The 221,085-nt window shown below is 65.0% G+C and carries 227 protein-coding genes and 6 tRNA genes (2 of these 233 only partly in view); 118 read left to right on the top strand and 115 right to left on the bottom strand.

Annotated features, from left to right (window positions below; all coding sequences use genetic code 11):
• Positions 1-1,181: the 5' portion of an N-acetylmuramoyl-L-alanine amidase gene (locus tag AABF56_RS05080; protein ID WP_398431770.1), read on the bottom strand. Its footprint begins 61 nt before the window's first position; the window shows 1,181 of its 1,242 coding nt (coding positions 1-1,181); its start codon is at positions 1,179-1,181; its stop codon lies off the left edge, out of view.
• Between the two features lie 635 nt (positions 1,182-1,816).
• Between AABF56_RS05080 and AABF56_RS05075 the strand changes: the two genes are divergently transcribed.
• Both AABF56_RS05075 and AABF56_RS05070 read left to right on the top strand, forming a co-directional pair.
• Positions 1,817-4,684 carry an Rne/Rng family ribonuclease gene (locus AABF56_RS05075; RefSeq protein WP_272805135.1) on the top strand — a complete coding sequence of 956 codons (2,868 nt, stop codon included), beginning with the start codon at positions 1,817-1,819 and terminating at the stop codon, positions 4,682-4,684.
• Positions 4,685-4,874: 190 nt separating this feature from the next.
• On the top strand, positions 4,875-5,639 hold the full coding sequence (locus AABF56_RS05070; RefSeq protein WP_272805134.1) for an SDR family oxidoreductase: 765 nt from the start codon (positions 4,875-4,877) through the stop codon (positions 5,637-5,639).
• Positions 5,640-5,721: 82 nt separating this feature from the next.
• Here AABF56_RS05070 and AABF56_RS05065 read toward each other — a convergent pair whose 3' ends face one another.
• On the bottom strand, positions 5,722-6,873 hold the full coding sequence (locus AABF56_RS05065; protein ID WP_272805133.1) for a pyridoxal phosphate-dependent aminotransferase: 1,152 nt from the start codon (positions 6,871-6,873) through the stop codon (positions 5,722-5,724).
• On the opposite strand from AABF56_RS05065, the gene AABF56_RS05060 reads away from it, so the two are divergent.
• The 6 genes from AABF56_RS05060 to aat all read left to right on the top strand — a co-directional run bounded on the left by AABF56_RS05060 (position 6,872) and on the right by aat (position 10,897).
• Positions 6,872-7,063 carry a hypothetical protein gene (locus tag AABF56_RS05060; protein ID WP_272805132.1) on the top strand — a complete coding sequence of 64 codons (192 nt, stop codon included), beginning with the start codon at positions 6,872-6,874 and terminating at the stop codon, positions 7,061-7,063. The two genes, AABF56_RS05065 and AABF56_RS05060, sit on opposite strands and share 2 nt — an antisense overlap.
• Positions 7,064-7,079: 16 nt before the next feature.
• Complete coding sequence (locus AABF56_RS05055; protein WP_244765777.1) at positions 7,080-7,838, top strand: DsbA family protein; 759 nt, start codon at positions 7,080-7,082, stop codon at positions 7,836-7,838.
• A 149-nt stretch (positions 7,839-7,987) separates the two neighbouring features.
• Positions 7,988-8,425, top strand: a complete 438-nt coding sequence (gene aroQ / locus AABF56_RS05050) for a type II 3-dehydroquinate dehydratase (RefSeq protein ID WP_272805131.1) — start codon at positions 7,988-7,990, stop codon at positions 8,423-8,425.
• Positions 8,426-8,445: 20 nt separating this feature from the next.
• Positions 8,446-8,913: an acetyl-CoA carboxylase biotin carboxyl carrier protein gene (gene accB / locus AABF56_RS05045; protein WP_244765779.1), complete on the top strand. Its 468-nt coding sequence runs from the start codon at positions 8,446-8,448 to the stop codon at positions 8,911-8,913.
• Between the two features lie 10 nt (positions 8,914-8,923).
• A complete protein-coding gene (gene accC, locus AABF56_RS05040) occupies positions 8,924-10,270 on the top strand; it encodes an acetyl-CoA carboxylase biotin carboxylase subunit (protein WP_272805130.1) in 1,347 nt (448 codons plus the stop codon).
• 12 nt (positions 10,271-10,282) lie between these two features.
• Positions 10,283-10,897, top strand: a complete 615-nt coding sequence (gene aat / locus AABF56_RS05035; protein ID WP_272805129.1) for a leucyl/phenylalanyl-tRNA--protein transferase — start codon at positions 10,283-10,285, stop codon at positions 10,895-10,897.
• Between the two features lie 230 nt (positions 10,898-11,127).
• Here the strand turns inward: aat and AABF56_RS05030 are convergent, their stop codons facing one another.
• The 4 genes from AABF56_RS05030 to gatB form a co-directional block, all read right to left on the bottom strand.
• Positions 11,128-11,574, bottom strand: coding sequence for a DUF2155 domain-containing protein (locus tag AABF56_RS05030; protein ID WP_272805128.1), 447 nt, complete (start codon positions 11,572-11,574; stop codon positions 11,128-11,130).
• A gap of 179 nt (positions 11,575-11,753) precedes the next feature.
• Entirely contained in the window at positions 11,754-12,149 is a 396-nt protein-coding gene (locus AABF56_RS05025; RefSeq protein WP_064329820.1) for an NADH:ubiquinone oxidoreductase subunit NDUFA12, read from the bottom strand.
• Positions 12,150-12,302: 153 nt separating this feature from the next.
• Positions 12,303-12,803 (bottom strand): GNAT family N-acetyltransferase, encoded by a 501-nt coding sequence (locus tag AABF56_RS05020; protein WP_272805127.1) that lies wholly within the window; start codon positions 12,801-12,803, stop codon positions 12,303-12,305.
• Positions 12,804-12,869: 66 nt separating this feature from the next.
• Positions 12,870-14,372, bottom strand: a complete 1,503-nt coding sequence (gene gatB / locus AABF56_RS05015) for an Asp-tRNA(Asn)/Glu-tRNA(Gln) amidotransferase subunit GatB (RefSeq protein ID WP_272805126.1) — start codon at positions 14,370-14,372, stop codon at positions 12,870-12,872.
• Between the two features lie 142 nt (positions 14,373-14,514).
• Here gatB and AABF56_RS05010 point away from each other — a divergent pair, with 142 nt between their 5' ends.
• From AABF56_RS05010 to AABF56_RS05000, 3 genes are all read left to right on the top strand, one after another.
• The gene (locus AABF56_RS05010) at positions 14,515-14,958 is read left to right on the top strand and encodes an Rrf2 family transcriptional regulator (RefSeq protein WP_064329819.1); all 444 of its coding nucleotides are present in this window, start codon (positions 14,515-14,517) and stop codon (positions 14,956-14,958) included.
• An 86-nt stretch (positions 14,959-15,044) separates the two neighbouring features.
• Positions 15,045-15,947: an NAD(P)/FAD-dependent oxidoreductase gene (locus tag AABF56_RS05005; protein WP_272805125.1), complete on the top strand. Its 903-nt coding sequence runs from the start codon at positions 15,045-15,047 to the stop codon at positions 15,945-15,947.
• A gap of 191 nt (positions 15,948-16,138) precedes the next feature.
• Positions 16,139-16,396 carry a YjhX family toxin gene (locus AABF56_RS05000; protein WP_272805124.1) on the top strand — a complete coding sequence of 86 codons (258 nt, stop codon included), beginning with the start codon at positions 16,139-16,141 and terminating at the stop codon, positions 16,394-16,396.
• 34 nt (positions 16,397-16,430) lie between these two features.
• Here AABF56_RS05000 and AABF56_RS04995 read toward each other — a convergent pair whose 3' ends face one another.
• The 7 genes from AABF56_RS04995 to AABF56_RS04965 all read right to left on the bottom strand — a co-directional run bounded on the left by AABF56_RS04995 (position 16,431) and on the right by AABF56_RS04965 (position 22,296).
• Positions 16,431-16,943: a GNAT family N-acetyltransferase gene (locus AABF56_RS04995; protein WP_272805123.1), complete on the bottom strand. Its 513-nt coding sequence runs from the start codon at positions 16,941-16,943 to the stop codon at positions 16,431-16,433.
• Between the two features lie 143 nt (positions 16,944-17,086).
• Positions 17,087-18,232 carry a slipin family protein gene (locus AABF56_RS04990; protein ID WP_272805122.1) on the bottom strand — a complete coding sequence of 382 codons (1,146 nt, stop codon included), beginning with the start codon at positions 18,230-18,232 and terminating at the stop codon, positions 17,087-17,089.
• 484 nt (positions 18,233-18,716) lie between these two features.
• Positions 18,717-18,790, bottom strand: a tRNA-OTHER gene (locus tag AABF56_RS04985).
• A gap of 256 nt (positions 18,791-19,046) precedes the next feature.
• Positions 19,047-20,528 (bottom strand): Asp-tRNA(Asn)/Glu-tRNA(Gln) amidotransferase subunit GatA, encoded by a 1,482-nt coding sequence (gene gatA, locus AABF56_RS04980; RefSeq protein ID WP_272805121.1) that lies wholly within the window; start codon positions 20,526-20,528, stop codon positions 19,047-19,049.
• 18 nt (positions 20,529-20,546) lie between these two features.
• A complete protein-coding gene (locus tag AABF56_RS04975; RefSeq protein WP_272805120.1) occupies positions 20,547-21,011 on the bottom strand; it encodes a GNAT family N-acetyltransferase in 465 nt (154 codons plus the stop codon).
• Between the two features lie 3 nt (positions 21,012-21,014).
• Complete coding sequence (gene gatC / locus AABF56_RS04970; RefSeq protein WP_272805119.1) at positions 21,015-21,302, bottom strand: Asp-tRNA(Asn)/Glu-tRNA(Gln) amidotransferase subunit GatC; 288 nt, start codon at positions 21,300-21,302, stop codon at positions 21,015-21,017.
• Between the two features lie 289 nt (positions 21,303-21,591).
• Complete coding sequence (locus AABF56_RS04965) at positions 21,592-22,296, bottom strand: metal-dependent hydrolase (RefSeq protein WP_272805118.1); 705 nt, start codon at positions 22,294-22,296, stop codon at positions 21,592-21,594.
• Positions 22,297-22,413: 117 nt separating this feature from the next.
• Between AABF56_RS04965 and AABF56_RS04960 the strand changes: the two genes are divergently transcribed.
• Together AABF56_RS04960 and ruvX are read left to right on the top strand one after the other, a co-directional pair.
• A complete protein-coding gene (locus AABF56_RS04960; RefSeq protein WP_272805117.1) occupies positions 22,414-22,710 on the top strand; it encodes an alkylphosphonate utilization protein in 297 nt (98 codons plus the stop codon).
• 11 nt (positions 22,711-22,721) lie between these two features.
• Positions 22,722-23,207: a Holliday junction resolvase RuvX gene (ruvX, locus tag AABF56_RS04955; RefSeq protein WP_272805116.1), complete on the top strand. Its 486-nt coding sequence runs from the start codon at positions 22,722-22,724 to the stop codon at positions 23,205-23,207.
• Here ruvX and AABF56_RS04950 read toward each other — a convergent pair.
• Both AABF56_RS04950 and AABF56_RS04945 read right to left on the bottom strand, forming a co-directional pair.
• The gene (locus AABF56_RS04950; protein WP_272805115.1) at positions 23,153-23,479 is read right to left on the bottom strand and encodes a DUF6105 family protein; all 327 of its coding nucleotides are present in this window, start codon (positions 23,477-23,479) and stop codon (positions 23,153-23,155) included. The two genes, ruvX and AABF56_RS04950, sit on opposite strands and share 55 nt — an antisense overlap.
• Positions 23,476-23,607, bottom strand: coding sequence for a hypothetical protein (locus AABF56_RS04945; RefSeq protein ID WP_272805114.1), 132 nt, complete (start codon positions 23,605-23,607; stop codon positions 23,476-23,478). The genes AABF56_RS04950 and AABF56_RS04945 overlap by 4 nt, the downstream gene beginning before the upstream one ends.
• A gap of 210 nt (positions 23,608-23,817) precedes the next feature.
• Here AABF56_RS04945 and AABF56_RS04940 point away from each other — a divergent pair, with 210 nt between their 5' ends.
• Entirely contained in the window at positions 23,818-24,753 is a 936-nt protein-coding gene (locus tag AABF56_RS04940; RefSeq protein ID WP_272805113.1) for an AEC family transporter, read from the top strand.
• On the opposite strand, the gene AABF56_RS04935 is transcribed toward AABF56_RS04940, so the two are convergent.
• Positions 24,735-26,387: an acyl-CoA dehydrogenase family protein gene (locus AABF56_RS04935; protein ID WP_244765798.1), complete on the bottom strand. Its 1,653-nt coding sequence runs from the start codon at positions 26,385-26,387 to the stop codon at positions 24,735-24,737. The genes AABF56_RS04940 and AABF56_RS04935 overlap by 19 nt on opposite strands.
• Positions 26,388-26,558: 171 nt before the next feature.
• Here AABF56_RS04935 and AABF56_RS04930 point away from each other — a divergent pair, with 171 nt between their 5' ends.
• From AABF56_RS04930 to dprA, 4 genes are all read left to right on the top strand, one after another.
• Positions 26,559-27,500, top strand: coding sequence for an aspartate carbamoyltransferase catalytic subunit (locus AABF56_RS04930; RefSeq protein ID WP_244765799.1), 942 nt, complete (start codon positions 26,559-26,561; stop codon positions 27,498-27,500).
• The gene (locus AABF56_RS04925) at positions 27,497-28,789 is read left to right on the top strand and encodes a dihydroorotase (RefSeq protein WP_272805112.1); all 1,293 of its coding nucleotides are present in this window, start codon (positions 27,497-27,499) and stop codon (positions 28,787-28,789) included. The genes AABF56_RS04930 and AABF56_RS04925 overlap by 4 nt, the downstream gene beginning before the upstream one ends.
• Positions 28,790-28,999: 210 nt before the next feature.
• The gene (gene plsY / locus AABF56_RS04920; RefSeq protein ID WP_272807439.1) at positions 29,000-29,605 is read left to right on the top strand and encodes a glycerol-3-phosphate 1-O-acyltransferase PlsY; all 606 of its coding nucleotides are present in this window, start codon (positions 29,000-29,002) and stop codon (positions 29,603-29,605) included.
• Positions 29,606-29,607: 2 nt separating this feature from the next.
• Positions 29,608-30,759: a DNA-processing protein DprA gene (dprA, locus tag AABF56_RS04915; RefSeq protein ID WP_272805111.1), complete on the top strand. Its 1,152-nt coding sequence runs from the start codon at positions 29,608-29,610 to the stop codon at positions 30,757-30,759.
• Here dprA and AABF56_RS04910 read toward each other — a convergent pair.
• Positions 30,691-30,945, bottom strand: a complete 255-nt coding sequence (locus tag AABF56_RS04910; RefSeq protein ID WP_272805110.1) for a hypothetical protein — start codon at positions 30,943-30,945, stop codon at positions 30,691-30,693. The genes dprA and AABF56_RS04910 overlap by 69 nt on opposite strands.
• 319 nt (positions 30,946-31,264) lie before the next feature.
• On the opposite strand from AABF56_RS04910, the gene topA reads away from it, so the two are divergent.
• The 6 genes from topA to rpmG all read left to right on the top strand — a co-directional run bounded on the left by topA (position 31,265) and on the right by rpmG (position 38,919).
• Complete coding sequence (topA, locus tag AABF56_RS04905; protein ID WP_272805109.1) at positions 31,265-33,913, top strand: type I DNA topoisomerase; 2,649 nt, start codon at positions 31,265-31,267, stop codon at positions 33,911-33,913.
• A gap of 4 nt (positions 33,914-33,917) precedes the next feature.
• Positions 33,918-36,269 (top strand): ribonuclease R, encoded by a 2,352-nt coding sequence (gene rnr, locus AABF56_RS04900; protein ID WP_272805108.1) that lies wholly within the window; start codon positions 33,918-33,920, stop codon positions 36,267-36,269.
• An 82-nt stretch (positions 36,270-36,351) separates the two neighbouring features.
• Positions 36,352-36,801, top strand: coding sequence for a DUF983 domain-containing protein (locus AABF56_RS04895; protein ID WP_272807438.1), 450 nt, complete (start codon positions 36,352-36,354; stop codon positions 36,799-36,801).
• Positions 36,798-37,460 carry an NUDIX hydrolase gene (locus tag AABF56_RS04890; RefSeq protein ID WP_244765805.1) on the top strand — a complete coding sequence of 221 codons (663 nt, stop codon included), beginning with the start codon at positions 36,798-36,800 and terminating at the stop codon, positions 37,458-37,460. Before AABF56_RS04895 ends, AABF56_RS04890 begins: the two co-directional genes overlap by 4 nt.
• 13 nt (positions 37,461-37,473) lie before the next feature.
• Positions 37,474-38,658: an MFS transporter gene (locus tag AABF56_RS04885; protein ID WP_244765806.1), complete on the top strand. Its 1,185-nt coding sequence runs from the start codon at positions 37,474-37,476 to the stop codon at positions 38,656-38,658.
• A gap of 93 nt (positions 38,659-38,751) precedes the next feature.
• Positions 38,752-38,919: a 50S ribosomal protein L33 gene (gene rpmG / locus AABF56_RS04880; protein ID WP_034795357.1), complete on the top strand. Its 168-nt coding sequence runs from the start codon at positions 38,752-38,754 to the stop codon at positions 38,917-38,919.
• Positions 38,920-39,602: 683 nt separating this feature from the next.
• Here rpmG and AABF56_RS04875 read toward each other — a convergent pair.
• Together AABF56_RS04875 and AABF56_RS04870 are read right to left on the bottom strand one after the other, a co-directional pair.
• Complete coding sequence (locus AABF56_RS04875) at positions 39,603-40,970, bottom strand: PleD family two-component system response regulator (protein ID WP_244765807.1); 1,368 nt, start codon at positions 40,968-40,970, stop codon at positions 39,603-39,605.
• Positions 40,971-40,986: 16 nt separating this feature from the next.
• A complete protein-coding gene (locus AABF56_RS04870) occupies positions 40,987-41,358 on the bottom strand; it encodes a response regulator (protein ID WP_010065708.1) in 372 nt (123 codons plus the stop codon).
• A 141-nt stretch (positions 41,359-41,499) separates the two neighbouring features.
• Here AABF56_RS04870 and AABF56_RS04865 point away from each other — a divergent pair, with 141 nt between their 5' ends.
• From AABF56_RS04865 to AABF56_RS04855, 3 genes are all read left to right on the top strand, one after another.
• Positions 41,500-41,799, top strand: a complete 300-nt coding sequence (locus AABF56_RS04865) for a DUF3572 domain-containing protein (RefSeq protein ID WP_244765808.1) — start codon at positions 41,500-41,502, stop codon at positions 41,797-41,799.
• A gap of 123 nt (positions 41,800-41,922) precedes the next feature.
• A complete protein-coding gene (locus AABF56_RS04860) occupies positions 41,923-43,269 on the top strand; it encodes a DNA polymerase IV (RefSeq protein ID WP_272805107.1) in 1,347 nt (448 codons plus the stop codon).
• 130 nt (positions 43,270-43,399) lie between these two features.
• Positions 43,400-44,716, top strand: a complete 1,317-nt coding sequence (locus tag AABF56_RS04855) for a L,D-transpeptidase family protein (RefSeq protein WP_272805106.1) — start codon at positions 43,400-43,402, stop codon at positions 44,714-44,716.
• Positions 44,717-44,820: 104 nt separating this feature from the next.
• Here the strand turns inward: AABF56_RS04855 and AABF56_RS04850 are convergent, their stop codons facing one another.
• The gene (locus tag AABF56_RS04850; protein WP_244766003.1) at positions 44,821-45,390 is read right to left on the bottom strand and encodes a TetR/AcrR family transcriptional regulator; all 570 of its coding nucleotides are present in this window, start codon (positions 45,388-45,390) and stop codon (positions 44,821-44,823) included.
• Between the two features lie 178 nt (positions 45,391-45,568).
• Here AABF56_RS04850 and AABF56_RS04845 point away from each other — a divergent pair, with 178 nt between their 5' ends.
• Complete coding sequence (locus AABF56_RS04845; RefSeq protein ID WP_272805105.1) at positions 45,569-45,967, top strand: RidA family protein; 399 nt, start codon at positions 45,569-45,571, stop codon at positions 45,965-45,967.
• A gap of 3 nt (positions 45,968-45,970) precedes the next feature.
• Here AABF56_RS04845 and dnaE read toward each other — a convergent pair whose 3' ends face one another.
• Positions 45,971-49,468, bottom strand: a complete 3,498-nt coding sequence (dnaE, locus tag AABF56_RS04840; RefSeq protein WP_272805104.1) for a DNA polymerase III subunit alpha — start codon at positions 49,466-49,468, stop codon at positions 45,971-45,973.
• Positions 49,469-49,596: 128 nt separating this feature from the next.
• Positions 49,597-49,722, bottom strand: coding sequence for a hypothetical protein (locus AABF56_RS04835; protein WP_272805103.1), 126 nt, complete (start codon positions 49,720-49,722; stop codon positions 49,597-49,599).
• A gap of 91 nt (positions 49,723-49,813) precedes the next feature.
• On the opposite strand from AABF56_RS04835, the gene AABF56_RS04830 reads away from it, so the two are divergent.
• Positions 49,814-50,395, top strand: coding sequence for a hypothetical protein (locus tag AABF56_RS04830; protein ID WP_272805102.1), 582 nt, complete (start codon positions 49,814-49,816; stop codon positions 50,393-50,395).
• Between the two features lie 118 nt (positions 50,396-50,513).
• On the opposite strand, the gene AABF56_RS04825 is transcribed toward AABF56_RS04830, so the two are convergent.
• From AABF56_RS04825 to AABF56_RS04705, 25 genes are all read right to left on the bottom strand, one after another.
• A complete protein-coding gene (locus tag AABF56_RS04825; RefSeq protein WP_244765814.1) occupies positions 50,514-51,200 on the bottom strand; it encodes an ABC transporter ATP-binding protein in 687 nt (228 codons plus the stop codon).
• A gap of 11 nt (positions 51,201-51,211) precedes the next feature.
• Entirely contained in the window at positions 51,212-52,519 is a 1,308-nt protein-coding gene (locus tag AABF56_RS04820) for a lipoprotein-releasing ABC transporter permease subunit (protein WP_244765815.1), read from the bottom strand.
• 36 nt (positions 52,520-52,555) lie between these two features.
• Positions 52,556-53,884 (bottom strand): proline--tRNA ligase, encoded by a 1,329-nt coding sequence (gene proS / locus AABF56_RS04815; RefSeq protein WP_244765816.1) that lies wholly within the window; start codon positions 53,882-53,884, stop codon positions 52,556-52,558.
• Between the two features lie 713 nt (positions 53,885-54,597).
• Positions 54,598-54,867 carry a DUF1467 family protein gene (locus AABF56_RS04810; RefSeq protein WP_272805101.1) on the bottom strand — a complete coding sequence of 90 codons (270 nt, stop codon included), beginning with the start codon at positions 54,865-54,867 and terminating at the stop codon, positions 54,598-54,600.
• Between the two features lie 137 nt (positions 54,868-55,004).
• Positions 55,005-56,672, bottom strand: a complete 1,668-nt coding sequence (locus AABF56_RS04805) for a ribonuclease J (protein ID WP_272805100.1) — start codon at positions 56,670-56,672, stop codon at positions 55,005-55,007.
• Positions 56,673-56,687: 15 nt separating this feature from the next.
• On the bottom strand, positions 56,688-57,455 hold the full coding sequence (locus tag AABF56_RS04800; protein ID WP_272805099.1) for a biotin--[acetyl-CoA-carboxylase] ligase: 768 nt from the start codon (positions 57,453-57,455) through the stop codon (positions 56,688-56,690).
• Entirely contained in the window at positions 57,452-58,894 is a 1,443-nt protein-coding gene (nuoN, locus tag AABF56_RS04795; RefSeq protein ID WP_272805098.1) for an NADH-quinone oxidoreductase subunit NuoN, read from the bottom strand. The genes AABF56_RS04800 and nuoN overlap by 4 nt, the downstream gene beginning before the upstream one ends.
• A gap of 17 nt (positions 58,895-58,911) precedes the next feature.
• Positions 58,912-60,423, bottom strand: a complete 1,512-nt coding sequence (locus AABF56_RS04790; RefSeq protein ID WP_244765821.1) for an NADH-quinone oxidoreductase subunit M — start codon at positions 60,421-60,423, stop codon at positions 58,912-58,914.
• On the bottom strand, positions 60,423-62,420 hold the full coding sequence (gene nuoL / locus AABF56_RS04785) for an NADH-quinone oxidoreductase subunit L (protein ID WP_272805097.1): 1,998 nt from the start codon (positions 62,418-62,420) through the stop codon (positions 60,423-60,425). Before nuoL ends, AABF56_RS04790 begins: the two co-directional genes overlap by 1 nt.
• Positions 62,421-62,427: 7 nt before the next feature.
• On the bottom strand, positions 62,428-62,736 hold the full coding sequence (gene nuoK / locus AABF56_RS04780) for an NADH-quinone oxidoreductase subunit NuoK (protein ID WP_160860343.1): 309 nt from the start codon (positions 62,734-62,736) through the stop codon (positions 62,428-62,430).
• A 27-nt stretch (positions 62,737-62,763) separates the two neighbouring features.
• The gene (locus AABF56_RS04775; RefSeq protein WP_244765823.1) at positions 62,764-63,378 is read right to left on the bottom strand and encodes an NADH-quinone oxidoreductase subunit J; all 615 of its coding nucleotides are present in this window, start codon (positions 63,376-63,378) and stop codon (positions 62,764-62,766) included.
• A 107-nt stretch (positions 63,379-63,485) separates the two neighbouring features.
• On the bottom strand, positions 63,486-63,977 hold the full coding sequence (gene nuoI, locus AABF56_RS04770; protein ID WP_023513863.1) for an NADH-quinone oxidoreductase subunit NuoI: 492 nt from the start codon (positions 63,975-63,977) through the stop codon (positions 63,486-63,488).
• A gap of 36 nt (positions 63,978-64,013) precedes the next feature.
• Entirely contained in the window at positions 64,014-65,060 is a 1,047-nt protein-coding gene (nuoH, locus tag AABF56_RS04765; protein ID WP_244765824.1) for an NADH-quinone oxidoreductase subunit NuoH, read from the bottom strand.
• Between the two features lie 20 nt (positions 65,061-65,080).
• Positions 65,081-67,159 (bottom strand): NADH-quinone oxidoreductase subunit NuoG, encoded by a 2,079-nt coding sequence (gene nuoG / locus AABF56_RS04760; RefSeq protein ID WP_272805096.1) that lies wholly within the window; start codon positions 67,157-67,159, stop codon positions 65,081-65,083.
• 118 nt (positions 67,160-67,277) lie between these two features.
• Positions 67,278-67,925: an NADH:ubiquinone oxidoreductase gene (locus AABF56_RS04755; RefSeq protein WP_272805095.1), complete on the bottom strand. Its 648-nt coding sequence runs from the start codon at positions 67,923-67,925 to the stop codon at positions 67,278-67,280.
• A gap of 4 nt (positions 67,926-67,929) precedes the next feature.
• The gene (nuoF, locus tag AABF56_RS04750) at positions 67,930-69,234 is read right to left on the bottom strand and encodes an NADH-quinone oxidoreductase subunit NuoF (RefSeq protein ID WP_244765827.1); all 1,305 of its coding nucleotides are present in this window, start codon (positions 69,232-69,234) and stop codon (positions 67,930-67,932) included.
• An 11-nt stretch (positions 69,235-69,245) separates the two neighbouring features.
• Positions 69,246-70,379, bottom strand: a complete 1,134-nt coding sequence (locus tag AABF56_RS04745; protein WP_272805094.1) for an NADH-quinone oxidoreductase subunit E — start codon at positions 70,377-70,379, stop codon at positions 69,246-69,248.
• 16 nt (positions 70,380-70,395) lie between these two features.
• On the bottom strand, positions 70,396-70,638 hold the full coding sequence (locus tag AABF56_RS04740; protein ID WP_244765829.1) for a hypothetical protein: 243 nt from the start codon (positions 70,636-70,638) through the stop codon (positions 70,396-70,398).
• Positions 70,638-71,828, bottom strand: coding sequence for an NADH-quinone oxidoreductase subunit D (locus tag AABF56_RS04735; protein ID WP_064329775.1), 1,191 nt, complete (start codon positions 71,826-71,828; stop codon positions 70,638-70,640). Before AABF56_RS04735 ends, AABF56_RS04740 begins: the two co-directional genes overlap by 1 nt.
• A gap of 64 nt (positions 71,829-71,892) precedes the next feature.
• Positions 71,893-72,213 carry a four helix bundle protein gene (locus tag AABF56_RS04730; RefSeq protein ID WP_443021149.1) on the bottom strand — a complete coding sequence of 107 codons (321 nt, stop codon included), beginning with the start codon at positions 72,211-72,213 and terminating at the stop codon, positions 71,893-71,895.
• A gap of 109 nt (positions 72,214-72,322) precedes the next feature.
• Complete coding sequence (locus AABF56_RS04725) at positions 72,323-72,928, bottom strand: NADH-quinone oxidoreductase subunit C (RefSeq protein ID WP_272805093.1); 606 nt, start codon at positions 72,926-72,928, stop codon at positions 72,323-72,325.
• A 19-nt stretch (positions 72,929-72,947) separates the two neighbouring features.
• The gene (locus AABF56_RS04720) at positions 72,948-73,529 is read right to left on the bottom strand and encodes a NuoB/complex I 20 kDa subunit family protein (RefSeq protein WP_244765831.1); all 582 of its coding nucleotides are present in this window, start codon (positions 73,527-73,529) and stop codon (positions 72,948-72,950) included.
• A complete protein-coding gene (locus tag AABF56_RS04715) occupies positions 73,520-73,885 on the bottom strand; it encodes an NADH-quinone oxidoreductase subunit A (protein ID WP_064329771.1) in 366 nt (121 codons plus the stop codon). Before AABF56_RS04715 ends, AABF56_RS04720 begins: the two co-directional genes overlap by 10 nt.
• Before the next feature lie 434 nt (positions 73,886-74,319).
• A tRNA-Asp gene (locus AABF56_RS04710) sits at positions 74,320-74,396 on the bottom strand.
• 48 nt (positions 74,397-74,444) lie between these two features.
• Positions 74,445-74,521: transfer RNA gene (locus tag AABF56_RS04705), tRNA-Asp, on the bottom strand.
• 243 nt (positions 74,522-74,764) lie between these two features.
• On the opposite strand from AABF56_RS04705, the gene AABF56_RS04700 reads away from it, so the two are divergent.
• The 4 genes from AABF56_RS04700 to AABF56_RS04685 all read left to right on the top strand — a co-directional run bounded on the left by AABF56_RS04700 (position 74,765) and on the right by AABF56_RS04685 (position 77,387).
• Positions 74,765-74,840: transfer RNA gene (locus tag AABF56_RS04700), tRNA-Val, on the top strand.
• 290 nt (positions 74,841-75,130) lie between these two features.
• A complete protein-coding gene (locus tag AABF56_RS04695) occupies positions 75,131-76,897 on the top strand; it encodes an adenylate/guanylate cyclase domain-containing protein (protein WP_272805092.1) in 1,767 nt (588 codons plus the stop codon).
• Positions 76,898-77,034: 137 nt separating this feature from the next.
• On the top strand, positions 77,035-77,202 hold the full coding sequence (locus AABF56_RS04690; protein ID WP_244765833.1) for a hypothetical protein: 168 nt from the start codon (positions 77,035-77,037) through the stop codon (positions 77,200-77,202).
• A complete protein-coding gene (locus AABF56_RS04685; protein WP_244765834.1) occupies positions 77,199-77,387 on the top strand; it encodes a hypothetical protein in 189 nt (62 codons plus the stop codon). Before AABF56_RS04690 ends, AABF56_RS04685 begins: the two co-directional genes overlap by 4 nt.
• Before the next feature lie 159 nt (positions 77,388-77,546).
• Here the strand turns inward: AABF56_RS04685 and AABF56_RS04680 are convergent, their stop codons facing one another.
• Complete coding sequence (locus AABF56_RS04680) at positions 77,547-78,779, bottom strand: M10 family metallopeptidase C-terminal domain-containing protein (protein ID WP_272805091.1); 1,233 nt, start codon at positions 78,777-78,779, stop codon at positions 77,547-77,549.
• Positions 78,780-78,925: 146 nt separating this feature from the next.
• Positions 78,926-79,468 carry a Pycsar system effector family protein gene (locus AABF56_RS04675; RefSeq protein WP_272805090.1) on the bottom strand — a complete coding sequence of 181 codons (543 nt, stop codon included), beginning with the start codon at positions 79,466-79,468 and terminating at the stop codon, positions 78,926-78,928.
• A gap of 183 nt (positions 79,469-79,651) precedes the next feature.
• Here AABF56_RS04675 and AABF56_RS04670 point away from each other — a divergent pair, with 183 nt between their 5' ends.
• A complete protein-coding gene (locus tag AABF56_RS04670; RefSeq protein ID WP_272805089.1) occupies positions 79,652-81,610 on the top strand; it encodes an adenylate/guanylate cyclase domain-containing protein in 1,959 nt (652 codons plus the stop codon).
• A gap of 3 nt (positions 81,611-81,613) precedes the next feature.
• Here AABF56_RS04670 and hutC read toward each other — a convergent pair whose 3' ends face one another.
• Both hutC and AABF56_RS04660 read right to left on the bottom strand, forming a co-directional pair.
• Positions 81,614-82,423 (bottom strand): histidine utilization repressor, encoded by an 810-nt coding sequence (gene hutC / locus AABF56_RS04665; RefSeq protein WP_272805088.1) that lies wholly within the window; start codon positions 82,421-82,423, stop codon positions 81,614-81,616.
• A 31-nt stretch (positions 82,424-82,454) separates the two neighbouring features.
• Positions 82,455-83,801: a formimidoylglutamate deiminase gene (locus AABF56_RS04660; RefSeq protein ID WP_272805087.1), complete on the bottom strand. Its 1,347-nt coding sequence runs from the start codon at positions 83,799-83,801 to the stop codon at positions 82,455-82,457.
• A gap of 113 nt (positions 83,802-83,914) precedes the next feature.
• Between AABF56_RS04660 and hutI the strand changes: the two genes are divergently transcribed.
• The 7 genes from hutI to AABF56_RS04625 all read left to right on the top strand — a co-directional run bounded on the left by hutI (position 83,915) and on the right by AABF56_RS04625 (position 92,150).
• Positions 83,915-85,138 (top strand): imidazolonepropionase, encoded by a 1,224-nt coding sequence (gene hutI / locus AABF56_RS04655; RefSeq protein WP_272805086.1) that lies wholly within the window; start codon positions 83,915-83,917, stop codon positions 85,136-85,138.
• Positions 85,139-85,180: 42 nt separating this feature from the next.
• Positions 85,181-86,716 (top strand): histidine ammonia-lyase, encoded by a 1,536-nt coding sequence (gene hutH / locus AABF56_RS04650; protein ID WP_272805085.1) that lies wholly within the window; start codon positions 85,181-85,183, stop codon positions 86,714-86,716.
• Between the two features lie 325 nt (positions 86,717-87,041).
• Entirely contained in the window at positions 87,042-87,845 is an 804-nt protein-coding gene (gene hutG, locus AABF56_RS04645; protein WP_272805084.1) for an N-formylglutamate deformylase, read from the top strand.
• A 16-nt stretch (positions 87,846-87,861) separates the two neighbouring features.
• Positions 87,862-89,538: a urocanate hydratase gene (hutU, locus tag AABF56_RS04640; protein WP_272805083.1), complete on the top strand. Its 1,677-nt coding sequence runs from the start codon at positions 87,862-87,864 to the stop codon at positions 89,536-89,538.
• Positions 89,539-89,580: 42 nt separating this feature from the next.
• Entirely contained in the window at positions 89,581-90,168 is a 588-nt protein-coding gene (locus AABF56_RS04635; RefSeq protein ID WP_272805082.1) for a HutD/Ves family protein, read from the top strand.
• Positions 90,169-90,262: 94 nt separating this feature from the next.
• Positions 90,263-91,249 carry an aldo/keto reductase gene (locus AABF56_RS04630; protein WP_272805081.1) on the top strand — a complete coding sequence of 329 codons (987 nt, stop codon included), beginning with the start codon at positions 90,263-90,265 and terminating at the stop codon, positions 91,247-91,249.
• Positions 91,250-91,373: 124 nt separating this feature from the next.
• Positions 91,374-92,150 carry an ABC transporter substrate-binding protein gene (locus AABF56_RS04625; protein WP_272805080.1) on the top strand — a complete coding sequence of 259 codons (777 nt, stop codon included), beginning with the start codon at positions 91,374-91,376 and terminating at the stop codon, positions 92,148-92,150.
• Positions 92,151-92,303: 153 nt separating this feature from the next.
• Here the strand turns inward: AABF56_RS04625 and AABF56_RS04620 are convergent, their stop codons facing one another.
• Complete coding sequence (locus AABF56_RS04620) at positions 92,304-92,519, bottom strand: hypothetical protein (protein WP_244765846.1); 216 nt, start codon at positions 92,517-92,519, stop codon at positions 92,304-92,306.
• Positions 92,520-92,662: 143 nt separating this feature from the next.
• Here AABF56_RS04620 and AABF56_RS04615 point away from each other — a divergent pair, with 143 nt between their 5' ends.
• Both AABF56_RS04615 and AABF56_RS04610 read left to right on the top strand, forming a co-directional pair.
• Positions 92,663-93,619, top strand: coding sequence for a LysR family transcriptional regulator (locus tag AABF56_RS04615; protein ID WP_244765847.1), 957 nt, complete (start codon positions 92,663-92,665; stop codon positions 93,617-93,619).
• 84 nt (positions 93,620-93,703) lie between these two features.
• Complete coding sequence (locus AABF56_RS04610; RefSeq protein WP_272805079.1) at positions 93,704-94,828, top strand: NAD(P)/FAD-dependent oxidoreductase; 1,125 nt, start codon at positions 93,704-93,706, stop codon at positions 94,826-94,828.
• 35 nt (positions 94,829-94,863) lie between these two features.
• Here the strand turns inward: AABF56_RS04610 and secD are convergent, their stop codons facing one another.
• The 4 genes from secD to AABF56_RS04590 form a co-directional block, all read right to left on the bottom strand.
• Entirely contained in the window at positions 94,864-97,401 is a 2,538-nt protein-coding gene (gene secD / locus AABF56_RS04605; protein WP_272805078.1) for a protein translocase subunit SecD, read from the bottom strand.
• A gap of 107 nt (positions 97,402-97,508) precedes the next feature.
• Complete coding sequence (locus tag AABF56_RS04600; RefSeq protein ID WP_272805077.1) at positions 97,509-97,925, bottom strand: hypothetical protein; 417 nt, start codon at positions 97,923-97,925, stop codon at positions 97,509-97,511.
• 144 nt (positions 97,926-98,069) lie between these two features.
• Positions 98,070-101,540 carry an AAA family ATPase gene (locus AABF56_RS04595; protein ID WP_272805076.1) on the bottom strand — a complete coding sequence of 1,157 codons (3,471 nt, stop codon included), beginning with the start codon at positions 101,538-101,540 and terminating at the stop codon, positions 98,070-98,072.
• Between the two features lie 3 nt (positions 101,541-101,543).
• Positions 101,544-102,812: a metallophosphoesterase family protein gene (locus AABF56_RS04590; protein WP_272805075.1), complete on the bottom strand. Its 1,269-nt coding sequence runs from the start codon at positions 102,810-102,812 to the stop codon at positions 101,544-101,546.
• A gap of 258 nt (positions 102,813-103,070) precedes the next feature.
• Between AABF56_RS04590 and AABF56_RS04585 the strand changes: the two genes are divergently transcribed.
• Positions 103,071-103,535: a MarR family winged helix-turn-helix transcriptional regulator gene (locus tag AABF56_RS04585; RefSeq protein ID WP_244765853.1), complete on the top strand. Its 465-nt coding sequence runs from the start codon at positions 103,071-103,073 to the stop codon at positions 103,533-103,535.
• Between the two features lie 121 nt (positions 103,536-103,656).
• Here AABF56_RS04585 and AABF56_RS04580 read toward each other — a convergent pair whose 3' ends face one another.
• From AABF56_RS04580 to clpP, 5 genes are all read right to left on the bottom strand, one after another.
• Entirely contained in the window at positions 103,657-105,852 is a 2,196-nt protein-coding gene (locus AABF56_RS04580) for an esterase-like activity of phytase family protein (protein ID WP_272805074.1), read from the bottom strand.
• A 188-nt stretch (positions 105,853-106,040) separates the two neighbouring features.
• Positions 106,041-106,316, bottom strand: coding sequence for a DNA-binding protein HupB (hupB, locus tag AABF56_RS04575; protein ID WP_023516583.1), 276 nt, complete (start codon positions 106,314-106,316; stop codon positions 106,041-106,043).
• Between the two features lie 205 nt (positions 106,317-106,521).
• Complete coding sequence (gene lon / locus AABF56_RS04570) at positions 106,522-108,945, bottom strand: endopeptidase La (RefSeq protein ID WP_272805073.1); 2,424 nt, start codon at positions 108,943-108,945, stop codon at positions 106,522-106,524.
• 556 nt (positions 108,946-109,501) lie between these two features.
• Entirely contained in the window at positions 109,502-110,779 is a 1,278-nt protein-coding gene (gene clpX, locus AABF56_RS04565) for an ATP-dependent Clp protease ATP-binding subunit ClpX (RefSeq protein ID WP_064329747.1), read from the bottom strand.
• Between the two features lie 286 nt (positions 110,780-111,065).
• Positions 111,066-111,698, bottom strand: coding sequence for an ATP-dependent Clp endopeptidase proteolytic subunit ClpP (clpP, locus tag AABF56_RS04560; RefSeq protein WP_244765856.1), 633 nt, complete (start codon positions 111,696-111,698; stop codon positions 111,066-111,068).
• A gap of 275 nt (positions 111,699-111,973) precedes the next feature.
• Here clpP and ggt point away from each other — a divergent pair, with 275 nt between their 5' ends.
• On the top strand, positions 111,974-113,725 hold the full coding sequence (gene ggt, locus AABF56_RS04555) for a gamma-glutamyltransferase (protein WP_272807437.1): 1,752 nt from the start codon (positions 111,974-111,976) through the stop codon (positions 113,723-113,725).
• Between the two features lie 2 nt (positions 113,726-113,727).
• Here ggt and AABF56_RS04550 read toward each other — a convergent pair whose 3' ends face one another.
• Complete coding sequence (locus AABF56_RS04550; RefSeq protein ID WP_272805072.1) at positions 113,728-114,114, bottom strand: type II toxin-antitoxin system VapC family toxin; 387 nt, start codon at positions 114,112-114,114, stop codon at positions 113,728-113,730.
• Positions 114,111-114,356, bottom strand: a complete 246-nt coding sequence (locus AABF56_RS04545) for a type II toxin-antitoxin system Phd/YefM family antitoxin (protein WP_244766006.1) — start codon at positions 114,354-114,356, stop codon at positions 114,111-114,113. The genes AABF56_RS04550 and AABF56_RS04545 overlap by 4 nt, the downstream gene beginning before the upstream one ends.
• A gap of 80 nt (positions 114,357-114,436) precedes the next feature.
• On the opposite strand from AABF56_RS04545, the gene AABF56_RS04540 reads away from it, so the two are divergent.
• Both AABF56_RS04540 and AABF56_RS04535 read left to right on the top strand, forming a co-directional pair.
• The gene (locus AABF56_RS04540) at positions 114,437-115,705 is read left to right on the top strand and encodes a cytochrome P450 (protein ID WP_443021091.1); all 1,269 of its coding nucleotides are present in this window, start codon (positions 114,437-114,439) and stop codon (positions 115,703-115,705) included.
• A gap of 8 nt (positions 115,706-115,713) precedes the next feature.
• Complete coding sequence (locus AABF56_RS04535; RefSeq protein WP_272805071.1) at positions 115,714-116,283, top strand: hypothetical protein; 570 nt, start codon at positions 115,714-115,716, stop codon at positions 116,281-116,283.
• Positions 116,284-116,345: 62 nt separating this feature from the next.
• Here AABF56_RS04535 and AABF56_RS04530 read toward each other — a convergent pair whose 3' ends face one another.
• The 4 genes from AABF56_RS04530 to AABF56_RS04515 all read right to left on the bottom strand — a co-directional run bounded on the left by AABF56_RS04530 (position 116,346) and on the right by AABF56_RS04515 (position 119,301).
• Positions 116,346-116,690 (bottom strand): cupin domain-containing protein, encoded by a 345-nt coding sequence (locus AABF56_RS04530; protein WP_272805070.1) that lies wholly within the window; start codon positions 116,688-116,690, stop codon positions 116,346-116,348.
• 276 nt (positions 116,691-116,966) lie between these two features.
• Positions 116,967-118,250, bottom strand: a complete 1,284-nt coding sequence (locus AABF56_RS04525; RefSeq protein ID WP_244765860.1) for an O-acetylhomoserine aminocarboxypropyltransferase — start codon at positions 118,248-118,250, stop codon at positions 116,967-116,969.
• Positions 118,251-118,369: 119 nt separating this feature from the next.
• The gene (locus AABF56_RS04520; RefSeq protein WP_244765861.1) at positions 118,370-118,798 is read right to left on the bottom strand and encodes a CoA-binding protein; all 429 of its coding nucleotides are present in this window, start codon (positions 118,796-118,798) and stop codon (positions 118,370-118,372) included.
• 65 nt (positions 118,799-118,863) lie between these two features.
• Positions 118,864-119,301, bottom strand: a complete 438-nt coding sequence (locus tag AABF56_RS04515) for a CoA-binding protein (RefSeq protein WP_244765862.1) — start codon at positions 119,299-119,301, stop codon at positions 118,864-118,866.
• A gap of 262 nt (positions 119,302-119,563) precedes the next feature.
• Between AABF56_RS04515 and AABF56_RS04510 the strand changes: the two genes are divergently transcribed.
• From AABF56_RS04510 to AABF56_RS04500, 3 genes are read left to right on the top strand one after another with little or no spacing between them, the layout of a single operon-like run.
• Positions 119,564-120,400, top strand: coding sequence for an EamA family transporter (locus tag AABF56_RS04510; protein ID WP_272805069.1), 837 nt, complete (start codon positions 119,564-119,566; stop codon positions 120,398-120,400).
• Between the two features lie 58 nt (positions 120,401-120,458).
• Positions 120,459-120,728, top strand: a complete 270-nt coding sequence (locus tag AABF56_RS04505; RefSeq protein ID WP_244765864.1) for a type II toxin-antitoxin system Phd/YefM family antitoxin — start codon at positions 120,459-120,461, stop codon at positions 120,726-120,728.
• Entirely contained in the window at positions 120,725-120,994 is a 270-nt protein-coding gene (locus AABF56_RS04500) for a Txe/YoeB family addiction module toxin (RefSeq protein ID WP_272805068.1), read from the top strand. The genes AABF56_RS04505 and AABF56_RS04500 overlap by 4 nt, the downstream gene beginning before the upstream one ends.
• A 4-nt stretch (positions 120,995-120,998) precedes the next feature.
• On the opposite strand, the gene AABF56_RS04495 is transcribed toward AABF56_RS04500, so the two are convergent.
• On the bottom strand, positions 120,999-121,814 hold the full coding sequence (locus tag AABF56_RS04495; RefSeq protein ID WP_272805067.1) for an enoyl-CoA hydratase: 816 nt from the start codon (positions 121,812-121,814) through the stop codon (positions 120,999-121,001).
• 139 nt (positions 121,815-121,953) lie between these two features.
• Here AABF56_RS04495 and AABF56_RS04490 point away from each other — a divergent pair, with 139 nt between their 5' ends.
• From AABF56_RS04490 to argC, 5 genes are all read left to right on the top strand, one after another.
• Entirely contained in the window at positions 121,954-122,385 is a 432-nt protein-coding gene (locus tag AABF56_RS04490) for a PaaI family thioesterase (protein WP_272805066.1), read from the top strand.
• Between the two features lie 229 nt (positions 122,386-122,614).
• A complete protein-coding gene (gene rplM / locus AABF56_RS04485) occupies positions 122,615-123,079 on the top strand; it encodes a 50S ribosomal protein L13 (RefSeq protein WP_064329732.1) in 465 nt (154 codons plus the stop codon).
• A gap of 2 nt (positions 123,080-123,081) precedes the next feature.
• A complete protein-coding gene (gene rpsI, locus AABF56_RS04480; RefSeq protein ID WP_023513728.1) occupies positions 123,082-123,558 on the top strand; it encodes a 30S ribosomal protein S9 in 477 nt (158 codons plus the stop codon).
• Between the two features lie 183 nt (positions 123,559-123,741).
• Positions 123,742-124,695 carry an agmatinase gene (speB, locus tag AABF56_RS04475; RefSeq protein ID WP_272805065.1) on the top strand — a complete coding sequence of 318 codons (954 nt, stop codon included), beginning with the start codon at positions 123,742-123,744 and terminating at the stop codon, positions 124,693-124,695.
• A 133-nt stretch (positions 124,696-124,828) separates the two neighbouring features.
• The gene (gene argC, locus AABF56_RS04470) at positions 124,829-125,761 is read left to right on the top strand and encodes an N-acetyl-gamma-glutamyl-phosphate reductase (RefSeq protein WP_272805064.1); all 933 of its coding nucleotides are present in this window, start codon (positions 124,829-124,831) and stop codon (positions 125,759-125,761) included.
• 7 nt (positions 125,762-125,768) lie between these two features.
• On the opposite strand, the gene AABF56_RS04465 is transcribed toward argC, so the two are convergent.
• From AABF56_RS04465 to AABF56_RS04455, 3 genes are read right to left on the bottom strand one after another with little or no spacing between them, the layout of a single operon-like run.
• Entirely contained in the window at positions 125,769-126,161 is a 393-nt protein-coding gene (locus AABF56_RS04465) for a type II toxin-antitoxin system VapC family toxin (protein WP_272807435.1), read from the bottom strand.
• Complete coding sequence (locus tag AABF56_RS04460) at positions 126,161-126,415, bottom strand: type II toxin-antitoxin system VapB family antitoxin (RefSeq protein WP_244765871.1); 255 nt, start codon at positions 126,413-126,415, stop codon at positions 126,161-126,163. The genes AABF56_RS04465 and AABF56_RS04460 overlap by 1 nt, the downstream gene beginning before the upstream one ends.
• Positions 126,416-126,468: 53 nt before the next feature.
• Positions 126,469-127,548: a COX15/CtaA family protein gene (locus AABF56_RS04455; RefSeq protein WP_272805063.1), complete on the bottom strand. Its 1,080-nt coding sequence runs from the start codon at positions 127,546-127,548 to the stop codon at positions 126,469-126,471.
• A 200-nt stretch (positions 127,549-127,748) separates the two neighbouring features.
• On the opposite strand from AABF56_RS04455, the gene AABF56_RS04450 reads away from it, so the two are divergent.
• A complete protein-coding gene (locus AABF56_RS04450) occupies positions 127,749-127,967 on the top strand; it encodes a DUF2842 domain-containing protein (RefSeq protein ID WP_272805062.1) in 219 nt (72 codons plus the stop codon).
• A gap of 1 nt (position 127,968) precedes the next feature.
• Here the strand turns inward: AABF56_RS04450 and AABF56_RS04445 are convergent, their stop codons facing one another.
• Positions 127,969-128,412 carry an NUDIX hydrolase gene (locus AABF56_RS04445; protein ID WP_272805061.1) on the bottom strand — a complete coding sequence of 148 codons (444 nt, stop codon included), beginning with the start codon at positions 128,410-128,412 and terminating at the stop codon, positions 127,969-127,971.
• 170 nt (positions 128,413-128,582) lie between these two features.
• Between AABF56_RS04445 and AABF56_RS04440 the strand changes: the two genes are divergently transcribed.
• The gene (locus AABF56_RS04440; RefSeq protein ID WP_272805060.1) at positions 128,583-129,854 is read left to right on the top strand and encodes a GNAT family N-acetyltransferase; all 1,272 of its coding nucleotides are present in this window, start codon (positions 128,583-128,585) and stop codon (positions 129,852-129,854) included.
• 6 nt (positions 129,855-129,860) lie between these two features.
• On the opposite strand, the gene AABF56_RS04435 is transcribed toward AABF56_RS04440, so the two are convergent.
• Complete coding sequence (locus tag AABF56_RS04435; protein WP_272805059.1) at positions 129,861-132,134, bottom strand: exopolysaccharide transport family protein; 2,274 nt, start codon at positions 132,132-132,134, stop codon at positions 129,861-129,863.
• Between the two features lie 214 nt (positions 132,135-132,348).
• On the opposite strand from AABF56_RS04435, the gene AABF56_RS04430 reads away from it, so the two are divergent.
• From AABF56_RS04430 to AABF56_RS04410, 5 genes are all read left to right on the top strand, one after another.
• The gene (locus AABF56_RS04430) at positions 132,349-132,924 is read left to right on the top strand and encodes a polysaccharide biosynthesis/export family protein (RefSeq protein WP_244765877.1); all 576 of its coding nucleotides are present in this window, start codon (positions 132,349-132,351) and stop codon (positions 132,922-132,924) included.
• A gap of 5 nt (positions 132,925-132,929) precedes the next feature.
• A complete protein-coding gene (locus AABF56_RS04425; protein WP_272805058.1) occupies positions 132,930-134,096 on the top strand; it encodes a glycosyltransferase family 4 protein in 1,167 nt (388 codons plus the stop codon).
• Positions 134,097-134,174: 78 nt separating this feature from the next.
• On the top strand, positions 134,175-135,734 hold the full coding sequence (locus tag AABF56_RS04420; RefSeq protein WP_272805057.1) for an undecaprenyl-phosphate glucose phosphotransferase: 1,560 nt from the start codon (positions 134,175-134,177) through the stop codon (positions 135,732-135,734).
• Positions 135,731-136,966 (top strand): O-antigen ligase family protein, encoded by a 1,236-nt coding sequence (locus AABF56_RS04415; RefSeq protein WP_272805056.1) that lies wholly within the window; start codon positions 135,731-135,733, stop codon positions 136,964-136,966. Before AABF56_RS04420 ends, AABF56_RS04415 begins: the two co-directional genes overlap by 4 nt.
• A 7-nt stretch (positions 136,967-136,973) precedes the next feature.
• A complete protein-coding gene (locus AABF56_RS04410; protein WP_272805055.1) occupies positions 136,974-138,134 on the top strand; it encodes a glycosyltransferase in 1,161 nt (386 codons plus the stop codon).
• 70 nt (positions 138,135-138,204) lie between these two features.
• Here AABF56_RS04410 and AABF56_RS04405 read toward each other — a convergent pair whose 3' ends face one another.
• Entirely contained in the window at positions 138,205-138,456 is a 252-nt protein-coding gene (locus tag AABF56_RS04405) for a GlsB/YeaQ/YmgE family stress response membrane protein (RefSeq protein ID WP_244765882.1), read from the bottom strand.
• 311 nt (positions 138,457-138,767) lie between these two features.
• Between AABF56_RS04405 and AABF56_RS04400 the strand changes: the two genes are divergently transcribed.
• The 17 genes from AABF56_RS04400 to AABF56_RS04320 all read left to right on the top strand — a co-directional run bounded on the left by AABF56_RS04400 (position 138,768) and on the right by AABF56_RS04320 (position 153,341).
• Entirely contained in the window at positions 138,768-140,009 is a 1,242-nt protein-coding gene (locus tag AABF56_RS04400; protein ID WP_272805054.1) for a tyrosine-type recombinase/integrase, read from the top strand.
• Positions 140,009-140,509 carry a hypothetical protein gene (locus tag AABF56_RS04395; RefSeq protein WP_272805053.1) on the top strand — a complete coding sequence of 167 codons (501 nt, stop codon included), beginning with the start codon at positions 140,009-140,011 and terminating at the stop codon, positions 140,507-140,509. Before AABF56_RS04400 ends, AABF56_RS04395 begins: the two co-directional genes overlap by 1 nt.
• A gap of 67 nt (positions 140,510-140,576) precedes the next feature.
• Positions 140,577-140,780 carry a helix-turn-helix transcriptional regulator gene (locus AABF56_RS04390; protein WP_244765885.1) on the top strand — a complete coding sequence of 68 codons (204 nt, stop codon included), beginning with the start codon at positions 140,577-140,579 and terminating at the stop codon, positions 140,778-140,780.
• Positions 140,777-141,061 (top strand): hypothetical protein, encoded by a 285-nt coding sequence (locus AABF56_RS04385; RefSeq protein WP_272805052.1) that lies wholly within the window; start codon positions 140,777-140,779, stop codon positions 141,059-141,061. Before AABF56_RS04390 ends, AABF56_RS04385 begins: the two co-directional genes overlap by 4 nt.
• The gene (locus AABF56_RS04380; RefSeq protein ID WP_272805051.1) at positions 141,058-141,978 is read left to right on the top strand and encodes a hypothetical protein; all 921 of its coding nucleotides are present in this window, start codon (positions 141,058-141,060) and stop codon (positions 141,976-141,978) included. The genes AABF56_RS04385 and AABF56_RS04380 overlap by 4 nt, the downstream gene beginning before the upstream one ends.
• A 119-nt stretch (positions 141,979-142,097) precedes the next feature.
• The gene (locus AABF56_RS04375; RefSeq protein ID WP_272807434.1) at positions 142,098-144,308 is read left to right on the top strand and encodes a bifunctional DNA primase/polymerase; all 2,211 of its coding nucleotides are present in this window, start codon (positions 142,098-142,100) and stop codon (positions 144,306-144,308) included.
• A 268-nt stretch (positions 144,309-144,576) separates the two neighbouring features.
• Positions 144,577-144,768, top strand: a complete 192-nt coding sequence (locus tag AABF56_RS04370; RefSeq protein ID WP_272805050.1) for a hypothetical protein — start codon at positions 144,577-144,579, stop codon at positions 144,766-144,768.
• On the top strand, positions 144,765-145,877 hold the full coding sequence (locus tag AABF56_RS04365; RefSeq protein ID WP_272805049.1) for a hypothetical protein: 1,113 nt from the start codon (positions 144,765-144,767) through the stop codon (positions 145,875-145,877). Before AABF56_RS04370 ends, AABF56_RS04365 begins: the two co-directional genes overlap by 4 nt.
• Positions 145,878-146,164: 287 nt before the next feature.
• Complete coding sequence (locus AABF56_RS04360; RefSeq protein WP_272805048.1) at positions 146,165-146,635, top strand: hypothetical protein; 471 nt, start codon at positions 146,165-146,167, stop codon at positions 146,633-146,635.
• A complete protein-coding gene (locus tag AABF56_RS04355) occupies positions 146,636-147,556 on the top strand; it encodes a hypothetical protein (RefSeq protein ID WP_272805047.1) in 921 nt (306 codons plus the stop codon).
• Entirely contained in the window at positions 147,553-147,978 is a 426-nt protein-coding gene (locus AABF56_RS04350; RefSeq protein ID WP_272805046.1) for a hypothetical protein, read from the top strand. The genes AABF56_RS04355 and AABF56_RS04350 overlap by 4 nt, the downstream gene beginning before the upstream one ends.
• Positions 147,979-148,075: 97 nt before the next feature.
• Positions 148,076-148,567: a hypothetical protein gene (locus tag AABF56_RS04345; protein WP_272805045.1), complete on the top strand. Its 492-nt coding sequence runs from the start codon at positions 148,076-148,078 to the stop codon at positions 148,565-148,567.
• A gap of 66 nt (positions 148,568-148,633) precedes the next feature.
• Positions 148,634-148,900 (top strand): phage tail assembly protein, encoded by a 267-nt coding sequence (locus AABF56_RS04340; RefSeq protein WP_272805044.1) that lies wholly within the window; start codon positions 148,634-148,636, stop codon positions 148,898-148,900.
• A gap of 123 nt (positions 148,901-149,023) precedes the next feature.
• Positions 149,024-151,456: a phage tail tape measure protein gene (locus tag AABF56_RS04335; RefSeq protein WP_272805043.1), complete on the top strand. Its 2,433-nt coding sequence runs from the start codon at positions 149,024-149,026 to the stop codon at positions 151,454-151,456.
• Positions 151,456-151,986, top strand: coding sequence for a phage baseplate assembly protein V (locus tag AABF56_RS04330; protein ID WP_272805042.1), 531 nt, complete (start codon positions 151,456-151,458; stop codon positions 151,984-151,986). Before AABF56_RS04335 ends, AABF56_RS04330 begins: the two co-directional genes overlap by 1 nt.
• Before the next feature lie 2 nt (positions 151,987-151,988).
• Entirely contained in the window at positions 151,989-152,639 is a 651-nt protein-coding gene (locus tag AABF56_RS04325) for a hypothetical protein (RefSeq protein WP_272805041.1), read from the top strand.
• A 96-nt stretch (positions 152,640-152,735) separates the two neighbouring features.
• Positions 152,736-153,341, top strand: a complete 606-nt coding sequence (locus tag AABF56_RS04320; RefSeq protein ID WP_272805040.1) for a thermonuclease family protein — start codon at positions 152,736-152,738, stop codon at positions 153,339-153,341.
• 187 nt (positions 153,342-153,528) lie between these two features.
• Here the strand turns inward: AABF56_RS04320 and AABF56_RS04315 are convergent, their stop codons facing one another.
• Positions 153,529-153,744 carry a hypothetical protein gene (locus AABF56_RS04315; protein ID WP_272805039.1) on the bottom strand — a complete coding sequence of 72 codons (216 nt, stop codon included), beginning with the start codon at positions 153,742-153,744 and terminating at the stop codon, positions 153,529-153,531.
• Positions 153,745-153,820: 76 nt separating this feature from the next.
• Here AABF56_RS04315 and AABF56_RS04310 point away from each other — a divergent pair, with 76 nt between their 5' ends.
• Together AABF56_RS04310 and AABF56_RS04305 are read left to right on the top strand one after the other, a co-directional pair.
• On the top strand, positions 153,821-154,054 hold the full coding sequence (locus tag AABF56_RS04310; protein WP_272805038.1) for a hypothetical protein: 234 nt from the start codon (positions 153,821-153,823) through the stop codon (positions 154,052-154,054).
• Positions 154,051-154,344 carry a hypothetical protein gene (locus AABF56_RS04305; protein WP_272805037.1) on the top strand — a complete coding sequence of 98 codons (294 nt, stop codon included), beginning with the start codon at positions 154,051-154,053 and terminating at the stop codon, positions 154,342-154,344. The genes AABF56_RS04310 and AABF56_RS04305 overlap by 4 nt, the downstream gene beginning before the upstream one ends.
• 34 nt (positions 154,345-154,378) lie before the next feature.
• Here AABF56_RS04305 and AABF56_RS04300 read toward each other — a convergent pair whose 3' ends face one another.
• The 3 genes from AABF56_RS04300 to AABF56_RS04290 form a co-directional block, all read right to left on the bottom strand.
• Positions 154,379-154,603 carry an excalibur calcium-binding domain-containing protein gene (locus AABF56_RS04300; protein ID WP_272805036.1) on the bottom strand — a complete coding sequence of 75 codons (225 nt, stop codon included), beginning with the start codon at positions 154,601-154,603 and terminating at the stop codon, positions 154,379-154,381.
• 11 nt (positions 154,604-154,614) lie between these two features.
• Positions 154,615-155,400, bottom strand: a complete 786-nt coding sequence (locus AABF56_RS04295) for a hypothetical protein (RefSeq protein WP_272805035.1) — start codon at positions 155,398-155,400, stop codon at positions 154,615-154,617.
• A gap of 73 nt (positions 155,401-155,473) precedes the next feature.
• On the bottom strand, positions 155,474-155,776 hold the full coding sequence (locus AABF56_RS04290; protein WP_272805034.1) for a hypothetical protein: 303 nt from the start codon (positions 155,774-155,776) through the stop codon (positions 155,474-155,476).
• Positions 155,777-156,261: 485 nt separating this feature from the next.
• On the opposite strand from AABF56_RS04290, the gene AABF56_RS04285 reads away from it, so the two are divergent.
• Positions 156,262-156,420 (top strand): hypothetical protein, encoded by a 159-nt coding sequence (locus AABF56_RS04285; protein WP_338341902.1) that lies wholly within the window; start codon positions 156,262-156,264, stop codon positions 156,418-156,420.
• Positions 156,421-156,465: 45 nt separating this feature from the next.
• On the opposite strand, the gene AABF56_RS04280 is transcribed toward AABF56_RS04285, so the two are convergent.
• The gene (locus AABF56_RS04280) at positions 156,466-156,918 is read right to left on the bottom strand and encodes a hypothetical protein (protein ID WP_288084033.1); all 453 of its coding nucleotides are present in this window, start codon (positions 156,916-156,918) and stop codon (positions 156,466-156,468) included.
• A gap of 390 nt (positions 156,919-157,308) precedes the next feature.
• Between AABF56_RS04280 and AABF56_RS04275 the strand changes: the two genes are divergently transcribed.
• On the top strand, positions 157,309-157,599 hold the full coding sequence (locus AABF56_RS04275) for a hypothetical protein (RefSeq protein WP_133033070.1): 291 nt from the start codon (positions 157,309-157,311) through the stop codon (positions 157,597-157,599).
• An 88-nt stretch (positions 157,600-157,687) separates the two neighbouring features.
• Here the strand turns inward: AABF56_RS04275 and AABF56_RS04270 are convergent, their stop codons facing one another.
• Positions 157,688-157,945, bottom strand: coding sequence for a helix-turn-helix domain-containing protein (locus AABF56_RS04270; RefSeq protein WP_133033071.1), 258 nt, complete (start codon positions 157,943-157,945; stop codon positions 157,688-157,690).
• Between the two features lie 82 nt (positions 157,946-158,027).
• Here AABF56_RS04270 and AABF56_RS04265 point away from each other — a divergent pair, with 82 nt between their 5' ends.
• From AABF56_RS04265 to AABF56_RS04245, 5 genes are all read left to right on the top strand, one after another.
• Entirely contained in the window at positions 158,028-158,360 is a 333-nt protein-coding gene (locus tag AABF56_RS04265) for a hypothetical protein (RefSeq protein ID WP_133033072.1), read from the top strand.
• The gene (locus tag AABF56_RS04260) at positions 158,357-158,590 is read left to right on the top strand and encodes a hypothetical protein (protein ID WP_272805032.1); all 234 of its coding nucleotides are present in this window, start codon (positions 158,357-158,359) and stop codon (positions 158,588-158,590) included. The genes AABF56_RS04265 and AABF56_RS04260 overlap by 4 nt, the downstream gene beginning before the upstream one ends.
• Positions 158,591-158,601: 11 nt before the next feature.
• A complete protein-coding gene (locus AABF56_RS04255) occupies positions 158,602-158,862 on the top strand; it encodes a hypothetical protein (protein WP_272805031.1) in 261 nt (86 codons plus the stop codon).
• Between the two features lie 6 nt (positions 158,863-158,868).
• A tRNA-OTHER gene (locus AABF56_RS04250) sits at positions 158,869-158,946 on the top strand.
• Between the two features lie 318 nt (positions 158,947-159,264).
• A complete protein-coding gene (locus AABF56_RS04245) occupies positions 159,265-159,594 on the top strand; it encodes a hypothetical protein (protein WP_272805030.1) in 330 nt (109 codons plus the stop codon).
• A gap of 42 nt (positions 159,595-159,636) precedes the next feature.
• Here AABF56_RS04245 and AABF56_RS04240 read toward each other — a convergent pair whose 3' ends face one another.
• Positions 159,637-159,822 (bottom strand): hypothetical protein, encoded by a 186-nt coding sequence (locus AABF56_RS04240; protein ID WP_272805029.1) that lies wholly within the window; start codon positions 159,820-159,822, stop codon positions 159,637-159,639.
• Between the two features lie 190 nt (positions 159,823-160,012).
• On the opposite strand from AABF56_RS04240, the gene AABF56_RS04235 reads away from it, so the two are divergent.
• On the top strand, positions 160,013-160,201 hold the full coding sequence (locus tag AABF56_RS04235; protein ID WP_272805028.1) for a DUF2934 domain-containing protein: 189 nt from the start codon (positions 160,013-160,015) through the stop codon (positions 160,199-160,201).
• Positions 160,202-160,285: 84 nt separating this feature from the next.
• Here the strand turns inward: AABF56_RS04235 and AABF56_RS04230 are convergent.
• Positions 160,286-160,362: transfer RNA gene (locus tag AABF56_RS04230), tRNA-Pro, on the bottom strand.
• A gap of 484 nt (positions 160,363-160,846) precedes the next feature.
• Here AABF56_RS04230 and AABF56_RS04225 point away from each other — a divergent pair.
• Positions 160,847-161,059, top strand: coding sequence for a hypothetical protein (locus AABF56_RS04225; protein ID WP_272805027.1), 213 nt, complete (start codon positions 160,847-160,849; stop codon positions 161,057-161,059).
• A 158-nt stretch (positions 161,060-161,217) separates the two neighbouring features.
• Here AABF56_RS04225 and AABF56_RS04220 read toward each other — a convergent pair whose 3' ends face one another.
• The 6 genes from AABF56_RS04220 to AABF56_RS04195 all read right to left on the bottom strand — a co-directional run bounded on the left by AABF56_RS04220 (position 161,218) and on the right by AABF56_RS04195 (position 165,712).
• Complete coding sequence (locus AABF56_RS04220; protein WP_244765913.1) at positions 161,218-161,748, bottom strand: MerR family transcriptional regulator; 531 nt, start codon at positions 161,746-161,748, stop codon at positions 161,218-161,220.
• Positions 161,749-161,875: 127 nt separating this feature from the next.
• Positions 161,876-162,214: an integration host factor subunit alpha gene (locus tag AABF56_RS04215; RefSeq protein WP_064329714.1), complete on the bottom strand. Its 339-nt coding sequence runs from the start codon at positions 162,212-162,214 to the stop codon at positions 161,876-161,878.
• Between the two features lie 222 nt (positions 162,215-162,436).
• On the bottom strand, positions 162,437-163,408 hold the full coding sequence (locus AABF56_RS04210) for a beta-ketoacyl-ACP synthase III (RefSeq protein ID WP_244765914.1): 972 nt from the start codon (positions 163,406-163,408) through the stop codon (positions 162,437-162,439).
• Position 163,409: 1 nt separating this feature from the next.
• Positions 163,410-164,468 (bottom strand): phosphate acyltransferase PlsX, encoded by a 1,059-nt coding sequence (gene plsX, locus AABF56_RS04205; protein WP_244765915.1) that lies wholly within the window; start codon positions 164,466-164,468, stop codon positions 163,410-163,412.
• Between the two features lie 117 nt (positions 164,469-164,585).
• Positions 164,586-165,140 carry a YceD family protein gene (locus tag AABF56_RS04200; RefSeq protein ID WP_272805026.1) on the bottom strand — a complete coding sequence of 185 codons (555 nt, stop codon included), beginning with the start codon at positions 165,138-165,140 and terminating at the stop codon, positions 164,586-164,588.
• Between the two features lie 11 nt (positions 165,141-165,151).
• A complete protein-coding gene (locus tag AABF56_RS04195; RefSeq protein WP_272807433.1) occupies positions 165,152-165,712 on the bottom strand; it encodes a ubiquinol-cytochrome C chaperone family protein in 561 nt (186 codons plus the stop codon).
• A 153-nt stretch (positions 165,713-165,865) separates the two neighbouring features.
• Here AABF56_RS04195 and AABF56_RS04190 point away from each other — a divergent pair, with 153 nt between their 5' ends.
• Positions 165,866-166,345, top strand: a complete 480-nt coding sequence (locus AABF56_RS04190; protein WP_244765917.1) for an outer membrane protein assembly factor BamE — start codon at positions 165,866-165,868, stop codon at positions 166,343-166,345.
• Between the two features lie 82 nt (positions 166,346-166,427).
• On the opposite strand, the gene AABF56_RS04185 is transcribed toward AABF56_RS04190, so the two are convergent.
• From AABF56_RS04185 to ribH, 4 genes are all read right to left on the bottom strand, one after another.
• Positions 166,428-168,563, bottom strand: coding sequence for a sodium-translocating pyrophosphatase (locus tag AABF56_RS04185; RefSeq protein WP_272805024.1), 2,136 nt, complete (start codon positions 168,561-168,563; stop codon positions 166,428-166,430).
• 192 nt (positions 168,564-168,755) lie between these two features.
• Positions 168,756-169,982, bottom strand: a complete 1,227-nt coding sequence (locus AABF56_RS04180; RefSeq protein WP_244765919.1) for an MFS transporter — start codon at positions 169,980-169,982, stop codon at positions 168,756-168,758.
• A gap of 14 nt (positions 169,983-169,996) precedes the next feature.
• Positions 169,997-170,479 (bottom strand): transcription antitermination factor NusB, encoded by a 483-nt coding sequence (gene nusB / locus AABF56_RS04175; protein ID WP_244765920.1) that lies wholly within the window; start codon positions 170,477-170,479, stop codon positions 169,997-169,999.
• The gene (ribH, locus tag AABF56_RS04170; RefSeq protein ID WP_272805023.1) at positions 170,476-170,937 is read right to left on the bottom strand and encodes a 6,7-dimethyl-8-ribityllumazine synthase; all 462 of its coding nucleotides are present in this window, start codon (positions 170,935-170,937) and stop codon (positions 170,476-170,478) included. The genes nusB and ribH overlap by 4 nt, the downstream gene beginning before the upstream one ends.
• Positions 170,938-171,137: 200 nt before the next feature.
• Here ribH and AABF56_RS04165 point away from each other — a divergent pair, with 200 nt between their 5' ends.
• Entirely contained in the window at positions 171,138-171,641 is a 504-nt protein-coding gene (locus AABF56_RS04165) for a cupin domain-containing protein (protein ID WP_272805022.1), read from the top strand.
• A gap of 5 nt (positions 171,642-171,646) precedes the next feature.
• Here the strand turns inward: AABF56_RS04165 and AABF56_RS04160 are convergent, their stop codons facing one another.
• From AABF56_RS04160 to AABF56_RS04125, 8 genes are all read right to left on the bottom strand, one after another.
• Positions 171,647-172,783: a GGDEF domain-containing protein gene (locus AABF56_RS04160; protein WP_272805021.1), complete on the bottom strand. Its 1,137-nt coding sequence runs from the start codon at positions 172,781-172,783 to the stop codon at positions 171,647-171,649.
• Positions 172,784-172,914: 131 nt separating this feature from the next.
• Positions 172,915-173,532 carry a riboflavin synthase gene (locus tag AABF56_RS04155; RefSeq protein WP_272805020.1) on the bottom strand — a complete coding sequence of 206 codons (618 nt, stop codon included), beginning with the start codon at positions 173,530-173,532 and terminating at the stop codon, positions 172,915-172,917.
• Positions 173,532-174,821, bottom strand: a complete 1,290-nt coding sequence (ribD, locus tag AABF56_RS04150) for a bifunctional diaminohydroxyphosphoribosylaminopyrimidine deaminase/5-amino-6-(5-phosphoribosylamino)uracil reductase RibD (RefSeq protein ID WP_272805019.1) — start codon at positions 174,819-174,821, stop codon at positions 173,532-173,534. The genes AABF56_RS04155 and ribD overlap by 1 nt, the downstream gene beginning before the upstream one ends.
• Positions 174,822-175,301, bottom strand: a complete 480-nt coding sequence (gene nrdR / locus AABF56_RS04145; RefSeq protein WP_244765926.1) for a transcriptional regulator NrdR — start codon at positions 175,299-175,301, stop codon at positions 174,822-174,824. It lies immediately after the preceding gene.
• A gap of 9 nt (positions 175,302-175,310) precedes the next feature.
• Positions 175,311-176,609, bottom strand: coding sequence for a serine hydroxymethyltransferase (gene glyA, locus AABF56_RS04140; protein WP_272805018.1), 1,299 nt, complete (start codon positions 176,607-176,609; stop codon positions 175,311-175,313).
• A 331-nt stretch (positions 176,610-176,940) separates the two neighbouring features.
• Positions 176,941-178,263, bottom strand: a complete 1,323-nt coding sequence (locus tag AABF56_RS04135) for a L,D-transpeptidase family protein (protein WP_272805017.1) — start codon at positions 178,261-178,263, stop codon at positions 176,941-176,943.
• 287 nt (positions 178,264-178,550) lie between these two features.
• Positions 178,551-179,063 carry a transcriptional regulator LdtR gene (ldtR, locus tag AABF56_RS04130; RefSeq protein ID WP_024270688.1) on the bottom strand — a complete coding sequence of 171 codons (513 nt, stop codon included), beginning with the start codon at positions 179,061-179,063 and terminating at the stop codon, positions 178,551-178,553.
• 130 nt (positions 179,064-179,193) lie between these two features.
• Positions 179,194-179,631, bottom strand: coding sequence for a DUF6163 family protein (locus tag AABF56_RS04125; RefSeq protein ID WP_244766010.1), 438 nt, complete (start codon positions 179,629-179,631; stop codon positions 179,194-179,196).
• 155 nt (positions 179,632-179,786) lie between these two features.
• Between AABF56_RS04125 and hemB the strand changes: the two genes are divergently transcribed.
• From hemB to AABF56_RS04095, 6 genes are all read left to right on the top strand, one after another.
• Positions 179,787-180,803, top strand: coding sequence for a porphobilinogen synthase (gene hemB, locus AABF56_RS04120; protein ID WP_272805016.1), 1,017 nt, complete (start codon positions 179,787-179,789; stop codon positions 180,801-180,803).
• 240 nt (positions 180,804-181,043) lie between these two features.
• The gene (locus AABF56_RS04115; RefSeq protein WP_064329698.1) at positions 181,044-181,508 is read left to right on the top strand and encodes an RDD family protein; all 465 of its coding nucleotides are present in this window, start codon (positions 181,044-181,046) and stop codon (positions 181,506-181,508) included.
• Between the two features lie 153 nt (positions 181,509-181,661).
• Positions 181,662-182,426, top strand: coding sequence for an arginyltransferase (locus AABF56_RS04110; protein WP_272805015.1), 765 nt, complete (start codon positions 181,662-181,664; stop codon positions 182,424-182,426).
• Between the two features lie 78 nt (positions 182,427-182,504).
• Positions 182,505-183,422, top strand: a complete 918-nt coding sequence (locus AABF56_RS04105) for a DMT family transporter (RefSeq protein WP_272805014.1) — start codon at positions 182,505-182,507, stop codon at positions 183,420-183,422.
• 63 nt (positions 183,423-183,485) lie between these two features.
• Positions 183,486-183,707, top strand: a complete 222-nt coding sequence (locus tag AABF56_RS04100) for an AbrB/MazE/SpoVT family DNA-binding domain-containing protein (protein WP_272805013.1) — start codon at positions 183,486-183,488, stop codon at positions 183,705-183,707.
• Positions 183,704-184,093, top strand: coding sequence for a type II toxin-antitoxin system death-on-curing family toxin (locus tag AABF56_RS04095; protein ID WP_272805012.1), 390 nt, complete (start codon positions 183,704-183,706; stop codon positions 184,091-184,093). The genes AABF56_RS04100 and AABF56_RS04095 overlap by 4 nt, the downstream gene beginning before the upstream one ends.
• On the opposite strand, the gene parC is transcribed toward AABF56_RS04095, so the two are convergent.
• Positions 184,094-186,346, bottom strand: coding sequence for a DNA topoisomerase IV subunit A (gene parC, locus AABF56_RS04090; protein ID WP_272805011.1), 2,253 nt, complete (start codon positions 186,344-186,346; stop codon positions 184,094-184,096). It abuts the gene before it with no gap.
• Between the two features lie 209 nt (positions 186,347-186,555).
• On the opposite strand from parC, the gene AABF56_RS04085 reads away from it, so the two are divergent.
• Positions 186,556-187,752: a hypothetical protein gene (locus AABF56_RS04085; protein ID WP_272805010.1), complete on the top strand. Its 1,197-nt coding sequence runs from the start codon at positions 186,556-186,558 to the stop codon at positions 187,750-187,752.
• Positions 187,753-187,992: 240 nt separating this feature from the next.
• Here the strand turns inward: AABF56_RS04085 and creD are convergent, their stop codons facing one another.
• The 5 genes from creD to AABF56_RS04060 all read right to left on the bottom strand — a co-directional run bounded on the left by creD (position 187,993) and on the right by AABF56_RS04060 (position 194,995).
• On the bottom strand, positions 187,993-189,429 hold the full coding sequence (gene creD, locus AABF56_RS04080) for a cell envelope integrity protein CreD (protein WP_272805009.1): 1,437 nt from the start codon (positions 189,427-189,429) through the stop codon (positions 187,993-187,995).
• Between the two features lie 178 nt (positions 189,430-189,607).
• Entirely contained in the window at positions 189,608-189,937 is a 330-nt protein-coding gene (locus AABF56_RS04075) for a DUF1236 domain-containing protein (RefSeq protein ID WP_244765937.1), read from the bottom strand.
• Between the two features lie 95 nt (positions 189,938-190,032).
• Complete coding sequence (aspS, locus tag AABF56_RS04070) at positions 190,033-191,820, bottom strand: aspartate--tRNA ligase (protein ID WP_064329689.1); 1,788 nt, start codon at positions 191,818-191,820, stop codon at positions 190,033-190,035.
• A 376-nt stretch (positions 191,821-192,196) separates the two neighbouring features.
• Positions 192,197-192,793: an NUDIX domain-containing protein gene (locus AABF56_RS04065; protein WP_272805008.1), complete on the bottom strand. Its 597-nt coding sequence runs from the start codon at positions 192,791-192,793 to the stop codon at positions 192,197-192,199.
• A 21-nt stretch (positions 192,794-192,814) separates the two neighbouring features.
• Positions 192,815-194,995 (bottom strand): molybdopterin-containing oxidoreductase family protein, encoded by a 2,181-nt coding sequence (locus AABF56_RS04060; protein WP_272805007.1) that lies wholly within the window; start codon positions 194,993-194,995, stop codon positions 192,815-192,817.
• Positions 194,996-195,040: 45 nt separating this feature from the next.
• Here AABF56_RS04060 and AABF56_RS04055 point away from each other — a divergent pair, with 45 nt between their 5' ends.
• The 3 genes from AABF56_RS04055 (at position 195,041) to AABF56_RS04045 (ending at position 197,413) form a co-directional block, all read left to right on the top strand.
• A complete protein-coding gene (locus AABF56_RS04055) occupies positions 195,041-195,901 on the top strand; it encodes a 23S rRNA (adenine(2030)-N(6))-methyltransferase RlmJ (RefSeq protein ID WP_272805006.1) in 861 nt (286 codons plus the stop codon).
• A gap of 77 nt (positions 195,902-195,978) precedes the next feature.
• A complete protein-coding gene (locus AABF56_RS04050; protein WP_272805005.1) occupies positions 195,979-196,707 on the top strand; it encodes a ribonuclease T2 family protein in 729 nt (242 codons plus the stop codon).
• 112 nt (positions 196,708-196,819) lie between these two features.
• Positions 196,820-197,413: a glutathione S-transferase gene (locus tag AABF56_RS04045; RefSeq protein ID WP_272807432.1), complete on the top strand. Its 594-nt coding sequence runs from the start codon at positions 196,820-196,822 to the stop codon at positions 197,411-197,413.
• A 419-nt stretch (positions 197,414-197,832) separates the two neighbouring features.
• Here AABF56_RS04045 and AABF56_RS04040 read toward each other — a convergent pair whose 3' ends face one another.
• Positions 197,833-198,474: an outer membrane protein gene (locus tag AABF56_RS04040; RefSeq protein WP_244765943.1), complete on the bottom strand. Its 642-nt coding sequence runs from the start codon at positions 198,472-198,474 to the stop codon at positions 197,833-197,835.
• Between the two features lie 358 nt (positions 198,475-198,832).
• Between AABF56_RS04040 and AABF56_RS04035 the strand changes: the two genes are divergently transcribed.
• The 6 genes from AABF56_RS04035 (at position 198,833) to AABF56_RS04010 (ending at position 203,645) form a co-directional block, all read left to right on the top strand.
• Entirely contained in the window at positions 198,833-199,597 is a 765-nt protein-coding gene (locus tag AABF56_RS04035) for an SDR family oxidoreductase (RefSeq protein WP_272805004.1), read from the top strand.
• Complete coding sequence (gene uvrC, locus AABF56_RS04030; RefSeq protein WP_272805003.1) at positions 199,594-201,645, top strand: excinuclease ABC subunit UvrC; 2,052 nt, start codon at positions 199,594-199,596, stop codon at positions 201,643-201,645. Before AABF56_RS04035 ends, uvrC begins: the two co-directional genes overlap by 4 nt.
• 67 nt (positions 201,646-201,712) lie before the next feature.
• A complete protein-coding gene (locus AABF56_RS04025; protein WP_272805002.1) occupies positions 201,713-202,246 on the top strand; it encodes a hypothetical protein in 534 nt (177 codons plus the stop codon).
• Positions 202,247-202,333: 87 nt separating this feature from the next.
• Positions 202,334-202,918 (top strand): CDP-diacylglycerol--glycerol-3-phosphate 3-phosphatidyltransferase, encoded by a 585-nt coding sequence (gene pgsA / locus AABF56_RS04020; RefSeq protein WP_244765947.1) that lies wholly within the window; start codon positions 202,334-202,336, stop codon positions 202,916-202,918.
• A 1-nt stretch (position 202,919) separates the two neighbouring features.
• Complete coding sequence (gene moaD, locus AABF56_RS04015; RefSeq protein ID WP_064329679.1) at positions 202,920-203,174, top strand: molybdopterin converting factor subunit 1; 255 nt, start codon at positions 202,920-202,922, stop codon at positions 203,172-203,174.
• A gap of 3 nt (positions 203,175-203,177) precedes the next feature.
• Positions 203,178-203,645: a molybdenum cofactor biosynthesis protein MoaE gene (locus AABF56_RS04010; RefSeq protein WP_272805001.1), complete on the top strand. Its 468-nt coding sequence runs from the start codon at positions 203,178-203,180 to the stop codon at positions 203,643-203,645.
• A gap of 187 nt (positions 203,646-203,832) precedes the next feature.
• Here AABF56_RS04010 and AABF56_RS04005 read toward each other — a convergent pair whose 3' ends face one another.
• Complete coding sequence (locus AABF56_RS04005) at positions 203,833-204,729, bottom strand: branched-chain amino acid ABC transporter permease (RefSeq protein WP_272805000.1); 897 nt, start codon at positions 204,727-204,729, stop codon at positions 203,833-203,835.
• A gap of 118 nt (positions 204,730-204,847) precedes the next feature.
• Here AABF56_RS04005 and AABF56_RS04000 point away from each other — a divergent pair, with 118 nt between their 5' ends.
• From AABF56_RS04000 to AABF56_RS03990, 3 genes are read left to right on the top strand one after another with little or no spacing between them, the layout of a single operon-like run.
• Complete coding sequence (locus AABF56_RS04000) at positions 204,848-205,402, top strand: CGNR zinc finger domain-containing protein (RefSeq protein ID WP_272804999.1); 555 nt, start codon at positions 204,848-204,850, stop codon at positions 205,400-205,402.
• Positions 205,399-205,905, top strand: a complete 507-nt coding sequence (locus tag AABF56_RS03995) for a hypothetical protein (protein WP_244765952.1) — start codon at positions 205,399-205,401, stop codon at positions 205,903-205,905. Before AABF56_RS04000 ends, AABF56_RS03995 begins: the two co-directional genes overlap by 4 nt.
• A 58-nt stretch (positions 205,906-205,963) precedes the next feature.
• Positions 205,964-207,373 carry a hypothetical protein gene (locus AABF56_RS03990; RefSeq protein WP_272804998.1) on the top strand — a complete coding sequence of 470 codons (1,410 nt, stop codon included), beginning with the start codon at positions 205,964-205,966 and terminating at the stop codon, positions 207,371-207,373.
• Positions 207,374-207,444: 71 nt separating this feature from the next.
• Here AABF56_RS03990 and ndk read toward each other — a convergent pair whose 3' ends face one another.
• Entirely contained in the window at positions 207,445-207,867 is a 423-nt protein-coding gene (gene ndk, locus AABF56_RS03985; protein ID WP_064329673.1) for a nucleoside-diphosphate kinase, read from the bottom strand.
• A 105-nt stretch (positions 207,868-207,972) separates the two neighbouring features.
• Positions 207,973-208,662: a glutathione S-transferase family protein gene (locus tag AABF56_RS03980; RefSeq protein ID WP_272804997.1), complete on the bottom strand. Its 690-nt coding sequence runs from the start codon at positions 208,660-208,662 to the stop codon at positions 207,973-207,975.
• A 132-nt stretch (positions 208,663-208,794) separates the two neighbouring features.
• On the opposite strand from AABF56_RS03980, the gene AABF56_RS03975 reads away from it, so the two are divergent.
• The 5 genes from AABF56_RS03975 to AABF56_RS03955 all read left to right on the top strand — a co-directional run bounded on the left by AABF56_RS03975 (position 208,795) and on the right by AABF56_RS03955 (position 213,951).
• The gene (locus AABF56_RS03975) at positions 208,795-209,304 is read left to right on the top strand and encodes a DinB family protein (RefSeq protein ID WP_244765955.1); all 510 of its coding nucleotides are present in this window, start codon (positions 208,795-208,797) and stop codon (positions 209,302-209,304) included.
• 198 nt (positions 209,305-209,502) lie between these two features.
• Positions 209,503-209,787 carry a hypothetical protein gene (locus tag AABF56_RS03970; RefSeq protein ID WP_244765956.1) on the top strand — a complete coding sequence of 95 codons (285 nt, stop codon included), beginning with the start codon at positions 209,503-209,505 and terminating at the stop codon, positions 209,785-209,787.
• A gap of 190 nt (positions 209,788-209,977) precedes the next feature.
• Entirely contained in the window at positions 209,978-211,060 is a 1,083-nt protein-coding gene (locus tag AABF56_RS03965; RefSeq protein ID WP_272804996.1) for a GGDEF domain-containing protein, read from the top strand.
• A gap of 89 nt (positions 211,061-211,149) precedes the next feature.
• Entirely contained in the window at positions 211,150-213,036 is a 1,887-nt protein-coding gene (locus AABF56_RS03960; RefSeq protein WP_272804995.1) for an ABC-F family ATP-binding cassette domain-containing protein, read from the top strand.
• 87 nt (positions 213,037-213,123) lie between these two features.
• On the top strand, positions 213,124-213,951 hold the full coding sequence (locus tag AABF56_RS03955) for a polysaccharide deacetylase family protein (protein ID WP_272804994.1): 828 nt from the start codon (positions 213,124-213,126) through the stop codon (positions 213,949-213,951).
• A 6-nt stretch (positions 213,952-213,957) separates the two neighbouring features.
• Here the strand turns inward: AABF56_RS03955 and AABF56_RS03950 are convergent, their stop codons facing one another.
• On the bottom strand, positions 213,958-214,800 hold the full coding sequence (locus tag AABF56_RS03950) for a GNAT family N-acetyltransferase (RefSeq protein ID WP_272804993.1): 843 nt from the start codon (positions 214,798-214,800) through the stop codon (positions 213,958-213,960).
• Positions 214,801-215,049: 249 nt separating this feature from the next.
• On the opposite strand from AABF56_RS03950, the gene AABF56_RS03945 reads away from it, so the two are divergent.
• Entirely contained in the window at positions 215,050-216,156 is a 1,107-nt protein-coding gene (locus AABF56_RS03945) for a TRAP transporter substrate-binding protein (RefSeq protein WP_272804992.1), read from the top strand.
• 241 nt (positions 216,157-216,397) lie between these two features.
• Here AABF56_RS03945 and AABF56_RS03940 read toward each other — a convergent pair whose 3' ends face one another.
• Together AABF56_RS03940 and AABF56_RS03935 are read right to left on the bottom strand one after the other, a co-directional pair.
• Positions 216,398-218,188 (bottom strand): TRAP transporter large permease, encoded by a 1,791-nt coding sequence (locus AABF56_RS03940; protein WP_272804991.1) that lies wholly within the window; start codon positions 218,186-218,188, stop codon positions 216,398-216,400.
• The gene (locus AABF56_RS03935; RefSeq protein WP_272804990.1) at positions 218,185-218,760 is read right to left on the bottom strand and encodes a TRAP transporter small permease subunit; all 576 of its coding nucleotides are present in this window, start codon (positions 218,758-218,760) and stop codon (positions 218,185-218,187) included. The genes AABF56_RS03940 and AABF56_RS03935 overlap by 4 nt, the downstream gene beginning before the upstream one ends.
• Positions 218,761-219,007: 247 nt before the next feature.
• On the opposite strand from AABF56_RS03935, the gene AABF56_RS03930 reads away from it, so the two are divergent.
• Positions 219,008-219,934, top strand: a complete 927-nt coding sequence (locus tag AABF56_RS03930) for a Gfo/Idh/MocA family protein (protein ID WP_272804989.1) — start codon at positions 219,008-219,010, stop codon at positions 219,932-219,934.
• Positions 219,935-220,096: 162 nt separating this feature from the next.
• On the opposite strand, the gene AABF56_RS03925 is transcribed toward AABF56_RS03930, so the two are convergent.
• Positions 220,097-220,546 (bottom strand): DNA polymerase III subunit chi, encoded by a 450-nt coding sequence (locus AABF56_RS03925; RefSeq protein WP_272804988.1) that lies wholly within the window; start codon positions 220,544-220,546, stop codon positions 220,097-220,099.
• A 7-nt stretch (positions 220,547-220,553) separates the two neighbouring features.
• Positions 220,554-221,085 carry the 3' portion of a leucyl aminopeptidase gene (locus AABF56_RS03920; protein ID WP_272804987.1) on the bottom strand. The gene runs 959 nt beyond the window's last position, so only the last 532 of its 1,491 coding nucleotides appear in the window; its start codon lies off the right edge, out of view; its stop codon occupies positions 220,554-220,556.

Raw genomic sequence — 221,085 nt, 5'->3', positions numbered from 1 at the left:
GCCACCTTCTTCTGCCAGGCGGGATCGATCAGCAGCTGCTCGTCGTCCTTGTTCGACATGAAGCCGAGTTCGAGCAGGATCGAGGGTACGTCCGGCGCGGTCAGCACGCGGAAGCCGGCATGACGATGCGGGTTGTTGATCAGCAGCACCTGGTCCTTGAAATTGCTGACGACGCTCTGGGCGAGATTGATCGAGAAGGCCTGGGTCTCGCGGCGCGTCAGGTCGAGCAGGATGTCGGCAACCTCGGCCGGCTCGTCGACGAAGGAGATGCCGGCGATCTGGTCGGACAGATTCTCGCGCTCGGCAAGGCTTGCCGCGAGGCTGTCGGAGGCCTTGTCGGAGATCGTGTAGACGGTCGCGCCGCGGATGTCCTTCTGCTTCAGCGTGTCGGCATGGATCGAGATGAGCAGGTTCGCCCCCTCGTTGCGGGCAAGCTGCACGCGCTGCGACAGGGAGAGGAACTCGTCCTTGTCGCGGGTGAGGATGGCGCGCGTGCCGGGCAGCGCGTTCAGCGCCTCGGTCAGCTGGCGGGCGAAGGCGAGCGTGACATGCTTTTCCTCCGTCTTGGTGACGCCGCCGCGCGCGCCGTTGTCGATGCCGCCGTGGCCGGCATCGACCGCGATGACGAAGGGGCCGCCCGCCCGGCTGCCGGGCAGCATGACCGGCGCCTGCTCGGCGCTTGCCGGGACGGCGGCCTCCTGCCAGCTCTGCTTTTCCATGAGGGCCTGGAAGGCCTGGTCGGTGACGATCGCCGTATCGACGACCAGCCGGTAGCTCGCCGCCCCCTCTTCTTCCTGCACCTCGGCCAGCACGACGCCGACGGGGCGCGAGGCGGTCAGGACGATGCGCGAGCGGCCGGCCGCCATGGTGCCGTAGCGGATGTCGGAGAAGATGCCGCGCGCCTCCAGCTCCTCCGCCTTCACGCCGAAGTCGGTCTCCGGCAGATCGATCAGCACGCGGTAGGGATTGGCGACATAATGGACCTCGAAATCCGGCTTGCGGTCGAAATCGATGATGAGGCGGGTGCGGGCATCGTCGCCGGCAATGCGTGCGGAAAAGGCGAGCAGCGGGGCGGCCGAGGCGGAAACGGCAAGGGCCGGCGTGACGGGCGACAGGCTGAGCATCACGACGATCGCACCGGCCGCGACGCGGAAAAGGGTTTCGGTCAGAAGGCGTAGCATCACCACTGGCAGTCCGTTCAAACGCGTGGAAACCGCGCGATGCGGCACGGGACAAGGCCCATAGATGCCCCCATATGGTTAACCAAAGCTTGCCGGGAGGCGATGTCGCAGCACTCGGCCAGCCATAGGGGCAAATCCATCAAGATTATGACGCTTTTGGCTTTTCCCTTGCCATTGTGACATATCCGCCATAAAAGCAAAATCAGGGAAAAAGAATAGACGGGATAGAATCGCTTAGAGCAGGCAGCCACTCCTTCGGGGCTTGGCGCCGAACCGGGCCTTCATCCGCCGTCGCACCGCTTTTTCCCGGCCGATAAGATCGCGTAAACCGGCGGTGGCCGGAACAGTCAAGGTGGATTTTCCACCAACCGCCCTTACCCAAGGGCAATTTCATCGGACCGATCAGGTCTATGGCACAGGCATTCTCGTTGGACGTTGATGTTGTCACAGCGGATTTTATCAGAGGGTAACTGGCACCGGGACGCTCGCGTACCGACCGCCCTCCGTCCGCCAACCCCGCACCGGGGCCCGACGAGAACTTACATATCCGGCGCATCCCTCTCCTCCTACGGCACTTCCCCTGAAGGGATCAGGTCGCCGTCAGGATTGCGGCTGCGCCGAGGAGCTCAATCTACATGGCAGAGAAAATGCTTATCGATGCGTCTCACGCTGAAGAGACGCGCGTCGTTGTCGTCCGCGGAAACCGCATAGAAGAATTCGACTTCGAGTCCCAATACAAGAAACAGATCCGCGGCAATATCTACCTCGCCAAGGTCACACGCGTCGAACCGTCGCTCCAGGCGGCCTTCGTCGATTATGGCGGCAACCGCCACGGCTTCCTGGCCTTCGCCGAAATCCACCCGGATTATTACCAGATCCCGCTGGCCGACCGCCAGGCGCTGCTGAGGGCCGAGGCCGAAGAGCACCGCCGCGACGACGATATCGAGCCGGTCGAGACCGCATCCGACCTTTCCGACAACACGGACGCTACCGAAATCGAGGCCGTCGAAACCCCGGCTGCCGACGAAGAGGTGCCCGTCGCCGCCACGGAGGCCGAGCCGGAAGTTGCCGAAGCCGCTGCCGCCCTTGCGGAAGAGGCGCCGGCCGAAAAGCCGAAGAAGCCGCGCCGCCCGCGCAAGGCCAAGGCGAAGGCCGAGGACGCGCCGGTTGCCGAAGAGACCGCCGCCCCCACCGAAAGCAGCGACGACGAGACGCCCGGCGGCGCGATGGCCATGGCCGTCGATACCGACGAGATCTCCGAGCCCGCCGAGCGTTCGCGCGGCCGCCGTCGCCGCGATGACGACGACGATGACGACGATCATCACGGCGAGGAGAAGGAAGTCATCGAATCCGTCGGCGCGGAAGACGCGATGGAAGAGGTTCCGGACCGCGTCGTGCGCAAGCCGCGCAAGCAGTACCGCATCCAGGAAGTCATCAAGCGCCGCCAGATCCTGCTCGTGCAGGTCGCCAAGGAAGAGCGCGGCAACAAGGGCGCGGCGCTGACCACCTATCTCTCGCTCGCTGGCCGCTACTCCGTCCTGATGCCGAACACGGCGCGCGGCGGCGGCATTTCCCGCAAGATCACCAACCTGCAGGACCGCAAGCGCCTGAAGGAGATCGCCCGCGACCTCGAGGTTCCGCAGGGCATGGGCGTCATCCTGCGCACCGCCGGCGCGAACCGCACCCGCGTCGAGGTCAAGCGCGACTTCGAATACCTGATGCGCCTGTGGGAGAACGTGCGCACGCTGACGCTCGCCTCGACGGCGCCGTGCCTCGTCTACGAGGAAGGCTCGCTCATCAAGCGCTCGATCCGCGACCTCTACAACAAGGACATCAGCGAGATCATCGTCGCCGGCGAGGAAGGCTATCGCGAGGCGAAGGCCTTCATGAAGATGCTGATGCCGAGCCATGCGAAGGTCGTGCAGCCCTATCGCGACGTGCATCCGATCTTCTCGCGCTCGGGCATCGAGGCCCAGCTCGACCGCATGCTGCAGCCGCAGGTGACGCTGAAGTCCGGCGGCTACATCATCATCAACCAGACCGAGGCGCTTGTCTCGATCGACGTCAACTCCGGCCGTTCGACGCGCGAGCATTCCATCGAGGAGACCGCGCTCCAGACGAACCTCGAAGCTGCCGAGGAAGTGGCACGCCAGCTGCGCCTGCGCGACCTTGCCGGCCTCGTCGTCATCGACTTCATCGACATGGAGGAGAAGCGCAATAACCGCGCCGTCGAGAAGCGCCTGAAGGATCATCTCAAGAACGACCGCGCGCGCATCCAGGTCGGCCGCATCTCGCATTTCGGCCTTCTGGAAATGTCGCGCCAGCGCATCCGCGCCTCGGTTCTCGAATCCACCATGCAGACCTGCCCGCACTGCAACGGCACGGGCCATGTGCGCTCGCAGTCGTCGGTCGCGTTGCACGTCCTGCGCGGCATCGAGGAATATCTGCTCAAGAACACGACGCACAACATCACCGTGCGCACCACGCCCGACATCGCGCTCTACCTGCTCAACCACAAGCGCGGCACGATCATCGACTATGAAGGCCGCTTCGGCGTCGTCATCATCATCGAGGCCGATGCCCATGTCGGCGCGCAGCACTTTGCGATCGATCGTGGCGAGCCGGTCGAGAACCCGGTCAAGATCGACCAGATCCTGCATTTCGAACCCGAGCCGGAAGACGACGACGACGTCGTGATCGATGAGGAGATCGACGAGGAAGAGGAAGAAGCGCGTCCCGCCGGGGCCGCGCAGGCTTCGTCCGCCTCCGACGAGAACGGCCGCAACAAGCGCAAGCGCCGCCGCCGCCGGCGGGGCCGGGGCCGCGAGAATGGCGACGGCACGGACACCGCCTCCTTCGGCGGCGAGCAGGCCGGCGATGAAGATGTGCTCGACGACGACGATGCCGAGGGCGAAGAGGCTGCCGACGCGCCCCAGGCGCAGGCCGACGATGCCTCCGACCAGCGCCGCAAGCGCCGCCGCCGCGGCAAGCGCGGCGGCCGCCGCAACCGTCCCGAGGACGGCTCGCTCGAAGCCGGCGCCGAAGACGCGGAAGAGGCCGATGGCGATGCGGACGACGCCGAAGAGGTGACGACCACCGAGGTCGAGGTCGCTGAGGTGGAGGTCGCCGGGACGGCTGCCCCCGCCGAGGAAGCGCCGGTCGAAGCCGTTGCCGAAGAGGCGCCGGCCAAGCCGAAGCGCGCCCGCCGCAGCCGCGCCAAGGCCGTAGAAGAGGCGGCGACCGACGAGGCCGCCCGCAGCGAGGTGGAGGCCCAGCCGGCCGCCACGACGGTTGCCGAGGACGCCGCACCGGTGGAACCGGAGGTCGAGACCGCCTCTGCCGACCTCGAAGAGCCGGCGAAACCCGCCCGCGCCAATCGCGACCTTTCCAAGATCGCCTCCGAGCCGGTGGTGAAATCTTCGACGAAGAAGGAAGCGGCACCGGAAGAAGAGCCGGAAAAGCCCAAGAAGGGCGGCTGGTGGCAGCGCCGCGGCTTCTTCTAGTCGCTTCACTGCAATTCCCGACGCAAGGCGGCTTCGCGCTTTGCCGGAATTGCTTGGGAAACCACCCTCTTTCAAGACTGGAAAGGCCCGGCATCGTCCGGGCCTTATTCTTGCGCGCGGGAATCGGGTGGTTCCCGCCACTGCCTTCTGCGACATGCAGCTCCGCATGAAACCAGCAAGGGAGAAATCCATGCCCCGTCTCGACAACAAGACCGCCATCGTCACCGGCGCCAGTTCCGGCATCGGCCGCGCCGCCGCGCTTCTCTTCGCCCGGCAGGGCGCCAGGCTCGTGCTCTCCGCCCGCAGACGCGCACAGCTTGAGGAAATCGCCGGCGAGATCCGTGCCGCGGGTGGCGCCGCCATCGCGGTGCCGGGCGATGTGAGCGAGGAGGCCCATCACCAGGCGCTGGTCGAAGCGGCGCAGGCCGAATTCGGCGGCCTCGACATCGCCTTCAACAATGCCGGCACGACAGGCCCGGTCGGTCCCCTCACCGCCCTTTCGCTTGCCGAATGGCAGGATGTCGTCGCCGTCAACCTGACCAGCGGCTTCCTTGCCGCCAGGTACCAGCTGCCGGCGCTGGAGGCGCGGGGCGGCGGCAGCCTCGTCTTCACCTCGACCTTCGTCGGCTACACGGCGGGTTTTCCGGGGCTTGCCGCCTATGCCGCCTCGAAATCCGGCCTTGTCGGCCTGGTGCAGGTGCTCGCCTCGGAATATGGGCCGAAGGGCATCCGCGTGAATGCGCTGCTGCCGGGCGCGACGGACACGCCGATGGGGCGGACGGTTGCAAACACGCCGGAAGCCCGCGACTTCATCGCCGGCCTCAATGCCTTCAAGCGCATCGCCGCGCCGGAGGAGGTCGCCGCGGCCGCGCTCTTCCTGTGCTCGGATGCCTCCAGCTTCACAACCGGCACGGCGATGCTCGTCGACGGCGGCGTGTCGATCAACCGGGTCTGAGGCTCACAAGGAGAATCAGGACCTTGCGGGATTGAATCCGCTTCCCGCCACAAGTGCCTGAAACGGTATCATTTTCCCCGTTTCAGGCGAGCCAGCGCGCGAGGCGGTCGACCGCCTCGCTCATCTCCTCGAAGGAGCCGGCATAGGAGAAGCGCATCGTATGATGCCCGTCCTGCGGATCGAAATCGGCGCCGGGCGTCGCCGCGACGTCGGTTTCGGCGAGCATGCGCCGGGCGAAGGCCATGCTGTCATTGGTGAAGCGGCTGACATCCACATAGGCGTAGAAGGCGCCGTCCATCGGCGAGGCGACGGCAAAGCCGATCTCCGGCAGGCGTTTCACCAGGAAATCGCGGTTCGCCCTGTAGGCGTCGCGGTAGACGTTGAGTTCCGCCTCCGCCCCGAGCGCGGCTTCCGCCGCGATCTGCGAAAGCTCCGGCGCGGAGATGTAGAGGCTCTGCGCGATGCGCTCGACCGGGCGCACCAGCGCCTCCGGCAGCACCATCCAGCCGATGCGCCAGCCGGTCATGCAATAGTATTTCGAGAAGGAGTTGATGATTATCGCCTCCTCGCCGAATTCCAGCGCCGTCGCCTCCTCGCCGACGAAGGTGAGGCCGTGATAGATCTCATCCGAGATGAAGGCGATGCCGTTGTCCCGGCAATAGGCGGAAAGCGCGGTAAGGTTGGCGCGGCCGGTCACCGTGCCGGTCGGATTGGCGGGGCTGGCAAGCAGCACGCCGTCGATGCGTCCATGGGCGGCAGCGGCCGCTTCCAGCGCTGCCGGCGTCAGCGTGAAACCGTTCTCCGCGTTCACCTCGATCTCCACCGTCTCGATGCCGAGCGCGGCGAGGATATTGCGATAGGCGGGGTAGCCGGGCCGTGCGATGGCGACGCGGTCGCCGGCATCGAACAGCGCCAGGAAGGCGAGGTTGAAGCCGGCCGACGAGCCCGTCGTGACGGCGATTCGGCCCGGATCGACGGAAACGCCGTGATGGCGCCGGTAAAAACCGGAGATGGCGCGGCGCAGCGAAAGCAGGCCGAGCGCATCCGTATAGCCGATCCGGCCGACATCGAGCGCGCGGCGGGCTGCGTCTCGCGCCGCCTCCGGGGCGGGATGCACGGGCTGGCCGACGGCCATGGAAATCACCGGACGGCCGGCGGCACGGCGCTTCGTCGCCTCGGCCAGCACATCCATGGCATGAAAGGGTTCGACGGCGCCGCGGCGGGAGAGTTTCATGGGACTGCCTTCCGGTTCTTCGGGTCGCGTCTTCCTGCCGCAAGATGCCCGTCTTCACAATCCCGCGAAGGCCGAAAATCCGCCGCTTTTACCCTATCGTTTGCCCCTGCTCGACCATAAGGTCGTTGAAAGCGCCGCGGCCCGCATTGACGTGCAGGGCCGCCAATGGCACTTCTCCGGCGCATCATGACGAGGACAGGAAAGACATGACATTCAAGACGAAGCTCGCGGCCACCGTAGCCCTTGCCCTTTCGGTCGCAGCCCCCCTGCCCGCCCTTGCCCTCGACGATGCACAGAAGAAGGAAATCGGCGACTTCATCAAGGAATACCTCGTCGAGAACCCGGAGATCCTGCTCGACGTACAGGAAGCCCTGCAGAAGAAGCAGGAGGCGCAGCAGCAGGCGAAGGCCCAGGGCGCCATCACCGACAACGAAAAGGCGATCTTCTCCTCCCCCTACGACATCGCGCTCGGCAACCCGAAGGGCGACGTCACCATCGTCGAGTTCTTCGATTACAATTGCGGCTACTGCAAGCGCGCCCTCTCCGACATGGACGAGATCCTGGAGGAGGACAAGAACGTCCGCTTCGTGCTGAAGGAGCTGCCGATCCTCGGCCCCGATTCGCTTGCCGCCCATAAGGTCAGTGCCGCCGTGCGCGACCTCGCGCCGGAAAAATACGGCGAATTCCACCGCGCGCTGCTGGGCAACGAGGGCCGTGCAACGGAAGAAAGCGCGATCGCTCTTGCCGCGACGATGGGCCTTGCCGAGGCTGATGTCCGCAAGACAATGGCCGACAAGCCGCATGACGACGCCGTGCGCGAAGCCTATTCGCTGGCCAACGAGCTCGGCATCACCGGCACGCCCTCCTACGTGCTCGGGCAGGAGATGGTGTTCGGTGCGGTCGGTGCGGGCGACCTGCGTGAAAAGATCGCCAATGTCCGGGCCTGCGGCAAGGCGACCTGCTGACCGCCATCTTCCTGCCATGCCGCTCGTGTTCAGCCGGCGCTGCTTGTGGACATCGCCCCGTTCGACCGGCAAAGCCCCTGCCCTTGGGGCTTTCCCTGTGGAAACCGCCGGTCTATAGGTAATTGTCTATCCAGCATGCGGAATTGCGAATGGCATCCACTCTTTTCGTGCTCAACGGCCCCAACCTGAACGCCCTCGGCAAACGTGAACCCGGCATCTATGGCGGGCACACGCTTGCGGATATCGCGGCGCTCTGCCAGGCCGAGGGCGAGAAGCTGGGCTTTGCCGTCGACTTCCGCCAGTCCAACCATGAAGGCGACCTGGTCGACTGGATCCACGAGGCCGGCGATACCGCCGCCGGCGTCGCCATCAATGCCGGTGCCTACACCCACACCTCGATCGCCCTGCACGACGCCATCCGCGCCGTCAGCATCCCGGTGGTCGAACTGCACCTTTCCAATGTGCATGCCCGCGAAGAATTCCGCCACACGTCGATGATCGCGCCCGCCGTCAAGGGCGTCATCTGCGGTTTCGGCGCGCACAGCTACGTCCTCGCGCTTCACGCGCTTTCGTCCATCACGAAATAAGAAAAACAAGAGGCTCTTCCATGTCTGACAAGAAAAACGGCATCGATCAGGCGCTGATCCGCGATCTCGCCAACATCCTCAACGAGACGGATCTCACCGAAATCGAAGTGGAGCAGGACGATCTGCGCATCCGCGTCTCGCGCGCCGGCACGCCGCAATTCGTCCAGGCGCCCATCGCCGCCCCGGCCCCTGCCTTCGCCGCGCCTGCCGTCGCCGCGGTCGCCGCCGCTCCGATCGCCGATGCGCGCAGCAACAAGAACGCCGTCACGGCCCCGATGGTCGGCACGGCCTATCTCTCGCCCGCCCCGGGCGCCCGTCCCTTCATCGAGGTCGGCGCGAGCGTCAAGGAAGGCCAGACCATCCTCATCATCGAAGCCATGAAGACGATGAACCAGATCCCGGCGCCGCGCTCCGGCAAGGTCACCGAAATCCTCGTCTCGGATGCAAGCCCGGTCGAATACGGCGAACCGCTGATCGTCATCGAATAAGGCGGCCCCCATGATCTCCAAAGTCCTCATTGCCAACCGCGGCGAAATCGCCCTTCGGGTCCTTCGGGCCTGCAAGGAGCTTGGCATCGCCACGGTCGCCGTGCATTCGACGGCGGATGCCGACGCCATGCATGTGCGCCTCGCCGACGAGAGCGTGTGCATCGGCCCGCCCCCGTCGCGCGAGAGCTACCTGAACATCCACCAGATCGTCGCGGCCTGCGAGATCACCGGCGCCGACGCCGTGCATCCGGGCTACGGCTTCCTGTCGGAAAACGCCAAGTTCGCGGAAATCCTCGACGCGCACGGCATCACCTTCATCGGCCCGACGGCGGAGCACATCCGCATCATGGGCGACAAGATCACCGCCAAGCAGACGGCGCAGGAACTCGGCATCCCGGTCGTTCCCGGCTCCGACGGCGAGGTCAAGCCGGAGAACGCGCTGGAAGTCGCCCGCAAGATCGGCTTTCCCGTGCTCATCAAGGCCACCGCCGGCGGCGGCGGCCGCGGCATGAAGGTCGCCAGATCCGAGGCGGATCTTGACGAAGCCGTCTCCACGGCCCGCTCCGAAGCGCTCGCCGCCTTCGGCAACGACGCCGTCTACATGGAAAAGTATCTCGGCAAGCCGCGCCATATCGAAATCCAGGTCGTCGGCGACGGCATGGGCAATGCCGTGCATCTCGGCGAGCGCGACTGCTCGCTGCAGCGCCGCCACCAGAAGGTCTGGGAAGAGGCCAACTCCCCCGCCCTCAATGTCGAGCAGCGCATGAAGATCGGTCAGGTCTGCGCCGACGCCATGAAGAAGCTGAAATACCGCGGCGCCGGCACGATCGAGTTCCTCTACGAGAACGGCGAGTTCTATTTCATCGAGATGAACACCCGCCTGCAGGTGGAGCATCCGATCACCGAGGCCATCACCGGCATCGACCTCGTGCACGAGCAGATCCGCGTCGCCTCCGGCACCGGCCTGTCGGTGACCCAGGAAGACATCGTCTTTTCCGGCCATGCCATCGAGTGCCGCATCAATGCGGAGGACCCGCGCACCTTCGTTCCCTCCCCGGGCACGATCACGCATTTCCACGCGCCGGGCGGCCTTGGCGTGCGCGTCGATTCGGGCGCCTATCAGGGCTATAAAATCCCGCCCTACTACGACAGCCTGATCGGCAAGCTCATCGTGCACGGCCGCACCCGCGTCGAATGCATGATGCGCCTGCGCCGCGTGCTGGACGAGTTCGTCATCGACGGCATCAAGACGACGCTGCCGCTCTTCCAGGACCTGATCGGTAACCAGGACATCGCCAACGGCGACTACGACATCCACTGGCTGGAAAATTATCTGGCCAGCAAAACCGACGCCTGAGGGGCGTCGGTCATGGCAGGGCGACGCAGCCGGCACCCGGAAATCACCCCGGACCTGCTTCTGCGCGCCTATTCCATCGGGCTCTTCCCGATGGCCGATTCGGCCGACGACCCGGAACTGTTCTGGGTCGAGCCGGACATGCGGGGGGTCATCCCGCTCGATGAGTTCCACGTCTCGCGCAGCCTCGCCAAGACGATCCGCAAGAAGCCCTTCGACATCCGCTTCGACACCGCCTTCGACGCCGTGCTCGCGTCATGCGCGGCGGCCGCGCCCGATCGACCTTCCACCTGGATCAACGCCAAGATCAAGTCGCTCTACGGCACCCTGCACCGCATGGGCCACGCCCATTCGGTCGAAGCGTGGGAGGGGGAAAACCTCGTCGGCGGCCTCTACGGCGTCTCGCTCGGTGCCGCCTTCTTCGGTGAGAGCATGTTCTCGCGGCGCACGGATGCGTCGAAGGTCTGTCTCGTCCACCTCGTCGAACGGTTGAAGGCGCGCGGCTTCCGGCTGCTCGACACGCAGTTCACCACGGAGCACCTGAAGACGTTCGGCGCGATCGACGTGCCGAAGATCGAGTACGAGGACATGCTGGCGAACGCCTTGGCCTCGCCGCATCTGCCGTTTTGAACGGAGAGGTGGCGCTGCGGATCGTGGATCCTCGGGTCAAGCCCGAGGATGACGCAAGAAGGAAAGTCAGCGACAAAGCAGTCCCCCGTATGCCGCACCGCTCGATGCCGCATCGTTGCGGTACTGCATCCCGAACCGTTCGATGGGAGGAAGCCGTCTCCTTCCCTCCGTCATCCTCGGGCTTGACCCGAGGATCCACAGCCGCAGACGCAACGTTCGTGGAAAGCGCCTTACTGCGCCTTCGCTTCGGAGTCTTCCGGCGGCGGCACGTCGGACTTTGCCTTGCACTCGGTCAGCCACACGTCATAGACGGGGTGCTCGACGGCGTTGAGGCCGGGGCTGTCGGCGAACATCCAGCCGGTGAAGATGCGGCGGATCTTGCGGTCGAGCGTGATCTCGTCGACCTCGACGAAGGAGGTCACCTTCTGCGCCTCGGTGTCGTCGCGGCTGTAGCAGACCTTCGGGGTCACCTGGAGCGCGCCGAACTGCACGGTCTCGCCGAGATAGACGTCGAAATTGGTGATGCGGCCGGTGATCTTGTCAATGCCGGAGAAAACGGCGACCGGGTTCTCGATGCGGGCGGCCTCGGCGGCCACCGGCATCAGCCCAGCGGCCACGGCAAGCGCGGCGACAAGGAACCGCCGTCCGGCGTTTGCCGAGAAAAACCCTGATGTCATGAATGCCGTCTCCTGCGAACCGCTCCGGCCCGCGCCGGTCGCTTGGAGTTAGAGTGCCTTGGCTTCTCCTCGAAAAACCAAAGCACTCTAACTCTTTGTTTTAACGCAATTCCGGGCGCAAAACCGCTTCGCGACTTCTGCTGGAATTGCTCTAGCGGCGAAATGTGGCCAAATCGGTATCAGTTGCCCGGCGTCCAGGCATCGTAATCGCCCGTCACGCGCGGACGTTCGCCGGCGGCGGCGAGCGAGCCCGGCGGACGGTAGGCCTGGGCGGTGCCGGTCGGGTTCTGGCGGTGCGGCTTTTCCCACTCGCGGGCCTGGTACGTCTCGTCGGCCGGGGAAACGTCGGTGCGGTGATGCATCCAGCCATGCCAGCCCGCGGGAATGGCCGAGGCCTCGGCGTAACCGTTATAGATCACCCAGCGGCGCGTGCGGCCTTCGGAATCCTTGCCGCCCTGGTAATAGACATTGCCGAATTCGTCCTGGCCGACCCGGGTGCCGAAGCGCCAGGTGTGGAAGCGGGTGCCGATCGTCTGACCGTTCCACCAGGTGAAGATCTGCTTGAGAAGGTTCATGGGCTGGCGTCCTTGGCAGGGCCGTGCCGGAAGCGCGGCCCGAGACTGTTGGGCCGCCCGCGGAAAGCGGGCGATCTTTCCTCCGCTTATGGCGCGAGAGCACCGGAATGTCCAGCGATTCCCGCCCCTTCGCCCACGGCTTTTCGCCGCGGGTCAGCCACCGAGCGGCTTCTCGTAGACATCCAATGGCATGCCGGAGATCGCGTCCGCCGTATGCCGCGCCTCGCCCACCTTGGCAAAGCCGTGCGCCTGGTAGAAGGCGACCGCCGCCTCGTTGCGCGGATCGACCTCCAGGAGCATGGTGCTGGCATCGGGAAAGCAGGTCTCGAGCTCGGCGAACATGTCGCGGCCGATACCCTGGCGCTGGTAGCGCGGCAGCACGTAGAGCTGGTGCAGGAACGCCGCCTTCGGCCGATCCTTCGTCATGGCCGCATACCCCATGCCGGCAAGCTCCCTACCGTTGTCGGCGACGACGAACTCGCTGTCCTTGCGCTCCAGCCGGGCCTTCAGCGCCGGCACGGCATGCCAGCGCGCAGTGATCTCGCTCACCTTGTCGGCGCCGTAAAGCGCGTCATAGGTGGCATGCCACGTCTCGGCCAGAAGCGCGCTGACCTTCGCCAGATCGCGCTCGGAGGCCGTGCGGACGAAGAACATGGAAAATTCCTTTGTTTTGAAGCGATTCCGGACGGAAAACCGCTTCACACTTTTCCTGGAATCGCTTCAGTCCTCGATGCCGAGCTTGGCCTTGACGAGGGCCTGCACCGCCTGCGGGTTGGCCTTGCCGCCCGTCGCCTTCATCACCTGGCCGACGAACCAGCCGGCAAGCGTGGGCTTGGCCTTCACCTTCTCGACCTGGTCCGGGTTGGCGGCGATGATCTCGTCGACGGCCTTCTCGATGGCGCCGGTATCCGTCACCTGCTTCAGGCCACGCGTCTCGACGATCTCGGCCGGGTTGCCGCCCTCGTTCCAGACGATCTCGAAGAGGTCCTTGGCGATCTTGCCGGAAATCGTGCCGTCCTTGATGAGATCGATGATCTGCCCAAGCTGGGCGGGTGAAACCGGAGTCTCTTCAATGGCTTTGCCGGCTTTGTTCAAGGCGCCCAGCAGGTCGTTGATGACCCAGTTGGCGGCGATCTTGCCGTCGCGGCCGGCGGCCACGGCCTCGTAATAATCGGCGATCGCCTTTTCCGAGACGAGCACCGAGGCGTCGTAGACGGACAGGCCGAGATCCTTGACGAAGCGGATCTTCTTGTCGTCGGGCAGTTCCGGCAGGCCGGCGAGCAGCTTGCCGACGAACTCGTTGTCGAATTCCAGCGGCAGGAGGTCCGGATCGGGGAAATAGCGGTAGTCGTGCGCGTCTTCCTTCGAGCGCATGGAGCGCGTCTCGCCCTTGCCCGGGTCGAACAGACGGGTTTCCTGGTCGATGGTGCCGCCGTCCTCCAGAATGCCGATCTGGCGGCGGGCTTCATATTCGATCGCCTGGCCGATGAAGCGGATGGAGTTGACGTTCTTGATCTCGCAGCGCGTGCCGAAAGGCTCGCCCGGACGGCGCACGGAGACGTTGACGTCGGCGCGCATGGAGCCTTCGTCCATGTTGCCGTCGCAGGTGCCGAGATAGCGCACGATGGAACGCAGCTTCGTCATGTAAGCCTTGGCCTCGTCCGACGAGCGCATGTCCGGCTTGGAGACGATCTCCATCAGCGCGACGCCCGAACGGTTGAGGTCGACATAGGACATGGTCGGATGCTGGTCGTGCATCGATTTGCCGGCATCCTGCTCCAGGTGCAGGCGCTCGATGCCGATCTCGATATCCTCGAAATTGCCCTGGCGGTCGGGCCCGAGCGAGATCGTGATCTTGCCCTCGCCGACGATCGGGTCCTTGAACTGGGAGATCTGGTAGCCCTGCGGCAGGTCCGGATAGAAGTAGTTCTTGCGGTCGAAGATCGAGCGGTGGTTGATCTCGGCCTTCAGGCCGAGGCCGGTGCGCACGGCCTGCTTGACGCATTCCTCGTTGATGACCGGCAGCATGCCCGGCATGGCGGCATCGACGAGCGAGACGTTGGCGTTCGGCGCCTTGCCGAATTCGGTGGAGGCGCCGGAGAACAGCTTGGAATTGGAGAGGACCTGGGCGTGCACCTCCATGCCGATGATGACCTCCCAGTCGCCGGTGGCGCCGGGGATCAAGCGTTTCGGATCGGGGGTACGGACGTCGACGATGGTCATGGGATGCTCTTTGCGAAAGCCTCGGATTTGCCTGCCTCGGTAGAACATATGGCCGGCCGGTGCAAGGCTTTGCCGCATATCCGGCCCCTCTTCCCCCGGGCGCCGGTTGACAGGCAGGACGATTCGTAACTATTATTGTTACATGAAAAGAAACAGCCGCCTTTCCGCCGTGCTTCACGCCCTCATGCACATGGCCGAGCGCGAGGCGCCGATGACCTCGGACGACCTTGCGCTCTGCCTCGACACCAACGCCGTCGTCGTCCGGCGCACCATGGCCGGCCTTCGCGAGGCCGGCATCGTGCAGTCCGGCCGCGGCCATGGCGGCGGCTGGCATTTTGCCCGGCCGCTCGCCGACATCTCGCTGCTCGACATCTACAACGCGCTCGGCGAGCCGATCGTCTTCCAGATCGGCCCGGCGACGGAGATGCCGGGCTGCGTTGTCGAGCAATCCGTCAACCGGGTGATCGGCGAGGCGCTGAAGGATGCCGAGGCGATCCTGATGGCGCGCTTCGCCGGCACGACGCTGGCAGACCTCGCCGCCGATTTCCGGGTGGCGGCGAAACGCTGCCGGGCCGATACCGGCTAAGCGGGAACGCCCTCCCGATACCCTGCATCGAACGACCGAGACCTCTCGGGTGCGCGATGCCGCACGTTCCAAAGAAAGGATGAACCATGACCGAAGATGCCATCATCATCGGCGGGGGCTTTGCCGGCCTCTCCGCCGCCCTGCAGCTCGCCCGCGCCCGCCGCCGCATCACCATTCTCGACACCGGCGAGCCGCGCAACCGCTTCGCCGCCCATTCGCACGGCTTCCTCGCCCAGGACGGCCGGCCGGGCCGCGACATCCTCGCCGATGCCCGCCGGCAGCTTGCCGCCTACGGGACCGTCACCTTCCGCGACGTGCCGGCCGAGCGGCTGGAGGGCGAGAAGGACGCCTTCTCCGTCGTCGCCGGCGACGGCGGGCGGATCGAGGCGCGCCGCGTGCTGCTTGCCACCGGCTTCGAGGACCAGTTGCCGGCGATCCCCGGCCTTGCCGAACGGTGGGGCAAGACGGTGCTGCATTGCCCCTATTGCCATGGCTACGAGGTTGGCGGCGGCCCGGTCGGCGTCCTGGCGCGCACGGCCGAGGCGGCGCGCTTTGCGGCGGTGGTCGCCGACTGGGGCAATGTCACGCTCTTCACCAACATGGCGCCGGAACCGGACGATGCGGCCCTTGCGGTGCTTGCCGAACGCAATGTGAAGCTCCGGCCGGGCCGCGTCACCGCCATCGCCGACGGGCCGGACGGCATGCTGTCCGTCGAGACGGGGCCGGGCATCCCGACCCTGGTCAAGGCGCTCTTCGTGATGCCGGAGGCACGGGTGCGGAGCGCCATTCCGGCCGAGCGCGGCCTGACGCTGAAGGAAACGCCGATCGGCAACATCCTCCACACCGACGACACCGGCCAGACCTCGCTGCCCGGCCTCTATGCGGCCGGCGACATCGCGCTCGGGCCGGCGAACATCTCGCTTGCCGCGGCCAACGGAGTGAAGACCGCCGTCTTCCTGCATCATTCCCTGATCTGGCCGGCACATTGACCTTTGCGGATGCCCCGGCTATTCCGGGGCATCCGCAAATGGAGTTTTGATGTCCAACTCGTCTGAGACCCGCTGAGGACCCTGCCCGCTAAGCTTGCGCGCAGGGTCTGGAAAAACGATGAACCCCGCCACTCCCGGGTGGCGGAACGTTTTTTCGCGTTCATCCGAACGCCGGACGGATTCTCAAGACAATGGACATTTCGCGCGCCGAACAGCGCATTCTCCACCTGCTCGCCCAGGGCGGCAGGATCGACATCGAAAAAGACGACAACCGGAAGATCATGACGGTCGTCTGCATCACGCGGGACGGCTGGCGGGCAAACGGCCTCGACATCGACCTCTTCCGCAAGCTGAAACGCCGGCGGTGCATCGCCTCCTCCGGCGGCAGGCCGTACCGCATCACGCAGCGCGGCCTGGAGCTGGTACGTTCCCAGCAGGACAACCAGTGAACCGGCGGGAGGCGCGGCGAAAGCCCGCCTCCCCTCAGAACCCGCCCGGCCCGTAGCCGACCGGCGCGTCCGCGACGAGCTGCCGGCGCAGGCCGACTGATTCGACGTCGCGGTCGAGCCGTTCCGAATAGTCGATGGACAGCCAGTTCACGCTATAGCCGTGCTTCTGGAAGAAGCCGACGGCCACCGTGTTGCGGGCATGCGTCTGCAGGCGCGCCGCCTCGAAGCCCGCCGCGACGATCTCCGCCTCCATGGCGGCGAGCAAGGCAGCGCCGAGCCCCTTCTTCTGCTGCGGCGGGTCGATCCAGAGGTCGCTGATCTCGTCGTCCAGCGCCTCGCGCGACGCCCATCCCGCCGGCCAGCCCTCGACTTCGGCGACGCTCACCCGCAGCCAGTGGCGGGCGAGGAACTGCTGGAAGGCATTGCGGGCATAGTCGCGCCGCACCTGGAGGTCGGCGACCCCGACGACGGCCTGTTCCCAGGCCCGGACGCCGATTTCGACGAGAGCCGGAACATCGTCCTCACGGGCATTGCGAACGGCGATCATGCGGGCAGTCCTTTCCGCTGCCATGAAAGCACTGCCGGAAAGACTTGGCGAGGGAGGCGCACGGCTATCCACGGAGATGATGGGGAGAAAGGGGCGAATGCCGGCACAAACGGAACCGCCCGGCCTTCCGGCCGGGCGATCCCCTACTTGTCGCGGAGCTGCACGAGGTCGTTCATCAGGCCCGCCGTCCCGTTGTGGATGGTCAGGCGCTCGACCTTGCCGGCGATGGCCTCCAGCGCCTCCAGCTCCTTCAGCCGCAGCATGACCGGGTTCTCCGCCATCACCTTCGCCGTGTTGAGGAGCGAACGGGTGGCGTTCGTTTCCTCGCGGCGGCGGATGACGTTGGCCTCGGCCTGCTTTTCCGCAGCGACGACCTGGTTGAGGATGTCGCGCATCTCGCCCGGCAGGATCACGTCCTTGAGCTCGATGGCCGAGACCTCGACCCCGATCGCCGCCATGTCGGCGCGGACCTTCTCGGCCGCCTCCGCATGGACCGTCACCTTGCGTTCGAGGATCTGGTCGAGCGTCAGCGTGCCGAGCGTCTGGCGGAAGGCGAACTGCAGCGCCCGGTAGAGGGCATCCGCGAAGTCCTTGACCTCCGACACGGCCTTCAGCGGCTCGACGACGCGGTATTCGGCAGCGATGTTTACCCGGATCGTGACCTTGTCGCGGGTGAGCAGCTCCTGACCGGTGACGTCGAGCGACTGGCGCTTGAGGTCGACCACGCGCACCTGGATCGTCCGGCCGACGTTCCAGAAGGCGTGGAGACCCGGCTCCAGCATGCGCTGGTGCGTCCCGTCGACGGTCAGCAGGCCGACCTGCCCGTCATTGACCATGAAGGCCGTGACGAGTTCCAGGCGGCGCGCCCGCGTCAGCCGGCGCATCAGCTCCGGATCGACATCGAGCCCGCCGGCAAGATCGACGCGCGTTTCGGTCCACGGGCCTGCCGCGTTCCAGACCGTAAGCTTCTGGTTCGGCGCAAGAACCGCGTGGAGCTCGCCGTCGCGCTCGACGACGGCCACCTCGCGGGCGTTCGTGCGAAAGACCGTCAGCTCGCGCTGCGCGACCTCCGGGAGCCTGTCGAACAGCGGCTTCTCGTAGGCCGAGACGAAGGCCGGCCGGTTCACGTCGTGACGCTCCAGCTCCAGCATGCCGCGGCGGTTCGGCAGGATGTGTTCGCCCGCGCCGAAAATGCCGAGGATCTCTCCCCTGTAGAGGGCGAGCACCCGTTCGTTTGCCTTCACGAGGACGCGCTTGCGCCCCCGGATCCTATCGAGAAATATCGTCATCGTTCTGCTCCTTCGGTCATACGCTACGTCATGAACCGATCGTCCTTTCGTCGTTGGTTTCGATTGGCATCGGCGGCGGGATGCCGCGAACCAAAGCAGGCTTCGCTTCCCTTGCCAGTTCCCGAGGAAACCCGGATCGCCCGGGGAACCTGCGGGCGGGGTATCTTTCAACAGGCATGATCCGGGAACCGGCTGACGGCCACCGGCGGCGGGTTTTCGGGAGAGGATCGCGCGGCCCTTCGGCGGGCGCGGGCGCCACAGCGCCCTTGCCGGCCGGAAGGCGGCTTGACCATCACCGCGAACCGGACCGCAGACGTCCGGCGTCGGGCTTTCCGCACGTGCGCCTTTCGGCCCGCTTGCGGTCCGCCGTCCGCAGTCCGGTCCCCGGACCGGATGTAAGACAGCTTGGAAGGCTGTTTGGAGAAGGATTCGAACCTTCCACAGTCAGAGTAACAGTCTGATGCTCTACCACTGAGCTATCCAATGGAGCAGACAACGGGAATCGAACCCGCGACCTCCGGAGGAATGTCCGGTGCTCTGCCACTGAGCTAGGTCCGCAATACCAGTCTTCTCGGTGCGGCATCCGTACACGACGACGGCAGGGCCGCCGCGCGCGGGAGGAGCGGAAAAACTCCATCCGTTGACATCCGCACCGGCTGAACGACCGGGAGGGCGCGTTTATTCTCGACTTCGGGAAGGATCAAGCGAAAAAGGCGCAGGCGCGCCTGTCGTAACGGCAGGTGTTGCCGTTACGACACGATCGGGCGATCGAAACCGTGAGCCCGCGGCTGCGGATGAGGGAGCTGAAAGCCCCTTACCACCACCTGGCCGGCGTGAAGCGGCCGGCTGCCTTTTCGATGACATGCGCGGTCTTGAAGAGGACGTCCTCCTCGAAGGGCTTGCCGATGAGCTGGAGGCTGAGGGGCAGGCCCTTGTGGTCGAGACCGGCGGGCACGGAAAGGCCCGGCAGGCCCGCCATGTTCACCGTGACGGTGAAGATGTCCTGCAGGTACATCTTGACGGGATCGGATGCGAGCTCCTCGTCGGCGATGCCGAAGGCGGAGGACGGCGTCGCGGGGGTCAGGATCGCATCGACGCCGGCATTGAAGGCGAGCTCGAAGTCGCGCTTGATCAGCGTGCGGACCTTCTGCGCCTGGAGGTAGTAGGCGTCGTAGTAGCCGGCCGACAGCACGTAGGTGCCGATCATGATACGGCGCTTGACCTCCTGGCCGAAGCCGGCCGCGCGGGTCTTCTCGTACATGTCGACGATGTCCTTGCCGTCGACGCGCAGGCCGTAGCGCACGCCGTCATAGCGGGCAAGGTTCGACGAGGCCTCGGCGGGCGCCACGATGTAATAGGCCGGCAGCGCGTATTTCGTGTGCGGCAGGGAAATGTCGACGACCTCGGCGCCGGCCTCCTTCAGCCAGGCGATGCCCTGCTGCCAGAGCGCCTCGATCTCCTCCGGCATGCCTTCGACGCGGTATTCGCGCGGAATGCCGATGCGCATGCCCTTCAGCGACTGGCCGAGCGCGGCTTCGTAATCCGGCACCGGCAGGTCGACCGAGGTGGTGTCCTTGGCATCGACGCTCGCCATGGACGTCAGCAGGATCGCCGCATCGCGCACGTCGCGGGCGATGGGGCCGGCCTGGTCGAGCGAGGAGGCGAAGGCGACGATGCCCCAGCGCGAGCAGCGGCCATAGGTCGGCTTGATGCCGACGGTGCCGGTGAAGGCGGCGGGCTGGCGGATGGAGCCGCCGGTATCCGTCGCCGTCGCGCCGGCGCACAGGAACGCGGCGACGGCCGCCGCCGAGCCACCGGACGAGCCGCCCGGCACCAGGTCGGCATTGGAGTCCTTCGCCCGCCACGGGTTCTTGACCGCGCCGTAATAGGAGCTCTCGTTGGAGGAGCCCATGGCGAACTCGTCCATGTTCAATTTGCCGAGCATGACGGCGCCGTCGTTCCAGAGGTTCTGGGTGACGGTCGATTCGTATCTGGGCTTGAAGCCGTCGAGGATGTGGCTGCAGGCCTGGGTGTGCACGCCCTCGGTGGCGAACAGGTCCTTGATGCCGAGCGGGATGCCCTCCAGCGCGCCGGCCTTGCCGGCGGCGATGCGGGTGTCGGAGGCCTTCGCCATGTCGCGCGCCTTTTCCGGCGTCACGGCGACATAGGCGTTGATCGTCGGGTTCGCCGCCTCGATCGCGCCGAGATAGGCATCCGTCAGCTCGACGGCGGTGATCTCCTTGGCGCCGAGCTTTTCGCGGGCTTCGGCAATGGTCAGGCGGGTCAGATCGGTCATGGGTGCGGTCACTTCGGGTCAGGCAGCGCGAAGCTGCTTTTGATAGAATATGGAATAGGGTGAATCCGGGTAGTCGAGCACGGGGCCGCAGCGGGTAAAGCCCGCCTTCTCGTAAATCGCCCAGGCGGCCGGATGGCGGTCGCCGGTTTCGAGCACGAGCGTTTCCAGCCCTTCCCGTTCGGCGGCGGCCTGGATCTCACCAAGGATGCGCCGGCCGATGCCCTGCCCCTGCCAGTCCGGCCGGGTGAACATGCGCTTCACCTCGCCCACCGTCGCGGAATGGCGCTTCAGCGCGCCGCAGCCGACGACGGTCCCCTCGTCGCGGGCGATCCAGACCGTCACGGTCGGCTCGGCCATCTGCTCGACGGTCAGGTGGTAGCAGGCCTCCGGCGGCGAGAGCGCGAGCAGGACGGTGTTCAGCTCCGCGACCAGCGCGCGAACCTCTTCGTCAAGCGGGCTCTCGATGGCGAGGGTGACGGCCAAGGACTACTCCACCACCTTCGGAACCTGGAAGAAGTTGCGCTCGGAGGCCGGCGCATTGGCGACGATGGCATCCGCCTTGTTGCCGTCGTTGACGATGTCCTGGCGCTTCTTCATTTCCATCGGCGTGACGGAGGTCATCGGCTCGACGCCGTCGACATCGACTTCGGACAGTTGCTCGACAAAGCCGAGGATGCCGTTCAGCTCGCCGGTCATGCGGTTTGCCTCTTCCTCGCTGACGGCGATGCGGGCAAGGCGCGCGACGCGCTTCACGGTGGCTAGATCTACGGACATGGGTGGTCTCCGCTCAGAAATTTCTACCCGCTATACTGACCAAGCCCAAGGGGCGCAACGGGGGAATGGCCGCATTTGCCGACAAGTCCCCCGCCTGCCTGCCGGCATGCGCGTCGCAAAGCATGGAATCAGACGGGCATCCTGCCCCTCACCCTAGCCCTCTTCCCGCCAAGCGGGGAAAGGGAACGGCCCATGCGAACGGGCATTGGTCGGAAAGAGCGCGCTACAGGTCTCCTTCGCCCCGCTTGCGGGGAGAAGGTGGTCGGCAGGCCGGATGAGCGGCCGCCCCTCAGCGCGAGACCACGCTGCCGACGCCCGGCACCTCGATCTTCGCCGAAGCACCGTCCATAGCCTTGACGAAAAGATCGGCCGTCGGCGCCAGCAGGCCGAAGGAACCGTAGTGGCAGGGGATGACCGTGTCGAACGTGAAGAAGCGCTGGCAGGCGAGCGCCGCGACGGCACCGCCCATGGTGAAGCGGTCGCCGATCGGCACGAGGCCGATTTCCGGCTGGTGCAGCTCGTTGATCAGCGCCATGTCGGAGAAGATGTCGGTGTCGCCCATGTGATAGAGCGTCGGCTCGTCCTCGAAATGCAGGACGAGGCCGTTGGCATTGCCGAGCGAATGGGAGACGCCGTCCTCGGTGATCTGCGCGGAGGAATGCAGCGCATTGACGAAGGTGGTCGAGAAACCATCGAACTGCACGGTGCCGCCGGTATTGCCCATGTCGACCTTTTCCACGCCCTTGGCGCCGAGCCAGGCGGCAAGGTCCGCATTGGCGAGCACGGTCGCGCCGGTCTCCTTCGCGATCTTGATCGTATCGCCGACATGGTCGCCGTGACCGTGGGTCAGCAGGATATGGGTAAGGCCCGCCACCGCGTCCTTGCGGGTCGCCTCGTCGAAGGCGGGATTGCCGGTGAAGAACGGGTCTATCAGGATCCTGGCTTTCGCCGTTTCGATCCGGAAGGCGGAGTGGCCGAGCCAGGTGATTTTCATGCTTGTTCTCCCGTTGGGGTCCTTGGCGCAATATAGAACCGGAGAAGGCCGTTTCCATCCATCGCCGGATCGTTATAAGCGTGGCCTTGAAGATGGAGCAACATGCAAGGAGCCGCCATGAGCGACGACGACTATATCTATGACGAAGCGACCGGCGAATGGCGGCCGGCATCCGAAATCGCCGCGGAGAAGGCGGCGCAGAACCAGGTGCGCGATGCCAGCGGCACCGTGCTTGCCGATGGCGATTCGGTCGTGCTCATCAAGGACCTGAAGGTGAAGGGCGCCGGCCAGACGCTGAAGCAGGGCACGGTGATCAAGTCGATCCGCCTCACCGACAATCCGGAGGAGATCGACTGCCGGCATGAAGCCATCAAGGGCCTGGTCCTGCGCACGGAATTCGTACGCAAGCGCTGAGAGGGGCCTTCATGGCAACGCTGACACTGGAAGAACTGGCCGCAACGCTCGCGCCCGGCCAGCCGATCGCCGGCCTCGACCTCGGCACGAAGACCATCGGGCTTTCGGTCTCCGATCTCGGCCGGCGGCTGGCGACGCCGCGTCCGGTGCTGAAACGCGTGAAGTTCACCCGGGACGCCGAGGTGCTGCTGGCCTTCGCGGCCCAGGAGAAGGTCGCCGCCTTCGTCATCGGCCTGCCGATGAACATGGACGGCAGCGCCGGGCCGCGCGTCCAGGCGACACGCGCCTTCGTGCGCTCCATGGCCGAGAAGACCGACATTCCCTTCGTCTTCTGGGACGAGCGGCTGTCGACGGTGGCGGCGGAGCGCACGCTGATCGAGATGGACGTGTCGCGCAGGAAGCGGGCCGAACGCATCGATTCGGCCGCCGCCTCCTTCATCCTTCAGGGCGCGCTGGACAGGCTCTCGTCGCTGGCAAGGGCGGCGGGCGCGGACTGACGGCGGGCCTGCCACCAGGCGGCAATCTTCCCGCGGCGCCGGAAGGCGATGATGCCGAGCACGAGGAAGCTGTCGACGATGATGGCGCGCAGCACCAGCGGCGGCAGGTCCTCCGGCGGGATACCGAGGATATGGCCGTAGATCTGGAACACCAGGTCATGCGCATCGCGCGTCAGCATGAAGAAGCCGAAGCTCATGTCGTAATAGGAAAGCCCGTACCAGCTGCCGAGCAGCGCGATGGGGCCGGCCCAGAGAATCAGGAACCACTTCATGCCGCCCTCCTCTTCGGTGCGAGAAGGTCGCCGGCCGCAAAGACGATCTCGCTGACCGCCACGCCCGCGGCGATGACGAGAAGCGGAACGACGATATCCACCGCCGCAAAACAAAACAGGGTCGTCATGACCGAAATCCGGGCCGTTCTGGCCATAGGCTGCACTCGCTCACATGGTTAACACCAGGTAAACGGCACCTTCACCCGTTAACCCTGTCCGCGCAACGCAAACCCTTCATTAAGGTTAATTTCCACACGGGTCCCGCCGCGGGCAAGCCTTGCAAGCCCGCCCAAGGCGTGGAATGAGCAGCGACCATTTCCTCGCCCGCCCCGGTTCCCATGCTCGCCATCTTCGAAAGCATCCTTCCCGTCTTCCTGCTCGTCGTGCTGGGGGTTTTTCTCAAGCGCTGGCGGCTGATCGACCGCGACATGTGGAACGGGCTCGAGCAGCTCGGTTTCTTCGTGCTCTTTCCATGCCTGCTCTTCACGACGCTCGCCAAGGCCGAGTTTTCCGGCATCGCCGCCGGCAGCGTGGCGCTCGGCTCCATCGGCTCGCTGAGCTTCATCGCGCTGCTGCTGGCGCTCGCCTGGCCGCTCTTTCGCGCCGCCGGCGTCTCGGGTGCCGCCTATACCTCGGTCTACCAGACCTCGACGCGCTGGAACGCCTTCATCGCGCTTGCCATCGCCGAAAAGCTCTACGGGCCGGAAAGCCTTGCGCTGGTCGCGCTGGTCGCCACGCTGATCATCATCCCGATCAACCTCTACAATATCGGCATTCTCGTCTGGTTCGGCGGCGGCACGCGCAGCCTCAGGACATTCGCGCAGAAAATCGTCACCAATCCGATGATCATCGGCTCGGTGCTCGGCGTCACCATCAACCTTCTGGAAATCCCGGTCTACGCGCCGCTGATGCAGGCGGCGGAACTCGTCGCCGGCACCTCGCTCAGCCTCGGCCTGATCATGGTCGGTGCCGGGCTGAAGCTTGCCGATGCGCTGAAACCCCGGCCGCTGGCGCTGCTGCCGGTCGCCTTGAAGCTCGTGTTCATGCCGCTGGTCATGACGGCGGCCGCCTATGTCCTCGGCATGCGCGGCGAGCCGCTGCTGACGATCGCCATGGGGGCGAGCGTGCCGACGGCGATGAACGGCTATGTGCTGGCCAAGCAGATGGGCGGCGACGCGCCGCTTTATGCCGCCGTCGCCACGCTGCAGACGATCGCCTCGTTCTTCACGATCCCGGTCGTGCTGGCCGCGACCGCCTACCTTGCCGGCGGATAGAGCAGGTCGACGATATAGGCCGAATCGAAGCGCGAATCGAGCATGCCGTAGGTCGAACGCCAGCCCGAGGCGAGGCGCGTCTCGAGGAAGGCATCGGCGATGCGGCCGGCACCGGCGCGGTAGAGCTCGGCCGCGGCGGCGGCAAGCGCCAGCTGCTCGACCAGCATGCGGGCCGCCCCCTCGTCGCGCTCGCAGAGCGACAGCGCCGCGCGCAGCACGTCGGCCGTCTTCTTGCCGGCCGGGCCGAGATCGCGGGCAAGCCCGGCGAACAGCATCTCGAACAGGTCCCTGCCCCGGCCGATGACGCGCATCAGGTCGAGCGCCATGACATTGCCCGAGCCTTCCCAGATCGCGTTGACCGGCGCCTCCCGGTAATGCCGGGCGATCGGCCGCTCCTCGACATAGCCGCTGCCGCCGATGCACTCCATCGCCTCGTAGATGAGAGCGGGCGCGATCTTGCAGCACCAGTATTTCGTCACCGGCGTCATGATGCGGGCATAGGCGGCATCCTCGGCGCTGTCGCGCGCCTTGTCGAAGGCCTCCGCCAGGCGCAGGGAGAGCGCGGTCGCGGCTGCGACGTCGAGCGCCATGTCGGCAAGCACGCGCGTCATGATCGGCTGGGCGACCAGCGGCTTGCCGAAGACGGTGCGGCCACGCGTATGGTGCACGGCTTCTGCGAGCGAGGCGCGCATGATGCCGGAGGAGGCCAGCGCGCAGTCGAGCCGCGTCAGCGTCACCATGTCGAGGATGGTGCGGATGCCGGCATCGGGCGTGCCGAGCAGGAAGCCGAAGGTTTCGGAGAACTCGACCTCCGAGGAGGCGTTGGAGCGGTTGCCGACCTTGTCCTTCAGGCGCTGGAAGCGCAGGCCGTTGCTGGAGCCGTCCTCCAGGAGGCGCGGCACGAGGAAGCAGCCGACGCCCTCGCGCGTCTGGGCGAGCATGACGAAACCGTCGCTCATCGGCGCCGACATGAACCATTTGTGGCCGGAAAGCCGGTAGATGCCCTCCCCGACGCGCTCGGCGGTGGAGGTGTTGGCGCGCACATCCGTGCCGCCCTGCTTTTCCGTCATGCCCATGCCGATGGTGACGGCGCTCTTCTGCATGGCGGGCTTGTTGGTGCTGTCATACTTGCGCGACAGGATCTTCCGGCCCCATTCGCGCTGCACCTGCGGCGAGACGGAAAGGGCCGCGACCGAGGCGCTCGTCATGGTCAGCGGGCAGAGATGGCCGCATTCGAGCTGGGCGGTCAGGTAGAAGCGCACCGCGCGCGCCTTGTGCGCCCTGCCCTTCTCGTCCGGCACATTCTCCCACAGCGAGGAATGCAGGCCGCTCGCCATGGAGCGGCGCATCAGCGCGTGCCAGGCGGGGTGGTAGTCGACGACGTCGAGGCGCTCGCCGCGCGGGCCGTGGGTGCGCAGCTGCGGCACGCCCTCGTTCGCCATACGGGCGAGTTCCTGCGCTTCCGGCGAGGTCACGGAACGGCCGATCGCGTCGAACTCGTCGCGCAGGCCCTTCGGCATGGCGTCGGTGGCATCGACCAGCAGTGGGTCGGAGCGATAGGCGTTGATGCCCGACCAGAGCGGCGGCTGGTTGAGATCGGCGAGTTTCTGTTCGGTCGTCTTGTCGCGAGTCATGAGCGGGTTCTAGCCCAAGTCGCGGCGGGGCGAAACGGGGCCTTGCGGCCGCCGGCGCCCCGGGCTTCACAAAAGCGTGGGAATGCGCGGCCTTGCCGCCGCTTCGCCTTGCCGCGGGGGAACCGACCCTCTATAGACCCCGCGTATCCACGACAGTTGAGGCGGAGTTTCATGGACTTCTTTCCGCATCGCCACCTTCTCGGCATTAAGGGCCTGACGGAGCAGGAGATCACGCACCTGCTCGACCGCGCCGACGAGGCGGTGAAAATCTCCCGGCAGCGGGAGAAGAAAACGTCGACCCTCCGGGGCCTGACGCAGATCAACCTGTTCTTCGAAGCCTCCACCCGCACGCAATCCTCCTTCGAGCTTGCCGGAAAACGCCTCGGCGCCGACGTGATGAACATGTCGGTCGGCAATTCCTCGGTGAAGAAGGGCGAGACGCTGATCGATACGGCGATGACGCTGAACGCCATGCACCCGGACGTGCTGGTCGTGCGCCACTCCTCCGCCGGTGCCGCCGCGCTGCTGGCGCAGAAAGTCTCCTGCTCGGTGGTCAATGCCGGCGACGGCCAGCACGAGCATCCGACCCAGGCCCTGCTCGACGCGCTGACCATCCGCCGCGCCAAGGGCAAGCTCTCGCGCATCATCGTCGCGATCTGCGGCGATGTGCTGCATTCGCGCGTCGCCCGCTCGAACATCCTGCTGCTCAACGCCATGGGCGCGCGCGTGCGCGTCGTCGCGCCTGCGACGCTTCTTCCTTCCGGCATCGCCGACATGGGCGCGGAGGTCTACCACTCCATGGAGGAAGGCCTGAAGGATGCCGACGTCGTGATGATGCTGCGCCTGCAGCGCGAGCGCATGTCCGGCGCCTTCGTGCCCTCGGTGCGCGAATATTTCCACTATTACGGGCTCGACGCGGAAAAGCTCAAGGCGGCGAAGGAGGATGCGCTCGTCATGCATCCCGGGCCGATGAACCGCGGCGTGGAGATCGCCTCCGAGATCGCCGACGGGCCGCAGAGCGTCATCGAGCAGCAGGTCGAGATGGGCGTCGCCGTCCGCATGGCCGTGATGGAAACGCTTCTCGTTTCGCAGAACCAGGGTGTCCGCGCATGACCCGCACCACCGTCCTGAAAAACCTCCGCATCCTCGACCCCTCGCGCAACCTGGACGAAAAGGGCTCCATCGTCATCGAGAACGGCAGGATCGCCGCCATCGGCAGCGGCGCGCAGAACCAGGGCGCACCGGAAGGCGCCGAGATCGTCGACGGTCGCGGCCTCATCGCCGCCCCCGGCCTCGTCGATGCCCGCGTCTTTGTCGGCGAACCCGGCGCCGAACACCGCGAGACGATCGAATCGGCCTCCCGTGCGGCGGCCGCCGGCGGCGTCACCACCTTCATCACCATGCCGGACACCGATCCCGTCATCGACGACATCGCGCTCGTCGAATTCGTGCTGAAGAACGCCCGCGACAAGGCCATCGTCAACATCCACCCCGCCGCGGCCCTCACCAAGGGGCTTGCCGGCGAGGAGATGACCGAATTCGGCCTCCTGAAGGACGCCGGCGCCGTCGCCTTCACCAACGGCCGCAACCCGATGCACAATGCGCAGGTGCTGCGCCGGGCCATGACCTATGCCCGCGAATTCGGCAGCGTCATCGCGCTCGAAACCCGCGACAAGTATCTCGGCGCCGGCGGCGTGATGAACGAGGGGCTGCTCGCAAGCTGGCTCGGCCTTTCCGGCAGCCCGCGCGAGGCCGAACTGATCCCGCTCGAACGGGACCTGCGCATCGCCGGCCTGACGCGCGGCAAATACCATGCGGCGCAGATCTCCGTGCCGGAATCGGCCGAAGCGGTGAAGCGCGCGAAGGAGCGCGGCGCGGACGTCACCTGCGGCATCTCGATCAACCACCTGACGCTGAACGAGAACGACATCGGCGAATACCGCACCTTCTTCAAGCTCTCCCCGCCGCTGCGCGGCGAGGACGACCGCAAGGCCATGGTCGACGCACTCGCCCGCGGCGAGATCGACATCATCGTTTCCTCGCACGACCCGCAGGACGTCGACACCAAGCGCCTGCCCTTCGCGGACGCGGCCGATGGCGCGATCGGCCTCGAGACCATGCTGGCGGCGGCGCTCAGGCTGCATCACAGCGGCGAGGTTCCGCTGATGCGGCTCCTCGATGCGCTCTCGACACGGCCGGCGCAGATCTTCGGCCTTGACGCCGGCACGCTTTCGCCCGGCGCGCGCGCCGACATCGTGCTGATCGATCCCGACGAGCCCTGGCTCGCCACCAAGGACCGCTTCGTCTCGCGCTCGAAGAACACGCCCTTCGAAGATGCCCGCTTTACGGGACGCGCGATTAGCACCTATGTTGCCGGCGAACGGGTGTATTCGCTGGACTGAAAGGGACATCGGTCCGGCGGAGAGCGTGGATCCTCGGGTCGAGCCCGAGGATGACGGAAGAAGGAAGATCGGAAGACGTTGAGAAACGTTGCCCCTGCCGGACCGTTTGATGGGGTCGGTAGCACCTCCCCTCTCCGTCATCCTCGGGCTCGACCCGAGGATCCACGCCCCGCATGCAGACATTGGAACGGGGGAACTGACGTGTCCGACATCTTCACCTGGCAGCTCGGCGTCCTGCCGACGCTCGCCGCCCTCGCCTTCGGCTATCTCCTCGGCTCCATCCCCTTCGGCCTGATCCTCACCCGCATGGCCGGGCTCGGCGACGTGCGCCAGATCGGCTCCGGCAATATCGGCGCGACGAACGTGCTGCGCACCGGCAACAGGAAACTCGCCGCGGCGACCCTGCTGCTCGACGCCCTAAAGGGCACGGCCGCCACCGCCATCGCCTCGCGCTGGGGGCTCGATGCCGGCCTTACGGCGGGCCTTGCCGCCTTCCTCGGCCATCTCTTTCCCGTCTGGCTCGGCTTCAAGGGCGGCAAGGGGGTCGCGACCTATGTCGGCCTGCTGCTCGGCCTCGTGCCTGTCATGCTCGCCGTCTTCGCCGCCGTGTGGGTCGGCGTCGCCTATCTGACGCGCTATTCGTCCCTCTCCGCCCTGGTTGCAACCATCGTATCTCCGGTTGTATTGTGGTTTCTCGGCCACGAGAAGGTGGCGCTGCTGTTCGCCCTCCTCACGGTGATCACCTGGTGGAAGCACAGCGCCAATATCAGCCGCCTGCTCGGCGGCACGGAAAGCAAGATCGGCAGCAAGGGATAGAGATGGACGAGCGCAGCGCAACGACGAGGGGAATTGCGCTGACGGACCGACAGAGGATCGCCTGGCTGCGGCTCATCCGCAGCGACAATGTCGGGCCGGTCACCTTTCGCGAGCTCATCAACCATTTCGGCAGCGCCGAAGCGGCGCTGGACATGGTGCCGGAACTTTCCCGCCGTGGCGGCGCGTCGCGCAGCATCCGCGTCGCCAGCAGGGCCGAGGCCGAACGCGAGCTGGAAATCGCCGAACGGCACGGCGCGGCCTTCGTCGGCATCGGCGAGCCGGACTATCCGCCGCTGCTGCGCCAGATCGACGGCGCGCCGCCGCTTCTCGCCGTCAAGGGAAACCGGACCGCTGCCGCGGCACCGGGCGTCGGCATCGTCGGCGCGCGCAACGCCTCGATTTCCGGCGTGAAATTCGCCGGCCTGCTGGCGCGCGAGATCGGCCGCTCGGGCTATTCCATCGTTTCCGGCCTTGCCCGCGGCATCGACACGGCCGCCCACCGCGCCAGCCTCGATACCGGCACGATCGCGGCCATGGCCGGCGGCCTCGACAAGCCCTATCCGCCGGAAAACATCGGCCTGCTGGCGGAACTCACCGAGGGACAGGGCCTTGCCGTCAGCGAGATGCCGTTCGGCTGGGAGCCCCGCGCCCGGGACTTTCCCCGCCGCAACCGGCTGATCGCCGGCATGTCGCTGGGCCTGGTGGTGGTGGAGGCGGCGGTGCGCTCCGGCTCGCTGATCACCGCGCGCAACGCGGCGGATTTCGGCCGGCTGGTCTTCGCCGTGCCCGGCTCGCCGCTCGATCCGCGCTGCGAGGGCACGAACGGCCTGCTCAAGGACGGCGCGACGATCGTGACGGCACCGGAGGATGTGCTGGAGGGGCTGCGGCCGCTCTGCGAACCCGACCTCTTCACCCCGCGCCCGGGGGCCGGCGAACCCGCGGAGGACGTGCCGCCGACCCTCAGGCTGCCGCCGAGCGACGGCGAACGGGAGCGCATCGCGGAGGCGCTGAGCCAGGTGCCGGCCGAGATCGACGAGATCATCCGCCATACCGGCATCGCGGCGGCGAGCGTCTACCTCGTCCTCCTAGAACTTGATCTTGCCGGCCGGCTTCAGCGGCATGCCGACGGCCGGGTCTCGATGAGCCCGGACTGAAAGCGGCCGCAGGCCGGCCAGGATATCCCCCGCCTCCACATAGGCCATCTCGATGAAATAGCGCAGCATGTCGGCGCCCTCGTTGTGCGCGACCGTGCGCAACTCGCCCAACATCTGACGTGTGTAGGCGATGTTCTCCTCTGCGGTATGCGGCGGAAGCGCGGGCTTGGAAGGTTTCGAGTTCATAGCTTTTCCGTTGTCCCAGGGATTTCAGAATCACCGTTAGGTTGCAATTCCTACGCCCAGAAGACGATACAATGATTATCCATAATTGCAACACCTGAATTATATCGCATAGGTTGCATTTCAGCGTATATGACTTGCATCTATAAGTGCAACATCTAAATTATCTCGTTTTGGTTGCAACTCGTTGTATCCCACTAATTTCACCCCTACCTCTTGACCCGGACGCTTTGTCTGTTCATGTCGAGACACGACTTTCCGGCGCAAGAGCGCCCTTTCGCCGCGCATTCCCGCGCGCGCTCCCGGTATCAGAGAAATGACGATGAATGTTGTAGTTGTGGAATCGCCCGCCAAGGCCAAGACGATCAACAAGTATCTCGGCCCCGGCTACAAGGTGCTTGCCTCCTTCGGCCATGTGCGCGATCTGCCCGCCAAGGACGGCTCCGTGCGCCCGGACGAGGATTTCGAGATGTCCTGGGAAGTGGACAGCGCCTCGGCCAAGCGCATCAAGGACATTGCCGACGCGATGAAGTCCTCCGATGGCCTCATTCTCGCGACCGACCCGGATCGCGAAGGCGAGGCCATCTCCTGGCACGTGCTCGATGTCTTGAAGAAGAAGCGCGTGATCGGCGACAAGCCGGTCAAGCGCGTCGTCTTTAACGCCATCACCAAGTCGGCCGTGCTCGACGCCATGCGCAACCCGCGCGACATCGACATCTCGCTGGTCGACGCCTATCTCGCCCGCCGCGCGCTCGACTATCTCGTCGGCTTCAACCTTTCGCCCGTGCTGTGGCGCAAGCTGCCGGGCGCCCGCTCGGCCGGCCGCGTGCAATCGGTGGCGCTGCGCCTCGTCTGCGACCGCGAAGCCGAAATCGAGCGTTTCGTCTCGGAAGAATACTGGAACCTCTCCGCCCTCTTGAAGACCCCGCGCGGCGACGAGTTCGAGGCCCGCCTCGTTTCGGCGGAGGGCAAACGCCTCCAGGCGCGGTCGATCGGCAATGGCGAGGAGGCGAACCGCCTCAAGGCGCTGCTCGACGGCGCGGCCTACCGCGTCGAAAGCGTCGAGGCCAAGCCCACCAAGCGCAATCCCGCACCGCCCTTCACCACCTCGACGCTGCAGCAGGCCGCCTCCTCCAAGCTCGGCTTCTCGGCATCGCGCACCATGCAGGTCGCGCAGAAGCTGTATGAGGGCATCGACATCGGCGGCGAGACGGTCGGTCTCATCACCTATATGCGTACCGATGGCGTGCAGATGGCGCCGGAGGCGATCGACGCCGCCCGGCGTGCCGTCGCCAGCCAGTTCGGCGAGCGCTACGTGCCGGAAAAGCCCCGCTTCTATTCCACCAAGGCGAAGAACGCCCAGGAAGCGCACGAGGCGATCCGCCCGACCTCCTTCGACCGCACGCCCGACCAGGTGAAACGCTATCTCGATCCCGACCAGCTGAGGCTCTACGACCTCGTCTGGAAGCGCGGCATCGCCAGCCAGATGGCCTCCGCCGAGATCGAGCGCACGACGGTCGAGATCGAGGCGGACAATGGCGGGCGCAAGGCGGGCCTGCGCGCCACCGGCTCGGTCATCCGCTTCGATGGCTTCATCGCCGCCTATACCGACCAGAAGGAAGACGGCGAGCAATCGGACGACGGCGAGGATGGCGGCCGCCTGCCGGAGATCAATGCGAAGGAAACGGTCACCAAGCAGAAGGTGAACGCCACCCAGCATTTCACCGAGCCGCCGCCGCGCTATTCGGAAGCCTCGCTCATCAAGAAGATGGAGGAGCTCGGCATCGGCCGCCCGTCGACCTATGCCGCGACGCTCGCCACGCTGCGCGACCGCGAATACATCGTCATCGACAAGCGCAAGCTGATCCCGGAAGCCAAGGGCCGTCTCGTCACCGCCTTCCTGGAAAGCTTCTTCACGCGCTATGTCGAATATGACTTCACGGCGGACCTCGAGGAAAAGCTCGACAAGATCTCGGCCGGCGAGCTCGACTGGAAGCAGGTCCTGCGCGATTTCTGGAAGGATTTCTTCGCGCAGATCGAGGATACCAAGGAGCTGCGCGTCACCAATGTGCTCGACGCGCTCAACGAAGAGCTGGCGCCGCTCGTCTTCCCCAAGCGCGAGGACGGCAGCGATCCGCGCATCTGCCAGGTCTGCGGCACCGGCAAGCTCTCGCTGAAGCTCGGCAAGTTCGGCGCCTTCGTCGGCTGCTCGAACTATCCGGAATGCAACTATACCCGCCAGCTTTCCGCCGACAACGGCTCGGATGCGGACGCCGCCGCCTCCAACGAGCCGCAGAACCTCGGCAAGGACCCGCATACCGGCGAGGACATCACGCTGCGCACCGGCCGCTTCGGCCCCTATGTGCAGCGCGGCGACGGCAAGGAGGCCAAGCGCGCCAGCCTGCCGAAGGGCTGGACGCCGGCGAGCATCGACCACGAGAAGGCGCTTGCCCTGCTCTCGCTGCCGCGCGATATCGGCCAGCATCCGGAAACCGGCAAGATGATCTCCGCCGGCATCGGCCGCTACGGCCCGTTCCTGCTGCACGACGGCGGCTATGCCAACCTCGAAAGCGTCGAGGACGTCTTCTCGATCGGCCTCAACCGCGCCGTCTCGGTGATCGCCGACAAGCAGTCCAAGGGTCCCGGCGGCCGCTCGCGCGGCACACCCGCTGCGCTGAAGACGCTCGGCGACCATCCCGACGGCGGCCCCGTCACCGTGCGGGACGGCAAGTACGGCCCCTATGTGAACTGGGGCAAGGTCAACGCGACGCTGCCGAAGGGCAAGGCCGCCGACAGCGTCACGCTGGAGGAGGCGCTCGTGCTGATCGCCGACAAGGCCGGCAAGACGCCCATCAAGGGCAAGGCCAAGGCGACGAAGACCACCAAGGCGGCAAAATCCGACGATGCCAAGGCCGCAAAGCCGAAGGCGGCGCCCAAGGCCAAGGCCGCATCCAAGGCAAAGAAGGCCTGACGGCATGACGAGAGAACCACGCAGCCGGGCAGGACAATCCAAGCGGCCCGGCCGCGCGGGCCGTGACGTGCCGCCGGCAGACAACATCCCGATCATCCATGGCGTCATCCCGCCGCGCGACGTGCTGCTGCGCTTCATCGCCGAGCATCCGGAGCAGGCATCGAAACGCGAGATCGCCAAGGCCTTCGGCCTGAAGGGCGAGGCGCGCGTGGAACTGAAGGCGCTCCTGAAATCCTTCGAGGAGGACGGGCTCCTGGAGAAGCGGCGCAAGTCGCTCGTCCGCCCCGGCGCCTTGCCGCCCGTCACCGTTCTCGACATCACGACGCGCGATATCGACGGCGAGCTGATCGGCCGCCCGGCGGAATGGCTTGACGATGCGGGCGTCGCGCCTGCCGTGCTGATCCGCCAGTCGGGCGGCGTGCGCAGGGACAAGGCGCCCGTCGCCGGTCTCGGCGACCGCGTTCTGGCGAAGATCTTCCCGGCGAAGGAGCGCGGCGGTCCGGCCTATACGGCGCGGGTCATCAAGGTTCTCGACAAGAAGAAGAATTCCGGCATGGGCGTCTTCCGCGCCATGGCGGGCGGCGGCGGGCGCATCATGCCGATCGACCGGCGCGGCGAGGAGATGGACGTCGACGCGGAGTTCACGGCAGGCGCCAGGGACGGCGACCTCGTGGAGATCGATGTCGTGCGCATGGGCCGCTACGGCCTGCCGCGCGCGCAGATCAAGGGCGTGATCGGCTCCGTCGCCTCGGAAAAGGCGATCTCGATGATCGCCATCCATTCCCACGGCATCCCCTATATCTTCTCCGACGCGGTGATCCGCGAGGCGGAGGCCGCAGGGCCCGCGACCATGGCGCACCGCGAGGACTGGCGCAGCCTGCCGCTCATCACCATCGACCCGGCCGACGCCAAGGACCACGACGACGCCGTCTTCGCCGAGCCGGATCCCTCCCCGGACAATCCGGGCGGCGTGATCGTCACCGTCGCCATCGCCGATGTCAGCTACTATGTGCGGCCGAAATCGGCGCTCGACCGCGAGGCGCTGAAGCGCGGCAACTCGGTCTATTTCCCGGACCGCGTGGTGCCCATGCTGCCGGAGCGCATTTCCAACGACCTCTGCTCGCTGAAGGAAGGCGTCGACCGCCCGGCGCTCGCCGTGCGCATGGTCTTCTCGCATGAAGGCCGCAAGGCAAGCCACACCTTCCATCGCATCATGATGAAGAGCGCGGCAAAGCTCTCCTACCAGCAGGCGCAGGCTGCCATCGACGGCGCGGCCGACGACAAGACCGGTACGATCCTCGAGACGATCCTGAAGCCGCTGTGGGACGCCTACCGGATCATGACGGTCGGCCTGAACCGCCGCCAGCCGCTCGAGCTCGACATGCCCGAGCGCAAGATCCTCCTGAAGGAGGACGGCACCGTCGACCGGGTCTTCGTGCCGCCGCGGCTCGATGCGCACAAGCTCATCGAGGAGATGATGATCCAGGCGAACGTCTCGGCCGCCGAGACGCTGGAGAAGAAGAGGCAGGTCCTCGTCTACCGTGTGCACGACGCGCCCTCGCTCGCCAAGCAGGAGGTGCTGCGCGAGTTCCTGCAGACGCTCGACATCACGCTGGTGAAGGGCGGCAGCATGCGCTCCAACCATTTCAATGGCGTGCTTTCGAAAGCCAAGGACAAGCCCTTCGAGCAGATGGTGAACGAGATGGTGCTGCGCTCGCAGAGCCAGGCGATCTACAGCCCGGAAAACATCGGCCATTTCGGGCTCAACCTGATGCGGTACGCCCATTTCACCTCGCCGATCCGCCGCTACGCGGACCTCATCGTGCACCGGGCGCTGGTGGGCTCGCTCGGGCTCGGCGAAGGCGGCATCACGCCGGACGAGGAGGCCGCGCTGGACGACATTTCCGCGGAAATCTCGACCTTCGAGCGCCGTGCCATGGCGGCCGAGCGCGATACGGTCGACCGGCTGATCGCCCATCACCTTGCCGGGCGCATCGGCGAAGAGTTCGACGGCCGCGTCTCGGGCGTCACCAAGGCGGGACTTTTTGTCACCCTGCCGGAGTATGGTGCCGACGGTTTCGTGCCTATATCTATGCTCGGACGCGACTATTACATCTATGACGAGGCGCATCAGGCGCTTTCCGGCGAGAAGACCGGGCTCGGCTATCGCCTCGGCGACACGGTGCGCGTCAAGCTCGCGGAAGCGGTGCCGCTGGCCGGCTCTCTCCGGTTCGACATGATCAGCGAGGGACGCAAGATGCCGACGGCGGTGCGCTCCTTCCACAAGTCGGGCCGGCGCAAGGATGGCGCCTCGCGCCGCCAGCCGGGCACGCGCCCGCCGCGCGGAAGACGCTGAGCGCCGCAGCAGGAAGAAAACAGCCGGAGAAGGCGCCGGCGGGAAGGACATGGACATGCAGGCGAACGACACCAACGGCGGCATGCAGCATTTCGGCGACAACCCGGCCGACACGCCTGCGGAACGCCCGCTCGGCCGTGCCATCAAGCGCGGCATGCTGAACCGCTGCCCGGCCTGCGGTTCCGGCCGCCTGTTCAAGTCCTTCGTCAAGCCCGTCGATCACTGCGCGGCCTGCGGCGAGGACTATACGCACCAGCGCGCCGACGACCTGCCGCCCTATCTCGTCATCACCATCGTCGGTCATGTCGTGCTCGGCGGCTACATGGCGACGGACCTCGTCTGGCCGCTCACCACCTGGCAGCATCTGGCCATCTGGGCGCCGATCACCGTCATCCTCTCGCTTCTTTTGCTCCAGCCGATCAAGGGCGGCGCCATCGGCCTGCAATGGGCGCTGAAGATGCACGGCTTCGGCGCCAAGCCGGAAGAAACCGAAGCGGAAACCACGTCCGCCTACGGCGACCGGACGGCATGACGCCCGTCCGGCCCGTCGATGCAGCCTCGATCCTGCTCCTCGACCGGTCTGGCGAGGGCATGCGCGTGCTCGTCGGCCGGCGCAGCAGCAAGCACGTCTTCATGCCGGACGTCTATGTCTTTCCCGGCGGACGGCGCGATGCGGGCGACCGCCTCGTTCCCGTCGCCAATCCGCTGAACCCGCAGGCCTGCGAGCGGCTGGCGCTGCGCAGCGGCACGCGCTGTTCCGATTCGCGCCTGCGCGCCCTCGGCGTGGCGGCGCTGCGCGAACTCTACGAGGAAGCCGGCATTTCCGTCGGTACGCCGCTTGCCGAACCGGCGCCGAGCGCCCTGCCCTTCCGTCCCGACCTCTCCGGCCTCAGGTTCCTCGCCCGCGCCATCACGCCGGCCGGCATGGTGCGGCGGTTCGACACGCGCTTTTTCACGCTCTTCACCGACGAGGCGGGCGTCGATCCGGCCGGCGCGACGGCGAGCCACGAGCTGGAAGACCTGCGCTGGGTCGATATTTTTGACCACAAGGGCATCGAGATGCCCGACATAACCGTATTGATCCTTGAAGAGCTTCGAAAAAGCCTTCAGGAAGACAAGTCTCTGCCCTTCGGAAGAGCCGTGCCGCTGTACCACACCCAGCGCGGGCGCCTCCTTCGGGACCTTCTTTGAGGATCGACCGCATATGACGCAGCCGCAATCCGGCACCTCCGGCCCGGTGGACAGCATCCACTGGCGGTCTCTCATTGCAGCCGTCGCCGCCATTTCCGCCGTCGGCATCGCGATCGGCCTCGGCCTTCCGCTGCTCTCGATCATCATGGAAAAGCGTGGCATCTCCTCCACGCTCATCGGCATCAATTCCGCCATGGCCGGTATCGCCGCCATGGTCGCCGCGCCTTTCACCACGCGCCTTGCGCATGCCTGCGGCACCTCGACCACCATGCTGGGCGCCATCCTGCTTGCGGCCGTCAGCGGCCTCGGCTTCTACTACATCCAGAATTTCTGGCTGTGGTTTCCGCTCCGCCTTGTCTTCCACGGCGCGATCACCACGCTCTTCATCCTCTCGGAGTTCTGGATCAACGCCGCCGCCCCGCCCCGGCGGCGCGGCCTGGTGCTCGGCATCTACGCCACGGTTCTCTCGCTCGGCTTCGCCACGGGGCCCCTGCTCTTCTCGCTCCTCGGCAGCGACGGCGTGCTGCCCTTCGCGGTGGGCGCGGGCATCATCCTGCTTGCCGCCGCCCCCATCTTCATTGCGCGCGGCGAAAGCCCGATCATCGACGAGAAGCCGGAGCTGCATTTCATGCGCTACATCCTTCTCGTGCCGACGGCGACGGCGGCAGTCTTCATCTTCGGCGCGGTGGAAGTGGGCGGGCTCTCGCTCCTGCCCATCTATGCGACGCGCGCCGGCTTCAGCGAGCCCCAGGCGGCCCTGCTGCTCACCGTCATGGGCATCGGCAACATGGCGTTCCAGATCCCGCTCGGCATGCTCTCCGACCGCATGAAGGACCGCAGGCGCCTGCTGACCATCATGGCGGTCATCGGCCTTGTCGGCGCCCTCTGCCTGCCCCTCATCGCGCACAGCTGGGTGCTGATGGCCGCCGTGCTGCTGCTGTGGGGCGGCTGCGTCGCCGGCCTCTACACGGTGGGCCTCAGCCACCTCGGCTCGCGCCTGCACGGGGCGGACCTTGCAGCCGCCAATGCCGCCTTCATCTTCTGCTATGCGGTGGGCACCGTCGTCGGTCCGCAGGCGATCGGCGCGGCGATGGACGTTTCCGGCAATGACGGTTTTGCCTGGGCGATCGTCGCCTTCTTCGGGTTTTACCTCGTACTTTCGCTCGCCCGGATGGTTTTCCGGCCGAAACAGGCTTGACTTTTCGGGCGCGATTTGTAGTTTCCGCCCAGATTTAAGCCGTGGAGCAGACTGGCTGTCCGCGGCTTCGTTTTTCATAAAGGCAGGACGACCATGGCCAAGGCTACCACCATCAAGATCAAGCTGCTGTCGACGGCCGACACCGGTTTCTTCTACGTAACCACGAAGAACAGCCGTACGATGACGGAAAAGATGACCAAGACGAAGTACGACCCGGTCGTCAAGAAGCACGTCGAATTCAAGGAAACCAAGATCAAGTAATCTTGGGAGCCATTGCGGTTCGCAAAGGCGCTGGACGGAAACGTCCGGCGCCTTTTCTTTTGGCTGCGGGCCGGCGCCCCGTTCTGGTCTCCGAATCAAAAACGCCGCTCCCGTGAAGGGAGCGGCGTTGAACGGGGGTCGACCAATTATGACAACGGCACGAGGATTCCGTATTTGTCATAACCGGTCGACCGACCCCACGACCCAGGAGATGCGGCGGACCTAGCATCATGGGGTAACCGGTTGTGTGGGCTTGTTTGCCACCCATGAGTTGAGCATCGCGCGAAAAAGAAAAAAAATCAACGAATTCTTAACGCTCCCCCGACGCCTCGTTGTCTCATAGTTAATCGCGGTGGGGACAAGTGTGCCAAGGAGCACCGGTTTCGTCATGGATCACGACAAGGACAGGCCCGCATCCTTCAACCACGGCACGAAGGGCCTGCAACCCTGACAAACCGCCCCATTGGCGCACGGAAAGATTGCGCGCAATACAACCCATTGATAAAATTCGCCAAACTTGAATGGTATGATTTATAACAAGATTTCACGACAGGCCGCAATCCCGCGGCGTCGTGCGATTCATCTCCGCCGGCAAACGGCTTTTTGGGGCAACTGCCCGATTTTCAAGGCAAATGCCCAGCAACTAAATTGCCTGTGGACAAACGTGAGGCGAATCGGCCGACTCAGGCGGCTGCCGCCACCACCCGGTTGCGGCCGGAGCGCTTCGCCTCGTAGAGCGCCGCATCGGCACGCTTCAGCAGGGCATCAGGGCTGTCTCCCGCCGGCAGCGCGCTGGCAAGGCCGAGCGAGGCGGTGACGGGCAGGAAGACATCCGTGCCGGGCACGCGGAACGGTTCCCGCTCGACGATCGCGCGAAGGCGCTCCGCCACGCCCGCCGCCATCTCGGCCGACGTATCCGGCATGACCAGAACGAATTCCTCCCCGCCGTAGCGGCAGGCAAGGTCGGCGCCGCGCACGGCCGAGCGCACGCGGTTGGCGAATTCGCGCAGCACGGCGTCGCCCGCATCATGGCCGTAGGTATCGTTGACCAGCTTGAACCGGTCGATATCGGTGATGCAGACCGACAGCGGCCGGCCGCGCGCGGCGGCGCGGTCGATCAGGAGCTTCATGTGATTGTCGAGGTAGCGGCGGTTATGCAGGCCCGTCAGGCCGTCCGTGACGGCCAGCTCGATGGTCTGGCGCACGCTGGCGCGCAGGCGGTCGTTGCAGCGCTTGCGGCGGATCTGGGTGAGGCTGCGGGCGATCAGCTCGTTCGGATCGACCGGCCGCATCAGGTAGTCCGTCACGCCGAGATCGAGCGCGCGCACGACCATGTCGTCGTCGCCCTGCTCGGCGATCAGCAGGATCGGCAGGAAGCGCGTTCGCTCCAGCGAGCGAAGCTGCGAGCACAGGCGCAGCGGATCGTAGTCGTCGAAATTGGCGTTGACGATCACCAGTTCGAAATTGCTCTCGGCCGCCTGGAAGAGCGCGGCCTGCGGGTCCGACATGCTGGTGACATCGGCGATCGGCTTCAGCGCGCGCGCGATGCGCTCCTGCGAGCTTGCCCGGCCGTCGACGAGCAGCACGTCGCCCGGCTCGTCGCCCAGCGAATCGTCGAGCCCTTCCTCCATGGAGATGGCACGGGCGGTGGCCGCGCGCATGCGCAGCTCGTCCGTCAGCGTCTTCAACCGCACGAGGCTTTTCACCCGCGACATGAGCTGCAGGTCGTTGACCGGCTTGGTCAGGAAGTCGTCGGCACCGGCCTTGAGGCCCCGCACCCGGTCGGACGGCTGGTCGAGCGCCGTCACCATGACCACCGGGATATGGGCGGTGCGCGGATTGGCCTTCAGCCGCTCGCAGACCTCGAAACCGTCGATGCCGGGCATCATGATGTCGAGCAGGATGAGGTCGACCTGGGTGCGCTCGCACATGGCCAGCGCGTCGTAGCCATTCCCAGCCGTCAGCACGTCGAAATATTCCGCCAGCAGCCGCGCCTCGAGCAGCTTCACATTGGCCGGAATGTCGTCGACGACGAGAATGCGTGCTGTCATGCCCCAGACCTCCGCCTCAAGCGTCGCCGAGATAGGTTTTGATCGTTTCGATGAATTTCGGAACGGAAATCGGCTTGGAGACATAGGCCTCGCAGCCGCCCTGGCGGATGCGCTCCTCGTCGCCCTTCATCGCAAAGGCCGTGACAGCGATCACCGGGATGACATGGAGCTCGTCGTCCTCCTTCAGCCACTTGGTGACCTCAAGGCCCGAGACCTCCGGAAGCTGGATGTCCATCAGGATCAGGTCCGGGCGATATTTTCGGGCAAGATCAAGGGCTTCCATGCCATTACGGGTCTGGATGGTCGTATAGCCGGACGCCTCGATGAGGTCCCGGAAGAGCTTCATGTTGAGCTCGTTGTCCTCGACAATCATCACCTGCTTGGGCATCGTGCGTCCCTGTTCCTCTCACCGGCCTTGCAACCTTTTGGGAGATCGATACGTTGCGGCAGAGCCGAAATCACCCAGCCTGTCCGCATCAACGTTAGCGTGACTTGGTTGATTAAAAGGTAAATTTTCCGAGGGAAAACGATGAAAAGCCAAAAAGATACACCCGCGGTGGCCGAGGCGGAGGCAACCGCCGTCGCCATCCTCGGCTGGCTTGCCGGCGAACCGGAGCTGCTGTCGCGCTTCCTCGCGCTCACCGGCGTTGCCCCTTCCGAAGTGCGCAATGCCGTCAACGATCCCGGCTTCCTCGCCGGTCTCGTCGGCTTCCTGATGGACCATGAGCCGACGCTTCTCGCCTTCAGCGCGGCGACGGGCGTTACGCCGGAAGCGGTCGTGCATGCCCACGCCATCCTCTCCGGGCCATATGGCGGCGAGGATTTCTGAGCGGGCGCTTCGCCGGGGTCGCCACGCGCTTGCCTGTGCGTCGTCATGCATTCACCTCCGGCGACTATTGAGACTCGTGAATTTAAGCAGTAATGTCGCGATGTTCAATATTTGTTCCATACGATGAGCATCGCCGACTCGCGTTTTCCGGGCTTCTGCCGCGACTGCCTTGCCGGGCAGCCGGCCAATCTGCGCCGCTGCCGTGCCTGCGGCAGCCCCCGCCTCGTCTATCATGACGAGCTCTACGGCCTGACGCTCGCCCATATCGACTGCGACGCCTTCTACGCCGCGATCGAAAAGCGGGACAATCCGGAGCTTGCCGACAAGCCCGTCATCGTCGGCGGCGGCAAGCGCGGCGTCGTCTCCACCGCCTGCTATGTCGCGCGGATCCATGGCGTGCGCTCGGCCATGCCGATGTTCAAGGCGCTGGAGGCCTGCCCGAACGCCGTCGTCATCAGCCCGAACATGGAGAAATACGTCGCCGTGGGCCGGCAGGTGCGCGCGATGATGCAGGACCTGACGCCGCTGGTGCAGCCGCTTTCCATCGACGAGGCCTTTCTGGAGCTCAAGGGCACCGAACGCCTGCACCACGACCCGCCCGCCCGGGTGCTCGCCCGCTTCGCCCAGCGCGTGGAGAAGGAGGTCGGCATCACGATCTCGATCGGCCTTTCCTATTGCAAGTTCCTCGCCAAGGTCGCCTCGGACCTCAACAAGCCGCGCGGCTTTTCCGTCATCGGCGCGGCCGAAGCGCTCGACTTCCTGCGCGAAAAGCCGGTGCGCCTCATCTGGGGTGTCGGCAAGGCCTTCGCCGAGACGCTGGAGCGCGACGGCATCCGCACCGTCGGCCAGTTGCAGACCATGGAGGAAACCGACCTGATGCGTCGCTACGGCGTGATGGGCAAGCGGCTCTTCAACCTCTCCCGCGGGCAGGACGACCGGGAGGTGCACCCGAACGACCCGGCCAAGAGCGTGTCGGCCGAAACCACCTTCTTCGACGATATCGCGGGCTACGATGAGCTGGTGACGCATCTGCGCCGCCTCAGCGAGAAGGTGGCCACGCGCCTGCGCAAATCCGGCATTGCCGGCCATACGGTCGTGCTCAAGCTGAAGACCGCCGATTTCAAGGGCCGCACGCGCAACCGCAAGCTGGAAGACCCGACCATGCTTGCCGACCGCATCTTCCGCACCGGCGCCGAACTCCTGCGCAAGGAGATCGACGGCACGAAGTACCGGCTGATCGGCATCGGCGTCAGCGACCTTGCCGATCCCGGCCGCGCCGATCCGCCGGATCTCGTCGATCCCGCCGCCGGCCGCCGCGCCGCCGCCGAAGCCGCGATGAACACGCTGCGCGACAAATTCGGCAAGGCGAGCGTGGAGACCGGCTATACGTTCGGCAAATCCGGCCCGGCTCGTTTTCACGAAAAGTTGACATTCAAGACCGCCGGAAAAATCGACGACCCGACCGAATAAATCCCGGCAAGCCGGCGTTCTGACTGCATCGGGATGGCACAGATCGGGGAAGCGCCGGCAAGCATCAAGCCTTCCTTAAACCGGATGCACTACGCTTCCCGCCGGTTTGTATTGCGTACGGATGGGTCACATGAAGTTTCGCCTCGTTACCGGCATGAGCATGTTGGGCCTGATGCTGAGCTGCGCCACCGCGCTCGGCGGCGCGCTCGAAGGTCCGCTCCAGATCATGGTGTCGAAGGACCTGCAGCAATTGAAGGTCTACGATGGCGGCGTGGTGGTCGCCACCTCGCGCGTCTCCACCGGCAAGGCGGGACATTCGACGCCGACCGGCATCTTCTCGATCCTCGAGAAGAAGCGCACGCACTTCTCCAACCTCTACGACAGCGCGCCGATGCCCTTCATGCAGCGGCTGACCTGGTCGGGCATCGCGCTGCACGCCTCCAACAGCGTGCCGTCCTATCCCGCCTCGCACGGCTGCGTGCGCCTGCCGAACGATTTTGCGAAGACGCTGTTCAGCACGACGCGCCGCGGCGGCCACGTCCTCATCACCGACCACGAGGTCGCGCCGCAGCGCATCGTGCATGCCGCGCTATTCAAGCCCGTCGTCGTCGTGCCGGATACGCCGCTGCTCTCGGATGCGGGCCTGCGCCCCGCCCTCATCGAAGCCGGCGACAAGAGCGTCGAGGTGGCGATGACCGATCCAAAGCCGGATATCGTCACGCCCATCGTGCAGAAGACAGAACAGGACCCGATCCGCATCCTCATCACCCGCCGCGGCGAGCGCGAGATGCTGATGGACCTGCAGGCCCTCCTCAATTCGCTCGGCCATGACGCCGGCGTGCCGGACGGCCTGCACGGCAAGCAGACCGTGGCCGCCATCCGCGCCTTCCAGCGCGCCGAGGGGCTGACGGAGGACGGCGTGATCGCGCCGGAGCTCATCGCCGCCGTCTATGCCAAGGCCGGCAAGGGGGCGCCGCCGAACGGGCAGATCCTCGTGCGGCAGAAGTTCAAGCCCGTGCTCGAAATGCCGATCGCCATCCGCGATCCGGACATCGCCCTCGGCACGCATTTCCTGCTCGCCCGCGGGGTCGATGCCGACAAGGGCAAGGCGGAATGGTATGGCGTGAGCATGGACAACCAGCTCTCGCAGGCGACGATGAAGCGCCTCGGCATCACCACCGAAGCGGACGCAGCCGCCCCCGACGCGCTGGCCAGGACCCTCGACCGCCTCGACATTCCCGAGGAGATGCGCCTGCGCATTTCCGGCCTGATGGGCGAAGGCGCCTCCCTCTCCATCTCCGACACCGGCCTCGGCCCGGAGACCGGCGACGGCACGGACTTCATCACCGTGACGCGCAAGGTGCAGAAGGCGGATGCCGGGATCGTGCAAGGCGGCAAGAAGACAAAGAAAAAGAAGAAGGCGTCATCGATCTCCGTCGTCAACTGACCGGAGACGCCTGACATGACATCAGGGCCGCTCGCTCTTCCGGCGCCGCGGCCCTTTTCGTTCCGTCCCTCGCCGAAACATCGCAGCAGAAATTGCGCACCGCGTCAGGACGGTTTGGCGAGAAGACCCGTCGCAAGCGCCTGGAACACCTCGATCGCCTTCGGCAGGACACCCTTCGGATCGTCGCTCGCCGCGATCCAGAGCGCGGCGTTGAACGCCATGCTGCTGAGGAGCCGGGCGGCGGCCTCGGCATCCACCGGCTTGAGCATTCCTTCGGCAATGAGTTGTTCCACCTTCGCCTGCGTGACCTGCAGGCAGTTGCTCTGGCTCGGCCATCGCGAGGGGTCTCCCAGTACGGCAGGCCCATCGAGCAGGACGATGCGCTGCACCTCGGGGTCGAGGGACATTTCGATATAGGCCGCCCCTTCCGCCAGGAGGCCGCTCCAATCGTCTCCTGCGCAAGCGCCGATCTGCTTGGCGCGCGCGGCCATCTCCGTGTCGATCTGATGCACGACCGCCGCGAGAAGACCCCGCTTGTCGCCAAAAATATTGTAGAGCGCGCCGCGCGTCAGCCCCACATCGGCGGTCAAGTCGTCCATGGAGGCGGCCGCGTATCCCTTCCTGCCGAAGGCCTTGCGCGCCGCGCCGATCAGCTTGATCCGGTTTTCCTCCATCATCGCGATGCGTCGATTCACGCTTTCATCCTCGTTCTTTTCATATACGGCGCGTATACGAACTTGACATCGCGGCCCCGAACACCCAATTTCATATACGCAACGTATATGAAATTACGATCGTTGTGAAGCATCCTGGCCTCCCCGGCCACCTCCACCCTTGAAAGGGAGATCAACCATGACCCAGCGCGAAGCGATTTTTCCGGCGGACAGACACGCCCTCTACGACGAGCACGGCTATTCGGCCGCGATCAAATCCGGCGACCTCCTGTTCGTCTCCGGCCAGGTCGGCAGCCGTTCCGACGGAACGCCGGAGCCCGATTTCGAGCAGCAGGTGCGCCTCGCCTTCCGGAACCTCAAAGCGACGCTCGCGGCAGCGGGCTGCACCTTCGACGACATCATCGACGTGACATCCTTCCACACCGATCCCGAAAACCAGTTCGGCACGATCCTGGCCGTCAAGCAGGAGATCTTCGAGACGCGCCCCTATCCGAACTGGACCGCGATCGGCGTGAACTGGCTCGCCGGTTTCGACTTCGAGATCAAGGTTGTCGCCCGCGTGCCGGCGGCCGCATAGGCCTCAGACCAGCTCCACCTCCAGCACGCCCGGCGTGGAGCGCATGGCGGCGGCGATTTCCGAGGAGATGCGGAAGCGTTCGCTCAGCTCCACCTCGATTTCCCGCTGGCCGTCGTCCTTGATCACGATGAAGGAGACGAGGCCGTCGCCCTTCGTGTTGAGATGGGCGGCGATGGAGCGCAGGGGGCCGCTGTCGCGCACATAGACGCGCAGCGCCTTCTGGGTCTGCAGCGATTCCTCCTCGAGCGAGCGCAACGTCTGAATGCGCAGGCCGATACCCTCCGGCCGCTCCTCCGCCTGCACGGTCATGACCAGCGATTTGCCGGGCTCCAGAAGATCGCGGTACTGGTTCAGCATTTCGGAGAACAGCACCGCCTCGAACTGGCCGGACGAATCGGAAAAGGCGACGATGCCCATCTTGTTGCCGGTGCGCGTCTTGCGCTCCTGCTTCGAGGTGACCGTGCCGGCAAGGCGGCCGGCGGTGGCGCCGCGCTTCACCGCGGCGGAAAAATCGCCGAAGGTCTGCACGCGCATCTTGGAGAGGATCGGCGCATAGGTGTCGAGCGGATGGGCCGACAGGTAGAAGCCGAGCACCTGGAACTCGCGGTGCAGTTTTTCCGAGGCAAGCCAGGGCGTGTAGGAGGGGAGCGTGATGACCTCCGGCCCCGTCGCCGCGCCCATGCCGAAGATATCGCCCTGCCCGCTCGCCTTGTTCTCCTGCGCGCGCTGGGCAGCGCCGAGAAGCCGGTCGAGGCCGGCGATCATCGCGGCGCGGTCATGGCCGAAGCAATCGAAGGCGCCGGCGACGATCAGGCTTTCGAAGACGCGGCGGTTGACGAATTTGGGATCGATGCGCGCGCAGAAATCCTCAAGGCTCTTGAAGGGCGCAGACCCGCGCACATCGACGATGTGCTGCACGGCGGCCCCGCCGACACCCTTGATGGCGGCAAGCGCATAATAGATGCGGTTCTCGCCGGTCTCGAAATGGGCGAACGAGGTCTGCACCGACGGCGGGATGACCTCGATGCCGAGGCGGGCGGCATCCTGCCGGAAATCGTTCAGCTTGTCCGTGTTGGACATATCGTAGGTCATCGACGCGGCGAGGAACTCGACCGGGTAATGCGCCTTCAGATAGGCCGTCTGGTAGGAGACGATGGCATAGGCGGCGGCGTGCGACTTGTTGAAGCCGTAGTTCGCGAACTTGGCGAGCAGGTCGAAGATCAGGTCGGACTGCGGCTTCGACACGCCGTTCCTGACGGCGCCATCGACGAAGCGGGCGCGCTGCTTGTCCATCTCCTCCTTGATCTTCTTGCCCATGGCGCGGCGCAGAAGGTCGGCCTCGCCGAGCGAATAGCCGGACAGGACCTGGGCGATCTGCATCACCTGTTCCTGGTAGACGATGACGCCCTGCGTCTCCTTCAGGAGGTGGTCGATCATCGGATGGATCGATTCGATCTCCTCCTCGCCATGCTTGCGGGCGTTGTAGACCGGGATGTTTTCCATCGGGCCGGGGCGGTAGAGCGCCACCAGCGCAATGATGTCCTCGATGCAGTCCGGCCGCATGCCGATCAGCGCCTTGCGCATGCCCGCGCTTTCCACCTGGAACACGCCGACCGTCTCGCCGCGCGACAGCATCTCGTAAGTGAGCTGGTCGTCGAGCGGCAGGCTTTCGAGATGCACCTCGATGCCGCGCTTGCGGATGAAGTCGACCGCGGTCTTCAGCACCGTGAGCGTCTTCAGGCCGAGGAAGTCGAACTTGACGAGGCCGGCCTGCTCCACCCATTTCATGTTGAACTGGGTGACCGGCATGTCGGAGCGCGGATCTCGGTACATCGGCACGAGCTGCGAGAGCGGCCGGTCGCCGATCACGATGCCGGCGGCGTGCGTCGAAGCGTGGCGGTAGAGGCCCTCGATCTTCTGGGCGATATCGAGCAGGCGCGCGACGACCGGCTCCTTCTCCGCCTCTTCCTGCAGTTTCGGCTCCTCCTCGATCGCCTTGTAGAGCGGCGTCGGGTTGGCCGGGTTGTTCGGCACCAGCTTGCAGATCTTGTCGACCTGGCCATAGGGCATTTCGAGCACGCGCCCGACGTCGCGCAGCGCCGCGCGCGCCTGCAGCGAACCGAAGGTGATGATCTGCGCCACCTGCTCGCGGCCATATTTCTGCTGCACGTAGCGGATCACCTCTTCGCGGCGGTCCTGGCAGAAGTCGATGTCGAAGTCCGGCATCGAGACGCGTTCCGGATTGAGGAAGCGTTCGAAGAGCAGCGAGAAGCGCAGCGGATCGACGTCGGTAATCGTCAGCGCGTACGCGACCAGCGAGCCCGCGCCTGAGCCGCGGCCCGGACCGACCGGGATGTTGTGCTGCTTGGCCCATTTGATGAAGTCGGCAACGATCAGGAAGTAGCCGGGGAACTTCATCCGCTCGATGACGCTGAGCTCGAAATCCAGCCGCTCGCGGTAATCCTGCTCCGTATAGCCCGGCGTCAGGCCGAGCAGCTTCATGCGGCTTTCGAGGCCCTCCACGGATTGCCGGCGCAACTCCGCCGCCTCCGCCCTCTCGGCCTCCTCCGGATCCGCCGAAGCGCCGGTGAAGCGCGGCAGGATCGGGCCGCGCGTCTTCAGCACGAAGGAGCAGCGCCGCGCGATCTCCACCGTGTTCTCCAAGGCCTCCGGCAGGTCGGCGAAGAGCTTCGCCATGTCCTTTCGGCTCTTGAGGTAGTGGTCCGGCGACAGGCGGAAGCGGTTGTCGTCCGAAACCATCGCATTGTGCGCCACCGCCATCAGCGCGTCGTGTGCATCGTAATCGTCCGGGGCCGGGAAGAACGGCTCGTTGGTCGCCACCAGCGGCACGTCCTCCGCATAGGCAAGCTCCACCATCCGCCGCTCGTGCTGCCTGTCGTAGCGGCCATGCCGCTGCAGCTCGATATAGAGCCGGTCGCCGAAGACCTTCTTCAGCGCCTGAAGCCGCGCCCGCGCCAATGCCGGCTGGCCGGCCAGGAAGGCCATGTCGACCGGACCGCCGCTCGCGCCGGAAAGCGCGATCAGCCCTTCCGCGCCCTCCTCGACCAGCCAGCTATAGGCGATCCGGATCGCCTGGCTGCCCTCGCCGCCGAGATAGGCGCGGCTGACCAGCGCGACGAGCCGGGCGTAACCCGCATCCGTCGCCGCCAGAAGCACGATCGAGGGCAGCTTTGCAAGCTGGGCCTGTCCGCCGCGCCGCTCGCCTTCCCCTTCGTCTTCCATGTCGATCGACAGCTGGCAGCCGATCAGCGGCTGGATTCCCTCGCTAATCGCCTTCTGCGAGAATTCGAGCGCCGCGAACAGGTTGTTCGTGTCGGTGATCGCGATCGCCGGCTGCTGGTCGGAAGTGGCCTTGCCGATGATCTTCTTGATCGGCAGGGCGCCTTCGAGCAGCGAGAAGGCCGAATGCACGCGCAGGTGCACGAATTCCGGCGTCTGTACGATCGTTCCGCCATCCGTCTTCTGCGCTTCGTCCGCCATGTCACCTTCCTTCCGATCAGGACGGAAAGCTTAAGCGGATTCGCCCCCTCCTCGTCCAGCCGGTTCTTGGCGTTGCACCCGCTTTCCACGCATCGGCAGACGACGGGCCGGTGAGGCAAGGCGGACGATCAGATTCCGAAGAGGATGACGGAGAAGCTGGCGACGAACATGGCCATGGAGGTGAATGCAGCAAGATCACGAAGAAAATCGGTCATTGTGGCTCCCTTTCCTTTTATGTTTTCATTTTGTTCCATTATTGTTCTCATGTCAACCGCTTTCCACAGGCCCTCTGGACCGGCACGTCCGGGCGCAATAAGGTCGCCTCGGTCAAACGGAGGAAAAAAGATGAAGTCGTTGATTGCCGTCCTTGTGCTTTCAGCCGCCCTGCCCGCCGCGGCGGGGGCTGCGGACTTTCCGGCCGAGCGCATCCTGGCGATGGCCAGCGGCGACTGGAACAAGGACGGCGTGCCGGACCTCGCCATCGTCGCGACGGCGGACGAGGACAGCGGCAACGACAGCGGGCTCTATGTCTATCTCGCCAAACCGGAGGAAGGCCGGCTGACGCTGGCGCTCTCCCTGCCGAACACCGTCTGGGGCAGCCCGCCCATCATGGCCGGCCAGGAGCCGGAGCTGGCGGCGCTTGCCAACGGTTCCTTCACGCTGGTGACGAAGAACGAATCGATCGGCCGGGACCGGTGGCGCCAGACGCTGACCATCGCCTACCGCAACTTCGACTTCATCGTCGCGGGCTACACCTTCTCGTCCTACGATACGCTCAACCCGGACGGGGGAAGCGAATGCGACCTCAACGTGCTGACCGGCAAGGGCAAGGCCCTCGGGCAACCGATCAGCGGACAGGCGCAGTTCGTGCTGCTGAAGGACTGGAAGGACGGGATTGCCCGCTCGGTCTGCGGGCTGGACAACTAGAGCGTCCGTTCGGACGCAACACCGCCGCGCGCTCTTCCCAGGAAAGCGGAAAAATGCCGTTGGCGGTCCGGTTCGGGCAGTATGGCGGCCGGTCTCCAGCCGGCCGGCGCGCTCGGCCTCAGGCGAGCTCGTGCACGCGGCCGTCCTCGATCGTCACCCGGCGATCCATCAGGCCGGCGAGCTCGTGGTTGTGGGTGGCGATCAGTGCGGCAAGGCCCGACTGGCGGGCAAGCGCCTCCAGCGCCTCGAAGACGTAGCCGGCGGTTTCCGGATCGAGGTTGCCGGTCGGCTCGTCGGCAAGCAGCAGGAGTGGCGCATTGGCGACGGCCCGGGCGATGGCGACGCGCTGCTGCTCGCCGCCGGAGAGTTCCGACGGGCGGTGGTCGGCGCGGTGGCCGATGCGCATGTAATCGAGCAGCTGGGCGGCGCGTTCGCGCGCTTCCGCCTTGGAAAGGCCGGAGATGAGCTGCGGCATCATGATGTTTTCCAGCGCGCTGAATTCCGGCAGGAGATGATGGAACTGGTAGACGAAGCCGATCTCGCCGCGCCGGATCGCCGTGCGCTGGTCATCGGGAAGCGTCGCGCAGGAATGGCCGTTGACGAAGACCTCGCCGGCGTCGGGTTTTTCCAGCAGGCCGGCGATGTGCAGGAGCGTCGACTTGCCGGTGCCCGAGGGCGCGACGAGCGCGACGGTCTCGCCGCTCTTCAGCGTGAAATCGGCCCCTTTGAGGATCGTCAACAGGGTTTCGCCCTGGCCGTAGTGCCGTTCGATGCCCTTGAGTTCCAGAGCGACGCGCGCGTTCATGCGTTCTGTTCCTATTCGTACCGCAGGGCCTGAACCGGATCGAGCTTGGAGGCGCGCCAGGCAGGGAAGATAGTCGCGAGGAAGGAGAGCGCCAGCGCCATGAGGATGACCGAAATCGTCTCGCCGGCATTCATGTCGGCCGGCAGCTGGCTGAGGAAATAGAGTTCCGGGTTGAACAGCGTCGTGCCCGAGATCCAGGAGAAGAACTGGCGGATCGATTCGACGTTGAGGCAGACGATGACGCCGAGCAGCACGCCCGCGAAGGTGCCCACCGTGCCGATCGCCGCGCCCGTCATGAAGAAGATGCGCATGATGGCGCCTGATGTGGCGCCCATGGTGCGCAGGATCGCGATGTCGCTGCCCTTGTCCTTCACCAGCATGATGAGGCCGGAGATGATGTTGAGCGCGGCGACGAGCACGATCAGCGTCAGGATCATGAACATGACGTTGCGCTCGACCTGCAGGGCCGAGAAGAAGGTGCGGTTGCGCTGGCGCCAGTCGGTGATGAAGATCTGCCGTTCGGCCGCCGCCTCGATCGGCTGGCGCAGCTGGTCGACATCGTCGGGATTGGCGACGAAGAGCTCGATCGACTGAACGACGCCCTCGGCGTTGAAATAGAGCTGCGCCTCCTCGAGCGGCATGTAGATGATCGACGCGTCGTATTCCGACATGCCGATCTCGAAGATGGCGGAGACCGTGTAGGTCTTCACGCGCGGATTGACGCCGAGCGGCGTCACGTCGCCTTCCGGCGCGACGAGCGTGATCTGGCCGCCGGCGCTGAGGCCGAGCTGCTCGGCCATGCGCGAGCCGATGGCGACGCCGCTGCCGGAGGCGAACCCGACGAGATCGCCCTCCTTGATGTTGTCGGAGACGGCCTTCATCTTGGCGAGATCGTCGGCGCGCACGCCGCGTACCAGCGCGCCGGTGCCGGCGCCTGCCGTGCCCGAGGCGAGCGTCTGGCCCTCGACGAGCGGAATGGCCATGGTGACGCCGGGGACCGCGGACAGGCGCTCTGCGAGCTGGGCATAGTTGTTCAGCGGCGTGTCGATCGGCTGGACGATCATGTGGCCGTTGATGCCGAGGATGCGCGAGATCAACTCGGTGCGGAACCCGTTCATGACGGCCATGACGATGATGAGCGTCGCAACGCCCAGCATGATGCCGATGAAGGAGAAGCCGGCAATCACCGAGATGAAGGCTTCCTTGCGCCGGGAGCGCAGGTAGCGCCAGGCGACCATCCGCTCGAAGGCGGAGAACGGGCGGTTCTTGTTGAAGGCCTGCGCCTCGGTTGCAGATGCACCGCTCGCTGCGTCAGCCATGATTTCCCCCGTTGCCGCCGGCGCCGCTGCGCCGCATCAAATGCCGGACGTCAGGCGGTTGATCGCCGCCTCGATGGTCAGCGTCTCGCGTTCGCCGGTCTTGCGATCCTTGATCTCGACCTCGCCGTTCGCGATGCCGCGCGGACCGGCAATGACCTGCACCGGCGCGCCGATGAGGTCGGCGGTCGCGAATTTCGCGCCGGCGCGCTCGTCCTTATCGTCGTAGAGCACGTCGACGCCGGCCTTCAGCAGCGCGCCATAGATCTGCTCGCAGGCCGCGTCGCAGGCGGCATCGCCCGACTTCATGTTGATGACGATCGCCTCGAAGGGCGCGACGGCCTTCGGCCAGATGATGCCGTTCTCATCATGCGAGGCTTCTATGATGGCCGGCACGAGGCGCGTCGGGCCGATGCCGTAGGAGCCCATATGCACGGTATGCTCCTTGCCGTCGGGGCCCTGGACCTTGGCGCCCATGGCTTCGGAATATTTCGTGCCGAAATAGAAGATGTGGCCGACCTCGATGCCCCGGGCCGACAGGCGCTCACCTTCCGGGATCGCCTCGAAGGCGGGCGCGTCGTGCATCTCGGAGGTGGCCGCGTAGCGAGAGGTCCACTTGTCGAAGATCGCCTTCAGGCCGGCGACATCCTCGAAGTTGGTGTCTTCCGCCGGAATGTCGAAATTCAGGAAATCCGTGTGGCAGAAGACTTCCGATTCGCCCGTATCGGCGAGGATGATGAATTCGTGGCTGAGATCGCCGCCGATCGGGCCGGTGTCGGCGCGCATCGGAATGGCGCGCAGGCCCATGCGCGAGAAGGTGCGCAGATACGCCGCGAACATGCGGTTGTAGGCGTGCACGGCGCCCTCGCGGTCGAGGTCGAAGGAATAGGCGTCCTTCATCAGGAATTCGCGCGAGCGCATGGTGCCGAAGCGCGGGCGGATCTCGTCGCGGAACTTCAGCTGGATATGGTAGAGATTGAGCGGCAGGTCCTTGTAGGACTTCACGAACGAGCGGAAGACGTCCGTGATCATCTCCTCGTTGGTCGGGCCGTAGAGCATCGGGCGCTCCTGGCGGTCCTTGATGCGCAGCATCTCCTTGCCATAGGCATCATAGCGGCCGCTTTCCTGCCAGAGCTCGGCCGATTGCAGCGTCGGCATCAGAAGCTCGACGGCGCCGGAGCGGTTCTGCTCCTCGCGGATGATGGCGTTCACCTTGTCGAGAACCCGCTTGCCCAGCGGCAGCCAGGTATAGATGCCCTGGGACTGCTGCTTGATCATGCCCGCACGCAGCATGAGCCGGTGAGAGACGATCTCGGCCTCCTTGGGATTTTCCTTGAGGATGGGCAGGAAGAAGCGGGAAAGGCGCATATCGGGTTCCGGAGTGACTGATCCGCCCTATTTCGGGAATCGGGCAAAATGACGTTGATTTTGATGCGTTCATAAACGCTTCGCCACCGGAAGGGAACCCGGCAGCCCGCGGCGGAGCGCCGAGTCGGCGCACTGTCCACCGCCCGGATGGCCTCGCCAAATGTGGCAGAAAAATGGGGCCGCCAATAACGGAAATTGCGCAGGCTTTGTCAATGGAAAAATTTTATTCCAGTGTAACAAAAATGCAAAAAAACCGGATGACAACGCCTAACGTTTGGGCTAGTTTCAGGCCACAAAACAGGCAAGAAGTGCAAATTCCTGCCAATTTCGCGGTCAAGTCTTGGGAGGATCAGATCTTTGGCGCGCGTAGACGCTGCCACCGCACAACGGATAAAGATCACGCGATACCTGCAAAACAAGGCTTTCAGCCTTGTTTTTTTTTGCCTTTTGCAGAAACAGCCTCCGCGAGACCGATTTGCCTGCAAAGTCCATGCGGCAAAGGCGCGCACCGGCCGCTCCCGCGACACTCCGCCTCACGTAGGGTGAAGCCAATCCGGCGGAATGCGCCTTTCCCGGAGGCAACGGAACGTTCGGCCCGCCTCTTTCACGTGCATTCGCCTCGATGATCAAGGAAAGACTTTCCGGAGCGGCCCGGAACGGTTGGAATGGCTTGCTCCCGGCCTCAAGTGGCCGTTAACCTTTTGGGCAGCCGCTCATTTGAAATCGGGCATGAACTGCGGGATGGAATCTATGCCGTAGCCGAGGCGCACCGACAGGACGTACCAGATGCCGTAGATGATGGCGGAGATGAGCGTCGTCATGAGCACGACACGTCCGCCGCGGAAGCGCGCAGGCGCGCTCTCCACCGTGCCAGGCACCACGTCCTCCGCCTCGGCCTGCGTCTTCAGCCCGAAGGGAAGCACGGCGAACAGCGTCATCCACCAGACGATGAAATAGACGGCGAAATAAGAGAAGCTCTGCATGGACGGCCCTCGTGCGACAGCCGGTCTTGTACGCCTGTCGCGGATGAAGTTCAAACGGCGCGAAGGCGGCGTGCTGTCACACCCCTGCCGCCCGCCCCTCATCCCGCCGGCAGGACGAAGGGCTTTCGTGCGTCCCGTCAGACCTTCGTCAGGAACACGGTGACGACGGGCTTCTTGCCCCAGATCTCGTTGGCGGTGGAGCGCACGGCGCGGCGCACGGCCTCGCGCACCATCTCCAGGTCCTTGCGGCGCGCGCGCGGGATGCTCTCGACGGCGCCGAGCACGGCGTCATAGAGCGTATCGCCCATGTCCTCGCCCTCGTCGTCGAACTGCGGCAGGCCGAAAGGCTCGACCTCGGGATCGCCCATGAAATCATAGCGGCTGTCGAGCAGGACGCTGACGGCGACATGGCCGACGAAGGCGAGCTTGCGGCGGTCGCCGATGCCCATCTCGTCATAGTCGCCGATGAGGTTGCCATCCTTGAAGATGCGGCCGAAGGGGGCGTGGTCGACGACCTCCGGCTCGCCGGGAGCGAGCTTCAGGATATCGCCGTTGCGCACGCGCGGCACCGCGGCGATGCCGGACTGCTCGGCAAGCTCGGCATGGGCGGTGAGATGCACCGCCTCGCCATGGACGGGCACGACCATCTTCGGGCGCGTCCAGCCGTACATCTGCTGCAATTCGTGGCGGCGCGGGTGGCCGGAAACGTGCACCAGCGCCTCGCTGTCGGTGATGACGTTGATGCCCTGCTCGACCAGGCCGTTCTTGATATCGTTGATCGCCTTCTCGTTGCCCGGGATGGCGCGCGAGGAGAAGATGATCGTGTCGCCGTCGGTGAAGGCGACATTGCGCATCTCGTCGCGGGCGATCTTCGCGAGCGCGGCCCGCGGCTCGCCCTGGCTGCCGGTCAGGATGACGACGACCTTGTCGCGCGGGATATAGCCGAACTCGTCCTCGGCGATGAAGGGCTTCAGACCCTCCATCAGGCCGATGTCGCGCGCCACCTCGGTGACGCGCTTCATCGAGCTGCCGAGCAGCAGCACCTCGCGGCCGGCGGCCTCGGCGGCCTGGGCGATGGAGCGGATGCGGCCGACATTGGAGGAGAAGGTGGTGATGCCCACCCGGCCCTCGGCGGCCTCGATGATCTTCGTCAGGCTCTCCGATACCTCGCGCTCGGAGGGCGAGACGCCGTCGCGTACCGCATTGGTGCTGTCGCAGATCAGCGCCAGCACGCCCTCGTCGCCGAGCTTGCGGAAGCGGGTCTCGTCGGTCAGCGGCCCGAGCGACGGATCGAGGTCGATCTTCCAGTCGCCGGTGTGGATGACCGTGCCAAGCGGCGTCCTGATCGCCAGCGACATCGGCTCGGGAATGGAGTGGTTGACGCCGATCGCCTCGATCTCGAACGGGCCGACATTGATGCGGTCGCCCTGCTTGAAGATCGTCACCGGAATCTCGGTGCGGCTCTTCTCGTAGTCGCGTTTCGCCTCCAGCATGCCGGCGGTGAAGGGCGAGGCATAGACCGGCACGTTGAGGCCGGGCCACAGCTCGTTCAGCGCACCGTAATGGTCCTCGTGCGCATGGGTGATGATGATGCCCTTGAGGTTCTTGCGCTCCTCGGCGAGGAAGCGGATATCGGGCAGCACGAGATCGACCCCCGGCAGGTCCGGCCCCGGGAAGGTGACGCCGCAATCGACCATGATCCACTGGCGGTTCTTCTTCGGGCCGTAGCCGTAGAGCGCCAGGTTCATGCCGATTTCGCCGACGCCGCCAAGCGGCAGGAATACCAGTTCGTCTTCTTTTGCCATCGGCTTTTAAAATTCCTATCCAAAAAACACGTCGCCGGCCGCGATCAACCGCGTGCCGCCGTCATCCGTCTCCAGTTTCAGGAGACCTGTATCATCTATTCCGGAAAAGCGCCCGGAAATAGAACGGTCGGGCAGATTGACCGTGATGTTTTCCCCGATGCCGCCCGCCACCCGTTTCCAGCGCTCCATGATGGCTGAAATCCCGCGTCCGCCGTCCCAAAGCGACAGCGTTTCCGCCATCGACTGGAAGAGATAGGCGAACAATTCCTCGGGAGAAGCGGCCGCACCGAAATCACGCAGCGTCGCGACGGGATAGAGCCCGGCGTCGGGCGCCACGGCGACATTGATGCCGATGCCGATGACCAGCCCATGGCGCCCGTCGGAAAGCGTCTCGCCCTCGATCAGGATGCCGCAGACCTTGCGGCGGTCGACGAGGATGTCGTTCGGCCACTTGATCAGCACGTCGGGCGCATCGGGCGGCAGGATGCGGCTCACCGCATCCTGCACCGCGACCGCGACGGCGAGCGGCAGGGAGCCGAGCCGGTCCATCGGCGCCGGATCGATCAGGAGCAGCGAGGCGTAGAGGTTGCCCGGTTCGGAAAACCAGGCGCGCCCGCGCCGGCCGCGTCCGCCCGTCTGCCGCTCCGCCGTGATCCAGAGACCCGAAAGCGCGCCCTTTCGGGCGCGCTCCAGGCATTCCGTATTGGTCGAGCCCACGTCGGCGAGCGCCTCGTGCCGGAAGTCGTCGAGCGACAACCGGCGGTGCGTGCCGGACCTGCTCAAAAGAAGGTCCGGGCGGCGGCTTCGGCCGCTGCGCCGATCGGCCCGCCGATCAGCACGTAACCGACGACGAACAGGCCGGAGAGACCGAAGACCAGCTTCAGTTCGCCGGCCGTACGGGCGAACTCACCCGTCGGCTCGTCGAACCACATCACCTTGATGATGCGCAGGTAGTAGTAGGCGCCGACGACCGAGGCGAGCACGCCGATGATGGCGAGCGCATAGAGATGCGCCTCGATGGCGGCCATGAAGACGAAGTACTTGGCGAAGAAGCCTGCCATCGGCGGGATGCCGGCGAGCGAGAACATCAGGATCGTCAGCACGGTCGCCATGAACGGATTGGTCGAGGAGAGGCCGGCAAGGTCGTTGATGTCCTCGACATTGCCGCCTTCCTTGCGGCGCATGGCGAGGATGATCGCGAAGGTGCCGAGCGTCATGACCATGTAGATGAGCATATAGAGCGCGACGCCGCGCACGCCCGCCATCGAGCCGGCGGCAAGGCCGACCAGCGCATAGCCCATATGGCCGATCGAGGAATAGGCCATCAGGCGCTTGATGTTGCGCTGGCCGATGGCGGCGAAGGCGCCGAGCAGCATGGAGGCGATCGCGATGAAGACGACGACCTGCTGCCAGTCGGCGACGACCGGCTCGAAGGCATCGATGACGATGCGCACCAGCATGGCCATGGCGGCGACCTTCGGGGCGGCGGCGAAGAAGGCCGTCACCGGGGTCGGCGCACCCTCATAGACGTCCGGCGTCCACATGTGGAACGGCACGGCCGAGATCTTGAAGGCAAGGCCTGCAAGGATGAACACCAGGCCGAAGACGAGGCCGAGCGAGCGGCCTTCGGCCGTCAGCGCCGCGGCGATCTCCTGGAAGCCGATATGTCCGGTGAAGCCGTAGACCAGCGACATGCCGTAGAGCAGCATGCCCGAGGACAGCGCGCCGAGCACGAAATATTTGAGGCCCGCTTCCGTCGAGCGCAGGCTGTCGCGGTTGATCGCGGCGACGACGTAGAGCGCCAGCGACTGGAGTTCCAGCGCGAGGTAGAGCGACAGAAGGCTGTTGGCGGAGATCATCAGCAGCATGCCGAGCGTCGACAGCACGATGAGGACCGGGAATTCGAAGCGGTCGAGCTGCTCCGAACGGGCGTGGCCGACGGTCATCACCATGGCGGTGATCGAGCCGATCAGCGCCAGCACCTTCATGAACTTGGCGAAGGGATCGGAGACGAAGGCGCCGCCATAGGCCTGGCCCTCGCCCGTGGCGAGCACGAGCCAGAGGCCGGAGATGATGAGCAGCGCGACGGCAAGCCCCGTGACGGTCGTGCCCGAGCGTTCGCCGGAAAACACGCCGACCATCAAAAGGGCCAGGGCGCCGACGGCAAGAATGATCTCGGGGGTCGAGAGTTGAAGGCTGGCAAGGATCGTATCAGCGGTCATGTCTTCGAGTCCCGTCGTCAGTTCGCCGAAAGCGCAACGGATTGCGCCGCCTGCAGAGCCGCGGAGTAGTTATTGAGCAGCGCGTCGACCGAAGCCGCCGTCGCATCGAATACCGGCGCCGGATAGACACCGTAGAAGATCGTCAGGATCAGGAGCGGATAGAGCAGCAGCTTCTCGCGCATGTCGAGATCGAGCAGCGACTTCAGGCTTTCCTTCTCCAGCGCGCCGAAGATCACCCGGCGGTAGAGCCAGAGGGCATAGGAGGCCGAAAGGATGACGCCGGTCGTGGCGAAGAGCGCGACCCAGGTGTTGGCGCGGAAGACGCCGATCAGCGTCATGAACTCGCCGACGAAGCCCGAGGTGCCCGGAAGGCCGACATTCGCCATGGTGAAGATCATGAAGGCGACGGCGTATTTCGGCATGTTGTTGACGAGGCCGCCATAGGCCGCGATCTCGCGGGTGTGCAGCCGGTCATAGACGACGCCGACGCAGAGGAAGAGCGCGCCCGAGACGATGCCGTGCGACAGCATCTGGAAGATGGCGCCCTGCAACCCCTGAGCATTCGCCGCGAAGATGCCCATGGTCACGTAGCCCATGTGGGCGACCGACGAATAGGCGATCAGCTTCTTGATGTCGTCCTGCATCATCGCGACCAGCGAGGTGTAGATGATGGCGATGACCGACAGCGCGAAGACGAAGGGCGCGAAATAGTCGGAGGCAAGCGGGAACATGGCGAGCGAGAAGCGGATGAAACCGTAGCCGCCGAGCTTCAGGAGCACGCCCGCCAGGATGACGGAGCCTGCCGTCGGCGCCTGGACGTGCGCGTCGGGAAGCCAGGTGTGCACCGGCCACATCGGCATCTTCACCGCGAAGGAGGCGAAGAAGGCGAGCCACAGCCAAGTCTGCATGTGGGCCGGGAAGTTGTAGGCGAGTAGTTCCGTGATGTCGGTCGTGCCGGCCTGCCAGTACATCGCCATGATGGCGAGCAGCATCAGCACCGAGCCGAGCAGGGTATAGAGGAAGAACTTGTAGGATGCGTAGACGCGATCCTTGCCGCCCCACACGCCGATGATGATGAACATCGGGATGAGGCCCGCCTCGAAGAAGACGTAGAAGAGCACGATGTCGAGCGAGACGAAGACGCCGACCATGAACACTTCCAGGAGCAGGAAGGCGATCATGTATTCGCGCAGGCGCTTTTCGACCGAATGCCAGCTTGCGAGCACGCAGAACGGCATCAGGAAGGTCGACAGGATGACGAACAGCATGGAGATGCCGTCGACGCCGAGATGGTAGGAAATGCCGGTGCCGAGCCATTCGGCCTTCTCGACCATCTGGAAGCCGGGGTTCGAATTGTCGAAGCCGATCCAGATGAAGAGCGAGAGCACGAAGGTGAAGACCGTCGTCAGCAGCGCGACGTTCAGGATGTTGCGGCGGCCGTACGGGCTGTCCTCGCGGGTCAGCAGCAGAAGCGCCACGCCGACGAGCGGGAGGAAGGTGACCGCTGAAAGAATGGGCCAATCGGTCATCAGAGGGAGCTCCCGAGCATCATCCAGGTAACGAGTGCCGCAATACCCAGCAGCATCGCGAATGCGTAGTGATAGAGGTAACCGGTCTGGAGGCGGACGACGCGATCCGTGACGTCCACGACGCGGGCGGCGATGCCGTTCGGGCCGAGGCCGTCGATGACGGCGCCGTCACCCTTCTTCCAGAGGAACTTGCCGAGCCACTTGGCCGGGCGGACGAAGATGAAGTCGTACAGTTCGTCGAAATACCACTTGTTGAGCAGGAACAGGTAGAGGCCGCGGTGCTGCTCGGCGAGGTATTTCGGCGTTTCCGGCGAGCGGATGTACATGTACCAGGCGGTGACGAAGCCGATGGCCATGGCGGCGAACGGGCTCCACTTCACCCACTTCGGCACATTGTGGAACTCGTGCACGAGATGGTTGTCGGGAAGCGTGAAGAGCGCGCCCTGCCAGAACTCGTCATAGTGATGGCCGTAGAAGTACTCCACGAAGATCACGCCCGCGACCACCGCGCCGGCGGCCAGCAGATAGAGCGGGACCAGCATGACGGCCGGCGATTCGTGCACATGGTGCATGACGTCGGCGGAGGCACGCGGCTTGCCGAAGAAGGTCATGAACGCCAGGCGCCAGGAGTAGAAGCTGGTGAACAGCGCGGCGATGACCAGGAGCACGAAGGCGAAGCCGGCAACCGGGCTGTGCGAGGCGAAGGCCGATTCGATGATCGCGTCCTTCGAGAAGAACCCGGCAAAGCCGATGACGGTGCCCGGGATGCCGACGCCGGTCAGCGCCAGCGTGCCGATCGTCATCATCCAGAAGGTGACCGGGATGTGCTTGCGAAGACCGCCCATGTAGCGCATGTCCTGCTCGCCATCGACGGCATGGATCACGGAGCCCGCGCCGAGGAACAAGAGCGCCTTGAAGAAGGCGTGCGTGAAGAGGTGGAAGATCGCCGCGCCGTAGGCGCCGATACCGAGCGCGACGAACATGTAGCCGAGCTGCGAGCAGGTCGAATAGGCGATGACGCGCTTGATGTCGTTCTGCACGAGACCGACGGTCGCCGCGAAGAAGGCGGTGATGGCGCCGACCAGCGTCACAACCACGAGGGCGTCATGCGACAGTTCGAAGAGCGGCGACATGCGGGCGACGAGGAAGACGCCGGCGGTGACCATGGTCGCGGCATGGATGAGCGCCGAAACCGGGGTCGGGCCTTCCATGGCGTCCGGCAGCCAGGTGTGCAGCAGGAACTGCGCCGACTTGCCCATCGCGCCCATGAAGAGCAGCAGGCAGGTGGCGGTCAGCGCATGCGACTTGTCGAGGCTCATGCCGAACAGCGTGATGACGGGATCGGCGGCATCCGCGGCGCCTTCGGCCGGCAGGTAGGTCGCGGCCGTCGCGAAGATCGTCTCCAGATTGATCGAGCCGAAGAGCACGAACACGCTGGAGATGCCGAGGATGAAGCCGAAGTCGCCGACGCGGTTGACGATGAAGGCCTTCATGGCGGCAGCGCAGGCCGACGGCTTCTTGTACCAGAAGCCGATGAGCAGGTAGGACGCAAGGCCCACGCCTTCCCAGCCGAAGAACATCTGCAGGAGGTTGTCGGACGTCACCAGCATGAGCATGGCGAAGGTGAAGAGCGACAGATACGCGAAGAAGCGCGGCCGGTGCGGATCGTGGTGCATGTAGCCGATCGAGTAGACGTGCACCAGCGTCGAGACGGAGTTCACGACGACGAGCATGACGGCCGTCAGCGTATCGACGCGGAACGCCCATTTGACATCGAAGCCGCCGGACTGGATCCAGCGCAGCACGCTGACCTTGATCATCTCCGTCTCGCCCATGGCGACGTCGAAGAAGACGATCCACGACAGCACCGCGGCGATGATCATGAAGCCGGACGTGACGTATTCGGACGCCTTGGCGCCGATGGCATTGCCGCCGATGCCGGCGATCAGGAAGCCGATCAGCGGAAGGAAGACGATTACCTTGATGATGGTATCCATGACCCGATCAGCCCTTCATCATATTGACGTCTTCGACGGCGATCGAACCGCGGTTGCGGTAGAAGACGACGAGAATTGCAAGACCGATGGCCGCTTCCGCAGCCGCGACGGTCAGAATGAACAGCGCGAAGACCTGGCCGACGATGTCGTTCAGGAACGCCGAGAAGGCGACCATGTTGATGTTGACCGCAAGCAGGATCAATTCGATCGACATCAGGATGACGATGACGTTCTTCCGGTTGAGGAAGATGCCGAAGACGCCGAGGGTGAAGAGTATGGCGCTGACGGTGAGATAGTGGGAAATACCGATTTCCATGATGCTTTTCCTTGGGTCCGCGCTGCCTCAGATGCCCTGACCGGGCTTCACCTTGACCACCTCGACGGCGGTCTCCGGCGTGCGGGCGACCTGCGTCGGGATATCCTGGCGCTTGATATGCGGCTTGTGACGCAGCGTCAGCACGATCGCGCCGATCATGGCGACGAGCAGCACGAGGCCGGCGATCTGGAAGAAATAGACGTAGTGCGTATAGAGCACGTCGCCGAGGGCGGCCGTGTTGGTACGCTCGGCGACCGGCGGGATCGGCATCGAGGCATTGGCGGCGATCTCCGGCGAGAGCGTCGAGCCGCCGACGACGACCACGAGCTCGATCGCAAGGATGAGGCCGATCAGTGCGCCCACCGGAGCATATTCCAGCGCGCCTGCCCTGAGTTCGGCGAAATCGATGTCGAGCATCATCACGACGAAGAGGAAGAGAACCGCAACGGCGCCAACATAGACGACCAGCAGGATCATCGCCAGGAACTCGGCGCCCGTCAGGAGGAAGAGGCCCGCCGAATTGAAGAAGGTGAGGATCAGGAACAGCACGGAATAGACCGGGTTCCTCGACGCGATCACCATGAAGGCGGACGCCACCGCCACGAAGGCGAACAGATAGAAGAATAGAGCCTGCAGACCCATTTTGGTGCCTTTTCGTCTTCCCCGGAGGAGGTCCCCCCTCCCCCGTCGAAGCCTGACGACCTTATGCCGTCAGGCACATGCATTTCGTTTTACCCTTGCGCCGGCTATCAGCGGTAGGGCGAGTCCATCGCGATGTTGCGGGCGATTTCCCGCTCCCAGCGATCGCCGTTCTCGAGCAGCTTCTGCTTGTCGTAATAAAGTTCTTCGCGCGTTTCCGTCGAGAACTCGAAGTTGGGCCCCTCAACGATGGCGTCGACCGGGCAGGCCTCCTGGCAGAAGCCGCAATAGATGCACTTCACCATGTCGATGTCGTAACGCACCGTGCGGCGCGTGCCGTCGTTGCGGCGGGGGCCGGCCTCGATGGTGATGGCCTGAGCCGGACAGATGGCTTCGCACAGCTTGCAGGCGATGCAGCGTTCCTCGCCGTTCGGGTAGCGGCGCAGCGCATGCTCGCCGCGGAAGCGCGGGGAGACCGGGCCCTTTTCGAAGGGATAGTTCACCGTCGCCTTGGGGCGGAAGAAGTAGCGCATCGACAGGAAGAACGCCCCGACGAATTCCTTGAGGAACAGCGAATTTACGGCTTGCGAAAGACTAGCCATTTCAAGCTCCAATGCTGCTGAGGGTCAGGGCGGTCCTCATGCGGACCAGCCCGTGAGCTTCAGCACGAATGCAACGATGACGACCATGGCGAGCGAGATCGGCAGGAAGACCTTCCAGCCGAGACGCATGAGCTGGTCGTAGCGGTAGCGCGGCACGAAGGCCTTCACCATCGCGAACATGAAGAAGACGAAGGACGCCTTCAGGACGAACCAGATGATGCCCGGGACCCAGTTGAGGAACCAGACATCGACCGGGGGCAGCCAGCCGCCGAGGAAGAGGATCGTGGTCAGCGCGCACATCAGGCAGATGGCGGCATATTCGCCGAGCATGAACATCATGTACGGGGTGGAGCCGTATTCGACCATGAAGCCGGCGACGAGTTCGGATTCGGCTTCCGGCAGGTCGAAGGGCGGGCGGTTCGTCTCGGCGAGCGCCGAGATGAAGAACACCACGAACATCGGGAACAGCGCCAGCCAGTGCCAATCCAGGAAAGAACCCGGCAGGCCGATCATCGTGCCGAGGCCGTCGCGCTGCGAATTGACGATATCCGTCAGGTTCAGCGAGCCGACGCAGAGCAGCACCGTGACGATGACGAAGCCGATGGAGACTTCATAGGAGACCATCTGCGCGGCGGAGCGCAGCGCGCCGAGGAACGGATACTTCGAGTTCGAAGCCCAGCCGCCCATGATGATGCCGTAGACTTCGAGCGAGGAGATCGCGAAGATGTAGAGGATGCCGACATTGATGTTGGCGATCACCCAGCCGTCGTTGAGCGGCACGACCGCCCAGGTGGCGAGCGCCAGCGTCACGGAGACGAGCGGGGCGAGCAGGAAGATCGCCTTGTTGGCCGTCGCCGGGATCACCGGCTCCTTGAAGACGAACTTCAGAAGGTCGGCGAAGGACTGGAACAGGCCGAAGGGGCCGACGACGTTCGGGCCGCGGCGCAGCTGCACGGCCGCCCAGATCTTGCGGTCGGCCAGAAGCACGTAGGCGATAAAGACCAGGAGCGCGACCAGGAGCAGCAGCGACTGGGCCACCATGATCAGGCCGGGCCAAACATAGGTCGAAACGAAAGCGTCCATAATGCTTTATCCCTTCGCGCTCATTCCGCCGCGGCTTTGAAATTGTTGCGGGCCAGCGCCGAGCATTCGGCCATGACCGCGGAGGCGCGCGCTATCGGGTTCGTCAAATAGAAGTCTTTGATCGGAGACGCAAACCCGGAATTCGCCATCGTCCCGCCTTTTTTCGCAAGTGCGGAAAGATCGGCGATATCGCCGGCCGCAATCTCGTCGATCGCGGCGAAATGCGGGTGTGCGGCGTGGAGTTTCGCTCTCAGCTGCACCAGCGAATCGAAGGGCAGCTTCTTGCCGAGCACGTCGGACAGCGCACGCAGGATCGCCCAGTCCTCACGGGCGTCGCCCGGCGCGAAGCCGGCGCGGTTGCCCAGCTGGACGCGGCCTTCGGTGTTGACCCAGGTGCCCGACTTCTCGGTATAGGTCGCGCCCGGCAGGATGACGTCGGCGACATGCGCCGCATTGTCGCCGTGCGAGCCGATATAGACCGTGAAGGCGGTCTTGTTGGAAAAGTCCATTTCATCCGCGCCAAGCAGGAAGAGCACGTCCGTGCCGGTCAGCATCTCGGCCGCGGTCTTGCCGCCCTCGCCCGGCACGAAGCCAAGGTCGAGGCCGCCGACGCGCGCGGCCGCGGTGTGGAGGACCGCAAGGCCGTTCCAGTCCGCCGTCACCGCGCCGACGCTTTCCGCCAGGTTCGCGACGGCCGAGAGAACGGCGAGACCATCGGCGCGCGACAGCGCGCCCTGGCCGACGATGATCATCGGGCGTTCGGCCTTCTTCAGCTTTTCGGCAAAGGAGAGCGAGCCGTCGATGAGGGCCGAAAGCGTGTCCGTGCCGGCGCCGAGATAGTCGTAGTCGTAGCGCAGCTCGCCCTCGACGCCGATCACGCCGATCGGGAAGTTGTCCATGCGCCAGCGCTTGCGGATGCGGGCGTTGAGCACGGCGGCTTCGAGGCGCGGATTGGCGCCGACGATGAGCAGCGCGTCGGCCTGCTCGATGCCCTCGATGGTCGGGTTGAACAGGTAGCTGGCACGGCCGAGCGACGGATCGAGCACCGAACCGTCCTGGCGGCAGTCGATATTCTTCGAGCCGAGCGAGGCCATCAGCTCGCGCAGTGCATACATTTCCTCGACGGAGGCGAGGTCGCCGGCGATCGCACCGATGCGGTCGCCCGGCTTGCCGGCGACGGCGGCCTTGATGGCGCCGAAGGCCTCGGCCCAGCTGGCGGGCTGCAGACGGCCGTCCTTGCGGACATAGGGGCGGTCGAGACGCTGGGTCTTCAGGCCGTCCCAGATGAAGCGGGTCTTGTCGGAGATCCACTCCTCGTTGATCTCCTCGTTGACGCGCGGCAGGATGCGCATCACCTCGCGGCCGCGGGTATCGACGCGGATCGCCGAGCCGACGGCGTCCATGACGTCGATCGATTCGGTCTTGTTCAGCTCCCACGGGCGGGCAGTGAAGGCGAAGGGCTTGGAGGTCAGCGCGCCGACCGGGCAGAGGTCGACCACGTTGCCCTGCAGCTCGGAGGTCATCGCCTGTTCGAGATAGGTGGTGATCTCGGCATCCTCGCCGCGGCCAATCAGGCCGAGCTCGGTGATGCCGGCCACTTCCGTCGTGAAGCGGACACAGCGCGTGCAGTGGATGCAGCGGTTCATGATCGTCTTGACGAGCGGGCCGATATACTTGTCCTCGACCGCGCGCTTGTTCTCCGCGTAGCGCGAACTGTCGATGCCGAAGGCCATCGCCTGGTCCTGCAGGTCGCATTCGCCGCCCTGGTCGCAGATCGGGCAATCGAGCGGGTGGTTGATGAGCAGGAACTCCATCACGCCTTCGCGTGCCTTCTTGACCATCGGCGTGGTCGTGAAGACTTCCGGCGGTTCGCCGTTCGGGCCGGGGCGCAGGTCCCTGACGCCCATGGCGCAGGAGGCCGCCGGCTTCGGCGGGCCGCCCTTCACCTCGACGAGGCACATGCGGCAGTTGCCGGCAACCGACAGCCGCTCGTGGAAACAGAAGCGCGGAACCTCGGCGCCGGCCTCCTCGCACGCCTGAAGCAGCGTGAAGTGATCCGGGACTTCGATTTCTTTTCCGTCGACTTTCAGCTTTGCCATATCTCAATCCCGCTTTTGACGCGGGAAAGCCCCGCGTCTCGCCAGCGCCATTCTGTCCAGCCTCAGGTCCGGGTCCCGTCCCTTCGGCCTTGTTCCATCTGCCGGTTCCGGCGGGGTCTCAGCCCCTGCCCTTCGCCAGCGCCTTTGCCTGCTCCACCCAGCCATCGCGGGCGATGCGCCCTGCGAAACCGAGTTCGGCTTCGATCCTTGCGACATCGGCGGGCGTCAGGCCCACGATGTCGGCATAGCGCCGGAAGCCCATGCCGTTCAGCACCTGCTCCAGCTTCGGCCCGATGCCCGAAATCGCTTTCAGGTCATCGGCCTTGGCGGACTTCGCCGCCGGCACCTTGCGCGCCTGTCTGGCACCGGCCGCCTTCGGCGTCGCACTTTTCTCGCGCGCCACCGTCACCGTCTTCGCCACGGCGGGCTTTTCCGCCTTCGGCACCACGGTCAGCGCCGGCTTCGCCTTGACCGGCTCCACCGGCTGCGGCTCCGCCGCCAGCGCCGCGGCCTCGTCGAGCACCACCTTGGCCCGCTCCGCCGCGCTCTGCATCAGGCCCAGCATCGCACCGGCCATCTGGCCCGCAATGCCGAAGCCGATCGCGGTCGTCGCGGCCATCGCCGCCACCGGATGGGCCATCAGCGGGTGCAGCGGCACGTCCGGCATTTCCCGCAGCCAGGGCGCGAGCCCGAAGGGATCGTTCCCGCCGGCCTCCGCCGGCTGAACCCTGGTTGCATTCGCATCCTGTCCTGCCGGCGTCTTCATCGTCTTACTCCGCTGCTTCGAGCACGGCGCCGTGCGCCATGGCGTTGGCCGTATACTGGTCGATGCGTGCCTCGATTTCCGGGCGGAAGTTGCGGATGAGGCCTTGGATCGGCCAGGCCGCCGCATCGCCGAGGGCGCAGATCGTGTGGCCTTCGATCTGCTTCGTCACGTCGAACAGCATGTCGATTTCGCGCTTCTGCGCATTGCCCTTCACCATGCGCTCCATGACGCGCATCATCCAGCCGGTGCCTTCGCGGCACGGCGTGCACTGGCCGCAGCTCTCGTGTTTGAAGAAGGCCGAGATGCGCCAGATCGCCTTGATGATGTCGGTCGAGCGGTCCATGATGATCATGCCGCCGGTGCCGAAGGAGGACTTCACCTCGCGCAGGCCGTCGAAGTCGAGCGTGACGTTCATCATGTCCTCGGCCTTGACGACCGGGCAGGATGCGCCGCCGGGGATGACGGCAAGCAGGTTGTCCCAGCCGCCGCGGATACCGCCGCCGTGCTTTTCGACCATTTCCTTGAAGGAGATGCCCATGGCCTCCTCGACCGTGCAGGGACGGTTGACGTGGCCGGACATCATGAACAGCTTGGTGCCGACATTGTTCGGGCGGCCGAACGAGGAGAACCAGCTGGCGCCGCGGCGCAGGATGGTCGGCGTCACGGCGATCGATTCGACGTTGTTGACCGTCGTCGGGCAGCCATAGAGGCCCATATTCGCCGGGAACGGCGGCTTCAGGCGCGGCTGGCCCTTCTTGCCTTCCAGGCTTTCGAGCAGCGCGGTCTCCTCGCCGCAGATATAGGCGCCGGCGCCGTGGTGGACATAGATGTCGATGTCGTAGCCGAGCTTGTTGTTCTTGCCGAGAAGGCCGGCGTCGTAGCACTCGTCGATCGCCGCCTGCAGCGCCTCGCGCTCGCGGATGAACTCGCCGCGCACATAGATATAGGCGGCGTTCGCGCCCATGGCGAAGGAGGCGACGACGCAGCCTTCGATCAGCGTGTGCGGATCGTGGCGCAGGATATCGCGGTCCTTGCAGGTACCGGGCTCGGATTCGTCGGCGTTCACAACGAGATAGTGCGGGCGGCCGTCAGATTCCTTCGGCATGAAGGACCACTTGAGGCCGGTCGGGAAGCCGGCGCCGCCGCGGCCGCGCAGGCCCGAGGCCTTGACCTCGTTGATGATCCAGTCACGGCCCTTTTCGAGCAGCTGCTTGGTGCCGTCCCAATGGCCGCGGGCCATGGCGCCCTTCAGCGACTTGTCCTTGGTGCCGTAGATGTTGGTGAAGATGCGATCCTGGTCCTTAAGCATGTTTCACCCCTTTACCGCGGCTTCTTGCCGAAGACGCGGATGTATTCCGCTTCGCCGCCCTTGGCGAGCGCCTTGGCCTGCCTGACCCAGTCGTCGCGCTCGATGCGGCCCTTGAAATTCAGATAGGAATCGACCCATTCGCGCTCCGCCTTCTTCCAGGCCGCGACCTGCGCGAAGGTGAAGATGCCGAGCTCGTGCAAGATGCCCTCGATCTTCGGGCCGACGCCGGAGATGAGCTTCAGGTCGTCGGGCGTTTGCGGGCGCGCGATGGCGGCCGGGCGGTTCTTGTCTTCCAGCGACGGCTTGCCGGCCTCCGCGAGCGGCTGCTTGGCGGCGGCATCGCCGCCCTCGGCGCGCGTGTCGCCGGTTGCCTCGGCATTGGCGGCCGCTTCCGCCTTGGCGGTCGCCGGCGTCTTCAGCTTGGGATCGGTCTCGACGGCATCCGTCTTCGGCTTGGCGGCATTCGACGGGGGGACGCTGACGCTCTCCTCCTCGGTCTTCTTGGCGCGGGCCGGCGCCTTCTTGGCAGCCGCTTCCGGCTCGTTGAGGCTGGTGAGGCCGCCGACCGGGGCGGAGAAGATGCGGTCGACCTGCGGGCCGGGCGTGACGTCGGCGCCCTTGCCGGCGTCGAAACGGTCGATGATGTGCTCGAGCTGCGTCGCCGTCAGGTCCTCATAGCTGTCCTTGAAGATCATGATCATCGGCGCGTTGACGCAGGCGCCCTGACACTCCACCTCTTCCCAGGAGAGCGTGCCCGTCTCGTTGAGATGGAAAGGCTCGGGATGGATGCGCTTCTTGCAGACATTGATGAGGTCTTCCGCGCCGCGCAGCATGCAGGGCGTCGTGCCGCAGACCTGGACATGGGCGCGCGTACCGACCGGCAGCAGCTGGAACTGGGTGTAGAAGGTCGCGACCTCGAGCACGCGGATATAGGCCATGCCGAGCATGTCGGCGACGGATTCGATCGCCGCCTTGGTGACCCAGCCGTCCTGCTCCTGCGCCCGCATCAGAAGCGGGATGACCGCCGATTGCTGACGGCCCTTCGGGTACTTGTTGATCGTTGCCTCGGCCCAGTCCGCGTTCTCCTTGGTGAAGGCGAAGCTGGCGGGCTGGACATTGTCATCGGCTAGTCGACGAACGGACATTCTGTAACGCCTTGTCTCAGTTGATCTGCCGGCACTGCGTTTGCGTCGTGTTGACGAATTCGCAGGCGTAGGCCGACGTGTCTTTCTGCATGAATACGACGTAGCGGCTGCCATTCGGCGCCGCCGCCTTAATCTCGTAGCCCTGGCTCGCCAAGGCCCCCATGGTGGTGCCGGACGCGCCGATCTGCACGTCCTGCTGCGCGTTGGCGGCAGCGGCGGTTGCCAGGAGGATCAGCGTGGCAAGGGCAACGTTCGGCATCAGCGATCGACCTCGCCGAACACGATGTCGAGGGAGCCGAGGATCGCCGAGACGTCGGCGAGCTGGTGGCCGCGACAGATGAAGTCCATCGCCTGCAGGTGGGCGTAACCCGGGGCGCGGATCTTGCAGCGGTACGGCTTGTTGGTGCCGTCGGCGACGACATAGACGCCGAACTCGCCCTTCGGCGCCTCGACGGCCGCATATACCTCGCCGGCCGGCACATGGTAGCCTTCGGTGTAGAGCTTGAAGTGATGGATGAGCGCTTCCATCGAGCGCTTCATCTGGCCGCGCTTCGGCGGCACCATCTTGCCGTCGATCGAGGAGACCGGGCCGACCTTGGCGTCGCCGAGCAGGCGGTCGACGCACTGGCGCATGATCTTCGCCGCTTCGCGCATCTCGATCATGCGGATCACGTAACGGTCGTAGCAGTCGCCGTTCTTGCCGATCGGGATGTCGAAGTCGAGGTCGGAATAGCACTCGTAAGGCTGCGAACGGCGCAGGTCCCAGGCCGCGCCCGAGCCGCGCACCATGACGCCCGAAAAGCCCCAGGCCCAGCAGTCTTCCAGCTTCACCACGCCGATATCGACGTTGCGCTGCTTGAAGATGCGGTTGCCGGTCAGAAGCTCGTCGATGTCGTCGACGGTCTTCAGGAACGGGTCGATCCACTTGCCGATGTCTTCCACCAGTTCGTGCGGCAGGTCCTGGTGCACGCCGCCGGGGCGGATATAGGCCGAGTGCATGCGCGCGCCGCAGGCCCGCTCATAGAACACCATCAGCTTCTCGCGCTCCTCGAAGCCCCAGAGCGGCGGCGTCAGCGCGCCGACGTCCATGGCCTGGGTCGTGACGTTGAGGAGGTGCGAGAGGATGCGGCCGATTTCCGAATAGAGCACGCGGATCAGCTGGCCGCGGATCGGCACTTCCGTGCCCGTCAGCTTCTCGACGGCAAGCGCGAAGGCGTGCTCCTGGTTCATCGGCGCCACGTAGTCGAGGCGGTCGAAATAGGGCACGGCCTGAAGATAGGTCTTCGTCTCGATCAGCTTCTCGGTGCCGCGGTGCAGCAGGCCGATATGCGGATCGACACGCTCGACGATCTCGCCATCGAGTTCGAGCACGAGACGGAGAACCCCGTGCGCAGCGGGGTGCTGCGGGCCGAAGTTGATATTGAAATTGCGAACGTTATGCTCGTTCATGGGCGCGCTCCGCGCTGGGAGAGAGTAGCGAATAGCGAATAGCGAATAGGGTTCGTTGGTCGTTTCATAGCTTGTCCTGCAGACTTCTGATCAAAGCGCGCAACATTTTTCCGACATCTTCCGACCGGCCCATCAGTTCCTTGAACGACTGGCCCTGCAGAAAACCGACCTTGTTGGCTATGATCAAATGGGTCTCGAACTCCTTCAAGGATCCCTGCGAAAATCGCAGAAACTGAATGAAGTGAGCTGTGGTTTCACGTCCATGACCTTCTGCGATATTGGCTGCTATTGAACCAGCCGCCCTCCGCATCTGGGACGTCAACCCATAGAGCTCACACCTCGGAAACTCTCCAGTCGCTTTATAAGCATCGACGGCGAGCTCTATCGCCGCCTGCCATACCTTGAGTTCCTTGTAGGAGTTTACCGTCTGCTTCTCCTTCCGTCTCGGCGATAACTATTCGCTATTCGCTACTCGCTATTCGCAGTTAAATCGATCAGTTCGTCTTCGCCTTCTCATCCCCCGGCAGCACGTAATCCGTGCCTTCCCAGGGAGAGAGGAAGTCGAAGTTGCGGAATTCCTGCTTCAGTTCGACGGGTTCGTACACGACGCGCTTCACCTCGTCGTCGTAGCGCACTTCCACGAAGCCGGTCGTCGGGAAATCCTTGCGCAGCGGGTGCCCCTCGAAGCCGTAGTCGGTGAGGATGCGGCGCAGGTCCGGATGGCCGGTGAAGAGGATGCCGTACATGTCGTAGGCTTCGCGCTCGAACCAGTCGGCGCCCGGATAGACCGCGCAGGCGGAGGGAACGGGCTGGTCCTCGCCGGTCGCGACCTTGACGCGGATGCGCACATTCTGGCGCGGCGACAGGAGGTGGTAGACCACGTCGAAACGCTCGGCGCGGGCGGGCCAGTCCACGCCGCAGATATCGACGAGGTTGACGAAGCCGCACTGCACGTCGTCGCGCAGGAAGGTCAGAAGCTCGACGACGCGGGCGCCGTCCGTCTTCAGGGTGAGTTCGCCATAGGCGATATCGGCGGAGGCGACGAGATTGCCGGCCGCTTCGCCGATATGGGAGGAAAGCTCCTGGAGGGCTTCGCTCATATCTTAAAGTCCCCTGCCCTTAACGCTCGATCGTACCGGTCCGGCGGATCTTCTTCTGCAGCAGGAGCACACCGTAAAGGAGCGCTTCCGCCGTGGGAGGACAGCCTGGTACATAGATGTCGACCGGCACCACGCGGTCACAGCCGCGCACCACCGAATAGGAATAGTGATAGTAGCCGCCGCCGTTCGCGCAGGAGCCCATCGAGATGACGTAGCGCGGCTCCGGCATCTGGTCGTAGACCTTGCGGAGCGCAGGCGCCATCTTGTTGGTCAGCGTGCCGGCGACGATCATGACGTCGGACTGGCGCGGCGAGGCGCGCGGCGCGAAGCCGAAGCGCTCGACGTCGTAACGCGGCATGGAGAGCTGCATCATCTCCACCGCACAGCAGGCGAGACCGAAGGTCATCCACATCAGCGAGCCGGTGCGCGCCCAGGTGATGAGCTCATCCGTCGAGGTAACGAGAAAGCCCTTGTCGGCGAGTTCGTTGTTGATCTCGCCGAAGAAGGCGTCGTTGCTGCCGACGGGCTTGCCGGTGTTGGGATCGATGATCCCCCTGGCCTGCGGCGCGACGAGCGTCGTGTTGGTGTGGGCTACTCCCATTCGAGCGCTCCCTTCTTCCATTCGTAGATAAAGCCGATGGTCAGCACGCCGAGGAAGACCATCATCGACCAGAAGCCGAACCAGCCCATGTCGCCGAAGGAGACGGCCCAGGGAAAGAGGAAGGCGACTTCGAGGTCGAAGATGATGAAGAGGATCGACACCAGGTAGAAGCGGATATCGAATTTCATGCGCGCATCGTCAAACGCATTGAAGCCGCACTCGTAAGCGGAGAGCTTTTCCGAATCGGGGGCCTTGTATGCGACGGCAAACGGCGCGACCAGCAGCGCAAGGCCGATCACGAGCGCGATACCGATGAAGATGGCGATCGGGATATAGGAACCGAGAAGTTCAGTCATTGGCGTCCATCCTGCCTGCTCGTGGCGCCGGAGAGACGCCTGTTGGTCGTGAGAACCTGCAAGCCGAGAAAGTATGTTGCAACGCCCCGTCGTTAGCGCAGTGAGCGCCCCCGCGCAAGGCTTTGTCCGGCTTTCGCCCCATTCATTGTGTTGTTTTCCGAACAGCCGCGAAACCCCGGGCGCAAAGCCATTTAAATCGTTACGATTTCATGACTGACGCAATGCGGGACGTTTCGCCGCAGTTGCGAAGAAAACGACCCTGCCACCGTCCCCGGCACACGGGCCGAGCGCACGATCGCACCGCCCGGCGGCACCGATCCGCCGCTGCCCCGCATTCTGCGGCCCGACACGAAACCGACCGCGACCGATAGCCACGACCAATCATAACGTGCCGCATCAGGAAACAACCGCAATAGACTGGAGAGAAAGAAGAATGGCGCGAGTGACGGGGCTCGAACCCGCGACCTCCGGCGTGACAGGCCGGCACTCTAACCGACTGAGCTACACCCGCGCATCTTGTGGCCTTTCGGCCCCGGCACGTTTCGTCCGGTCTTTCGAGTGGCGCGAGTGACGGGGCTCGAACCCGCGACCTCCGGCGTGACAGGCCGGCACTCTAACCGACTGAGCTACACCCGCATCCTCGAAAGCGACCGGATGGCAAAACATCCGTCCCGAGCGGCCTCAGCCGTTCGATGAGCGGCTAACTAAGGGGTTCGCCCCTGGGTGTCAAGCAGGTTTCACGACAAAAGAATGACGCGTCCGAAAATGTTTCCACAGCCTCACGCATCGTCATGGCCGCATTCAAAAAAATGCAAAAACTTTGCGATTGCCTCTTGCGGTTTGATCCGGTTCCGCATAGATCACGGCCACCAACGCGGCGGGCGATTAGCTCAGTTGGTAGAGCGCCTCGTTTACACCGAGGATGTCGGGAGTTCGAGTCTCTCATCGCCCACCATTTTCCCCAAAAGTTCAAGTTTTCCAGCGATTTCAACGCTTTTCGTGCGGGGAGCCGTCTTTCCCGGGCTTTCGCGCACGGCCTGTGCGCTCATTCTTGCAAGCCGCGCCTTCCCGTCAAGAGATCGCGGAGAATTGTCCTGCGGCACGTCAAATTTGGTTGCAATCAGGGCCTGAGCCACTAGTTGACTTGAGAAAGAGCGGATTTGCGCCGATCTGCCGGCAAATCGGGCAGGACACCGCGCCATCCCGCGGATGGATTCGGGATTTTAGGCATATGAGGTGTTTTGCTTGAGCGGCAAGGTTGCGGCGGGGCAGCGTTTTGGCAACGAAACCGACGAGCGCCCGGCGGCATCCCGGGCGTTTTTGCGCCGGCTTCGGCTGTGGACGGGCCTGACCCTTTTTCTCTACGCGACGATGCACCTCCTCAACCAGGCCTTCGGCATCCGCTCCATCGAGGCGATGGAAATGGCGAGCCGGGTGCTTTTTCAGCCGTGGCAGAGCCTGCCGGGACGGGTGCTGCTTTACGGCGGGCTCGCCATTCACGCGGCGCTCGGGCTGCGCGCGCTCTATCGGCGGCGGCACCTGCGGCTGCCCGCGGTCGATGCCGTGCAACTGGCCTTCGGCCTCGCCATCCCGGCCGTGCTCTTCGCCCATGCCGGGGCGATCGCCTATCTGAAGGGCGTCTACGGCGCGCGAATCGATTTCGACAAGACCGTCTACGCGCTCTGGGTCGCCAGCCCCGAGGTCGGCCTGCCCCGCCAGTTCCTGCTGATCATCGTCGTGTGGATCCACGGCTGCATCGGCGTGCGCGCCTGGCTGCGCGGCAAATCCTGGTATCCGCGCTCCGTGCCTATCCTGATGTCGCTCGCCACCCTGCTGCCGGTGCTGGCGGTGCTCGGCTTCATCAATGCGGGCCTCGACATGCGCGACATTGCCGCCCAGGGCGCGGAAGCCCTGCGGCCCGGCCTGCACGACCTGCCGGGTTCGCCCGCCGCGGCCGCAGCCGCCGAGGCCAATGCCGTCGCAAACCGCTTCACCATGGGCTATCTCGCCCTGCTTGCCGGCATCTTCATCCTGCGCATGGCGCGCGACTGGCACGCCGCGCGGTTCGATTCGGTCCGGATCACTTATCCCGGCGGCCGCGTCGTTTCCGTTCCCGTCGGTTTCAGCGTGCTGGAGGCGAGCCGCTGGTCGGCCATTCCGCATGCCTCCGTCTGCGGCGGCCGGGGCCGGTGCTCGACCTGTCGCGTCGAGATTACCGCCGGCGGCGAAACGCTGCCGGCCCCGGCGGGCGACGAGCAGCGCCTCCTGCGGCGCATCGGGGCACCGCCATCGGTGCGGCTCGCCTGCCAGATCCGGCCGGAACGCGACATCGCCGTCGTGCCGCTCGTGCATTCCGCCACTGCGGCCCAGCTGCCGAAGGGCCGGTTCGGCCCAGTGACGGCCGCCCGCCGGGAGGCGGAGGTGGCGGCGCTCTTCGTCGACCTGCGCCAATCCACGCGCCTTGCCGACGATCGCCTGCCCTACGACACCTTCTTCATTGTCGAACGCTACATCAAGGCCGTGTCCTCCGCGGTGCGGGCGAGCGGCGGCCATGTCACGAACATTGCCGGCGACGGCGTCATGAGCGTCTTCGGCACCGACGGGCCGACGCATGATGCCGCGCGCGATGCCTTTCGCGCGGCGCTGCGGCTGTGGGAGGGGATCGACGCCCTGAACGAGGAGCTGCGGCAGGAACTGAACGAGCCGCTGCGCATCGGGATCGGCCTGCATGTCGGGGTTGCGGTCGTCGGCACGGAGTGGACGGGCGGCCTCGAAGGCATGCCCTTCCTCGGCGATACCGGCAATGTCGCCGCGCGGCTGGAGGCCCAGACCAAGCAGCTGGGCGCGACGCTGATCGCCTCGAAAGAGGCGGTCCTGATGGCGGCGGGCGAACCGCACGCCTTCACCTTCGCCCCCGTGATGCTGGCCGGGAAGCAGGACCCCATAGAGGTCCTGTGCTTTCGCGACAGCGAGGCGCTTCGCCAGCTCGTCCGCGCCGCCGTTTCCGGGTGACGCCTCGCCGGGTCTGCCCCGGTTATCACCGTCATATCCCCGCCGTCCTTCCTCCGGCCGCGTTCCGTGCGGATTGCCAGGCCGCTTGACAGTTGCCGCCAAAAATAAGAACATAAAGGGAACAAATGGAGGTGCCGATGCAAAGCGATGCCATCGAACGGGCCCTGGCCGAGGTTGCTGCCTGCCGGGCCCTGCGCGAAAAGCAGCAGGCTCACCGGGCGGAATTCCAGCGCAAGCTGGAGGCGGTCGCCAAGCCCCTCTATGTGCTGAAGTCCAAGACTCAGCTGGAGCTGCGGCTGCAATGATGCGCGTTTCAAGACGACAGGGCGGCATCGTGCGCGAGGAAGCCGCCGAAATCCTCGCCCTTCACAATGGCGATGCCCTGGAAGCGCTGCGCACGCTGATTGCCGAACGGGATGCCGTCGAGGAGCAGCTTGCCGTCGCAACGCTCGTCATGCGCCGGCAATACGAGGCCGAAGGGCGGCCGTGATCAGAGCAATTCCAGCAAAAGTGCGAAGCGGTTTTGCGGCAAAACAAAAGGTTGGAGTGTTTTCTCTGTTCGGAGGAAAGCGGAGATGCTCTGGCGAGGCCCCGGCCAGGAAAGCGGCACGACCCGGCACTCACGCGAGATCGCCGTGCAGGAGCCGGCCTACAGGATGAAATCCGTCGCCTTCAGGCTGAGGCTGGTGTCGAGCAGGATGGAGAAGTCGGCCTTTCCGTCGCCATTGACATCCGCATGGATGATCGTATCGCCGTTCTTCTTCTCGTAGCGCAGTTCACCCACCTTCTTGTGGAAGGAATCGGTGCCGATGAACGTGAAAGCCTGGTCGCCGGCGGACTTCGTGTTCGCGTCCATCGCCTTGAGATCGATCTTGTCCTTCTGGGCGCGGCTGAAATCCGCGATCGTGTCGCGGCCGGACGTCGAAGCGGTCGAATCCCGGACCGAGGCGAAGACGAAGACATCGGCGCCGGAGCCGCCATGGAGACTGTCGGCACCGGTGCCGCCGCTGATCCGGTCGTTGCCCGCCTCCCCCATCAGCTTGTCCTTGCCGGCGCTGCCGCTGATCGTATCGTTGCCGGTGCCGCCCAGCACATAGTCGGCGCCGGCGCCGGCATAGATCCGGTCATTGCCGCCATTGCCGAAGATCAGGTTGTCGCCGGACGTGCCCTTCAACATGTCGGCGCCCACCTCGCCGAAGAAGTCGCCGGGGCTCCATTTTCCCTCGCCATAGATCTTCTTCAGGATGGCATAGGCCTTCGGGTCGTATTTCGCGAGCTCGGTGCGGGTGTTGATCTCGTTGTGGATGCCGTCCGCGCCCTCCCGCTCGGGATTGTCGTTGAAATAGGCCTGGCTCAGCTCCGCGAAATATTCGTCGAGCGTGTCGTCCGCATAGGTGTTCTTCCAAAGGCCGGTGCGCTTGGCATTTTCATAGGCGGCGGAGAAAGACTCCATCAGCCCCTTGTCGACCGTCGATACGCCGAGATTGTCGATGGCGTGCGCCCATTCGTGCAGCGCGATGCTCTCGCTGCCGCCATAGGGGTCGGTCGGATAGTTGAGCAGGTTCTCCTCGCCGGACGACGAGGTCGGCCGCCCCGGCACGGCCCCCAGCCCCCGATAGATACCCCAGGACGCACCGAGGTCGGAATAATCCGGCAGTTCGGTGATCTTGGTGCCTTCCGGGATGATGGCGAAGCGGCCGCCGGCATCGACGATCGCGGACACGTATTTCCCAGCCCCGGCGATGGAATTGAAGATGATCTCCGCAGCCCGGTAGACCGCCTCGTCGGGAATGGCGTCGTTGGCGAGGATATAGATCCCCTTCCACTCGAACGCCTTGGTATGAAAGCCTCGCGCATAGTCCGACGGTGGCTTCTTCAGCATCGCCCTCTCCCCCAGGTTCCCGGCCCCGGCAAGCGTAGGCTAATATGCCGCGCGCTAAAAGGCGGCCCCGCGCCGTATTTGCGGCGAAGTCCGCCGCCGCCGTGGAATTTTCCGGGATGAGCGGCTCCGCGCCGCCGACGGCAAGCCTAGCGCGTCGCGAGCAGCGCGACATAGGCGACGACCGTCAGCAGCAGGCCGCGGAAGGCGAAGCCGACGAAGCGGTACTTGTCGCGGGCGATGGAGGCCATGGCGTCGGCATTCTGCATGTACTGTTCGAAGAGGTAGCCGACGTCACGCTCGTGCGCCGCCGTGCGGAACCCCTCGCGGTGATGCGGCCAGGCGCCCCAGAACAGCGAGGTCGCCTTGTCGACCCGGCGCGGCAGCACGACGAGGATGGCCGAGACGATGGAGAAGATCAGCGCGAAGGCGAGCAGGCCGGAAAAGGCGATCGCCATCGGGTTGCCCTCCGCATAGCGCGCCCAGGTGAAGACGGCACGGCTCTCGGTGGAGGTGACCAGCAGTGCGAGCATGAAGGTGAAGATATAGGCGGCCTTCTGGTCGGAGATCTTCACCTGATCGTAGAAGACGTCGTTGATGCGGCGGATATGGTCGAAATGCTCCAGCGCGATGCCCTGCGTGCCATCGAGGGCCCGCCCGAGAATGGTCTGCCGCGTTTCCAAAGCCGTCATGTCGCTTCCGTCCCTCCTGCGCCCGCCTCGTGATAGCCGAGTGCCTTCGGAAAGCAACGGCCTCCCCTCGGCACCGCTTGACTTTTTCGGGGGGATGTCGAGTTCTGGTTGCATGCTGAACCTCATCCCGCCGCCCGGCCCGCCGACCTTTCCTGCCCTGCGGCGCGCCGCCCGGAGCGGTGCATGAGCACAGCGCTGCGCCTTCCCCACCGCTGGTCGCGCCGCACCCGCCGGCTTGCCGTGCTCGCCCTTGCCGTCGTCGTGCTCGTCTCGGCCCTCACGCAGCTTCCGGCCTGGTCGCTCGCGGACCTGCGCGCCTTCGACTATCTTTCCACCGTCGATGATCCGCGCCCGCCGGTCGGTGGCCCGGTGGTCGTCGCGATCGACGAGCCGTCGCTGGCGGAAATCAATGCGCAATGGCCCTGGCCGCGCGAACTGCATGGCCGGCTGGTCGAAAGCCTGCGCAAGGCCGGCGCCACGGCGATCGGCCTCGACATCATCTTCGCCGAACCCTCCAACCCGGCCTCCGATGCGGCCTTTGCCGCGACGCTCGGCCCGGATGTCGTTCTGGCCGGCGACGAGAGCGTCATCGTCACGCCGCAGGCCGAGCAGCTTCTGCGCACGACGCCGCTGCCGGCGTTCACCGCGGCGGGCGCGGTGACGGGCATCGCCTCGATCACGCTCGGCGGCGACGGCGTCTTTCGCGACCTGCCGCGCTATGAGGACGGCTTTGCGCGCGCCCTCGCCCGCATCGCGGGCAAGCCCGCGGTCTCGCCCGAGGGCAAGCTGCTGCAATCCTTCGGCCCCGCGCGCAGCTATCCGACGGTCTCCTATTACCAGGCGCTCGATCCGGAGAACATGCTGCCGACGGATACGTTCAAGGACCGCGTGGTGATCGTCGGCCTCAGCCTGCAGAATGCGCCCGTCATCAATTCCGGCGGTGCTGACGCCTTCGCCACGCCCTACACGGTCCATACCGGCCGGCTGGTGGCGGGAGCGGAAATCCAGGCGACGATCCTCGACAATCTCACCGCCGGCGCCGCGATCACCCGGGCCGGCACGCCGCTCGCCATCGCCGCCGTCGCCCTCGCCGCCCTGGTTTCGGCGGCGATCGTGCGCCGCGCGACGCGCTGGCAGACGGCCGTGCTCGGCATCCTTGCGAGCGCCATGCTCGGCCTTCTCAGCTTCGCGCTGATCCGCGAGGCCAGGCTCTTCGTCTCGCCCATCGGCCCCACCATCGCGCTTCTCCTGGTCGCGGCCGGCCAGACGGCGCTCGATTATGCGGAGGAGCGGCGCCGGCGCCGCGCGATCGTGCGCGCCTTCTCGCAATATCTCTCGCCCGCCCTCGTCGAGCGCCTCGCGCGCGATCCTTCGCAGCTGAAGCTCGGCGGCGAGCGGCGCACGCTCTCCATCCTGTTTTGCGACGTGCGCGGCTTCACCACCATCGCCGAGACGATGAAGGACGACCCGGAGCAGCTGACGACGCTGATCAACCGGCTGCTGACGCCGCTCTCCGATATCGTGCTCAAGCACGGCGGCACGATCGACAAATATATCGGCGACTGCGTGATGGCCTTCTGGAACGCGCCGCTCGACGACGTGAACCATGCCCGCCATGCGGTGGCCGCCGCGCTCGACATGCTCGACGTGATGGCGACGCTGAATGCAAAGCTCCAGGCGGAGGCGGCGGCCAGCGGCGGCACCCACCATGTGCTGCGCATCGGCATCGGCATCAACACCGGCGAATGCGTGGTCGGCAACATGGGATCCTCGCGGCGCTTCGACTATTCGGTGCTCGGCGATGCGGTGAACCTTGCCTCGCGCCTCGAAGGCGCTTCCAAGGCCTATGGCGTGCCGCTGCTCATCGGCGAAAGCACGGCGCAGCTGACGGCGACGGATTTCGCCGTGCTCGAACTCGACCGCATCACGGTCAAGGGCCGCACCGGCGCGGCCCCGGTCTTCACCGCCGTCCGCAGCCTGCCGGAAGAGGCGAAGGCGCTGCACGCCCGGTTCGTCGAGGCCAAGTATGCCGGACGCCTCACCGCCGATGACAGGGCCTTCGATGCGCTGGTCGAGATCGCTCCGGCGCTGGCCCCCTATTACGCGACAGTCCGGTCCGGACATGCGGCCGGCGGCGCGTAGGTCCTATGCGCCCTGCTTGGGATGCGAGGGGGCGAACTCGGCGACGAGCTCGTGTTTTTCACCGGGATAGGTCAGCCGTACATGGGTGACGTAGAGGCCGCCGCTCCAGGTGCGGCGCTCGACGACGAGGCAGGGCGTTCCGGGCGCGATCGCCAGGAGCCCGGCGGCCCGGGCATCGGCACCGACGGCGCGGATGCGGTGTTCGGCGGCGCTCCAGGGCACGCGGCTGATCAGCCAGGCGCCGGGCGCGGTTTCGTCGAAGCTCTCGTCGACGGCTTCCGGCACGGCTTCCAGGTTGATCAGGCGGTCCTCCAGGCAGAACGGTTGGGCACCGGCAAAATGCAGGGCAGAAATCTCGGTCAGCCGGGCCGATTCGGAAAGCGCCATCAGCCGCCGGTCACCAGCCTTCGCAGCGCGGTTTACCCGCGTGCGCCGCTCGTAGCGATACGGCAGGCCGAGCGATTCGACCTCCAGGCGGATGTCGTGGATTTCGAGAACCGCCGACTGGGCGTGCGGGTGGGTGACATAGCTGCCGGACTTGCGCCGGCGCTCGATCAGGCCGCGCTTGACCAGCTCGGTGATCGCCTTGTTCACCGTCATGCGCGAGCACTGGTATTGCTCGGTCAGTTCGTGCTCGAAGGGAATGCGGTGGCCCGGCGGCCATTCGCCCGAAAGGATCCTGCCCTCCACATCCTCCAGGATGCGGCGGTGCAGCGACGGCTCCTTGGCCTCGGCCTGCCTGTTGTCCCCGAGAGTGGAAATGGTCGCCTCCGCGCTTGCCGGGCGCAGATTCGCCCGGTCCGGAAAAGTCATAAGAAAGGCGGGGCCGCCTTTCAATACGTCCTCAGGCCTCGGCCAATGCCCGCATGGTGGCCGTGAAGCGCCGGCCGACCGCCTCGCGCGCCACATGGCGGCCGCCCTCGACCTGCCGGCGGCCATTCACCCAGACGCAATCGACCTTAGCACCATTGGCGAAGATCCAGCCGTCGAGCAACGCATCGCCGGCAAGATCGAGGCCATGGCGGGCCTTCAGGCTGACGAAATCGGCGGGGCTGCCGGCCGAAAGGCCCGATTCGACGCCGAGCGCCGCCGCGCCGCCAAGAAGCGCGCCGTCGAAGAGCGCCCGGCCCGTCGAGCCCCCGGGGGCGGCGAGCACGTTGCGGGCGCGGTGGGCGAGACGCTGCGAATATTCGAGCTGGCGCAGCTCGTCCGGCAGGCCGATCAGCACGTTGGAATCCGAGCCGACGCCGAAGCGACCGCCATGGGCAAGGAAATCCGGCGCCGGGAAGGTTCCGTCGCCGAGATTGGCCTCCGTCACCGGGCAGAGGCCGGCGATCGCCCCGGCCTTCGCCATGCCGCGCGTCTCGGCCTCCGTCATATGCGTCGCATGGATGAAGCACCAGCGGCCATCGACCGCCTGGTTGTCGAGCAGCCATTCCACCGGACGGCGGCCGGACCAGGCGATGCTGTCCTCCACTTCCTTGACCTGCTCGGAGATATGGATGTGGACCGGCGCGTCGCCCGCCATCGCCACGACGTCGGAAAGCTCCTCCGGGGTGACGGCGCGCAGGCTGTGCGGGGCGACGCCGGTGATGCCGGCGGGCAGCGCATCGGTCAGCGCGCGGCAGCGCTCCAGCAATGCGGCATAGGACTGCCGGTCGTTGATGAAGCGGCGCTGGCCCTCGCCCGGCGCGGTGCCGCCAAAGCCGGCATGGGCGTAGAAGACGGGCAGCAGCGTCAGCGCGATGCCGGTCTTGGACGCCGCGGCGGCGATGCGCGCGGCCATCTCGGCGATATCGGCATAGTGCCCGCCGTCCTTGTCGTGGTGCAGGTAGTGGAACTCGCCGACGCGCGTATAGCCCGCCTCCAGCATCTCGACATAGAGCTGGCCGGCAACGGCCTCCACATCGTCGGGCGTCATGGAAAGCGCGAAGCGGTACATGACGTTGCGCCAGCTCCAGAACGAGTCGCTGCCCGGCCCGCGGGTTTCCGCCAGCCCCGCCATGCCGCGCTGGAAGGCGTGGCTGTGCAGGTTGGGCATGCCGGCGACGACGGTGTCGTGGCGCTCGTCGCCAGGCGCCGGCGCGGCGCCGGTTTCGAGCGTCGCGATGCGGCCGTCCACGATGTCTATACGCACATCCTTCGCCCAGCCGCCCGTAAGCAGCGCCTGCCTTGCATGAATGACGGCCATGGCCCGTTCCTTCTCCCGATGGTGCATCCTGGCGCCGCGCCGGCAAATTGGCTCTTGCGCCTCTCGCAATTATGTATATACATTATATCCATCACAGGGAAGAGGCAATCACGATGACGACACCGGAAAAGGACAGTCCCCAAGTCTGGCGCAATGCCCGGCTTGCGACGCTGAAGGAGAGCCTGCCGGACCTCGGCATCATCGAGAACGGCGCGATCGCCGTCCGCGACGGCCGCATCGCCTTTGCCGGCCCCGAGGCCGATCTTCCCGCCGAATTCTCCGCCACCGAGACCATCGACTGCGAAGGCCGCTGGATCACGCCGGGCCTCATCGACTGCCATACCCATCTCGTCCATGCCGGCGACCGCGCCCACGAATTCGAGCTGCGCCTTGACGGCGCCTCCTATGAGGAGATCGCGCGGGCCGGCGGCGGCATCGTCTCCTCCGTCAAGGCGCTGCGCGCCGCGAGCGAGGACGAGCTGGTGCGCCAGACCCTGCCCCGCCTCGACGCGCTGATCGCCGAGGGCGTGACGACGGTCGAACTGAAATCCGGCTACGGCCTCGACACCGAGAACGAGGTGAAATCCCTGCGCGCCGCGCGGCGCATCGCGGAGATGCGCGACGTCACCGTGCGCACCACCTTCCTCGGCGCCCATGCGCTGCCGCCGGAAATGAACGGCGACAAGGCGGCCTATATCGACAAGGTCATCGGTGAGATGCTGCCGGCCGTCGCGGCCGAAGGGCTTGCCGATGCCGTCGACGGTTTCTGCGAGGGCATCGCCTTCTCGCCGGAAGAAATGGCCAGGGTCTTCGACGCCGCCAAGGCGCACGGCCTGCCCGTGAAACTGCATGCCGACCAGCTTTCCAACCTCCACGGCGCGGAAATGGCTGCCCGCTATGGCGCGCTGTCGGCCGACCACCTCGAATATACCGATGATGCGGGCGCGGCGGCCATGGCCAGGGCCGGCACCGTCGCCGTCATCCTGCCGGGCGCCTTCTACTTCATCCGCGAGACAAAGAAGCCGCCGGTCGATCTCTTCCGCAAGCACGGCGTCAGGATGGCCGTCGCGACGGACGCCAATCCCGGCACCTCGCCGCTCACCTCGCTGCTCCTCACCATGAACATGGCCGCGACCCTCTTCGGCATGACCGTTACGGAATGCATTGCCGGCACGACGCGCGAGGCCGCCCGTGCCCTCGGCCTCGTCGACGAAGTGGGAACGCTCGAAGCCGGGAAATGGGCCGATTTCGTCCTCTGGGACATCGGCCGGCCGGCGGAACTGGTCTACCGCATGGGCTTCAACCCCATGCATGCCCGTATCCGCAGCGGACACTGATCCATCCAGTAAGCAGCACAGCGCTGCATCGGGGAATGCACCATGACGATCACGCTCCATCCGGGCTCCGTGCCCCTCAAGACCCTTGAAACCATCTACTGGACCGGCGAGGCCGCCAAGCTCGACGCCTCCTTCGACGCCGGAATCGAGAAGGCCGCCGCGCGCATCGCGCAAATCGCCGGCGGCGACGAGCCGGTCTACGGCATCAATACCGGCTTCGGCAAACTCGCCTCCATCAAGATCGCGCCGGCCGACGTCGCGACCCTCCAGCGCAACCTGATCCTGTCGCATTGCTGCGGCGTCGGCAAACCGCTTGCCGAGAACATCGTCCGCCTCATCATGGCGCTGAAGCTGATCTCGCTCGGCCGCGGCGCGTCCGGCGTGCGCATCGAGGTCGTGCGCCTCATCGAGGCGATGCAGGCCAGGGGCGTCATCCCGGTCATCCCGGAACAGGGCTCCGTCGGCGCCTCCGGCGACCTCGCCCCCCTCGCCCACATGACGGCGGTGATGATCGGCGAAGGCGAGGCCTTTCACGCCGGCGAGCACCTTTCCGGCGGCAAGGCGCTGGAAAAGGCGGGCCTGAAGCCCGTCGTCCTCGCCGCCAAGGAGGGTCTTGCCCTCATCAACGGCACGCAGGTCTCGACCGCCCTGGCGCTCGCCGGCCTCTTCCGCGCCCATCGCGCCGCCCAGGCCGCCCTCGTCACCGGGGCGCTTTCCACCGACGCGGCCATGGGTTCCTCCGCGCCGTTCCATCCGGATATCCACACGCTGCGCGGCCACAAGGGCCAGATCGACGCCGCATCCGCGCTGCGCGCGCTGCTTGCCGGCTCCGTCATCCGCGAAAGCCACATCACCGGCGACGAGCGCGTGCAGGATCCCTATTGCATCCGCTGCCAGCCGCAGGTCGACGGCGCCTGCCTCGATCTGCTGCGTGCCGCCGCCCGGACGCTCGAAATCGAAGCCAATGCCGTCACCGACAACCCGCTGGTCCTCTCCGACGACAGCGTCGTCTCGGGCGGCAACTTCCATGCCGAGCCCGTCGCCTTCGCCGCCGACCAGATCGCCATCGCGGCCTGCGAGATCGGCGCCATCGCCCAGCGCCGCATCGCGCTGCTCGTCGATCCCGCCCTCTCCTTCGGCCTGCCGGCCTTCCTCGCCAGGAAGCCGGGCCTCAATTCCGGCCTGATGATCGCGGAGGTCACCTCGGCCGCGCTGATGAGCGAGAACAAGCAGATGGCGCATCCGGCCTCGGTCGATTCGACGCCGACCTCCGCCAACCAGGAAGACCACGTCTCCATGGCCTGCCACGGCGCCCGCCGCCTCCTGCGCATGACGGAGAACCTCTCCGCCATCATCGGCATCGAGGCGCTGACGGCCGCTCAAGGCATAGAGTTCCGCGCCCCGCTCGTCACCAGCCCGGAGCTGCAGAAGGTCGTCGCCGCGCTGCGCACGGTCGTCGCGACGCTGGAAGAGGATCGCTACATGGCGCATGACCTTGCCGCCGCCAGCACCTTCGTCTCCTCCGGCGCGCTCGCCGCCTCCGTCACCAAGGGCATCCTGCCGGTTCTGGAGGCTTGAGGATGAGTATTTTCGCGAACATACCTCCCTCTGCCCTGCCGGGCATCTCCCCCTCAAGGACAGGGCAATCGCCCATGGAGTTCGACGTTGCCGTTCTCCCCTTCTCCCCCGCGGGGAGAAGGTGGCCCGAAGGGTCGGATGAGGGGGTGACTCTGACGGGTCGTCTGCGCCTTCGCCACCCCCCTCATCCGCCTGCCGGCACCTTCTCCCCGCGGGGGAGAAGGGGATGGGGCAACGGTTTCCCGCCATATGCGATAACCATGCTCCTCGTGGGCGAGATACCCGGCCGGGCAAAGGGGGGTGAGCGCCACCCGGAGGCCGTCCAATGAGCGCCCTCTTCGAAACGCACCAGGGCACCTCGCCCGTCATTCTCGCCTTTCCGCATACCGGTACGGATGTGCCGGCCGATATTTGGGAGCGCCTGAACGATAACGGCCGCATCCTCGCGGATACGGACTGGCACATCGAGCGTCTCTATGCCGGCCTGCTGCCGGAGGCGACGACAGTGCGCGCCACGTTCCACCGCTATGTCGTCGACGCCAACCGCGATCCGGCCGGCGTCAGCCTCTATCCCGGCCAGAACACGACCGGCCTCGTTCCCGAAACGGATTTCGACGGCAAGCATATCTGGAAGGACGGCGCGGCGCCGACCGAGGCGGACATCGCCTACCGGCTCGCCCATTTCCACGCGCCGTACCACGCGGCCCTTGCCGCCGAGATCGAGCGCGTCAAGGCGATCCACGGCGTGGCGATCCTCTACGACTGCCACTCGATCCGCTCGCTGATCCCCTTCCTCTTCGAAGGCCGGCTGCCGGATTTCAATGTGGGCACCGACATGGGCCGCACCTGCGCCAGGGAAATCGAAACGGCGACGTTCGAGATCTGCGCCCGGGCCGAGGGCTATACAAGCATCCTCAACGGCCGCTTCAAGGGCGGCTGGACGACGCGCCACTACGGCAGGCCGGAAACCGGCGTGCACGCCATCCAGATGGAGCTGGCGCAGGTCAGCCACCTTGCCACGGAAGCCCCGCCCTTCGCCCTCGACGAGGCGAAGGCCGCAAGACTGCGCATTCCCCTCAAGGACATCCTGAACCGTATCGAGGCGCTCGCCTCCACCCTCACACGCTGATCCGGGAGAACCAGCCATGACCGACAATCCCCGCCACAACATCCGCGAAATCCGCGCCGCCACCGGCACCGAGCGCACCGCCAAGAGCTGGCTGACCGAAGCGCCGCTGCGCATGCTGATGAACAACCTCGACCCGGACGTCGCGGAAAACCCGCACGAGCTCGTCGTTTACGGCGGCATCGGCCGCGCCGCCCGCACCTGGGCCGATTTCGACAGGATCGTCGCCTCGCTGCGCGACCTCGAGGACAACGAGACGCTGATCGTGCAGTCCGGCAAGCCGGTCGGCATCTTCCGCACGCACAAGGATGCGCCGCGCGTCCTCATCGCCAATTCCAACCTCGTGCCGCACTGGGCCACCTGGGACCATTTCAACGAGCTGGATAAGAAGGGCCTTGCCATGTACGGCCAGATGACGGCCGGCTCGTGGATCTATATCGGCTCGCAGGGCATCGTGCAGGGCACCTACGAGACCTTCGTCGAGGCCGGTCGCCAGCACTATGGCGGCAACCTCAAGGGCAAGTGGGTGCTGACCGGCGGTCTCGGTGGCATGGGCGGCGCCCAGCCGCTCGCCGCCGTCATGGCCGGCGCCTCGTGCCTTGCCGTCGAGTGCAACCCCGATTCGATCGATTTCCGCCTGCGCACCCGCTATATCGACGAGAAGGCCGAAACGCTCGACGAGGCCATGGCGATGATCGACCGCTGGACGAAGACCGGCGAGGCCAAGTCCGTCGGCCTGCTCGGCAATGCCGCCGAGATCCTGCCGGAGATGATCCGCCGCGGCATCCGCCCCGACATGGTCACCGACCAGACCTCCGCCCACGACCCGATCAACGGCTACCTGCCGAAGGGCTGGACCATGGCCGAGTGGAAGGCCAAGCGCGAAAGCGACCCGAAGGCCGTCGAAAAGGCCGCCCGCGCCTCGATGCGCGAGCATGTCGAAGCGATGATCGCTTTCCAGGACATGGGCATCCCGACCTTCGACTACGGCAACAACATCCGCCAGGTCGCCAAGGACGAGGGCCTCGAAAACGCCTTCGCCTTCCCGGGATTCGTGCCGGCCTATATCCGCCCGCTGTTCTGCAAGGGCATCGGCCCGTTCCGCTGGGCGGCGCTGTCCGGCGATCCGGAGGACATCTACAAGACCGACGCCAAGGTGAAGGAACTGCTGCCCGACAACAAGCACCTGCACAACTGGCTGGACATGGCGAAGGAGCGCATCTCCTTCCAGGGCCTGCCGGCGCGCATCTGCTGGGTCGGCCTCGGCGACCGCCACCGCCTCGGCCTCGCCTTCAACGAGATGGTCAAGAACGGCGAGCTGAAGGCACCGATCGTCATCGGCCGCGACCATCTGGATTCCGGCTCCGTCGCCTCGCCGAACCGCGAGACGGAAGCGATGAAGGACGGTTCGGACGCGGTGTCCGACTGGCCGCTGCTCAATGCCCTGCTCAACACCGCCTCGGGCGCGACCTGGGTCTCGCTCCATCACGGCGGCGGCGTCGGCATGGGCTTCTCGCAGCATTCGGGCGTCGTCATCTGCTGCGACGGCACGGATGAGGCCGCCGAGCGCGTCGGCCGCGTGCTGTGGAACGACCCGGCGACCGGCGTCATGCGCCACGCCGACGCCGGCTACGACACCGCGCTCGACTGCGCCCGCGAAAAGGGCCTGCGCCTGCCGGGCATCCTCGGCAACTGATGCATATCGCCTGAAAGTGCGCAGCGGTTTTGGGAGAACGATATGCACAATAAACCGAGACTTTTGCGCAACAGCGACCATCGCCGCATGCCGTGGAAGAACGGCGGCGGCGAGACGGTCGAGGTGATCGTCCATCCGGAAGGCGCGAGCCTTTCGGATTTCGGCTGGCGCGTCAGCATGGCGCGCGTGGCGGGCGACGGGCCCTTCTCCGTCTTCCCCGGCATCGACCGCACGCTGGCGGTCCTTGCCGGAGACGGCATGGCGCTCTCGATCGAGGGACTTGGCGAGGCGCTGCTGACGCCCGCCTCCAAGCCGCTGGCCTTCCCGGCCGATGCGCCGACCACGGCGCGCCTCACGGCAGGGCCGATCACCGACCTCAACGTGATGACCCGACGCGGCGCCTTCCGGCACAGGCTGACGCATCACGTCGCGCGTGATGCAGTGGCGCTGCCGGAAACGACGGGAGAACGTCTGCTGCTGGCGCTGGAACCGCTCGGCGTCTCCACGCCGGAAGGCCTCGTCGGGCTCCAGCCGCTCGATGCGCTCGTGCTCGACGGCGGATCGGCGGCGGAGATCGTGCCGGCCGGCGAAGAGACCGCCTTCTATCTGGTGGAAATCACCCAGGACTGACCGTTTGCGGAGAAGCGATTTCCTTGTCCGCCCCGGAGCGGAGTGCTACCTCCCGACACATTCGCTCATTGGGCATTTGTCGGGAGAGATTTTTATGAGACATCGCAAATTCGGCCGCACGGGTTTCACCACCACGGATATCGGCTTCGGCGCCTGGCAGATCGGCGGCGCCTGGGGTGATGTCAGCGAGGCGGACGGCCGCGCCGCCCTCAACGCCGCGCTCGACGCCGGCATGTCCTTCATCGACACCGCCGACGTCTATGGCGACGGCCGCTCGGAAAAGATCATCGCCGACGTCCTGAAGGACCGTGGCGGCCAGCGCCCGATGGTGGCCACCAAGGCCGGGCGCCGGCTTTCCCCGCATGTCGCCGATGGCTACACCAAGGAAAACCTCGAAGGCTTCATCGACCGCAGCCTGAAGAACCTCGGCGTCGAGCGGCTCGATCTCGTGCAGCTGCACTGCCCGCCGACGGAGGTCTACTACCGTCCGGAGGTCTTCCATGCGCTGGAAGAGATCAAGGCCGCCGGCAAGATCGCCAATTACGGCGTCAGCGTCGAGAAGGTCGAGGAGGCGCTGAAGGCGATCGAATATCCCGGCGTCGTCAGCGTGCAGATCATCTACAACATGTTCCGCCAGCGCCCGGCGCAGCTCTTCTTCAAGGAAGCCGCCCGCCGCCAGGTCGCCGTCATCGCCCGCGTGCCGCTGGCAAGCGGCCTGCTCTCGGGCAAGATCACGCGCGACACCGCCTTTGCCGCCGACGACCACCGCAACTTCAACCGCCAGGGCGACGCCTTCGATGTCGGCGAGACCTTTGCCGGCGTGCCCTTCGAGACCGGCCTTCAGGCCGTCGAGGAAATCCGTGCGCTGGTGCCGGCCGGCACCGCCATGGCTGCCTTCGCGCTGCGCTGGATCCTGATGGCCGATGCGGTCAGCGTCGTCATTCCGGGCGCGCGCAACGCCGCGCAGGCCGAGGCGAATGCCCGGGCCGCAAGCCTGCCGGCGCTTTCGGACGACGTGATGGAGGCGACGCGCGAGATCTATTACCGGCTCGTCGCGCCGCATGTGCACGGTCGCTGGTAGGGCGCGGCCCTGCGGCTTCGCGCATCAACTGAAATGATAGCCGACATCATGGCTATCTATTTCGTTTATGCACGAGGCCGCGCTACCGTTCCCCATCGGTCACAATCACAACAGGGGAACGACCATGAAGACAATGCTGCTCGCGCTGGCTCTCGCAGGCTCCACGCTGCTTTCCGGCCCGGCTTTCGCCGAGACGCTGAAGATCGGCACGGAAGGCGCCTACCCGCCCTTCAACTTCCAGGATTCCGCGGGACAACTCGGCGGCTTCGACGTGGAGATCGGCCTTGCGCTCTGCGAGAAGATGAAGGTCGAGTGCGACGTGGTCGCGCAGGACTGGGACGGCATCATTCCCGGCCTCGTCGCCAAGAAATACGACATGATCATCGCCTCGATGTTCATCACCGAGGAGCGCAAGAAGCAGGTCAACTTCACCGACCCCTACTATCTCGCCGCCATGACCCATGCCGCACCGAAGGGCGCCGGCATCACCGATTTCACCAATGAAGGCATGAAGGGCAAGACGATCGGCGCCCAGTCCGGCACCACGCAGGCCGATTTTGCCGCCGCCGTCTATCCGGATGCGGACATCAAGCTCTACCCGACGCAGGACGAGGTGAACCTCGACATGGCGAACGGCCGCCTCGACCTGCAGGTCGGCGACATGATCCCGCTGCTCGACTGGGTCACCAAGAACGACGACGGCAAAGCCTGCTGCGAACTGATCGGCGAACCGATCACCGACCCGAAATTCGTCGGCGAAGGCGTCGGCATCGCGGTGCGCCAGGAAGACAACGACCTGCGCGAGAAGCTGAACGCCGCGCTGAAGGCGATCCGCGAGGACGGCACCTACCAGAAGATCAACGACAAGTACTTCTCCATCGACATCTATACGATGAAGTGATCCCCCTCCTCGCTCGGGGGCGGGCTCGACCCGATCATGCAAAGCCGCGGGGCCCGCGAGGGTCCTCGGGTTGAATTCGCGGATGACGCGATTGGTCGGGGCGATGTTGCGATCAGGTCGAGGCGGCTTCGGCCGCCTTTCACCTGTCCGGGCTCAGGGATCGAAGCGGGTGCGGTTTTCACCGCGAACGCCGTCCATGGGCCGCGTGAAGAAGGCTTCGTCGCTGCCCTCGCCGTCAAGGCTGACCAGAAACGGATGTGGGTCCAGCGCCCGCCGCGGGCGAAACTCCATGCGCGCCTCCACGCCGCCTGCCAGGAGCTCGTCGAGATAGGCTCCCGCGAGTCCGCTGGTGCTAAACCTTTGCCACATAATGCATTTCCCCCTCTTCCGGCGACCGGAATGCGCCGGGCTCCTTTTTGGTTCCGCGAAAAACGGCGCCTGCCGATCACATTTCAGGGCACGCCAGCCCGCCGCCTCTTGCCTTTCCCGACCCCTTGGCCGTAGCTACGCGCATGCCGATCAACCGCCTCGAACGCTTCGCCCACAATCTCGACTGGAACCTGCTGCGCACCTTCGTGGTCGTAGTGGAGGAAGGCTCGATCACGCGGGCGGCGAACCGGCTGCTGCTGCAGCAGCCGGCCGTCAGCATGGCGCTGAAGCGGCTGGAGCAATCGGTCGGCCACCGGCTGATCGACCGCAGCCCGGGCCGCTTCGAGCTGACGGAGGCCGGCGAGCGGCTGCATGCGCTCTGTCACGACATCTTCACCGCCATCGTGCGCCTGCCGGAGGCCATGCAGCTTTCCGGCGAGGATATTTCCGGCCACATCACCCTCCATGCCGTCAGCCATGCCATGAATCCGGCCTGGGACCGGGCGATCGCCGATTTCTTCCGGCAGCATCCGCGCGTCACCATGGGCGTGACGGTCGAGACGACGACGGATGTCATCCGTTCGGTGGAGCGGGGCGTCGCGACGCTCGGCCTTTCCGACGGCATCATTCCGGAGGGATTGGAGAAGACGCCCTTCTGCTACGAGCGCTACGCGCTCTATTGCGGCCGCGGGCACCGGCTGTTCGGCGTGCGCGATGCCCGGCTGGAGGACCTGAGGGGCGAGCCCTATGTCAGCTTCCTCGCCGACGTGCTCGGCGGGCCGCATATGGGCCCGGTGACGGCCGTGCGTGCCATCGGCTCCTTCGGCCAGCAGGTACGGGCGCTGGCCTTCAACGTGGAAGAAGTGCTGCGGCTGGTGGTGGCCAATGCCGGCATCGGCATGCTGCCGGTGCACCTGACCGGCGCGGCGCTGGCGGCTGGCGAGCTCTGGCAGCTGCCGCCCTATGACGACCTGCCGGTGACCGAGACCTTCCGCATCACCAATCCCGGTTCCGCGCTCAACCCGGCCGAACGCGCCTTCCTCGCCCATATGGCCGATGTGCCGGCCTGGCGCTGGGGCGAGCCGCATCAATCCGGCTGATAACCACTTTCATCCCTATAAATTTGAAGAATGCGGCCGGCTTGCTTAGGCAGGAGGGACAAGGGTCCACAGCGGAGGCGGGTCATGCGGACATTCGACATCGTGATCATCGGCGGCGGCATTGCCGGCCTTTCGCTCGCCTATTTCCTGAGCCCGCACCGCTCCGTCGCCGTGCTGGAGCAGGAGGGCGCGCTCGGCTATCACAGCACCGGCCGCTCGGCGGCGGAATTCACGCTGCGGGACAATGCGCCGCTGGTGAATGCGCTTGCCCGCGCCAGCCATGCTTTCCTGATGCGGCCGCCCGAGGGGTTCGCCGCCGTGCCGCTGCTCATCGAGCGGGGCAGCATCATCCTCGGCGCGGCGGAGAAGGCGGCGCTGGTGCGCGAACGCTTCGAAACGGCCAGAAGCCTCGGCGTGGCGGTGGAATGGCTGGACGAGGCCGCCATGCTCGCCCGTGCGCCGATGCTGGACCCCGCCTATGCGGCCGCCGCCTATTTCGACCCCGACTACTGGGACATCGAGGTGGACGCGCTGCTGCAATCCTATGCCCGCCACGCCCGGCGCCATGGTGCCCAGATCGTCGAGGGCCGCCGCTTTGCCGGCGCCCGCCGCGCCGGCGGCCGATGGCTGATCGAAGCCGGCGAGGAGACGATCGCCGCCGGCATGCTGGTGAATGCGGCCGGCGGCTGGGCCGATGCGGTCGCCGCGCTTTCCGGCGTCGCGCCCGCCGGCATCGTGCCGCATCGCCGCACGGCCATCACCATCGACCTGCCCGATGGCATCGACGCGAGCCGCCTGCCGGAGATCAACGAGATCGAGGACCTGTTCTACTTCAAGCCGGAGGGTGGCCGCCTGCTGGCCTCGCCCGCCGATGAGACGCCCTGCGAGCCGGCGGACGTGCAGCCGGAAGAGCTCGACATCGCCTATGCCGCCCACTATGTCGAGGAGGCGACGACACTCACGGTGCGCCGCGTTTTCCGGAGCTGGGCCGGCATGCGCAGTTTCTCCGCGGACCGCCTGCCCGTCATCGGCCCGGCCGGGGACGAGCCGTCCTTCTTCTGGCTCGCCGGCCAGGGCGGCTACGGCATCCTGACCTCGCCCGCCCTCGGCAGCCTTTCCGCCGCCCTCCTCACCGGAAGCCCGGTGCCCGAGCCGCTCGCCCGCGAGGGCATAACGGCGGAGACCTTCAGCCCCCGCCGCCTCTCCTGAAACGAAACGGGCGCCCCAGGGGCGCCCGTTCTGTTTTATGCTTCCGTTGCCGGCGTCGTTGCCGAAGCGGCCGCCCGCGCGGTATCGCGGTCCTTCCACCAGCGGCTGAGGAAGAGCAGGATCGGGCCGCCGATATAGATCGACGAGGTGGTCGCAACGACCACGCCGAACAGCATCGGCCAGGCGAACGGCTTGACCGTGTCGCCGCCCCAGATCGCCATCGGCAGCAGCGAGGCGGCGACGGCGACCGAGGTGAAGATGCATCGCATGACCACCTGGTTGATCGACAGGTCGATGAGGTCGGAGAACGGCATCGACTTGTACTTGCGCAGGTTCTCGCGCATGCGGTCGTAGACCACCACCTTGTCGTTGACCGAGTAGCCGATCAGCGTCAGCACCGCGGCGATGGCCGTCAGGTTGAAGTCGATCTGCATCAGCGAGAAGAAGCCGATCATCTTGGTGATATCCAGGATCAGCGTCGCGATGGCGCCCACGGCGAAGTGCCACTCGAACCGCCACCAGATGTAGAGCAGGATCGCCACCATGCCGAGACCGACGGCGAGGAAGCCGGAACGGGCAAGCTCGGTGCTGACCGTCGGGCCGACCACTTCCGTCCGCTCGAAATTGGCATCCGGGATCACTTCGGCAACGCCGTCGCGGATCTTCTGCAGGGCCGCCGTCTGCACCTCTTCGCCGCCCGGCTGGCGCTGGACGCGCACGAGGACCGAGGTGCCCTGGCCGAATTCCTGCAGGGCCACTTCACCGAGGTTCAGCCCCTCCATCTTCTCGCGCAGCGGGGCGAGGTCGATCGGCGTCTTGGACGTTGCCTCGACCTGGATGCCGCCGACGAAGTCGATGCCGTAGTTGAGGCCCGGCGTGAAGAACAGGATGATCGAGCTGATCGAGATGAAGGCCGACATGGCGATGGCGATGTAGCGCCCGCGCATGAAGGAGAAGTTCGGGATGCTCCAGACCTTGCCGAAGATCGAATGGATGTCGATCCGCTTCATCTTGCGGCGGATGACCACCTCGCGCATCAGGAGGCGCACGAAGGTGATGGAGGTGAACATCGAGATCGCAAGGCCGATGATCATGGTGATGGCGAAGCCGCGCACCGGGCCCGAGCCGAACATGAAGAGCAGGATCATGCCAACCATGGTCGTCATGTTGCCGTCGACGATGGTCGCATAGGCCTTGTTGAAGCCGACGTCGAGCGCCTTCATGGCCCCCGCCCCCGCCGCCGTCTCCTCTCGGATACGGGCATTGATCAGGATGTTGGCGTCGACGGCCATGCCGATGCCGAGGATGATGCCGGCGATGCCGGGCAAGGTGAGCGTCGAGCCGAGCAGGCCGAGCGTGCCGATGGTCAGCACCGTGTGCAGCACGAGGCCGAGATTGGCGATGAGGCCCCACGAACCGTAGAGCACCTGCATCAGCACGACGACGGCGGCAAGGCCGGCAAGGCCGGTATAGAGGCCCATGCGGATCGAGTCGGAGCCGAGGTTCGGGCCGACGGTGCGCTCCTCGATGATGGTGAGCGGCGCCGGCAGCGCGCCGGAGCGCAGCAGCGCCGAAAGGACGGTCGCTTCCTGCGGGTTGAAGTTGCCCGAAATCTGGCCCTGGCCGCCGATGATCGGTTCGCGGATGACGGGGGCCGTCAGCACCTTGCCGTCGAGCACGATGGCGAAGGGTTTTCCCACATTCGCCTGGGTGATCTCCGCGAACTGGCGCGCGCCGGTGGAATCGAAGCTGAACGAGACGATCGGCTCGTTCGTGCGCTGGTCGAAGCCGGCCTTGGCATCCGCGAGGCGATCGCCCGAAATGGCGACGCGCTCTTCCACGGCGTATTTGCCGGGGTCGTTGGCGCCGGGCAGGATCATGACGCCGCGCGGGGCGACGCCGTTCGGATCCACGGTCTGGTCGACCATGTGGAAGCTCATCTGCGCGGTCGAGCCGAGAAGCTGGCGCAGGCGCGTCGGATCCTGCAGGCCCGGCAGCTGGACGAGGATGCGATCGCCGCCGACGCGCTGGATGAGCGGTTCGGCGACGCCGACCTGGTCGACGCGGCGGCGGATGATCTCGAGGCTCTGCTCGACGGCGGCGGACATGCGCTCGTTGATGCCCGCTTCCGTCAGCGTGACATTGATCAGGTTGCCGCTGGTGGCGACATCGATATCGGCGCTGCCGGCGGTAAAGCCGAGCGTCGTCGTCGGCGTCGCGAGCTTGCGCACCTCCGGCAGGATCTTGTCGCGCGCCGCCGGGTCGGGCAGCGTGATCGTCAGCGTCGAGCCGCTGAGGCGTGCGGCCGAAGCGCGCTCGCCGGCTGTGCGCAGGATCGCGCGCGTATCGTTCAGCAGCACGTCCATGCGCGCCTTGCGCAGCGCCGCCGAATCGACCTCCAGCACGAGATGCGAACCGCCCTTCAGGTCGAGGCCGAGCGTCACGGGATTGGCGGGCAGGAAGCGCCCGAATTTCGCCTGCTGTTCAGGCGTCAGCACGTTGGGCACGGCCGCGAGCACCCCGAAGAGGATGATCGCGATATAGACCAACAATGCCCATTTGGAGGTTTTCATGGGGTTGTTCCATCTAGACTGCCGGACGGGCGCGACGTGAAGCCGGCACCGTCCGCGGGAATCGGAATTTCGAACGAATGGCGCGGCGTACGGGACGCCACAGGGCCTCAGGCGGAAAGAGCCGGCGGCGCGCGGCTGCGGAAGGATGCCGGGCCCAGGCGGGCGGGCGCCGCATCGTCGACAGCGACAGGGACCACCGAGGCGGCGGTCTCGAAGGGATAGAGCACGGCACCGGCGCCCGGGACGAGCGCCTTGCCGGCGGCATCGCCCTCCGGCAGGCCGCTCTTGGCCTTGGCGACCCGCCGCTCGGCATGGCCGCTGGCGGGGAACCAAAGCTCCTCGCCGGTGGCCGACAGCGGCGACGGCGCAACGCCGCCTTCGGCCGCCGCCCGCGGCGGATGACCGGCGCCGTCTGCATTGCCGGGCAGGGAAAATTGCGACAGGAACAGGGTGACGAGCAGCACGAGGAAGCCGACGGGCGCAAAACCCCGCTCCCAGATCGTCGCTTCTCTGTCGGTCCTCAACGTCATATCCGTCCGTTTCTTCAGGGCGGAGCGCCGCGCGAAGCAGGCTTCGCAGCAATGCCGGTGGTGCGCCAAGAACCACTTACCACCGGCCAAGTCAAGTTTTGACGCTAACGCTTCCTTTACGCTTCGACGTTTCAGGCCTCACAATTCATGGATCGTGACATCGGGGCAGGCTTTTTTCGCGAGATCGCAGAGATGTTCGTGATGGGTGAGGTAGATCACTTGCCCGCCTGTCGCCATCGCGCCCATCACCGTCAGGGCATTGAGCGCGCGCCGGTCGTCGAAGGTCTCCATGATGTCGTCGGCGATAAAGGGCACGATCTCGCGGCTGGCGGCGATCTCGTGATAGCCCGCCACGCGCAGCGCCAGATAGAGCTGGAAGCGCGTGCCCTTGGAAAGGTCCTTCGCCAGCTTCGCGCCGCCGGAGGCGGCATTGACGACGAGGAATTCGCTGTCCTTTTCGAGGATCGTCGAAAGGCCGGTATATTCGCCGGCCGTGATGTCGCGGAAGGTCCGGGACGCACGCTCCATCATCGCGCTGCGATGGCGCTCGCGGTAGAGCCGCAGGGCCTGTTCCGCGGCCAGGATGCCGGCGCGCGTCGCAAGGTAGCGCCGCGATTTCTCCGCCAGGTCGACCAGCACCGTGCGGCGCCGCTCCTCCAGCACCGCAGCCGCATCGCTGCCGGCGACCTTGGCCAGCGCCTCCTCCGCCCGCGCGCGCAGCAGGTGCTGTTCCTGCACCGCGCGGTCGAGCTCTTCCAGCCGTGCGGAGAGCGCGTCCTTCTCCACGGCGAGCTGGTCGTCATCGACCGCCGAGAGCAGCGCTTCGGCCGCCTCGACCGTGTCGGTGCGGAGCTGCTGGGCGAGGTCGCGGCCGACGTCATGGACACGCGCCAGGATCTCGTCGCGCTTGCGGTAAGCTTCGAGCAGCACGTCCGCCTCCGCGAGCGTGTCGCAGCCGAGGACGGCGTAGACCTCCGAAAGCCGCGCGGCGAGCACCGTCCGGCGCTCGTCCAGCGCCCTCTCCTCCTCGTCAAGGCGCAGAACCGCCTTTTCGATCGCCTCGCGCCGCTGGCGTACCGCCGTCGCCGCGGCGAGCCGCCGGCCGAAAGCCGCGACGGTCGCGAGCGGGTCCTCGGCGTTAAACGGCTCGGACAGACGCGCAGCGAGACGGCGGGCATGGTCGGCGTAGTCCTTCTGGTCGCGGCGCATGCCGGCGATCCGATGGTCGAAGTCCCTGCCCCGCTCGACATTCTGGGCGAGCGTCTGCAGCGCCGGGAGGAAGGCGGCAACGCGGTCCAGCGCGATGGGCGCATCCTGCCGTGCAAGCCAGGTGCCGGCGATCGCCCGCGCCCATGCCTCCTGCCATTCGGCAAGCGCCGCGCCGGCGTCCTCCGCGGCCTTGCCGCGCATATCGGCATCGGCTTTCAACCGGGCAAGCTGCGCGGCCGCGGCAAGCCGCCGGGCCTCGCCCGCCTTCAGCGCCTCCAGCCTATCCTCGGCAAGGAACAACGCTTCTTCGAAGGGGCTATCCTCGGCCAGCGCTTCGCCGAGCAGCGCCGCCAGCCGCGCCAGCACGTCCCGCCTGTCCTGCTCGACGAGATCGGCCGCGACCGTGCGCAGCGCGAGCGCGCCAAGCGCGTCCAGCGCCGCCGTCCGCCGTTCCAGCCAGCCGGCCATGTCCGCCAGCGCCGTCCCCTCAGGCAGGCCGAGGCGCCGGGCAAGCGCCGCTATCTGCGCTTCGACCTCCGCCCGCGCCTCCACCAGGCGCGTCACGTCATCCGCTAGGATCTCCAGCCGCGCCGTGCCCTCCGCGACCGTCCGTTCGAGAAGGCGAAGCTCCGAAAGGCGGTCGGCATTGCGCAGGCGCGCCTCCGAAGCACGGTCGTCGTCGCGCATCGCCTGCTCGAAGGCGGCGGCGGAAGCGCTGTCGAGGGTGCCGAGATGCGCCCGCCAGGCCGCGTCGCGCACGGCCCGCAGATGGCTCGCCCGCTCTTCGCCGGCGGCGCCGGTCGCCTTTTGCAGCGCCGCAAGCGTCGCGCGGGCGGAGGCGACCTCCAGTTCCAGCGCGGCAACCTGCTGCCGCTGACGGTGCAGGGCCTCGGCCGCCATGTCGTATCGTCTGCGCAGACCCTCGATTTCGGCGGGCGGCGGAACCGCCATGCCTTCCAATGCCGCCGCCGTGCCGGACCAGGGCGCAAGACGGGCCATCGCGCCGTCGGCCTCCTGCCGGGCAAGCGCGACGAGACGCCGGGCCTCGCGAAGGCGCGCCGGAAGATCGGCGGACCGGGCGGCGCGCAGGACGGCAGCGAGCGTCGATTGCAGCGCCACATCCGCCTGCCCCTGCTCACCCGAAACGGCACCGGCCTCGCCGCCAGCGGCAGCAAGCGCCCGTTCCGCCTCGGCACGCTCGCGAAGCGCCGCATCGGCCCGTTCGGCAAGCGTCGCCCGCCGCGACAGGAGGGCTGCGAGTTTCTCGCCAAGGCCGGGAGGAAGCAGGATGCCGGCCGGGTCGGCATCCGCGGGCAGGCCGAACACGGCAAGGCTCGCCCCGATGGAGACGGTCACCTGGTCCCGCTCCGCCTCGCGGGCGGCAAGATCCATTGCCGCCGTGCGGAACCGGGCTTCGAGCGCGGAACCGACAAGGGCCGCGATGTCGCCTTCCACGGCCAGGACGGCCGCGTCCTCGGGCAACGCCGCCAGTTCCTCGGCAAGATGCAGGCGCTCCGCCTCCATGCGGGCGGCGCGGGCCGCGATTTCCGCCTCCTCGCGCGCCAGTTCGCCGGAAAGCGACCGCCAGGCAGCGGGCGGGGAATCACCGAGGTCGAACGCGCCGAGTTCGGCACGCAAGGCGCGCAGGCGCCGGAGGTATGGCAGCGCGGAGAGGCCGCGCTCCACCTGCGCCAGCGCGGCGCGCACCTCGGCCCGGGCGGCGGTCATCTCGCCGTGACGCCCGGCGGCGGCATCGCGCTCGCGCACCAGCAGGCCATAGTCGCGGGCCGCGACGTCGAGCGCCTTGCGCTCGGCGGCAAGGGACTCGATATCCGCCTTGAGGGCCGAGAGCGCGTGCCTGCGGCCGGAGGGGCGATAGAACTCGTCGGCCTCCGCCTTCAGCGCCGCAAGGCCCGTGGCCATGTCGGACAGGCCGGAGCTGGCGGAAAAGAGCATCGCGCCGAGCTCGCCCTCGCTCTTCAGGATGTCCTCGCCGCCCTTTTCGATGCTCTCGTCGTCGAGCGAGAACATGGTGCGATAGGCATTGCGGTCCATGCCGCCGAGCACGGTGGCAAAGAGCGTGTCCGGCAGGGGCCGGTCGTCGGCGGAGACGAGCGAGGCCTGGTTGCGCTTCAGGCGATAGGCCTCGTGGCGCTCGGCACCGACGGAGAACTGCCCGCCGACGCGCATCAGGGCATAGGGGTGCAGGAAGCCGTAGGCGCTGGATTTCTCGATGCCGAAGAGCAGGTCGAGATAGGCGGAAAAGAGCGTGGACTTGCCCGCCTCGTTCGGGCCGTAGACGAGGTGGAAATCCGGCTTTCCGGGCTGGGCCGCGCCGAAATCGAGGCTGCGGTCGGTGAATTTCCCGTAGCGGACGAGGTCCAGGCGATCGAGGCGCATCGGCTATGCCCCCGCGCCTTCCCCGCCGAGGCGGGCGAGAACGGCATCGGCGCCCTCGAGGGCAAGCTCATGGAGCAGGGTCTCCTCCGCCGCCTCATCCGCCGCCAACAGGCTGCGCGCCTCCTTCGGCAACTGGCGCAGGAGGTCGACCAGCGCCTCGCGCAGCTCCTCGCGATAGGCATGGCTCTCGACGACGTCCTCGCGCATCAGGCGCGACAGCTCGGTGAGAGGGCCGGCATCGGCACCGGCCGCGACAAGCGGCGCAGCGACGGAAAGCTCCACCGCCTCGATCCAGCATTCGCCGAGCGAGGCTGCAAGGTTCTGCAATTCGGCAGCGAGCAGGTCTTCGTCGCGGCGAAGGCGCCAGGCGAGCGGCGTGGCGCCGGCAAGGGTGAGGCGTGCGACGAGATGGGCGCCGCCCGCGGCCGCCCGCGCCTCCGCCAGCACGGTTTCGATGCGGTCGAGCATGCCGCGCCAGTCGTCGATGCCGGAAAGATCGACGGAAAGCCGCTCGAACAGGGCGACGGCAACCGGATGTAGCGCGCAGGTGATCGCGCCGTCATCGTCGACGGTGGCGAGGGTCACGCCCTTCGGGCCGCCCTCGTTGATGTCACGGCCCTGCGGATTGCCGGGCATGACGATCCACGGCTTTTCCAGATGCACCCGGCGCTGGTGGATATGGCCGAGCGCCCAGTAGTCGAAGCCGTGCGCGGCAAGGTCGGCCACGCCGACGGGCGCATAGGGATCGTGGCGGCTGGCGCCGGCGAGGCTGGTGTGCATCAGGCCGATATTGACGGCGTCCGGCAGCGGGGCGCGAAAGCCCGGCAGGAGCGAGGCCGGGGCATGGGGATTGGCAAAGCTGATGCCGTGGACGTGGACCTCGCGGCCGCTCGCCAATATGCCGGCCCTTACCGGCTTCCCGCGGCCGTCGAAGACGTGCACGTTCGGCGGAAAGGTCAGTTCGCGGGTGATCTGCGACTGGGCGTCATGATTGCCGCGGATGAGGAAGACGCGGATGCCGGCCGCCTCCAGCCGGCGCATCTGCTCCATCAGGAAGAGCGCCGTCGCCATGGAGGTCTGCGAGCCGTCGTAGAGATCGCCGGCGATGATGAGGGCGTCGACAGCCTCCGTGACGGCAAGATCGACGATGCGCTCCAGCGCCTTGCGCGTCGCCCCGCGCACCAGGTCTCCAAGCTCGGCATTGCGCAGGGCGAGCGATGTCAGGGGCGAATCGAGATGGAGATCGGCGGTATGGATGAAGCGGAACGGCATCCCCGGACAATCGCTTTCCCCTCCCGCCGGGTCAATGCTTGGCGCTTCGCCGACAGGGTTATGCAGGAGAGAAATCGTCCCACCCGGAAAAATCCGGAAAAGGGCGGGAATAACGTCCTCCGCCTGACCGTTCGCATTTACAGAGATCGTTCAATATCTATGATCAAATTATCCGAAAACCTTCGTGATCATTTGACATGGTCCCTCATAATACCTATATTTCCCCTCATGAGTAGCACGATAGAAATCTCCCAGGGCATGTTCAAACTCTACCATCAGGTGAGTCGCCTGGTGAACGAGTGCATGATGGACGAAGGCGTGTCGCTTGCCCGCAGCAAGTTCCTGCTTCTTCTGGAATGCCAGGGGCCGCAGCGCTCGACGGACATCGCCTGCGCGCTCGGCTTCGCGCCCCGCACAGTGACGGAAGCGATCGACGGGCTGGAGCGCGACAAGCTCGTCAAGCGCGAGCCGGACCCGAAGGACCGTCGTGCCAAGATCGTCTCGATCACGGATATGGGCCGCACGGTGATCTCCGCCGCCCAGCAGCCGCAGCACAAGACGATCGAAGCGATCTTCGCGGTGCTGACCGAGGACCAGAAGCAGCATCTCAAGGAGATCATCGGCTGCCTCAGCGAGAAGACCGAGGAATTGCAGCGCGAACGGGACAAGGCCGAAGGAAGCGCCGGGGCAGCCCCCGCGCGGCCGTTGCGCGCCGTCGGCTGAGCCCGGCGAGGACGAAAAGACGAAAAAGCCGGGATCGCAGGATCCCGGCTTTTTTCGTTCCTGCTTTCGGCAACCGGCCCCTCTCCCCGCCTGCGGGAAAAGGGGCCGTGATGCGCGCAGCTTACATGGCGTTCATCGGGCCGATGCCGAAGAACAGCGTCTCGCCGGAGGAATCGTCCACGCCGTCATTGTCGGTCACGATGAAGCCGTTGCCGGCGGCATCGATGGCAAAGCCCTCGACCTTGTCGACGACGAAGCCGTTGGTGGCGCCCTTGAGGTCCGGGATGAGGTCGCGGACCTCTTCCTTCCTGACGACGGGCAGGTCGCCGCCGAGCGCGGCCGGCTTCAGATCGGCGAGCGCCACGCGGTAGAGCTTCTTCAGCCTGGCGGCCTGGCCGATGAGGTTGTCGCGCTCGATGATATAGGCATGCTCGCCATTTACCGTGATTTCGGAAAGGCCGACCCAGCCGCTTTCCGTCTTTTCGAGCGGGTAGCGCACGGCACCCCATTCCTCCGAGGAGGGCTTGTAGGAGACGAGCTTCACGAAACCCTTCTCGTCATCGCCCCATTCGCGCTGCATGGCCATCCACAGCACCTTGTCATCGCCTTCGCCGACGCTGGTGATGCCTTCGAAGCCGAAGCGCTTCTCGCCGGCGCGCAGCGCGGCGGGAATGGCGATTTCCTTCTGGATCTCGCCCTTTTCGTTCACATGGATGATGGCGTGGCTGTAGAGCTTGTCGGCATCACCTTCGTTGGCGAGCCAGAAGCCGCCCTCACCGTCCGGCGTCACGCCTTCGCTGTCGAGCTTCTGGGCGGCCGCGCCATTGCGCGTGATGCGCAATGCATCGACGATCCTCGCCGGCTTCGCGGTAGCGTCGATCGTGAAGATCGTCGGCTGCGCGGCGTAGAAGGAATCGTTGACGGCATAGAGCATGCCCGGCTTGTCCTTGACCGGGGCAAGGCCCGAGAGGGCGCCGAAGCCGATCAGCTCGCCGTCCTTGTCGGTGGAGACGATCTGCGGATAGGCAGCCTCCCCTTCCGCACGCTCATAGATCATGACATGCGAGCGGGCGCCGCCGTCCTCGACGAGGTCGGTCTCGTTGGCGGTCACGAAGAGGTTGCGGCTCGCAATGGCGACGGCGCCTTCCGGGCCGACGCCCGAGGGCAGCAGCTGCAGAAGCTCAGGCTCGCCGCCGGTATCCTTGTAGACGCCGACGATCGAGGCACGCTCGGCCAGCACGAAGAACAGGGTGTCGTCGCCGAACCTGGCCGCTTCCATGCCTTCCGGCTCGACGCCCTTCTTGTTGCGCTTGTCCGGGTAATGGCCGATCCTGGCGATCTCGCGCTCGAAGCCGGCACCGTTCTCGTAGAGAACCTTGCCCTGCTTGTCGAAGATGGTGAAGCCGCGCGCGCCGCCCTTCCAGTCGCCTTCATTGGCAACGACCAGGCGGTCGTCGTCGAGCCACTTCACGGCGTCGGGCTCGCGGGCGACATCCTTCATCTCGCCGGTGAACTTCAGGGCGCCGTCCTTCTTGGTATCGATGCCTTCAAGGTTGACCGTACCGGCGGAGAAATGGCTCTTCACCGTGCCGGTCCTGCCGTCGACGACGACGATGTGGTTGTTCTCCTGCAGGGTGACGGCGACCTCGTCGAGGCTGTTGAAGGCGACGAATTCGGGCTCCGGATCCTCACCCGCGACATCGGCAAGGCCGGTCAGCGCGACATGCTTGATCGAGCCGCAATCGACGATGCCGTCCTTGAGGGACAGCAGCACGAGATCGCCGGCCGGCATCTGCGGGATGGCGCCGTCATTGACCTCCTCGTCGCGCTCGTTCTCGATGGCGATGGCGGCGATCGTCCTGTCCTTGTTGAGGGCGATCGAATCCGGCTGGCCGCCGAGATCGCAGGTCGCCTCGATGGCCTTGGAAGCGAGATCGACCTGGGCAAGGACGCCCGACGGCTTCACGAAGCTCTCGCGCGTGTTGATGGCGACGAGCGCCTTGCCGGCCGCGATCGCGACCGAGGTCGGCTCGCCCTCGAAGGAAAGGGAGCCACCGGCCTTCGGGGCCCTGGCGTCGGTGATGTCGATGAAGCCGACCGCCTTGTTCGGGCTGTCGGAATAGACGAGCGTGTTGCCGTCCTCGGAGGCGGCAATGATTTCGGACGAGGTCGGCGTCGCCTTGTCCACGCCCTCCGGCAGGTTGTCGGCGACGGCGAAGGACGCAATGCGATTGAATACGGGCTCGGCGCTGGCGGCAGGGGCCACCGATGCGGCGAGAACCGCCGCGAGGGCGGCGGTGATCGAACGGGTTTTCATGAAATCCTCCGGGATCCGGTCAAAAGGAACCCGGCGGTTCTGAGGCTTTCCTGTTACAGGCCGATGACATTTCGGCGACAGTTCCGCCCCTTCTCCCGCAAATAAAAAGGGGCCCGGAAGAACCGGACCCCGACCCTGAACTTCAGGTTTGGCGGCGGAGTGGATAACCGCTCTGCCCGAACCAAGGATCAGCCGTTGACGGCGTCCTTCAGGCCCTTGCCGGCCGAGAACTTCGGCACGTTGCGTGCCGGGATCTCGATCTCGGCGCCGGTCGAAAGGTTGCGGCCCTTCGAAGCTTCGCGGCGCGATACGGAGAAATTGCCGAAACCGACGAGACGAACGTCGCCACCGTTCTTGAGTTCGCCCTGGATCGTCTCGAAAACGGCGTCGACAGCCGATGCTGCGTCCGTCTTGGAGAGGCCAGACTTCTCAGCCACTGCGGATACGAGTTCATTCTTGTTCATGTTTCCACCCCTTTCATACGGTTTGAAACGACTCATACAAGTCGGGGGCAGAATACGCATCGCCCTTCGCCTCGCAAGAAAATTTCGTCGCAAAACCCTGAGAATCCGGGCTTTACACACGCTTTTCAACGAAAAAGACCGGCCGAACGGCCGGTCTTTTCCCGTTTCGCTCCAAAATGCCGGATGCTTTACCCGGCATAAAGGCTCAATGCGCGATCGCGCCGGTGCCTTCGTCGGTCGATTCGACCGCCGGAACCTTGGCATCCTCGACCGTGCCGTCCCACTCGATCGGCTCGGGCCGGCGGACCAGCGCATGCTTGATCACCTCGCCCATGCGGGTCACCGGGACGATCTCCATATTGTTCTTCACATTGTCCGGAATGTCGGCCAGGTCCTTGGCGTTCTCTTCCGGGATCAGCACCTTCTTGATGCCGCCGCGAAGCGCGGCGAGCAGCTTTTCCTTCAGGCCGCCGATCGGCAGCACCCGGCCGCGCAGCGTCACCTCGCCCGTCATCGCGATGTCCTTCGAGACCGGGATGCCGGTCATGATGGAGACGATGGCGGTCGCCATGGCGATGCCGGCGGACGGGCCGTCCTTCGGCGTCGCGCCTTCCGGCACGTGCACGTGGATGTCGGTCTTGTCGAAACGCGGCGGCTCGATGCCGAAATCGACGGCGCGCGAGCGGACATAGGAGGCCGCCGCCGAGATCGATTCCTTCATCACATCCTTCAGGTTGCCGGTGACGGTCATGCGGCCCTTGCCACCCGGCAGGCTGACGCCTTCGATGGTGAGCAGCTCGCCGCCGACTTCCGTCCAGGCAAGGCCCGTGACGACGCCGACCTGGTCCTCGCGCTCGGCTTCGCCGTGGCGGAAGCGCGGAACGCCGAGGAAGTCGTGGATGTTGTCCGCCGTGACCTCGACCGTCTTCGACTTGCCCTTGATGATCTCGGTGACCGCCTTGCGGGCGAGCTTCATCAGTTCCCGTTCGAAGTTTCTGACGCCCGCCTCGCGGGTATACTGCTGGATGACCGCCATCAGCGCGCCGTCGGTGACCGAGAATTCCTTCGGCTGCAGCGCGTGGTCGCGGATCGCCTTGGGCAGCAGGTGCCTTTTCGCGATTTCCAGCTTCTCTTCTTCCGTGTAGCCGGCGATGCGGATCACTTCCATGCGGTCCATCAGGGGCGCGGGAATGTTCAGCGTGTTCGCCGTCGTCACGAACATGACGTTGGACAGGTCGTATTCGACTTCCAGGTAGTGATCCATGAAGGTCGAGTTCTGTTCCGGATCGAGCACCTCCAGCAAGGCCGAGGACGGGTCGCCGCGGAAATCCATGCCCATCTTGTCGATCTCGTCGAGCAGGAAGAGCGGGTTGGATTTCTTCGCCTTCTTCATCGACTGGATGACCTTGCCGGGCATCGAGCCGATATAGGTGCGGCGATGGCCACGGATCTCGGCCTCGTCGCGCACGCCGCCGAGCGCCATGCGGATATATTCGCGGCCGGTCGCCTTGGCGATCGATTTCGCAAGCGAGGTCTTGCCGACGCCCGGAGGGCCGACGAGGCACAGGATCGGCCCCTTGATCTTGGTCGAGCGGGCCTGCACGGCAAGATATTCGACGATGCGCTCCTTGACCTTGTCGAGGCCGAAATGATCCTCGTCGAGGATCTTTTCCGCCGCATTGAGGTCGGTCTTGATCTTCGACTTCTTGCCCCACGGAATGCCCGTCAGCCAGTCGAGATAGTTGCGCACGACGGTGGCTTCCGCCGACATCGGGCTCATCTGGCGTAGCTTCTTCAATTCGGCGTCCGCCTTCTCGCGGGCTTCCTTGGAGAGCTTGGCCTTGGCGATCTTCTCTTCCAGTTCGGCCATCTCGTCGCGGCCGTCCTCGCCGTCGCCGAGCTCCTTCTGGATCGCCTTCATCTGTTCGTTGAGGTAGTACTCGCGCTGGGTCTTCTCCATCTGGCGCTTGACACGCGAGCGGATGCGCTTTTCGACCTGCAGGACGGAGATTTCGCCTTCCATGAAGCCGAGCGCCTTTTCAAGGCGCAGCTTGACGCTCGTCGTCTCCAGCATTTCCTGCTTCTCGACGATCTTGATGGACAGGTGCGAGGCAACGGTGTCGGCGAGCTTCGAGTAGTCCTCGATCTGGCTCGCGGCGCCGACGACTTCGGGCGAGATCTTCTTGTTGAGCTTCACATAGTTCTCGAACTCGGAGACGACCGAGCGCGACAGCGCCTCGATCTCCACCGGGTCCTCGTCCGGCTCGGCCAGGACGTGGGCCATCGCCTCGTAGAATTCCTCGCGTTCGGTGTAACCGTCGATCTCGGCGCGCGCACGGCCTTCGACCAGCACCTTGACGGTGCCGTCGGGCAGCTTCAGGAGCTGAAGCACGTTGGCGACGGTGCCGATGCGGTAGATGGCGTCGACTTCCGGGTCGTCGTCGGAGGCGTTGATCTGGGTGGCAAGCATGATCTGCTTGTCGGTGCCCATCACCTCCTCGAGCGCGCGGATCGACTTCTCACGGCCGACGAACAGCGGGACGATCATGTGCGGGAACACCACGATGTCGCGCAGGGGCAGGACCGGGAAGGCCGTGGAGTCGTGCGACGCAGACGTCTTTTTCGTCATGTCATTTCCTTTCAAACGTCCCGTTTCCGGGAACCGGTCCATTCGGCGCTTGGGGTGCCGGGCCGGCGATCTTTTCCATCCACAAGTGGCGTGCGGTTAACACATTTTCAAGCCCGGTTGCAGAGTGCCCCACTCCACGACGGACAAGCGAACCAGCGACAGGAAGTGTAGTCTTCCGCGCTGTCGCGGAACTTGCGGCCTTCCCCCGGCGGGACCGCCGGAGCATACACAGCACAGAATCGACGCCTTCCATTCTGGCCCGGCGCAGACCGTTTCGCAACGGCCCGACGAAGCAGTGGAAGCTTACCCATCATGCCCCTTCCCGCGGCACGCGACCAGTCACGAAATGTCACCAGGCGACGCAAACGAAAAGACCCGCCGCGGCGGGTCCTTATTGATGGCAACCTCAGCCCACCCTCACCGTCATCCTCGGCCTTGAGCCGAGGATCCATCGGCGTGCTCGGAGCGTGGATGGTCGGGTCAAGCCCGACCATGACGGAAGAGAGGTTGCGGCACTTGATCGACGTGCTGGCGCGCGCCTCATTCCAACAGCCGATCAGGCCGAAACGTTGGCCTTCTCGTCGGAACGCTCCGAATAGATGTAGAGCGGACGGGCAGAGCCCTTGACGACCTCGTCGGAGATGACGACCTCGCGCACGCCTTCCAGCGTCGGCAGCTCGAACATCGTGTCGAGCAGGATCTTCTCCATGATCGAGCGCAGCCCGCGCGCGCCGGTCTTGCGGACGATCGCCTTGCGGGCGATCTCGCGCAACGCGTCCTCGTGGAAGGTCAGTTCCACGTCTTCCATCTCGAACAGGCGCTGGTACTGCTTGACGAGCGCGTTCTTCGGTTCCGACAGGATCTGGATCAGCGCATCCTCGTCGAGGTCCTCCAGCGTCGCCAGGACCGGCAGACGGCCGATGAATTCGGGGATGAGGCCGAACTTCACCAGGTCTTCCGGCTCCAGCTCGCGCAGAACCTCGCCGACGCGGCGGTCTTCCGGTGCACGCACCGTCGCGCCGAAGCCGATCGAGGTCTTCTCGCCGCGGGCGGAGATGATCTTGTCGAGGCCGGCGAAGGCGCCGCCGCAGATGAACAGGATGTTCGTCGTGTCGACCTGCAGGAATTCCTGCTGCGGATGCTTGCGGCCACCCTGCGGCGGTACGGAAGCAACCGTGCCTTCCATGATCTTCAGAAGCGCCTGCTGCACGCCCTCGCCCGAGACGTCGCGCGTGATCGACGGGTTGTCGGACTTGCGCGAGATCTTGTCGACCTCGTCGATATAGACGATGCCGCGCTGGGCGCGCTCGACATTGTAGTCGGCGGCCTGAAGCAGCTTCAGGATGATGTTCTCCACGTCCTCGCCGACGTAACCGGCTTCGGTCAGCGTCGTGGCGTCGGCCATGGTGAAGGGCACGTCGATGATGCGGGCGAGCGTCTGGGCGAGATAGGTCTTGCCGCAGCCCGTCGGGCCGACCAGCATGATGTTCGACTTCGCCAGTTCCACGTCCGAGCCCTTGGCGGCATGCGCCAGGCGCTTGTAGTGGTTGTGCACCGCGACCGACAGGATGCGCTTGGCCTGCTGCTGGCCGATGACATATTCGTCGAGGACCTTGATGATATCCTGGGGCGTGGGAACGCCGTCGCGGGATTTCACCATCGAGGTCTTGTTCTCCTCGCGGATGATGTCCATGCACAATTCGACGCATTCATCGCAGATGAACACGGTCGGTCCGGCAATCAGCTTGCGGACCTCGTGCTGGCTCTTGCCGCAGAAGGAGCAGTAAAGGGTATTCTTGGAGTCGCCGCCGTTGCTGCCGCTGACCTTGCTCATGTCACTATCCTTCCAGCACGCCGTTCATCTTAGACAAGATGGCCGGACCACTCAAACCGCCTTTGCCGGAAGCGTTCTCGCCGTCCTTCAAAGGCTCCAGGGGTACTGACCGGAAAAGGGTTTCCCCAAACCGGTGGCAACGAATCCCCCACCGAACACCGAATGCTAGGCCGTTACAAATCAACATAGCATTAACGGCCAATATTAACGGCTTTGCCGTGCGGATAAAGCCCCGCGACCATTACAAATGCGTCACAATAACTTCATCCGCGGCAAAAGCATGGCGTCACGCGCCCTCGACGCCCTCGATCGCCTCGCGGCTGGTGATCACGCGGTCGACCAGACCCCAATCCTTCGCCTCGTCGGCGCTCATGAAATGGTCACGGTCGAGCGTCTGTTCCACCTCCTCGTATGTGCGGCCGCAATGCTTGACATAGACCTCGTTCAGCTTGCGCTTCATCTTGAGGATGTCCTTGGCATGGCGCTCGATATCGGACGCCTGGCCCGAGAAGCCGCCCGAGGGCTGGTGCACCATGATGCGGGCGTTCGGCGTCGCGAAACGCATGTCCTTGTGGCCGGCGGCCAGCAGCAGCGAGCCCATCGAGGCGGCCTGGCCGATGCAGAGCGTCGAGACGGCCGGCTTGATGAACTGCATCGTGTCGTAGATCGCCATGCCCGAGGTGACGACGCCGCCCGGCGAATTGATGTAGAGCGCGATCTCCTTCTTAGGGTTCTCGGCCTCGAGGAAGAGAAGCTGCGCGCAGACGAGCGTGGCGATGTGATCCTCGACGGGACCCGTCAGGAAGATGATGCGCTCCTTCAGGAGGCGCGAATAGATATCGTAGGAACGCTCGCCGCGGTTGGTCTGCTCGACGACCATCGGCACCAGAGCCATGGCGGTATCTACGGGATTTCTCATGTCAATCCTTCATCGGTGTGGCCCTGAAACCCTTCGCAAGCGTTGGGAATCAGCAAGTTTCGTCTTCCCTACATAGAGTGTGAGGGTGGCGGACTTCAAGACAGGTGCGCGTTTTGCGGCGCTCTATGCGAGAATGCAGTTAACTGACGCAACGGGCGGCGGCGATTTCCACAACCGGAGCGCCGGCAAGGTGAAGGAAGGGTGAATTCCGCCCCGGCCTTGCCTCCCCCCGGCGATTGTCTGCACTATATCGTGCTCCAGCGGAGGCAGCCATGATGAAACGATCCCTCGTCGCCCTCGGGCTTCTTTTCCTGACATCGGCCGGGGCACCCGCCCAGCAGGCCTCCGACGCCTTCGCGCCCGAACGGGCGACCGGCCTTGCGGCGGCCAAGGTCGCCACCGCGAAGACCCATATGGTGGCGGCCGCGCACCCGCTTGCGGCCGAGGCCGGCGAAAGGATCCTCGCGGATGGCGGCAGCGCGATCGACGCCATGATCGCCGTCCAGACCGTGCTCGGCCTCGTCGAGCCGCAATCCTCCGGCCTCGGCGGCGGCGCCTTCCTCGTCTACTACGACGCCGGGACCGGGCGCCTCACCACGCTCGACGGCCGCGAGACGGCGCCGATGGAGGCGACGCCCAAGCTCTTCCTCGACGACAAGGGCGCGCCGATGCAGTTCTTCGACGCCGTCGTCGGCGGGCGCTCCGTCGGCACGCCCGGCACCGTCATGCTGATGCAGGAGGCGCACAACCGCTGGGGCCGCAAGCCCTGGAAGGACCTCTTCGCCCCGGCCGAAAAACTCGCCCGCGACGGCTTTGCCGTCTCCCCGCGCCTTGCCGGCCTGATCGCCGCCGAAGGGGACCGGCTGAAGGCCTTCGAGGCGACCACCGCCTATTTCTTCGGCGCGGACGGCGCGCCGCTGAAGGCCGGCACCATCCTCAGGAACCCGGCCTATGCCGAGACGCTGTCGGCCATCGCCGGCGGCGGCGCGCCGGCCTTCTATACCGGCACCATCGCCCAGGGGATCGTCGACACGGTGCGCAGCTCGGGCAGCAATGCCGGCGTGCTCTCGCTCGCCGACCTTCAGAACTACCAGGTGAAGGAGCGCCGGCCGGTCTGCATCGCCTATCGGGCGCTCGACATCTGCGGCATGGGGCCGCCCTCCTCCGGCGCGGTCGCCGTCGGCCAGATGCTCGGCATGCTGGAAAATTTCGACCTCAAGGCGCTCGGCAGGGACAATCCGGAAAGCTGGCGGCTGATCGGCGACGCCCAGCGCCTCGCCTTCGCCGACCGCGAACGCTACCTTGCGGACACGGATTTCGTGCCTGCGCCCATCAAGGGGCTCCTCGACAAAACCTATCTCGGCGAGCGGGCAAAACTGCTCGACGGCGACAAGGCGCTCGCCGGCGATGGCGTGGCAGCGGGCAGGCCGGAATGGGACCACGCCTTCAATTTCGGTCGGGATGCCGCGCTCGAACTGCCCTCCACCAGCCATTTCGTCATTGTCGACAAGGCGGGCAATGTCGTCTCCATGACGACCACCATCGAGAACGGCTTCGGTTCGCGGCTGATGACCGGCGGTTTCCTGCTCAACAACGAGCTCACCGACTTCTCCTTCAAGACCCATGACGAGGGCCTGCCCGTCGCCAACCGGGTGGAGCCCGGCAAGCGCCCCCGCTCCTCCATGTCGCCGACCATCGTCATGAAGGACGGCAAGCCCGTTCTGGCCATCGGCTCGCCCGGCGGCAGCCAGATCATCGGCTATGTCGCCCAGGCGCTGATCGCCCATATCGACTGGGGCATGGATGTCGGCGCGGTCGTCTCGATGCCGCATCTCGTCAACCGCTTCGGCCCCTACGACCTCGAAGCCGGAACGGACGCGGAAAAGCTCGCCGAACCGCTGAAGGCCCTCGGCTACGAGGTGAAGCTGAGCGAAATGAACTCCGGCCTGCACGCCATCGCCATCTCCGCCGACGGCCTCACCGGCGCTGCCGATCCGCGGCGGGAGGGGATTGCGGTCGGGAAATAGGGTCAGACGAGGCGGACAGGTCCGCCATAGTCGGCAACGCGTACATCCGCCGTCAGCAACAGCAGGCCCTCATGTTTCGCCTGCGCGATGAGGATGCGGTCGAAAGGATCGCGGTGCAGGTGCGGCAGGTCCGCCACGGCGATGGCGTGGCCGGCGATGATCGGCAACTCGATGTAACCGTTATCGACCAGGCCGCGCCGCAGCCGCGCGGCGTCCGCCTGGAAATCCCCGCGGCCGAGGCTCGATTTGATGACCACTTCCCAGAGGCTCGCGACGCTGAAATAGAGGACGTTTTCCGGATCCGCCATAAGCGCCGTCGCGGCCTCGCTGAGGCGCTCCGGGCTCGACGCGGCCCAGAGCAGGAGGTGCGTATCGATGAGGAGTTTCATTCTTCACCGGAAAACTGCCGGGCGATCTCATCCTCGCCCATCCGGTCGAAATCGTCGGGAACCGTCAACTCCCCGCGCAGAAAGCCGAAACGGCTCGTCTTGCCCTCCCCCACCGGTTCGAGCGGCACGACTTTGACCATCGGCTTTCCCGCCTTGGCGATGACGAAACTCTCCCCCTTCGCCGCCTGCTCGACCAAGCGTGAAAGGTTGGTCTTCGCATCATGGATGTTGACCGTACGCATCGCCTTCCCTATGGACTTAGTCCGATAAACTTAGTCCATTGCTTTGGATAAATCAAATTCCGGTTTCACCCGACGCCGGTATGCGCTACCCATCGATCATGACGACGACACACTTCCCCTTCCTCTCCATCGATCCCGCCAGCCGCCGCGTCTCGCTCGACGGCCGCAATCCCGATTTCTACCGCGATCCGAACCCGGTTTACGCGGCGCTGCATGCGCACTGTCCCACCTTCTGGTGGGAAGAGCAGAAGATGTGGTACTTCACCGGCTACGACCATGTGAACGGCCTCCTGCGCGACCGCCGCTTCGGCCGGCAGATCCTGCATGTGGCGACGCGCGAGGAGCTTGGCCTGCCGGAGCCGCAGCCGCACCTGACGCATTTCGACGCCGCCGAAGCCTGGTCGCTGCTGGAGCTGGAGCCGCCGGAACACACGCGGCTGCGCACCCTCGTCAATCGCGCCTTCGTCTCGCGCATGATCGAGAAGCTGACGCCGGAGATTTCCGCGCTCTGCCACGAGGCGATCGACCGGTTCGAGAAGGACGGGAAGGTCGAACTGCTCACCGCCTTCGCCGACATCCTGCCGGTGACGATGATCGCCCGCATGATCGGCATTCCCGACGAGATGGGGCCGCAGCTCCTGAAATGGTCGCATGCCTATGTGCGCATGTACATGTTCGGCCGCACCCACGCGGACGAGATAGCGGCCGACAGGGCGGCCGAGGAATTCTCCGCCTATGTCCGCGGCGTCATCGCCGAGCGCCGGGCGGACCCGCGCGACGACCTGCTCTCGCACATGGTGCATACGGAGCACCGCGGCCAGCTCCTGACCGAGGACGAGCTGATATCCACGACCATCGTGCTGCTCAATGCCGGCCACGAGGCGACGGTGCACCAGATCGGCAATGCCGTGCGCACCATCCTGGAAAACGGCGCCGATCCTTCCGTGCTCTTCGCCGACGGGAAGGCGACGGAGCGCACGGTCGAGGAATGCCTGCGCATCTCCGCGCCGGTGCACATCTTCGACCGTTTCGCGCTGGAGGATGTCGAACTCGACGGCATCCATTTCCGCAGGGGCGACAAGGTGGCGATGATCCTCGCGGCCGCCAATCTCGACCCGAGGAAATTCACCGATCCCCTCGTCTTCAAGCCGGACCGCAACGAGGGCGCCAACCTCTCCTTCGGCGCCGGCATCCACTTCTGCATCGGCGCGCCGCTCGCAAGGCTGGAGCTCAACATCGCCCTGCCGATCCTCTTCCAGCGCCTGCCGGGACTAAGAATGGCGCAGAAGCCCGTGGTGAAGGATGTCTACCACTTCCACGGGCTGGAGGCGCTGGAGCTGGAATGGTGAGGCGCTGAGTGGCACACGATAACAATCTCGTCCTCATCGGCGCAATCTTCGTCGCGGTCTATCTGCTCGTTCCCCTCGCCACGCTCGCTTCCGGCTTTCTGAGGTCGCGCGGCGATGAGTGGACGTTCCCGGCGCTCGTGGCCGCCAGTGTCGCACTTTGGGTATTGTTCACGACATCCATGGGTCTGGACAATTTAGCATCGGGTCTTTCTTTACCGTACCTCGGCCTGGTTGTTCTGACGTCGGTCGGCGGCGGCACGCTACGCTTCTTTCTATCTTCCTCTGGTAGCGAGCCATCCTGGGTTGGCAGCATGCTGCTGGGCTTCGCTATTGGCGTTCCGTTACCCCTCACCGGGCTCGGGCAAGTGGGCCTTTTTGCCCAACCGCCACATACAGCCGTCACCATTGTTCTGGTCTGTTTGACTGGCTTCCTGCTCTATCAAGCGTGTTCAGGACGCAGCAGACTACGATTGAGGCAGCCGTTCGACACGTACGGCTTCATATGCTTCTCGCTCGCAGGGACGCTGGGCATCGCGACTATCTTGGCCAATTTTTTCCCTCTACAGGCGGCATCCTAGCCCCTGCATAAGATTGGGGCTCACCCGCCGCCCGATTTGACAAAAGCCTTGCGGGCGAAATCCTAGATGCGGATGACGTAGTCCTTGCGAGTCGTTTCAACGACTTCCCAGGTTCCCTTGAAGCCGGGTCTCAGGATCAGGCGGTCGCCGGCCTTCAGGTGCGTCGTCTCGCCATTTTCCGAAACCACGATCGAGCGCCCTTCCAGGATGTGGAAATACTCCCACTCGTCGTACTGGATGCGCCATTTTCCCGGCGTCGACTGCCAGATGCCGGCATAGATGCCGCCATCGGCCTCCTCGATGTTCCAGGTGGTGAAGACCGGATCGCCCGCGATCAGCCGGTCGGCGGCCGGGCGGCCCGTCTCGGGCGCGATGCCCGCAATGTCGAAATCGCGTATCTTGGTCATAAGGCTGTCCGTTCCTTCCTGAGCCAGATGCCCCTCATCCGGCTGCCGCCGCCTTCTCCCCGCAAGCGGGGCGAAGGCGATGATGCACCGGTTTCCTCAACCAATGCAGACAACGAACGGGAAAGCGCTCCGCGTGTTTCCTTCTCCCCGCCTGCGGGGAGAAGGGGCCGGCAGGCCGGATGAGGGGCAATCCCGTTTATGCCTTGGCCCGTCTATGCCCTGGCCCGTCTATGCCTTGGCCCGTCTATGCCTTGGCCCGTCTATGCCCTGGCCCGTCTATGCCTTGGCCAGCGCCTGCTCGATATCCGCGATGATGTCGGCGACGTCCTCGATGCCGATCGACAGGCGCACGACGTCGGGGCCTGCGCCGGCGGCGACCTGCTGCTCCTCGCTGAGCTGGCGATGGGTGGTGGAGGCCGGGTGGATGACGAGGGAGCGCGTGTCGCCGATATTGGCGAGATGCGAGAGCATTTCCAGGCCCTCGACGAAGCGCTTGCCCGATTCGTAGCCGCCCTTGAGGCCGAAGGTGAAGACGGCGCCGGCGCCCTTGGGCGAATAGCGCTGCTGGGTGGCATGGTTCGGATCGTCCTCCAGGCCCGCATAGGTGACCCAGGAGATCTTGTCGTGGCCCTTCAGCCACTTGGCGACGGCGAGCGCGTTGTCGCAATGGCGCTGCATCCTCAGCGGCAGGGTTTCGATGCCGGTCAAGATCTGGAAGGCGTTGAAGGGCGAGATGGCGGGGCCGAAATCGCGCAGGCCGAGAACGCGGCAGGCGATGGCGAAGGCGAAGTTGCCGAAGGTGGCATGCAGCACGATGCCGGCATATTCCGGCCGCGGCTCGGACAGCATCGGATACTTGCCGGAGGCCGTCCAGTCGAAGGTGCCGCCGTCGACGATGACGCCGCCCATGGAGTTGCCATGGCCGCCCATGAACTTGGTCAGCGAATGCACGACGATGTCGGCGCCGTGCTCCAGCGGGCGCACGAGATAGGGCGTCGCCATGGTGTTGTCGACGATGAGCGGCAGGCCGTGGCGATGGGCGATCTCGGCAATGCCGGCGATATCGACGAAGGTGCCTCCGGGGTTTGCCAGGCTCTCGATGAAGATCGCCTTGGTCTTGTCGTCGATCTGGCTTTCGAAGGAGGAGAGGTCGGCCGTATCGGCCCAGCGCACATGCCAGTCGAAGCTCTTGAAGGCATGGCCGAACTGGTTGATCGAGCCGCCATAGAGCCGGCGCGCGGCGATGAAATTGTCGCCCGGGCGCATGATCGTGTGGAAGACGAGGAGCTGGGCGGCATGGCCCGAGGCGACGGCGAGCGCCGCCGTGCCGCCTTCCAGCGCCGCGACGCGCTCTTCCAGCACCGCCTGGGTCGGGTTCATGATGCGGGTGTAGATGTTGCCGAAGGCCTGGAGGCCGAAGAGCGAGGCGGCATGGTCCGTGTCGTTGAACACAAAGCTCGTGGTCTGGTAGATCGGCGTCGCGCGCGCGCCCGTCGTCGGGTCCGGCTGGGCGCCGGCGTGGATGGCGAGCGTTGCAAATCCGGGCTTGTTCTGCGTCATGAAATGGCCTCCCTGGCTAAAGTCGGGCGCACTATTTCAGAGTGGTAAGAGCCGGTCAAAGAAAGATTTTCCGGAAAAAGGCACAGGCGCGGCAACAGACGTTTTGCCGCCTGAAAACCTCAGGCGACGAGGCGGGGATATTCGATCGCCGGGCAGCGATCCATGACCACCTTGATGCCGGCAGCCTCCGCCTTTGCCGCCGCCGCGTCATGGCGCACCGAGAGCTGGCCCCAGATGACCCTGGGCAACGGGTTCAGCGCCAGCACCTCCTCGACGACCGACGGGAGCGCATCCGCCGCGCGGAAGACATCGACCATGTCGATGGGTTCGACGATATCGGCTAGACGGGCGACGACCGGCTGACCGAGGATCTCCTTGCCGGCCTGGCCGGGATTGACCGGGATGACCCGATAGCCCTTGCGCAGCAGGAAGGCCATCACCCGGTGGCTGGGGCGCTCCGGATTGGGCGAGGCGCCGACGAGCGCGATGAGCTTGGTCGAGCGCAGGATGTCGGCGATGTAATAGTCCGGATAGGAATCGTGGTTCATGCGGCTACCCCGTTTTGCTGCCGGAGAATTGGGGTAACGTTGCGTGAAGTCAATATGCGCGGCGCTCAGGAGGCCTTGAGCATCAGCACCGGATATTCCGTCACCGGGCAGCGATCCATGACCACCTGGATGCCGGCGGCCTCCGCCCGTGCGGCGGCGGCATCGTCGCGCACCGTGAACTGGCCCCAGAGCACGGCGGGAAGCGGATCGAGCGCCAGCACCTCGTCGACGACGGCACCGAACTGGCTTGCCGCGCGAAAGACGTCGACCATGTCGATCGGCTCGGCGATATCGGCAAGATGCGCGTAGACCTTCTGGCCGAGGATGGTCTTTCCGGCATGGCCGGGATTGACGGGAATGACGCGATAGCCCTTGCCGAGTAGGAAGCCCATGACGCCATGGCTCGGCCGCGCATCGTTCGGCGAGGCGCCGAGCACGGCGATCGTGTGCACGGATTTGAGAATGTGGCGGATGTAGCTGTCGGGATAGTGATCGTGGTTCATCGCTGCCTCCTCCGGCGTTCGCGACCGTCTCTCACATGTCTTCCTGACTTCCAGGCTAGCGCAGAACCTTAAAGAAGACGACCGCACCGGGGCCGGCATTCGCGCGCCGATTGTGCCATTGCGGATCAGCTTCGGTCATTTTGCCGCCGCCAGGGCGCATTTTGCCGAAAATCCTGCCGGTATCCCGATTGCAAATCAGCGAAATTGCGCCGATGAAGGACCACGCTCCTCCCCCAATGGCCTGCCCCTTCGAGGTCCCGGATTGCCGCTAGACATTCTTTTTCTCGTGCTGTTCGGCGCGGCTCTTCATGCCGTCTGGAATGCCCTCGTCAAATCCGGCACGGACAAGTCGCTCGACGCGGCCATGGTCTCGCTCGGCGGCGGCATGATCGGCCTTGCCTTCCTGCCGTTCGTGCCCATGCCCGATCCGGCGGCCTGGCCCTTCGTGCTCACCTCGGCCGTCCTGCAATTCGCCTATTTCCAGCTCGTCGCCGCCGCGTACCGGGCCGGCGATATCGGCCTCGTCTATCCGCTGATGCGGGGCGCCGCGCCCCTTCTTGTCGCCATGACGAGCGGCCTCGTCCTGGGGGAGCACCTGACACCGGGCGCAATGGCCGGCGTGCTGGTCATTTCCGTCGGCGTGCTGACGCTCGCCTTCGAATCGCGTCATGGCAGCCGCCGGGCCATCGCCTATGCACTGGCGAACGCCGCCGTCATCGCCACCTATACCTTCGTCGACGGCGCCGGCGCGCGCGTTTCCGGCAATGCAGTTTCCTACACGCTGTGGATGTCGTTGCTGCCGCCGGTGCTGCTCTTCGGCTGGGCGGTCGCGCGGCGCGGCAGCAGGCCGGTCTGGACGCATGTGCGCCGCAACTGGGTGCGCGGCCTCCTTGGCGGCGCCGGCTCCATCGCCTCCTACGGCCTCGCCCTCTGGGCCATGACCAAGGCGCCGGTCGCCACCGTCGCCGCGCTGCGCGAAACCGCCATCCTCTTCGCCCTCCTCATCTCGGTCTTCATCCTCAAGGAGAAGGCCAGCATCTGGCGCTACATCGCCAGTGCCGTGATCGCGGCAGGCGTGTTGGTGCTGAAGCTGGCTTGAGGATTGAAATCCCCGCCCGCAGAGTGTATGTACGTATTATTGTACAGAGGACACCAGCATGAAGGTCGTCAGCCTTTCCGAACTGCGCGCGAACATTGCCAAGCACTTCGACAGCGTCGAGGCCGACCGGGACGAACTGATCGTCACGCGGCAGAACCGCGAGCCGATGGTTGTCATGTCGCTCGCCGATTTCGAGAGCTGGAAGGAAACGATGTACCTTACCGCCGGCCCGGCGAACCGCGCGCATCTGCTGCGCTCGATCCAATCGCTCGATGCGGGCAAGGGCGAGACAAGAACGCTCGACGAGCTGACCGTCACCGGCGAATGAAGATCTGCTTTTCTCCCGAAGCCTGGGCCGATTTCACCTATTGGGTCGAAACGGACCGCAAGACCGCGGAGAAGATCGTCGGCCTGATCAAGGAATGCCGGCGGGAACCGTTTTCCGGCCTCGGCAAGCCCGAGCCGCTGCGCGGGGAGCTGAAAGGCTTCTGGTCACGCCGGATCACGCACGAGCACCGACTGGTCTACCGCGTGACCGGCAGCGGCCAGGCCCAGATGCTGGAAATCGCCGCCTGCCGCTACCACTACGGCTGAAGGGCTATTTCCACTCCGGCATGCGCTTTGCGAGGAATGCGCCGATCCCCTCCTTCGCGTCATCGACCAGCATGTTGTCGACCATCGTCGCGACGGCGATGTCATAGGCTTCGGCAAGCGGCAGGCCGGCCTGGGCGCGGAAGGCGGCCTTGCCGATGCGCAACGCCTGCGGCGACTTGGAGGCGATGACGGCGGCATATTTGTCGACGACCTGGCGCAGGTACTGCTGCGGCACGATGCGGTTGACGAGGCCGAAATCCTTGGCGGTGGAGGCGTCGATGGTCTCGCCCGTGAGCAGCATCTCCATCGCCTGCTTGGGATGGGCGGCGCGGGTGACGGCGACCATCGGCGTCGAGCAGAACAGGCCGATATTGACGCCCGGCGTGCAGAAGGCGGAGGTGTCGGTGCAGATGGCAAGGTCGCAGCTGGCGACGAGCTGGCAGCCGGCGGCCGTGGCGAGCCCGTCGATCTCGGCGACGACCGGCTGCGGCAGCGCGGCGATCTTCAGCATGATATCCGCCGCCATGCGCATGGTCTTCTCGAAGAAGGCACGCCCGCCGTCCGCATCGCCGCGGCGGGCGGTCATCTCCTTGAGGTCGTGGCCGGCGGAAAACACCTTTCCGGTCGAGGCGAGCACGACGACGCGGATGGCCTCGTCGCCCGCGGCCGCATCGAGCGCCTCGCCGAGCGCCTCCATGACGGCGATGGAGAGAACATTGGCCGGCGGGTTGTTGAGCGTGATCCTGAGGATCGGCTCATGCCGTTCGATGCGCACCAGCCCGGCCGGCTCCTCTTTCCTGAACGACACCACATCCGCCATGATCGCCTCCCTTGTGAGCTTTCCACAGCGTCCTACGCTTCACCGCACCCCGTTTCAAGTTGGGCGACATAGACTTTGAGAGGGCTTGCCCCTCGGCGCAAATCGGTCTGTAAACGCCTGGCAGGCGGAGGAGAAAACCATGACCCTGACCCCCATCATGGACCGGGACGCCCTGAACCGGTTCCTCGAAACCGATTTTCCGCAGATCCATACGGATGGAAAGGTTTTCGACGTGACCGAGGTGGGGCCAGGCACGGTCGTCATGCGGCTCGCGCCGAACGAGCGGCATCTGCGCCCCGGCGGCACGGTCTCCGGCCCCACCCTGTTCGCGCTGGCCGATGTCGCGGCCTATTGCGTGGTGCTGGCGCATATCGGCCCCGTGGCGCTCGCCGTCACCACCAATCTCAACATCAACTTCCTGCGCAAACCGGAACCCGGCCCCCTCACCTGCACCTGCCGGCTGCTCAAGCTCGGCAAGCGGCTGGCGGTGATCGAGGCGTCGATTTTCGGCGAGGATGCCGCGGATCTGGTGGCGCATGCCACCGCGACCTATTCGATTCCGCCGCGGTAACTTGTGGTATCGAAATACCTCTTCTATAACATATTGTTTTTGCTTATTTATCTTTGACGACACCCGAGTGGAGCCCCTTGACGTCCCGTCGGCTCTCGCTTATAAGCCGCTCCAGATCGCGGTCCCCACGGGCCGCGTTCGATTTTTGGCACCCGCAAGGGGCCAAACCAAGCAACAAGAAACGCCCGTCGCCTCAAAACCTCGGGATCGAAAAAGAAAGACATCTCCCATGGCAACCTTCGTACAGAAGCCCGCCGAGGTAGAAAAGAAGTGGATCCTCATCGACGCCGAAGGCCTCGTTGTCGGTCGCCTCGCTACCCTCATCGCCAACCGCCTGCGCGGCAAGCACAAGGCAACCTTCACGCCCCACGTCGATGACGGCGACAACGTCATCGTCATCAACGCCGAGAAGGTCGTCTTCACCGGCAAGAAGTACTCCGACAAGAAGTACTACTGGCACACCGGTTACCCGGGCGGCATCAAGGAGCGTACGGCTCGCCAGATCATCGAAGGCCGCTTCCCGGAGCGCGTCCTCGAAAAGGCCGTCGAACGCATGGTTCCGCGTGGCCCGCTCGGCCGTCGCCAGATGAAGAACCTGCGCGTCTACGCCGGCGCCAACCACCCGCATGAAGCCCAGCAGCCCGTCGCCCTCGACGTCGCCAAGCTGAACAGCAAGAACACAAGGAGCGCCTGATAATGGCCGACCTCTCCTCGCTCAAGGACCTCGGCGTCGCTGCTGCAGCTCCGGCCGCTTCCGCCCCGGTTCACGTCAAGAAGGTTGACGCCCAGGGCCGTTCCTACGCCACCGGCAAGCGCAAGGACGCTGTCGCCCGCGTGTGGGTCAAGCCGGGCTCCGGCAAGATCACCGTCAACGGCAAGTCGTTCGAAGCCTATTTCGCACGCCCGGTCCTGCAGATGATCCTGCAGCAGCCGATCGTCGCGGCGGCCCGTGACGGCCAGTTCGACATCGACGCCACCGTCGCCGGCGGCGGCCTTTCCGGCCAGGCCGGTGCCGTTCGTCACGGCATCTCCAAGGCGCTGACCTACTTCGAGCCGGGCCTGCGCTCGGTCCTCAAGAAGGGCGGCTTCCTGACCCGCGACTCGCGCGTCGTCGAACGCAAGAAGTACGGCAAGGCCAAGGCCCGCCGTTCGTTCCAGTTCTCCAAGCGTTGATCGCTCGGACGACATGCTCTTCAGGAAAGGCCGGGGTTCGCCCCGGCCTTTTCGTTTTCTGGATGATGCGCCCCGGCGCCATCGAACGCCTTTCACCATATCTTTCGTTTTCCTGCGCCCAAAATTCCCTTGCCTTCAGGATCGCGATTGGCGAACGTCCCGCCACATTCGGAGGGATCATTCATGGCCAACAAGACGATCGACCATGCCATCACGGCGAGGACGCTGAAGAGCGCCGCCTCGGACCCGACCCATGCGGGCATCCTCTCCTTCATGCGCCGGCGCTATACGAAAATCCTGAAGGATGTCGACGCGGTCGTCTGGGGCATTCCCTTCGATGCCGCGACCTCCAACCGGCCCGGCACGCGCTTCGGGCCGCAGGCCATCCGCCGCGCCTCGGCGATCATGGACAACGACCCGCAATATCCCTTCGAGCGCGACCTCTTCGCGGACATGGCCGTCATCGACTACGGCGACTGCCTGCTCGACTACGGCAACCACCAGAAGACGCCCGGCACGATCGAGCGCGAGGCGAGGAAGATCCTCAAATCCGACGCCTACATGCTGACGCTCGGCGGCGACCATTTCATCACGCTGCCGCTCCTGCGCGCCCATGCGGAAAAATACGGCCCCCTCTCCCTCGTGCAGTTCGACGCCCACCAGGATACCTGGGCGGACGAGAAGGGCCGCATCGACCACGGCTCCTTCGTCGGCACGGCGGTGCGCGAGGGGCTGATCGATCCCGAGACCTCGATCCAGATCGGCATCCGCACCCATGCGCCGGAGGATTGCGGCATCCGCATCCTCTACGGCTATGACGTGGAGGAGATGACCGCCGGCGAGATCGCCGATGCGATCGTCCACCATATCGGGGACGGGGCGACCTACCTCACCTTCGATATCGACTGCCTCGACCCGGCCTTCGCGCCCGGCACCGGCACGCCCGTCTCCGGCGGTCCGTCGAGCGCGAAAATCCTGTCGGTCCTGCGCAAGCTCGGTGCGCTGAACATCGTCGGATCGGATGTGGTCGAGGTCGCGCCGGCCTATGACCATGCGGACATCACGGCCATCGCCGGTTCCAATATCGCCATGTACATGCTGGGGCTTCACGCCGCAAAACTGGCCGAGCGGCGCTGACGGCGCCGCATTGAATGCGGCGGGCCGAGGAGTTATATCGGGCCGGAAATTCTCTTTCCCGCACGTTCGGACGCAAGGCCGCGGCAGGGTCTTGCCGGAATTGAGGCAGGCTTCTCACAGGATTGGATTGCAGATGAAACCGAAGATCTTCATCGATGGCGAACACGGCACGACGGGCCTGCAGATCCGCACGCGCATGGCCGGCCGCGACGATGTCGAGCTCCTCTCGATCCCCGAGGCCGAGCGCCGCAATGCCAGGCTGCGCGAGGACCTCCTGAACAGTGCCGACGTCGCCATCCTCTGCCTGCCCGACGATGCGGCGAAGGAGGCCGTCGCCATGGTCGCCGCTAACAATTCCGTCCGCATCATCGACACCTCGACGGCGCATCGCGTCAACCCGGACTGGGCCTATGGCTTTGCCGAGATGGATCGCGAACAGCCGAAGAAGATCGCCGCTGCCCGCTATGTCGCCAATCCCGGCTGCTACCCGACGGGCGCGATCGGGCTGCTGCGCCCGCTCCGCCTTGCCGGCCTGCTGCCGGAGGACTATCCGGTCACGGTCAACGCCGTTTCGGGCTACACCGGCGGCGGCAAGCAGATGATCGCGCAGATGGAGGATGCAGGCCATCCGGATCCCATCGATGCGCCGCACTTCCTCTACGGCCTCACGCTCAAGCACAAGCATGTGCCGGAAATGCAGGTGCACGGCCTGCTTTCCCGCGCGCCCCTCTTCTCGCCCTCCGTCGGAAAGTTCCCGCAGGGCATGATCGTGCAGGTGCCGCTCTATCTTGCGGACCTCAACGACCACGCCTCGCTCGGCTCGATCCACGAGGCGCTGGCCGCGCATTATGCCGGCCAGGACATCGTCGAGGTGGTGGACCTCAAGGAAAGCGCCAACCTCGCCCGCGTCAACGCCGTTGAGCTGGCCGATACGGACCGCATGAAGCTCTACGTCTTCGGCACCGCCGGCGCGCCGCATGTCAACCTCGTCGCCCTGCTCGACAATCTCGGCAAGGGCGCATCGGGCGCCGCCGTGCAGAACATGAACCTGATGCTGAAGGCATGAGTTCGCCTCAGGCAAGCGCGGAGCGTATATCCGTCAGGCCGAAATCGTTGCCCTTGAACAGCAAGGGCTCGTCGAGAGCCTTTGCGAGCGCGTAGGAAAAGCAGTCGCCGATATTCAGGCCGGCCGGATGCCTCCCCTTGCCATAGGCACGAAAGCCGGCAATGGCGAGATTGACCTGGGCGCCATCGACCGAGACGGTCTCGGCGCTCACCGCATCCAGCAGCGCCTCCAACGCGGCACGCCCCTCTTCGCCCTTTCGTCCTTCGACCACACAGGTGACTTCGACGCGTGTGACGGCGGAAATCAGGCATCGCCCGCCAGTTGCCAGCACCTCCTCGAAGATCGCCGCGTCATCTTCCTGGAACAGCACGGCCGCGAGCGCCGAGGTGTCGATGACCATCACCAGAGCCCGTCGTCATCATAGCCCACGATGTCGTCCGCGGACCGGCCGTCCCTGTCGGGCAGCGCCGCGCAGGCGGCACCGATCGCATGCAGGCGGCGTTTCAGGTCGGACGGCTGGCCGCGGCGGCGGCGTTCCCGTTCGAGGCGCTCGGCAAGCGCCTTGCGGATCGCCGTCGTCAGGCTCTCACCGGTCAAGGCGGCCACTTCGCGGGCGAGCCGATCCGTTTCCGCATCCTTCAGGCTGAGTGCCATGGCACACCTCTTCTATAAAACGCTCAGGATTATATAAGAGGTGACGCTTCAAGTCACGACCGTTCCATTTCCCCGTAGAACCCGCGCCAATGGGCGACCGCGAAGCCGAGCACGACCAGCGCTCCGCCCTGGTGGGCCAGCGCCCAGCCGAGCGGGACCTGCCAGAGGAGCGTGAGGATGCCGATCGTCGCCTGGAGACAGACGAGGCCGAACAGCACGAGGGCGCGGCGGGCATGCGTCGTTTCGGGGGCGGCGCGCAGCGAGGCGATCATGTGAATGGCGACGAGCGCGAAGAGCACGTAGGCGCCGATGCGGTGGACGAACTGCACCGTCTTCGGGTTCTCGAAAAGGTTGATCCACCAGGGCTGCTGCACGAAGAGGCCATCCGGCACGACGGCGCCGTCCATCAGCGGCCAGGTGTTGTAGGTGAGGCCGGCGTCGAGGCCGGCGACGAGGGCGCCGAGATAGATCTGGAAGATCGCCATGCAGGCGATGATGCCGGCCATCCGGCGGGAACCGTCCGTCGGCGCGGCGTCGTCGCCGTGCGGCGAAAGCGCCCGCATCAGCCATGTCGTCCAGGCAAAGATCAGACAGGCGATGGTAAGGTGCGTGGCGAGCCGGTACTGGCTGACGGAAACCCGCTCGGCAAGGCCGGATGTGACCATCCACCAGCCGATGAACCCCTGGAAACCGCCGAGCGCCAGAAGGCCGACGAGCGGCCAGCGCAGCTTCTTCTCGATCCGGCCGGTCAGCCAGAAGAAGGCGAGCGGCACGGCGAAGACGAAGCCGATGGAGCGGGCGATCAGCCGGTGGGCCCATTCCCACCAGAAGATCGTCTTGAACTCCTCGACGGTCATGTCCTTGTTGATCTGCTGATATTGCGGAATGCGCTTGTAGAGGTCGAACTCCTCCTGCCACTCCTTGTCGCCGATCGGCGGGATGACGCCGTGGATCGGCTTCCATTCGGTGATGGAAAGGCCGGATTCGGTGAGCCGCGTCGCGCCGCCCACCAGCACCAGCACGAACAGCGTGAACAGCACGAAGCCGAGCCACCGGCGCACCTGGCGGCGGTTGCGGTCGGTCCTGTCCGTGTCACTGTGGCTGCGGTATGCGGTCGCGGTCGTGGCGCTCATCGTCTCGGCTCCTGTTCCGGAGCGGCGGGCGGCCCGCCATTCCGGTTCCTTTCTCGCGTCCTTCCGGCAAAACCGCGCGCGCGGCTTCAGCCGGAACGACTGTGGCGTTGATTTGCCTGACCGGCCCGTGCAAAACAAGGCCCGAACCTTTGCGGCATGCCGTCGCGCCATTTTGCCGCTACCGAAGTGAAAGACTGCCCATGCCCCCTCGCCTCAGAAAACTGGTCGGCACGATCCTGATCATCATCCTCGTGCTCGTCTATGCGCTGGTCGCGACCACCGTCGCCGCCGCCACACTCGGGCAATCGCCATGGTACATCCACCTTCTCTACTTCACCGTGACCGGCCTTTTGTGGATCCTGCCGGCAATGCTGATCATCAAGTGGATGGAAAAGCCGGGCAAGCCGCGCGACGAATAGGCTATGCCTGAAGATGGGCGGCAAGGCCGGCGGGATAAAGCTCCACGCCGGCCGGCAGCGCGAGCGGATAGAACCAGCGTGCCGTCCAGAGCGAGCGGTCATGCTCGACGAGCGTGATCTCGGGCCGGCGATAGAGGCTTTCGTCGAGCAGGTAGATGTTCGCGACGAAAATGAACTCGTGGCCCTGCGCGCCCTCATGCCAGTAGAGGTTCTCGAAGGTCGTCCACGGGCCGTCTATGGCGATCTCGCAGCCGAACTCCTCGCGGAACTCGCGGGCGAGCGCCTCCTCTCGCGTTTCGCCGAACTCGATGGAGCCGCCGGGCGGGCGCACACCCTTGACCGTGCCGTCGTCGCGCGTCACTTCCGCCGCCAGCAGCCGGCCGCCGTGCCAGGCAAGGCCCAGCACCTTCACATGGATTTTCTGCGGCGGCCGCCAGGTCTGCATGGGTCCCTCCTGCCGGCGGGGTGCATCACCCGCCGCTCTCGTTATCGACTTGCTAACCGCGCTGGCCGATTTCCCGGGGCATACGGGCCGGCGCCAGCGGATTTAAACCAATTGCGCAGGCCTGACGCCTATTGTGTCGCTGCGGCAACCGAATGCACGAAGGCCAGGCCATGGGAGCGATGCAACTCCATTTCCAGATCATGCCGTCCGAACGCGACCGCGCACGCGGCGGTCTGGCGCCGGCGGCCGGCGACGACCATACCCGCTCGACGCTGCCGCTGTCGATCCGCCTGCACGAGCGGATGGAACCGCTGGAGGCCTGCTGGCGGGCACTCGAAACGGACAACCCGCTTTCGCTCCACCAGAGCTACGACTGGTGCCGCGCCTGGGCGGAAAGCCATGCCTGCCGGCTGCTGATCGTCGAGGGCCTTTCCGGCGGGCGCACGCATCTCCTGCTGCCGTTCGAAATCGTGCGCCGCGGGCCGATCCGCATCGCCCGCTTCCTCGCCGCCCCGTTCAGCAACATCAATACGGGTCTCTATTCGCGGGATTTCCGCGCCCTTGCCGCCCCGCCACGCCTCCGGCAGGCACTGGACACGGTGCGGGGGCAGCTTGCCCGCCACTGCGACATCTTCCTGCTTGAGAACATGCCGCTGGACTGGCGTGCCGAGGCGAGCCCCTTTTCCGATCTTCCTGCGGTGCTAAACCAGAATTCCGCCTTCCAGATCGAACTCTTCCCCGATTTCGAGCGCACGCTGGCGCAGGTCAACGCCCGCCGCCGCCGCAAGAAGTTCCGCTCCTCCGAGCGCCGCCTGATGGCGCTTGGCGGCTACGAATACGTCATCGCCGAGGCCGGCAGGGAGAGCCGGGCGCTGCTGGAAACCTTCTTCCAGCAGAAGGCCGCACGTTTCGACGCCATGGGCCTGCCCGACGTCTTTCGCGACGAGGACACGCGGGATTTCTTCCGCCGGCTGGTGTCGGTGCCCGAGGCGGACGGCAGCTATCCGCTGCAACTCCATGCCGTGCGCCTCAAGGGTGGGAACGACGGCCGGATCGCCGCCATTGCCGGCCTGTCGCGCAAGGGCGACCATGTGATCTGCCAGTTCGGCTCGATCGACGACACGATCGCCGCGGATGCCAGCCCCGGTGAATTCCTGTTCTACCTTGCCATCCGGAAACTGTGCGGCGAGGGCGTGCGCCTGTTCGACTTCGGCATCGGCGACCAGCCCTACAAGCGCTCCTGGTGCACGATCGAGACGCGGCAGCACGACCTGCTCTGGCCGACGACGGTTGCCGGGGCGACGGTTGCCGCGCTGCACCGGGCCAAGACCGGCACGAAACGCCTCATAAAGCAGAACCCGCAGGTCTACGCCTTCCTGCAGCGCCTGCGCTCCGGCAAGACGGCACGCCCGCGCGCGGATGGCGCGGACGACGCGGACTGATCCGCCCTATGCCGCCCGGCGGCCCGGATAGCGCGGCGGCTCGCCCCCCTCGCCCGTCATCAGCATGACCTCGCTGTAGCCGGCCGCGCCGAAGGCGTCGATCATCTCGACGATCTCGTCCTCGTCGGCGCCCGGAAGGGAGAGGATGATATCGGTCTCCTGGTCGCGCGTCAGGCGCCGCACGCCCTCCACGTCGGCCGGGCCGCATTCCACGATCACCGTGTCATAGGCATCGGCAAGCGAGGAGATGACCATCGCCAGCCGGTCGATGCCGCGCATGGCGCGCTTGATGTTCGCATTGCCGCGCGGAACGACGTGCGCCCCGGACAACCGGTCGCCATGGATGATGTCGCCGAAGACGGCGTCGCCGACGAGGAGATCGGTGATGCCGGGCATATGGGCGGACTGCGCCATCAGGCGCGTCGGGCAGGCCGAGCCGGTCAGGTCGATGATCAGCGTCTTGCGATGTTCCTCCGCGATGCGGCGGGCCAGCATGACGGTGGCGGTGGAACCACGGTCGCCGGAGGGCGAGACGGAGATCGCGACCGAGACGTTGTTCTCGACCATGTACCGGGCAACGGCGGCAATGGAGAATTCCGCCTCCTCCTCCCCGGGGTCGGCCGTATCGAGCAGCGAAGCGGGTGAGCCCGCCTCTGTCTCCTGCTCCTCCTCGTCCTCGTCGGGCGCGATGTCGGCCAGCAGGGATTTTGCCGGCGCGCGGACGTCGCGGACCGGGCCATGGTCGAGGCGCGCGACCGGATCGCGGTGCAAGGCGGGGGTTTTGTGGATGACCGGTTCCTCCGCAGGAAGGTCCGCCTCGACCTCGTCCTCGACGGCCTCCTCCTCGCGCCGCGCCGGGACCGCAGCGGCAGCGCCCACCGGCTTCAGCGCGCGGCCGCTGAAGAGTTCGGCCAGCAGGATGGCGATCGCGCTCAGCATGAAGCCGGCAAGACCGCCGACGATGGTGATCGGCACGACCTTCGGGAAGGCCACCTCCGTCGGCTCGACGGCGGCCGAAATGATGCGGGCATCGGCCGGCGTGGAGCTGCTGTCGGTGCGCGAGGTGGCCTCGCGGTAGCGGGCGAGATAGGTTTCGAGCAGCTGGCGCTGGGCGGTCGCCTCGCGCTCCAGCGCCTTGAGGCCGACTTCGTCCTCGCCGGCGCGCGCGCTGTTCGCCTTCACCGTGTTGAGCTGCTGCAGAAGCTGGGTTTCGCGCAGCTGGGCGGTGCGGGCCTCGTTTTCGAGGCTCGACAGGATCTTCTGCGTCTCCGCCTTGATCTGCCCGCGGATGCCGGCAAGCTGCGAGCGCAGGCCCTTGAGGCGCGGGTGGCCGTCGAGCAGCGAGGTGGAGAGATCGGAGATCTGGCCCTGGATCTGCGCCTCGCTTTCCTTCAGCCGCTGGATCATCTGCGAGCCGACGACGTCGCTCAGCGTGTCCGGCGCGCCGCCGGTCTTGAGCACGGTGCGCACGCTTTCGGCCCGCGCTTCCGCATTGGCGCGCTCGCCGCGCACGCGGGCAAGTTCCGTCGAGATGTCCGTGAGCTGGCGCACGGCAAAGGTGGAGTTCTCGCCGGTCGGCAGGAGATCGGATTGCGAGCGGTATTCGGCGACCTTCTGCTCGGCCTCGCGCACCTTCTCGCGCAGGTTGGCGATCTCCGGCTCCAGCCAGCGCGTCGCCTCGGAATTGGTGTCGAGCTTCGCCCCGCTCTGCAGCGAGAGATAGACCTTCGCCATCTCGTTGGGGATCTCGGCGGCAAGGCGCGGGTCCTTGGAGGAGAACTCGATGCCGATGACGCGCGAGCGCTCCACCTGGTAGACGACGAGCTTGCTGTTGAACTCCTTCAGCACGCGCTCCTCCGGCTCGAGGTCGAGCGGGCTCTTCTTCAGGCCGAAGAGGACGAGCAGGTCGGAAATGGCCGAGGGCTTCGCGGCCGGATCGAACTCCTCCAGCTCATAGAGCTTCATGTTGCGCGCGACCTGCTTGATAAGGTCGGCGGACCGCAGGAGCTGAACCTGGCTGGCGATGCCGAGTTCGTCCAGGGCCGGCTGCTGCTCGCGGCCCTGCGCGCGGTCGGTGCCCGTCGTGAAGGCCGGCTCGCGCGTTTCGATGAGCAGGCGGGCCTCGCTCTTGTAGCGCGGCGTGACGAGGCTGGCGCCGGCAAAGGCAATGCCCGCGCAGGCGACGGTGGCAAGCAGCACGCGCATGCGGTTGCGCCAGATCGCGCCGAAAAGGCCGCCAAGATCGATATCGACATCCTGCTGGCTGTGCGCGCCCGACATATCCCAACTCCAAACACCACGAATTTCGCGCAGGGTAAACAAACATGGTAACGCAAGGGTTAATCGCCGGCGGCCGCCCCGTCCCTTCCCTCGGGCCGCGCCCCGCGAAAAAACCGCCTTGCCCGACCGATCCCGCCCATGCCTTTACCGGCTATTAACCCTAACGGATCGATAACGGGGGCCAGACTTCTGATTCCGGGATTGGGTAAAGCGAATGGCATTCGCAACAATCAACAAGGGCATGCTGCTTGCGCTGGCACTCGTCGTGCCGGCCGTTGCGGGCTGCAGCGGCTACCGCCCCGCCCCAAAGGCGTTTCATGAGGCGACCATCCAGCCCTACCGCCTCGACAGCGGCGACCGGCTGCGCATCACCGTCTTCGAACAGGCCGGCCTCAGCAATACCTATTCGATCGACCAGGCCGGCTACGTCGCCTTTCCGCTCATCGGCGCGGTGCCGGCGCGCGGCCAGACGATCCAGGAACTGGAAAGCATCATCGCGACGAAGCTGAGGCAGGGATATCTGCGCGATCCGGACGTCTCCATCGAGGTCGACCGCTACCGCGCGATCTACGTGATGGGCGAAGTGGGCCAGGCCGGGCAGTACAGCTATGTCGCCGGCATGACGATCCAGAACGCCATTGCGTTGGCCGGCGGCTTCTCGCCGCGCGCCAACCAGGGCGATGTCGACGTCACCCGCAAGATCAACGGCAAGATCCTCACGGGCCGTGTCTCCATTTCCGATCCGGTGCTGGCCGGCGACACCATCTATGTCCGCGAACGGCTGTTCTAAGCAAGATGGCGGACGATGGGCCTCTGCGCATCATTCACTGCTTCCGCTCACCCATCGGGGGAATCTTCCGCCATGTGCGCGATCTTGCCGAGTTCCACGCGAAGGCGGGCCACGACGTCGGCATCGTCTGCGACAGTCTCACCGGCAGTTCCTATGAGGATGGCCTCTTCGATGAAATCCGCCCCTATCTCTCGCTCGGCCTCGTGCGCCTGCCGATCAGCCGGTCGGTCAGCCCGCGCGACGTCGGCGCTTTCTGGAGCAGCTATCACGAGATAAGAAGTTTGCAGCCGGATGTCCTGCACGGGCACGGCGCCAAGGGCGGCGCCATTGCCCGGCTCATCGGCTCAGCCCTGCGGGTCAACAGGTATCGCGTAGCCCGCCTCTATTCGCCGCATGGCGGCAGCCTGCACTACGATCGCCGCACCGCGACGGGCATGGCGATCCTGACCGCCGAGCGCCTGCTGGAAAGGCGCGGCGATGCGCTCGTCTTCGTCTGCGACTACGAGCGCGAGGCCTACGCCGCCCGCGTCGGCCGGCCGCGCGTCAGGGCCGAACGCATCTACAACGGCATCCACGACCGCGACTTCGCACCCGTCTATTCCCGCGAGGATGCCGTCGATTTCCTCTATATCGGCATGCTGCGCGACCTGAAGGGACCGGATGTCTTCGTCGAGGCCTTCGCCCGTACGGAACGCCGGATCGGCCGTCCGCTTTCCGCCCTGATGATCGGCGACGGGCCGGACAAGGCGAAATACGAGGACATGATGCTGCGCATGGGCCTTGGCCGGCGCATCGGCATGCTGCCCGCCATGAAGGCGCACGACGCCTTCGCGCTGACGCGCAACGTCATCGTGCCCTCGCGCGCCGAGGCCATGCCCTATATCGTGCTGGAGGCGCTCGCCGCGCGAAAGCCGGTCATCGCGACCCGCGTCGGCGGCATTCCGGAAGTGCTCGGCCGAAAGAGCATCGCCCTGACGGAACCGGGCGATCCCGACGGGCTCGCCGCCCTGATGGCCCAGGCGATCACCGACGAAGACTGGCCGCGCAAGGTGATGCCGGAGCCGGCCGGCTTCAAGGCGGCCTTCTCCGCCTCCGTCATGTCCAACGCCCTGCTCGACCTGTATCGCGACATCCTTGTCCGGCAGGCTGGAGGAAATCGGCACAGCACCTGACGCTACGGCAGCGACAACGTAAACGTTTCTTAGGGGCTTCGTGCTATTTCCAGGACGAAGCCCCCACAGGTGCGTGCCATGAACCATGTCGACAAACCCGTCTCCTTCGATCCGGATGCGCTGAGGCGCAAGGTGTCCGAAATATCGGTCGCCGCACCCGGCGAAACCCAGGATGCCGGCAAGACCGTCGACCTTAATCCGCTCGCCCGCAGGATCGCCACGCAATTCAGCGTCGACACCTATTCCCCGAGCATGATCATCGGCCTCCTGCGCCTTCTCGAATTCGGCGCGCTGCTGGCGCTCGGCTACAGCATCCACGCGCTCTATGTCAGCAGCATGGGCCTGCCCTTCCTCTACCTCCTCGTCATCGTCGGCGGGGCGGCGATCGGCGTCCTGATCCTTCAGCTCGCCGATGCCTATCAGGTTCCGGCCTTGCGCTCGCCCTGGCGCATGACGCCGCGCATCCTCGCCGCCTGGGCGCTCGCCTTCGGCGCGATGGCGCTCATCGTCTTCTTCTTCAAGTCCGGCGAGCACTATTCCCGCGTCTGGTTCGCCTCCTGGTTCGCGGCGGGCGCGCTCTACCTCGTCATCGAGCGGCAGGTGATCGCCTATTCGATCCGCCGCTGGGCGCGCAACGGCACCATGGAACGCCGCGCCGTCATCGTCGGCGGCGGCGAGCCGGCCAAGGAGCTCATCCGCGCGCTCGAGCACCAGCCGGAGAACGACATCCGCATCTGCGGCATCTTCGACGACCGCGACGAGCGCCGCTCGCCCGCGATCATCGCCGGCTACCCGAAGCTCGGCAATGTCGCCGAGCTCGTCGAGTTCGCGCGCCTCGCCCGCATCGACATGCTGATCATCTCGCTGCCGCTCTCGGCCGAGGCGCGCATCCTCGCGCTGCTCAAGAAGCTCTGGGTGCTGCCGGTCGACATCCGCCTTGCCGCCCATTCCAAGGGCCTGCGCTTCCGTCCGCGCAGCTATTCGCAGGTCGGCAGCCTGCCGATGCTCGACATCTTCGACAAGCCGATCGCCGACTGGGACAATGTCGCCAAGCGCCTCTTCGACGTCTTCTTCAGCGTCGTCGCGATCCTCCTGCTCTGGCCGGTGATGCTCGGCGCCGCCATCGCGGTCAAGCTCTCCTCGCCGGGTCCCGTCATCTTCAAGCAGAAGCGCCACGGCTTCAACAACGAGATCATCGAGGTCTACAAGTTCCGCTCGATGTACACACATCTCGCTGACCCGACGGCAAAGGCCGCCGTGACGAAGGGCGACCCGCGCGTCACCCGCGTCGGCCGGTTCCTGCGCAAATCCTCGATCGACGAGCTGCCGCAGTTCTTCAACGTCCTGAGGGGCGACCTCTCCCTCGTCGGCCCGCGCCCGCACGCCATCCAGGCGCAGTCGAACGACCGCAAATATGTCGATGTCATCGAAAGCTACTTCGCCCGCCACCGGGTAAAGCCCGGCGTGACCGGCTGGGCGCAGATCAACGGCTGGCGCGGCGAGATCGACCATGACGACAAGATCCGCTTCCGCACGGAATTCGACCTCTACTACATCGAGAACTGGTCGCTCTGGCTGGACCTGAAGATCCTCGTCCTGACGCCCTTCCGCCTGCTCAACACGGAAAACGCCTATTGAGCGACGCGGCCCTCCCCCATGCCGCGCCGTTCCGGCCGCAGCTGGCGGCCCTCGGCGTCGTCGGCTCGCTGCTGGTGGCGGTCGGGGTGTTCCTGTCCGGCTTCGTCATCAGCGAACCGGCGCCCTATGAGCTCTTCATGGCCGGCCTCATCGGCCTGTGGGCGATCGTGGGCCTGCGCATCTCGCGGGGCATCGCCCCGCTGCTCGTGCTGCTCGTCCTGTTCAATATCGGCGGCATGCTCTCGCTGACGGTGCTGGACGACCTCTCGGCCGGGCCGATGTACATTGCCGTCTCGCTGTTCCTGGCGCTCTCCAGCGTCTTCTTCGCCGCCATCGTCGAGGCGAGGCCGGCGCGGCTGGAGCTGATCTTCCGCGCCTGGGTGGCCGGGGCGCTCATCACCGCCTCGCTCGGCATCCTCGGTTATTTCCACGCCTTTCCCGGCGCCGAGGTCTTCACGCTCTACGACCGCGCCAAGGGCGCCTTCCAGGACCCGAACGTCTTCGGCCCCTTCCTCGTCGGCCCCTCGCTCTACCTGCTGTACGGCCTGCTCTCCGGCCGCATCCTCGGCGCGCCGCTCAAGGTCGCCGGCGTGCTGGTCCTGGCGCTCGGCATCTTCCTCTCCTTCTCGCGCGCCGCCTGGGGGCTCTATCTCGTCTGCGTCGTGGCGCTCGTCTTCGTCATGCTGCTGAAGGAGCGCACCGGGGCGTTCCGCCTGAAGATCCTCATCCTCAGCCTCTCGGCCGCCGGCCTGATGGTCGTGGCGCTCGTCGTCGCGCTGCAATTCGACAAGGTGGCGAACCTCTTCTCCAGCCGCACCCAGCTCGTGCAGGACTATGACGGCGGCCATCTCGGCCGCTTCGAGCGCCACCGCATCGGCTTCCTCATGGCGATGGAGAAGCCGCTCGGCATCGGCCCGATGGAATTCAGCAAGATGTTTCCAGAGGACGAGCACAATATCTGGCTGAAATCGCTGACCACCTACGGCTGGCTCGGTTTCCTCTCCTATCTCGCCCTGATCCTCTGGACGCTTTCCGCCGGCTTCAAGGCGCTTCTGCGCAACCGGCCGTGGCAACCCTTCCTGATGATCTCCTACATCACCATCGTCGGCCACACCGCGATCGGCTTCGTCATCGACACGGATCACTGGCGGCATTTCTACCTGCTGCTCGGGATCGTCTGGGGATGCCTTGCCCTCGAGAAGCGCCACAACCGGCAGATCGCCCCGGACTGACCCTACCATGAGCAGAAAACAGGACAGGGCCCTGCGCCAGATGCGCCTCCTGGAGGTGCTGGAGACCGGCGGCGGCGGATCCGGCCGGCACTTCATCGACCTGTGCCGCGGCCTCACGGCCCGCGGCCATGCCGTGCACGCCATCTATTCGCCGCTGCGGGCGGAAGCGCGCTTCGTCGAGGAACTGCAGGCACTCGGTCTTGCCGGCCTGCACGCCGTCGCCATGACACGTGCGCCCGGCCCGTCCGATGTCGGCGCCTGGCGCGCGATCCGCGCCGTCATGCGCGGCGCCGGCCCCTTCGACATCATCCATGCCCACAGCTCGAAGGCCGGTGCGCTGGCGCGCCTGCGCCTGCCCGGCCGCCACATCCCGCGGGTCTACACGCCGCACGCCTTCTACACCATGGATCCCGGCCTCGGCGCGCTCGGCCGCACGGTCTACGGCGCGATCGAGAAGCTGCTCGCCCGCGCCCTCACCGATCGCGTCATCTGCGTCTCGGCCGACGAATATGCCCATGCCCGCGCGCTCGGCATGCCGCGCGAAAAGCTGTCGATCGTCGTCAACGGCGTTAAAACGCCGCCCGCCGATTCCCGGGCCTCCGTGCGGCAGGCGCTCGGCATCCCCATGGAGGCGCTGCTCTTCGGCTTCGTCGGCCGGCTCTGCCGCCAGAAGGCGCCGGAGCGCCTGGTGGCGGCCTTCGCGCAGGTCGCCGAACGCGTGCCGCACGCCCATCTCCTGGTGATCGGCAGCGGCGACATGGAGGCGGAGGTGCGCCGGCAGGTCGAAGCGAGCGGCCAGGGCGCGCGCATCCACCTCACCACGGGCTTTACCGGCGTGGAGGCGATGGCGGCCATCGACGTGCTCACCATGCCGAGCCGCTACGAGGCCATGTCCTATGTGATGCTGGAGGGCGCCGCCGCCGGCAGGCCGCTGATCCTTACCGATGTCGGCGGTGTTTCCATGGTGCTGAAGGACGGCGAGAACGGGATTCTGGTGGAAAACGATGACGATCCGACGCGCCTCGCCGAGGCCATGCTGCGCCTCAGCGATCCCGGTCACCTCGCCCGCAACACCGCCGCCGCCCTCACCCGCGCCCGCAGCCCCGACTACAGCCTCGACCGCATGGTCTGTGAAACGGAAGCGATCTACCGCGGCCTGATCGCCTGAAGTAAAAGACCGCCGCTCTTTCGGAACGGCGGTCTTCGATGATGAACCGTCTTCTCTCCAGCGCGGCGTGTTAACGCCTGATCGCCCGCGCCAGCGCGATGAGAATGCAGGCACCGATGAAGCCCGCGATCAGATAGCCGATCCAGCCGCCGAGCGAGACGCCGATCAGGCCGAGCAAGAGGTTCGCCACCGCCGCCCCGACGATGCCGAGCACGATGTTCATCAGCACGCCCATATTGCTCTTCATGAACATTTCGGCGAGCCAGCCCGCAATACCGCCGATGATGATGGCCGCAATCCAGCCGACACCTGCATCTTCCATTTCCGTCTCCTCACGCTGCCGATATCACCGGCAAACGAGGCCGGCCGTGGAAAACGCAGGCGAAGCCACAAGGTTCCCGTCGGAACCAGGCATAGTGTCGAAAATAAAAGGAAAAATGGTCGGAATGGCGGGATTCGAACCCACGACCCCTTGACCCCCAGTCTTATTGAGCACGTTTTATAGCCATTCCACTGGTTGGACGCAACGGCTGTATCATCTCATTTTCCAACGTTATCTAACCTATGCCCGCTTGACTGATTTCGCTTCCCTTCTACTATGCTGGCTATATTCTGGCTACAAATCGAGGCGAGATGGCTACAATCAAGATCAGCGCAGCGACGGTCACCGAGGTGATGGCATCAGCGCGTCCGAACAAAACCACCTTTTATTTCGATGCTGACCTTGCCGGGTTTGGTTTCTATCGGACGACGACAGGAACCGGCACGTTCTTTGTTGAATATAGGCCCATCGCGGGCGGTGCCAAGAAGCGGCTTAAGCTCGGTCGTGTGGGCGCGCTCAAAGCGAACGAGGCCAGGGAGGCGGCTCGTAAGGCAATTGCGCATGCCGGCCTCGGTAAGGATCTGGCGCGAGGCCGGGCCGATGAGCGCGCCAGCCTGACCGTGAAAGAACTGGTGCAGAAGTACGTCGACGAGTTCGTCGAACCGAACAAGAAAAAGGCGTCGACGGATTTCTATAAGATATCGCTGAAGAAATACGTGGGGCCGCATTTGGGCACCCAAAAGGCGGTGGCCCTAGCCCGCGTCGATGTGCAGCGAGCTCACGCATCCATGACCAAGGAAGCCCGGATCGCAGCCAACCGGGCGATAAAGCTCTTGTCTGCTGCCTACGGCTGGGGAGCAAAGAATGGCTATGTCCCCGAGGGCTTCAATCCCGCCTCCGGCATCGACCTCAACAAGGAAGAAGGTCGAGAACGGTTCCTGTCGACGGATGAGATGAAGCGCCTTGGCGAAGCGCTCCGGGAAGCCGAAACAATCGGATTTCCTGTGAACGCCGGGGATGCGAAGCACGCGCCCAAGGGCCAACGCATAACATTCCACCCGTCGGTAACAGGTGCGATCCGCCTGATCATGCTAACCGGCTGCCGTCTGCGCGAAATCCTTCATCTCCGTTGGGACGAGGTCGATTCGGAGCGAGGTCTGCTATTCCTTCCAGACAGCAAAACCGGCCGAAAGACTGTCGTGCTTTCGACTGCGGCCCTTGCTGTCCTCAAGGAAATGCCGCGAGTCGGAATCTATGTTGTGGCAGGGGCGAGCGCAGGTGAAGAAGACGAGAAGCCCCGCGCCGACCTGAAAAAGCCGTGGAGCGCGGTGACGAAGCGCGCGGGTCTCGACGGCCTTCGGATTCATGATTTGAGGCACAGTTTTGCCTCGGTCGGTGCGTGGTCTGGCCTCGGCCTTCCGGTCATAGGATCGCTGCTCGGCCACGCCGATGTGAGTACGACCCAGAAATACGCGCACATTGCTGACGACGCCGCGCGCCGCGCAGCCGACGCAATCGCGGGACAGATCGCCGTGGCACTGGAGGGGAAGTGATGGCAGACGATGAAGAAGACCACCTCCCCGCCTGGGCAGAGGTTCTGGGTCGCGGCCCCATCCCGGTATCGGAACATACGGACGAAACCAAACTGGCCGAAGAGATGGCCGAGCGGCTGGATGCCCTCCTCCGATCGCACAATGGACTCGAGCCCACCGCAGATGGCTGGCGCCAGTTGGCGCTCGAGTTGGCGCTGAAGTACGAGCCGCTGTTCAAGATTGAGACACCGGAAGATCGTGAAAGCCTCGGCGGCCGCCCCGTCGGTATGGGTAACTTTATTCTTCGGTCACGGATGAAGGCCGAGATGCGAAAGGGTAAAACTCAGGCTGAAGCAGCGCGGACGATCGCAAAGGAATCGAAAGGGAAAATCACATTCAAAACAGCAAATAGCGCATTATCGCGCAACGCGCCCGCACCGGATTTCATGCGCCGGTGGCCGTACGAATGGAAAGCTGATCGTGCGATAAGGGCAGCAGCCAAAAAACTGTCCCAAGAATGATGGCCTATTCTTGGGACACCTGAACAGCCATCTTCCTCCATGCAACCACAAACATGGAGGGAATTGCATGGCGAATCTTAGGGTAAAGCAAGCCGCCGCATATGTCGGCGTCTCTAAATCGTACCTCGACAAAGCGCGGTGCTATGGCGGTGGACCGACCTTCGTCAAGCTCGGCACGACGGTCATCTACCGCAGCGAAGACCTTGACGCATGGGTCGCCGCGAACCGGCAGCCGGCCAATGACAACGGCAAACTGCGAGGTGCAGCATGACCGACATCGCAGCACCGGAAATGACAGCGGAACGCCGCGCCGCCATAGTCGCAGCAATGGCCGCAATGAGCGCCGACGACGGCCTTGATGCCGACGACGTCCATAACCTGGCTAAACTCGCAACGGACAGCCTGAACCGTTTCCGCGGTGAACTTGCCGAGCGTTTCGGCGGAGCCTCTTACGATTTCACGAGGGTGGTGCCTGACGATCTGCGATTCAGGCTTTCAGAGATCTCGGACCTTGTGACGGAAATTGAAGACATGGCGAGGGCGGCAGCATGACACAGCTCGCATCCAACTCCCTCTCCGTATCCGCCGAAGCCGTCCGCGAGCTTGTCGACGCATCCGACACGCTCGCCAGCCAATCTATCGAGAAAGCGCTCGAGGCCGGTCTTCTCCTCATCGCCGCCAAAGCCGAGTGCAAGCATGGCCAGTGGCTGCCCTTCCTGAAGCGGGCCGGTGTCGGCGAGCGGAAGGCGCAGCGGCTGATGAAGCTTTCGGCGTCCGGTTTGAATCCGTCCGCGGTGACGGGTTTCGGAGGTATTCGTGGGGCGCTGGAATTTCTGGCGATGCGCGACAAAGCGGTCGAGACCATGAGGGGCAGCGGCGTCGAGGGTGCTATCGACCTTCGCCGACTCCGCTCCGCTATCAGGCAGGTCGACCAGATCGTGATGCGTTTCGGTGACGACGCGGCGAAGCAGGTCATCCGCGAAGTTGATCCGAAAGACGCCTTCCTCGATGCCATCGAGGGTCGCGGCCTTCCGAAACCCGGCAGGCATCTCGAGATCACGGCCAAGGCCGGCGACCGCGTCGTCGCTATCGGCGTCTGCTGGCCATCGGTCGATCACGCCGGCTTCTACTACTGCGCTACGATGCAGCATCCATCTGCCCCAGACGAGGACGCTACCGCGCCCGTGACCTGGACAAAGCGCCCCGTTCGTGGGGAGCCCATGGCGCTTGACGGCGTTCTGCATGAACCGGTCTGGGATTTCTTCGCAACTCATATGGGCGCGCCCGCATCTCTCTGGGAGTTTGACGACAACGGGATGCTGCCGGAAATTCTGGCCGACCGTCTGGACCTGCCGTTCCTCGTCGCCGAGTCGGAAGCGGCAAAGCCGTGGCGTGACGCCGACTCTGCTGCAACCGCCGACCTGTTGGAAAGCGCAGGTATCGTGCCGCCGTATCCGGCGGCGGCGTAACCCTCCAATCCACCCATCCTGAAACTGTTCCCCGGCCGAGGCGCGGCGCGGGGTCGGAAAAACGCGAGGTTTTTTCTTTGGCACCACTACCAAAACTGACGACGAACGCCGTGTTGGCGATGCGGCAGACCCTGCTGGCCAACGGCTATTGGCCTATCCCCGTTCGTGGAAAGGTCCCGCATGGATTCAATGGGTGGTCGCAATGCCGCGCGACTGCCGAGAATATCATCGAATGGGAGACGACCCATCCCGAGAATCGCAATACGAGCATTCTGACCGGCGATGTAGTCGCGATCGACGTCGACGTACTCCGCCCGGACTTGGCGGCGGCCGTTGTCGAGATGGTTCGCGAGCTGCCCGGCGGCGCGCAGGCTCCGATGCGGATCGGCAAGGCGCCGAAAGCAATGTTCCTATTCAGGACGGACGAGCCGCGGGAGAAGCTGGCGTCGTCATGGTTCAAGATCGACGGCGTTGACCAGCGCATTGAGGTTATGGGCGTCGGTCAACAGGTGGTGGTCGACGGCATCCATCCCGACACCCAGTTGCCATACGTATGGGACCGCGACCTGCCGCCGCTTTCCGACTTGCCGCTGTTAGACTGGCCATCACTGGAAGCAATGATGGCCGACGTCGAGCGGCTGCTCGAGCCTCACGGAAAGAAGAAACCGGCGCCAGTGAAACGGCAAGCGGCCAATGACAACACCGCAGACAACTTCGGCCGCCGCGTCAACCAGGCGGCGCTGGACGATCTCGACGCCTGGGTCCCCGCCCTTGGTCTGCCGAACACCCGTCGCCATGGCGGAGGATATCGTGCCGTCTGTGCATGGCGCGGCGTTAAGAACGCCAACCTCTCTTTCCATCCAGAAGGGATTACCGACTGGGGGTCGGGCGAGACACATACGGCGATCGACGTTGCGCAGAAGGCCGGAAAGGGCGACGGCTTCGCCAGCGCTGCGGAATGGCTCTGCAGCCGCCTCGGCCGAAAAAAAGAAGATCTCGGGTGGGTCGACAACGGGGCCGCTCTGCTGCCACCTGCCGGTGTTGTGAGTGCCCTTGTCGCCAAGAAGGCGAAGCCCCTCGACCTATCGAATCCGTTCACCGCGGAAGCTGCTGGTGGCATCATGGGGAACCTCACGGATTGGATTATCGCCACTTCCCGGCGCAAGTCGCCGGAGTTCGCGGTCATGGCCGCCATCGCGTTCATGTCTGCAATGTACGGACGTCGTGTCGTGGGGCCGACGGGATGCGGCGTGAACCTGTACCTTGCAGGTATCGCCGGCCCGGGGTTTGGTAAGGAGGCGCCGTTGCAGCGGCTGGTTCGTGCCCTCCACGACACCGATATGGCCTTCCTGGTCGGCGCTGGTGAGGTCTCCAGCGCCAGCGCAATCGAAAAGATCCTCCGTCGCAAGCCGGCCGTGGTGATGCCGTGGGACGAAATCGGCGACGTGTTCGAAGCCATCAATGCCCGCGGTCCGGGGAACTGGGCATCCACGATCCGCAAGGCGATGCTCGAACTGTATTCAAAATCAGTGGGAGTCTGGTTCGGAAAGGAGACGACCGACGAAGAACGGCTAGGCACTCCGATCTACTGCCCGTCGCTGACCGTGATCGGAACGTCGACACCCACGCGCTTCTACGGAGGGCTGTCCGAAAAGAATCTGGCCGATGGTCTGGTAGCGCGCATGATCTTTATCGCACCCACAAAAAGACCGGAGCGAGCTCGTCATACAGATGCCGACCTGAAGCTGCCGGCGGACATCGTCGCGAAGGTGAAGGCCGAGCAAGCTGCATTCCCCTGGCCGGCGGCAAGCTCTGGCGGAAATTGGCGATTGCCGGAGAAGGAGCCGGACCTCATCGAGGTTCCGTGGGGTAACGAAAAAGCGGAAGAGGCTTGGCTGGCTATCGAGGATTGGCAGGAAGATGAAATCGAACGCGACGAAACGCGGGACGGCATCGTCGGACGGTTCGCGGAGAATGCCGTTCGTCTCGCCACGCTCCGCGCCCTATCCCGCACCGCGAGAGGAGCAGCCGTCACCGTGGAAGACGTAGCCTGGGCTCGTGCCGTGATGATGGATTCGATCCGCGCCGTGGATGTCGGTGTCGAGAAGTTCATGGTCTCGAGCAAGTTCGATGAGATTTGTCAGGCGATCTTATCAGCCTTGCGAGGCGCCAAGGGCGGCGAGATGTATCGGGCCGAGTTGCTGAAGCGCCGTGGCGTGCGGGGGGCCGAGAACCGGATGTTCGACGATGCCGTGAAGCGCCTGCAGGAGACAGGAGATATCGAGCGAACCGACGGAAAGAAGCTCGTTCTCACACCGGCCGGCAGGTAGCGCAGGACTTGCCAAAACTCTTGCACTTGCCACGAGGTGGTACAGATTATGGAACTTTTTTTGTACCACCTCGTGGCAAATGGCAAGAGTTTGGCAAGTGGAAGACCATAGGTAAGTGTATGATATATATAAATATATCTACTCTCTCTTGCCATTTGCCACACTTGCCACAACTCTTCGATTTTCATTTCGTGTCCGTAACTTCTCCCGGACACCCTTGGGCGTGGCAATTTTGGCAAGTTGGCAAATCGAAGAAAAGGAGACCCGAATGATCGATCCAGAAACCATCGAAGAAATTGACGATTGTGATGGCGAATCCGTCCGCGCGTTCGGATTTGACAACGACACCGGCAGGTACTCGTGGGCGTGGGTTCCGCTCGAATACGTCGCCGAATGCGGCCGGTCCGATATCATCGATCGGTTGTTTCCGCGGTATGATGAGGACGAGGAAGCAGCGTGATCACGATCAACGGCACAAAGTTCGCATCCAGCGCCACCCATGCCGGCGAACCGTGGCGAGGCTGGCCGGTCTCGAAGACCCTTCAGCCCTACCGCCCCAAACCGGCCAACGACAACAGGCCTGAGCGCTTCCGCGGCGGCTATCCGGCGCTGTCCTGGCTCGCCGAGGAGAACCCCGAAGCCGTGGTGGCCATCGCCACCATCATGGGCGATTTCCGGCCGATCTATCGGAACAAGGACGATCGGGATGACGACCTGGACAGCAGCGACGATCGCATGCGCATCCATCCGGATCCAGACGACCTCGTGGAAGCCGCTAATGACGGGCGGGCTATCCTCCCCAAGGGCAGGCTCGCGCCACGCACCGGCGCATTGCGGTCCGGCTTCCCGGCAGCGGAGAAACAGTACCGCGTCGGTGGCACCCGCTACCGCCTCGGCCGCGCCGTGTTCAACGTGGACTCCTCAGAGGCGCAGCAGGGCCTGCTAACGTACTGGCTCGACAAGAAGGGCGTCGTACAGCTTCCGCGCGAGGAGCCCTCGCAGCGGAAGGGCGGCCGGGTGCCGATCTGCTGGCAGGTCGAGCGATATATGCGCTCTTGGAACGATCGTCCGCGCAACGATCGCGATGCGGCAATGGAAAAGCTGTACGACTCCGAGTGCCTGGCGTTCCACCTTCGTCGCCGCGGCACGCCGATGCCAGCACAAGTGTACGGCAAGGCCGGTCATTCCCGCGTTGAGATCCCGGAAGAGAAGGCGGCACTGCGCGCCTGGCTCGCCGATCAGACGGCCGGCCACGCTGTCACTCGCCTTCCGGATGGCGTTGCCCGATCCACAACATGGTTCGGGCGTGTCGGTGGAGGCAAGCAAGGCTTGTCGGTTCCGGAAATCTGGCGTGAACCGGAAGCTGCTCCGGACCTGCCGGATGACGTCGCGTTGACAATCGAGACCATGCTCGCGCGCGGTGACCTGACCGACGTCGCCGAAGCGCACAAGGTCGAGACAACGCGGCCGGATCGTGCGGGCAAGCGTCTGGTTCGCGCCGCCGGAAAGGCAGCCTTGGCCCTGATGCCGGCCAACGACAACAAAAAATCGAGAAAAGTTGCGGCGTAGAGTCCATTTCGTGGCGCGCCGTTCGCTTTCCATATGAAGAGATAGTTTCCCCATTCGCGGTTTCTCAGACAGGCCGCGAACTCCTGGCCCGCCTCTGTGCGGGCCTCATTTATTCGGCTGCCTTGCGGCAGTCGCGACGTGACTGCGGATGTACCAGCACGTCACCTATCTGCACAGCCCCGGCTGCGCATCGATCGCGCACCGCGCCTGCAACTTGGCAGTTGGCGCGGTGCCAGCGCTTTTTTTTGCTCATTCATTCCCCAACCCCCAAAGATTTAGGAGCAACAATGCGCCTTCACGAAGCCGCGCAACTCATCGCGCACCATCTCCGCCGCGGCCCTGGCCGCATACAAAACATCGCCAGTCGCCTGCAGGATGCTGGCCTCCTCCCGAAAACCGAGGGCAGCCGACGATATCCAGACGACGCCACCCGAGACGAAATCGTCGCGCTGTTCATCGCGTCCATTGCAGAAACCAGCCTCGGCGCTGCTGCGGCAACCACCTCAACGTTTGCGGCCTTGGCCGATGGCGAAGGCACCCGCTTCGACCAGGCGGTGGCCGATCTCCTGTTCCGAGAGGATGTTCCCGCCTCCGACATCGCTGTCCATATCGATCCGCCGGCCGCCACCATCGCAATCGACGGCCAGGTCGTCGTTTTCGGCGCAGACGAGCCTGCGAGTGGCGCGGTTTCGGCCAGGTTCGTCGACGCCCACACCATCGCCGCCCTCCGCGCTGATCTCAACAAGAAGGAAGCTTGAATGTCGAAAGTCGTGAAATTTTTCGGTCTCGGCCGCCAATCCTCCGGCGATCTTGCGGTCGCGCTGGAAAAGGCAAAGGCCGAGCTAGAGGCTGCCGAAGCCGCGGTTGTGGCTGCGGATGAAAAGTATCAGGGCAGTTTGCTGTCCGAAGACGCTGCAGCGCTCCGACGCTTGGCGGACGCAAAAACCGATGCAATCATCACCGTCGACATCTGCCGCGCCAAAATCGCCAAACTGGAAAAGCAGCACGCAGACGCACTTGAGGCCGAAGCCGCCGATCAGCGCCAGCGCCGCTATGATGATGCTAAGGCCGCGTCCGAAGCCGCAGAAAAGCGCCTGCGCAAGGAGTATCCCCGCGCCGCCCTTCAGATCCGTGAACTGCTTGCCGAGGTCGCTGCGGCATCCCTGGCCGTCCGCGAAGCCAATGAGGACCGCCCGACAGGTGCGCCTGCCCTCGCAGGTCCAGAGCATTCGCGTTCGCAGGTAAATCTCTATCAGGAGGTTTTGAGCGAGGACATCGCTGATCTCTGGACCGAGATCGATGGCGCTACCCCTATTCGCGAAGACCTTCAGCGACACGTCCGCGCGCACGACAAGCACCGACGCGGGATGATGCGTGACCGATCGGACAGCCTGGAGAACCCGCTTCAGTACGGCACGGTTCAGACCGAGCACGGAACTCTTGAGGTCGTACTCAAGCGCTTCCGGCGGACGAAATTCCTCCCTGATGCGTCTGGCCGTCACATCGGTTCGCTCGCCAGCGAAATCGTGCTCCCGCCGCTCGATGCCGACGCCACACCGTATTGGACGCCGGCCTATGACGCCCATGACGCGGCGAGGCAAGCAGTCGCCGAACTGAAGCCCGCGCCGAAGCGCGCGGAACGCGTGCCGGAACTCTCGTATGATCTGGTGAAGCAATGAGCACTGACGAACATCGGAAACAAATGGTGGCCGCGGCGGCCGTCGCGATGGCCCAGCGCAACATCGCCATTGCCACGGCACGCTACGGCTATCAGCCGCCCGAACGGCCCGCTACCGCTCCGATTGCATCGACGCCCGCGCCAACCCAAGCGCGGAATGATGTGCTCGTGAAAGAAGCGGCCCGCCGCCGCGCCGAACGTGAAGCTGCGGAAGCCGCCGAGGCGAAGGCGTCCATGGCGCGCGTGGTCGCCCGCATGAACGGGAAAGAGGTGAAGGACCCCAGCCGACTTGAGCACGGCTGGGGCAAAGTCGTTGCCGATCTCAACAAGCGGAACGGCGCCACAGCCACCGACGAGAAACCGGCCGAGCTGAGCGGGTGGGCGCGGATGATTGCCCGGATGAATGCCAGGGGCGGCCGGTAGGCCCCCTGGCATAGGAACCCTATCCTGGTCCAACCGCCAGGCGGACGCGCATGCCTCGCCGGTCGAACTTTAGCTAGTTCGAAAATAGGTTGACAACTTGACAAATGCACCCGCCCAAACCGGAAATCAGGCTGCTTTTGCGGCCTATAAGGACGTGTCCAGGCAGACCGTGACCGACTGGAAACAGAGGGGATTGCTCGTTTTTTCCAGTGACGGAAAAGTCGACTTCCTCGCCACGGACCAGCGCTTGGCCGATCACGGGATTCGTCAACCCGCAGGCAGCGAGTTGACAGAGCTCACCGCCCTCGATGGCGTCGAGCTATGGTCGCGGGCCGACGCCGAAACCGTCAAGGAAAACTACGCTGCCAGGCTGAAACAGCTCGAATTCGAACGCGAGAGTGCCCTTGTCGTGACGGTCGACGAGGCGGCACGGCACATCGTAGACGAATTCGGCGTGGTCCGTCAGCGATGCCGCTCCATTGGAGCGGAAATCGCGCCGAAGCTGGTCGACATGACCTCAGCGGCGGAGATCAAGGCGGCGATCGACGATGTCGTCGTCGCCGCTTTGGCCGACTTGTCGGCCGTCTAACACCCCCAACCCCAGACACCACATCGCCCGGCCTATCGAGCCGGGCTTTTTCATGGAGAAGACAACATGACCATTTCCTACAACCTCCGCAAGCCCATCGAACACAACGGCACCACGTACCAGACGCTGACTTTTCGCGAGGCCAATACTGGCGACATGGTGATGGCCGACAAATTCGAGGGGCAGACCGGAAAAATCGTCGCCATCCTGGCGTCCATGTCTGGTGTGCCGCTTCCCGCCTTCCACAAGATCCCCCAGCGCGATCTCCTGAAAATCGTTGACGCGACGGCCGCGCTCATGGGGGAGGACGAGGAGGTGGATGGCGCGGCGTAGTCGCGCTCATCGCCTCTGAATTACACACCCCTGTGAACGTCATTGAACAATGGCCGCCGGAAAAGACCCTCGATTGGTACGAAGCGGCCGTCGAAATCATCCAGCTAAAAAATGGAGGCGGCCGTGGCGAAACGGCAAGCTGAACTCGTTCTCTCGCTCACCGACAAGGTGAGCGGAAGGGCGAAGGGTGTCCACGCCGCCCTTGCCAAATTGCAAATGATGGCGGCCCGCAACGCGGCCGCCATGGATGCTATGCGCGGCCGCATGTTCGACGCTATTGCGGTCGGCTACACCTTGGCGCGGAGCCTCACGGCTCCCGTCAAGGCAGCCGTGGCATTCGAGTCGAAACTCGAAGACATCGGCCAGAAGGCCGACATTCCCCAGAAACGGCTGGCGGAACTCGGAAAACAGCTTCGCCTGATCGGCCGGCAGACAAATCAGGCCGGCAGCCAGATGGCTGAAGGCATGGACACACTTTTGGGCCTCGGCGCCTCTGAGGGTGACGCGCTCAAGCTTTTGCCCAATATCGGTAAGGCCGCCTTCGCCTATAAGGCGTCCATCACTGACCTGTCGTCGGCCGGTTACGCTGCACTCGACAACTTGAAGGTCCCTGCCGACCAGTTCGGCAAAGCCTTAGATGCCATGGCACGGGCCGGCAAGGCAGGCGCCTTCGAACTCAAAGATATGGCCCAATACTTCCCGGCCCTCGGCGCGGGCTACCAGGCCCTCGGCCAGACCGGCGTACCGGCGGTGGCGGACCTTTCGGCCGCCCTGCAGATCGTCCGCAAAGGCACGGGCGATTCCGCATCTGCCGCCACGAACCTGTCGAACGTGCTTCAGAAGATCAACGCGCCGCAGACGGTCAAAGCATTCAAAAAGCTGGGCGTCAATCTTGAGCGGGAGCTAAAAAAGCGTGCCGAAGCGGGCATGAGCCCAATCGAGGCAATCGCGGATATCACCAATAAGACGTTGAAGGGTGATCTCAGTAAAATTGGTGATCTCTTTGCGGATTCGCAGGTTCAGCAGGGTCTTCGGCCGCTGATCCAGAGTTTGGAAGAATTTCGCCGTATCCGTGCCGAGGCCATGGCGGCGCAAGGGACGGTGGAGGCCGACTTCCAGCGCCGGATGAAGACCTCGGAAGGCGCGCTCTTGCGGATGCAAGCCGCGCTCGAGAACATATCTGCCTCCATTGGTGCCGCCCTGTTGCCCGCCCTCAATCAGGTGATCGACAAGGTCGCACCAATCGTCACCAGCATCGCGGATCTGGCAGAACGCTACCCCGAGGCCACTTCTGCCATCGTGGCCGCGACGGCTGCCGTGGTTGGGTTCAACATTGCGATGACCGCCACCAGATTCGCCTTCCTGTGGACGAAGGGCGGCGTGCTGTCCATGGTCATTCCGGTAGCGCGCCTGGCTTCGCACTTCACCACGGCGGCGACGGAAGCTGTTGCGCTTCAGCGGTCCCTCAAAGCGCTCTCCACATCGAAGAACGCGGGCATGGCCGCCATGCTCGACGGCGGGCTCAACGGTGCTGCGCTCACCAAACTTGAAACGGTCCGCGCCGCTCTCGGCGGCATGGCAGCGGCCGTACCAGGTGTTACCGCAATCGGTGGCGCCCTCACTACCGTTGGTGCTGCACTGGCCACCATTTCCGCGCCGGCATGGCTCGCCATTGGAGCGGGTGTTGCTCTTGTTGCTGGTGCCGGCCTGGCGCTCTGGCAGAACTGGGATCGTATCAGCAGTACCGTTGCGGGCGTTGCCCGTGCAATCGGCGAAGAGTTGCAACCCGCTATTGATTTTCTGTGGCCTGTGCTCGACCCGTTCGCGCAGTCGTTCTCCGCACTGGGGGATGCTGCAAAATGGGCGTGGGAGCAGTTCAAAGAGGCGGCTAGCTGGCTCGGTTCGCTATTCCAGTCGAATGACCTGACACGCCAGCATCAGATGGTCATCGAGGACAATGCCTATGCGGTGACAAGAAAGCTGATCGACGGCTTCAAAGCGCTGAATTCGGCGATGTTTCAGGCCGGCGTCGACATGATCCAGGGCATCATTGATGGCGTGGTAGCCAAGGCGGGCGAGCTTCTGGCCTGGTTCGCTGATCTTCCTGCGAAGATCAGGGCGGCTGTCGGCCGGATTGATCTGTCAGGGCTTATTTCCTGGGGCAGCCTCAATCCGTTCGGCGGCGGCGAAACCACCACGTCAACCCCAGCCGTCGACGGCGCGCGCGCCAAGGGTGGGCCAGTCCGGGCGGGCCGCACTTACCTGGTCGGGGAAAGGGGTGCTGAGCTGTTCTCGCCAGGCGCATCGGGCATGATCTCGCCGCACGATGCATATCGGGCGGCTGCGGCTGGTTCTGCAGCGTCAGTTGGCGGCCCAGTCCGGAGCGGCGGCAACACCATCACTATCTCTCCAACAATCAACATCCACGGCGGCATGCCGGTCGGCTCTGACCCGCATGCGGTAGCGCGCCACTACTCAAAGGAAATAGGGGATTATCTGATCTCCGAACTTGAGGGTGCGCATGGCTTCGATCTCAACGACGGAAGGCACACATAATGGCAGGTGATCTTTTGACCCTGATCAGGGGGATTGGCGAACGGTTACAGGAACTGGAACGCCGCAACAACAATCGCCGGCGAACTGGCACCATCGCGGAAGGCCCGGACGACAAGGGCCGCTATCGGGTGGAGCTCTCCAGGCAGGGCGGCGTGCCGTACCTCACCCCCTGGATCCGCCCTAAAACGGTCGGCGCCGGCAACGTCAAGCTAGACGTGGTTTATGCCATCGGCGAGCAGGTCGATGTGGTTTCCGAAAGCGGCGATCTGACGGACGCCCGCATCGATTTCGGCATGTATTCCGATGACAACCCGCGCGAAAACGACACTAATGTCCCGCTCAGGCTGAAGGTAGGCGACTCCATCATGGAAATCAGCGGTAGCGGCATCACCTTGAAGGCCAGCAAGATCGTTCTGGATGGCGAAGTACACCTCGGCGGTGAAGGTGGTCAACTCCTGCACCGTAAGGGTGACGCGGATAGCGATGGCGACACCGCTGTTGGTTCGGCAAGCCGGGTTTATGCGGTGTAGCCATGCTCAAAATCGACATCAAGGGCGACGGCCTGGCCCTGTTCACCAAAGCGACGGCTGCCCTCAAATCCCCACGCAAGGCCGGCCAGGTCTTCAGCCGCGCGATCAACGAAACCGGGCGGGTTGGGGGCACGGCGGCAGGCCGTGCCCTCGCGGTGCAGACCGGGCTCCCGTTGCGAACCGGCATGAAGGCCGTGCGGCGGAACGTCACCAAGTCGACGCCGGCGACCCTGACCTATGTCATCCACGGTCAGGGTGGCGACATATCCCTGAAGCACTTCAAGCCCCGTGAGACCAGGATCGGCGTCAGCGCCGCACCTCGTGGCGTTCGGCAGGTTTTTCCGTCCAGTTTTATGAAGGCCGGATGGTGGCCGAAGCGAGTCGTTAAGCCCGCATGGAATGGCCAGGTCTTCGTTCGCGCGAATACGGACGGCTATTCCTACAACTACGCAAAATCGAACCCGTTCGTGAAGTCGGGCGAGTGGAAGCGGGAGCGGACAGGCACGAAGTTCGCCAAGCAGAAATCCGGCGTCTTCATCCCCGTGGAGCTCTTGCGCGGCGAAGTCGCGAAGGTTTGGGATCAGACAGCCGAACGGCTTGAGCCGCGCGTCATTCACCATATCAACAGGATGACGGGCGGGCTCTTCAAATAGGGCGGGCGGCGCTTTCGGGCGCTGCCAACCCTCGTGATTCAACGTTTCGTAACCTCTACAATGGACGGTGCTTGGCTGAGCCGCATGGAGAGTATTTTGGCTGAAATCGTGCCATTTGGCGAAAGACGACGGCGCAAGCGACGAAAATTTGTGTTGCTGGTAGCGAAGGTGTCCGCTGCGACATTTTGCGCGACCATCGCCGTTGGGGCTGGATGGGATCAACTCACCTCAACATGGCAATGGGCGACGACCGCCGGGCCGGTGAATGCCTCAGAGGTCTCTGCCGTGCGCGACAATTCGAAGCCCGCGCACTTGAACCTCAGGACAAGGCTGCCGGAACGACGGGTGGTCAGTGCGTTCACGGCATGCAATGGTTCGAAGCGCGTAACGTGCGTCGTCGATGGCGACACCTTCTGGTTTGAAGGTGAAAAGGTCCGCATAGCGGACATAGATACGCCAGAGATCGGCGAGGCGAAATGTCCAAGCGAACGCGCTCTCGGAGAAAAGGCCAAGAGCCGACTGCAGGTGTTGCTGAGTGCAGGTCCATTCGAGATGCAGGCGCTGCCGGGCAGGGACACCGATAAGTATGGACGCTTGCTGCGCGTGCTAGTGCGCAACGGCCAGTCGATCGGCGATAGGCTTGTTGCCGAGGGATTAGCCCGCACGTGGTCTGGCCGCCGTGAGCCGTGGTGCGGCATCTAAGGTAAGCCACTTCCGCCAAGCGCAATTTCGGCAACACCTCGGCAACACTGCAAACGCCCAGAAGCCCGGCATTTTGGCTCGGCAGCAACGGGGTTGCTGAGCTTTTTGACCCTGTGCCTGGACGGCTGCCGGGACTGCCGACCCGCATTGGCTGGTTTTAGGCCCGAAAGGGACCCGTCCCAGGGGGCTACCAGTCGCGGTCGGGATCGACCATGAAGACAGGGACGGCTGCCAGGTCGCCCGTCGCCGCGACGAACAGATCGATGCAGCGCATCCGCTCCTCCTCGATGGCCTCCACGATCATCTTCACGGGGTCCTTCTGGCCTGCAGCCAGATGCCGGGCGGCAATGCTCCATGCGGTTCGCTCCGTGCTGGAGCCGAAAACATTCTCCCGCGCCTGCATGGTGCGCCTCCTACAAAACCCAACTGGCGCACCATCTCCGCCTATCCTTGCGTGAACTTTGCCTCACGGGAATCCAATGATCAGAATCACACATTTGAATCCGTCCACGGGGCGGATTTCCGCGACGTTCACAGCCGAGGTCGGCAACCTGGTGCTGCCCGGCTGCGCGCTCATCAGGCGGGACGACGGCTATACGTTGTCAGTGCCGCGGATTGGTGCGCCTGGCGAAACGCGGCCGGCGCCGCTGTCATCGGTCATGGAGGCCGAACTACTGAGGGTGGCGGTGGCCCACTATAAGGAGAAAGAATGATCAATATCACCAACATGCGCCCCGGACCAGGGGGCGCCAAAGCCACATTCGACGCTGAGATTGAGGGATGGCTGCTGCGCGACTGCGTCATAGTCCAACGGCCGGAGGGCAACTTGTCGGCGCTGCCGCCGACCTTGCGCGGTGGGCGGCGAGCCGTCCAGATTCCTGACGATCTGTGGTTTGACTTCATTAATGCCGCCCGATCAGCGTATCGGCGGATCAGCCGTGAGGAGGGTTGGGTCGAGCTCTGCGAGGGCGGCGAACTGGCGTTGGCGGCGGCGGGGATATGATGCTCCTGGCACGTTCGACAAGCCTGTTCCCCTGTCATTCACACGCCTCAATCTCTTTCTTGAGCGCATCCACGCGCTTTTTTGACTTGCACACATTCTCGCAGGGTATTCCGTCGTCGTCCCTGTCTGCGCCGGAGTAGCCTTCACACCACATCTCGATGGCTTCTGCGCAGGTCTTTGCGGCCTTACAGCTTTGCGCGTGTCCGGCGGCAGATGTGAAAACTACCAGTGTGGTGATTGTGGCGATGATTAGTTTCATGGTGGCTGACGCTAATACGAGGACGTTAGGAGGCCCTTAACGTTTATCCCGGACGGGCCGTACAAGAGCTCTCCAGATGCGCAAACCAAATCTTCATCCGCGCCAATGTTGAGCATTTCTGATCTCTTGATGCGCACAAGGGAGACCAGTTTGTCGTGATATTTTCCGCCGCTTGCAATATCCCTTCCGCTGACTCCATTGTATGTCGCAGCCATGCTCAAAAATACAGTATTGATCTCTAGCATATCGCATAGTTCGTCGATGACCATTACTTCGGCAATGTGGTTCAGTACGTTTTCCTGTTTGGAATTGCGTGGCTTCGCTTTGGCTACGATAACGGCCTTTTTCTCACTGGCTATGTTCTGTTCCGATTCCGTTGAATGCCCGCATTGCCGTGCTGCACGGTCCGCCAATCGCTGCACGCTTTTCGGGTCTGCTGAGAACGGGCTGCTAGCACTATCGAACGGTACTGCCTCTTGGTCTTCGCCCAGCAGTTGGAGTTTTCCGGCAGCTAAGTCACGCGCCGCACGCTCGTTGATCGTGAAGAAGGTCTGATTGTAATAAGCGATCACGCCGGGCCACCGCTTAGAGCACAGGAGATTGACATCCTTGTGCTCCACCTTGATCTGACCCAAGATGAACTGGGCAACCTGAACGGATTCAAAGTCCCTGATTGTGTTTTGATCGCCTGACGACGTCGTTGTCGAAACCACGACATCGTAGGGGTCTATCGTCGCCTGCCCAACGGTAGGACATGCGGAGGCAAAAAGAAGCACCAACAGGAGACTGCGCATCATCTCACCCCATCAGATAGCACTAACTCAATCTAGAGGTGAAGAGATATTGCCGCAAGGCGAATTTGTAACAGCCTCACCGCCCCATCTTAGCCAGCACAAAGTCGTTCGCCTCCCGGTTGCCGCACCGCGTGCATCGGAGCCTCGGCTCCAGCGTGATGATCATGCACTTCTTGCCGAATCGACGCGCCAGTTCCCAGCGATCGAGATAGCCAGCGTGCTTGCATCGGAAACACCGGGCGCCGAGTTCATACCATTGCGGAATGTCCTGGAAGGCAACGGAATGCTGGCGGCTGTTGACGTAGACGTTGACACCGGTGAGCGTCGCGGGATCCATTGGATTGCCGGCCGTGATATCGATGCCGCGCCGGTGACGCATTAGGGTCGTTCGTAACGAGGCCTCCACCCACGGGCGTAACCCTTCGAAACCAGCACAGAAGCGGTGTAGAGCTGGTCGCGGAGGAAGTCCGCGTCCGCCAGCAGTTCGCGCACAGCGGCCCGTGCGTCGCCTCCGTAGGCTTCGATGACTGCGTCTATTTCCTGCTGTGGGGCGGCTTTGGTCGACATGGGGCACCTATAGGAATGGAGTCCGCTCGGCGGACTATGTTCCTATTTTGTTCTCATTTCAGGAGGAGTCAAGGCGGAACATGCGGTACTCCCTTTCCATTCTTGCTTCAGATCAACCCGACGGGGCGTCATCTGTTGTTCACTGAACCAAATTAAGGGGCCTACCAGATGAACAGATCAACGGTAACGGTTACTGGCGTGCTGCTGCTGCTAGCCGCTCTTTACGTCGTCTTCTGGACGCCAGGTGCGCCTGAAAACCCCGCGACGTCCCATGCAATCAACCGGACGGAGTAAGACATGCGTTATCACGAGAACCTAGAGACTTTCGACGATCCGCAGCCTAATCGCGAGCACGAAGAGCGCGCTAGCCGGCGCGTTGTCTTTGCCCTGTTGGTCGTGGGAGCGGTGATCGCGAGTCTATATGGGTTTGGGGCGTTGATCGCGGGCGGGATGTAAACTGCGGCGCAGCTTGGAGGGGACAGGGCCAGTTCGCAAACGTCATCAGTAATCGAGAAGCTTCAGAAGCTCCCACCCTTCCTCAGCGATCCTCGTGCAGAACCGCCCCTCTGCATCCTGCTCCATGGTCGCCCAGCCACGCAGCCGAAGGCGGCGGACCACATCCTTCATCTCGGCAGGGATGTCGTTGAAATGCCGCACCCGCACCGCAAGGAAGCGCAAGGCTTGGACTTGGGGTGCCGTGAGGCGGACGACGGGTTTCTTCGAGATATAGCCGGCCGCACGCAACTTGGCGCCCTGATCGGTGATGACGATCCTGATCTTCTTTCGGGGCTCGACGCGCATGTCAGCGAAGCCCAGCTTCTCCAGTTCCTGGAATGCGACCAGATCCTGGTAGGAGAGCCCGTCCATGACGATTCCGTCGCTGGTCGCCAAGCGATCGACGAAGTCGATCTGAGCAGGCGTTAGGCGGTATATGAGGATGGGTTTGGCGGGCATGGCTAAATCGTCGTGGTGCGTGAACTCTGTCACCATGCGGCGGGGTTGTCGAGGGGCACGAGAATGGGGGCAATCCAAAATTGGATGGTTGGAAATCAAGGGGTTAGCACGGATCGGTGCCGAATGATTTCAATGTTTTAGCGCCGGCAAGCCTTTGAAAACATTGGGTCGATTTTTCCGCGGCGAGGGGCCTGCCATAATATACATTTACAAATTTGTCAAGAAAATCAGTGGCTTGCGAGGTCTTTTTCTTGACATGCGAAGCCCCTTGGCGCTATAAACACTGCGCGGCATACCGAACCGCAGGCATACCACCACTATTGAGGAGAGAGCGACGACACTGGTTTTAACCGGCCGACTTCGTTCGGCCTCAATAGAAGGAAAGGTCAAATGTCAGACAGCTTTATCGTCCCAAATTTCATTCCCGTGCAAGCGTTGATCGAGCAGCGAAGGCGCGTACTAGAACTGATGCATGAAGTATCAGACGTAGTAGGAAGCCATCTCGCGATTACCCTAAACGAGATTGAAGAAGAGATTGTGGTAACGCCAGCAGCCTCCATTGAGGAAATTGAGGAGAAGGAACAATTCTTCGTTGACGCGACGGCCGAGTTTGAACGCCCCCGTCTCGTTGAACTGTTCAAAATCTGCATCCACGCCGACCGGCGACGGCTTTGTGCTTGATTTCAAATCTGACATCCCTCAAGCGGCGCGCCCCTTCGTAGCGATACGCGCTGCCACCTACGCGCCTGCGTTCATTCGGATCCAGGATCTAACCCTGCCGATCCCGCAGGCGTACTCCGCAGCCGTTGCCGTTCGAGGGGATGAACAATATCCCGAAATCCAATAGTGCCTGCACTACCGCGGCGACATTGTTCGGCATACCTGACATCGGCCCGGTGGATGCCTCCATGCGTCTGAGTGTCGGCAACGAGATGTTGGCGGCCTTCGCAAGATCGGCTTGCGAAATTCCGGCTAGCGCCCGGGCTGCTGAAACCTGTCGCCCCGTAATATGATATTTTTCTATCACTATGATATTAACCTATTGACATGTGTCCTTCTTGAGATATTCCTATCACCAAGATTGGAAGATCGCAACGGAGCAACTCAACATGACGCAGCCCCAAGCCACCGCCCTAAGCAACAACCCCACGACCATCGCCGCTTTTCGGCGGCACCTTCGCCAGCAGAACCCGCCGAAGTTTCAGCCCGGCGATGTGGTTGACTTCGAGAAGGAGGGCGGCCGCAAGTGGCCCCTGATGATCCTGGGCATCCGCGGCGATGCCGCCGACGTCATATGCTATGACGGAAATCCTCATCTCCTGCGCATCAAGGTCGCCACGCTGGAGGCGCTGCGGATCACGAAGGTCGAAGCGAGCAGCGAGGAGACGGTCACTATGTACCGAGCGCTGGTCGGTCTGGACATTGAGGGGGAAGCAGCATGAACATCCAGCGCCACAAGATCGAGCGCGCCATCGACGTGCTCATAGCCCTGCTCGACGCCGCTGACGGCGATCCGGATCTTGAACCCTCGCTGGGCTATAACCCCTATGGAGGCAACGACGCCGAGGGCGACGACGAGCGTGAAGACGACCCCGCTGAGAGGGGGATCGCCGACTACGACGGTCTTATCGAGCAGGGATTCGGCAATCTCTGGGGAGACACAGTGCAATGACCCCGACCCCCATGACCTACCTCGACCTCTATGAACCCGGCACGATCGTCCGCCTGAAGAACGGGACGACCTTCACGGCCGGCAAGTTCTGGCCTGAGTTGCCCGGCGTCGATCTGATGGCCGATGGCAAGCGTCTGCTCACGGTGAGCGAGCAGTGGCTCAAGGATAACGTCGAGAGCATCCGCTTTCCGGCAGAACAGCCGAAGCGCTCGGCGCCTGCCGAGCAGCGCCATAAGCGTCGTCCCGTTCGATACATAGACGGGAGCTTCTGATCTTTCGCCCCTGTACCGGCGCGGGACTTCTAGCCCGTGAGCCGTAATTGGAAGATGCCCGTTCGAGTCGGGCCAGGGGCTCCAAGTCACCACAGGCCAGCCGGGCACCACCGCACCCACACTCGCGGCCGGCTGGCCGCCCATGCCACGATGTGGTATCATTGTTTCGTGCGCGGCCACCGTCGGGTCGAAAACCATTGCCGCAGCGCCGCGCATAGAACCGCTCGCCCCTCCCACGAGGCGGGCGGTTTTTTCTCACCGCCTCTTCTCGAAGAGCAGGTCAGCGGCCGGCGCTAGATCAGCTGCCGGCTCTTGCGCCAGTTCTTTTTCGGCCCTCCAGCTTGCCATCGTGGGAGCCCCGCCTATCCTCTCCATTGTCGATCAAACGAATGGAGGAAGAGCATGCGGCTGATACCGATGATTGCCGTGCTGTCCGCAGCAATGTTCATGACAGGTTGCGTCTCGGAGGCAGGATATAACCGTGCTCAGGAGATGGTGCGCGGAAGTCCGGCGCTAAAGCGCGACGGAATTAACAAGTGCTATGCTGGCGCTCGCCGCGCATCACCTGCCCGAAAAGCAGAGATGGCCAAGATCATGAATGTGAGCCCGAGCCGCAACGTTGCCCGGATCTATTGCCAGCGTGCATTCAACGGGATTGCCAACGGTCGCATCAGCTATAACGACTTCCGAACGAAGAGCCCGCGTTTCATTCGGGTTATTCAGGGCAGGTAAGATCAGAGAGGGCCGCTAGGCAGTTGCCGGGCGGCCCTTTTTTCATTTCTGCTTTTCGCCGGCGCTCTTTCCGTCAGAGCTCTTGGAGCGCTCCTCGAAGCGATCCGCGCCCTTGGCGAGCTCCGACCCCTTCTCGGCCTCAACCTTGCGCTCCTCGGCCCGTGTGGCCTTGTGGAGGCCTCGGGCTCCTTCTTTGCCCTTCTCGGTGGGTGCATTCTCAATTGCCATTTGACGTCCTCCTGTGGGGCAGAGGAAACGGGCTGCGGCTTGCGGTGGTTCCAACCACAGGAACAAGAACGGAGGCCATCACGTTTCGCCTCGAACGGAAAAGGAGACACGCAATGAACAACATCATCTATCTCGTCGGCCTGGTCGTGATCGTGATCGCCGTCCTGTCGTTCTTTGGGCTGGGCTGATCATGGACGACGAACGCGAAAGACGCATCAAGGCAAGGGCTTTTGAACTCTGGCAGCGCGAAGGTTCGCTCGACGGCCGGTCGCTTGGCCATTGGCTCCAGGCAGAACGCGAGATTCAGGAGGAGGATGAGGCAGAAGCCGCGAGGCGGGATGTGGTTGGCTTGGCCGCTGCGGCGAACCCGACGCATTGAAGCGCCCTACCCCGCCGCTGACTACAATGCGGCTATAATTTTTATAGCCAGAAGACTTGCCGGTATCTAAGTCTTTGAATTTATTGGTCGGAATGGCGGGATTCGAACCCACGACCCCTTGACCCCCAGTCAAGTGCGCTACCGGGCTGCGCTACATTCCGGACCGCGCAAACCCCTATAGTCTCGGGCATTTGGATGCAAGCCCAAAAATCAAAGGCGGGAACGAAAGTGGGGAATTGTCTTGCGGGCATGACGTTGCGGGCGTTCAAACGCCCGGGACTTGGTGGTACGCCCCGGATCAAGCAGGCGAGCGGAGCTCCAGCCCGCCGTAGGCTGCAGCCACCGAAAAGTGCAATTTTTTTCGCAACCGTACCGGAAACGCCGAATCAGACCTTCCCCCGCATTAGACTAAAGTCGTAGGATGCCTCTGCTCGCTTGTCATTTGCGAGCACTCCCCCGCGTCACTGAGAGCCAAGCGTGACGCTTGTTTGCCCCGCCACCGTGCGGGGCCTTTTCCTTCTGTCGGTCCGTTTCAAGCGCTTGACTCCGCAGCGCATGAGAACATAATAGGAACAAAGGCGAAGGCCCGCTTATCTCGATCCCGGAAATCCCCGATTTTCTGTGTTACCACAGGAGACTGCCGACGTGCGACCGCTTCCCGAGTACGAAGCACAGACTGAACCGAAGGAGGACGATGCCGTATGCGCCGCCCTTGCCTGGCATGACGGCGATGCGCGCGCGACGATCGCGACGCTGCTGGCCGATTGCGCGCATCTGCGGCGCCAGCTCGCGCTGACCCGCTCGGCGATGGGGCGCGGCTTCGTGCGCGGCTGGGAGCCGATGCAGCAGCGGGATTGACGGCGGCCCCTTCATGGCGGTGAAGCATGCTGCCCGGATGCGGATGGAGCGGACCGAACCTGCGGCATGACGGCGCCGGCGGATGCTGGATCGCTTGGGCCGGATTGCCGGCATGGGCGGTCGGCGACCAGGACGCGCCGGGGGCGACGTGGAAAGGCTCAGCGCACCTGGTCTAGCAGGCGCTTGCATTCCAGGAGATCGTAGAGCGCTTCCTGCAGGAGCGCGCGGTCTTCCTTGCCGACGCTGGTCTTGCCGATCGAGATTTCCGGCGTTTCGTCGCCGCCGCCGACGAAGGAGAAGAAGCGGCGGCTGGCGGGCGCCTTGGCGCGGCCGACGATCTGGTCCTCGTCGCTGCCGGCCTTCGGCGGGGTCGGCTCCTCGTGGCTGGCGGCAGCCAGCGCCTCGACAGTGGCAAGGTCCCCGCTGGCGATGGCGGCGACGAAGCGGTTGCCGTTGACCTTCAGGAGCTTCTGCACGCCCTTGATCGTGTAGCCGTGGTCGTAGAGAAGATGGCGGATGCCCTTCAAGAGATCCACGTCCTCGGGCCGATAGTAGCGGCGCCCGCCGCCGCGCTTCATCGGCTTGATCTGCGTGAAACGCGTCTCCCAGAAACGCAGCACATGCTGCGGCAGGTCGAGATCGTCGGCAACCTCGCTGATGGTGCGGAAAGCATCCGGACTCTTGTCCATTCTACCCTCAATGAAAGCGCGCGCACGGCCAGCGAAAGGCGCTGCCGAATCGTATTCATTTCAGCGGGTTGCCGAACGATATTCAAGTTTCAAATTGCCGAATCGCCGGCTATAGGCAGAAAATCGCTCAGGAAGCGGGCGAAGCCGGCTTCTGTTTCGCCTTGCGCGCGAGATGGGCCTTCAGCACCCGCTGCTTGAGCACGTTGGACGCCTTGAAGGTCATCACCCGTCGCGGCGAGATCGGCACTTCCTCGCCGGTCTTCGGGTTGCGGCCGATGCGCTCGTTCTTGTCGCGCACCTGGAAGGTGGCGAAGGAGGAGAGTTTCACACTCTCACCCCGCACGATGGCATTGCAGATCTCGTCGATCACGGTTTCGACAAGCTCTGCGGATTCGGTCCTCGAAAGGCCGACCTTCCGGAAAACCGATTCGGCCAAATCTGCGCGTGTCACCGTCTTGCCGCTCATCGTTCCTCACCGATTTCCCATTGAAAGCCTATGGTTAAGTGGCGGAAGAGTATTGTCCTTGCCCCTGCGGGTCAAGCGGCCCTGCGCCCTGATGCGGGAGAGGCCGTTTCACCCGCGGCCGACCGGCGTTCCCGCATGGCAAAGGGGGGCCGGAGCCGGCCCTTTCCCGCGTTCCCTTTGCCGAAAGCCGCCCTCCCCCAATGGGCGGGCGCGTGGAAATGGCTACCAGCGCAGCAGCACCGCACCCCAGGTGAAGCCGCCGCCCATGGCCTCCAGCAGCACGAGGTCGCCCTCCTTGATTCGCCCGTCGCCCGCCGCCGCGGCAAGCGCCAGCGGGATCGAGGCGGCAGAGGTGTTGCCGTGCAGGTCGACGGTGACGACGACCTTTTCGAGCGGAATGCCGAGCTTCCTGGCCGAACCGTCGATGATGCGCTTGTTCGCCTGATGCGGCACCAGCCAGTCGATGTCCTCGGCGGCAAAGCCGGTGGCGTCGAAGGCCGAGACGATCACGTCGGTGATCATGCCGACCGCATGCTTGAAGACCTCGCGGCCCTCCATGCGCAGATGGCCGACCGTGCCCGTGGTGGACGGGCCGCCGTCGACATAGAGCTTTTCGCGGTGCGCGCCGTCGGAACGCAGCTGCGCCGTCAGGACGCCACGGTCCTGGTTGGTCCCCGCCCCGTCCGCCGCTTCCAGCACGATGGCGCCGGCGCCGTCGCCGAAGAGCACGCAGGTCGTGCGGTCGGTCCAGTCGAGGATGCGCGAGAAGGTTTCCGCGCCGATGACGAGCACGCGTTTCGCAAGGCCGCCGCGGATATAGGCGTCGGCGGTCGTCACCGCATAGACGAAGCCGGAACAGACGGCCTGCACGTCGAAGGCGAAGCCATGGTGCATGCCGAGGCGGTTCTGGATGTTGACGGCGGTCGCCGGGAAGGTGTTGTCCGGCGTCGAGGTGGCGACGATGATGACATCGATATCGGCGGCCGTCAGGCCCGCCTTGTCGAGCGCGGCGCGCGCGGCGGCCTCGCCGAGCGAGGCGGTCGTCTCGCCCTCGCCGGCGATGTAGCGCTGGTGGATGCCGGTGCGCTGCACGATCCACTCGTCGGACGTGTCGACCATGCTTTCCAGTTCGGCATTGGTGAGAACCCGCTTCGGAAGCGCCGCTCCGAAACCGCGGACCACTGAACGAATCATTCTATACCTCGTCGGTCATGCCCTGGGCGGCCCCTTCGACGGGGCGGCCGGCATGATACTTCTGCAAATCTCTTTCGATCTTGTCCTTGAGGCCGTTGCGGGCCATGTCGTAGCCGACATCGACGGCGGCCGCGAAGCCCTCGGCATCCGTGCCGCCATGGCTCTTGATGACGATGCCGTTGAGGCCGAGGAACACGCCGCCGTTCACCTTGCGCGGATCCATCTTCTCGCGCACCCGGTCGAAGGCGCTCTTGGCAAGGATGTAGCCGAGCTTGGCCATCCAGGTGCGCGACATGGCGGCGCGCAGGTATTCGGCGATCTGCCGCGCCGTGCCTTCCGCCGCCTTCAGTGCGATGTTGCCGGCAAAACCTTCCGTGACCACCACGTCCACCGTGCCGCGACCGATATCGTCGCCCTCGACGAAGCCGTAATAGTCAATCGTGTCGAAATTGGCCTCGCGGATGAGCTGGCCGGCGGCCTTCACCTCTTCCTGGCCCTTGATCTCCTCGACGCCGACATTGAGCAGGCCCAGCGTCGGCTTGTCGATCTCGAACAGGGCGCGCGCCATGGCGCCGCCCATCAGCGCGAAGTCGAAGAGCTGGTTCGCATCCGCGCCGATCGTCGCGCCGATGTCGAGCACGATGCTCTCGCCCCTCAAGGTCGGCCAGATGCCGGCGATCGCCGGGCGCTCGATATTGGCCATCATGCGCAGGCAGAATTTCGACATGGCCATTAGCGCGCCGGTATTGCCGGCGGAAACGGCGACATCGGCCTCGTTCTTGGCAACGGCGTCGATCGCCTGCCACATGGAGGACTTGCCGCGGCCGCGGCGCAGCGCCTGGCTCGGCTTCTCGTCCATGGCGACGGCGACGTCGCAATGGTGGAAGGTGCTGGCGGCCTTCAGTTTCGGATGCTGCGCCAAGAACGGCTCGCATTCGGCGGCATTGCCAAAAAGCACGAAGCGGATGTCGGGATGACGCTCGAGAGCCTTGGCTGCGCCCGGGATAGCGACCTTGGGGCCGAAATCGCCACCCATGACGTCGACGGAAATTCTGACCACGCGTGTCTTGCCTTAATTCTTGTTTTCCAGGGGCAGAAGGCTGCCGCGGCGGAATTCGGTCAAAATACCGCTTTTCGCCGGGGGCACAACTGAATTATCGGGCGTCTCAGGAGCCGTTCAGTCTTTTTTCCAGTCCTTCAGAACGGCAAAAGGCGACGGTTTTTTGTCGTCCGCGTCGGTGCTTTCGATATGGCCGGAAAAGCCCGCGCCGGACTTGCGCGGATAGGGATCGATGGCGAGCGCCACATGTTCGGCGGCGACCACGCCGGCATCGATCGTGTCGCCCGTAAAGATCTCCGGGGCATCCGGACCGTCCGGATCGAGCAGCATCTCGCCGGTCTCGGTCGCGGCCGGAAGCCGCGCCAGCTTGGAGCCTTCCGGGACGAAGACGACCTCGACCGGCTCGTCGATATGCGCCTCCACCGGATCGAGCGTCACCACGCAGGCCTGCACGATATCCGCCTCGACGTGACCCTTGAGCCGCACGCCGTCGCGCTTCCAGCGCATGACCTGGAAGGTGGCGGACAGCGCCTTCACCTCCAGCACGGACCAGAGTTTCGCCAGCCCCGCGCGCTCCTCGGCATCGGCGCTCAGCGTCACCTCGACCGGGTTGCCGGAGATATGCCCCACCTTGACCGGATAGGAAAACGGCGTGTCGTCGTCTTTCGTCATTCTCGTCCTTTTCACCGCCCTAGGGTGTGTCCTTCATGACCGGGTTCCGCCACGGCCAGCGCGCCGACCGCGATCGCATCCTCGCCGACAGCCATCATCGCCTGTTCGGCGGCAAAGAGATAGGAGGCTAGCCCCGCCATGGAGGGCGCACCTTCACCCGCTTCGGGATAGATATTGCGCCGGAGCGCATTCGCAAGCCCGTCCCGGTCGTCGGAATCGAGCGCCGCCGCGTAGGATTCCAGCCGGCCGTAGAACATGCCGGCGAACTTCTTCATGCGCTTCGGCACGCCGACATCGCCGACCCCGAGCTCGCGAATCGAATGGTCGACATCCTCGAAGAAGGCATCGACGATCTCCTGGGCGATCTCCTGGCCGGACGTGCCGCTTGCGCGGGTGCGCCGGAAGTAGAGGATCAGCATTGCCGAGAGCATCTCGAAGCGCCCCATCACCGTGTCAGGAACATCAAGCGCTTCATAGAGATAGGGATGGCGCGCCGCCTGTGTCAGCGCCGCGTACTGCCTTTCGACAATACGCCGGTTGCCGTTTTTTTTGCCGAACAGGCCGAAAATCATCATAAAGCCTAGTTTTGCCCGATTCAAACCATGGAGCCGTCGCAAGTCATGTTGCATGACGGTCGAAGCTGGTTTACCGAAGCAGGCATGAATTGCAATGGCTGCGCGGCCATCACAGTCCCGGGGATGTTGTTGAAGAGAGATGCTCTGAACATGAAGCTGTTGCGTAACGCCGCCATTGCCATCGCGCTTTCCTCCTCCGTTCTCGCAGGCTGCCAGGGTCCCGGCGAAGTGCTGCACCAGGGATATGTCGTCGACCAGGAAACGCTGGCGCTGGCACCGGTCGGCTCCTCGCGCGAGCAGGTCCTGCTCTCGCTCGGCTCGCCATCCGCGACCGCGACCTTCGACAACGAGGTCTTCTACTACATCTCGCAGAAGCGCACCCGCCCCGTCGCCTTCATGAAGCCGAAGGTCGTCGAGCAGAGCGTTCTCGCCGTCTATTTCGACAAGGACGGCGTGGTCGAGCGCCTTGCGCACTACACGCTGAAGGACGGCCGCGTCTTCGACCTGATCTCCCGCGTCACGCCGACCGGCGGCGTGGAGCTCACGTTCCTCGGCCAGCTGCTGCGCGGCTCGGGCGGTGCGCCGGGCGCGGCGATCCAGAATATCTTCGGCGGCGGCGGCCCGAAGTAAGGCCTCCGGCCACTCCCGGAAACGAGAAACCGCGGGGATCGCTCCCCGCGGTTTCTTTTTGCCTGCCGACCGGCGGTGCCGATCAGGCGAGAATGGCCAGCAGCAGCAGCGCCACGATATTGGTGATCTTGATCGCCGGGTTGACCGCCGGGCCTGCCGTGTCCTTGTAGGGATCGCCCACGGTGTCGCCGGTGACGGAGGCCTTGTGGGCTTCCGAGCCTTTCAGGTGGCGGGTGCCGTCCTTGTCGACGAAGCCGTCCTCGAAGCTCTTCTTGGCATTGTCCCAGGCCCCGCCACCGGAGGTCATGGAGATTGCCACGAAGAGGCCGTTGACGATGACGCCGAGCAGCGAGGCGCCGAGCGCGGCAAAGGCCGAGGCCTTGGAGCCGGAGATGAGCAGCACGCCGAAATAGACGACGAGCGGCGCCAGTACCGGAAGCAGCGAGGGCACGACCATTTCGCGGATCGCCGCCTTGGTGAGGATGTCCACCGCGCGCCCGTAGTCCGGCCGTTCGGTGCTTGCCATGATGCCCGGCTTCTCGCGGAACTGCCGGCGCACCTCCTCGACGATGGAGCCCGCCGCACGGCCGACGGCCGTCATGGCGATGCCGCCGAAGAGATAGGGGATGAGGCCGCCGAAGATCAGGCCGGCGACGACATAGGGGTTGGAAAGGTCGAAGGAGATCGTGCCGATGCCGGCGAAGTAGGGATACTTGTCCCCGTTCGCGGCGAAGTAGGCAAGGTCGTTCGAATAGGCGGCGAAGAGCACCAGCGCGCCGAGACCGGCGGAACCGATCGCATAGCCCTTGGTGACGGCCTTCGTCGTGTTACCGACCGCGTCGAGCGCGTCGGTCGACTTGCGCACTTCCGGCGGCAGGTGCGACATCTCGGCGATGCCGCCGGCATTGTCGGTGACCGGGCCGAAGGCGTCGAGCGCCACGATCATGCCGGCAATGCCGAGCATGGCGGTGACGGCGATGCCGGTGCCGAAGAGACCGGCCAGCTGGTAGGTCGCGATGATGCCGCCGACGATGACGATGGCCGGCAGCGCGGTCGATTCCAGCGAGACCGCGAGGCCCTGGATGACGTTGGTGCCGTGGCCGGTGACGGAGGCCTGCGCGATGGAGTTCACCGGGCGCTTGTTGGTGCCCGTATAGTATTCGGTGATCACCACGATGAGCGCCGTCACCACGAGGCCGAGAAGGCCGCAGATGAAGAGGTTCGTTCCCGTGATCTCCGTGCCCGCGACCGTGCCGATGGCCCCCCAGCCGATGGTGAGCGACGTGGCGGCGGCAAGGCCGACGATCGACAAGAGGCCCGTCACGATGAGGCCCTTGTAGAGCGCGCCCATGATCGAGCCGTTCGTGCCGAGCTTGACGAAGAAGGCGCCGACGATCGAGGTGATGATGCAGGCGCCGCAGATCGCCAGCGGATAGATCATCACGCTGGAAAGGACCGGCGTGCCGGCAAAGAAGATCGCCGCGAGGACCATGGTGGCGACGACGGTCACCGCATAGGTCTCGAAGAGGTCGGCGGCCATGCCGGCGCAATCGCCGACATTGTCGCCGACATTGTCGGCGATGGTGGCCGGGTTGCGCGGGTCGTCTTCGGGAATGCCGGCTTCCACCTTGCCGACGAGGTCGCCGCCGACATCCGCACCCTTGGTGAAGATGCCGCCGCCGAGACGGGCGAAGATGGAGATCAGCGAGGCGCCGAAGCCGAGCGCGACGAGCGCGTCGATGACCTCACGCGAGGCCGGCTCCTGACCGAGCAGGCCGGTGAGGACCCAATAGTAGATCGACACGCCGAGCAGCGCGAGACCGGCGACAAGCATGCCGGTGATCGCGCCCGACTTGAAGGCGATGTCGAGGCCGGAGGACAGGCTGACGGATGCGGCCTGCGCCGTGCGCACATTGGCGCGGACGGACACATGCATGCCGATGAAACCGGCGGCACCCGAGAGCACGGCGCCGATCAGGAACCCGATGGCAGCCGTAGCGGAAAGCAGCAGCCAGGTGCCGACGAAGACGACGACCCCGACGATGGCAATGGTCTTGTACTGCCGGGTGAGATAGGCCTGCGCCCCTTCCCGGATATAACCTGCAATTTCCTGCATGCGGGCATTCCCCTGATCGGCGGCAAGCACCGACCGTGTCGCCCAGATGGCATAGACCACCGAGAGCAACCCGCATGCGATAACGCCCAACAATATGGTCATTTCGCTCTGTCCTCCTTGGAGGCCGCGGGGTCCTCTCCCCGCAGCCGATATGCGTCCGCTCCCGCTTGCCTCCTCACAAGACGGGAGCCGGCGCGGGGCCAGAGTGCGTTTGCGAATCGGTTGCGTCAAGCCGCTGCACTGCGGCAAGCGGCGCGCTGCGCTGGATTTTTCGACGTCGGCCGGCGGATGGGCTCAGGCAGCCGCGCGGCGGCTGCGCAAAAGCAGGAGAAGAACGAGCACGAGGCTCACCCCGGTGATCGGCCAGAACATCAGGTTGATCGTCTGCCAGCCATAGGCATTGAACACCTTGCCGGAGGAGAAGGAGGCAAGCGCCACCGTGCCGAAGAGGATGATGTCGTGGAACCCCTGCACCTTGTCGGCCTCGTGCGGCTTGTAGCTGGAGGCGACGATGGCGGTGGCGCCGATGAAGCCGAAGTTCCAGCCGACGCCGAGCAGGATCAGCGCGCCCCAGAAATTCCAGAGTTCGAGGCCGGCATGGGCGACCGCCGCGCAGGCCATGAGGATGAGGAGGCCGGCGGCGACGACCTTTTCCGTGCCGAAGCGCTGGATCAGCATGCCCGTGAAGAAGCTCGGCGCGAACATGGCGAGCACATGCCACTGGATGCCGAGCGTCGCCAGCTCGGGCGAGAAGCCGCAGCCGATGACCATGGCCAGCGGCGCGCCGGTCATCATGAAGGTCATCAGGGCGTAGGAGGAGATGCCGCAGATCATGCCCGTCATGAACCGCTGGGTCAGCACGATCTCGCCGAGCGGCCGCGTCGCCTCCCCCGTCGCGACGGCCGCCGCCTTGTGGTCCGGCAGGCGCAGGAACAGGAAGAGGCCGATCGCGGCAAGGCAGAGCGGGGCCAGCGCCACGAAGGCGCCGGCAAACAGCACCGGCTCGAACAGGTCCTTGGTGAGGATGACCACCTGGGGGCCGAGCACGGCGGAGATGACGCCGCCGGCGAGAATCCAGGAAATGGCGCGCGGCTTGTAGAAGGACGGCGAGGCATCGGCCGCCGCGAAGCGGATCTTCTGGGCAAAGCCGCTGGAAATGCCGACGAGCACGAAGCCGACGGCGAAGAGCCAGAAATCGCCGCGGAACAGCGCGATGGCGGCCAAGAGGCCGCCCCCCGCGCCGACGAGCGCGCCGACGATGAAGCCATAGGTTCGCCCGAGCATTCGGGCCGCGATGGCGACGAGCACGGCGCCGAGCGCCACGCCGACATTGAAGCCGGTCAGCGGCGCGGTGGCGAGCGACTTGTCCGCGCCGAGCAGGTTGTAGCCGGCAAGGCCGCCGATGGAGAAGACGATCGGCCCGGCCGAAGCCAGCAAGGCCTGCGCAATCGTCAGGAGGAAGACGTTGCGGCGCGCAGCCGAAAGTTCGTGTTCAAGACCTTCGACCGTGCCCGTGCTCATGTCACCCTGCCAACCTACTTGCGTGTGTCCGGCCGAAGCTGCCTGGCGATGCGGTCGAGCACCGCATTCACCAGCTTCGGCTCGTCATCCTCGAAGAACGCCTTGGCGATCTCGACATATTCCGTGACGATCACGGCGACCGGCACGTCCTTGCGCTCCTTCAGTTCGAAGGTGCCGGCGCGCAGGATGGCGCGCACGGTGGAATCGAGCCGGGACAGCGCCCAGTCGTCCTGCAGCGCCGCGCCGATCATCGGGTCGAGCAGGCGCTGGTCGCGCACGACGCCCGAGACGATGGAGCGGAACCAGGAGGCATCCGCCTTCAGGTAGGTGTCGCCGTCCAGCTCCTGGCCGAGGCGATGCATCTCGTATTCGGCGACGATCTCCAGAACGCCGGTGCCGCCGATATCCATCTGGTAGAGCGCCTGCACGGCGGCAAGACGCGCCGCGCCGCGCTGGTTGGCCGGCTTCACCGGCTGCTGGTCCCTGTCCGTCGTCACTGTTCGCCGCCCAGTTTCTTCTTCAGATCGATCATGGTGAGCGCCGCGCGGGCCGCAAAGCCGCCCTTGTCGCCTTCCGAGCGGCGCGCGCGCGCCCAGCCCTGCTCGTCGTTCTCGACCGTCAGGATGCCGTTGCCGATCGGCAGGGCCTCGCTGACGGACAGGTCCATCAGGGCGCGGCTCGATTCGTTGGCGACGATGTCGAAATGGTAGGTCTCGCCGCGGATGACCATGCCGAGCGCGACGAAGCCGTCATACCAGGTGCCGCCGTTTTCCATGCCGTCGAGGGCCATGGAGATGGCGGCGGGGATTTCGAGCGCGCCCATGACGGTCACGATATCGTAGGTTGCGCCGGCGGCACCGAGCGCATGCTTGGCGCCGTCGAGCATCGCATCGGCCATGTCGTCGTAGAAGCGCGCCTCGACGATGAGGAGATGGGGATTATCGGTGTCGGCCATGAATCACCTGAAAATTGGAGGCAGGCCACGCATCAGCGGGCAGAGGCGGCGGTCAAACCACGACGGACGGAGCTTGGCAAGCATTTTCCGCCGCCTGCGGCGATTTCGGCGCCCCGGCACGCCGGCCCACCGCGCGCCGCGGGGTTGACACATCGGAACAAAATGCGAACGATGCACACCCGACACGAGGAGACAGCCCGATGAACGCGCACAACCCGCCGATCGTCAACCTTGCCAAGCTGACGCTCGAGCACTGGACGCAAGGCACGCTCTATGAATCCCGCGACACGGCCTTCGGCGCCCTCCTCGGCCTGAAGGCCCTCGGCATCGGCTATGGCGAGGTGCCACCCGGCAAGTCCGGCTGTCCCTTCCATTGCCACCATGTCGAGGACGAGCTGTTCGTCATCCTCGAAGGCCACGGCACCTATCGCTATGGCGACGAACGGCGGCTGATCGGCCCCGGCGACGTGCTGGGCGCGCCGGCCGGCGGACCGGAGACGGCGCACCAGATCCTCAACACCGGCACCGTGCCGCTGAAATACCTCTCCATCTCATCCATGGCGGCGACGGAGATCTGCGAATATCCCGATTCCGGCAAATTCCTCGCCAAGACGCGCGCCGCTACCGGCGGCCGCACCGAGTTCCGCACCATCGGCCGCACGAGGGAGGCTGTCGACTACTGGGAGGGCGAGCCCGGAGCCTGACGCGTTCAGGCAGCGAGCGACACGCGGTTGCGGCCGTTGCGCTTGGACATGTAGAGCGCCTTGTCGGCGCTGCTGAGCAGGGAATCGAAGCTCGCGCAATCCTTGCCGGCAAAGGCGATGCCGGCGCTGACGGTGCAGGTGATGGACCGCCCGCCGATCGGAATGAGCTTGCCGGCAAAGTCCTGGCGGATACGCTCGGCGATGCGCTGCGCGCGGTCCGGCACGGTCCGCTCCAAGACGACGACGAACTCTTCGCCGCCCAGGCGGGCGAGGCAGGCGGCCGCGCCGCAGGACTCGCGCAGAACATCGGCGAAGACCGTGAGCACCGCATCGCCGGCCGCATGGCCGTACCGGTCGTTGACCGCCTTGAAATTGTCGAGGTCGAAGGCGATCGCCGCCTGGTGCTCCCCGACCGGAAGGACGCCGTAGCGATCGAAAAGCGCGCGACGGTTGAGCAGGCCGGTCAGCGCGTCGGTCATGGCCGCACGGCGGTGGCGGCCGGCGATGCGCCACTGGTTGAGCGCGAGCGACATGGCGCCGATGCCGGTAATGCCCATGATGGCGGCGATCAGGTTGAGGGTTTCCGCCCAGTTGTCCGGCGCATGACCCATGACCCACTTGCCGTCATGCAGCAGCACGGCGGCGCAGATCAGGAAGGAGGCGGCCGTCAGCAGATAGAGGATGACGATGCCGATCAGCGGCAGCGGCGCCTCCGCGCGGCCCCGCCAATATTCCCGCGCCGTCGCGATGAGGGAACCGGCGATCAGCAGGTTGAGCACGATGAAGCCGATGCCGTCATAACCGGCCGCCAACGGAGGAAGCGCAACGGCAAGGCAGCCCGCGAGCACGGCGGCGATGCGCCGGCGCGCCCGCTTGCCGGAGCGGAACCGGTAGGCCGCGCCGTAGATGAAGGCAAAGCCGAGGAACTGCAGCGCGAAGGCAAGGCATCCGATCGCGACGCTCGCCTGGTCGATATAGAGACTGTAGACCGCGACGGCCGGCACGATGCAGCCGATGCCGATGGACCAGCTCAGGAGAAAGCGTTCGACGCGGGCGGACATCCACGAGGCGAACAGCGTGGCCGACAGGCAGAAGCCCGCCAGCCCGATCGCCAGCAGAAGGGTTTGGTAGTCAGGCGCCATGCGGCAGCGGTCTCCAACGGTCCGATGCCGCACACTACGGAGCAAGAGGTATCGATATCGTTACTTCACGGGCGGGCCGCAACGCGCGGCGGTGCCGATCGATGACGACGCCTGGGCGAGTCACGCCATCGTCACGCCTTCGGCGCCGGAAACTCCGCAAGCCGTGCCGCATAGCGCGCCATGGTGTCGACCTCGAAGTTGACGAAATCGCCTTCCTTGCGCTCGCCCCAGGTGGTGACGTCCAGCGTGTGGCGGATGAGGAGCACGTCGAAGACCGCGCCATCGACGGCGTTGACGGTGAGCGAGGTGCCGTCGAGCGCGACGGACCCCTTCGGCGCGACGAAGCGCTCCAGCCCTTCCGGCGCGCGGATACGGAAACGCGTCGCGTCGCCCTCGGCCTCGACGGAGAGGATTTCCGCCTTGCCGTCGACATGGCCCGAGACGATGTGTCCGCCGAGTTCGTCGCCGATCTTCAGCGAGCGTTCGAGGTTGATGCGCGTGCCGGGCGCCCAGCCGGAAATGGTCGTCAGGCGCAACGCCTCCTCCCACGCCTCGACCTCGAACCAGCGGGCATTCGAGCCCGCCTCCGGCAGCGCCGTGACAGTGAGGCAGGTGCCCGAATGGGCGATGGAGGCGCCCATGTCGATGGTGGCGGGGTCGTAGCTGGTGCGCACGCGCAGGCGAACCCCCTCGTTCATGGGCTCGACCTTCTCGACCGTTCCGATATCCGTGACAATGCCGGTAAACATCAATCGTCTCTTTCGTATTCGTACAATCTGTCCGCGCCGTAGTGCGCCGTGCGGCGGAGCGAATAACCATCCGGCACGCGTCCGCACACACATGGGGATGCGACCCCGTCCTTGCCAATGGTCCCGGCCCCCTCGAACAGCGAGATCCGGTCGACGAGCCCGGCATCGAGGAAGGATTGCGCCGTGCGCGCGCCGCCTTCGACGAGCAGCGAGGAAATGCCGCGCGTCGCCAGCGCCATCAGGAGATCATCGAGCCGGCGCGGGTCGCAGGTCAGGATTTCGACGCCGGTGGCTTCGAGGGCCGCGGCGCGGGCACTTCGCATATCGGAGGCCGTGCCATCCATACCCCCCTCTGGCCTGCCGGCCATCTCCCCCTCAAGGGGGGAGATCGAGGAAGCAGCGTTCCCGTCCACATCAAACGTCGGTCCAGCAGGTGATGCAGATGACGGTGCGCGGGGATCAGGCTCCCATCCAATCTCCCCCCTTGAGGGGGAGATGGCCGGCAGGCCAGAGGGGGGTAACCCCACACCCTTCGACGTCACGACGATAACCGGAACGTTCTTCGCCGTGCGCGCCAGCTTCGAGCCCGGCGGCAGCTCCAGCCGCGGGTCGAGCACGATGCGCACCGGCGAGCGGGTTTCCAACCCCGGCAGGCGGCAGGTTAGCTCGGGATCATCGGCGAGCACGGTGCCGATGCCGACGAGGATCGCATCCGTTTCGGCGCGCAGCACATGCACCTGCCCGCGCGAGACCGGCCCGGTGATCGCCACCTGGCCCGCGCCGAGCCGGCCGAGCATGCCATCGGCGGAAACGGCAAGCTTGAGAGTCACATAGGGCCGCTTCTTCGTCTGACGGGTGAGATAGGCGGCAAGCGCTGCACGACCCTGCGCCTCCAGCACGCCCGTCTCGACGGCGATACCGGCATCGCGCAGCATCCCGAGCCCCCTGCCCGCCACGCGCTCGTCCGGGTCCGTCACCGACACGACGACGCGCGAAACGCCGGCGGCGATCAGCGCATCGGCGCAGGGCGGCGTCTTGCCGTGGTGCGAGCAGGGTTCGAGCGTGACATAGGCCGTTGCGCCACGCGCGGCGTCACCCGCCACGGCCAGCGCCTGCGTTTCCGCATGGGGCCGCCCGCCCGGGGCGGTGACGGCGGAACCGACGACGACGCCGTTCTTGACGATCAGGCAGGCGACGGAGGGATTGGTGGCGGTGCGGCCGAGATTGCGGCGGCAAAGGCGGATGGCCGCTGCCATGAAGCGTTCGTCGTCTTCGACGGGGCCGGACATCTAGCCGTCGGCGCCCGGATCCCGGGCGATCTTGGCGGCGACTTCGGAGAGGATCTTCTCGAAATCGTCGACATGGGAGAAGTCGCGATAGACCGAGGCGTAGCGCACGAAGCCGACGTCATCGAGCGCCTTCAGCGCCTCCAGCACCTGGAGGCCGATCTCCTCCGAAGAGATTTCCGTCTCGCCGGAGCTTTCGAGGCGGCGGACGATGCCCGAGACCGCACGTTCGATGCGGTCCCGGTCGACGGGTCGCTTGCGAAGCGCGATCTCGAAGGATTTCAAGAGCTTGTCGCGGTCGAAGGGGGCCTTGCGGCCCGTCTTCTTGACGACCATCAGCTCGCGCAGCTGCACCCGTTCGAAGGTCGTGAAGCGACCGCCGCAATCCGGGCAGATGCGCCGGCGGCGAATGGCGGCCCCGTCCTCTGCGGGACGGGAATCCTTCACCTGCGTATCTTCCGAACCGCAATAGGGGCAGCGCATGCCGGCTCCTTACATGTAGGAATACATGGGGAAGCGGCCGGTGAGCGCCAGCACCTTCTCGCGCACCGATGCCTCGACGGCCGCATTGCCCTCGTCCGAATTGGCGACCTTCAGGCCGTCGAGCACCTCGACGATCAGGTTGCCGATCTCCTGGAAATCGGCCTCCTTGAAGCCGCGCGTCGTGCCGGCCGGGGTGCCGAGGCGCACGCCCGAGGTGACGAAGGGCTTTTCGGGGTCGAACGGGATGCCGTTCTTGTTGCAGGTGACATAGGCGCGGCCGAGCGCGGCTTCGGCGCGCTTGCCGGTGGCGTTCTTCTTGCGCAGGTCGACCAGCATCAGGTGGTTGTCCGTGCCACCGGAGACGATGTCGAGGCCACCGGCCTTCAGCGTCTCGGCGAGCGCCTTGGCGTTCTTGACGATCTGCGCGGCGTAGTCCTTGAATTCCGGCTGCAGCGCCTCGCCGAAGGCGACGGCCTTGGCGGCGATGATGTGCATCAGCGGGCCGCCCTGCAGGCCCGGGAAGACGGCCGAGTTGATCTTCTTGGCGATGTCTTCCTCGTTCGTCAGCACGATGCCGCCGCGCGGGCCGCGCAGCGATTTGTGCGTGGTGGTCGTGGCGACGTGGCAATGCGGGAACGGCGACGGGTGCTGGCCGCCGGCGACGAGGCCGGCGATGTGCGCCATGTCGACCATGAGGTAGGCGCCGACTTCATCGGCGATCTCGCGGAAGCGCTTCCAGTCCCAGATGCGGGAATAGGCGGTGCCGCCGGCGATGATCAGCTTCGGCTTGTGGGTGCGGGCCTTCTCGGCGACATCGTCCATGTCGAGCAGGTGATCCTCCTCGCGCACGCCGTAGGAGACGACGTTGAACCACTTGCCGGACATGTTGACCGGCGAGCCATGCGTCAGATGGCCGCCCGAATTGAGGTCGAGGCCCATGAAGGTGTCGCCAGGCTGGAGCAGCGCGAGGAAGACGGCCTGGTTCATCTGCGAGCCGGAATTCGGCTGCACGTTGGCGAAGTTGACGCCGAACAGCTTCTTGGCGCGCTCGATGGCGAGCTCTTCCGCGATATCGACGAACTGGCAGCCGCCGTAATAGCGTTTGCCCGGATAGCCTTCGGCATACTTGTTCGTCATGATCGAGCCCTGGGCTTCGAGCACGGCGCGCGAAACGATGTTCTCCGAGGCGATCAGTTCGATCTCATGGCGCTGGCGACCGAGTTCCTTCTGGATCGAGCCGAAAATCTCCGGATCGGTATCGGCAAGGGAACGCGTGAAGAAAACGTCGGTAGCGGAAGAATTGCTCATCCTCGAGGCTCCTTAGGGTCAAGTGGCACGGTGTTTAGCGTCCTCGCATGGCAAGGGCAATATCCGCTCCACGGTTTGCGCCATTTCCGCGCGTGTTATGCGATAAAAACGACAAGGATCACTTGGCATGCCAGCCGCCCGGCCAGGTCCGAAAACCTCTCCTCCGTCATGGTCGGGCTTGACCCGACCATCCACCGCCGCGGGTGGGGACGTGGATCCACGGCTCGGAGGCCGAGGATGACGGTGGTGGACTGGCTAATGTTTGTCGGCAAGGAAAAGCCCCGCTTCCGCCAGGAAGCGAGGCCCGCGAAAACCTCGGACGGATCACCCTTTATTGCGGCAAGAGATCGCTCTCGACGGAGCGGCCGCCTTCCTGGTTGTAGCCGGTCTGGAGGGCGAGTTCGGTGGCGCCGTCCTTCTGGTAGATGTCGTCGCGGAACTGCACGACGCGGTCCTTGGCCGACCAGGCGGTGATGTAGGTGAAGAAGACCGGCACTTCCTCGGTCAGCTTGATCGGCGTGTTGACGCCGCTCTTGATGGTCGCCTCCATCTGCCCGCGCGACCAGCCGGGCGTGTCCTTGAGCAGCCAGACCGAGAGGTCGCGCACGTTCTGAACGCGCACGCAGCCGGACGATTCGAAGCGCATCAGCTTGTTGAACAGGCCCTGCTGCGGGGTATCGTGCATGTAGACCTGGTGCTCGTTGTGGAAGTTGATCTTCGTCGAGGACATGGCGTTGATCTTGCCCGGGTCCTGGCGGAACATCAGGTTCGGGGCCTTCTCGGCGTTCCAGTCGACGGTTTCCGGCGAGACTTCGTTGCCGCTGCCGTCGAAGAGGCGGATCGAGTTGCGCGCAAGATAGGTCGGATCCTTGCGCATCAGCGGCATGATGTCCTTCTGGATGATCGAGCGCGGCGCGGTCCAGTAGGGGTTGAGGATCACTTCGTAGATCTTGGAGTTCAGCACCGGCGACTGACGGTCGATCTTGCCGACAATGGCGGTGTGGCGCGAGGCGACGCGGCCGTTCTCGACCGCCTCGATATAGGCGGCGGGGATGTTCACCATGACGTAGCGGCGGCCGAGGTCGCCGGACATCGCCTGCAGGCGCACGAGGTTGGTCTGGAGCTGGCCGAGGCGGGTGACGGCCGGAACGTTCAGCGCCTTCAGCGTATATTCGCCGACGGCCCCGTCGGCCGGCAGGCCGTGACGGGCCTGGAAGCGTTTCACCGCACCGTCCACGTAGGAATCGAAGGCGCCGTTCGTGCCGGCGGAGCGCGGCAGGTCGCCGGAGATGATCAGGCGCTGGCGCAGCTGCTGGACCGCCGGATCGGCGACGCCCATCTCCATCTTCTGCTGCGTGTTGACCGTCGGCCAGCCGCCATTGGAGACGATGTTCTGGTAGTCGTTGATCGCCTGCTGGAGATAGCCGGAGCTGCCGGAGCCGAAGATCGGGTTGTTGGAGACGACGGCGGTGGCGGTGCGCGATGCCTCGGCGTCGAACTGGTCGTCCCAGTTGCCGCGGCGCGGAGCGTTGAGGATGTCGTCGAGCGCTGTCTGGGCCAGCGTCGGGCCGGCCACGGCAGCGGCACCGAAGGTTGCAGCGGAGCGCAGGAAGGCGCGGCGCGAGAACACATCAAATCCGGTTTTGCGAGACATTGATCCTACCATCTCCTGAGCGCCGCAAAGAACGGCGAGGTGCGCACGGCACGGCGACCCCAAGGGTCCATACCCGATGCAGCTATCACGAACAGGGTTAACAAACGCAAACCGGCCCTGCCGCCCGCGCATACCTTAGCCCAGCGTCCGGGTGTCACAGCAATATGGCCAATTCGTGTCTCGGCAGGCGCGCCCGACCCTAAGCCCCCGCATGAAAACATGAAAAGCCGGACGCGCAGGGGACGCGGCCGGCTTTTGTGAAGGAGGTCGGAAACGGCGCCCGGAAATTACAGGCGGTAGAGGATCGAGTCGTTCCAGAAGCGATCGAGGCGCTGGAGCAGCTTGTTCATCTGGTTGAACTCGCCCTCGCCGATGCCGCCGACCTTCTGGATCGAGCCGATATGGCGCTCGTAGAGTTTCGCGACCGTCTCGGCGATTTCCTGGCCGCTTTCCGTCAGGCTGATGCGGACGGAGCGGCGGTCGATGCGCGAGCGCTGGTGGTTGATGAAGCCGAGGTCGACCAGCTTCTTGACGTTGTAGGAGACGTTCGAGCCGAGATAGTAACCGCGCGAGCGCAGCTCGCCTGCGGTCAGTTCCGAATTGCCGATGTTGAAGAGGAGCAGCGCCTGGACGGCGTTGACATCCGAACGGCCGGCGCGGTCGAACTCGTCCTTGATGACGTCGAGCAGGCGACGGTGCAGACGCTCGACGAGGTGGAGGGATTCCAGGTAGAGATTGCGGATCGCGTCTTCCTGCGGATCGACGACGGGGGCCTGCTGCGGCTTCATCTTGGTGTTCATGGTTACTGCCTCACTGTTTTGTTTGGCGGTGTGGTTTGTTTTCCCGCCTTGAGTGAGACCCTATCGAATGCATCTAAAATTCTACTTAAACCGCAGCCTTAACAGCGCCTTACCGGAAGGCGACCCTGTCTCACGGTGAATCAGTTCTTACCGTGCGGGCCTGCCGGCGGCGCTGGACGAAGAGCGCGATGCGGAAAAGAACGAAGACAAGCGCTATGGCGCCGTGGGTGAGAACCAGGAGCCGGTTGACGCCGAAGGTCGAGGGATAGACCTCGTGCATGGCGATCTCTGTGGCGGCCGCGATGAGCCAGATCACCGGCCCCCAGGAGACGAGAAGCCAGAGGCCGACGGCCGCGACGGGGAACAGCACGGCCAGCGCCGTATAGGCCGCCTTCCAGGCCGGCGGCAGCAGGTCGAAGCGCCCCTGCCCGCCGAAGGAGAAGCCCGTCAGCATCGCCCAGTATTGCAGCGCGAACCACAGCGAGACGATCGCCGCCAGCCGCAGGAAGAGGGCGAACAGCGTTTCGGTCAGGCTTGGTCTCGGGCCCTTGGCAGAATCAGCAACCATGGCGCGGACAGTAAGGGCAAGGCCGGCCGGCATAAAGCCCGTAACCGCGGTCATGCACGGCCATATGCCGCAGGCCCCTTGCCCGCGCGCGATTTGATTGCCGGGACGGGCGTGATATGGAGGCGGAAATCGCACGCGCAAGGGATGAAGACGCCATGACCGGCAGCAGGAACATCGTCGACGAGATCACCGGCCACCGCCGCATGCGGCGCAACCGGAAGGCCGACTGGACGCGCCGGCTCGTCCAGGAAAACCGCCTGACGGTCGACGATCTCCTCTGGCCGGTCTTCGTGGTGCCGGGCAGCAATATCGTCGATCCGATCACGGCCATGCCCGGCGTCAACCGCATGAGCGTCGACCGGCTGGTGGAGGCGGCGAAGGAGGCCGCCGACCTCGGCATCCCGGCCATCGCGACCTTCCCGAACATCGAGATGCACCTGCGCGACGAGACCGGCTCGAACAGCCTGGCGGCCGACAACCTCATCAACGAGGCGACGCGCGCCATCAAGAAGGCGGTTCCCAACATCGGCGTCATCACCGACGTCGCGCTCGATCCCTTCACCAGCCACGGCCATGACGGCGTGCTGCGCGAGGGCGTCGTCGTCAATGACGAGACGGTCGAGCTGGTCGCGCGGGCCGCCGTCATCCAGGCCGATGCCGGCTCCGACATCATCGCGCCCTCCGAAATGATGGACGGCCGCGTCGGCGTCATCCGCCGGGCGCTCGACGCCGCGGGCCATCAGAATGTCGGCATCATGTCCTATGCGACGAAGTTCGCCTCCGCCTTCTATGGCCCCTATCGCGACGCGATCGGTACCGGCGGCCTGCTGAAGGGCGACAAGAAGACCTACTACATCGACCCTGCCAACGGCACGGAGGCGATCCGCGATGCGGCTCTCGATGTCGAGGAAGGCGCGGACATGCTGATGGTCAAGCCGGGCCTTCCCTATCTCGACATCTGTTGGCGCATGAAGGAAGCGTTCGGCCTGCCGGTCTTCGCCTACCAGGTCTCCGGCGAATACAGCCAGATCAAGGCCGCCGCGATGAACGGCTGGATCGACGGCGAGCGCGTGATGCTGGAAACCCTGCTGGCGTTCAAGCGCGCCGGGTGCGACGGCATCCTGACCTATTTCGCGATGGACGTGGCGCGGCATCTGGCGAAGAAGGGCTGAGTTCCGCCATCCCCCTCATCCGGCCTGCCGGCCACCTTCTCCCGCAAGCGGGGCAAAGGGATATGCCGCGCCGGTTTCCCCAATCAATGCCCGTTCATAGGGCAAGTCCCCTCTCCCCGCTCGCGGGGAGAGGGTTAGGGGCAAACGCCAAATGAGCAGACCGCCGCCTTCGCTCGCACCCGTTGTTTTCTCCCGACACATCCCCATATGAAGGGCATGTTCCATCCAGGAGACAGGCAGATGAGTGCTGATTTCAACGAAACGCGGGTTCCGACGACGGACTGGCAGGCCTATCGCGGCGTGCTGTCGCGCCGGATCTTTGCGTTTCTGATCGACTATGCGATCGTCGCGCTGCTCTGGATCCCGGCCGCCGTCGTGGTCTTCTTCCTCGGCATCCTGACGCTCGGTCTCGGCTTCTTCCTCTATCCGGCGCTCTTCGCCATCGTCGCCATGCTCTATTTCGGCCTGACGATGGGCGGCCCGAGCCAGGCGAGCGCCGGCATGAACGTGATGGGTCTCGCGCTTGCCCGCGTCGACGGACGGCCGGTCGATTTCCTGACGGCGATCGTGCATCTCGTGCTGTTCTGGATCGGCAATGCGCTCCTGACGCCGTTCATCGTGCTCGTCGGCCTCTTCACCGATCGTGGCCGCCTGCTGCACGACCTGCTGCTCGGCACGGTGATGGTTCGCCGCGACCGCTATTGAGAACGCGCGGGGGGACGTCCCCCGGCCTTGCGCATGATCCGTTCTCCCTGTCGATTCCGGCCTGAAGGGTCATGCGCCAGTTGACCTTTTTTTGAACTAGGCCATGGTATCGGCATAGAAGTGTCACACAGCGACGGAGTCGCCCCACGGCCGATGAATACGCAGGCAACATCCTCTCCGCAATTCTATCTCACCGCGCCGGCGGCCTGTCCCTATCTGCCGCAGGAGATGGAGAGGAAGGTGTTTACCCATCTGGTGGGCGAGCGCGCGCCGGAACTGAACGACCTCCTGACCCAGGGCGGCTTCCGCCGCTCGCAGAACATCGCCTACAGGCCCGCCTGCGAGACCTGCCGCGCCTGCATTTCCGTCCGCATCCTGGTCAACGAGTTCACCCCGCGCCGCTCCATGCGCCGGGTTCTGGCCGCCAATGCCGATCTCGTCTCGCACGAATACCCCGCCGAGCCCTCCAGCGAGCAATATTCCCTTTTCCGTCACTATCTCGACGCCCGCCACCAGAAGGGCGGCATGTCGGACATGTCGGTGCTCGACTATGCGATGATGGTGGAGGACACCCATGTGCACACCAAGGTCATCGAATACCGCCTGCGCGAGGAAGGCTCGGGCCTCAAGGAGCGTCCGCAGGGCGAGCTGCTCGCGGTGGCGCTGACCGACCGCATGGGCGACGGCCTGTCCATGGTCTATTCCTTCTACAATCCGGAGGTGGCGGACCGCTCCCTCGGCACCTTCATGATCCTCGACCACATCCGCCGCGCCAAGGCACTCGGCCTGCCGCACGTCTATCTCGGCTACTGGGTCAAGGGCTCGCGCAAGATGGACTACAAGACAAAGTTCCTGCCGCAGGAGCACCTGATGCCGCGCGGCTGGGAGCGCTATAACGACGAGACGAACACCACCTAGCGCAAGTCCGACGACATCCTGTTCGCCTGAACTGCTTCAGGATATTGTATTCATCGCATTCCCAGATCCGGTCCTGCCGTGCCCCCGACAAACAATCCCGCCCTTCACCGCAAGGGCCTTCTCATCACCGCCGTCGGCGGCCTCGCCCTCTCCTTCGACATTCCGTTGATCCGTTCCGCCAATGGCGACGTCTGGTCGATGGTCGTCGTGCGGAACATCTCGGTGTTCGTGATGGCGGTCGTCCTCTGGGCCTGCCTGAATTTCGTCCTGCACCGCAGGACGGTGCTCGTTCCCGGACGCATCGGCCTGCTGATCGGCCTGTGCTACGGCATCAACGGGCTGACATTCATGCTGGCGGTGTTCAACACGACGACGGCCAATGTCGTCTTCATCCTCGCCTTCACATCGATGTTCGCCGCCATCCTCTCCTGGATCTTCCTCGGCGAGCGCCCTAGCAATGCCACGCTCCTCACCATGGCCGCGATGGTCGCGGGCGTGCTCCTGATCGTGCATGACGGACTGTCGAGCGGAAATCTTTTCGGCGATGCCATGGCCGCCTGCTCGGCGCTGCTTCTGGCGATCTCGCTGACGCTGAGCCGCAGGAGCGGCGCAGACATGGGTTTCGTGCCGCTCGTCGCCGCCGTGCTGTCGGGCGTCATGGCGCTGTTCTTCCTGCCGCCCGGCGGCCTCTCGATCGCCGAACCCGTCTACATCCTCTTCAACGGCCTCGTGCTCCTGCCCCTCGCCTTCTGGTGCCTGGCGACCGGTCCCCGATATCTTTCCGCCCCGGAAGTCGGCATGTTCTACCTCGTGGAAACGGTGCTCGCCCCCATCTGGGTCTGGATCGCCTTTGCCGAAACGCCCACCACCCAGACCCTGATCGGCGGCTCGATCCTCATCCTCGCGCTGCTTGCGCACTCGCTGTGGCAGATGCGCTCGAAAGCCCGCGCGGCCCGGGAAAGCGAGACTGCAACGGAGTTCCCGTTTATGGGATGACCAAATATCTTGTCGTGGAGCATGTCGAATGTTATAACTTAGTTATAACAAAGGATCACGACCATGAATGTCACCATCCGCAAGATCGGTAATTCAGAAGGCATCATCATTCCGAAGGACGTCCTCGACCGTATGGGTGTCAAGGCGGGTGACGAAATCACCATGACGAGCGAGGGCAGCAAGCTCATTCTCAGCGTGGCGGATGGCGATTTTGAACGGCAACTCGGTCATGCCGAGAAATTCATGGATCGCTACAAGGTAGCCCTCAAGAAGCTTGCGGAATGACGATCGTCTTTCTCGACCGTCCGCTCGTCGAGCGGCTGCATGCGGTTCAGATTCAGCGATTTGGCGGCGCAGCGGGACTGCGAGATGAAAACGCCTTTGAATCGGCGTTGGCTCGCCCTCTCAACAAGGCATATTACGGCTGCGAGGATATATTCGAACTCGCAGCCGCCTATCTCTATGGGCTGGCGAAAAACCACGCGTTTGTCGATGGCAACAAGCGCATCGCCATTGTCGCCACCGCGGTCTTCCTGATGGACAACGGCTTTGAAATTGTGACGGACGACGCGACGCTCTACACCTTCGTCCTCGCCGTCGCCGCCGGCGAGATCGACGAGGAGGGCGCGACGCGCTTCCTTCGCGACGTCAGCGTCCCCTACTCCGGCTGATCACCCGCTGAACTTGCCGCTGCGCGGAAAACCCTTCGGAACGGTGCGGCCGGCGCTGGCGCGGTCGCCCATCCATTCCAGGAGCTCTTCCTTGCTGCGCACGAAGTTGCGGCCGGCGCTGTCGTCCCAGGTGAGGCCATCGGCGATGGCGAAGCAGCGCAGGTCCGAGACGCCGCCGTCCTTGTAGCGCTGCAGGCGCACGCCCTTGCCGCGCGACATTTCCGGCAATTGCGCCAGCGGGAAGACCAGCATCTTGCGGTTCTCGCCGACGACGGCGACGTGGTCGCCGCGCACCGGCACCACCAGCTTGGCCTCGTCGGGCATGCCGACATTCATCACCTGCTTGCCCTTGCGAGTGTTGGCGACCATCTCGGTTTCCGCGACCACGAATCCGTTGCCGGCCTGCGAGGCGACGATGACCTTGCGCGCGGCATCGTGCACGAAGGCGGTCAACACGTCCTGATCGTTCTCCATGTCGACCATGATGCGCAGCGGCTCGCCATGGCCGCGGCCGCCCGGCAGCTTGTCGGCGCCGAGCGTGAAGACCTTGCCGCCCGTCGTCATGACCAGCACCTTGTCCGTCGTCTGCGCCGGGAACGCCACCTTCAGCGCGTCGCCCTCCTTGAACTGGAGGCCGGACGTATCGGCGATATGGCCCTTCAGCGCGCGGATCCAGCCCTTTTCCGAGATGACGACCGTGACCGGCTCCTTCTCGATCATCGCCTGCTGGATGGCCTCGACATCGGCATCAGGCGCACTGGCGAACTGGGTGCGGCGGCGGCCGATCTCGGTGGCCTTCGCGAACTTCTTGCGGACCTCGCCGATTTCCCATGCCACGGTCTGCCACTGCTTTTCATCGGACGCCAGCAGCGCCTCGATCTCCGCCTTCTCCTTCGACAGGTTGTCGAATTCGGTGCGGATCTCGAATTCCTCCAGCTTGCGCAGCGAACGCAGGCGCATGTTGAGGATCGCCTCGGCCTGCACGTCGGTGAGCGAGAAGGTCTCCATCAGGGAGACCTTCGGCTCGTCCTCCTCGCGGATGATGCGGATCACCTCGTCGAGGTTGAGATAGGCGACAAGGTAGCCGCCGAGGATTTCCAGGCGGCGGTCGATGGCCGCGAGCCGGTGCCGCGAGCGGCGCTGCAGCACTTCGCGCCGGTGGGCGAGCCATTCGACCAGCACGTCCTTGAGGCCCATGACCTTCGGCACGCGCCCCATCGAGAGCACGTTCATGTTGAGCGGAATGCGGCTTTCCAGCTCGGAGAGCTTGAAGAGGGACTCCATCAGGATCGTCGGATCGACGGTGCGGCTCTTCGGCACCAGCACGATGCGCACGTCTTCCGCCGATTCGTCGCGGATGTCCTCCAGCAGCGGCAGCTTGCGGGCGATGAGCAGCTCGGCGATCTTCTCGATCAGCCGCGACTTCTGCACCTGGTAGGGGATCTCCGTGACGACGATCTGGTAGCCGCCGCGGCCGAGGTCTTCCGTCTGCCACTTGGAACGCACGCGAAAACCGCCGCGGCCCGTCTTGTAGGCCTCGATGATGCTCTCGCGGCCGTCGATGATGATGCCGCCGGTCGGAAGATCGGGCCCCAACACGAATTCCGTGAGCTTTTCGACATCGGCGTCCGGATGGCGGATGAGGTGCAGCGCGGCGTCGCAAAGCTCATGCACGTTGTGCGAAGGGATGGACGTCGCCATGCCGACGGCGATGCCGGAGGACCCGTTGGCGAGCAGGTTTGGGAAGGCACCGGGCAGGACGACCGGCTCCTCGTCCTCCTCGTTGTAGGTCGGGCGGAAGTCGACGGCATCCTGGTCGATGCCTTCGAGCAGGAGCGTGGCGACCTCGGTCATGCGCGCTTCGGTGTATCGGTAGGCGGCGGCGTTGTCGCCGTCGATATTGCCGAAGTTCCCCTGCCCGTCGACGATCGGATAACGCTGCGAGAAATCCTGCGCGAGGCGCACCAGCGCGTCGTAGACCGACTGGTCGCCATGCGGGTGGAACTTGCCGATGACGTCGCCGACGATGCGCGCGCATTTCTTGAAGGAGGAGTTGGACCGGAGGCCCATTTCGCTCATTGCATGGATGATGCGGCGGTGCACCGGCTTCAGGCCGTCGCGTACATCCGGCAGCGCGCGCTGCGTGATGGTCGACAGCGCATAGGCAAGGTAGCGCTCTTCCAGCGCCGCCTTCAGGTCGACCGGCTGAATGTTGTCGTCTCCGCCATCGGGCGGCAAAGTGTTCTGTCCCATGGGACTTGACTAGCGTTCCTGCCGATTCGCGGCAAGGAAACCGGGCGACCGGCCTGTGGATAGCGCTTTGTAAAGGCTGTTTCCGGAATCCGGCCGGCGCCCGAGATTTCCATGGAAAGTTCCGGCGGCCCGAATATAGTCGCCGCGCCGCACGTATATGAGCGGTAACGGCAAGGCAGCCGTCCAAAAATCCAGAAAGAGAGCCTACAATGATGCGCACCTCCCATTTCCGCACCCTTCTCGCCGGCGCCGCGCTCGCCTCCCTGGCAAGCCCCGCTTTCGCGCTCGACGGCGCGGATCTGCTCGCCAAGCTGAACGCCACCTATGCCACGAGCGGCGTGACGATCAGCTCGTCGAACGTCGCCACCGACGGCTCCACCGTTACGCTGGAAAATGCCGAACTGAAGGCCACCGGCGCCGAGGCGCCGGTCAAGCTCGGCACCATCACCATGGACGGCGTCGAGGAAGACGGCGAAGGCGGCTACACCGTCGAAACGGTCTCGTTCCAGGACATCAACGTCACCGAAGCGGATGCCACGGTCTCGGCCAAGGACATCGCGATCAACGGCGTCATCATTCCCGGCACGGTCGTTCCCGGCACGCTGGAATCGCTGCTGATGTATGAATCGGCCACCGCCGGCCCGGTCTCCGTCACCTCCAAGGGCAAGGAAGTCTTCTCCATGTCCGGCATGGAGGCGAACATCACGCGCATGGACGGCGATGCCGGCCTCGAATTCGACGCCACGCTCTCCGACCTCAAGGCCGACCTCACCTCGGTCGAGGACCCGAAGGCCAAGGACACGCTCGCCAAGCTCAACATGCAGACGCTGGAAGGCAAGGTCACGATGTCCGGCAGCTGGGAGCTCGCCAGCGGCAAGCTCGCCGTCGACGAATATGCCTTCGACTTCCGGGATGTCGGCCGCCTCAACCTGGCGCTGGAATTCTCCGGCTACACGCTCGACTTCCTGAAGGGCATGCAGGAGGCCATCAAGGCCGCCGAGGCCAACCCGAACAAGGAAGAGGCCAACGCCGCCATGGGCATGTCCATGATGGGCCTCGTGCAGCAGCTGACCTTCAACAGCGCCTCCATCTCCTTCGAAGACGCCTCGATCACCAAGAAGCTGCTCGACTATGCCGGCGGCGAACAGGGCGTTTCCGGCGACCAGATGGCCCAGTCGCTGAAGGGGCTGGTTCCGATCATGCTCGCCCAGCTCAACATGCCGGAGCTGCAGAACCAGATCGCCGCAGCCGTCAACACCTATCTCGACGACCCCAAGAGCATCACGATCAGCGCCGAGCCGAAGGAGCCGGTGCCGTTCCCGATGATCATGGGGGCCGCCATGGGCGCGCCGAACACCATCCCGCAGGTCCTCGGCGTCACCGTCACGGCGAACGACGAGATGTAAGACCTTCGGCTTTTGCCGAATTCAGGGAAGCTCGGAGCATCGCTCCGGGCTTTTTGCTTATAAAGGCTTGTTGCTGACAAACCTCTCGCCACCCACTGTCGTCATCCTCGGCCCCCGAGCCGGGGATCCAAGCCGCGCCCGGGACGTGGATGGTCGGGTCAAGCCCGACCATGACGGAAGAGAGGTGCGGTAGGTCTTGTCGGAGGCTGCGCCCGAGGCATTCGCCCCGAGCCCTTCATTTCAACGGGCCGGCACGGCCTGCGGCACCGGCGCCGACCATTCGACGCGGCGGGTCGCATACATGGTCGCGGCGATGGTGACGAAGGAGATCAGCGCGCCGGCGAGCAGCGCATACTCGTCCTCGCGCAGCACCAGGTACATGATGCCATAGGCCGAGAGCAGCACCGCGCCGAGCGACAGGCCGTTCCTGCGGCTGCCCGTCGCGCTGCCGAGATAGGCGGCGATCAACAGGGTCGTGGCGAGCGAGGCTACGGCATAGGCGATGGTGAAGCCGGTGTGTTCGGCGAGCGCCAGGAGCAGCACGTAGAAGACGATAAGCGCAAGGCCCGTCAGCACGTACTGGATCCAGTGCACCATGCGCCCGCCCTTCAGTTCCACGACGAACACGGCGAGGAAGACGAGCGAGATGAAGCCGATCGAATATTTCAGCGTGCGCGAGACCACCTGGTAGAACTGCACGGGCTCCACGAGATTGATGCTCATCATGCTGCCCGACAGCGGCAGGGTCGGGCCGGTGGCGACGCGGTCGATGCCGCGGGCGAGATAGGGGATCGTCCACCTGGCCGAGAAATCCGACGCGGTGACGGTCTTTTCCTCCGGCAGGAAGAGGCCTTCGAAACCCGGATGCGGCCAGTTCGCCCTGGCGGAAAAGCTCGTCGTCTGGCCGGCGGGCGCGACGGCGAAGCTGCGCGAGCCGTTCAGCGACAGGGCGATCTCGAAGGAGAAGCCGTTTTCGATAAGCGGGCGCTCGATGACCCGGTGCACGCCGGCGCTCGTTTGCGGCGAGGCATAGCCGTCCGTGCCGGTGCTCGCCATCGCGGAAATCTGCCGCATGCCGGGATCGAAGGGCCGAACGACGCCGTTGTCGATCTTCACGCCGGCATCGGAGCGGATGCCGGTGATGTCGTTGATGTTGAGCACCAGAAACGCCCGGTCGAGCTGCGGCGTGCCGTCGAGCAGCGCGAGGTCCTGCAGGATGTTGCCGGCAAAGCGGCCCTTCAGCGTCAGCGCGCCGTTATAGACCGGCAGCGTGTAGATGGAGAGCTTGCGCTCCTCCGCCGTCAGGTCGGCCGTCACGTCGAGCGTCTCCGGCATGACGAGCACCCATTCGGTCACCCGCTCGACGATCGTGCGCGCATCCATCACGCGGCTGCGCTCGACCTCGAAGGGCACCGCGAGATAGGGGCCGTTGATCGCCTGGTCGCCGCCCCAGCCATGGGCGATGCGCCGGGAGACGTCGGCCGCGCGCTGTGCGCGCTCCTCCGTCAGCCCCCAGACGAGCAGCAGCGGCACCAGGAGCGCCACGGAAATGATGCCGATCATGATGAACTTGACGCCGGGCGAGCGCAGGAACGTGGCGAGATTGCCGCGCGGCTCGATGGGCGGGATCTGCCGGGTCGATGTCGGGACGGGATCGTCCGCTTCCGTCGTTGTCATGAAAAGTCCCTCCAGTCGTGAATCGCCTCTTTCGGGCGCGACTTCACGCTAGGGGTGCATTTCGACTGATTGTGCGCGGAATTGGGATCGACTGGCGGCGAATTCGCGGCATTGTGGCGTCCGCCGCGGCAGGACACGCAAAACCCGGCGCGAAGCGCCGGGTTCTGTTTCGAGCGGCTTATTCGAGAACCTGTATGACGGTGCGCGTCTGGGGGTTCACGATGACGCGGCGCTCGTTGACGACCGTATAGGCGTAGTCGGCATTGCCGTCGATCGTGTGGATTTCCACCGCATCCGGGATCACCCGGCCCACGACCACGTCGCCCTCATAGGCGACCGAGGGGACTTCCTGTTCCAGGACATAGGTGCGGACCTCGCCCGGCACGACGACGGTCGATTCGGTGGTCACCGGATCGGTCTCCTCGATGATCACCGTGCTCTGGGCGTAAGCCGAGGCGGAGAGCGTCAGGAGCGTCGCCGCCGTGGCAAGGAGTAGCTTGTTGCGCATGTTCGTTCTCCTGTGCTTGACGCAGAAAGAACGGCGATCACGCGCAACTGTTCCGCACGGCGGAAAGGACCGGCGCCCTTCCCGCCTTGCCTGGATCAATCCTTCTTCGACGGAACGACGCGCAGCGCGAGTTCGCGAAGCTGCGCCGGGGTTGCCGGCGACGGGGCGTTCATCAAGAGATCCTGCGCCTGCTGGTTCATCGGGAACAGCGAGATCTCGCGGAGATTCTTCGCGCCGACGAGCAGCATGACCACGCGGTCGATGCCGAAGGCGCAGCCGCCATGCGGCGGGGCGCCGTACTGGAAGGCGCGGTAGAGGCCGCCGAAGCGCTCTTCCACGTCCGCCTGGCTGAGGCCGACCTTCTCGAAGGCCTTGACCATCAGCTCCGGCGACTGGTTACGGATCGAGCCCGAGGCGATCTCGAAGCCGTTGCAGACCGCGTCGTACTGGTAGGCCTTCAGCTCCAGCGGATCCTTGCTGTCGAAGGCTTCGAGGCCGCCCTGCGGCATGGAGAAGGGGTTGTGCGCGAAGTCCACCTTCTTCTCGTCCTCGTTCCACTCGTAGAAGGGGAAGTCGACGATCCAGCACATTTCGAAGCGATCGCGGTCGACGAGGTTCAGCTCCTCGCCGGCGCGGGTGCGGGCTTCGCCGGCGAACTTGTGGAACTTCGCCGGATCGCCGGCGACGAAGAAGCAGGCGTCGCCGTCGTCGAGGCCGAGCTGTGTGCGGATGGCATCCGTGCGCTCCTCGCCGATGTTCTTGGCAAGCGGGCCGGCGCCTTCGAGCTTTTCGCCCTCCTTGCGCCAGAAGATATAGCCGAGGCCGGGCTGGCCCTGGCTCTGCGCCCAGGCGTTCATGCGGTCGCAGAAGGCGCGCGAGCCGCCGGTCTTGGCCGGGATCGCCCAGACCTCGACCTTCGGGTTGGAAGCGATCATGTTGGCGAAGACCTTGAAGCCGGAGCCGGCGAAATGCTCGGTGACGGCCTGCATGACGATCGGGTTGCGCAGATCCGGCTTGTCCGAGCCGTATTTGCGGATGGCCTCGTCATAGGGGATGCGCGGCCAGTTCTTCGTCACCGGCTTGCCTTCGGCGAATTCCTCGAAGACGGCCGTCATCATCGGCTCCATGGTCTCCCAGACGTCCTCCTGGGTGACGAAGCTCATCTCGACGTCGAGCTGGTAGAATTCGCCCGGCAGGCGGTCGGCGCGCGGGTCCTCGTCGCGGAAGCACGGCGCGATCTGGAAATAGCGGTCGAAGCCGGCGACCATCAGGAGCTGCTTGTACTGCTGCGGAGCCTGCGGCAGGGCGAAGAATTTTCCCTCATGGATGCGCGACGGCACGAGGAAGTCGCGCGCGCCTTCCGGCGAGGAGGCGGTGAGGATCGGCGTCGTGTATTCGGCAAAACCCGCCTCGCCCATGCCCTTGCGCATGGCGGAGATGATCTGCGTGCGCTTGATGATGTTCTTGTGCAGCGTCTCGCGGCGCAGGTCGATGAAGCGGTACTTCAGGCGCACGTCTTCCGGATAGTCCGGCTCGCCGAAGACCGGCAGCGGCAGTTCCCTGGCGGCGGAAAGAACCTCGATCTCCTGTGCGTAAAGCTCGATCTCGCCGGTGGGCATGCCCTTGTTGACCGTGTCCTCGGTGCGCGCCTTGACGAGGCCGTCGATGCGGATCACCCATTCGCCGCGCACGGTCTCGGCCTTCTTGAAGGCCGGCGAATCGGGGTCGGCGACGACCTGGGTGATGCCGTAGTGGTCGCGCAGGTCGATGAAGAGCACGCCGCCATGATCTCGGACGCGGTGGACCCAGCCGGAAAGACGGACGGTCTGGCCGACATCGGACTTGCGGAGGGCGGCGCAGGTGTGGCTGCGGTAACGGTGCATCGTGGTATCCTGAAATGCTGATAGGCCGCGCGGGAAGAACCCGGCGCAGCGACCAAGAAAAATCGCGCGGAAAAGCGCATGGCCGGGGCTGTTTGTCAAGGCTTGCGGGTCTTTTGCCGGGGGCCGTGCTGCTTGACCATGAAAGACGCAAAGGCGATTGCCAGGAATATACGGCCCCTCATCCGGCCTGCCGGCCACCTTCTCCTTGGCTGCGGGGCGAAGGAGATATGCCGCGCCGTTTTCCTCGACCAATACCCCGTCCGCGGGGCAAGTCCCCTCTCTCCGCTTGCGGGGAGAGGGCCAGGGTGAGCGGCCGCATACGTTCGGCGTTCCCGCCTTGAAGCGAGCCCCGGGACCGAGAATCACTCCCGCCCGATCAGCCGAACTCCGCCCGGTGCAGCATCAGCCATTGCAGCATGACGATCGTCTTCGCATCCTGAATGCCGCCGGTGGCGATGAGGTCGTAGGCTTCGTCGATCGGCAGTTCGACGATCTCGATGTCCTCGCCCTCCCCGTCGACGCCGCCGCCCTTGCCGTCGCGGGCCGTGGCGTCGATGCGGGCGACGAAGCAGCCGACGCGCTCGGTCAGCGTGCCGGGGCTGGAATAGATGTCGAAGAGATGGCGCACGCCCTGCACCGCATAGCCCGTCTCCTCCATCGCCTCCCGGGCGACGGCCGCCTCGGGCGCGTCGTCATCGAGCAGCCCCGCCGGCACTTCCGAGAGGAAACCGTCCGGATGGCCGCCGAAGAAGGCGCCGGGGCGGAACTGGCGCACCAGGATGACCGACTGGCGGGCGGGATCGACGAGCAGAACGCAGGCTGCAGGGCCATGGTCGTGCACCTCGCGATCGAGCCGCTCGACCCGGCCGTCCGCCCGCGTCTGCTCGACCACGACGGTGCGAAGATGGATGAACCGCTTCCAGACCGTCTGCTGGTCGACGATGCGGACGGCGGAGGACATGTCGAGCGTCATGAAAAATCCTTGCGTGAAAATTCAGGCCTTGCGCAGCCAGACGCGGTTGTCGTGGAAGGCGGCGCCGCCATAGGGCGCGACCGGATCGGCGCCGGTCAGGACATTGATGCCCTCCCCGTCGAGATGGGCGGAATTCGGCCAGATGCCCTCGGCAATCAGGACGCCGGGTTTCGCGCCGTCGGTGACCCTGGCATGCAGGCGGATATCGCCGCGGGGATTGCCGAGCTGCACGATATCGCCGTCCGCGATGCCGTTCGCCGCCGCGTCCTCGGGATGGATCATCACCTCCGGCCGGCCCTCGCGCTCACGGGACCCCTTCGTCTCCGTGAAGGTGGAGTTGAGGAAGGTGCGGGCGGGCGACGTGGCGAGGCGGAAGGGATGATCCGCATCCGGCGTCTCGATGATCGCCACATGATCCGGGAAGGCCGGCAGCGCTTCATGCGGACCGAAGGCGCCGAGCACCTTGGGCGGCCTGTTGGGCGCCGGCGTGTTCGTCCAGTTCGGCCTGAAGCGGAATTTCCCGTCCGGAAAGCCGAACCCCTTCACGAAATGCGCGGTGTCGAAATCCGGCTGGCAGTCGATCCACTTCTCCTCGCCCAGCCTGTCGAAATCCATCTCGTAATAAGGCAGCATGCGGGTGATGTGCTCGCGCTCGGACAGGCCGAAGCCCGGCCTGTCGCCGACGCCGAGACGCTTGGCCAGTTCCTCGATGACGAAGAGATTGGTGCGCACGGTGGCCGGCGGCTCCACGAGCTTGGGGCCGAGCAGGATGTGCTGGTGGCCGCCGCCGCGGTAGATGTCGTCGTGCTCGACGAACATGGTGGCGGGCAGCACGATATCGGCGAGCCTTGCCGTATCGGTCATGAAATGCTCGTGCACCGCGACGAAGAGGTCGTCGCGCAGGAAGCCCTGCTTCACCAGGCGCTGCTCCGGCGCCACGTTCGCCGGGTTGGTGTTCTGGATGAGCATGGCGGTGACGGGGCCGCGCCCGCGCAGCGCGACGGCATCGCCCGTGAGGACGCGGCCGATCTGCGACTGGTCGAGCATGCGGATGTCGCTGTCCGCCATCCTTGCGCCCGTCAGCTCTGCCTTGCGCAGGTGGAAGATGTCGGAATTGCTGTGGAAGGCGCCGCCGCCCTCGTATTGCCAGGAGCCGAGCACGGTGGCGACCGAAAGCGCCGCATGCATGGAGACCGCGCCGTTGCGGCTGCGGGTGAAGCCGTAGCCGAGGCGGAAGAAGCTCTTCCTCGTGCGTCCGACCAGGGCGGCGAAGGCCTCGATCTCCGCGACGCCGAGGCCGGTGATGCCGGCCGCCCATTCCGGGTTGCGCGTTGCAAGATGCGCCTCGAGGCCCGCCGGATCGTCGGCATATCTTTCCATGTACGCACGGTCGGCATAGCCGTCGCGGAACGCGACGTGCATGACGGCGCAGGCGAGCGCGGCATCCGTGCCGGGGCGCAGCTTCAGCGCGATGTCCGCCTGCTTCATCGTCGGGTTGTCGTAGATGTCGATGACGACGATCTTCGCGCCGCGCTCCTTGCGCGCCTTCACCGCATGGGTCATCACGTTGACCTGGGTGGAGACCGGATTGGTGCCCCAGATCACCACGCAATCGGATTTCGCCATCTCGCGCGGATCGGGGCCGCGCAGCGTGCCCGCGCCCATGGTGTAGCCGGTCCAGGCCGGATTGGTGCAGATCGAGCCGAAGAAGCCGGAATAGCGCTTGGCGTGGCGCAGGCGATCGATGGAATCGCGCTGAACGAGGCCCATCGTGCCGGCGTAGAAATAGGGCCAGACCGCCTCGCTGCCATGGGCCTGCTCGGCCTTGACGAAGCTTTCGGCAATGGCGTCGAGCGCGGCTTCCCAGGAGATGTCGGCCCATTCGCCGCCGCCCTTCCCACCCCTGCGCACCAGCGGCTTCATCAGCCGGTCGGGATGGTAGAGGCGGTCGGCATAGCGGGCGACCTTGGCGCAGATGACGCCGGCCGTGTAGCTGTTGTCGGCGCTGCCCTTGACGCGGCCGATGCGTCCATCCGCGCTTATCTCGACATCGAGGGCGCAGGTGGAGGGACAGTCGTGCGGACAGGCCGAATGGCCGATGCGCGGTTTTCCGAGATGGGGGGTCGCAACGTTCATGGCTTTTCTATATTGCAGAGCACGAAGTGCCAAAAGGCAAATCATTCTACCATTGCAACAATTCATCGTCGCATCAGCGCGGATGATCGTGGGCGTCGCACGGGGCCTGAAATGAACTACCGCCACATCTACCATGCCGGCAATTTCGCGGACGTGCTGAAGCATGCCGTGCTCGCCCGCCTCGTCCTCTACATGCAGGGCAAGGACAAGGCCTTTCGCGTGCTCGACACCCATGCCGGCATCGGCCTCTACGACCTTTCGAGCGAGGAAGCGCAGAAGACCGGCGAATGGCGCGACGGCATCGGCCGGCTCCTCGACGGCGACCTGCCTTCTCCGGTGGCCGATATCCTCGCCCCCTATCTGAAGGCCGTCCAGGACCTCAATCCGCAAGGCGGGCTGACCTGGTATCCCGGCTCGCCGAAACTGGCGCGCCTGCTCTTCCGCCCGCAGGACCGGCTCTCCGCCATGGAACTGCACCCTGACGACTACGAGACGCTGCACCGCCTGTTCGACGGCGACTTCCAGAGCCGCATCACCAGGCTCGACGGCTGGCTGTCGCTCGGCGCGCACCTGCCGCCGAAGGAGAAGCGCGGCATCGTGCTGGTCGATCCGCCCTTCGAGATCGAGGGCGAATACGAGCGGCTGGTGGAGGGACTGGAAAAGGCCGTGCGCCGCTTTGCCGGCGGGGTCTATTGCCTATGGTATCCGCTGAAGAAGAACGCCCCCATCGCCGCCTTCCACAAGGCGCTGAAGGCGACGGGCATTCCCAAGATGCTCTGCGCGGAGCTTTCGGTGAAGAGCGACCGCGAGACGACGGGACTGACGGGCTCCGGCCTCATCGTCGTCAATCCGCCCTATACGCTGAAGCAGGAACTCGACGTGCTGCTGCCCTTCCTCAAGGAGCGGCTGGCGCAGGACCGCTTCGCCTCGGCCCGCGCCTTCTGGCTCGCGGGGGAAACAAAGGCCTCTTGACCTTTGCCGTCCGGCGGCAACAATCGCGCGCCGAACCGGGAGACCTTCATGACGCCATTCCTCGCAGCCGCCGAACGATGAGCCGGCTGCTTTCCTTCCCCCTCGCCCGCCCCCTCTGTCTGCTGCTCGCCGGGCTCGTGCTGCCTGCCGGCTGCAGCGAGGACAAGCCGGCCGAAAAGCCGAAGACGGAGGTGAGCCGCACGGCGCCGGAAACGCGCGGGGCGGTGCCGCTCGGCAAGGGGTTCGATTTCTACGTGCTGTCGCTCTCCTGGTCGCCGACCTGGTGCGCGGACAACGATGCCGGCGGCCGGACGCAGCAGTGCCGGCGCGGCGAGAACAACGGCTTCATCGTGCACGGCCTCTGGCCGCAGAACGAGCGCGGCTATCCGGAATTCTGCCCGACGCGCCAGCCGGACCGCGTGCCGGAGAACCTAGGCCGCACCGTGCTCGACATCATTCCCTCCATGGGGCTGGTCGGCCATCAATGGCGCAAGCACGGCTCCTGCTCGGGCCTCAGCCAGAAGGACTATTTTGCCGTGACGCGTGCGGCCTTCGAACGCATCGGCATTCCCGCCGACCTCACGCCGCAGCGAGGCGGTGCCCGGCTTTCCCCTGATGCAGTGGAGGCGGCCTTCATCGCCGCCAATCCCGGCCTCGACCGCAAGGGCATCGCGGTCACCTGCGTGGACGGCCGGCTGGAGGAGGTCCGCATCTGCATGACGACGGCGCTTTCCTTCCGCACCTGCCCTGCCGTCGACCGCGCCGGCTGCCGTGCCGGATCCATCGAACAACCGCCCATTCGCTAGCGCGTTTCCGCTTTTCTTCGAAACGCGAAAGCGCTCTAACGCTTCTTTCAATGCGATTGCGGACGCAAAGCCGCTTCGCCCTTTTGCCGGACTTGCCCAGAACAGGATGCCGCTGATGAAGATCTACTATTCCAATGCCTCGCCCTATTCCACCAAGGTGCGCATGGCTGCGCATTTCGCCGGCCTTAACGCGCGATCGGTCGCGACCGACACCAATGCCGACCCGGCGGAGCTTCTGGCCGCCAACCCGCTCGGCAAGATCCCGACGCTGGTGACCGACGAGGGCCTTGCCGTCTACGACAGCCGTGCGATCATGAACTATATCGACCGCCAGACGAAGGGCACGCTCTATCCGCGCAATGCGGCAAAGCGCACGGAGGTGGACGTGCTGGAGGCGACCGCCGACGGCATCTGCGACAGCCTGCTCGCCATCGTCTACGAACGCCGCTCGCGGCCGGAGGAGAAGGTCCACCAGCCCTGGATCGACCGGCAGTGGCAGAAGGTCGAGCGTGCGCTCGACCATCTCGAAGCCAACATGCCCCGCCTCGGCAGGAAGCCGCATGCCGGCCACTTCGCGCTGGCCGCGATGCTGCGTTACATCGAATTGCGTTTTGCCGGAAAATGGCAGCGCGGCCGGCCCAAGCTGAAGCGCTTCCTCTCCCGCTTCGAGGCGGTTTTCCCGGATTACGCGCAGTTCAAGGATTGACGGTTCGCCCCTCATCCGGCCTGCCGGCCACCTTCTCCCCGCAAGCGGGGCGAAGGGGATATGCCGCGCCGTTTCCTCAAACAATAGCCGTTCGTGAGGCAGGTCCCCTCTCCCCCTTGAGCAGGCGAATTGCATATGACAGCACGCTGCTGCTTTCCCCTTCTCCCCCGCGGGGAGAAGGTGGTCCGAAGGGCCGGATGAGGGGGCTTGCACACCGTCTGACGTCTGCGTCACCCCCTTATCCCGCTGCCGCGACCTTCTCCCCGCGGGGGAGAAGGGGCAAGACGCGCCGCCTCATTCCATATGCAATTCGCCTGCCGCTTGCGGGGAGAGGGTTAGGGTGAGGGGCAACCACATCCCCCAAACGCAGAAAAGGCCGGGCTTTCGCCCGGCCTTTCCCGCTTCCAAAGCCGTTTGGCTTAGAACTTCACGCCGAGACCGACGCGGACGCTGTGGTCTTCGAAGCCCGACTTCACCTTGGTGCCGCCGAGGTTGAAGCCCTTCTTCTGGTAGTCGCTGTAGCGGTATTCGATACGCGCCGTGACGTTGTTGGTCACGAAGGCTTCGGCACCGGCACCGGCGGTCCAGCCGACCATGTTGCGGTCGTCCTTGCCGGCGGCGTTCTTCATCTCGACATTCGTGCCGGCAATACCGGCCGTGCCGTAGACGAGGACCGGGTTCAGGTCGACACCGACGCGGCCGCGGATCGAGCCGTTGACGCCCTGCTTGCCCTTCAGGCCGTTGCGCTCGGCATCGACGCCCGAATAGTTCAGGTCGGCTTCGCCGCCGTAGACGAGCTGGCCGTTCTGCATGTTGTAGCCGCCGTAGACGCCGCCGCCGAGGCCGTTTGCCTTGGCGTCGCCCTGGCGGCTGAAGTCGCCGCGCTGCCAGCTTGCCGTACCACCGGCATAGGCGCCGGCCCAGTTGCCGCCGGCAACCGGCTCGGAATATTCAGCGGCCGGAGCCTGCGGGATATCGTCGATGGCGTCGGCAGCGTGAGCAGCCTGGAAAGCGACCATGGAGACGGTCGAAGCGATGAGGGTGGCGATGAGTGTACGCATGATATTCTCCTTTACTGAACGACGCCCTCTGTGGGAGGCGATCGGGCGTCGTCATTTCCAATTCAGTCCCGCCCGGTTGAGCGGAAATTGAATAAAGATTGAGGAATTGAAAGAGCCAAAATGTGAAATGATTGTGGCAGCGAGGCGGCACAAATTTGATGTGACTTTTGCGCACCAGGCGATTTATTAACCATAAAATCAATAAGTACAAAAATCGGTAAAATATACTTCAAATTACTTTGAAGTCGCTTTTGCAGTTAATTTTTCTGCAACCAATTGTCATGGGGGAGTTTAAGCCTGCGCCGGGATGTCTATATCTTGGGCCGGTTAATCAAATGAATCGGCAGGACGGAATTTCGTGAACAAGCCCCCCAGGACGGCCCTCGTGACGGGCGGCGCGAAACGCATCGGCAAGGCCATCGTGGAAGACCTCGTGGCACACGGTTTCGCCGTCGCGATCCATGCCAACACGTCCCTGGAAGACGCCGAGGCGATGGCCCGCGCCTTCAATGCCGGCGGCGGAAGGACCGTCGCCGTGCAATGCGACCTAGCGGACGGGGCGGCCACAAGCCGGCTGATCGGCACGGCGGCGGACGCCCTCGGCCCCATCGGCCTCCTCGTCAACAACGCCTCGCTCTTCAAGCCCGACACCGTGGAGGCCTTCGACGATGCGCTGTGGGAGCGGCATTTCGCCGTGCATGTGAAGGCGCCGTCGATCCTCGCGCGCGATTTCGTGCGCCAGCTTCCCGAGGGCGCACCGGGTTCGATCGTCAACATCATCGACCAGCGCGTCTGGAACCCGACGCCGCGCTACTATTCCTACACGCTCTCCAAATCGGCGCTGTGGATGGCGACCCGCACCATGGCGCAGAGCTTTGCCCCGCGCGTGCGCGTCAATGCCATCGGCCCCGGCCCGTCGCTGCCGAACGAGCGGCAGGACGATGCCGCCTTCCAGGCGCAGGTGGAGGGCCTGATCCTGCGCCGCGGACCTGGTCTCGACGAATTCGGCCGCACAGTTCGCTTTTTGTTCGACACGCCATCCATTACCGGGCAAATGATAGCGCTCGACGGCGGGCAGCATCTCGCCTGGGAGACACCCGATGTCGGGGGAATAGCCGAATGAATGGCCGAAAAGTGGAGGATGGCGGCATCCTCTATGACGAGAACGAGACGGACGACGAGGACGAGCTGCAGGAATCTCCCGCGGCGACGGTCGCCGTCGCGCCCGGCATCGCCACTCCGGGGATCGACTGGAACGAGGGCGGCGACGTGCCGGAGGGCGTCATCGGCGCCGAGCTGATCCAGCTCTTCGTCAAGCGCCTGCCGAACAGCCCCGGCGTCTACCGCATGTTCAACACGGCGGGCGACGTGCTCTATGTCGGCAAGGCGCGCAGCCTGAAGAAGCGCGTGACGAACTATGCGCAGGGCCGCGGCCACTCCAACCGCATCACGCAGATGATCCGCCAGACGGCGAACATGGAGTTCGTCACCACGCGCACCGAGACCGAGGCGCTGCTCTTGGAGGCGAACCTCATCAAGCGCCTGCGCCCGCGCTTCAACGTGCTCCTGCGCGACGACAAGTCCTTCCCCTACATCCTCGTGACGGGCGACACGCGCGCGCCGGCGATCTTCAAGCATCGTGGCGCGCGCAGCCGCAAGGGCGACTATTTCGGTCCCTTCGCCTCGGCCGGCGCGGTGGGCCGCACGATCAATTCGCTGCAGCGCGCCTTCCTCCTGCGCACCTGCACCGACAGCGTCTTCGAGACGCGCACGCGGCCCTGCCTGCTCTACCAGATCAAGCGCTGTTCCGGTCCCTGCACCCACGAGATCCGCGATGCGGACTATGCGGAGCTGGTGCAGGAGGCGAAGGATTTCCTCTCGGGAAAAAGCCAGAAGGTGAAGGCGCACATGGCCGCGGCCATGAATGACGCCGCCGAGGAGCTCGATTTCGAGCGCGCCGCCGTCTATCGCGACCGGCTGGCGGCGCTCAGCCATGTCCAGAGCCACCAGGGCATCAACCCGGCCGGCGTGGAGGAGGCCGACGTCTTCGCCATCCATCACGAGGGCGGCATCTCCTGCATCCAGGTCTTCTTCTTCCGCACCGGGCAGAACTGGGGCAACCGCGCCTATTTCCCGAAGGCCGACCCGCAGCTTTCCGGCAGCGAGGTGCTGAACGCCTTCCTAGCCCAGTTCTACGACGACAAGCCCTGTCCCCGGCAGATCCTGCTTTCGCAGACCGTCGAGGAAATGGACCTGCTCAGCCAGGCGCTTTCCGAGCGCTCGAACTACAAGGTCGCCATCTCCGTGCCGCAGCGCGGCGAGAAGAAGGACCTCGTCGACCATGTCGTCGCCAATGCCCGCGAGGCGCATGGCCGCAAGCTGGCGGAGACGGCCTCGCAATCGCGCCTGCTGGATGGTTTCGCCGCCACCTTCAAGCTGCCTTACGTGCCACGCCGCATCGAGATCTACGACAACTCCCACATCATGGGCACCAATGCCGTCGGCGGCATGGTGGTGGCGGGGCCGGAGGGCTTCGTGAAGGGGCAGTACCGCAAGTTCAACATCAAATCGACCGACATCACGCCCGGCGACGACTTCGGCATGATGAAGGAAGTGATGACCCGGCGCTTCGCGCGCCTCATCAAGGAAGAGGGCCTGCCGGACCGCGGTGCGGACCAAGGCGCGGACGCGGCGGACCTCCCCTTCCCCGCCTGGCCCGACGTCATCCTCATCGACGGCGGCCAGGGCCAGATGACGGCGGTGCGCGCCATCCTCGAAGAGCTCGGCATCACCGACCAGGTCATCGCCATCGGCGTCGCCAAGGGCGCCGACCGCGAGGCCGGGCGCGAGCGCTTCTTCATGAAGGGCCTTGCGGATTTCTCCCTGCCGCCGCGCGATCCCGTGCTCTATTTCGTGCAGCGCCTGCGCGACGAGGCGCACCGCTTCGCCATCGGCTCGCACCGGGCGCGGCGCAAGAAGGAGATGGTGAAGAACCCGCTCGACGAGATCGCCGGCGTCGGCCCGACGCGCAAGCGCGCCCTGCTGCAGCATTTCGGCACCGCCAAGGCCGTCTCCCGCGCGGCGATGGCCGACCTGATGGCGGTCGCCGGCATTTCGGAAAGCGTCGCGCGCATCGTCTACAACCATTTCCATGACGACGCGGCGGGATAGCTGGCCCGGCCTGCCGGCGGGTGCTAGGGTGCCCATACGGCATTCCTTCATTCGAGAGCGAGGCGCCATGACCGTCTTCCGCAAGATCGTGCCCTTCGGCCTCTGCCTTCTCGCAACGGCCGCCGCTGCCCAGACGCAGGTCGGCGATGCGCAGATGCTGGGCGTCAGCGGAACCTGTGCCGAGCTCGTTGTCGGCGACCTCCGTTTCAGCGAGGCCTGCTCGCAAAAGCTGCTCAACGTCACCTATCCGAACGGCCGCGTCGGCTTCTACTTCGTGCTCGACGACGGCCGGATCGTCACCTTCACCGGCATGGACGGCGACAATCCGACGCCGGATACGGACGTCATCAACCTCGACAAGGTGATCGTCAGCCGCAAGGACACGCCGGACCAGCCGGATGTCTTTCCGGCGACAGGCACCTGCGGTTTCGGCAATCCGACGAAGGGGCCGGCGACGATTGCCTGCGAGGGCACGCTGTCGGACGGCAAGCGCTTTCGCCGCCTTCACGACGGACGGCAAGCCGCCGACATGAGCCCGCCGGCCCCGCAGAATTCGCGGCGTTTTCCGCGAATGGCCGCGACATTCGCCCACGCTCCGTAAATTCGCCAAGAATTGCCGGAAACAAAGGTTGACGGCGCTGTCACAAAGACCTCATCTAGCCGCAAACCTGTCGAGACTGAAGAATCCATGGCTTCCCGCGCATACAGCATACCCAACCTCCTCACCTACGGCCGTATCGTGGCCGTTCCGCTGATCGTTCTCTGCTTCTTCGTCGAAGGGCGGCTGGAATCGTCGGACTTTGCGCGCTGGGCGGCCTTCTGGCTGTTCGTCGTCGCCTCGATCACCGACTACCTCGATGGTTACCTCGCCCGCATCTGGAACCAGACATCGAATATCGGCCGCATGCTCGACCCGATCGCCGACAAGCTGCTGGTCGCCTCGGTGCTGCTCCTGATGGCCGCGGACGGCACCATCGCCGGCTGGACGATCTGGGCCGCGATCATCATCCTGTGCCGCGAGATCCTCGTCTCGGGCCTGCGCGAATATCTCGCCGACCTCAAGGTCAGCGTGCCCGTCACGCGCATCGCCAAGTGGAAGACGGCGATCCAGATGTTCGCCATCGCCTTCCTCTTGGCCGGCCCCGCCGGCGACAAGATCCTGCCCTACACGACCGAGATCGGCATCACCCTGCTCTGGGCCGCCGCGCTCATCACCATGTATACCGGCTACGACTATTTCCGCGTCGGCCTGAAGCACATCGTGGACGAGTGAGATGACGAAGCTCGTCTATTTCGCCTGGGTGCGCGAACGGATCGGCAAGGGCGAGGAGGAGATCGACCTGCCCGCCTCCGTCAGGACCGGCGGCGACCTGCTCGCCTATCTGAAGACGCTCGGCGAGGACTATGCCCACGCGCTGGAGCATGAGAAGGTCATCCGCATCGCGATCAACCAGGAGCATGTCGAGCACGACGAGCCCATTCTCGGCGCCCGCGAGATCGCCCTCTTCCCGCCGATGACGGGAGGCTGAGCGATGACCGGCGACGTCCCGGTCGTCGTGCGTGTCCAGACGGCGGATTTCGACGCCGCCGCGGAAGCCGCCCGCCTTGCCGCCGGGCGGCGCGATGCCGGCGCCGTCGTCACCTTCACCGGCCTCTGCCGCGACGAGGGCGGCAGGCTTTCCGCGCTGGAGCTCGAACATTATCCCGGCATGGCCGAGGCCGAGATCGGCCGCATCTGCCGGAAGGCCGTGGAGCGTTTCTCGCTTCTCGGCATTACCGCCATCCATCGTGTCGGCAAGATCGCGCCGGGCGAGAACATCGTGCTCGTCATCGCGCTCGCCCCGCACCGCCACGCCGCCTTCGACGGCGCCTCCTTCGTCATGGACTACCTGAAGACCTCCGCGCCCTTCTGGAAGAAGGAACACTTTGCCGATGGTAGCGAGGGCGGCTGGGTGGATGCCAAGGAAAGCGACGACAGGGCGCGGGAGGCGTGGTCGTAGCGGACCTGCCGGCCATGGTGTGCCATGTCGCGTGGATCCTCGGGTCGAGCCCGAGGATGACGCCAGAAGGCAGGGCATACAGACCAGCCATGCTGCCTTTTGCCGCACCGTTTGACGGTCAGGCAACCTCTCCTCCTCTCCGTCATCCTCGGGCTCGACCCGAGGATCCACCCGCACGGCACACCCTCTACGGCACCGGCCGCTCCCGCCGGAAAATCACCAGCAGCAGGACGAGCGCGGAAAAGATCACCAGGTCGCGCCATAAGAATTCGCCATAGGCGCTCCACAGCGTCTCGGCGAGACCCATGGCCGCGCCGCCGAGGGCGGAGAGCAGCGGCGTGCCCGCCCCGCCGATGGCGGCGATGAACAGCACCTTCACCCCGAAGACGAGGCCGCCGCCGAAATCCATGTTGCCGTAGTAGGAGACGGCGAGGATGCCGGTGAGGCTGGCGATCAATGCCGCCAGCGCATAGGCCGAGAGGTAGACACCCGCGGCATCGACGCCGCAGAGCTCCGCCGCCTGCCGGTCCTCGGAGACCGCCCGCCAGCGCCGGCCCCAGGCGGAACGGGCGAGGAAGACATGGCCGGCAAGGACGATGGCGGCCATGGCCGCGGTGTTCGCCAGTTGCAGCACCGTCAGCGCGACGGGAAAGGCCGGATCGCCCCACAGCACGACCGGCGTGTTGAGGAAGGGCGGCAGCCAGAGGCTGCGGGTGTCCGCGGCGAGCCGCGCCGTCTCCATCAGCACCAGCACGACGCCGAGCGCGGCGACCACCACCGTATTGTCCGAGGAGAAGGCGAGCGGGCGCATGACATGGCGCCCGACGACGAGGCCGGCGCCGACGCCGTAGAGCAGCGCCACGACCGCGCCGAAGCCGAGCGCGGCGGGCAGCACCAGCCAGAGCCGGTCCCAGCCGTAACCGGAAAACAGGATGAACATCTGCGCGGCGAAGGCGAAGAGTGCGCCATAGGCGACATCCGCCCGGCGCGTCACGGCAAAGGCGATCGAATAGCCGAAGGCGAGTGCCGCATAGAGCGCGGCAACGGGCGCGGCATTGGCGATCTGCTGGAGGAAATAGGCCATGGCGGTTCCGGGCTTTCCCGCATTGTCACGCACGCCTCCCGGGAAGCCACTGTCTGCCCTTCTGGAACCGTGCTGAAATTATAACTGGCAAAAGGACTTTTACCAGTTAGAATATCGCATGACCTTTTCCTGGACCCCGCATCGTTTCTCCGGCGGCGCGCTCGCCCTCGATGTCGCCAATTCCGTGGTGCTGCGCGGCGATCCCGATCGGCGGATCGACCGTTTCGCCGATCCCGCCATCATGGACGCCTTCCCCGCCGGGGCGGACCGGCACGGGGCGGAGCATGCGCGTTTCGGTCCGCTCGAGGCGGTGAGCGAGGATGGACGCGCGGGGCTGATCGCGCTGCGCGAGGCGATCGACCGGCATTTTCGCGCCGAAGTGCGGGGCCATGGCACGCCGGCGCTGCTTGCCGACCTCCTGGAGACCATCGCCGCCACGCTGCGCCGCTCGGGCAACCGGCCGCGGGCGCTCGATACCGCGACGGCGCGCTCCGCCCTCCTGCTGCTGGCACATCCGGAGCCGGAGCGGCTGAAGATCTGCCCGAACTGCCATTGGCTCTTTCTCGACCGCAGCCGCAACCGCTCGCGCGCCTGGTGCGACATGGCCGTCTGCGGCAACCGGGCAAAGGCCAGCCGCCATTACCACCGCAACCGCGAGGAGACACGGCCATGAAAAAATCCTGGCTGATCCTGCTGCCGCTCCTGCTCGTCCTTGCCGCCTGCCAGCGCGAGGCGGGAACCGATCCGCTGAAGCTGACGGGCAAGATGTTCGTCTTCAACTACCGCCTCGCCTATGCCACCTACATGGTCACGCTCGACCGCACCGCGCCGGTGCCGGAAGGTTCCGTGGTGCGGGCCGAGTTCGAGAATCCGGCGGGCGGCGCGCCGCTGACGCTGGAGCGCAAGCTGTTCGCCAACCTCACCCGCGTCGCGCTGGAGAGCCCGGACATTTCCTGCGTGAAGAAGGGCGTGCCCTACAAGGTGGCCATCCAGGTCGTCGGGCCCGACGGTGCGGTGCTGCAAAGCCTGGAAACCCAGGTCACCTCCAGTGCCGACCAGAGCATCCTGCCAGCAAAGGCCCTGGTCGTCGGCCCCGGCTACGACAGGAATCCGGAGGTGTTCAAGGACGGCAAGACGCCCGCGCATTTCGAAACGGCGACGTGTCCCGCCAGCTGACGAATATTCACCAGGGATCGCGCGTTCCATCCAAAGCTGCTCCCGGAGGATCGGACACATGCGATTCCTGCCTGCCCTGGCTTTCGGCTTTTTAGTGTTCTCCCCTGTGGCCCATGCCGAGGAGGCAGCGGACTGTCCGGCAAAGCCCGTAATCCTTGCCTTTTCGGATACGGTACTGGCGGACCGGGAGAAACTGCCGCGCTTGAAGGCGCGCGGTTTCGGGGCGGAAGCGGCCTATCTGAAGATCCGCTACGGCAGCCTTTCCATGGACGAGGCGACAGCCCTCGCCCACGGACTGCGCGATGCCGGCGTGCGCGAGGCGATCGATCTTGCCGGCGCCCTCGATGCGGCGCGCGACGGGTTCGATGCGCTGGGCGATGCCGATCCGGTTCAGCTCAACGGGCTGATTTCCACCGTGCGGGCAATCCTGCTGCATGGGGATGGCGACAGGTTGCTGGCCGCGATCGCCAGCCTGCCGCCGGAGCGGCAAGTCTCGCTCAGCGGGCGGATCGTGCCCGCCATCGCGGACCGGCCCGATGAGGAGAAGGCCAAACTCGCAGCATCGGCGGGCCGCCACAAGCTGTTCTTCCTTCAGGCAGGGCTCGTTGCGAGCCAGCGCGACCCGAATGCCTGGCCGGTCTTCGTTGCCGGCTTTCCCGACACGACCAGGCTTGCGGACCTGACGCAGCTCTGGAGCTGGGCGCCGGCGCTCGTCGGCAATCCGGCCCTGCCGCGGCTTCCGGTGCCTGACGCCGCGGCCCAGGCGACGCAGAAAAGCCTGCACACCGTCTGGATCGCGGCGGCGAAGGAGCCGGAACGCGATTTCCTGATGACCTATGTGAACCAGACCGGCGATATCGCCTCGACAGCAAAGGCGGCAGAGGCGGTTCTGACCGAGATCACGGCCGGGCGGGTCAGGCCCGAGGGTCTTCTCGATCCGGCATGGCTGGTGGCCTACAGGGCTCTTCGCGCCGCAGGGCCCGATCCCGCCGTGGTCGACACGACGCTCGAAAGCATACCCATCAATACGCGCCGCGCCGTGCCCCGGACCGGCAATGTCTCGGTACGGGACCTCATCGACCGGGTCGTGGCGATCGACACGCTCGCTCCCTACCTCGCCGGCAAATCCGATGTCCTCCCGGACATGCCGACGGACATCAGCCCGAAATTCCAGGCGGAATGGCCCTTGTGGGTGGAGCTTTCCAAATCCCTGAAATCCGTGCCGCTGACGCCGCTCGCCAAAGACCCGGTCAAGGCGCCGATCGTCGCGGAACTGCTGTTTGCCGCCGGCGACCATGCGCGCCTTGCCGATTTCGTCCTTACCGTCGAGCCGGTCGAAACAAGGCTTGCCCTCGCCACGGATCTTGCAATTCGCCTCGATCGCGGCTGCCGGAGCTATCTGCGCCACCCGGCCGAAGCGCTGCTCCTGGCCGGCCAGCCGCTCTTCAAGTTCGATCCGGCACAATGAAAAACCGGAGCCTTCCGGCCCCGGTTTCCAAATCACGTCAAAGGCTTCCGGCCGGAGCCGGACAAACCGATTCAGCCGACGATTTCGGTGTCGGAGAACCAGTACTTGATTTCCTGGGCAGCGGTTTCCGGAGCGTCCGAGCCGTGAACCGAGTTCTCGCCGATCGACAGGGCATGCGTCTTGCGGATCGTGCCCTCGTCGGCGTTGGCCGGGTTGGTGGCGCCCATGACTTCGCGGTTCTTCAGGATGGCGTTCTCGCCTTCCAGGACCTGGACGACCGTCGGGCCGGAGGTCATGCCTTCAACGAGCTCGCCGAAGAACGGACGCTCCTTGTGAACGGCGTAGAAGCCTTCGGCTTCGCGCTTGCTCATCCAGACGCGCTTGGAAGCAACGACGCGCAGGCCCGCGTCTTCGAGCATCTTGGTGATCGCGCCGGTCAGGTTGCGCTTCGTCGCGTCCGGCTTGATCATCGAAAAGGTGCGTTCAATCGCCATTTTCCCGTTTCCCTTGGTTTTCCGGTGAAAGTGGCCGGTTCCATAGCCGCCAACGCCCCGCAAAACAAGAGGGGCGCCGCGATTGGCGCCGTCAGCGGCAAAGTTTCACGCCGCCGTCACACGGTGGCCGGCGCCGCCGTGCAGGTCGAGGCAGCGGGCGAACCAGCCGGCGACGGGATCGCCCTCCTCCAGCACTTTCGTGCCTGCCGTCGTGCGCAGCCACTGCAGCGCGCCGAAGACGATGTAGTCGGGAAAAAGCGGGCCTTCACCGCCGATGAAGGGCTGGACCTTCAGCATGTTGCGCAGCGGCTGGAGCTTCTTGGCGAAGCCCTCGACCTCCGCCTTGCCGGCCGCCGCGATGTCCTCCAGCGAGGCGCCGAGGCGTTCCTCGCGGCTGCGGCGGAAATAGACCTGGTCGGCGGGCTCCAGCAGGTTGTGGATGTCGAGGATGGCGATACGGGTGACGGCCATGTGCAGGGTGGATTGCGACCAGTTCTCGATGAAGCGGGCCATCGCCCTGCCGCCCTCCCCGCCGAACAGCGACGGCCGGTCGGGATAGGCCTCGTCGAGATAGAGGGCGATGTCGAAACTGTCGCGCACTAGCCGGTCGCCGTCGCGCAGGAGCGGCACCGTCGCCGTGCTGCCGCCCTCGATGGCCGGGATCTCGGTGAAGCCGACCGGGACCGTCTCGTAGGCAAGGCCCTTGTGGGCGAGCGACATCACCGTCTTCCACACATGGGGCGAGAACTGGCGGGTCCGGTCGGCGCCGGAAAGCGCGTAGAGCAATCGGGTCATCAAAGCCTCGTTTCGGTTTGCCGCCATTGGAGCGCAGGACGGCGCCGTGCGCAAATCAGATAATTTCATGAGTGACATTCACGCGGCCGATGCGCGCTTCGGCTATAGTTGCGGCAGATCACGGAGACAACGATGCTCGACCACTACCGCATGTTCGCCGCCTACAATGCCTGGGCCAACCGCACGCTCTATGCCGAGGTCGGCAAGCTCGACGACGAGGCCTTTCGCCGGAACCTCGGCGCCTTCTTCGGCTCGCTGCACGGCACGCTGAACCACCTGCTCGCCGCCGACCGGATCTGGATGAAGCGCTTCACGGGCAGCGGCGATGCGCCGGCACGCCTCGATGCGATCCTTCACGAGGATCTTGCCGGCCTTGCGGCGGCGCGGCAGGCGGAAGACGCACGCCTGATCGCCTATACCGATTCGCTTTCGGAAGCGGCGATCGCCGCCGATTTCACCTATAGCCCGCTCACCAATCCGGCGGTCATCACCCACCCGCTCGGCCCCGCCCTCACCCACATGTTCAACCACCAGACCCACCATCGCGGCCAGTGCCACGCCATGCTGACCATGGTGGGCGGACCGAGCATCACGCTGGACCTCATCTCCTTCGTGCGTACCGAGGGATCGAAATTCCTATAAATTTTAGGGTGAGTGACCCTTCCTGTTCCTGCAATAGTGGTGATACAGTTGCGCGGCATGGGAGCGCTCGGCATCGATTTTGGGGGCTGCTCCGTCCTGTCACCCAAGTGACAGGCACGGGCGATCGGTAATGGGATAGTCGCTGCCATCGGGGCTGGTGCGGGACGGCACAGGCCTCTCCTGAAAGAGGGAAGAACAATGGCAAGAACGACCGAAGAGTGGGCAGCCCTGCTCGGCAGTACGCTTTGCAAGATGGCACGGGTTTACGGTACCGATGCCCCGAATGCCTACCTGCCGGAGGAGTGCTATCCGGTAATCGAGAAGACCTTCGAAGTGGCGCTGAAGGAAGCCCGCGCGGAGGGTTACGCGGCAGCGATGCGCGAACTCCAGCAAAATCGCGCGCCCCGCAGCAAGGAACCGGCCCGTTCGACCGTGATCGGGCAGGTGATGCGGGTGATCCCGCTCGCCCGGCGGACGGCGTGAGGTCCTGAACCATATCCCCGTGCGGCGGCGTCCGCGTGATGCCGCTGCACCCCGCGCAAGCGGGCTTGCGCATCGTCAACTTTGACCTGAATCTTTCTTCAGCACACGTAAAATTAACCGTGCAATCCGATAGTTACGCCGACCTTCCCCGAGCGCTGGCCCCCGCCCGCGCGCCACCCGACGGCGTTTCATGAGCAGCAAAGACAGCACCACCCCGAAAGACACGCAGCCCGCCGTTCCGCCGATCACGGCGCGCATCGCGCATGTGATGGCCAATCTCGGCATTGCCGGCCTGCCGCGGAACTACGAACTGCTGTTCGAGGCGCTGAACGGCAATGCGAGCGTGGCGCGCGAGATCGCGGCGCTCGGCAAGGCACCGGAACAGGCGGCGCTCGATTCGATCGCGCTGCGCCATTCCCTGCCCAGCCACAATGTGCTGGCGGCAGGCCAGGCGGCGGGCGAAGCGGTGCGCGTGCTCGCCGAAATCTCGAGCGCAGCGGAAACCAGCCGGCGCAATCGCGCGGCCGCCCTGCAGGAACTGGAGGAAATCGCCGCCCGCATGCGCAAGGACCCGGTGCTCGGCATTTCCGACTTTTCCAACGACACGGTCCGGCTGCTGTCGATCCTGCGCGACATCCTTGGGGCCGACCGCGCGTCCACCGCACGGCTGGAAGACCTGCAGGCCCATCTCGATGGCCTGCGCTCGGGCCTTTCCGTCAGCCGGGAAGCACTGACCCATGACCCGGTGACCGGCCTTGGCAACCACGCCGCGCTGCTCGGCCGGCTGAAGGCCTTCTTCCAGGCGGAGGCGGCCAACGCGACCTCGGCCCTTTTGATGTTCCGCGTCGAACAGCTCAAGGAATTCGCCGAGAGCCATCCGGCGGGCGCTGCGGAAAAGACGCTGAAGCGGCTTGCCGCCATCTTCCGTCGGTCGGTCAAGAAGGAGGATTTCGTCGCGCGCACCGGGCCGGACGTCTTCTGCCTGCTGCTCTCCAATGTCAGCCGCGAGATCGCCGTGACGATCGCCCGCCGCATCGCCGTGCGCGTTGCGGAAAAGCCCTTCCCCTTCATGGACCGGGAACTGCCGGCCGGCTTCCTGACCTTGACGGCCGGCGTCTCCATGAGCGACGCGGCCAGGACGCCGGCCACGTTCTACGACCAGGCGGAACAGGCGCTCGCCTATGCGGGCGACGCCGGCATTGCGCTGCGCATCTATTCGGCGGAAGTCGCCGATCGGGCCGGCCGGGCCTATCGCAGCGGCGCGGCGGCCTGACGCCGCCGCCTTCCCCGCTTTCTGTTTTGACGCCATTTCGGGCGCAAAACCGCTTCGCACTTTCGCTGGAATTGCTCTATAGACCCGGCATGATCACGATTTCCGGCCTCACCGCCCGCGTTGCCGGGCGTCTCCTCATCGATAACGCCTCCCTTTCGCTGCCCAGCGGGGTGAAGGTGGGTCTCGTCGGCCGCAACGGCACCGGCAAGTCCACGCTGTTCCGCGTCATCACCAGCCAGCTCGCCGCCGAAGCCGGCAGCATCGCGCTGCCGAAGAACGCGCGCATCGGCCAGGTGGCGCAGGAGGCGCCGGGCACGGACGACCCGCTGATCGAGATCGTGCTGGCCGCCGACAAGGAGCGCGCCAGCCTCCTGAAGGAAGCGGAGACGGCGACCGATCCGCACCGCATCGCCGAAATCCAGACGCGCCTCGGCGATATCGGCGCCCACTCGGCGGAAGCCCGCGCGGCGAGCATCCTTGCCGGCCTCGGCTTCGACCACGAGGCGCAGCAACGCCCGGCAAAGAGCTTTTCCGGCGGCTGGCGCATGCGCGTGGCGCTGGCGGCCGTGCTGTTCTCCGAGCCGGACCTCCTGCTGCTCGACGAGCCGACCAACTATCTCGACCTCGAAGGCACGCTGTGGCTGGAAGACTATGTGCGGCGCTACCCGCACACGGTCATCATCATCAGCCACGACCGGGATCTCCTCAACACCGCCGTCAACGCCATCGTGCATCTCGACCAGCAGAAGCTGACCTTCTATCGTGGCTCCTACGACCAGTTCGAGCGCCAGAAGGCCGAGGCCGACGAATTGCAGATGAAGGCGAAAGCCAAGAACGAGGCCGCGCGAAAACACCTGCAAAGCTTCATCGACCGCTTCAAGGCCAAGGCCACCAAGGCCAAGCAGGCGCAAAGCCGCGTCAAGGCGCTGGAGCGCATGGGCACGGTCGCCGCCGTCGTCGAGACCCATGTCCAGCCGATCACCTTCCCGGAGCCGGAGAAACAGCCGGCCTCGCCGATCGTCGCCATCGAGGGCGGCGCGGTCGGCTATGTGCCGGGCAAGCCGATCCTGAAGCAGATCAACCTTCGCATCGACAATGACGACCGTATCGCCCTGCTCGGCTCGAACGGCAACGGCAAGTCGACCTTCGCCAAGTTCATCTCCGGCCGGCTGGAGGCCGAATCGGGTGCGGTGAAACGCGCGCCGGGCCTCAAGATCGGCTTCTTCGCCCAGCACCAGCTCGACGACCTCGTTCCCGAGCAATCGCCGGTCGAGCACGTGCGCCGGCTGATGCCGGAGGCGCCGGAAGCGAAGGTGCGCGCCCGCGTGGCGCAGATGGGGCTTGCGACGGAGAAGATGTCGACGGCCGCCAAGGATCTTTCCGGCGGCGAGAAGGCGCGCCTCCTGATGGGTCTTGCGGCCTTCGACGCACCGAACCTGCTCATCCTCGACGAGCCGACCAACCATCTCGACATCGACAGCCGCCGCGCGCTGATCGAGGCGCTGAACGACTACGAGGGCGCCGTCATCCTCATCTCGCACGACCGGCACCTCATCGAGGCGACCGTCGACCGGCTCTGGCTGGTCAACAACGGCACGGTGAAGACCTTCGACGGCGACATGGAGGAATATCGCAGCCTCATCGTCCAGTCCGGCAAGAAGGACGACCGGGAGAAATCCGCCTCCAACGGCGGCGAGGCCAGCAAGGCGGACCTGCGCAAGGCTAATGCCGACCGGCGCGCCCAGCTCGCCCCGCTGAAGAAAAAGATCAATGAAATCGAATCCCTGACGGCGAAGCTGCAGAAGCAGATTCAGCTTCTTGACACGGAGCTTGCAGATCCCGCGCTCTACGAGAAGAGCCCGGCTAAGGCGGCGGAGAAGGCCAAGCTGCGCTCCATGGCGGTCGACAAATTGAACGATGCCGAGGAACAGTGGCTGGAGCTTTCGGCGGAATACGAGGAGGCGATGGCCGGGTAACGTGCCGTTCTTCCGGCCGCCGCAACGCTTCATTAACCATGATTTGACAAAAGTTCTCGCAAGATCATCGCCTTGCGAGTGCACCCGATGCGTTGCCGTCTGCTCCTAGCCGCGTTGGCGGCCCTCTCCGTTCTTGCCGGCTGCAACACGACCAAGCCGCGCCCTTCCGCCCAGACCGCCTTTGCCGAGACCGGGACGACGAAGAAGCTCGACGCGGACGATCCCGTGCCGATGTCGCCGGCCCGCTGGGCCGGGCATACGGGGCTTGCGGGGCGGACCCTTGCCGTCGCCTCGCTCGGCGACCTGAAGCTGAAGCACAAGGAGGTCGTGCTGACCTTCGACGACGGCCCCGTGCCCGGCCGCACCGAGGCGATCCTCGACACGCTCGACCGCTACGGCGTGAAGGCGACCTTCCTGATGGTCGGCCAGATGGCGGACGCCTATCCGGCGATCGCCCGCAAGGTCGTCGCGCGCGGCCATACCGTCGGCAGCCACACCTATCGCCACGCCAACCTGCGCTACCTCGCCTTCGAGGCGGCGATGGCGGAAATCCGCAAGGGCGAAAAGGCCGTGGAACGCGCCACCGCCCGCCGGCCGGATTTCTTCCGCTTCCCCTATCTGGCGGATACGTCAGCGCTGCGCAGCGCCGTCGCCCGGCGCGGCACCATCATCATGGACATGGACGTCGATTCGAAGGATTACTTCAAGGTGACGCCCGCCTCCGTCGCGAGCCGCACCATGCAGGGCCTGCGCAAACGCGGTCGCGGCATCATCCTGATGCACGACATCCACAAGCGCACCGCCACCGTGCTGCCCTCGCTGCTCGCGCAGCTGAAGGCGGAAGGCTATTCGGTGGTGACGCTGCGCCACACGGACGACGCCGGGCCGCAGCTGCTCGCCATGGCCGGCCGATAAGGCGGCTCAGCCGAGCTCGAAGGTCGTGATGCCGTAGATATGGCCGAGCGGCAGGTCCGGCGCCGTGCCCCGGTACATGCGCGCCGTCTCGAAGACCGGCGAGAGACCGTGGCGCACGCACAGCGCCTTGGCCTCGGCGTTCGGCGCGGGAATGTCGAGAAAGATCTCCCCGCCGCCGACGGTGGCGACCAGCGCCCGGAAGATCAGCTCGGCGCCGACATCGGTGTCGGAGAACAGCGGTCCGATCTTGAAGCCTTCCCGGCAGGCGCGGATCGTGCCGTAGCCGGAAATGCCGGTGCCATGCAGAAGCGCCACGCTCTGGCGCGTCTCCTGCTCCTTCAGCCACTCGCGCAGGAACGCCTCGCGGCGTGCCGGATTGAAACGCGCATCGTAGTCGACGATCAGCGGCATGTGGACCGGGGAAACCGGCGTCAGCCGCGAATCGGCCGGCATCGGGCTCTGCACCCGGCCGCCATGGCGGATATCGGCATGGGCATAGGCGAAGCCGGAGCGGCGATAGTTCTCCTGCTGGGTGACGACGCCGTCGAGCCCGACGAGGCGTCCTTCCGCCAGATCCATCGCCGCGTTCCACAGGCGCAGGCCGACGCCCTGCCCGCGCACCTGCGGATGCACGATGTAGAAGCCGAGGAACGCGTAGTCCGCGCCGTAGCGCACGAGCGAGACCGCCCCCACGAGGCGCTTGTCCGCCTCTGCCACGAGATAGCCCTCGGGATCGGCCGCCCAGAACGGCGCGGCGTCGCCGAGACCCGGATTCCACCCTTCCGCTGCCGCCCAATCCAGAATGTCGACCAGTTCGTCGCGATAGGCCTTGCGAATCTCGATATCCATGGCGTGCCCTTGCCCGTGCCGTTCCACATCCAATCTTTCAACCGCAGCAAGGGCTGTCAACCTCGCGGACAACCGCCGGAAAAGCTCAAAAAACAGGCAGATAGCGACAAAACCCCGCCTAAGACGAAAGTCGTAGCAGAGGCTTTCACCTTCCTTGCCGCCTCGGCTTGAAACCCCCTTGCCGACATGGTTAGGTTTCCGCCGATGACAAAGGGCGGAAAACCACCGCCCGCCATTGGGAGGAAAACTATGGATCGTCGTTCATTCATGAAGAAGGCCGGTGTCGCCGGCATGGGCGGTGCGGCCGCCACCGTGCTTGCGGCCCCGGCCCTCGCACAGAGCAACCCGAAGATCAACTGGCGCCTCGCCTCCTCGTTCCCCAAGTCGCTCGACACGATCTATGGCGGCGCGGAAGTCCTGTCGAAATACGTGTCCGACGCAACGGACGGCAATTTCCAGATTCAGGTTTTCGCCGCCGGTGAAATCGTACCCGGCCTGCAGGCCGCCGATGCCGCATCCGCCGGCACGGTCGAGGCCGCACATACCGTTTCCTACTACTACTGGGGCAAGGATCCGGTCTGGGCCCTCGGCGCAGCCGTGCCCTTCGCGCTCAACGCCCGCGGCATGAACGCCTGGCAGTACCATGGCGGCGGCATCGACCTCTTCAACGAATTCCTCGCCACCCAGGGCCTCGTCGGCTTCCCGGGCGGCAATACCGGCGTGCAGATGGGCGGCTGGTTCCGCAAGGAGATCAAGACCGTTGCCGACCTGCAGGGCCTGAAGATGCGCATCGGGGGCTTTGCCGGAAAGGTCGTCGAGAAGCTCGGCGTCGTGCCGCAGCAGATCGCCGGCGGCGACATCTATCCCTCGCTCGAAAAGGGCACGATCGACGCGGCCGAATGGGTCGGCCCCTATGACGACGAGAAGCTCGGCTTCTACAAGGTCGCGCCCTACTACTACTATCCCGGCTGGTGGGAAGGCGGCCCGACGGTGCATGCCATGTTCAACAAGGCAGCCTTCGACGGCCTGCCGAAGGCCTACCAGTCGCTGCTGCGCACGGCCTGCCAGGCGACCGACGCCAACATGCTGCAGAAATACGACTACCTGAACCCCTCGGCCATCAAGCGCCTCGTCGCCGCCGGCGCGAAGCTCAGCCCGTTCAGCCAGGAAATCCTGTCGGCCTGCTTCGACGCCTCCAACGAGGTCTATGCGGAGATGGAAGCCTCGAACCCGACCTTCAAGAAGATCTGGGAATCGATCAAGGCCTTCCGCGGCGAGTACTACCTCAACGCCCAGATCGCCGAATACAACTACGACACCTTCATGATGATCCAGCAGCGCAGCAACAAGCTGTAAGCCCTGCCGGAGGACGACGTGAAAAACCCCGGGGCAGCGATGCCCCGGGGTTTTTTCTTGCCGATCGAACCGGTGGAATGCTCCTCATCCCGCTACTGCGACCTTCTCCCCGCAAGCGGGGAGAAGGAGATATGCCGCACTGGCCTGCGATTTTCGGGAACCCCTCGCCTCCTTTTCCTTCTCCCCGCTTGCGGGGAGAAGGTGGCCGGCAGGCCGGATGAGGGGCGAGCGCGCCGCCGCCTCAGTTGAACGACGGCGGGCTCGACAGATCGGTCGCCGGTTTCTCTCCGCCCTCGGCCGGCTTCTGCTCGCCGCTGCCCTCCAGCGGGTTGCCGGCGGGAAGCTGCAGGCCGCCCGGCAGGCCGAGGCCGCCGCCATTGTCGGGCAGCGTCAGGCCGGGCAGACCGCCCTCGCCACCGCCGAAACCGGGCACCTCAATCTTGATGGTCGCGGGATCGACGCCGCTGCCCTCGCCCTTGTAGTGCATGACCATGCCCGGGAAGAGGATGGTGAGCGCCACCATGACAATCTGGATGCCGACGAAGGGCACGGCGCCCCAGTAGATCTGCCCCGTCGTCACGGGCTGCATCTTCTTGCCCGTCACCTTGTCGAGATAGGGCACCTTGGCGGCGACCGAGCGCAGGTAGAACAGCGCAAAGCCGAAGGGCGGGTGCATGAAGCTCGTCTGCATGTTGATGCCGAGCAGCACGCCGAACCAGATGAGGTCGATGCCGAGCTTGTCGGCGGCCGGCGCGAGCAGCGGCACGATGATGAAGGCGAGCTCGAAGAAATCGAGGAAGAAGGCGAGGAAGAAGACCAGCACGTTCACCGCGATCAGGAAGCCCGTCTCGCCGCCCGGCAGGGAGACCAGCAGATGCTCCACCCACAGATGCCCGTTCACGCCGTAGAAGGTCAGCGAGAAGACGCGGGCGCCGATGAGGATGAAGAGCACGAAGGAGGAAAGACGCGTGGTGGCGGTGAGCGCCGAGCGGACCACGTCCATGGTGAGCCGGCCCTTGGCCGCCGCCATGACGAGCGCGCCGACCGCGCCCATGGCGCCGCCCTCCGTCGGCGTCGCGATGCCGAGGAAGATCGTGCCGAGCACGAGGAAGATCAGCGCGAGCGGCGGGATCAGCACGATGATGACCTGCTGGGCCAGCCGCGACATCATGTTGATGTTGAGCGTCTTGTCCGCCACCGCGACGATGTAGATGAAGAGGACGCCGACGGTGCCGCCGAGGATGTCGGCGTTCTCGCCCTGCGTCGGATAGAGATAGATATGCGCCGCATAGGCAAAGCCGGCCGCGACGGCGAGCGCGATGGCCAGCGAGGTCACGCCCGAGCCGAGCGAACGCGCCTCCAGCGGCAGCGCCGGCATGGAGTCCCGCCTGAGGAAGGTCATCAGCAGGATGTAGCCCATATAGAGCCCGGTCAGCACCAGCCCCGGAATGAGCGCGCCGGCATACATGTCGCCGACCGAGCGGCCGAGCTGGTCGGCAAGCACGATGAGGACGAGCGAGGGCGGGATGATCTGGGCAAGCGTGCCGGAGGCCGCGATGACGCCCGAGGCGATCGACCGGTCATAGCCGTAGCGCAGCATGATCGGCAGCGAGATGAGGCCCATCGCGATGACCGACGCGGCGACGACGCCGGTGGTGGCGGCAAGCAGCGCGCCGACGAAGATGACCGCATAGGCAAGGCCGCCGCGGATCGGCCCGAAGAGCTGGCCGATCGTGTCGAGAAGGTCCTCGGCCATGCCCGACTTTTCGAGCACGATCCCCATGAAGGTGAAGAAGGGGATGGCGAGCAATGTGTCGTTCGACATCACCCCCCACAGCCGTTCCGGCATCGCGTTCAGCAAGGGCCAGGACAGGTTGATCGAATCGGAGAGGGGCGCGAGCTCCACGCCGATGATGAAGAAGAGCAGGCCGTTCGCCGCGAGCGCGAATGCCACCGGATAGCCCAGCAGCAGGAACACGATCAGCGACATGAACATGATCGGCGCAAGGTTTTCCGCGATGAATTCGATCATGCGCCCTTCTCCTCTGCGATGACCGAATCGAGCGGCGCGTGCGTCGGCACGTAGGGCGTCGGGTCCTCCATATCGCCGCGCATGATGGCGATCTTCTTGATGATCTCGGAAACGCCCTGGAAGGCCAGGAGGACGAAGCCGGCCAACAGGATGGCCTTGGCCGGCCAGACGATCAGGCCGCCGGCGCTGGAAGAGCCCTCGCCCGAGCGGAACGACATCAGGACATAGGGAACGAGAAAGTAGACCATCAACAGCACGAAGGGCATCAGGAAGAGGCAATGGCCGATGAGGTCGATCCAGTGCTGCACCCTGCGCGAGAACTTGCCGTAGACCACGTCGATGCGGATATGCTCGTTCTGCGCCAGCGTATAGGCGGCGGCGAGCATGAAGGCGCCGCCGAACAGATACCATTGCGCCTCGAGCCAGGCGTTGGACGATGTGTTGAAGACCTTTCGGACGACGGCATTTCCGGCACTGACGAGCACGGCGATCAGGATCAGCCAGCCGACGGCCTTCCCGATATTTTCCGTGATCACGTCGATGAGCCGGCTGAAGGCCAGCAGCGCTTTCATGAGAACTCCTCCCCGCTTGGTATGTTATTGCTTTGGTGCCAAGCACAGGCAGAGTGCCGATTTCAAGGCTCGTTTCAAGTCCGCGGCCCGGTTTTCCCGGCCTGAGAGCCTGCATTAGACGAAAGGCGAATACGGCTTCGGCCGCATTGCACAATCGATAGGCAGATATGCACGCGCCGGCACCCTTGCCCCAACCGGCGGTTCTGCTACAACAGCGCCAAATCATCATACAAATGAGGGCGGAGCCATGTCCCCGATCAATCTCGCAATCGTCGGCGTCGGCAAGATCGTGCGCGACCAGCATCTTCCGGCCGTCGCGAAGAACGGCGACTACAGGCTGATCGCCGCGGCGAGCCGCCACGGCACGGTCGACGGCATCGACAATTTCACGTCGATCGACGCGATGCTGGCCGCCGTTCCCGCCATCGAGGCCGTGTCGCTCTGCATGCCGCCGCAATATCGCTACGAGGCGGCCGAAAAGGCGCTGTCGGCCGGCAAGCACGTCTTCCTCGAAAAGCCGCCGGGCGCGACGCTGTCCGAGGTCGCCGACCTCGAATCGCTCGCCGCCGCCAGGGGCCTCACGCTCTTCGCCAGCTGGCATTCGCGCTATGCCCCGGCGGTGGAAGCGGCGAAGGCGTTCCTCGCCGGAACGACGATCCGCTCCATGCGGGTGATCTGGAAGGAAGACGTGCGCCACTGGCATCCGAACCAGGAGTGGATCTGGCAGGCGGGCGGCCTCGGCGTCTTCGACCCGGGCATCAACGCGCTGTCCATCGTCACCCATATCCTGCCGCGCCCGGTCTTCCTCACCGCCGCCACGCTGGAATTCCCGGAAAACCGCGACGCGCCGATCGCCGCAACGATGACCTTCACCGATGCCAGGGGCCTCGACCTTGCCGCCGAGTTCGACTGGCGGCAGACCGGCAAGCAGAGCTGGGACATCGTCGCTGAGACCGATGCCGGCGAGATGGTTCTGTCGGAGGGCGGTGCGAAGCTCTCCATCGACGGCAAGCTGGTGCACGAGGAGCCGGAGCAGGAATATCCGATGCTCTACAGGCACTTCGCCGAACTGGTGAAGGCCGGGAAGTCCGACGTCGACCTCGCGCCGCTGCGCCACGTCGCCGACGCCTTCATGCTTGGGCGGCGGAAGTTCGTCGAGGCGTTCTACGATTGAGGCAGAGGTCGCCCCTCGTCCGGCCTGCCGCGACCTTCTCCCCGCAAGCGGGGAGAAGGGATATGCCGCGCCGGTTTCCCCAGCCAATGACCGTTCGTGGGCCACGCCCCCTCTCCCCGCCCGCGGGGAGAGGGTTAGGGTGAGGGGCGCCCCTCGGCACTCCTAAGCCTTCTTCATCCAGCGTCCGTCGCTGTTCTGCTGCCAGTAGGTGAGCTGGTGCCCCTCGCCTTTCAGGCGTTTCCAGTGCGCGCGCGCCGTCTCCACCTCGGCCTGGTCGTAGCCGTCGAACATGAAGATGACGCGCTCATAGGCGTCGAGCGGCGGCGGCTCGGCGCCGGCGACGAGGAAGCGCACCGTCGCGCCGTTCGCATTGTCGGCGGCGGTCGTCAGCAGCACCGGCTGTTCGGCCGGAAAGGCCTGCTCGTCGGTGCCGTGCGGCAGGAAGCTGTCCTCGCGGAAGGTCCACAGATGCGTGTCGAGCGCGTCGCGCCGCTCCGCGTCGCCGGCCTGCACGACGACGCGCCAGCCGCGCTCGAGGCTCTTGTCGAGGAGCGGCGGCAAAGCGTCCTCCAGCTTCGATTCGGTCAGGTGGTAGAAGAGGACCTCGCTCACCCTCTCCTCACCCTTCGTAGTTCGCGCGCACCAGCTCATCCAGCAGGCGCACGCCGAAGCCGGAACCCCAGGACTGGTTGATCTCGTCCGTCGGCGAGCCCATGGCCGTGCCGGCGATGTCGAGATGCGCCCAGGGCGTGTCCTTGACGAAGCGGTGCAGGAACTGCGCGGCGGTGATCGAGCCGGCATAGCGCCCGCCGGTGTTCTTCATGTCGGCGAACTTGCTGTCGATCATCTTGTCGTATTCGCGGCCGAGCGGCATGCGCCACAGGCGCTCGTTCGTCGAAAGGCCGGCGGCAGTGAGGCGCGCGGCAAGCGTGTCGTCGTTGGAGAAGAGGCCGGCATGATGGCTGCCGAGCGCGACCATGATCGCGCCGGTCAGCGTCGCGAGGTTCACCATGAACTGCGGCTTGAACGTCTCGTTGCAGTACCAGAGCGCGTCGCACAGCACGAGGCGGCCTTCGGCATCGGTGTTGATGACCTCGATCGTCTGGCCGGACATCGACTTGACGATATCGCCGGGACGCTGGGCGTTGCCG

It is taken from the genome of Shinella sp. WSC3-e, from assembly GCF_945994535.1.
Classification (GTDB): Bacteria; Pseudomonadota; Alphaproteobacteria; order Rhizobiales; family Rhizobiaceae; genus Shinella; species Shinella yambaruensis.
The sequence above is the reverse complement of the archived record's forward strand: the minus strand, read 5'-3'. Positions and strand labels throughout refer to the sequence as shown.

Excerpts from the sequence above, each read along its gene's own strand:
- AABF56_RS04930 (WP_244765799.1), top strand. The coding sequence starts at position 26,559 with ATGGACTTCTTTCCGCATCGCCACCTTCTCGGCATTAAGGGCCTGACG.
- AABF56_RS04425 (WP_272805058.1), top strand. The coding sequence starts at position 132,930 with ATGGCGGACGATGGGCCTCTGCGCATCATTCACTGCTTCCGCTCACCC.
- AABF56_RS04360 (WP_272805048.1), top strand. The coding sequence starts at position 146,165 with ATGCGCCTTCACGAAGCCGCGCAACTCATCGCGCACCATCTCCGCCGC.
- AABF56_RS04125 (WP_244766010.1), bottom strand. The coding sequence starts at position 179,631 with ATGGTTGCTGATTCTGCCAAGGGCCCGAGACCAAGCCTGACCGAAACG.
- AABF56_RS04630 (WP_272805081.1), top strand. The coding sequence starts at position 90,263 with ATGAGACATCGCAAATTCGGCCGCACGGGTTTCACCACCACGGATATC.
- AABF56_RS04595 (WP_272805076.1), bottom strand. The coding sequence starts at position 101,540 with ATGCGCCTCGATCGCCTGGACCTCGTCCGCTACGGGAAATTCACCGAC.
- AABF56_RS03945 (WP_272804992.1), top strand. The coding sequence starts at position 215,050 with ATGGATCGTCGTTCATTCATGAAGAAGGCCGGTGTCGCCGGCATGGGC.
- AABF56_RS04615 (WP_244765847.1), top strand. The coding sequence starts at position 92,663 with ATGCCGATCAACCGCCTCGAACGCTTCGCCCACAATCTCGACTGGAAC.
- AABF56_RS04545 (WP_244766006.1), bottom strand. The coding sequence starts at position 114,356 with ATGCGTACGGTCAACATCCATGATGCGAAGACCAACCTTTCACGCTTG.
- AABF56_RS04110 (WP_272805015.1), top strand. The coding sequence starts at position 181,662 with ATGAATACGCAGGCAACATCCTCTCCGCAATTCTATCTCACCGCGCCG.
- nuoH (WP_244765824.1), bottom strand. The coding sequence starts at position 65,060 with ATGGACGCTTTCGTTTCGACCTATGTTTGGCCCGGCCTGATCATGGTG.
- AABF56_RS04550 (WP_272805072.1), bottom strand. The coding sequence starts at position 114,114 with ATGAAACTCCTCATCGATACGCACCTCCTGCTCTGGGCCGCGTCGAGC.
- hupB (WP_023516583.1), bottom strand. The coding sequence starts at position 106,316 with ATGAACAAGAATGAACTCGTATCCGCAGTGGCTGAGAAGTCTGGCCTC.
- AABF56_RS03950 (WP_272804993.1), bottom strand. The coding sequence starts at position 214,800 with ATGGATATCGAGATTCGCAAGGCCTATCGCGACGAACTGGTCGACATT.
- AABF56_RS05020 (WP_272805127.1), bottom strand. The coding sequence starts at position 12,803 with ATGTTCTTCGTCCGCACGGCCTCCGAGCGCGATCTGGCGAAGGTCAGC.
- AABF56_RS05055 (WP_244765777.1), top strand. The coding sequence starts at position 7,080 with ATGACATTCAAGACGAAGCTCGCGGCCACCGTAGCCCTTGCCCTTTCG.
- AABF56_RS04400 (WP_272805054.1), top strand. The coding sequence starts at position 138,768 with ATGGCTACAATCAAGATCAGCGCAGCGACGGTCACCGAGGTGATGGCA.
- AABF56_RS04755 (WP_272805095.1), bottom strand. The coding sequence starts at position 67,925 with ATGAAGACGCCGGCAGGACAGGATGCGAATGCAACCAGGGTTCAGCCG.
- AABF56_RS04455 (WP_272805063.1), bottom strand. The coding sequence starts at position 127,548 with ATGAGCGCCACGACCGCGACCGCATACCGCAGCCACAGTGACACGGAC.
- AABF56_RS04885 (WP_244765806.1), top strand. The coding sequence starts at position 37,474 with ATGACGCAGCCGCAATCCGGCACCTCCGGCCCGGTGGACAGCATCCAC.
- AABF56_RS04370 (WP_272805050.1), top strand. The coding sequence starts at position 144,577 with ATGATCGATCCAGAAACCATCGAAGAAATTGACGATTGTGATGGCGAA.
- AABF56_RS04310 (WP_272805038.1), top strand. The coding sequence starts at position 153,821 with ATGATCAGAATCACACATTTGAATCCGTCCACGGGGCGGATTTCCGCG.
- AABF56_RS04720 (WP_244765831.1), bottom strand. The coding sequence starts at position 73,529 with ATGGGAGTAGCCCACACCAACACGACGCTCGTCGCGCCGCAGGCCAGG.
- AABF56_RS04950 (WP_272805115.1), bottom strand. The coding sequence starts at position 23,479 with ATGAAGTGGTTCCTGATTCTCTGGGCCGGCCCCATCGCGCTGCTCGGC.
- AABF56_RS04075 (WP_244765937.1), bottom strand. The coding sequence starts at position 189,937 with ATGCGCAACAAGCTACTCCTTGCCACGGCGGCGACGCTCCTGACGCTC.
- AABF56_RS04025 (WP_272805002.1), top strand. The coding sequence starts at position 201,713 with ATGACCGTCTTCCGCAAGATCGTGCCCTTCGGCCTCTGCCTTCTCGCA.
- clpX (WP_064329747.1), bottom strand. The coding sequence starts at position 110,779 with ATGAGCAAGGTCAGCGGCAGCAACGGCGGCGACTCCAAGAATACCCTT.
- AABF56_RS04775 (WP_244765823.1), bottom strand. The coding sequence starts at position 63,378 with ATGGGTCTGCAGGCTCTATTCTTCTATCTGTTCGCCTTCGTGGCGGTG.
- AABF56_RS04465 (WP_272807435.1), bottom strand. The coding sequence starts at position 126,161 with ATGGTCATCGACACCTCGGCGCTCGCGGCCGTGCTGTTCCAGGAAGAT.
- AABF56_RS04330 (WP_272805042.1), top strand. The coding sequence starts at position 151,456 with ATGGCAGGTGATCTTTTGACCCTGATCAGGGGGATTGGCGAACGGTTA.
- AABF56_RS04240 (WP_272805029.1), bottom strand. The coding sequence starts at position 159,822 with ATGGCAATTGAGAATGCACCCACCGAGAAGGGCAAAGAAGGAGCCCGA.
- moaD (WP_064329679.1), top strand. The coding sequence starts at position 202,920 with ATGACGAAGCTCGTCTATTTCGCCTGGGTGCGCGAACGGATCGGCAAG.
- AABF56_RS04000 (WP_272804999.1), top strand. The coding sequence starts at position 204,848 with ATGACCTTTTCCTGGACCCCGCATCGTTTCTCCGGCGGCGCGCTCGCC.
- AABF56_RS04910 (WP_272805110.1), bottom strand. The coding sequence starts at position 30,945 with ATGAACTCGAAACCTTCCAAGCCCGCGCTTCCGCCGCATACCGCAGAG.
- AABF56_RS04940 (WP_272805113.1), top strand. The coding sequence starts at position 23,818 with ATGCTCGCCATCTTCGAAAGCATCCTTCCCGTCTTCCTGCTCGTCGTG.
- AABF56_RS04325 (WP_272805041.1), top strand. The coding sequence starts at position 151,989 with ATGCTCAAAATCGACATCAAGGGCGACGGCCTGGCCCTGTTCACCAAA.
- AABF56_RS03970 (WP_244765956.1), top strand. The coding sequence starts at position 209,503 with ATGGCAAGAACGACCGAAGAGTGGGCAGCCCTGCTCGGCAGTACGCTT.
- AABF56_RS04115 (WP_064329698.1), top strand. The coding sequence starts at position 181,044 with ATGAGTGCTGATTTCAACGAAACGCGGGTTCCGACGACGGACTGGCAG.
- uvrC (WP_272805003.1), top strand. The coding sequence starts at position 199,594 with ATGAATGGCCGAAAAGTGGAGGATGGCGGCATCCTCTATGACGAGAAC.
- AABF56_RS04875 (WP_244765807.1), bottom strand. The coding sequence starts at position 40,970 with ATGACAGCACGCATTCTCGTCGTCGACGACATTCCGGCCAATGTGAAG.
- AABF56_RS04305 (WP_272805037.1), top strand. The coding sequence starts at position 154,051 with ATGATCAATATCACCAACATGCGCCCCGGACCAGGGGGCGCCAAAGCC.
- AABF56_RS05065 (WP_272805133.1), bottom strand. The coding sequence starts at position 6,873 with ATGAAACTCTCCCGCCGCGGCGCCGTCGAACCCTTTCATGCCATGGAT.
- AABF56_RS04965 (WP_272805118.1), bottom strand. The coding sequence starts at position 22,296 with ATGAAAATCACCTGGCTCGGCCACTCCGCCTTCCGGATCGAAACGGCG.
- AABF56_RS04995 (WP_272805123.1), bottom strand. The coding sequence starts at position 16,943 with ATGATCGCCGTTCGCAATGCCCGTGAGGACGATGTTCCGGCTCTCGTC.
- AABF56_RS04375 (WP_272807434.1), top strand. The coding sequence starts at position 142,098 with ATGCGGCAGACCCTGCTGGCCAACGGCTATTGGCCTATCCCCGTTCGT.
- AABF56_RS04740 (WP_244765829.1), bottom strand. The coding sequence starts at position 70,638 with ATGCCGAACGTTGCCCTTGCCACGCTGATCCTCCTGGCAACCGCCGCT.
- AABF56_RS04830 (WP_272805102.1), top strand. The coding sequence starts at position 49,814 with ATGAAGTCGTTGATTGCCGTCCTTGTGCTTTCAGCCGCCCTGCCCGCC.
- AABF56_RS04160 (WP_272805021.1), bottom strand. The coding sequence starts at position 172,783 with ATGGCGCCTGACTACCAAACCCTTCTGCTGGCGATCGGGCTGGCGGGC.
- hutI (WP_272805086.1), top strand. The coding sequence starts at position 83,915 with ATGACGACACCGGAAAAGGACAGTCCCCAAGTCTGGCGCAATGCCCGG.
- AABF56_RS04435 (WP_272805059.1), bottom strand. The coding sequence starts at position 132,134 with ATGTCGGGCGCGCACAGCCAGCAGGATGTCGATATCGATCTTGGCGGC.
- AABF56_RS04060 (WP_272805007.1), bottom strand. The coding sequence starts at position 194,995 with ATGAATTGTTGCAATGGTAGAATGATTTGCCTTTTGGCACTTCGTGCT.
- AABF56_RS04625 (WP_272805080.1), top strand. The coding sequence starts at position 91,374 with ATGAAGACAATGCTGCTCGCGCTGGCTCTCGCAGGCTCCACGCTGCTT.
- AABF56_RS04610 (WP_272805079.1), top strand. The coding sequence starts at position 93,704 with ATGCGGACATTCGACATCGTGATCATCGGCGGCGGCATTGCCGGCCTT.
- AABF56_RS04825 (WP_244765814.1), bottom strand. The coding sequence starts at position 51,200 with ATGAACGCGCGCGTCGCTCTGGAACTCAAGGGCATCGAACGGCACTAC.
- AABF56_RS04690 (WP_244765833.1), top strand. The coding sequence starts at position 77,035 with ATGCAAAGCGATGCCATCGAACGGGCCCTGGCCGAGGTTGCTGCCTGC.
- gatA (WP_272805121.1), bottom strand. The coding sequence starts at position 20,528 with ATGACCGATCTGACCCGCCTGACCATTGCCGAAGCCCGCGAAAAGCTC.
- dprA (WP_272805111.1), top strand. The coding sequence starts at position 29,608 with ATGGACGAGCGCAGCGCAACGACGAGGGGAATTGCGCTGACGGACCGA.
- AABF56_RS04380 (WP_272805051.1), top strand. The coding sequence starts at position 141,058 with ATGACACAGCTCGCATCCAACTCCCTCTCCGTATCCGCCGAAGCCGTC.
- hutC (WP_272805088.1), bottom strand. The coding sequence starts at position 82,423 with ATGACTTTTCCGGACCGGGCGAATCTGCGCCCGGCAAGCGCGGAGGCG.
- AABF56_RS04865 (WP_244765808.1), top strand. The coding sequence starts at position 41,500 with ATGAAAAGCCAAAAAGATACACCCGCGGTGGCCGAGGCGGAGGCAACC.
- AABF56_RS04280 (WP_288084033.1), bottom strand. The coding sequence starts at position 156,918 with ATGCCCGCCAAACCCATCCTCATATACCGCCTAACGCCTGCTCAGATC.
- AABF56_RS04445 (WP_272805061.1), bottom strand. The coding sequence starts at position 128,412 with ATGCAGACCTGGCGGCCGCCGCAGAAAATCCATGTGAAGGTGCTGGGC.
- hutG (WP_272805084.1), top strand. The coding sequence starts at position 87,042 with ATGAGCGCCCTCTTCGAAACGCACCAGGGCACCTCGCCCGTCATTCTC.
- AABF56_RS04935 (WP_244765798.1), bottom strand. The coding sequence starts at position 26,387 with ATGACTCGCGACAAGACGACCGAACAGAAACTCGCCGATCTCAACCAG.
- AABF56_RS04925 (WP_272805112.1), top strand. The coding sequence starts at position 27,497 with ATGACCCGCACCACCGTCCTGAAAAACCTCCGCATCCTCGACCCCTCG.
- AABF56_RS04050 (WP_272805005.1), top strand. The coding sequence starts at position 195,979 with ATGAGCCGGCTGCTTTCCTTCCCCCTCGCCCGCCCCCTCTGTCTGCTG.
- nrdR (WP_244765926.1), bottom strand. The coding sequence starts at position 175,301 with ATGCGCTGCCCCTATTGCGGTTCGGAAGATACGCAGGTGAAGGATTCC.
- AABF56_RS04585 (WP_244765853.1), top strand. The coding sequence starts at position 103,071 with ATGTTCAAACTCTACCATCAGGTGAGTCGCCTGGTGAACGAGTGCATG.
- parC (WP_272805011.1), bottom strand. The coding sequence starts at position 186,346 with ATGGGACAGAACACTTTGCCGCCCGATGGCGGAGACGACAACATTCAG.
- AABF56_RS04835 (WP_272805103.1), bottom strand. The coding sequence starts at position 49,722 with ATGGAACAAAATGAAAACATAAAAGGAAAGGGAGCCACAATGACCGAT.
- AABF56_RS04860 (WP_272805107.1), top strand. The coding sequence starts at position 41,923 with ATGAGCATCGCCGACTCGCGTTTTCCGGGCTTCTGCCGCGACTGCCTT.
- AABF56_RS04845 (WP_272805105.1), top strand. The coding sequence starts at position 45,569 with ATGACCCAGCGCGAAGCGATTTTTCCGGCGGACAGACACGCCCTCTAC.
- AABF56_RS05075 (WP_272805135.1), top strand. The coding sequence starts at position 1,817 with ATGGCAGAGAAAATGCTTATCGATGCGTCTCACGCTGAAGAGACGCGC.
- ldtR (WP_024270688.1), bottom strand. The coding sequence starts at position 179,063 with ATGAACACCAAGATGAAGCCGCAGCAGGCCCCCGTCGTCGATCCGCAG.
- AABF56_RS04385 (WP_272805052.1), top strand. The coding sequence starts at position 140,777 with ATGACCGACATCGCAGCACCGGAAATGACAGCGGAACGCCGCGCCGCC.
- AABF56_RS03980 (WP_272804997.1), bottom strand. The coding sequence starts at position 208,662 with ATGACCCGATTGCTCTACGCGCTTTCCGGCGCCGACCGGACCCGCCAG.
- AABF56_RS04395 (WP_272805053.1), top strand. The coding sequence starts at position 140,009 with ATGGCAGACGATGAAGAAGACCACCTCCCCGCCTGGGCAGAGGTTCTG.
- AABF56_RS04850 (WP_244766003.1), bottom strand. The coding sequence starts at position 45,390 with ATGGAGGAAAACCGGATCAAGCTGATCGGCGCGGCGCGCAAGGCCTTC.
- AABF56_RS04725 (WP_272805093.1), bottom strand. The coding sequence starts at position 72,928 with ATGAGCGAAGCCCTCCAGGAGCTTTCCTCCCATATCGGCGAAGCGGCC.
- gatB (WP_272805126.1), bottom strand. The coding sequence starts at position 14,372 with ATGACCATCGTCGACGTCCGTACCCCCGATCCGAAACGCTTGATCCCC.
- AABF56_RS04315 (WP_272805039.1), bottom strand. The coding sequence starts at position 153,744 with ATGCAGGCGCGGGAGAATGTTTTCGGCTCCAGCACGGAGCGAACCGCA.
- AABF56_RS04210 (WP_244765914.1), bottom strand. The coding sequence starts at position 163,408 with ATGATTCGTTCAGTGGTCCGCGGTTTCGGAGCGGCGCTTCCGAAGCGG.
- AABF56_RS04620 (WP_244765846.1), bottom strand. The coding sequence starts at position 92,519 with ATGTGGCAAAGGTTTAGCACCAGCGGACTCGCGGGAGCCTATCTCGAC.
- AABF56_RS04635 (WP_272805082.1), top strand. The coding sequence starts at position 89,581 with ATGCACAATAAACCGAGACTTTTGCGCAACAGCGACCATCGCCGCATG.
- AABF56_RS04180 (WP_244765919.1), bottom strand. The coding sequence starts at position 169,982 with ATGAGCACGGGCACGGTCGAAGGTCTTGAACACGAACTTTCGGCTGCG.
- AABF56_RS03935 (WP_272804990.1), bottom strand. The coding sequence starts at position 218,760 with ATGAAAGCGCTGCTGGCCTTCAGCCGGCTCATCGACGTGATCACGGAA.
- AABF56_RS03955 (WP_272804994.1), top strand. The coding sequence starts at position 213,124 with ATGCGTTGCCGTCTGCTCCTAGCCGCGTTGGCGGCCCTCTCCGTTCTT.
- proS (WP_244765816.1), bottom strand. The coding sequence starts at position 53,884 with ATGCGCCTTTCCCGCTTCTTCCTGCCCATCCTCAAGGAAAATCCCAAG.
- AABF56_RS04450 (WP_272805062.1), top strand. The coding sequence starts at position 127,749 with ATGCCCCCTCGCCTCAGAAAACTGGTCGGCACGATCCTGATCATCATC.
- AABF56_RS04245 (WP_272805030.1), top strand. The coding sequence starts at position 159,265 with ATGCGGCTGATACCGATGATTGCCGTGCTGTCCGCAGCAATGTTCATG.
- accC (WP_272805130.1), top strand. The coding sequence starts at position 8,924 with ATGATCTCCAAAGTCCTCATTGCCAACCGCGGCGAAATCGCCCTTCGG.
- pgsA (WP_244765947.1), top strand. The coding sequence starts at position 202,334 with ATGGCTTCCCGCGCATACAGCATACCCAACCTCCTCACCTACGGCCGT.
- AABF56_RS04580 (WP_272805074.1), bottom strand. The coding sequence starts at position 105,852 with ATGAAAACCCGTTCGATCACCGCCGCCCTCGCGGCGGTTCTCGCCGCA.
- AABF56_RS04890 (WP_244765805.1), top strand. The coding sequence starts at position 36,798 with ATGACGCCCGTCCGGCCCGTCGATGCAGCCTCGATCCTGCTCCTCGAC.
- AABF56_RS04340 (WP_272805044.1), top strand. The coding sequence starts at position 148,634 with ATGACCATTTCCTACAACCTCCGCAAGCCCATCGAACACAACGGCACC.
- clpP (WP_244765856.1), bottom strand. The coding sequence starts at position 111,698 with ATGAGAAATCCCGTAGATACCGCCATGGCTCTGGTGCCGATGGTCGTC.
- AABF56_RS04235 (WP_272805028.1), top strand. The coding sequence starts at position 160,013 with ATGGACGACGAACGCGAAAGACGCATCAAGGCAAGGGCTTTTGAACTC.
- hemB (WP_272805016.1), top strand. The coding sequence starts at position 179,787 with ATGACCGGCAGCAGGAACATCGTCGACGAGATCACCGGCCACCGCCGC.
- AABF56_RS04680 (WP_272805091.1), bottom strand. The coding sequence starts at position 78,779 with ATGCTGAAGAAGCCACCGTCGGACTATGCGCGAGGCTTTCATACCAAG.
- AABF56_RS04040 (WP_244765943.1), bottom strand. The coding sequence starts at position 198,474 with ATGCGTACACTCATCGCCACCCTCATCGCTTCGACCGTCTCCATGGTC.
- lon (WP_272805073.1), bottom strand. The coding sequence starts at position 108,945 with ATGACGAAAAAGACGTCTGCGTCGCACGACTCCACGGCCTTCCCGGTC.
- AABF56_RS04500 (WP_272805068.1), top strand. The coding sequence starts at position 120,725 with ATGAAGATCTGCTTTTCTCCCGAAGCCTGGGCCGATTTCACCTATTGG.
- rplM (WP_064329732.1), top strand. The coding sequence starts at position 122,615 with ATGGCAACCTTCGTACAGAAGCCCGCCGAGGTAGAAAAGAAGTGGATC.
- AABF56_RS04290 (WP_272805034.1), bottom strand. The coding sequence starts at position 155,776 with ATGCGTCACCGGCGCGGCATCGATATCACGGCCGGCAATCCAATGGAT.
- AABF56_RS04855 (WP_272805106.1), top strand. The coding sequence starts at position 43,400 with ATGAAGTTTCGCCTCGTTACCGGCATGAGCATGTTGGGCCTGATGCTG.
- ndk (WP_064329673.1), bottom strand. The coding sequence starts at position 207,867 with ATGGCGATTGAACGCACCTTTTCGATGATCAAGCCGGACGCGACGAAG.
- AABF56_RS04350 (WP_272805046.1), top strand. The coding sequence starts at position 147,553 with ATGAGCACTGACGAACATCGGAAACAAATGGTGGCCGCGGCGGCCGTC.
- accB (WP_244765779.1), top strand. The coding sequence starts at position 8,446 with ATGTCTGACAAGAAAAACGGCATCGATCAGGCGCTGATCCGCGATCTC.
- AABF56_RS04515 (WP_244765862.1), bottom strand. The coding sequence starts at position 119,301 with ATGAACCACGATCACTATCCCGACAGCTACATCCGCCACATTCTCAAA.
- AABF56_RS04215 (WP_064329714.1), bottom strand. The coding sequence starts at position 162,214 with ATGAGCGGCAAGACGGTGACACGCGCAGATTTGGCCGAATCGGTTTTC.
- gatC (WP_272805119.1), bottom strand. The coding sequence starts at position 21,302 with ATGTCCGTAGATCTAGCCACCGTGAAGCGCGTCGCGCGCCTTGCCCGC.
- AABF56_RS04355 (WP_272805047.1), top strand. The coding sequence starts at position 146,636 with ATGTCGAAAGTCGTGAAATTTTTCGGTCTCGGCCGCCAATCCTCCGGC.
- AABF56_RS04135 (WP_272805017.1), bottom strand. The coding sequence starts at position 178,263 with ATGTCTCGCAAAACCGGATTTGATGTGTTCTCGCGCCGCGCCTTCCTG.
- secD (WP_272805078.1), bottom strand. The coding sequence starts at position 97,401 with ATGAAAACCTCCAAATGGGCATTGTTGGTCTATATCGCGATCATCCTC.
- AABF56_RS04870 (WP_010065708.1), bottom strand. The coding sequence starts at position 41,358 with ATGCCCAAGCAGGTGATGATTGTCGAGGACAACGAGCTCAACATGAAG.
- AABF56_RS05070 (WP_272805134.1), top strand. The coding sequence starts at position 4,875 with ATGCCCCGTCTCGACAACAAGACCGCCATCGTCACCGGCGCCAGTTCC.
- AABF56_RS04520 (WP_244765861.1), bottom strand. The coding sequence starts at position 118,798 with ATGAACCACGATTCCTATCCGGACTATTACATCGCCGACATCCTGCGC.
- AABF56_RS04675 (WP_272805090.1), bottom strand. The coding sequence starts at position 79,468 with ATGACGGCTTTGGAAACGCGGCAGACCATTCTCGGGCGGGCCCTCGAT.
- AABF56_RS04390 (WP_244765885.1), top strand. The coding sequence starts at position 140,577 with ATGGCGAATCTTAGGGTAAAGCAAGCCGCCGCATATGTCGGCGTCTCT.
- topA (WP_272805109.1), top strand. The coding sequence starts at position 31,265 with ATGAATGTTGTAGTTGTGGAATCGCCCGCCAAGGCCAAGACGATCAAC.
- aroQ (WP_272805131.1), top strand. The coding sequence starts at position 7,988 with ATGGCATCCACTCTTTTCGTGCTCAACGGCCCCAACCTGAACGCCCTC.
- creD (WP_272805009.1), bottom strand. The coding sequence starts at position 189,429 with ATGACAACGACGGAAGCGGACGATCCCGTCCCGACATCGACCCGGCAG.
- AABF56_RS04715 (WP_064329771.1), bottom strand. The coding sequence starts at position 73,885 with ATGACTGAACTTCTCGGTTCCTATATCCCGATCGCCATCTTCATCGGT.
- AABF56_RS04505 (WP_244765864.1), top strand. The coding sequence starts at position 120,459 with ATGAAGGTCGTCAGCCTTTCCGAACTGCGCGCGAACATTGCCAAGCAC.
- AABF56_RS04295 (WP_272805035.1), bottom strand. The coding sequence starts at position 155,400 with ATGATGCGCAGTCTCCTGTTGGTGCTTCTTTTTGCCTCCGCATGTCCT.
- hutH (WP_272805085.1), top strand. The coding sequence starts at position 85,181 with ATGACGATCACGCTCCATCCGGGCTCCGTGCCCCTCAAGACCCTTGAA.
- hutU (WP_272805083.1), top strand. The coding sequence starts at position 87,862 with ATGACCGACAATCCCCGCCACAACATCCGCGAAATCCGCGCCGCCACC.
- AABF56_RS05060 (WP_272805132.1), top strand. The coding sequence starts at position 6,872 with ATGGGACTGCCTTCCGGTTCTTCGGGTCGCGTCTTCCTGCCGCAAGAT.
- AABF56_RS04260 (WP_272805032.1), top strand. The coding sequence starts at position 158,357 with ATGAACATCCAGCGCCACAAGATCGAGCGCGCCATCGACGTGCTCATA.
- ribH (WP_272805023.1), bottom strand. The coding sequence starts at position 170,937 with ATGGCCGACACCGATAATCCCCATCTCCTCATCGTCGAGGCGCGCTTC.
- ggt (WP_272807437.1), top strand. The coding sequence starts at position 111,974 with ATGAAACGATCCCTCGTCGCCCTCGGGCTTCTTTTCCTGACATCGGCC.
- speB (WP_272805065.1), top strand. The coding sequence starts at position 123,742 with ATGGCCAACAAGACGATCGACCATGCCATCACGGCGAGGACGCTGAAG.
- AABF56_RS04410 (WP_272805055.1), top strand. The coding sequence starts at position 136,974 with ATGAGCAGAAAACAGGACAGGGCCCTGCGCCAGATGCGCCTCCTGGAG.
- ribD (WP_272805019.1), bottom strand. The coding sequence starts at position 174,821 with ATGTCCGGCCCCGTCGAAGACGACGAACGCTTCATGGCAGCGGCCATC.
- AABF56_RS04055 (WP_272805006.1), top strand. The coding sequence starts at position 195,041 with ATGAACTACCGCCACATCTACCATGCCGGCAATTTCGCGGACGTGCTG.
- nuoN (WP_272805098.1), bottom strand. The coding sequence starts at position 58,894 with ATGACCGCTGATACGATCCTTGCCAGCCTTCAACTCTCGACCCCCGAG.
- nuoI (WP_023513863.1), bottom strand. The coding sequence starts at position 63,977 with ATGGCTAGTCTTTCGCAAGCCGTAAATTCGCTGTTCCTCAAGGAATTC.
- AABF56_RS04285 (WP_338341902.1), top strand. The coding sequence starts at position 156,262 with ATGCGTTATCACGAGAACCTAGAGACTTTCGACGATCCGCAGCCTAAT.
- AABF56_RS03995 (WP_244765952.1), top strand. The coding sequence starts at position 205,399 with ATGAAAAAATCCTGGCTGATCCTGCTGCCGCTCCTGCTCGTCCTTGCC.
- rpmG (WP_034795357.1), top strand. The coding sequence starts at position 38,752 with ATGGCCAAGGCTACCACCATCAAGATCAAGCTGCTGTCGACGGCCGAC.
- AABF56_RS04200 (WP_272805026.1), bottom strand. The coding sequence starts at position 165,140 with ATGACGAAAGACGACGACACGCCGTTTTCCTATCCGGTCAAGGTGGGG.
- AABF56_RS03960 (WP_272804995.1), top strand. The coding sequence starts at position 211,150 with ATGATCACGATTTCCGGCCTCACCGCCCGCGTTGCCGGGCGTCTCCTC.
- aat (WP_272805129.1), top strand. The coding sequence starts at position 10,283 with ATGGCAGGGCGACGCAGCCGGCACCCGGAAATCACCCCGGACCTGCTT.
- nuoK (WP_160860343.1), bottom strand. The coding sequence starts at position 62,736 with ATGGAAATCGGTATTTCCCACTATCTCACCGTCAGCGCCATACTCTTC.
- AABF56_RS04685 (WP_244765834.1), top strand. The coding sequence starts at position 77,199 with ATGATGCGCGTTTCAAGACGACAGGGCGGCATCGTGCGCGAGGAAGCC.
- AABF56_RS04220 (WP_244765913.1), bottom strand. The coding sequence starts at position 161,748 with ATGGACAAGAGTCCGGATGCTTTCCGCACCATCAGCGAGGTTGCCGAC.
- AABF56_RS04265 (WP_133033072.1), top strand. The coding sequence starts at position 158,028 with ATGACGCAGCCCCAAGCCACCGCCCTAAGCAACAACCCCACGACCATC.
- AABF56_RS03940 (WP_272804991.1), bottom strand. The coding sequence starts at position 218,188 with ATGATCGAATTCATCGCGGAAAACCTTGCGCCGATCATGTTCATGTCG.
- AABF56_RS04670 (WP_272805089.1), top strand. The coding sequence starts at position 79,652 with ATGAGCACAGCGCTGCGCCTTCCCCACCGCTGGTCGCGCCGCACCCGC.
- AABF56_RS05010 (WP_064329819.1), top strand. The coding sequence starts at position 14,515 with ATGAAAAGAAACAGCCGCCTTTCCGCCGTGCTTCACGCCCTCATGCAC.
- AABF56_RS04660 (WP_272805087.1), bottom strand. The coding sequence starts at position 83,801 with ATGGCCGTCATTCATGCAAGGCAGGCGCTGCTTACGGGCGGCTGGGCG.
- AABF56_RS04945 (WP_272805114.1), bottom strand. The coding sequence starts at position 23,607 with ATGACGACCCTGTTTTGTTTTGCGGCGGTGGATATCGTCGTTCCGCTT.
- AABF56_RS04525 (WP_244765860.1), bottom strand. The coding sequence starts at position 118,250 with ATGACGCAGAACAAGCCCGGATTTGCAACGCTCGCCATCCACGCCGGC.
- AABF56_RS05030 (WP_272805128.1), bottom strand. The coding sequence starts at position 11,574 with ATGACATCAGGGTTTTTCTCGGCAAACGCCGGACGGCGGTTCCTTGTC.
- AABF56_RS04805 (WP_272805100.1), bottom strand. The coding sequence starts at position 56,672 with ATGGCAAAAGAAGACGAACTGGTATTCCTGCCGCTTGGCGGCGTCGGC.
- AABF56_RS04540 (WP_443021091.1), top strand. The coding sequence starts at position 114,437 with ATGCGCTACCCATCGATCATGACGACGACACACTTCCCCTTCCTCTCC.
- AABF56_RS04495 (WP_272805067.1), bottom strand. The coding sequence starts at position 121,814 with ATGGCGGATGTGGTGTCGTTCAGGAAAGAGGAGCCGGCCGGGCTGGTG.
- AABF56_RS03965 (WP_272804996.1), top strand. The coding sequence starts at position 209,978 with ATGAGCAGCAAAGACAGCACCACCCCGAAAGACACGCAGCCCGCCGTT.
- AABF56_RS04590 (WP_272805075.1), bottom strand. The coding sequence starts at position 102,812 with ATGCCGTTCCGCTTCATCCATACCGCCGATCTCCATCTCGATTCGCCC.
- AABF56_RS04405 (WP_244765882.1), bottom strand. The coding sequence starts at position 138,456 with ATGGAAGATGCAGGTGTCGGCTGGATTGCGGCCATCATCATCGGCGGT.
- AABF56_RS04275 (WP_133033070.1), top strand. The coding sequence starts at position 157,309 with ATGTCAGACAGCTTTATCGTCCCAAATTTCATTCCCGTGCAAGCGTTG.
- AABF56_RS04065 (WP_272805008.1), bottom strand. The coding sequence starts at position 192,793 with ATGACGCTCGACATGTCCTCCGCCGTCCGCATCGTCGACCAGCAGACG.
- AABF56_RS05025 (WP_064329820.1), bottom strand. The coding sequence starts at position 12,149 with ATGAACCTTCTCAAGCAGATCTTCACCTGGTGGAACGGTCAGACGATC.
- AABF56_RS04960 (WP_272805117.1), top strand. The coding sequence starts at position 22,414 with ATGAGCGACGACGACTATATCTATGACGAAGCGACCGGCGAATGGCGG.
- AABF56_RS04460 (WP_244765871.1), bottom strand. The coding sequence starts at position 126,415 with ATGGCACTCAGCCTGAAGGATGCGGAAACGGATCGGCTCGCCCGCGAA.
- AABF56_RS04155 (WP_272805020.1), bottom strand. The coding sequence starts at position 173,532 with ATGTTTACCGGCATTGTCACGGATATCGGAACGGTCGAGAAGGTCGAG.
- AABF56_RS04095 (WP_272805012.1), top strand. The coding sequence starts at position 183,704 with ATGACGATCGTCTTTCTCGACCGTCCGCTCGTCGAGCGGCTGCATGCG.
- nuoL (WP_272805097.1), bottom strand. The coding sequence starts at position 62,420 with ATGGATACCATCATCAAGGTAATCGTCTTCCTTCCGCTGATCGGCTTC.
- AABF56_RS04895 (WP_272807438.1), top strand. The coding sequence starts at position 36,352 with ATGCAGCATTTCGGCGACAACCCGGCCGACACGCCTGCGGAACGCCCG.
- AABF56_RS04420 (WP_272805057.1), top strand. The coding sequence starts at position 134,175 with ATGAACCATGTCGACAAACCCGTCTCCTTCGATCCGGATGCGCTGAGG.
- AABF56_RS04440 (WP_272805060.1), top strand. The coding sequence starts at position 128,583 with ATGGGAGCGATGCAACTCCATTTCCAGATCATGCCGTCCGAACGCGAC.
- AABF56_RS03990 (WP_272804998.1), top strand. The coding sequence starts at position 205,964 with ATGCGATTCCTGCCTGCCCTGGCTTTCGGCTTTTTAGTGTTCTCCCCT.
- AABF56_RS04185 (WP_272805024.1), bottom strand. The coding sequence starts at position 168,563 with ATGACCATATTGTTGGGCGTTATCGCATGCGGGTTGCTCTCGGTGGTC.
- AABF56_RS04810 (WP_272805101.1), bottom strand. The coding sequence starts at position 54,867 with ATGCAGAGCTTCTCTTATTTCGCCGTCTATTTCATCGTCTGGTGGATG.
- AABF56_RS04430 (WP_244765877.1), top strand. The coding sequence starts at position 132,349 with ATGGCATTCGCAACAATCAACAAGGGCATGCTGCTTGCGCTGGCACTC.
- rnr (WP_272805108.1), top strand. The coding sequence starts at position 33,918 with ATGACGAGAGAACCACGCAGCCGGGCAGGACAATCCAAGCGGCCCGGC.
- rpsI (WP_023513728.1), top strand. The coding sequence starts at position 123,082 with ATGGCCGACCTCTCCTCGCTCAAGGACCTCGGCGTCGCTGCTGCAGCT.
- AABF56_RS04165 (WP_272805022.1), top strand. The coding sequence starts at position 171,138 with ATGAACGCGCACAACCCGCCGATCGTCAACCTTGCCAAGCTGACGCTC.
- AABF56_RS05005 (WP_272805125.1), top strand. The coding sequence starts at position 15,045 with ATGACCGAAGATGCCATCATCATCGGCGGGGGCTTTGCCGGCCTCTCC.
- AABF56_RS04300 (WP_272805036.1), bottom strand. The coding sequence starts at position 154,603 with ATGAAACTAATCATCGCCACAATCACCACACTGGTAGTTTTCACATCT.
- AABF56_RS04005 (WP_272805000.1), bottom strand. The coding sequence starts at position 204,729 with ATGGCCTATTTCCTCCAGCAGATCGCCAATGCCGCGCCCGTTGCCGCG.
- AABF56_RS04790 (WP_244765821.1), bottom strand. The coding sequence starts at position 60,423 with ATGACCGATTGGCCCATTCTTTCAGCGGTCACCTTCCTCCCGCTCGTC.
- AABF56_RS04820 (WP_244765815.1), bottom strand. The coding sequence starts at position 52,519 with ATGGCTGACGCAGCGAGCGGTGCATCTGCAACCGAGGCGCAGGCCTTC.
- AABF56_RS04190 (WP_244765917.1), top strand. The coding sequence starts at position 165,866 with ATGAAGCTGTTGCGTAACGCCGCCATTGCCATCGCGCTTTCCTCCTCC.
- AABF56_RS04100 (WP_272805013.1), top strand. The coding sequence starts at position 183,486 with ATGAATGTCACCATCCGCAAGATCGGTAATTCAGAAGGCATCATCATT.
- AABF56_RS04735 (WP_064329775.1), bottom strand. The coding sequence starts at position 71,828 with ATGAACGAGCATAACGTTCGCAATTTCAATATCAACTTCGGCCCGCAG.
- AABF56_RS04990 (WP_272805122.1), bottom strand. The coding sequence starts at position 18,232 with ATGACGATATTTCTCGATAGGATCCGGGGGCGCAAGCGCGTCCTCGTG.
- ruvX (WP_272805116.1), top strand. The coding sequence starts at position 22,722 with ATGGCAACGCTGACACTGGAAGAACTGGCCGCAACGCTCGCGCCCGGC.
- AABF56_RS04530 (WP_272805070.1), bottom strand. The coding sequence starts at position 116,690 with ATGACCAAGATACGCGATTTCGACATTGCGGGCATCGCGCCCGAGACG.
- dnaE (WP_272805104.1), bottom strand. The coding sequence starts at position 49,468 with ATGGCGGACGAAGCGCAGAAGACGGATGGCGGAACGATCGTACAGACG.
- AABF56_RS04745 (WP_272805094.1), bottom strand. The coding sequence starts at position 70,379 with ATGTCCGTTCGTCGACTAGCCGATGACAATGTCCAGCCCGCCAGCTTC.
- AABF56_RS05000 (WP_272805124.1), top strand. The coding sequence starts at position 16,139 with ATGGACATTTCGCGCGCCGAACAGCGCATTCTCCACCTGCTCGCCCAG.
- AABF56_RS04085 (WP_272805010.1), top strand. The coding sequence starts at position 186,556 with ATGATGCGCACCTCCCATTTCCGCACCCTTCTCGCCGGCGCCGCGCTC.
- nuoG (WP_272805096.1), bottom strand. The coding sequence starts at position 67,159 with ATGGCAAAGCTGAAAGTCGACGGAAAAGAAATCGAAGTCCCGGATCAC.
- aspS (WP_064329689.1), bottom strand. The coding sequence starts at position 191,820 with ATGCACCGTTACCGCAGCCACACCTGCGCCGCCCTCCGCAAGTCCGAT.
- AABF56_RS04255 (WP_272805031.1), top strand. The coding sequence starts at position 158,602 with ATGACCTACCTCGACCTCTATGAACCCGGCACGATCGTCCGCCTGAAG.
- AABF56_RS04010 (WP_272805001.1), top strand. The coding sequence starts at position 203,178 with ATGACCGGCGACGTCCCGGTCGTCGTGCGTGTCCAGACGGCGGATTTC.
- AABF56_RS04195 (WP_272807433.1), bottom strand. The coding sequence starts at position 165,712 with ATGATTTTCGGCCTGTTCGGCAAAAAAAACGGCAACCGGCGTATTGTC.
- argC (WP_272805064.1), top strand. The coding sequence starts at position 124,829 with ATGAAACCGAAGATCTTCATCGATGGCGAACACGGCACGACGGGCCTG.
- AABF56_RS04490 (WP_272805066.1), top strand. The coding sequence starts at position 121,954 with ATGACCCTGACCCCCATCATGGACCGGGACGCCCTGAACCGGTTCCTC.
- AABF56_RS03930 (WP_272804989.1), top strand. The coding sequence starts at position 219,008 with ATGTCCCCGATCAATCTCGCAATCGTCGGCGTCGGCAAGATCGTGCGC.
- AABF56_RS03975 (WP_244765955.1), top strand. The coding sequence starts at position 208,795 with ATGCTCGACCACTACCGCATGTTCGCCGCCTACAATGCCTGGGCCAAC.
- glyA (WP_272805018.1), bottom strand. The coding sequence starts at position 176,609 with ATGAGCAATTCTTCCGCTACCGACGTTTTCTTCACGCGTTCCCTTGCC.
- nuoF (WP_244765827.1), bottom strand. The coding sequence starts at position 69,234 with ATGCTTAAGGACCAGGATCGCATCTTCACCAACATCTACGGCACCAAG.